Below are 230686 nucleotides of genomic sequence, written 5' to 3' on the forward strand. Positions count from 1 at the left end.
TCCCCTGTGGGGGGACACCCTGTCCCGGGGGTTTGCCCTTTTGGGAGCTCCCTCCCCCCCCCCCCCCCCCCCTCCGCCGTATCCGGTGCCGGCCCGGCGTCAGTGCGCCGAGGCCGCCGTCGTCCCCGTCCGCTGTTCGACGATGGCCCCGCCGGACTCCATCGGCGCGGTGACCTCGTCCGCGTCGCCGCGCTTGCCGATGTGGTTGAAGACGAGGTTGAGGAGCACGGCCGCGACACAGCCGGTGGAGATGCCCGAGTCCAGGATGATCTTCGCGGTGTCGGGGAACGCGTGGTAGAACTCCGGCGCCGCGATGGGGATGAGGCCAACGGCGAGCGAGACCGCGACGATGAGGACGTTGTTGTCCTTCTCCAGGTTCGCCTTGACCAGGGTCTGGATGCCGCTGGCGGCGACCGATCCGAACAGGACGACCCCCGCGCCGCCGAGCACCGGGCGCGGCACGACCGCGATCAGCGAGGCCGCCACCGGGCACAGCCCCATCAGGACCAGGAACGCGCCGCCGGTCGCCACCACGTACCGGCTGCGGATCTTCGTCATCGCGACGAGGCCGATGTTCTGGGCGAACGCGCTGCACATGAAGCCGTTGAACAGGGGGCTGATCGCTGTGCCGAGGGTGTCGGCGCGCAGGCCGGCCGCGATGGTCTTCTCGTCGGCCGGGCGGTCGACGATCTCGCCGAGCGCCAGCATGTCGGCGGTCGACTCGGTCATCGAGACGACCATGACGACGCAGAGGGAGACGATGGCCGCCCCGGCGAACTGCGGCGCGCCGAAGTGGAACGGGGTGGGGAAGCCGATGATGTCCGCGTCGCCGACCGGCGAGAAGTCCGTGACGCCGAACGGGATCGCGACGACCGTGCCGATGACCAGGCCGAGCAGGACCGCGATCTGCTTGACGAACCCGGTCGTGAAGCGGCGCAGCAGCAGCACGATCACCAGGGTGATTCCGGCGAGGGCAAGGTTCTTCATCGAGCCGTAGTCCGACGCCTTGGTGTCGGGGCCCTGCGCCCAGCCGAACGCGACCGGCAGCAGGGAGACGCCGATGAGCGTGATGACGGTGCCGGTGACGACCGGCGGGAAGAAGCGGATCGCCTTGGAGAAGAAGGGCGCCGCGACGAACCCGAGCACACCCGCGACGATCACCGCCCCGAAGATGATCGGCAGCGCGTCGGCCTTGTCCTTCGTCGAGTCGACGACGGCGAGCATCGGGGCGACGCCCGCGAACGTCACGCCGTTCACGAAGGGCAGCCGGGCGCCGATCTTCCAGATGCCGAGCGTCTGGAGGAACGTGGCCAGACCCGCCGTGAACAGGCAGGCGCCGGTGAGGAAGGTGAGTTCCTTCGCCGAGAGACCTATGTACGCGCCGACGATGAGCGGGGGTGCGACCACGCCCGCGTACATCGCCGCCACGTGTTGCAGCCCCGTCGTCGCCATCTTCAGCGGGGGCAGCGTCTCGTCGACCGGATGTTTGGTATGCCCCGCATCCTGCTCCGCGGGGGTGGTGCCTTGCTTGGTGAACCTGGGCTTCGTCGCCACTGCGGCTCCTCCGGTTGTTTTCCGGTCCCGGCAGGGCCGCCGGCACTTTTCGCTTCTGGGAGGTGGTGCAAGGTCGTGCTCGCTATTCGGTTGTCGTGCGCCCAGGTACTACTGAGAGCCTGTCTTCGAACCCCCGTCTGCGCCCCGACGCCCGGCACGCACCCTCGCCGCACGGCGCCCCAGGACAGGTGGCTCCGCCACATGACCTGGGACTCCGCACGCCGATCGCACGCACCGACCGCCGCTGCGCCCGCGCTGCGCGCGGACGACGGGGGTTCGAAGACAGGCTCTGACCGCCCCGGGAACGTGAAGCTTTGGGCCACGTGCCGGGGCGGCACCCGAGCAGCCCGCTCGGCTGCTCGGGTCCGGCCGGGGACCGTCCTCCCCGGCCGGAGTTCCAGGTGTGTTACGCCTGCGCGGCGATGCGCGCGAGGCGCTGTGCCTCGTCCCGCGTGGAGCGGGCGATGGCGTCCTCGTCTACGTGCAGCAGGCGGCTGTTCTCCACGACCGGCGCGCCGTTGACGAGGGAGAGGGTGACCGGGGCGGCCGCGCCGAAAACGAGCGCGGTCACCGGGTCGGCGATGGAGCTGTGGGCCAGGGTGTCCAGCTTCCACAGGACCAGGTCGGCGAGCTTGCCGGCCTCCAGCGATCCGATCTGGGTCGCGCGGCCGAGGACCTGCGCGCCGCCGTACGTGCCAAGGCGCAGCGCCTGACGGGCGTTCAGGGCTGCCTCGCGGTGGGCGCCGAGGCGGTTGATGAGCAGGGCGTTGCGCAGCTCGGTGTGGAGTTCGCCCGACTCATTGGAGGCGGTGCCGTCGACGCCGAGGCCGACCGGGACACCGGCGGCGAGCATGTCGGGGACGCGGGCGATCCCGGCCGCCAGGCGGGCGTTGGAGGACGGGCAGTGCGCGACGCCCGTCCTCGTACGGCCGAAGGCGGCGATGTCGGAGTCGTTCATGTGGACGCTGTGCGCCATCCACACGTCCTCGCCGAGCCAGCCCGTCGACTCGAAGTAGTCGGTCGGGCCCATGCCGAACAGCTCGTGGCAGAACTTCTCCTCCTCGACCGTCTCACTGCCGTGGGTGTGCAGGCGCACACCGAGACGGCGCGCCAACTCGGCGCCCTGCTTGAGGAGTTCGGTCGAGACGGAGAACGGCGAACAGGGGGCCACCGCCACCTGCGTCATCGCGTCGAAGGAGGCGTCGTGGTGCTTCTTCACCGTCTCCTCGGTCGCGGCGAGCGCGCCTTCGAGGGTCTCGACGGCGAAGTCCGGCGGCAGCCCGCCGTCCTTCTCGCTGCGGTCCATGGAGCCGCGGGCCAGGGTGAAGCGCACGCCCATCTCGGAGGCGGCGCGGATGATCGACCCGGAGAGGTCGCCCGAGCCCTGCGGGAACACGTAGTGGTGGTCCATGGCGGTGGTGACGCCGCCGCGGACCATCATCGCGAGGGAGCCCTGGGCCGCCGCGTACGTCATCTGCTCGTCGATGCGCGCCCACGTCGGGTACAGCGTCTTCAGCCAGTTGAACAGGTTGTGGTCCGTGGCGAGGCCGCGGGTGATCCACTGGTAGAAGTGGTGGTGGGTGTTGACCAGGCCGGGCGTGGCGAGGTGGCCGGTGCCGTCGATGCGACGGACCACGTTCTCCAGGCCCTCGGGCGCCTTGCCTGCCCCGACGGACTCGATCTTGTTCCCGGCCACGACGATGTGTCCCGAGGCGTACTCGGTGTCGGTGGCGTCGACCGTCGCGATGGCGACGTTCTCGATGACGATGCGGTCTGCCGAAGAAGCTGCCATGGTGCTTCCTTCATTTCCTGAGTGGCGGTTGGGGCACGGCAGGACCCTAGGTTGATTTGAGTGCCGCGGCGGCGCCGGCGCTGCCACGGGTGCCGAGATGGTGGAAGAAGAGGTTCAGCGATACGGCGACGAGCGCGCCGGCGCTGATGCCGGAGCCGAGCACGGTCTGTGCCCAGGCCGGGAAGTCGGCGTAGAAGGTGGGCGCGGCCAGCGGGATGATGCCCGCGCCGAGCGAGACGGCCACCAGGATGATGTTGGAGCTGTCGTCGAGGCCCGCCTCGGAGAGCGTGCGGATGCCGCTGACGGCGATCGAGCCGAAGAGGACGATGCCCGCGCCGCCCAGGACCGGCATGGGGACCAGGGAGACGACGGCGCCGAGCATCGGGAAGATGCCGAGGATCAGCAGGGCGCCGCCCGCCACCGCGACGACGTACCGGCTGCGTACTTTGGTCAGCGAGACGACACCGACGTTCTGGGCGAACGCGGAGGTCGGGAAGCCGCCGAAGACCGGGCCGACGAAGGTGGCGATGCCGTCGGTGCGCAGGCCGCGGGTGATGGTGCGGCCGGAGGTCTCGCGCTCGCAGATCTCGCCGATGGCGAGCATGCCGGCCGAGGACTCGGTCATCAGGACGAGCATGACCAGGCAGAGCGAGACGATCGCGGCGGGCTGGAACTCCGGGGCCCCGAAGGCGAACGGCGTCGGGAGCGCGGCGACCGGCGCGGAGCCGAGCGCGCTGAAGTCCGCCATGCCGAAGGGGATCGCGGCGAGGGTGCCGATCAACAGGCCGAAGAGCAGGGCGACTTGCTTGACGAAGCCCTTGCCGAACCGTTGGATCAGCAGGATGACGACGAGGGTGAAGCCGGCCAGCGCGAGGAAGCGCATGTCGCCGTAGTCGGCGGAGGTGGCGTCGCCGCCCTGGGCCCAGCCGACGGGCACGGGCATCAGGGTCACCCCGATGAGGGTGATGACGACGCCGGTGACGAGCGGCGGGAAGAACCGCAGGAGCCGTCCGAAGAACGGTCCGATGGCGAGGCAGAAGACGCCCGCGACCATCACCGCCCCGTAGATGGCGGGGAGTTGGTCCCCTTTGGCGTTGGTCTCGGCGATCGCGAGCATCGGTGCGATACCGGCCGACGAGGCGGCGTTGACGAAGGGCAGCCGGTTGCCGACGAAGCCCTTGACGCCGAGGGTCTGGAGCAGGGTGGCCACGCCCGCGATGAGCAGGGACGCGGCGATCAGCCGGGTCCGGCCCGCGGTGTCCAGGTGGACGGCCTGGCCGATGATGAGCGGAGGGGTGACGACGCCCGCGTACATGGCGGCGATGTGCTGGAGAGCGGCGGGGACGAGCCGCGAGACGTGGAGCTTCTCGTCCACCGGGTGCACCGTGTCGGCGCTCGTCGGTGGGCCGGAAAATTCAGAACACGGGCCCTCGGCTTCAGCCGGCCCCTTTGCTGGCACTGCCATTGCGATGTTCCCTCCGGTGCGGCGCACCCCCGCCGACCGGGGTGGACGGGGGTGCGCTGCGCGTCCGAGTACGCCTGAGGCGTCAGAGGTTGGTCATGTCGACCGGGATGCGCTGCTCGGCGCCGTCCCGCAGGATGGTGGCCTCGATCAGGCCGTAGGGGCGGTCGGCGGCGTAGTACACGGCGCCGTCCTTCGCCTCGTTCTCCAGGCCGAAGGGCGACAGGTCCTGGCGGAAGTGGTGCTTGTTCGGCGCCGAGAAGCGGATCTCGTCGATCTCGCTGCGGTTGTTGATGACGCGCGAGCCCATCTGGTACAGGGTCTGCTGGAGCGAGAGCGAGTACGTCTCGACGAAGGCCTGGAGGATGTGCTTCTTGGACTGCTCGTAGGACTTCTCCCAGTGCGGCATGCGCTGCTCGTCACTGGTCCAGTTGTGCCGCCACCAGGTGGACAGCGACGTCGCGAGGATGCGGTCGTAATCCTCCTTGAGCGTCGTGTACTTGTCCTTGATGTAGCCCCAGAACTCGGAGTTCGTGGAGTTCATCACGGTCAGGTCCTTGAGCCCGGACAGGACCTCGAAGTCGGTGCCGTCGTACGTGATCTGCGCGAGGCGGGTCTCCTGGCCCTTGCGGACGAAGGAGTGCTGGACCTCTTCGGCGCCGATGAAGTTGGAGCCCGCGTCGGAGCCGGCTATGCGCTCCCAGGTGTACTCCTCGATGCGGATGCGCGCCCGGTGGATGGAGGGCTGGCTGTCGACGAAGTGCCGGGCGAGGTGGATGCCGTACTGCTCCGCCGAGTCGATGCCGTATTCCTTGGCGAAGGCGAAGCAGGTGTTCTTCGTGGTGTCGGTCGGCAGGCAGTTGGCGTTCGACCCGTTGTAGTGGACGTCGTCGAGGTCGCCGCTGAGCGCGACCGAGACGTTCAGGTCCTTGATGTGGTGGGTGTCGCCGTCCCGCGTGATCTTGACTACGCGGTTCTCTGCTTTGCCGTACTGGTTCTGGCCGAGAATCGTGGGCATGTCTGCTAGCTCCCTCGGTAAACGGAGTAGCCGAACGGGTTGAGCAGCAGCGGCACGTGGTAGTGCTCGCCCGGGGTGACGGCGAACGTGATCGCCACCTCCGGGAAGAACGCTCCGGTCGCACCGCTGTCCCGATTCGCGGGGGCGTCCTGCTGCGCATCGGCTTGCTGGTTGGCGGACGTCGAGAAGGTCGAGAAATAGGCTTCCGTCTCGAAGTCGAGACGGACGTGGGTGGTTCCTTCCGGCAGGGCCGGCAGGTCCTTGCAGCGCCCGTCCGCGTCGGTGGCCGAGCCGCCGAGCGCCACCCAGGCGGCGCCCGAACCGGCGCGCGCCGCAAGGGAGATGGCGACGCCCCCGGCGGGGCGTCCGATGCTGGTGTCCAGGATGTGCGTGGACACCGAAGCGGTGGTCTCGGTGCTCATCAGGCGTTGCCCTCTTCTTCTGCTCGCTCCACGAGACGGGTCAGGCGGATGCGGTTGATCTTGCCCAGTTCGGTGCGGACGATCTCCCGCTCCTGTTCGGGCGTGTTGCCGATGCGTGCCTTGAGCGCGTCGAGCATCTGCTCCGCGCTCGCCCCGGTGGCGCAGATGAGGAAGACATGTCCGAACCGGTCCTGGTAGGCCAGGTTCTGTTCGAGCATCTCCGCCTTGAGCTCCTCGGAGGCTCCCGCCATGCCGCGCTGTTCGCGCGACGAGGTCGGGTCGCCGGGCTTCGGGCGGCCGATCGGCGGGTGCCCCGCCATCGCCTCGGCGAGGTCCTCGGCGGTCAGTTCGGCCGTCGCGGCGTCACTGGCCTTGAAGAGGGACTCGCTGGTGGCGAAGGGGCGCTGGGTGACGAGTCTGTTCCCCCACGCCGATGAAGCACACACCTCGTGGAGCTCGGCCAGGGCCGCGCTCTCGTCCGAGGTGTTGAACCGGGTGAGACCCGGTGTCGTCGTTCCTGAAGTCACGGGATGCCTCCGTGGCCTGGTGCTGGACGGGCTGCGGATAGCTAACGCCCTCGGAAACACTGCGTCAACACTTTGTTGAAAACTTGGAACGACAAAAACCGCCGTCCGGTATCCGGACGACGGTTCGGTGACGGGCGGATCACCGCAGGTCAGGTCGATTTCTCGCGGTTGAGGTAGTTGTAGACGGTGAATCTGGAGACACCGAGCGCTCCCGCCACGGTCTCCACGCCATGGCGCACGGAGAACGCGCCGCGCGCCTCGAGGAGGCGGACGGCCTCCTGCTTCTCCTTGCGGTCGAGCTCGGCGAGGGGCTTGCCCTCCTTGCGCTCCATGGCGGCCAGCAGGTGGTCCAGGGAGTCGGCCAGCTGCGGCAGCCGCACGGCGAGCACCTCCGCACCCTCCCAGCTCAGCACGATGTCGTCCTTGGCCGCCTCGCTCGGCGGCAGCATCTCGGCCCCCATGGCGTCGACGAGCGGCTTGACCGCCCGGACGAAGGGCTCGTCCCCCGGACCGGTCACTTATCGCCCTCCCCGACCACATTGACCTGGAGCGAGACGCGGGTGGCGCCCGCTTCGAGCGCCCGGCGCAGCAGCGTGTCGACCGCGGTGAGCACGCGGTCGGCCTCCCCCTCCGCGGTGTTGCCGAACGGTCCCACGTCGACCGCGTCCAGGTCGGCCCCCTGGACGACGTCACGGGCGACGACCGCGTGCGGCGGCGCCTCGTCGAGGTCGAAGGGTTCGGTCGTGAACTCCACTCTCAATCGCACGCCCTCAACCTAATGCCGATCGGCGTTTTTCCGGCAGCCCCTCTTGACAGCCCGACCGGACCCCGGGCAACCTTCCATCAAGCAGAAATGAACTTCCGCTATACGGAACTAGAAGGGAGCGCCGACCCCGATGCCAGGTTTTGAATTGGGTGCAGCCGCAGACCAGCGCTTCAACGTCAACCTGTCGATCCTCTTCACGGAACTCCCGCTCCTGGAGCGTCCCGCGGCCGCCGCCGCGGCCGGCTTCACCGCGGTCGAGCTCTGGTGGCCCTGGGTCGACGCCCCCACCCCCGCACAGTCCGAGCTCGACGCCCTGCGCGACGCGATCAAGGACGCGGGCGTCCAGCTGACCGGACTGAACTTCTACGCGGGCCAGCTGCCCGGCCCCGACCGGGGCGCCCTGTCGATCCCGGGCGAGGAGAGCGAGAAGTTCCGCGCCAACGTCGACGTCGCCGCCGACTTCGCGCACTCCCTCGGCTGCAAGGCGCTCAACGCGCTGTACGGCAACCGCGTCGACGGCGTCGACCCGGCCGTGCAGGACGAACTCGCCCTGGAGAACCTGGTCCTGGCGGCCCGCGCCGCCGACCGCGTCGGCGCCGTCCTGCTGATCGAGGCGCTGAACAAGCCGGAGTCGCCGGCCTGCCCGATCGTGAGCGCCCCCCAGGCCATCGAGATCGTCGACAAGGTGAACGCGGCGACCGGCCTCGGCAACGCCAAGTTCCTCATGGACCTGTACCACCTGTCCATGAACGGCGAGGACCTGCCGGCCGTCATCGACGCCTACGCCGACAAGACGGCCCACGTGCAGATCGCCGACAACCCGGGCCGCGGCGCCCCCGGCACCGGCTCGCTCCCCCTGGCGGAGCTGCTCGGCCGGCTCAAGAAGGCCGGCTACGAGGGCTATGTGGGCCTGGAGTACAAGCCGGGCGACGCCCCGAGCGCGGAGTCCTTCGGCTGGCTGCCGCACGAGGCCCGCGCCGCGCGCGCCTGACGCGCCGGGCGCCCTTCATCTACGTATCGCTGCTTTCCTCAGCTTTGGAGTCACCCTCATGAGCAACAACCTCCCCAAGGTCGCGTGGATCGGTCTCGGCATCATGGGCTCCCCCATGGCGGAGAATCTCATCAAGGCCGGCTACGACGTCACGGGCTTCACCCTGGAGCAGGAGAAGCTGGACCGCCTCGCCGCGGCCGGCGGCAAGGCCGTGAAGTCGATCGCGGAGGCCGTCGGGGACGCCGACGTGATCGTGACGATGGTCCCCGCCTCCCCGCAGGTCGAGGCGATCGCCTACGGCGCCGAGGGCATCCTGGAGAACGCGCGGTCGGGCGCCCTGCTCGTCGACATGTCGTCGATCACGCCGCAGACCTCGGTCGACCTGGCGAAGGCCGCCAAGGACAAGGGGATCCGCGTCCTGGACGCCCCCGTCTCCGGCGGCGAGGCCGGCGCGATCGAGGCCGTCCTGTCCATCATGGTCGGCGGTGAGCAGGCCGACTTCGACGAGGCCAAGCCGCTCCTCGAAGCGCTCGGCAAGACCATCGTGCTGTGCGGTCCGCACGGCTCGGGCCAGACCGTGAAGGCCGCCAACCAGCTGATCGTCGCCGTGAACATCCAGGCGTGCGCCGAGGCCGTGGTCTTCCTGGAGAAGTCCGGCGTGGACCTGAAGGCCGCGCTCGACGTCCTCAACGGCGGCCTGGCCGGCTCGACCGTCCTGACGCGGAAGAAGGAGAACTTCCTCAACCGCGACTTCAAGCCGGGCTTCCGCATCGACCTGCACCACAAGGACATGGGCATCGTCACCGACGCCGCCCGCAACGTCGGCGCGGCCCTGCCCGTCGGTGCCGTCGTCGCCCAGCTGGTCGCCTCGCTGCGCGCCCAGGGCGACGGCGGCCTTGACCACTCCGCGCTGCTGCGCTCGGTCGAGCGCCTCTCGGGCGACCAGGTCGCGTAACCACCCCAGACTTCCGGGCCGTGGCGGCGCTGACACCTGTCCTGTCGCGCCCAGGCGTCGCCGCGGCCCGGAACCCTTCCCTTTTGTTCAACAAAAAGTTGAACCAGGTACGCCCATAACTTCAACAAACTGTTGACGCAGCAGTTCAGGGGTGCTTACGCTCCCCCGCATCGTCAGCAGCCACTGCACGGAAGGTCGCCTCGAAATAATGCCGAAGCGTGTGCTCACGACCGAGTCCGGCGCCCCTGTCGCCGACAACCAGAACTCCGCCACCGCAGGCGTCGGCGGCCCGATCCTCCTCCAGGACCAGCACCTCCTGGAGAAGCTCGCCCGTTTCAACCGTGAGCGCATCCCGGAGCGCGTCGTGCACGCCCGCGGCTCCGGCGCGTACGGCTACTTCGAGGTGACCGACGACGTCACCGGCTTCACCCACGCCGACTTCCTGAACACCGTCGGCAAGCGCACCGAGCTGTTCGCGCGCTTCTCGACCGTGGCGGACAACCTCGGTGGCGCGGACGCCGTCCGCGACCCGCGCGGCTTCGCCGTGAAGTTCTACACCGAGGAGGGCAACTACGACCTCGTCGGCAACAACACCCCGGTGTTCTTCATCAAGGACCCGCTGAAGTTCCCCGACTTCATCCACTCCCAGAAGCGCGACCCGTTCACGGGCAAGCAGGAGCCGGAGAACGTCTGGGACTTCTGGGCGCACTCCCCCGAGGTCACGCACCAGGTGACCTGGCTGATGGGCGACCGCGGCATCCCGGCCTCGTACCGGCACATGAACGGCTTCGGCTCGCACACCTACCAGTGGACGAACGAGGCGGGCGAGGCCTTCTTCGTGAAGTACCACTTCAAGACGAACCAGGGCGTCCGCTGCCTCTCCACCGAGCAGGCCCAGGAGCTCGCGGGCAAGGACCCCAACTCCCACCAGACGGACCTGCTGCAGGCCATCGAGCGCGGCGTGAACCCGTCCTGGACGCTGTACGTGCAGATCATGCCGGCGGCCGAGGCGGCGGAGTACCGCTTCAACCCGTTCGACCTCACCAAGGTGTGGCCGCACGCGGACTACCCGCTGCAGCGCGTCGGCCGGATGGTCCTCGACCGCAACCCGGACAACGTCTTCGCCGAGGTCGAGCAGGCCGCGTTCTCCCCGAACAACTTCGTGCCCGGCATCGGCCCCTCCCCGGACAAGATGCTCCAGGGCCGCCTCTTCGCCTACGCGGACGCGCACCGCTACCGCCTGGGCGTCAACCACACCCAGCTCGCGGTGAACGCGCCGAAGGGCGTCGTCGGCGGGGCGGAAAACTACGGCCGCGACGGCCTCATGGCCACCAACGCCTACGGCCGCGCCCGCAAGAACTACGAGCCGAACTCCTACGACGGCCCGGTCGAGACGGGCCGCCCGCTCGCCGCGCCGCTCGCGGTCTCCGGCCACACGGGCACGCACGAGGCCCCGGCCCACACCAAGGACGACGACTTCTTCCAGGCGGGCGAGTTGTACCGGCTGATGTCCGAGGACGAGAAGCAGCGCCTCGTCGCGAACATCGCCGGCGGCCTCTCCCAGGTCTCCCGCGACGACATCGTGGAGAAGAACCTCGCCCACTTCCACGCCGCCGACCCCGAGTACGGCAAGCGCCTGGAGGAAGCGGTCCGCGCCCTGCGCGAGGACTGACCCAGGGCAACACCCCAGACCGCGTACGGGGCCTGACGGGAGGTCAGCTCCGTACGCGCAAGCCCGTACCGCCCGCGCGACCCGGATGAGGGGTAGCCGCGCGGGAGGTGCGGGAGGACGAGGATCGCGGCGGCCGGTGCGAGCCAGTGCGGTGGTGAAGGTTCACCGGTCCCCCTTTCGACCTGAGGGAGGGCGGGCCGGCGGACCGTCGTGCGGCCGCCGCGATCCCAGCCGATGACTCCGTCCGGCGGCACGTACGCATGTTCCGCCAGTCGCGCGCCGCCGGACGGCACCAACCTCCCTACCAACCCCGGGTACGACGGTCCGTACCCGGGGTTTCGGCGTGCCCTGGGCCGGGGGCTTCCGCGGGGGGCTTTCGCAGGGGTGGGGGCTTGCCGTTCGGTGGTGTGTGCGGCGCCGTCGTGGTTGCTCGCGCCGTTCCCCGCGCCCCTGAGATGCGCACTGCGTGCGCCATCTCAGAGAGGCGCACGCCGTGCGCCTGCGGGGCTGCGCGAGGCGCGGCCTCTGGGGCTGCGGCGGAGCCGCATGCCTCAGGGGCGCGGGGAACTGCGCGACCAGCCACGACGAACGGCCGGCCCGCGACGCGACCGCAACCCGGCAGACGCAACCGGCCCGGCCCCGCCACATACAGAGCCGCACCCAGCAAAAAGGGGCGGGCCCACCGGCGCTCAACCGGTGGGCCCGCCCCTCAGGGACGCGCGGGGTCAGACCTTCAAGGGCCGGATGGACGTGGGCGCGTGCCCGGGCTCCGTCGCAAGCTCCTCGAACTCCTTGACCGCGCTGATGTCGGCCGTCGGGCTCATGGAGATGTTCGTGATGCGCTCCAGGATCGCCTCGACGACGACCGGCACCCGGTGCTCCTGGGCGAGCTTCTTCGCCTGCTCCAGGGCCTGGCCCAGCTCGTCCGGGTCGGTCACCCGGATCGCCTTGCAGCCCAGGCCCTCGGCGACCTTGACGTGGTCGACGCCGTAGACGCCGAGCTCGGGGCTGTTCTGGTTCTCGAACTCCAGGTTGACCTGGAAGTTGATGTCGAGGCCGATCTGGGCCTGGCGGATCAGGCCCAGGTAGGCGTTGTTCACCAGGACGTGGACGTACGGGATGCGGTGCTGTGCGCCGACCGCCAGCTCCTCGATCATGAACTGGAAGTCGTAGTCGCCGGAGAGGGCCACGACCTGCGTGTCCGGGTCGGCCTTCGCGACGCCGAGCGCGGCCGGGATGGTCCAGCCGAGCGGGCCCGCCTGGCCGCAGTTGATCCAGTGCCGCGGCTTGTAGACGTGCAGCATCTGGGCGCCGGCGATCTGGGAGAGGCCGATCGTGGTGACGTACCGGGTGTCCTTGCCGAACGCCTTGTTCATCTCCTCGTAGACGCGCTGCGGCTTCATGGGGATGTCGTCGAAGTGCGTACGGCGCAGGAGGGTCTCCTTGCGCTTCAGGTGCGAGGCGACCCACGCGGAGCGGTCGGGGAGCTTGCCCGCGGCCTTGAGCTCGCGTGCGACCTCGACGAAGAGCTCCAGGGCCGCCTTGGCGTCGGAGGTGATCCCGTAGTCCGGGGCGAAGATCTTGCCGATCTGGGTCGGCTCGATGTCGACGTGCACGAACTTCCGGTCGCCGCGGTAGACGTCGAGCTTGTAGCCGGTGTGCCGGTTGGCCCAGCGGTTGCCGAGGCCGAGGACGAAGTCCGACTCCAGGAACGTGGCGTTGCCGTAGCGGTGGCCGGTCTGCTGGCCGACCATGCCCGCGTTCAGCTCGTGGTCGTCGGGGATGGTGCCCCAGCCCATCAGCGTGGGAACGACCGGGGTGTTGGTGAGTTCGGCGAACTCGACCAGCAGGTCGCTCGCGTCCGCGTTGATGATGCCGCCGCCCGCGACGATCAGCGGCCGCTCGGACTCCAGGAGGAGGCCGAGCGCCTTCTCGATCTGGGCGCGGGTCGCGGCCGGCTTGTAGACCGGCAGCGGCTCGTAGGTGTCCGGGTCGAACTCGATCTCGGTCTGCTGGACGTCGATCGGCAGGTCGACGAGGACGGGTCCCGGGCGGCCCGAGCGCATCAAGTGGAATGCCTGCTGGAAGACGCCGGGGACCTGTGCGGCCTCCAGGACGGTGACGGCCATCTTCGCCACCGGCTTGGCGATGGAGGCGATGTCGACGGCCTGGAAGTCCTCCTTGTGCAGCAGGTGGCTCGGCGCCTGGCCCGTGATGCACAGGATCGGGATGGAGTCGCCGATGGCGGAGTAGAGACCGGTGATCATGTCGGTACCGGCCGGGCCCGAAGTCCCGATGCAGACACCGATGTTGCCCGGGTTCGCCCGGGTGTAGCCCTCGGCCATGTGCGAGGCGCCCTCGACGTGGCGGGCGAGCGTGTGGTCGATGCCACCGCTCTCCTTGAGCTCCTTGTAGAAGGGGTTGATGGCGGCACCGGGCACGCCGAACGCGTTGCTGACGCCTTCGCGCTTGAGGATCTCAACGGCCGCGCGGGCGGCGGTCATTCGAGCCATGAGTGCTCCCGACTTCTGCTGTGACTGAGTACGTCTGTGTCCGGCTGTCGGATTCGCGCTCCCGTCGCGCCCCGCGGCGAGCTCTGAATTCCGTTGTTCCCGCACGGTGGCTCTCGTTATTTTTTCCACCATGCGGAAACAATATTCTGTTATATGGAAGCAATGTAGAGGGGGGTCTCGGAGGCCGTCAAGGTGGATGATGAGACTGACGACGAAGCGGAACCCGCGGGGCCCGAGGGGGTGTGCCATGGCCGAGCCGGCGCGCGTACGGTGTCCGGCCTGTCTGCGCGAGCATCTCTACGTGCCCGCGGTACTGCCCTGCGCCTGCGGCGCGCCCGTCGCTCCCCCACTGCTGCGCGGCGCGGAGGCCGAGCCGGTCGGCGACCGCACCTGGGCCGACGACTGGGTCACCCTGCGCTGTCCCATGTGCGGCCGCCGCGACCGCTGGCCCCGGCCGGAGCTGGGTTGCCACTGCGGCACCGTGCTGCGCGTCCCGGTCCAGAGCGACCAGGCCCCCTCGCCCTCCCACATTCCGCTGCCCAGGACGGCGCCCGCGCCGCGGCCCGCGTTCCAGCCCGTCGCCATCCGCACCGCGCGGGACGCGGTGACCGCCGCCGCCCTCTATCTGCGCTGGCTCGGATACCGGGACGTACGCCGCGCCGACCAGCGGCCCTCGTCCGGCATCGGTCTCGCGGCGCAGGGCGTCGTCGCGCAGATCGAGCCGTCGGTGCGGCCCGCGACCGTGCGCGACGTGGAGTGCCTGTGGCTCCAGTCGATGACGGAGTCGGCGTCCTCCGTCTTCTTCTCCCTGGCGGGGTACGCGGACGCGGCCCGCACCCGCGCGGACGAACTGGGCGTCCCCCTGTTCGTCCTCGACCTCGCGGGGGTCCCGCAGCCGGTGAACAGTCCAGCGGACGAACTGATCGCGACCGGCGCCTGACCGGCACCCTTGCGACGAACGCCCCCTGTCCGGGAAGCGGAGGCGGGGGGCGGACTCGACCGGTGGCCGCGGTGCTGCACACACCGGGACCTGTGACAGCAGGCCGCCCCCCGCCCGCAGAAGCGCGCGTTACGACTCCCCGTACCCCTCCCGCAGTTCCACCTTGCGGACCTTGCCGCTCACCGTCATGGGGAACGCGTCGAGGATCCGCAGCCGGGTCGGCACCTTGTAGTGGGCGAGGCGGTCGCGGCAGTGGGCGCGCAGTTCGTCGAGGGTGAGACCGGCGGCCGGGTCCCGCAGGATCACGCAGGCCAGGACCTCTTCGCCGTACTTCTCGTGCGGTACGCCCACCACCTGCACATCGGCGACGGCCGGATGCCCGTACAGGAACTCCTCGATCTCGCGCGGATAGACGTTCTCGCCGCCGCGGATGATCATGTCCTTGATGCGGCCGACGATCTGCGCGTAGCCGTCCTCGCGCAGCACCGCCAGGTCCCCGGTGTGCATCCAGCGTCCGGCGTCGACGACCTCGGCGGTCCGCTCGGGCTCGCCCCAGTAGCCGAGCATCACGCTGTAGCCGCGGGTGCACAGCTCGCCGGGTTCACCGCGCGGCAGGGTGACGCCGGTGACCGGGTCGACGACCTTGACCTCGATGTGCGGCAGGGCGCGGCCGACGGTGCCGGTGCGCCGCTCCAGGTCGTCGTCGCGGCGGGTCTGGAGGGAGACCGGCGACGTCTCCGTCATGCCGTAACAGATGGAGACCTCGGCCATGTGCATCTCGGCGACGACCCGTTTCATCACCTCGGCGGGGCACGGCGAGCCCGCCATGATGCCGGTGCGCAGCGACGACAGGTCGTACGAGGCGAAGTCCGGCAGGTTCAGCTCGGCGATGAACATCGTCGGCACCCCGTACAGGGAGGTGCACCGCTCGCCCTGCACTGCCTGGAGCGTCGCGGCGGGTTCGAAGGACGGGGCGGGGACGACGACGCAGGCACCGTGGGATGTGGCGGCCAGGTTTCCCATGACCATCCCGAAACAGTGGTAGAAGGGAACGGGCAGGCAGATCCGGTCGTGCTCGCTGTAGCCGACCGTCTCCCCCACCCAGTAACCGTTGTTGAGGATGTTGTGGTGGGAGAGCGTGGCCCCCTTGGGGAAGCCGGTGGTGCCGGAGGTGTACTGGATGTTGACCGGGTCGTCGCAGAACAACTCCGCTGCCCGGGCGGCGAGTTGCTCCGGTGTTGTGCGCGAGGCGGCGGCTACGAGCGCCTCCCAGCTCGGCTCCCCGATGAAGACGCGCTCCCGCAACTGCGGGCAGCCCGGCGCCACTTGGCGGACAAGCTCCCGATAGTCCGTGCCCTTGTGGCCGGTGGAGGCGACCAGCACCGAGATCCCCGACTGCTTGAGCACGTATGCCAACTCGTGGGCACGGTAAGCAGGGTTGATGTTGACCATGATCGCGCCGATGCGGGCGGTCGCGTACTGGACGAGGATCCACTCGGGGCAGTTCACCGCCCAAATGCCGACGCGATCCCCCTTGGCGACGCCCACGGCCAGCAGGGCGCGGGCCAACTCCTCGACATCGGCGCCCAATTGGCGGTACGTCCAGCGCCGTCCGCTCGGTACGTCGACGAGGGCGTCCCGCTCCGGCCATGCCTCGACGGCCCGCAGGAGGTTGCCGCCGATGGTGTCGCCGAGGAGGGGTTCGGGGCTGGTGCCGTGGGCGTAGGAGAGGGCGATGGTCACCGGAAGTCCTCCTCGCGGTACTCGGCGGTCGAGCCCTGCGCGGTGCGCTCACGCAGTTCGATGCGGCGGATCTTGCCGGAGACGGTCTTGGGCAGCTCGGCGAACTCGATACGGCGCAGCCGCTTGTACGGGGCAAGGACGGCGCGGGAGTGCTCGAAGAGCAGCTTGGCGGTGTCCGCGCCGGGTTCGAAGCCCTCGGCGAGCACGACGTACGCCTTCGGGACGGAGAGCCGGAGGGTGTCGGGCGCGGGCACGACCGCGGCCTCGGCGACTGCCTCGTGCTCCAGGAGGGCGCTCTCCAGCTCGAAGGGGCTGATCTTGTAGTCGCTGGCCTTGAAAATGTCGTCGGAGCGCCCCACGTAGGTCACGTAGCCGTCGGCGTCCCGGGCTCCGATGTCGCCGGTGCGGTAGTAGCCGCCCGCCATCGCCTCCGCCGTACGCTCCGGGTCGCCGTGGTAGCCGACCATAAGACCGACGGGGTGGGCGGCCAGGTCGAGGGCGATCTCCCCCTCGGCGGCGCCGGGTTCACCGGTGACGGGATCCAGGAGCTCGACCTTGAAACCGGGGCTGGGGCGCCCCATGGAGCCCGGCTTGAGCGGCTGGCCGGGGCTGTTGGAGACCTGCACGGACGTCTCGGTCTGCCCGAACCCGTCGCGGATGGTGATGCCCCAGGCTCGTTCGACCTGCTCGATGATCTCGGGGTTGAGCGGTTCCCCGGCGGCGACCACTTCCTTTGGCGGCGCGGCGAGTTGGGTGAGGTCCGCCTGGATGAGCATGCGCCACACGGTGGGCGGCGCGCAGAACGAGGTGACGCCCGCGCGGTCCATGGCGGCCATCAGCCGGCCCGCGTCGAAGCGCGTGTAGTTGTAGAGGAAGACGGTCGCCTCCGCGTTCCACGGCGCGAAGAAGTTCGACCAGGCATGCTTGGCCCAGCCGGGCGAGGAGATGTTCAGATGGACGTCGCCGGGGCGCAGCCCGATCCAGAACATCGTCGCCAAATGCCCTACGGGGTAGGAGACATGGGTGTGCTCGACGAGTTTGGGACGGGCCGTCGTGCCGGAGGTGAAGTACAGCAGCAGCGGGTCGTCGGCGAGGGTGACCCCGTCGGGCTCGAAGGCGTCCGGCGCGTCGGCGGCGTCCTCGTAGGCGAGCCAGCCCTCGACCGGCGCTCCGGCGCCGACGACGATCCGGCCGTACTCCCCCGGCACCTCGGTGAACTTGGCGACGTCCTCGGGCCGGACGACGACGTGCCGGGCCCGGCCGCGCTCGACGCGGTCGGTGAGGTCGGCGGGGCCGAGCAGCGGCGTGGCGGGGATGACGACGGCGCGCAGCTTCATCACGGCGAGCATCACCTCCCACAGCTCGACCTGGTTGCCGAGCATCAGCAGGACGCGGTCGCCCGGCCGCACTCCGTGGGCGCGCAGCCAGCCCGCGACCTGGTTCGAGCGGCGGCGCAGGGTGTCGAAGGAGAAGCGGGCCTCGTCGCCGTCCTCCTCGACGATGTGCAGGGCGGTCTTCTCGTTGCCTGCGGCGATGACGTCGAACCAGTCGAGGGCCCAGTTGAACCGGTCGGGCCGGGGCCAGGCGAAGCCCTCGTACGCCGTCTCGTACTCCTGGGCGTGCCGCAGCAGGAAGTCACGGGCCGTGCGGAACTGCTGCGTGGGGCCGTTCGCCGTCGTCATGTGCGCTCCTGGAGTCCTTCTCGTCCCGCGTCGTCGCGGGCCGTGTCATGCGGAACCGTGTCTGCCATCGTGTAGTCCGTGACGCAGGTCTCACCACCCCCGAACGGGGGTGACCCGAGCACGGCGAGGAGATCGAGGGTGAGCGCAGAAGCCGCGGAGGCGGTCGAGGTGCGCGCGGCGCTGGTGCGTCTGCGCCGGGGCACGGGGCTGCCCGTGGCCTTCGGCGGGCTCACCCCGAGCGCGGGCCAGGTACGTATCGCCGAGCTGAGCGGCACGGCGACCAACGCCCTGCGCGGCCTCGCCGTGTCGGCGGGCACCGGCCTGGGCGGCAAGGCCCTCAGCCTCGCGAGGGCCTGCGCGGTCACCGACTACCAGGGCTCGCGCCACATCAGCCACGAGTACGACGCCGCCGTCGGCGCCGAGGGCCTGCGCTCGGTCCTCGCGGTCCCCGTCGTCGTCCGCCGCCGGGTACGCGGTGTGCTGTACGGGGCGCTGCGCTCGGCCCAGCCGCTGGGCGACCGGACGCTGGACGCCGCTTTGGCGGCGGCCCGCGACGTGGAGCAGGCGCTGGTGGCGCGGGACGAGGCGAGGGCCCTGCTGGCGACGGCGAGCGCCCCGGTGGGTACGGGCGCCGGGGCGTGGGAGGAGGTCCGCGAGGCGCACGGCGCGCTGCGGGCCCTCGCCCCGAAGATCGTCGACCCGGCGCTGCGGGCCGAACTCCTCGCGGCCTGCGGCCGGCTGGCGTCGGCCTCTGCGCCGCGGACCGGGGAGGCGGGGGCGGTGCTCGCCCCGCGCGAGGTGGACGTCCTCGTCTGCGTGGCGGCGGGCGCGACGAACGCGGGGGCGGCCGCGCGGCTCGGACTGCGCCCGGAGACCGTCAAGGGTTATCTCCGGGCCGCCATGCGAAAACTGGGGGCGCACACCCGGGGCGAGGCGGTGGCGGCGGCACGGCGGGCGGGGCTGCTGCCGTAGGGGGGCGGTCGTCCTGGGCCCCTTGTGGTGGGCCTGGGTGGATGTCGTCATGGCCATCGGGTCGACTGCCGGCGCAGACGCTGCTGTTGGGGCTCGTGCCGATCTCCATCGGGCTGGTCACGGACACGCTGTGGGGGCTGACGGCGTCGGCGGCGCGGAACTGGTTCGCGCGCTCGGACCGGCGCCTCTCGCTGATCGGCGGGACGGGCGGCTTCGCCCTGATAGGTCTGGGGGTGACGGTCGCGGCGACGGGCCGCGCGGAGTGACCTTCGCGCAGGCCCCGGATCATCCCCGTACAGCGCCGAAGTCCACGGCGACCGGCCCTGGCGCCGCCAGGACGGCGGCGGTGCGCTCCGCCTCGGCGACGAGCTCGTCACGCTCGCCGCGGGTGAGCCGGCCGAAGGGCTCCAGGGTGAGAGAGCTTGGCTCGTCGCGCCCCTGCTTGCCCTCCTTGAGGGCCCACAGCCCGGCGAGGACGCCGTCGACGAGGAAGGTCGGGAAGGCTACGTTGCCCTGCCAGGTGCGGCCCCGGTCGGCGTCGCGCACCACGCGCGTGCGGTCGGCGTGCGAGAGCAGCAGGTTGTCGAACCCGGCGAGGAGCCGTGGCGGCGCCGGTACGTTCTCGTCGGGGCGGGGCGCGTCGGGCAGGTCGAAGAGTTCGACGCCGTGTTCGTCGCGGAAGGTGACGAGCCGCGGCCGCAACCGTTCGAAGGCGTCCTTGGTGCGGGTGAGCCCCGCCCACTGCTGGAAGTCCTTCACGGAGGCGGGCCCGAAGGCACCGAGGTAGCGCAGGACGGTCGCGTCGGGCGTCGGCGCCTCCTCGGGCGGCGTCCGTCCCAGCCAGTGCTCGGCGGTGGTGAGCCGCACCCCGCCGCTGCGCCGCCACAGGCCGCGCGGGGTGACCTGGACGAGCGGCAGCGAGCAGCGGGCGGCGGTCGACAGGGACTGCGGGTCGGCGTCGGGCCACTCCTTCAGGAGCAGTTCGCGCAGCTCCTTCGGGGTGCGCGGCTCCGTCTCGACGTACTCCCGCGTCAGGGCGCGCAGACGCGCCAGGTCGACGCCGTCGAGCCCCTTGCGGAACATGTTCAGCTCCCGGTCGCGCGCGGGCTGCACGAGCGGACGCAGCGTCAGGCAGTCCTCGGCGGTGTGCAGATGGATCGTGGAGCGCATGGTGACGAGGCGGGCCACGCGCCGTTCCTCCAGGGCCGTGGAGAGAGCGGCGGGGGTGAAGTCGGCGAGCCGGGCGGCGAGGGTGACGTACGGCGGCCGGACCTCCTGGGCCTGGAGTCCGACGAGGTGGGCGACGGCCTCGGCCGCCCCCAACGAGCTGCGTCGCAGGAGGAGTTGGCGTTCCAGAGTGGCCCGGCCCAGGGCCCGGGAGGTCATCGGCTTCGTCGTCATGAGGGGACGGTAACGGGCATCCGGGCCGGAGGGTGACCTTGGTGCCTTTCCGGCACCTGCGGACGGGCCCGGGGGTGACAGGCCCGGATGCCGCTGCCGGGCTGCGACACCTTCGCTGGTTACGCTGCCCGGGACCCGACGGCGGAAGGAGGCGGCGATGCCGCGACGGCAGGAGCGAGCCGGGCGGAACCGGCACGGCGGGACGCGCCGCTACACCTGGCGGCGGGGCGCGGCCCCGGCCCCGGCGTCCGAGCCGCCCACGGCGCCCGCCTCGGACGCGGCGCCGGCGCAGGAACCGGTGGACACTGTCGTGCACACGGCGCTGTACCGGGACGGGCTGCGCGTCGCGAACCCCGAGACCCTCACGGACACGTACCGGCAGTTGCACGAGCATCCGCGGACCGTGGCCTGGATCGGCCTGGCGCGCCCGACGGAGGCCGAACTGAAGTCACTGGCCGCCGAGTTCGACCTGCACCAGCTCGCGGTGGAGGACGCGCTGGAGGCGCACCAGCGCCCGAAGCTCGAGCGGTACGGCGAGACCCTCTTCGTCGTCCTGCGCGCGGCCCGCTATCTGGACGCGTCCGAGGAGGTCGACTTCGGGGAGCTGCACGTGTTCGTCGGCGCGGACTTCGTCATCACGGTCCGGCACGGCGCCGCGCCCGACCTCTCGGCCGTCCGCCGCCGCATGGAGGCGAGCCCCGAACTCCTCGGCCTCGGCCCCGAGGCCATCCTCTACGCGATCCTCGACGCGGTCGTGGACGGTTACGCCCCGGTCGTCGACGGCGTCCAGAACGACGTCGACGAGATCGAGACCGAGGTCTTCTCCGGCGCCCCCGAGGTCTCCCGCCGCATCTACGAACTCTCCCGTGAAATGGTCGAGTTCCAGCGCGCGACCCGCCCCCTGGTCGGCATGTTGCACGCCCTGATGGCGGGCTTCGCGAAGTACGGCACGGACGAGGAACTCCAGCGCTACCTGCGTGACGTCGCCGACCACGTCACCCACACCAGCGAACGCGTCGACAGCTTCCGCCAGGCCCTCGCCGACATCCTCACGGTGAACGCGACGCTGGTGACGCAGCAGCAGAACGCGGAGATGCGGGCGCTGGCGGAGGCGGGGTTCGAGCAGAACGAGGAGATCAAGAAGATCTCGTCCTGGGCGGCCATCTTGTTTGCACCCACGTTGGTGGGAACGATCTACGGGATGAACTTCGAGAACATGCCGGAACTGGGGTGGCGGTTCGGATATCCGTTCGCGATCGGGTTGATGGCAGTGGTGTGTGTGAGCCTGTACTTCGTCTTCAAGCGGCGGGACTGGCTGTAGCCGGGAGCTTGGGCGTACACCACACCCGGGCCGCGGGGTGGCAGTCATCGCCCGGGTGCCGGACGCCGGGTTTCCGACGCCGTAACCTCCCCACCGGGACAGTCGTCCGGTTCGCCCGAGGCTTTCGGGGTGCCGACCGGTTACGGCGCTCCGGTAGCCGACCGTGACGCGAGCAGAGCGCGTCGGTCGAGGACCATGCTGCGCCAGCGTCGGCGTACGGTCCGCTGCTCGTCGAGCCACCGTGCGCGGGAGGGGGTGTCGAGCGGGAGGCCGGCCATGAAGTGGGCGATGTCGACGTAGTAGGCGTAGTAACCCTCACGGGTCAGCTCACGGAGTCGGCTGATCCTGGAGGCGACGCCCGCCCGGTCGTCGCGGACGGCGTGGTGGAAGGTGCGTGCCAACTCAAGTTTGGCCTGGACGAAGGGCAGCCCCGACGTACTGATCTCGGCGGCCAGTACCCGTGCCCGGTCCTCGACTCCGGTGTCCGTGCCGGCGTCACGCAGGAGCACTGCGATCTGTACGTCCAAGGTCGCGACGCGCAGGTCGACCCGGGACAGGAGATGTTCACCGAGGTCGATCTCGTCGTCGGTGGCGGGGTCGGCGGTAAAAGCGAGAGTGAAGGCCCGCACGGCCTGTGACATGGCCGCCTCCCCGCTCTTGCCGTGCTCCTCGCCTTCCGCACGGGCTGCCCCGAAAGCCTCGGCAGCCGAGGCCATGTCGCCCTGTACCCATCGCACGTCCCCCACGACCCGGTGGTGCCGGCCTGCCCAGCCCAAGTGCTCGGCGGCCTCAAGAGCGGTCGGGAAGTCGCCGGCGAGCCGGGAGAGATGGGCGAGTCCGCGACGGGCATTCGCCGCGAGACGTCCATCGCCCGCGGCGACCAGCTGCATACCCTGGCGGGACTCCGCGGTGTGCCCGAGGTCGCGCTGCGCCTTGGCCCGGTAGTAGATGGCCACCTCGTGCAGTTCCGCGGGCAGCAACCCAGTGTCAGCGACTGCGACCAGGCGCTCCATCGTGCGGGCGCGGTTCTCGTGCTGCCTGCGGGCGAGCGCGCTGAGCAGCTCCACCAGCACGTCGGCAGCCGTGGCCGTGACGCCCTCCGCTTCGGGGGCGGCGGCCGGTTCGAGCGGCTCCCATACGGAGTCGCCGATGTACGTCCAGGCGGCCTCGGTGAGCCAGCCGAGGTCGAGACGGTGGTCGCGGGCGATGGCCAGTCCCTGGCGCAGACAGCCCACGAGGAGCGGGCGATCGCGGTCCGAGCCGCTGCGCCACTGCTCTCCGAGGGCGGCGAGGCCCCGGACGGCGGCCTGCCGCCAGTCGGCCGGAGACCACCGGTCGTCGGTGTGGTCGTCGGCTCCCCGGATCGTCGCGCGGATGAGGGCATGGAGGTGGAAGGGCCACAGGCCGAACGGTGTCTCCCGTACGAAGGGACGCTCCACGAGTCGCAGCGCCGGTGCTTGTCGGGGCAGACCCGCGGCCTGGGTCGCCAAAGCGACATCGAAGGAGGAGAAGAGACTGGCAGAGCGCAGCACATGGCGCTCGGGGGCGGTGAGGTCGGAGAGAGTGCGGGCGATCAGTGCGGGGAAGTCGTGGTCGAAATCGGTCGGCTGTGGGGTGTGCCCGCTGCGCCGGAGCTCCAGGAACCTCATGACGGAGAGGTCTAGGTACAGCGGCAGGCCGTGCGAGCGCTGCCCGATCACCGCGCGGACGGGTTCACTGATCAGAGGGCGGCCGTCGGAGGAGAGGCGTCGGGCGAGGTAGTCGTCGCAGTCCTCGAAGGAGAAGTCGCCGATCAGCATCTGCCGTTCACGGATGCGGGTAGGGGGCTCGGTGCCCCCATGGGGAGTGTCATGGGCGGCGAGACCGGGCCAGGCGGTGGGGCCGGTGAAGTCGAGCTGGCCCTGAAGGGCTCCGTCGGCCCACTGCAGGCGGGAGCGGCCGGTGATGACGAAGAAGGCGTTCGGCATCAGCCACACCAGACGCTGCAGGAGGCGTTCGAAGTCTCGGTGGGTGCGGTCCCCGATCTCCTCGAAGGCATCCAGCAGGATCACCGGGGTGACCCTCTTTGCGGCGGGTATCCGGGCAAGCTCCCAAGCGAGCAGGTGTGGGTAGTAGGACAGGGAATCCAGATCCGGTTCGCTCTCCAGGAGATCGGCCAGACGCGCACAGCCGGCGAGCGCACGCACGGTCTGCCGACGCTGGCGCAGCGCTGTGATGAGTGCCCCGGTCACCTGCCCGATGGCGGACCCCACTGTCCCCGGCAGCAGCAACGCCTGGGCGACGTCAGCCAGCGCGGACTGCATCTGCTGCGGCAGCGCCTTGCCGAACCGGGCTGCCAGGCCGCCACGGTCGAGGAAGTTCTCCAGCGGATCTCCCGGATGCTGGTGCTCCCAGTAGCGGCGCAATGCCAAGTCGAAGGCCGGCATTGGTCGGCCGATCGCGGCCAGCGCGAGGCGCACGCTGAGCACGACCTTTTCGAAGTCGGGGTCCGCGGAACGCGCGAGATCGATCCGTACGGGCAGGATCCGTGCTCCGGGCCGAACGGGGGCACCCCATTGGGCGGGACGTTGCGCCGGGTCGGCGAGGGACGCCTCGAACTTGCGCGACAGCGTGGTCTTCCCGATGCCACCGATTCCGTGGAGGACCACCACGTTGTTCCGCGCGACCTCCAGGTCCTCCGGAGCAAAGGCAGGGCTGTTGACATGCCGCAGGTGCTCGGTGAGCGCGGCCACCACGAACCCCCATTGCGCCTGCCGGTTCGTGAACACCTCCGCAGCATCGAGCGTGCGGTCGTTCGTACTGAACAGCGCCCGCAGATCGCGACCTGCCACGACAGCCCCCACGAAGATTCTTTGGTCGCAACTCATGCTCGGCCGAACCCCGTGGGGGAAGCATCCCCGAGGGCGGCGGCCCGCCACACATCGCTGCCTCTACCGCGCCACGCTGCCCAGCCACAGCAGGTCGCGCGCCCGTGTCATCGCCACGAAGAGCCGACTCCGTCGCAGCTCTTCGCGCTCCCGAGCCGTTTCGGTCACACCAGAGATGCCGGAGGCGTCGGCTGACACCCCGTTCGGCAGAGCTGCATCGTGCTGGGGCAGGTACACGTGCTTGAACTCCAGGCCCTTGGCTCTGCGGTAGCTGCCCAGCTTGACCGCGTCGACGGGGCGGCCGTCGTAATGCTCCAGCAGGCATACCGGTAAGTTCGCCCGGTTGAGCAGTCGCTGGTAGTGGCCGATGGTCCGTGTGGAGGGGCACAGCACCGCGGCGTCGGCTCGCGCGGTACCTGGCAGGGCACGCAGTGCTTCCAGGAGCACCTGATCGTGGGCGTCCACCGTCGGCCTCGCGACACGGATCACCTGCCCGTCGTGGTAGGTGAGGTCGACCTCGCGGCGCCCCGGCGTACGCAGGCCGTCGATGTCTTCGAAGGCGTCGTCGGCCACGATCGTGAGCGCCGCGTCCAAGATCTGTTTGCTGTTGCGGTAGTTGGTGCGTAGCACCTGTCCGCGGTCGCCACGAATGTCGATGCCCGCGTCAGCGAGGCGGAACCCGCCCGGATAGACGGCTTGCTGGCCGTCACCGACCAGGAGCAACCCATTGGCGGCATCACCGGTCAGGGCATGCAAGAGGCGTACCCCGACGAGGGTGAGGTCCTGGACCTCATCCACGATGACGGCCGCATATGACGGCTGATCCGTGTGACGCACCGCCTCTGCCAGAGCGAGGGACAATACGTCGTTGAAGTCGTGTACGCCGCGCTCGATGCGCAGCGACTCGTACGCCTCGTACAGCGCCCACACCGCTTGCCGATGCGGGCGGCGCAGGCTCGCCCTGCGTCGGCGCCGAGGCACGGTCGCGTACTCCTCGAAGGTGGTGATGCCGCGGCCCTTGATGACGTGGTCGATCTCCTCGTGCCAGTAGGCCGGCGTCGGGTCGATCTCGGCCAGACAGCTGTCACGCCCGACGTGCTTCCAAGCGAGGCTGAAGGCGGTCTCGGCCTTGTCTCCGTGCAGCCGCACCGGGACGTCTCGCGCCTGCAGGAATTCCTGCGCCCAGGAGTGCAGGCTGCGGAAATCCACGCGGTCCGCGACCGCCGGGGACATGGTCCTGAGGAAAGTTCCCTGTACTCGGGGCAGGTTGTTGGCATACGTGACGTACAGGATCCGGCCGCCGGTGCGCCGGGCGAGATGGGCAGCGCGGTGCAGCCCGACCACGGTCTTTCCCGTGCCCGCCGGGCCGCTGATGCGAGCCGGACCCGACCAGTTGCGGCGCACGAGCGCTACCTGATCGGGATGGAGGAAGGTCATCCACTGCTCGATCGGGGCCCGTAACGCCTCCTCCAGGGCCGCATCCCGCAGCCCTTCCAGATCGAACAGTCCGTCGGGCTCGGCCTGTTGCGGCTGCTCCGCCGGCGGCACCCTCTGCGCAACCGCCGATCCCTCGTAGCCGGGGAAGATGCGTTCCAAATGGTCGGCGATCGCACGGACCGCCTCCGGACGCAGCCGACGGCACTCCGACAGCAACGCGGGGCCGACTTCGTGCTCGCCCAGGAGCCGGACCCGGCCGAGGCCGGCGTCGACTCGTTGCCCTGCGAAGACCATGAGCGGCTGGACCGCCACCGGAGACAAGCCGAGCGATGCGACCGCTCCCTCGGCGGCTTTCGTGACCGCAAGCAGCTTCGCCGCGTGCTCGTCACGTGGCTCACCTCCAGCGCGGAGCTTGCCATCCGAGACCTCCGGGGCGGAGCGCCAGTTCTTGACGTCGATGACGAACACACCGCCAGGCCCCACCAGCAACATGTCCACATTGGCGGCGCGGGCCCCTGGCCAACGGCGATCCACGAGCAGTCGCCACCCGCGCTCCGTGAGCACCAACAGCTGGGCGGCAACCCGGCGTTCGCCCTCGCTTCCCGCTTCCCACTGACGCGCCTGCCGGCGGGCGGCCTGCCACTGCTCACGCAGCAACCGCTCCTGCCGTCGTGCCTCCTGCGCCCGTCGCGACGCCGACCCGCCTGCCGCCATACCCAGCCCCTTCGTACGCGGAGTAGCGATCATAGGACGGTCCGCGACCGTAGCGGCAGGGTGCACAACGGCTCAACCGTCGCGGCCGGGCAGCATCGACAGGGCGCGGGAGCGCTGGGCGACGAGGTCGGCGTAGGTGCCGTCGCGTTCGGCCCAGCGGTGCATGCGGACGCCCTCCACGAGGATCTCGTGCGGGGTGGGATCCGCCGAGAGCAGGTGCATGACCTCGGTGGCGAAGGCGTCGAGCGGCAGCGCGTGCGGGTTCACCTTCTCCTGGCCCGCCGTGGCGACGGCCAGGGGGACGAGTTCGACGACGCCGACACCGGTGCCGTCGAGCTGGGCGCGCAGCGCCTCGGAGTAGGCGTGCACCGCGGCCTTCGAGGCGGCGTAGCTGGGCATGGGCGGGAACGGCAGGAAGGCGATGCCGGAGGTGACGGTGACGAACGTGCCGGCGCCCCGCAGGACCAGGTGCGGGGTGAAGGCGTCGACGACCCGGATGGTGCCGGTCAGGTTGGTGTCGATCGTCGTCCTCGCCGCCTCGAAGTGCGCGGGGTCGCGCAGGTCCTCCAGGAGCATGACGCCGGACATCGTGATCACGGTGTCCAGCTCGGGGTAGCGGGCGAGCGCGGCGTCCCGGAGGGCGGTGACGGAGGCGCTGTCGGTGACGTCGACGGTGAACGTGCCGAAGCCTTCCCCGGCGAGTTCGGCGAGCGCCCGCGGGCTGCGGCCGCCGACGGCCACGGTGCTGCCCGCCGCGGCGAAGCGCCGGGCCAGCTCGCGGCCGATGCCCGAGGTTCCGCCGACGACGAGGACGGTGCGGTTGGAGAGATCCACGGGATCTTCCCTTCGATCAAGGGCGCCGAGGCCGTTCGGGCCTTCGACGCGGACAGTGAGGGGCTCTGTCTCCTTCGAAACAGTGCTCTCTCACTCTTGGCCGCCTTCGCCGGGTGTGGCAGAGCCCCCGTCTTCCCTGGTCCTGCCAGGGCCCCCGCTACGACCTCCGCACGGCATTACGGTGTCGGTATGAAGGATGACGAATCCGGCAACCGGCTCGGCAGCTATCTGCGGGCCCGGCGGGAGCTGGTCTCCCCGGCCCGGGCGGGGCTGCCGCCCGGCGGCCGGCGCCGCGTGCCCGGTCTGCGCCGTGAGGAGGTCGCCCTGCTCGCCGGCATCAGCCCCGACTACTACCTGCGTCTGGAGCGGGGACGTGACAAGAACCCCTCGCCGCAGGTTCTCGAAGCACTCGCACGCGTCCTGCACCTCGACGACCTGGAGCGCACGTATCTGCTCGGCCTCGCGGCGGCCCGCCCCCGGGCGCCGCGCCGCAAGCGGCCCGAGCACGTACCGGCGCGGGTGCACCAGCTCCTCGCCCACCTTCAGATCCCCGCGTTCGTCGAGGGGCGCGCGTTCGACGTCCTGGCCTCCAACGCCATGGCCGTCGCGCTCTCGCCCCGGCTGCGACCCGGCGAGAACCGGCTGCGTTCGCTGCTCCTCGACCCCGAGGAGCAGGCCTTCCACCAGGACTGGGCGCGAGCCACCGCCGATTTCGTCGCCGCCCTGCGCACCACCGTCGGCGACGACACCGACGACCCCCGGTTCGTCGAGCTCGTCGGTGAACTCGCCCTGTCCAGCCAGCGGTTCCGCACCCTGTGGGCGCGCCACGACGTCCGGGCCCTCGACGGGGGCACGACCACGGTCCACCACCCCGTCGTCGGTGACCTGCGCCTGCACCGGGACAAGCTCCCCGTCGACGACGTCATCCTCGTCGTCTACTACCCCGACAAGGACAGCGACAGCGACGAGAAGCTGGGCCTCCTCGCCGCGCTCGCCCGGACCGAGTCCGACGGCTCGGCGGCTCAAGAGAGCAGGCCCGTGGACGAGCGGCCCTGATCCGATTCCCGGATAGCGAAGATCCACCGGGCGGATACCGGCACCCTCGCAGCCGGCTCCCTCGCAGCCGCCTGCATCGCATCGGTTCCCCGATGCCGTCCACCGCCCCCATCGGTTCCACGACGCCGCCCCCGCCTGTATTGCCCCCTACGGCAGGGCCTCCGGCCCCCCGCCCGTCTCGGCCAGCCGTCTGCCGACCCGGGCGGCGGTCTCGCGGAGCCAGATGTGGGCGGCGTCGTGGGTGTGCACCGGGTGCCACCACATGGCCTCCCGCAGGGGCACCGCCTCGTACGGCGGCTCCAGTACGCGGACGGCCGCGAGCGGTGCGAGCAACCGGGCGAGGCGCGCCTGGATCAGGGCGATCCGCCGGGTGCCCGCGACCAGCAGCGGCAGCAGCTGGAAACTGTCGACGGAGACCTCCACGCGCGGCTCGACCCCGAGCATGCCGAGCTGGCGTACGGCCGGGGCGTCGTAGGTGCGCTGGTAGGTGACCCAGGGCAGTCGGGCGAGGTCCTGGCGGGTGAGCCGGTCCTCGACGCTCGGATGGTCGTCGGCGACGAGGAAGACCCAGCGGTCGTCGTACAGGTCGGTGGCGGGGAAGTCGCTGATGACGCCGTGCGGCATGAGCAGCCCATCGACGGCGCTGAGCAGGGTGGCGGTGTCGTCGACCACGGTGGGCGGGGTCTGCGCGAACCGCAGCCGGATGCCGGGGGCCTCCTCGTGGACGACGCGGGCGAGTTCGGTGCCGAAGACGGAGACGGCGTAGTCGGAGGCCACCAGCCTGAACTCGCGACTCTCCCGCGCCGGGTCGAAGTCGGCCTGGCTGGCGAAGAGGCGCTCGAGGACGTCGTAGGCGGTGGAGGTGCGGTCGAGCAGCACCTGGCCGAGGGCGGTGAGTTCGTAGTGGCCGCCGACGCGGGCGAGCAGGTCGTCGTCGAAGTGGCGGCGCAGGCGGGCCAGGGCCGCGCTCATGGCGGGCTGGCTCAGCCCGACGCGCCGCCCGGCCCGGGTCACGTTGCGCTCCTCCAGCAGGGCGCGCAGCGCGACGACGAGGTTGAGGTCCAGGCGGGCCAGGTTCACGGGGTTTCCCTTGGCTGTGCGGCGGTACGGGCGGCGCTGACCAGGAAGAATCTGGCGGCTGGATGACATCCATCCACACAATCTATTTCCCTGATCACCGTGGGCGGGTCCAGATTAGTCCCACCGCAATCAGGAGGACATGTCCGTGAAACCCGCCCCCGCACCCACCCTCTTCGCCGGCCCCTTCGCCCTGGCGACGCTCTCGGCCCCGGACGGCCCGGCGTTCCCCGCTCTCGTCACCCCGGACTCCCGCGTCGTCGACCTGCGCCTCGCCCTCGGTGACGAGCGGCTGACCGTGGTCCGGCTCCTGGAGGAGTGGCCGTCGGTACTGCCGCGGCTGCGCTCCCTGGCCGACGACACCGACGTGGAGCGCAAGCCGCTGGCGGATTTCCGGGTGCACGCGCCGGTCGAGCCGCGTCAGGTGTTCCAGTCCGGCGCCAACTACCGGCAGCACGTGATCGATCTGCACGTCGCGCACCGCGCCCCCGGCGACGACCGGCCGGAGGCGGAGCGGCGGGCGGAGGCGGCGGAGATCATGGACCGGCGTGCGACGGAGGACCTGCCGTACGTCTTCATCGGTCTGCCGAGCGCGATCACGGGCCCGTACGACGATGTGACGCTGCCTGTCTGGGCGCAGAAGCCGGACTGGGAACTGGAGTTGACGGCCGTGATCGGCCGACCCGCGCACCGGGTGTCGGTGGAGGAGGCGCTGGAGTACGTCGCCGGGTACACGATCGCCAACGACCTCACCGACCGCGCCACGGTCTTCCGCCGTGACATGCCGCAGATCGGCACCGACTGGCTGCGCAGCAAGAACGCGCCCGGGTTCACCCCGCTCGGCCCGTGGATCGTGCCCGCCGAGTCGGTCGCCGACCCCGACGACCTGCGCCTCGTACTGAAGCTGAACGGTGAGGCCATGCAGGACGAGTCCACCAAGGACATGATCTTCAATGTGGCCCGGATGGTCTCCTACGCCTCCCAGTCCGCCCAACTCCTCCCCGGTGACCTGGTGTTGACGGGTTCCCCGGCCGGGAACGGCATGCACTGGGGCCGGTTGCTGCGCGACGGTGACGTCATGGAGGGTTCCATCACCGGGCTGGGCGCGCAGCGCACCCGGTGTGTGGCGGAGGTGGCGTCGGCATGACGGCACTGGACCGCGAGGACCCCGCAGGCGCGATCGCCGAGGCCGCCGCGTCGTACTCGAACTGGGGCCGCTGGGGCGAGGACGATGTGCTCGGCACCCTCAACTTCCTCGACGAGGCCAAGCGCCGTGAGGGAGCCGCGCTCGTACGACGGGGCGTCAGTTTCTCGCTGTCGCAACGGTTCGACATGGACGGGCCGCAGAAGGGCTGGCGGCGCCGGACCAACCCGGTGCACACCATGCTGGACACCGGGACCGACGCGGCGCTCGGCAACCAGGGGTTCCCGCACGGGATCGGCGGCGCCGACGACGTGATCGCGATGCCGTTGCAGTGCTCCACGCAGTGGGACGGGCTCGGCCACATCTTCGATCACGGCAAAGCCTGGAACGGCCGGGCCGCCGAGCGGGTCGTCACCTCCGACGGCGACCTCGTCACCGGCATCGAGCACATGGCCCCGCACGTCGCAGGGCGCGGCGTCCTCCTCGACGTGGGCCGCGTCATCGGCGAGGACGGCGAGCTGCCCGACGCCTTCGCCGTCACCGAGGAGCATCTGGCCGCCACCGCGAAGGCGCACGGCGTGACGGTCGGCCGGGGTGACATCGTGCTGGTCCGCACCGGGCAGCTGACCCGGGTGCGGCGCGAGGGCTGGGGCGAGTACGCCGGGGGGCCCGCGCCGGGTCTCTCGTTCACCTCGGCGGGCTGGCTGCACCGCACCGAGATCGCCGCGATCGCCACCGACACCTGGGGCTTCGAGGTGCGGCCCAACGAGTTCGAGCACGCCTTCCAGCCCCTGCACCAGGTCGCCATCCCCAACATGGGCCTGCTCATCGGCGAGATGTGGGACCCGGACGCGCTCGCCGCCGACTGCGCGGCCGACGGCGTGTACGAGTTCTGGCTCACGGCCGCGCCCCTGCCGATCACCGGGGCCGTCGGCTCACCCGTCAACCCCATCGCCGTCAAGTAGCCCCGCACACCCCTGCGGAACAAGGGAGTTCCCCATGAGCACACCCCGCACGGTCCTCGTCGTCGGCGGCGGCGCGGCCGGCAACGCCGCCGCGGTCCTGCTGCGCCGCGCCGGGGTCGCGGTCGACCTGATCGAGGCCAAGGCCGACTGGAACGCCACCGCCGGCTCCGGCATCACCCTCCAGGGCAACGCCCTGCGCGTCCTGCGCGAACTCGGCGTGTGGGAGCGGGTGGCGGCGGCCGGGTTCGGCTTCGGTGCCGTCGGCATCACCGCCCCGGACGGCACCGTCCTGCACGTCGCGGAGGACCTGCGCACCGGCGGCGACGACCTGCCCGCCACCGTCGGCCTGGAGCGCCCCCAGTTGCAGCGCATCCTGATCGAGGCGGTGCGGGCGAGTGGTGCCGCCGTCCGCCTCGGTGTCCGCGCCACGGCCCTTGAGCAGGACGGCGACGGCGTCACCGTGACGTTCAGCGACGGCGGCACCGGCCGCTACGACCTGGTGATCGCCGCCGACGGGCTCGGCTCCGCCACCCGCGCGGCCGTCGGCATCACGGAGAAGCCCGAGCCGACCGGCATGGCCATCTGGCGCGTGGCGGCGCCCCGCCCGGCCGGTGTGACCCGCACCGACCTGGCCTACGGCGGCCCCGCCTACATCGCCGGGTACTGCCCCACCGGCGAGGACACCCTGTACGCCTACGTCGTCGAGGCCAACCGGGACCGCGCCGCCATCCCGCCGGAGTCGTACGCCGATGAGATGTGTTCGCTGGCCCGGCAGTACGGCGGCCACTGGCCGGAGATCACCGCGAACATCACCGACCCGGCGCAGGTCAACTACACCTGGTTCGACCGGATGCTGGTCGAGGGTTCCTGGCACCGCGGCCGGGTGGTCCTCGTCGGCGACGCCGCCCACTGCTGCCCGCCGACCCTCGCCCAGGGCGCCGCCCTCTCCCTGGAGGACGCCTGGGTGCTCACCCAGATGCTGACCGCCTCCGACCGCTGGGACGACGCGCTGTTCCAGGCGTACTACGAGCGGCGCGTCGCCCGCGTACGCCCCGTCGTCGAAGCGTCCGTCCAGATCGGGCAGTGGCAGCTCGACGGGGTCCGCGACGCCGATGTCCCGGCCCTGATGGGCCGCACGATGACCATGCTCAGGGAGCTGCCGTGACCGCCACCCCCACCGTCGACGTGCACGCGCACATCCTGCTGCCCGAGGTCGAGGCCCTGGTGGAGGGGGAGCCCGGCCTGGCCGGGGCGCGCGCCCTGGACGCCCGGCGCAACGGCCCCGCCGCCCTCGCCGTCAACGGTCCGATGGTGCGCGAGCGCGTACCGAGGATGACGGACGTGGCCGTGCGGCTCGCCGCGATGGACGGCCAGGGCGTCGACGTCCAGCTGGTCAGCCCCTCCCCCTCGCACTACCATTACTGGGCCGGTCCTGAGACGGCCGAGAAGGTGTACCGGCTCGCCAACGAGGCGACGGCGGCGCACTGCGCGGCCGCCCCCGACCGGCTGCGCGGCCTGGGGCTCGTCCCGCTCCAGCACCCCGACCAGTGCGTACCGGCCCTCGAACACGCCCTGGCCTGCGACCTGTTGGGGGTGGAGATCTCCAGTCACGCGCCGGGCCGTGAACTGTCGGACCCCGCGTACGAACCGTTCTGGGCCAGGGCCGAGGAGACGGGTGCGATCGTCTTCCTCCACCCCTTCGGCTGCACGCTCGACGAGCGCCTCGACCAGTGGTACCTGTCCAACACCGTCGGCCAGCCCACCGAGAACGCCGTGGCGCTGTCGCATCTCATCTTCTCCGGGGTGCTGGACCGCCATCCCGCCCTGAAGGTCGTCGCCGCGCACGGCGGCGGCTATCTGCCCACCCACATCGGCCGCGCCGACCACGCCTGGACGGCGCGCTCCGACGCCGGCGCGGGCTGCGCCCACCTGCCCAGCAGCTATCTGCGGCGCCTCTACTTCGACTCTCTGGTTCACGACCCGTACGTACTGCGGGAGTTGGTGCGGGTCGCCGGTGCGGACCGGGTGCTGCTCGGCTCCGACTTCCCGTTCGACATGGGCACCGAGGACCCCGTCGGCGCCCTGCGTGCCGCACGCCTGTCCGACGCCGATCTTCACGCGGTCCGCGGGGGCAACGCGGCCGCTCTACTCTCGGAAGGACCCACCTCATGAGCAACCGTCTGCTCACCCATCTGCGCCACGTCGACCTGGCCGTGCCCGACTACGACAAGCAGCTCGACTTCTACTCCGGCGTCTGGGGCCTGACCAAGGTCGCCGAGGACTCCGGGATCTCCTTCCTCGCCGCCGAGGGCTCGCCCGAGCAGTACGTCGTACGGCTGCGCAAGGCCGAGGAGAAGCGGCTCGACCTCGTCTCGTACGGGGCCGCGAACCCGGCCGACGTGGATACCCTCGCCGAGCGACTCCTGGCCGGGGGCGTGCAGTTGGTGACGCGGCCCGGACAGGTCGACACCCCCGGGGGCGGCTACGGCTTCCGCTTCTTCGACGTCGACGGACGCACCATCGAGGTCTCCGCGGACGTCGAGGTCCGCCGGCACCGCAAGATCGAGGAGAAGGAGGCGATCCCGGTCAAGCTGTCGCACGTCGTCCTCAACTCCCCCGATCTGAACCGCACGCGGGAGTGGTACGAGCGGCACCTCGGGTTCGCGCTGTCCGACACGCTCAGCTCGCCGCACATGGGCGAGGTCATGCACTTCATGCGGATCAGCAACCAGCATCACTCCATGGCGATCGCGCAGGGCCCGCACACCGCCCTGCACCACGTCTCCTTCGAGATGCGCGGCCTCGACGAGTACATGCGCGGCTCCGGCCGGGTGATGCGGGCCGGGTTCCAGAAGATCTGGGGCCCCGGGCGGCACATGGCGGGCGACAACACGTTCACGTACTTCCTCGACCCGCACGGCAACACCGTCGAGTACACGACGGAGTTGGAGCTGCTGGACGAGGACACCTGGCACCCGCACGTCTACGACTTCTCGCAGCCCGAGGTCACCGACCAGTGGGGCACGGCGAACGCGATGAACGAGCTGATCGCCAAGGAGTCCTTCAACGACCCCGACCGCGGCGTGTTCATCGCCCCGCCGGTCTGATCCCACCCCGAGTTCCGGGGGCGCGGCGGCCCTGTCATGCCCTGACTCCCCCTCCGCGCCCCCGGTGCCGTCGCGCCAGGAGCCCTCATGCGATTCGCCAGCTACGAACATCTCCACCGCACCCGCGTCGCCGTCGTCGAGGAGGACGGCACCCTCTACCCGGTGCCCGGCGCCGCCTCGCTCACCGAGCTGGTCGGGGCCGGCGGCGGCCTGCCCGCCCTCCTCGCCGCCGGCGCCGCCGCGCTCGACGTGCCGCCAGGACCGCACGTCTCCGAGGTACGGCTGCTGGCCCCGCTCCAGCCGTCCTCCGTACGGGACTTCGTCACCTTCGAGGAGCACGTCGAGGGTGTCCGCCGCTCCGTGGACGGGGTGAGCGGGGTACCCGAGCAGTGGTACGCGGCCCCCACCTTCTACTTCACCAACCCGCACGCGGTCTTCGGCCCGTACGAGGACGTACCCGTGCCGCCCGGCTCCACCGCCCTGGACTACGAGCTCGAAGTGGCCGCCGTCATCGGGCGCGAGGGCCGCGACCTCACGCCCGGGCAGGCCCGCGACCACATCATCGGCTACACCGTCTTCAACGACTGGTCGGCCCGCGACCTCCAGTCCGCCGAGATGAAGGTGGGCCTCGGCCCGTGCAAGGGCAAGGACACCGCGACGACGCTCGGCCCGTACCTGGTCACCGCCGACGAGCTGGAGCCGTACCGGGACGCCGACGGCTTCCTGCGCCTCGCCCTCACCGCCGAGGTCAACGGGCAGGTCATCGGCGAGGATCTGCTCTCCAACATGAGCTGGACCTTCGAGGAGATGGTGGCCTACGCCTCCCGCGGCACCCGCGTCGTCCCCGGTGACGTCCTCGGCTCGGGCACCTGCGGCAACGGCGGCTGCCTCGCCGAACTGTGGGGCCTGCGCGGCGAGCAGAGCCCCCCGCCGCTGAAGCCCGGCGACACCGTCACCCTCACCGTCGAGGGCATCGGCGCCGTTTCCAGCACCGTCGTCGAGGGCGCGGCCCCGCTCCCGCTGCCTGCGGGGCGCCGCCGCGGCCGGGAGCGGCCGTGAGCGACCCGCACCCGAAGAGGCTGCTCGGCAAGGTCGTGGTCGTCACCGGCGCGGCCCGCGGACAGGGCGCGGCCGAGGCGGCGGCGCTCACCCGGGAGGGCGCCCGCGTCATCGCCACCGACGTCACGGAGGCGGACGGCGTCCGGCACCTCGACGTCACCGACGAGAGCCAGTGGGCCCACCTCGCCGCCGAGCTGCGGGAGTCGTACGGGCGGGTCCAAGGCCTGGTCAACAACGCGGGCATCACCTGGCGGGCCCGCCTCGGTGACGTACGCGCCGACGACTTCGCCCGCGTCCACGCCGTGAACGTCACCGGCCCGCTCCTCGGCATCCAGCACCTGAGCCCGCTGATGCCGTCCGGCGCCTCGATCGTCAACGTCGGTTCCTCCGCCGCGCTCACCGCCCATTACGCGGTCGCGTACACGGCCGCCAAATGGGCGCTGCGCGGCCTGTCGAAGACCGCCGCGCTCGAACTCGGGCCGCGCGGCATCCGCGTCAACACCGTCCACCCGGGCTTCATCGAGACGGAGATGACCGCGTCGGCCGACCCGGCGTTCCGTGCGAGCAACCTCCGCGAGACGCCGCTCGGCCGCACCGGCACGGTCGACGAGATCACCCCGCTCGTCACCTTCCTGCTCTCCGACGACGCCTCGTTCATCACCGGGGCCGAGATCCCCGTGGACGGCGGCTACACCGCGCACGGCGGAGCGAAGTCGATCTCCGACGCCCTGCGGGACGCATGACGCGGGACGTGTGACGCGTCCGGAGCACCACCCCTCACCTCCCTGCCGAAAGGAACCCGTACCACCGTGGACAAAGTGATCGGCAGCGCCGCGGAAGCGGTCGCCGACATCCCCGACGGCGCCTCCCTCGCCGTCGGCGGCTTCGGCCTCTCCGGCATCCCCGACATCCTCATCAAGGCCCTGCACGCCCAGGGCGCCACCGGTCTGGAGGTCGTCTCCAACAACTGCGGCGTCGACGACCACGGCCTCGGCGTGCTCCTCTCCGCGGGGCGCATCGCCCGGGTCACGGGGTCCTACGTGGGCGAGAACAAGGAGTTCGCCCGCCAGTACCTCGCCGGGGAGCTGGAGGTCGAACTCACCCCGCAGGGCACCCTCGCCGAACGCCTGCGCGCGGGTGGCGCGGGCATCCCCGCGTTCTACACCCCGGCCGGCGTCGGCACCCAGGTCGCCGACGGTGGACTGCCCTGGCGCTACGCCCCGGACGGCACCGTCGCCGTGGCCTCCCCGGCCAAGGAGATCCGCGACTTCGACGGTCGCCCCCACGTCCTGGAGCACGGCATCCGCACCGACTTCGCCCTGGTGCGCGCCTGGCGCGGCGACCGCCACGGCAACCTCGTGCTGCGCCGCGCCGCCGCCAACTTCAACCCCCTGGCCGCGATGGCGGGCCGCGTGACGATCGCGGAGGTCGAGGAGCTCGTCGAGCCGGGCGAGCTCTCCCCCGACGCCGTCCATGTCCCCGGCGTCTTCGTCCAACGGCTGGTGCGCCTCACCCCAGGACAGGCCGCCGCCAAGCGGATCGAGCGCCTCACGCTCGCCACGCCCCCGACCGGAGAGACGGTACGTTCCTGATGCCCTGGACCCGCGACCAGATGGCCGCCCGCGCCGCCGCCGAACTCACCGACGGCTCCTACGTCAACCTCGGCATCGGCCTGCCCACCCTCGTCCCCGGCCACCTCCCGCCGGGCGTGCACGTCGTCCTCCACTCCGAGAACGGCATCCTCGGCACCGGCCCGTACCCGACCGAGCAGGAGGTCGACCCGGATCTGATCAACGCGGGCAAGGAGACGGTGACGGTGCGGCCGGGCGCCGCCTTCTTCGACTCCGCGCTCTCCTTCGGCATGATCCGCGGCGGCCACATCGACACCGCCGTCCTCGGTGCCATGCAGGTCTCCGCCCGCGGCGACCTCGCCAACTGGATGATCCCCGGCAAGATGGTCAAGGGCATGGGCGGCGCCATGGATCTCGTGCACGGGGCGCGCCGCGTCATCGTCCTGATGGAGCACACCGCCAAGGACGGCACCCCGAAGATCCTCAAGGAGTGCGCCCTGCCGCTCACGGGCGAGCGCTGCGTCGACCGGATCATCACCGACCTCGGCGTCCTGGACGTCACAGGCGACGGCCTCGCCCTGGTCGAGACGGCGCCCGGGGTCACCGTGGAGGACATCGCGGCCCGCACCGACGCGCCGCTGCGCCGGCTCGGCGCCCCGACCGGCCGCCCCTAGGTTCTGCCCGCCCCTTCCCGTCCGCCCTGCGGGGTTCAGAAGGCGTACCGGATGCGCAGCCATGGCGTGTGCTCCGCGAGGAGGTGGCGGAGCCGGGCCAGGGAGCGCTGTTTGACCTCGATGGCGTAGCGGACGTTGAGGGCGCCGTTCTGGGAGCGCTTCGTCTCCTGGAGGTCGGGCTGCCACAGCACCTCCTCGGCGCGGGGGTGCCAGCCCAGGTTGACCTCGTGGAGCGGTTCGTTGTGGGTGAGCATGATGATCTCGGCCGCCGCCTGTTCCTTGACCCGGGCGGGCAGGACGTCGTCGAGGTGGCGGAGGAGGTCGGTCCAGTCCTGCTCCCATCCCGGGTGCAGGACGACGGGCGAGAGGTTGAAGTGGACCTCGTAGCCGGCGTCGAGGAAGTCGGCGGCGGCGGCGATCCGTTCGAGGACGGGGCTGGTGCGGATGTCGAGGAGGCGGGCGTCGTCGGCGGGCATGACGGAGAACCGCACCCGGGTCCGGCCCCGCGGGTCGAGAGCGAGCAGGTCGGGGTTGACGAACTTGGTCGCGAAGGACGCCTTGGCCGTCGGCAGGGTGCGGAACGCGGCGACGAGATCCGCGGTGTTGTCGCTGACGAGGGCGTCGACGGAGCAGTCGCCGTTCTCGCCGATGTCGTAGACCCAGGCCCGTGGGTCGCACTGGTTGGGTTCCGTCTTGGGGCCCTGGGCGCGCACGTGGCGCCGGATGTGCGCGACGATCGCCTCGATGTTGGTGAACAGCGTGATGGGGTTGGCGAAGCCCTTGCGGCGCGGGACGTAGCAGTAGGCGCAGGACATCGCGCAGCCGTTGGAGGGGCCGGGGGCGATCCAGTCGGCCGACCTTCCGTTGACGCGGGTGGTGAGCTTGTGTTTGACGCCGAGGACCAGGGTCTCGGTCTTGATGCGGACCCATCGGTCGATGTTGCCCTCGTTGCCGTGGAGGGCGGGGATGCGCCAGTGGTTGTCGACCTCGACCACGCGGACGTCGTCCCGCAGCCGGGCCATGATCTGCCGGCCGCGCGGGGACGCGAGCGCGGCGGGCTCCGCGTACACCTCGCGTACGTCGAGCATCCGGCGGGCCTCCGGGCTGTCCCGGAACGCGCCGTGCGGGGCGGGCGCCGGGGCGAGTTCCTGCCACCCGAACAGGGCTTCCTGCTCGGGTCCTTGCGGGGGCGAGTCCGCCGGCTGTTCCACGTGCTGTGCCTTCCGCGCCGAAGGGGCCGACCTTTCCTCGCTGATCAAAGCGCACGGGCGGGTGCGCCGGACCCACCACACGCCGGGGGCCCCGCCTTCTTCGGGAACACCTGTGCGATCATGCTGCGGCGGCGGCCGGCCTAGAAGTTCGGCCGGTGGGCGGCGGTGTTCGGAGCGGCGGGGAGTACAGCGTGAATTCGGGTGGGGACCACGACGGCTCGTCCGTGCCGGACGAGGAGTGGGAGCGCTTCCTCAGGGAGTCCATGGAGGGGGTGCGCGACGCCCCGAAGGAGCCGTCGGCGCGCGCCCGCATGGTGACCCGGCGGCTCAGGGAGGAGACCGGCCCGCCGCAGGGATGGCGGACGCCCCCGCCGCCCCGGCCCCGCAAGCGGCTCCGGTACGTGATCGGGGTGCTGGCCGCTCTGGCCCTGCTGTTCGTGGCGATCGACCCGGGCCGGGTGACCGGCTGGTTCGGCGCCGACGGCGGGGACGCGGTGCCGTCGGCCGTGGGGGCACGGGAGGCCACTGCGGACGAGCCGTTCAGGGGCACGCCCGCCGCGCGCTGGGCGGACGGGGCGGCCGGGATCGCCGTGCCCGCGGCGCGGGCCACCGGCTGGATGGACAAGGCACAGGTCGCCCGGGCGCTGGCGAGGACGCGGGACTTCCTCGTGGCGTCGAGCCTCGATCCGCAGGTGCTGCGGGGCGCGCGGCCGCAGGAGGCCATCGCGTACATCAACCCGCACCAGCCGCAGGAGCGCGAGCGCCTGGACACCTCCCTGTCCGCGCCGAGCGAGAAGTACAACCCGCTGGTGCTCTTCAGCCGCTTCGACACGACGAAGGTGCGGCTGGTCGGAGACGTCGTCAAGACCAGGGGCCGGCTGTCGTACCGCGAGGGCGACGGCGGCGCGCTGGAGGTCACCGCCGATGTGACGTACGTGTACCCGGTGGCACGCGCGGCGTCCGGCGGCGACGACGTGGCGCGCACCATCGTGCGCCGCGAGACGGTGGTGAACTGGGACGACCCGGCGAAGGTGATCACCGCGGCGGGCACGTTCTCCGTCGTGCGCAACAGCCTGGACACCACCAACGCCGGCTGCGGCGACACCTACACCGGCTTCTTCATGCCCACGTTCGACGCCGGGCAGCGGACGGACGGCCCGGCGGTCGACCCGTACGACCGGGACACCCCGATGGAGGAACGGATGCGCGAGAGCGAGGGCCAGGAGTGCGGGACCGCCACCCGGTCGTGAGGCCGGGCCCCGCGCCTCACCCGGCGCGCAGCGCGTCGACCGCGAGCCGGGCGGCCGTGCCGATGACCGCGTCGGCGGCGGGCAGGGTGGCCGCTGTCTGCGCGGTGCGGGTGAATACGGCGACGGCGTAGCGGCCGCCGTCCGGGTACTCGACGACACCGGCCTCCGCGCGCAGCGTCGGCAGCGACCCGGTCTTGCCCGCGACGTGCACGTCGTCAAAGGGGAAGCCGGACGCCAGCCGGTGCGGCCAGACCTGAAGGCCCATCAGGCGTCGTACCGCGGCGCTGTGTTCGGGCGTGCATGCCTCGTCGCGCCAGATGGCGGCGAGCAGCCGGGTCAGGTCGCGCGCGGTGCTTCGGTTGGAGCGCGCCGGGTCGAGGGCGCGCAACCGCCCGATGACGTGCGGGTCGGCCAGCGCCCGGGCGCCGGCCGGGCCCGCGTCCTCCTTGATGGAGGCCATCGAGGCGCCGAAGGTGTGCACGGCGTACGTCGCGTCGAGGCCGAGCCGGGCCGTGGTGCGGTTGACCGCGTCGAGTCCGACCCGGGCCAGGAGCAGGTCGGCCGCCGCGTTGTCGCTGACCGTCATCATCAGGTACGCGAGGTCGCGCAGGGAGAGCCGGGCCGCGTCCAGCATCGCGGCGAGCCCGGTCGGCCCTGGCGTGCGGCCCGCCGGCGGGCAGTCGATCTGCTCGGTGAGGTCGAGGTGCCCGGCCGCCGCCCGCTCGTGCAGGGTGACCAGCAGGGGGAGCTTGTGCACGCTCGCCGTGCACACCGGTTCGTCGGCGTCGATGTCGAGCCGGGCGCCGGAGTCGATGTCGAGGGCGGCCATGCGGCCGGTGACCCCGGCGTCGGCGAAGGCCGCGCGGACGCGGTCGGGGGTGTCGGTACGGATCGTCACAGCCAGTACTCCGCTGCCGGGCGCAGGTGCATCGGGCGCGTGGGGGTGTCGGGTCGGGCGCCGGCGGTGGTGCGCAGCGCGTGCGTGGCCGCGTCGGCGAAGGCGCGGACGGCGGCGTCGCCGTGCCCGCGCGGCCAGGCGACGGAGTGCCGCCAGGCCAGCGGGGCGCCGGCCAGCGGCCGCCACACGAGGGCGGGGTCGTCCTCGGCGGGCCCCGCGTCGCGCGGGCCGAGGGCGACGGCGCCGGCCGAGAGCACGAGTCCGCGGACGAAGCTGGCGCCCTGGCCGTGCCGGACGGCGGTCGGGGTGTAGCCGCCGCGTGCGCAGCCGGTCAGCAGGTCGTCGTAGAGCGCGGGGGCGCCTGAGCGGGGGAAGAGGATCAGATCGGATCCGGTGAGCGCGGCGAGCGGGACCTCGGGGTGCGCGGCGGCCGGGGCGGCGCGCGGCAGCAGCACGCCGAGCTCACGGCGGAGCACGGAGCCGAGTTCGAGGCCGGTCACGTCGCAGGGGTGGTGGATGAGTCCGACGTCGAGTTCGTGGGCGGCGAACCGGCCGAGCTGCTCGGTGGTGGACAGCTCGTGAAGCTCCAATTCGACGCCTGCGTTGCGCTCCTGAAAGCCCGTCAGGATCGCGGCCACGGTGCCGCCCGTGATGTCGGGCGGCAGGGCGGCGCGCAGCAGCCCGCTCTCGCCGTCCCGGATGCGCCGGGCGGTGGCCCGCAGCGCCTCGGAGCGGGCGAGCAGCTCGCGCGCCTCCGGCAGCAGCAGCATTCCGGCCTTGGTGATCGCCACCTGCCTGCTGGTGCGGTCGAAGAGGCGCACCTGCAACTCGCGCTCGAGGCGCTGGACGCGCTGCGACAGCGGCGGCTGGGCCATTCCGAGGCGGGCGGCGGCCCGGCCGAAGTGTGACTCTTCTGCAACAGCCACGAAGCACTCCAAGTGCCGGATCAGGTCCACGATCAGCAACTATATCCAATCTTGATCGATCACCAATCGATATGAGACTTGGACAAAGGCGCGGCCGGATTGTTCTGCTCGCGGCATGACGCACCCCTCCTCCACTCCGCTCAAGGCCGCCGTCGCGGCGACCGTGGTCCTCGCCGTCGTCGCGGGCGGCGCGTACGCCGTCGGGCTCGGCCCCTTCGACCGGGGTGACGACGCGCCCGATCCGGCGGCGACCGCGCAGGCCCGGGCGTTCCTCGCGGACTGGGCGGCCGGCCGGCTCGACGGCGCCGCCGCCCGCACCACGAACCCCGCCACGGCGCAGGAGGTGCTGCGCAACTTCACCGCCGGACTCGACATCAGCGGACCGCGCCTCTCGGCGGCACGGGCGGCGCCGGCCGACGACGGTTCGGTCCGCGTGCCGTTCACCGCCAAGATGCCCGTCACGGGTCTCGGCACCTGGACGTACACCTCTCAACTCCCGGTGCGGAAACGGAAGAACGGCAGCTGGAAGGTCGACTGGAAGCTGTCCCTCGTCCATCCGCATCTGAGCGAGAGCGCCAAGTTCCGGCTCGAACGCGAGGACACGGCCGCCCCGGAGGTCACCGACCGCGGCGGCGCCTCGCTGACCGGCGACTCCTACCCGTCGCTCCAGGCGGTGCTCGGGCAGTTCGCCGGGGGCGGTGGCGGGCCGCGCGGGGCGATCCGGCTCGTCGACCGGGTCACCGGTGACGTGGAGGGGACGGAGACGACCTTCGGCAAGAAGGAGGCCGGGGCGGACGGGCCCGTCGCCACCACCCTCGACGCCTCCTGGCAGTCCGCGGCGGAGGAGGCGATGGCTCGGGCCGACGGCAAGAACGCCTCACTCGTCGCGCTGCGCGTCGACAACGGCGAGGTGCTCGCCATGGCCAACTCCCCCGCCACCGGCTTCAACCGCGCGGTCTCCGGGACCTACGCGCCCGGCTCCACCTGGAAGCTCGTCACGAGCAGCGCACTGCTCCTGAAGGGCGCCGTCGCGCCGGACGACGTCGTGGACTGTCCGAAGTACCTCACGGTGGGCAAGGAGTTCCACAACGTGGAGACGTCCGAGTTCCGCGGCGCGACCTTCCTCAAGGACTTCACCGAGTCCTGCAACACGGCCTTCATCAGCCTGCGCGGGAAGCTCGGCGGCTCCGAACTCGGGGACGTGGCGCGGAAGTACTTCGGTGTCGGCCAGGAGTGGCATGTCGGGATCCCGTCCTACGACGGGTCCGTGCCGGTGCCGAAGGACGAGACCGAGAAGGCGGCGTCGATGATCGGGCAGGGCCGCATCCAGGCCAACCCGCTGATCATGGCGTCGGTCACGGCGACAGCGGCGTCCGGCACCTTCCACCAGCCGGTCATCGTGCGCGGCGGCGAGGACACGACGAGGACCACCCCGCTGCCCGCCTCCGTCGTCACGCGACTGCGCACGATGATGCGGGCCACCGTCACCGAGGGGACCGCGCACGTCCTGGCCGACCTGCCCGGCGACATAGGCGCCAAGACCGGCACCGCGGAGGTTTCCGAAGGCGACCCGAACAACGGCTGGCTCGTCGCGCGGCGCGGCAACGTCGCCGTCGCCTGCGTCGTGGAGCAGGGCGTCACCGGCGGCGGTTCGGCGGGCCCGATCCTGCACAGCCTGCTGTCGGCCGTGCCCGGCGATCCCTCGTGAGGGCGGCCCGGGCGCTCAAGGACGGGCTCTCAGGCCCAGACCGCCCGGGCCAGGGCCGCTCCGGTGAACGCCGCGCCGAGGCCCGCGGCGACGCTGCCCGCCACGTTGGCCACCGCGTGGAAGCGGGACCCCGTCCCGGCCAGGCGCAGGGTCTCGTACGAGAACGTGGAGTACGTCGTCAGGGCGCCGCACAGGCCCGTGCCGATCAGGAGCTGGAGCCGGGAGGAGGCGGCGCCCGCGGCGACGGCGCCCGTGATCAGGCCGAGGACGAGGGAGCCCGCGACGTTCACCGCGAACGTGCCCCAGGGGAAGACCGTGTCGTGCCGGGACTGGACGAACCGGTCGGTGGCGTAGCGCAGGGGGGCGCCGACCATGGCGCCCGCGATGACCAGGAGCCAGTTCACCGGGTCCTCCGTTCGACGGCGTGACGTTCGGCGACGCGGCGTTCGGCCCCGTGACGTTCGGCCCCGTGGCGTTCGGCGATGCGCCGTTCGACGACGCGGCGGGTGAGACGGGTGCCGGCCCAGACCGCCGCGAGGGCGACGCACACGGTCAGCGCCAGGTATCCGAGCGCGGTGCGCGCCTCGCCGAGGTCGGTCAGCCGCCGGATGTCCACCGCGTACGTGGAGAAGGTGGTGAAGCCGCCGAGGACGCCGGTGCCGAAGAACGGCCGGACGAGGCGGGGTGCGTCCCACACGTCGCTGATCAGGACCATGAAGACGCCGATGACGGCGCAGCCGGCCGCGTTCACCCACAGGGTCGTCCAGGGGAAGGCGCCGGCCGCCGTCGGCCAGAGCAGCGACGCGCCGTAGCGGGCGCAGGCGCCGAGTGCGCCGCCGAGCGCGACGACCGCGAGCACGGGCCCCTGGCCGCGCCACAGCTCCGGGCGCGGCGCGGGCGGGGCGGCGACGGGAGCGGGCCGCCCGGTGTCGGGGTCGGCGGGTTCGTCTCGCATGGGCGCGCGGGCCCCTTTCACGGGTGCGTCTCGTTCTCGGCGGGGCCTGCCACCCGCGCGGGCAGCCTACCCGCGCCCCTCCCGCCCCACCTGCGGGGCGGCGGGGGCGCGGGCCCGCGCCGCCGGACGCCTACTGCCAGACTCTGATGTAGTCGACGTACATCGTGGAGTGCCAGTCGAACGTCTCGTCGTGGACCGAGCCGTCCGCCCAGTTGTCGAGCACCTCGTGCGAGAGGATGGGGAACTCCTTGACCTGGCTGATGAGTTGGGGGTCCGTGACGGTGCGGACCACGGTGCCGTCGTACAGGAACTGCAGCTGGGTGGGGGTCCAGCTGAGGCCGAACGTGTGGTACCAGGTGCTGTGCAGACCGGGGGCGGCCGCGACGGTGCCGGACGACTTGTGGTCGGCGCCATAGCCGTCGTAGTGCAGCGTCACGGAGTACTTGTCGTCCTGGTAGTTGGTCTCGGTGACGTCCATCTCGGCGCCGTCGCGCGCGGTGCCGTCGACGGCGCCGCCGGGGGTGAGGCCCGCGTCGGCCTGGAGCCACAGCGCGGCGAGATGGCCGTTGGTGGCGGCCGGGGTGTGGACCCTGGCCTCGATCGTGCCGTACGTGTAGTCGAACTTGCCCTGGCTGTCGACGCGGCCTCCAGAGTACTGCCCCTCGGCGAGCCGGCCGACATCGATGGCGAGGGCGCCGTCGCCATCGGTGCGCACATCGGCGGGCTTGTACCACCAGCGGTCGGTGCCCGCGGCGCCGGTCCGCTCCTGGTCACGTGCGGTCCAGCGGGCCGTGTCGAGGGTCGCGCCGTCGAACTCGTCGCTGAACACCAGGGTCCGGGCCGCGGCGGCGGACGCCGTGCCGGTGCTCAGCGGCCTGGCACCCGCGGGGGTCGCGGGGTCGACGAGCGCGCCGGCCCCCGCGGCATCCTGCCGCGTGGGCTCCGCGGCCTGTGCGGGCAGCGCGCCGAGCAGGGCGCCGGCGGCCAGCAGGGCGATCGCCGTCATGGTGGTTCGGTCTCGCATAACCTCACCCTTCGGTGCTGCGTCTCCTCGAATAGAAAACGCTTTCACGGCGGGTCATGGTGCAGCCGGGACGGCAGCGCGTCAAGGGGCCGCGTACGTGCGGATGTTGTGGGTGTGGTGCGGCGGTAACCGATTCCACCGCCCGGTAATCGGCGGGCAGGGAGGGGCATGGGGACAGGGACGCCCGTGCGCGGCACTCCGTCGCGGTACCGAGGGGTGCTCAGAGACCCGTGCCGAGGCCGCTGCTCACCACGTAACTGCACTGCGTATAGGAGTATCCGGGCTGGATGCTGCTGCCTGCCGCGCGGCTGCGGGCGGTGGCCCGGGTGCCGCCCGGCTTGTGCAGGAAGTGGTACGTCCCCGCGGGCAGCCGGAGCGTCCTCTTCGGGTACGGCGTGCCGGTCGCCTTGCACGCCCCGCTGCTGCCCGCGGCCTCGCTGCGGTACGCCGAGCACGAGCCGCACCCGCCGATGGTGACGCGGCCGGTGACGGGTCCGGTGTAGAGGATCTCGACGGGCTCGGGCCCGTCGTTGCTGATCACCATCTGCATACGGGCGCCGCCGGGCGCGTGGGCGGGCGGCAACCTGTCACCCGCGGAGGGGCGCTGCTCGGCTATCTCGGCGGCGATGGCGACCTGCCGGGCCCGGATGCCTCGCTTGTCGCCCTGGTACGTGCCCGCGAAGTCGGCCAGCGTCTTGCGGGCCGCCGCGAATGTGCCGTCCTTGAACTGGTCCATCCCGCAGGCGTACTCCCCGTTGCGCACGGCCCGGTCGACGTCGCCGCCCAGCTGGGCGGGGACCGGTGCGGGCAGGGCCTTCGCGGTGTCGCCGACGTGGCGCAACTCGTCGGTGGCGCGGCACGGTTCGGCGCCGGCCAGCTCGCCCGCGCGCTTGTCGACGGCGGCGCGCAGGGCCGGGGTCACCTCGGCCGCCTGCGCCGACTTCGGGAACGTCCGCAGGAGCCGGCCGAGTGCGCCTCCGCGCCCGTCGCTCTCCGCGGTGCCGAGCCTGCCGGTGCCGCACTTCAGGAGGGACACGGCGAGGGGTTTGTCGGGCCATGTCGCGAGGGTCCCCAAAACCTCGCGGTCGATGGAGTTCGGTACGGTCCGCAGGTGTTCGAGCGGGGCGAGGGCCGCGCAGTAATCAGCCTGCGCGTACGGTGCGGCGACCGTCCTGTAGTAGGTGTCGAGGCTGCCGCGTACGCGGTGCGCGGCGCGGGAGCCGGGGTGGTCATCGGTGAGGGCGCGGTAGCGGGCCAGGGCGGTGCGGTAGTCGGGGCGCGCCCGGGCGAAGTCCTTGGTCGCGGCCTCCTTGACGAGGGCGTCGGTGGCGGCGAGCCGGTCGAGCAGCATCTCCTCGACGGCGTCGTCCCGCAGTCCTGTGTACGCGACCGCTCCCCCGGTGGGCACCGCGAGCAGGGCGACGGCGAGAGCGGCGGCCACAAGAGGCTTGGCCGGCAGAGTGGTTGACCGGGAGCGCAGGCCGCGGCGCGCGCCGTCCGCCGCCGCGATCAGCAGCAGGGCGAGGTATCCGGCGAGGAGCCGCCCGGGTACGCCGTCCGGGTCGGCGGGGAGGGCGACGACGAGCAGCGCGGCCGTCGCCCCGAGGCAGAGCGCGGCGCGCAGCCATCGGCGCAGGACCGCGTAGCCGAGCCCGAGCCCGGAGAGGTTCAGCAGCCCGACGGTCAGGGCCCGCACCGGGTCGGCGGGTCCCGACTCCGGCTCGGGCGGCCAGGTGAGCGTCGTGGGCGGCGTCGGCGGCACCCCGGGCAGGGGCGGCAGTGGCGCCCCGGGTGCGGGCCCGGCCGGTGTTCCGGGCCCGGCCCCGACGGGCGTCCCGTACGGCGCAGTCACGTCGGGCGGCGGCGTGGGCGGTGCCCCGGGCGGCGGCGGCACCGGCGCCCCGGCCCCGGGCGGCGTAGGCGGTGTGCCCGGCAGCGGTGGCATCGCGGGCGGTGGTCCGAACTCGCCGCCCCCGGAGGACCCGGCGCTCTCGGCGTCGTGCGCCCGCGCCTTCCGGCCCGGATCTCCGTCCCGCCCGGCCCCGCCATCGGACGCGTCCCCCGGCCACCCCATCGCGGTCCCCCAACCGTCAGGCGTCACGTGCCGGTTTCCACGATCCGGGGTGGCGCCCGGCCTGTCAATCAGGCCTGGGGCGCCAACTCCCTTTACAGCCCGAACACTTGACGACCCCACGGCACCCCTTTTAACTCAACTCTTGAATTAAGCACGCCTCGACGCACCACCAACACCCGCACCCGGACCCTCCGGAGGGAACCTTGCGTCACCGCACCCATTCGTCCGCGCCGGGCCGCAGAAGACGGGCCGCCCTGCTCGCCGTCGCCGCCCTCGCCGCCGGACTGCTGCCCCTCACCACCGCCGCGACGGCCTCGGCCGACGACCCGGCGCCCGTACCCGTCGACCGCTTCGAGGGCGAGGTGCCGTTCGCCACGCAACCCGCCGAGGGCCTCTTCACCTGGGGCGGCGACGCGGACGACCATCCGAAGCTGGAGCTGAAGGAACGCGCGGACGCGCCCGAGGGCACCAAGGTGCTCGAAGGGTCGTACGACATCAGCGGCTACGGCGGCTTCTCGCACGACTACGCCGCCGATCAGCCGGGCCACGACTGGTCGGCGTCGAAGGGCATCCGCTTCTGGTGGTACGGCCGCAACACGGCGCCGCTGCCGCCCGGTTCGGGCCGGAGGATCAGCTTCGAGATCAAGGACGGCGGCGCGCACGGCGAGGCGTCCGAGCTGTGGACCACGTCGTTCACGGACGACTGGCAGGGCTGGCACCAGGTCGAGATCCCGTTCACGCAGTTCGAGTACCGCACGGACTACCAGCCCGTCGGCGGCATCGACCAGGTCCTCGGGCTCGACCGGATGTGGGGGTACGCCCTCACTCTGCCGACCGGCGGGCCGGGCCGGTTCGCCCTGGACGACGTGGAGTTGTACGGCAAGGCGGACCAGGCGCTGAAGGCGCGGGTGTCGACGGACGCCGGCGTGTACCCGGTGAAGGAGGGCGGCACGGCCAAGGTCAAACTCTCCGTCACGACCACCGGGAACGTCCCGATCGAGGACGATGTCACCGTCGCCTACGCGAGCGACGGCGGCACCGCCGAACCCGGCAAGGACTACACCCCGGTCAGCGGCGAGGTCACCTTCCCCGCGGGTACCGCGTCCGGCGCCACGAAGACCGTCACGGTCACCGCCGCCAAGGACCGCGTCAAGGCCGAGACCGCCGAGACGATCCCGCTGCGGCTGACCGTCACCGGTGCCAGGCCGCCCGCCGAGAACCCGCAGGTCGTCATCGACGCCCACGGCCTGCCCTACCTCGACGCGAAGCTCCCGGTGCGCAAGCGGGTCGCCGACCTCGTCTCCCGGCTGTCGCTGGACGAGAAGGTCGGCCAGATGACGCAGGCCGAGCGCAACGCCCTCAAGTCCCCCTCGGACATCGCCGGTCACGGCCTGGGCTCACTGCTCTCGGGCGGCGGCTCGGTACCGACACCGAACACGCCCGAAGCCTGGGCCAAGATGATCGACGGCTATCAACTGCGGGCGCAGGCCACGCGGTTCCAGATCCCGCTGATCTACGGCGTGGACGCGGTGCACGGCCACAACAACGTCGTGGGCGCCACGGTCATGCCGCACAACATCGGCCTCGGCGCCACCCGCGACCCGAAGCTGGCCGAGAGGACCGGGGCGGTGACCGCCTCCGAGGTGCGCGCGACCGGCATCCCGTGGGACTTCGCGCCCTGCCTGTGCGTGACGCGCGACGAGCGCTGGGGCCGCTCCTACGAGTCGTTCGGCGAGGACCCGGCGCTCGTGAAGTCCATGGAGACCGTGATCCAGGGCTTCCAGGGCCGCGCGGACGGCAAGGACCTCGACCGGAACGACAAGGTGCTGGCCACCGCCAAGCACTTCGTCGGCGACGGCGGCACCGAGTTCGGCTCGTCGACCACCGGCTCGTACACCATCGACCAGGGCGTCACGAAGGTGACGCGGCAGGAGCTGGAGGCGGTGCACCTCGCGCCGTTCGGTGAGGCCGTGAAGCGGGGCGTCGGCACGGTCATGCCGTCGTACTCGTCGCTCGACATCATCGGCGACGACCAGGGCCCGGTGAAGATGCACGCCGACGCGGCGATGATCAACGGGGAGCTGAAGGGCAAGCTCGGCTTCGACGGCTTCGTCATCAGCGACTACGCGGGCATCGACCAGATCCCGGGCGACTACGCCTCCGACGTCCGTACGTCGATCAACGCGGGCCTCGACATGATCATGGTGCCGACGGCCTACGCGGACTTCGAGGCTACACTGCTCGGCGAGGTGCGGGCCGGCCGGGTGAGCGAGGCGCGCGTGGACGACGCCGTGGCGCGCATCCTGACCCAGAAATTCAAGCTGGGCCTCTTCGAGAAGCCGTACGCCGACACCTCGCACCTCGACGAGATCGGCGGCGCCGCGCACCGTACCGTCGCCCGGCAGGCCGCCGCCGAGTCGCAGGTGCTGCTCAAGAACTCCGGGAACGTCCTGCCCCTGAAGACGTCCCAGAAGGTCTACGTGGCCGGGTCGAACGCCGATGACCTCGGCAACCAGACCGGCGGCTGGACCATCACCTGGCAGGGGCAGTCCGGCGCGCACACGGACGGCACCACGATCCTCCAGGCGATGAAGAAGGCCGCGCCGGGCACCGCGATCGACTACTCCGAGGACGCCTCGGCGCCGACGGCCGGGTACGACGTCGGGGTGGTCGTCGTGGGCGAGACGCCGTACGCGGAGGGCGTGGGCGATGTCGGCAACGGCCACGATCTGGAGCTGTCCCCCGCCGACCAGGCGGCCGTCGACAAGGTCTGCGGTGCCATGAGGTGCGTGGTGCTGACGGTCTCCGGCCGTCCGCAGCTGATCGGCGACCGGCTCGGGGACATCGACGGACTCGTCGCGTCCTGGCTGCCGGGCACCGAGGGCGACGGCGTCGCCGACGTGCTCTACGGCAAGCGGCCGTTCACCGGACAGCTGCCCGTCACCTGGCCGAAGTCGCAGGCCCAGCTGCCGATCAACGTGGGCGACTCCTCGTACGATCCGCAGTTCCCGTACGGATACGGGCTCACGACCGTGGCCAAGACGCCGGGCGGCGGCGAGCTCACCCTCAGGGCGCTGGCTCTGGCGGCCCGGCACACGCATGACGCGAACGCCGGGCGCGCGCTCGTCGGCAAGGCACGGCTGATCGTCCAGCAGAAGGCGGGCGACAAGGTCACGGCCGCCTGGGCCAAGCCGTTCGCCGAGGCCGATCACCTGTCCCTGACCGGCGACTACGCGGCAGCCCTCGGCAAGCTGCTCACCGCCTACCGGGAGGCCTGACAGGTAGCACACCACTGCAAAACAGCAGGTGAAAGCAGTATACATACGGTGTATACACCGCATGTATAGTGCGGGCATGTCTGCCGCACCTGAGAAGATGATGAAAAGACGAAGAGGGTTCCGCGCGGCCGCCGCACTGGCGGTCGCCGGAGCCCTCTCCCTCGGTCTGAGTGGCTGTACGAGCTACGACACGACCAGCCCGAGCGCCGCCCGCAAGACCCCGGCCCCGGCCGACGACGCGAAGGCGGGCGGCGCCCGCTCGGACGACCGGCTGGGCACGGCCGACTGCCGCAGGGTCAAGTGCGTCGCCCTGACCTTCGACGCGGGCCCGAGCGAGAACAGCCCCCGGCTCCTGGACATCCTCAGGGACAAGAAGGTCCCCGCGACGTTCTTCCTGCTCGGCAAGGACCACATCGCCGACCACCCGGACCTGGTCCGGCGCATGGCCAGGGAAGGGCACGAGCTCGCCAGCCACACCTGGGACCACAAGATCCTCACGGACATCGACGACGCACAGATCCGTGCGGAGCTCCGGCGCACCGACGACGCCGTGGAGAGACTGACCGGCAAGCGCCCCACGCTGATGCGGCCGCCGCAGGGCCGCACCGACGACCACGTCAGCGAGCTCGCCAAGGAGGAGGGCCTGGCCCAGATCCTGTGGGACGTGACCACCAAGGACTACACGACCACGGACTCCGCCCTGATCCGCGAGCGTGCCATCGAGCAGACCAGGCGCGACAGCATCATCCTGCTGCACGACATCTACCGGGGCACGGTCCCGGCCGTGCCCGGCATCATCGACGCGCTCAAGCAGAAGGGTTATGTCTTCGTGACGGTGCCGCAACTGCTGGCGCCGGGCACGGCGGAGCCGGGGAAGATCTACAAGCCGTAGTCCCTGACTCGGGAGACCGGCGACACACCCCGCCGGCCGGGGTGCGGCCCGCCCGGCGGCGGCCTACTCTCGCGGCGTGGCCCTCGTACGTATCGTCCGTGACACCCCGCTGCCCGCCCCCGAGGCGTGGCGGCGCCTGACCGACTGGGAGCGGCACGGCGAGGTCGTGCCCCTCACCCACGTCACCGTGGTCACGCCGCCGCCGACGGCCGCGGGCACCACGTTCGTGGCGCGCACCGCGATCGGCGGCCGGTTCGGCTTCGACGATCCGATGGAGGTCGTCGCGTGGCAGCCGCCGCGCCGCTGCCGTCTCGTCAAACGCGGCCGGCTCGTGACCGGCTGGGCCGAGTTCGACGTGCGGGCGCTCGGCGGCGGCGGGGCGCGCGTGGAGTGGCGTGAGGAGCTGCGGGTGCGCGCGGTGCCCGCCTTCGCCGATCCGGTGCTCGCGGTGGCAGGGCGATGGATGTTCGGTCGTGCGCTGAAAGGGCTGCTGCGGGACGGGAGTTGAGTGGTCGGGCAACTCGTCGGCGAGGCGGATGAGTTGTATCTTGTCCCACTTGGTCACACTCCTCCGTACGGAAGTGAGATCCTCATGGCCATTGCCGTCTACGGCGCCACGGGACACACCGGGCGCCTCGTCACCGCCGAACTCCTCGCCCGCGGCCAGGACGTCATCCTCGCCGGCCGCAGCGAGCGGGGCCTGCGCGCCCTGGCCGCCGAACTCGCCGCACCCGACCGCGTCAGCGTCCACGTGGCGCCCCTCGACGACAGCGCCGCCCTGCGCCGGCTGACCGAACGGGCCGACGGGGTGAACCACTGCGCGGGCCCCTTCACCACGACGGGCGCCCCGGTGGCCGACGCCGCGGCCGAGGCCGGGATCCCGTACGTGGACCACGCCATCGAACCCCATCCGGTCAAGCACCTCTTCGACGCGTACCAGGGCGTCGCCGAGCGCACCGGGGCCGTACTGATCCCGCAGATGAGCTTCTACGGCGGCCTCGGTGACCTGCTCGCCTCGGCCGCCGCCGCGGCGCTGCCGTCCGCGGACGGCATCGAGAAGGTCACCGTCGGGTACGCCGTCTCCGGCTGGCGGATGACACGGGGCGCGGTGGCCACCGCGAACCTCCTCATCGGCGAGATCGACCGTATCTCCTACGCGGACGGGGTCCAGCGCATCGGCCCGGTGGAGGTCCGCAACTCCGTCTTCCCGTTCCCGCCGCCGGTCGGGCCGCGCACCACGATCGTGCCGTTCCCCTCGGGCGAGGTCGTCACCGTGCCCCGGCACGTCCCGGCCCGGGCGGTCGAGGTGCAGCTCACCGCCTCGACGTTCGAGGAGGAGCAGATCTTCAGCAGCCTCGACGCGAGCCCCGAGGAGCGGGCCCGCACCGAGTTCACGGTGGCCGTGCAGGTCGTGCGGGCGGGTGGCGGCGGTGTCAACGCCCATCTGCGCGGCCGGGACATCTGGCGGGCCGGAGCGCTGGCCTCCGTGGAGGCGGTGCTCCGGCTCACCGGTGGTGAGGGGCCGCGCAAGGCCGGGGTGTTCAGCCCGGCCGAGGCGTTCGAGGCGGCCCCGTTCCTGCGGTCGCTGGCCGACCAGGACGCGTTCGAGACACTGACGCTCCCGGAAGGCTGAACTCCTTTAGAGCCTGGGCGGGTCGGCGAGCCGCGCCAGTTCGAGCGCCTGCTGCGGGAACCAGTCCCCCGCCTTCGGGTCGAGCCCGCCGCGCTCGGGGTCCTCGGGTCCCTCGGTGCCGCGCAGGCACAGCCCGTCCGACTCCCCCGGCGTCTTGATCCACAGGCGGGCGTCCTGGAGCGGGTCGCCGGTGCGCAGGGTCGGGCGGGCGCCCAGGCCGCGGTCGGGCGGGTTGCACCAGTCCTGCGGGTCGGTGTACTTGCCGGCGGGCGGGGTCCACGGGCCCCGCCCGTTGCGGCTGGAGTCGGTGACGAAGTGCGTCATCCGGGACGCGGGCACGTGGACGTGCGCGTCGATCCAGGTCTGCGTCTCGGCCCGCGGCGAGGACTGGTGGGGGCAGTCGGCCACGTCCCCGCCGCCGTCGACGTAGGCGATGCACGAGGAAATGAGCTTGCCGTACCAGGAGTTGGCGTCGTCGCTCTGGTAGTTCGAGGCGTTGGTGTAGAAACCGGAGGCCCGCTCGACGCCACCCTTGATGAGGCGCGGCACGATGGAGCTGACGGCGTGCCAGCCCGGGTGCCCGGTGTCGAGGTAGACCCGGGTGCCGCGCAGCGGCTCCAGGGTGTCGACCGCGTAGTTCACCTCGGTGTACCGGGCGGCGGTCTTGGTGCCCTCGGCGTCGTCCTGCCCGCAGTCGGCGGGGAGCAGGGCGAGCGCGTCGGGTTCCAGGATCACCAGGGCGTCCCGGGTGCCGATGCCGCGGGCCGCGGCGTCGATCCATGCCTGGTACTCGGCGGTGGTCGCGGCGCCGCCCGCCGAGTAGTTGGAGCAGTCGCGGCCGGGGATGTTGTAGAGCGCGAACACCGGGACGGCGCCGGCCCGGCTCGCGTCCTTGACGACGTCGCGGGTGAGCTGCTCGACCTGGGCGGGGCTCTGGTCGCCGAACCAGACGGCCTGCGGGGTGGCGACCATGGCGGCGACGCGGGCCGCGTCCCGGTACTGCCCGGACCGGGCCAGGCCGAGGATCTGCCGGAGGGCGTCGGGGTTGGGGTCGGGGGTGTAGAGGCGCGGGGCGTGGGCGGCGTCCTGGGCGGGCGCGTCCGCGGCGGCGCCGGGACCGCCGATGACCAGCGCGGACACGGCAAGGGAGAGGGCGGCTAGGACGGTCGGGCCACGCCGGGTCCGGCGTATGCGGGCATCACGTACTCGGGCACGTCTGCGGGGACCTCGCACGGGTTCACTCCTGGGTCACAAGGGACACGGGGACCTGCGGTGGTTGGGAGCGCTCCCAAACGAGGGTCGGGGACGGGACGGGTGGCGTCAAGTGCGGTGCACGAGGCGGTGGTTGTCCCATGCCTTCCCGGCATCGCACACAGGTCACGGAGACGACCTCCGGGCGACCCGGCGGGTGGGTGGCGGGCGGGGCACGGGGCGGCGGCCCACGGCGCCCCGCGACACCTTTCCCGGGCAGCGAGCGGTACGGCGCCCTCGTCCCACCTCCACGGAAGGGGCGTTCAGCGGCTCGGCTCAAGCGACCGAATCGATCCGCCGCGTGGCCCCCGCCTCATGATGGATCGGCGTACCCGCCCCCGTCAGCGACACCCCGCTGCCGCCCCGCCGGTGCGCCACGATCTCCGACGCGATGGAGAGCGCTACCTCCTCCGGAGTCCGGGCGCCCAGGTCGAGGCCGATGGGTGAGTGGAGGCGGGCCAGTTCCAGTTCGGTGACGCCGACTTCGCGCAGGCGCTCGTTGCGGTCGAGGTGCGTGCGGCGGGAGCCCATGGCGCCCACGTAGGCGACGGGGAGGCGCAGGGCGAGCTGGAGCAGGGGGACGTCGAACTTGGCGTCGTGGGTGAGTACGCACAGGACGGTGCGGCGGTCGACGCCGGTCCGCTCCAGGTACCGGTGCGGCCACTCGACGACGATCTCGTCGGCCTCCGGGAAGCGGGCGGCCGTCGCGAAGACGGGCCGGGCGTCGCAGACGGTGACGTGGTAGCCGAGGAACTTGCCCATCCGTACGAGCGCCGACGCGAAGTCGATCGCACCGAAGACGATCATCCGGGGGGCGGGGACGGAGGACTCGACCAGAAGCGTGAGCGGTGCTCCACAACGTGAGCCCTGTTCACCGATCTCCAGGGTGGCGGTGCGGCCCGCGTCGAGATGGGCCAGCGCCTCGGCGGCGACGGTGCGGTCGAGTTCGGGGTGGGCGCCGAAACCGCCCTCGGCCGAGCCGTCGGGCCGCACCAGCAGGGCGCGGCCCATGAGTGCCGCCGGCCCCGACACGATCCGCGCCAGCGCCGCCGCCTCCCCCGTGGCGGCGGCGGCCAGCGCGGTCGCGAGCACGCCGCGTACGGCCTCGTCCGAGGCGCGTACCGGCGTGACGAGGATGTCGATGACGCCACCGCAGGTGAGACCCACGGCGAAGGCGTCGTCGTCGCTGTACCCGAAGCGTTCGAGGACCGGCTCGCCGTCCTCCAGCGCCTCGCGGCACAGCTCGTAGACGGCGCCCTCCACGCAGCCGCCGGAGACCGAGCCGATCGCGGTGCCCTCGCTGTCCACGGCGAGCGCCGCGCCCGGCTGCCGGGGCGCGCTGCCGCCGACGGCCACCACGGTGGCCACGGCGAAGTCGCGTCCCTGCCCGACCCACCGGTCGAGCTCTTCGGCGATGTCCAGCATGGATCGGTCTCCTTCGAGGGGGACGGGGAGGGGAGCGCGGCGGCCGTCAGTGGACGCCGAGCCAGCTCTCGATCGGGTTGAGGGCGAAGTACACCAGGAAGATCACCGTCAGGCCCCACATGAAGGCCCCGATCTCCCGCGCCTTCCCCTGGGCGATCTTGATGGCGACCCAGGAGATGACGCCCGCCGCCACACCGGTGGTGATGGTGTACGTGAAGGGCATCAGGACCACGGTCAGGAAGACCGGGATCGCGGTGGCGCGGTCGGCCCAGTCGACGTGCCGGGCGTTCATCATCATCATGGCGCCGATGACGACGAGCGCGGCGGACGCGACCTCCTGGGGGACGATCGCGGTCACCGGCGTGAAGAACAGGCAGGCCGCGAAGAACAGGCCGGTGACGGCGGAGGCGAGACCCGTACGGGCGCCTTCGCCGACGCCGGTCGCCGACTCGACGAAGACGGTCTGGCCGGAGCCGCCCGCCACGCCGCCGATCGCGCCGCCGGCGCCGTCGATGAAGAGCGCCTTGGACAGGCCCGGCATGCGGCCCTTGTCGTCGGCGAGTCCGGCCTCGGTGCCGACGCCGATGATGGTGGCCATCGCGTCGAAGAACCCGGCGAGCACGAGCGTGAAGACGATCATGCCGACCGTCATCGCGCCGACCTCGCCCCAGCCGCCGAACTCGACGTCGCCGAAGAGGGAGAAGTCGGGCGTCGAGACCGCGCTGCCGTGCAGCTCGGGGGCGCCGTTGGCCCACTGCTCGGGGTCGATCACGTCGAGCGCGTTGAGGATCATCGCGACGACGGTGCCGGTGACGATGCCGATCAGGATCGCGCCGGGGGTGTTGCGCGCCTGGAGCATGAAGATCAGGAGCAGGGTGCCGGCGAAGAGCAGGACGGGCCAGCCGGCGAGTTCGCCGGTGGCGCCGAGCGTCAGCGGGGTCGCCTTGCCCATCTGCACGAATCCGGACTTGTAGAGGCCGATCAGAGCGATGAACAGGCCGATGCCCATGGTGATGCCGTGCTTGAGCGCCAGCGGGATCGCATTCATGATCATCTCGCGCAGCCCGGTGACGACGAGCAGCATGATCACGACGCCGTACATCACGCACATGCCCATGGCCTGCGGCCAGGTCATCTGGGGGGCGACCTGCGAGGAGATCACCCCGGAGACGGACAGGCCGGCAGCGAGGGCGAGCGGGACCTTGCCGACGAAGCCCATCAGGAGCGTGGTGAACGCGGCGGCGAAGGCGGTCGCGGTGATCAGGGCCTTCTGGCCCAGCGTGTCACCGGCGGCGTCCTTGCCGGAGAGGATCAGCGGGTTGAGCAGGAGGATGTACGCCATGGCCATGAAGGTCGTGACGCCCCCGCGCACTTCGCGTGCGACGGTGGAATTCCGGTCGGATATGTGGAAGTACCTGTCGAGCCAGGATCTGCCGGCCGGCTGACGCGAACCCGCGCCCGCGTCGTCGGCGGCTGTCCTGGGCTCCACGGACTGCTGGGTCATGGTGCCTCGTTTCCCAAGGTTCAAAGGGGCACCCGCGAACTGCCGTTGCGCGTGCGGGATTTGGGATGGCTGCACGACCCGGGGGACGGCCCGAGACGGACTGCAACTGGGGTGCGCGGGGGACGACGTCCCCCGTGTTCTTCGTGGCCGGTCCGGCCCCGCGGGGCCGGACCGTCGCACACGGCTAGGCCGGAGCCGCCGTGCCCGTCAGGTGCTCGGGCCGCACAGGCGTCCGGTCGAGCGCCAGGCCCGTCGCGTTCCGGATCGCCGCGAGGACGGCCGGGGTCGACGAGAGGGTGGGGGCCTCGCCGATGCCGCGCAGCCCGTACGGGGCGTGCTCGTCGGCGAGTTCGAGCACGTCGACCGGGATGGTCGGCGTGTCGAGGATGGTGGGGAGCAGGTAGTCCGTGAAGGAGGGGTTCCTGACCTTGGCGGTCTTGGGATCGACGACGATCTCCTCCATCACGGCGATGCCCATGCCCTGGATGGTGCCGCCCTGGATCTGGCCGATCACGGAGAGCGGGTTGAGCGCCTTGCCGACGTCCTGGGCGCAGGCCAGTTCGATGACCTTGACCAGGCCGAGCTCGGTGTCGACCTCGACGACGGCGCGGTGCGCGGCGAACGAGTACTGCACGTGCCCGTTGCCCTGGCCGGTGCGCAGGTCGAAGGGTTCCGTGGGCCGGTGGCGCCACTCCTCCTCGACCTCCACCGTCTCGCCCTCGAGCACGTCGACGAGGTCGCCGAGGACCTCGCCGCCGTCGGTGACGACCTTGCCGCCCTCCAGCAGCAGTTCGGCGGTGGCCCAGGCCGGGTGGTAGGAGCCCATCTTGCGGCGGCCGATCTCCAGGACCTTCTCGCGCAGCAGCTCGCAGGCGTTCTTGACGGCGCCGCCGGTGACGTACGTCTGACGTGACGCGGACGTCGAACCGGCCGAGCCCACCTGGGTGTCGGCGGGGTGGATGGTGACCTGGTTGATGCCGAGCTCGGTGCGGGCGATCTGCGCGTGGACGGTGATGCCGCCCTGGCCGACCTCCGCCATGGCGGTATGCACGGTGGCGACGGCCTCGCCGTTGATGACCTCCATGCGCACCCTGGCGGTGGAGTAGTCGTCGAAGCCCTCGGAGAAGCCGACGTTCTTGATGCCGACCGCGTAGCCGACGCCGCGTACGACGCCCTCGCCGTGCGTGGTGTTGGAGAGGCCGCCGGGCAGCTGGCGTACGTCGGAGCCCTCGCTGGACTCCCACTGGCGCTCGGGCGGCATCGGCATGGCCTTGATGCGGCGCAGCAGTTCGGCGACCGGGGCCGGCGAGTCGACCGGCTGTCCGGTCGGCATGATCGTGCCCTGCTCCATGGCGTTGAGCTGGCGGAACGCGACCCGGTCCATGCCCAGCCGGTCGGCGAGCTTGTCCATCTGGGCCTCGTAGGCGAAGCACGCCTGGACCGCGCCGAAGCCGCGCATGGCGCCGCAGGGCGGGTTGTTCGAGTAGAGCGCGATGGCCTCGATGTCGACGTCGTCGATGACGTACGGGCCCACCGAGAGCGACGAGGCGTTGCCGACGACGGCCGGGGAGGCGGAGGCGTAGGCGCCGCCGTCGAGCACGATCCGGCACTTCATGTGCGTGATCTTGCCGTCCTTGGTGGCCCCGTGCTCGTAGTGCAGCTTGGCGGGGTGGCGGTGGACGTGGCCGAAGAACGACTCGAACCGGTTATAGACGATCTTGACGGGCTTGCCGGTGCGCAGCGCGAGCAGGCAGGCGTGGATCTGCATCGACAGGTCCTCGCGCCCGCCGAACGCGCCGCCGACGCCGGAGAGCGTCATGCGCACCTTCTCCTCGGGCAGGCCGAGGACGGGGGCGATCTGCTTGAGGTCCGAGTGCAGCCACTGGGTGGCGACGTACAGGTCGACGCCGCCGTCCTCCGACGGCACGGCGAGACCCGACTCGGGGCCGAGGAACGCCTGGTCCTGCATGCCGAAGTAGTAGTCGCCCTCGACGATGACGTCGGCGCGCTCGCGGGCCGCGGCCACGTCGCCGCGGACGATCGGCTGGCGGTGCACGATGTTCGGGTGCGGGACGTGGCCGATGTGGTGGTCGTCGCGGTTCTCGTGGACGAGGATCGCGCCCGGCGCGGTCGCGGACGCCTCGTCGGTGATGACGGGCAGTTCGCGGTAGTCGACCTTGATCTTGGCGGCGGCGCGGCGCGCGGTCTCCGGGTGGTCGGCGGCGACGAGCGCGACGGGCTCGCCGTGGTGGCGGACCTTGCCGTGCGCGAGGACGGGGGTGTCCTGGATCTCCAGGCCGTAGTTCTTCACGGCGGTGGGCAGGTCGTCGTAGGTGAGGACCGCGTAGACGCCGGGCGTCGCGAGGGCCTCGCCGGTGTCGATGGAGAGGATCTCGGCGTGCGCGACCGGGGAGCGCAGGAGCTGGCCCCACAGCATGTCCTCGTGCCACATGTCGGAGGAGTACGCGAACTCGCCGGTGACCTTGAGGGTGCCGTCCGGGCGGAGCGTGGACTCGCCGATGCCCCCCGTGGACTGTGCGCCCTGCGTCACCTTCGCGGGGATGCCGGTGGTGCGGGTGTCAGCCATGTCCTTCAGACCTCCTCGGACTGGCGCGCGGCAGCGAGCCGCACCGCGTCCATGATCTTCTCGTAGCCCGTGCAGCGGCACAGGTTGCCGGAGAGGGCCTCGCGGATGTCCGCGTCGGACGGGTTCGGGGTGCGCTCCAGCATCTCGTCGGCGGCGACCAGCAGACCCGGCGTGCAGAAGCCGCACTGGACCGCGCCCGCGTCGATGAACGCCTGCTGAATTGGGGCAAGTTGGGTGCCCTCGCCGGTCTGCGAGTCGGTGCTCTGCGCGGCCTTCCAGCCCTGGGCGTCCTGGAGGGACGTGCCGTGGGAGCCGTCTTCGTGGGCGCCGCAGGAGCGGTTCCTGGCGAAGTCCGCGAGGCCCTCGACGGTGACGACCTCGCGGCCCTCGACCTGTCCGGCGGCGACCAGACACGAACAGACCGGCACACCGTCGAGCCGGACGGTGCAGGAACCGCACTCGCCCTGTTCGCAGGCGTTCTTGGAGCCGGGCAGGCCCATCCGCTCACGCAGGACGTACAGGAGGGACTCGCCCTCCCACACGTCGTCGGCTTCCTGCTGACGGCCGTTGACCGTGAAATTGACGCGCATTACGCGACACTCCCCTTTTCGATGGAGCGGCCGTCGGAGCCGCGGTAGGACTCCCAGGCCCAGGTGAGCGTGCGGCGGGCCATGATGCCGACCGCGTGCCGGCGGTACGAGGCGGTGCCCCGCACGTCGTCGATCGGGTTGCAGGCGGCGGAGCACAGGTCCGCGAACTGCTTGGCGACCGAGGGGGTGATGATCTTGCCGTTGTCCCAGAACCCGCCCTCGTCGAGCGCGGCGTTCAGGAACTGTTCGGCCTCCTTGGCGCGGATCGGGGTCGGCGCGGCGGAGCCGATGCCAGTGCGCACGGTGCGCGTCTCGGGGTGGACGGCGAGGCCGAAGGCGCACACGGCGATCACCATGGCGTTGCGGGTGCCGACCTTCGAGTACTGCTGCGGTCCGTCGGCCTTCTTGATGTGGACGGCGCGGATCAGCTCGTCCGGGGCGAGCGCGTTGCGCTTCACGCCGGTGTAGAACGCGTCGATCGGGATGCGCCGGGACCCGCGTACGGACTCGGCCTCGACCTCGCAGCCGGCGGCGAGGAGCGCCGGGTGGGCGTCCCCTGCGGGCGAGGCGGTGCCGAGGTTGCCGCCGACGCCGCCGCGGTTGCGGATCTGCGGCGAGGCGACCGTGTGCGAGGCGAGCGCCAGACCCGGCAGCTCGGCCCGCAGGTTCTCCATGATCGCGCTGTACGGGACGGAGGCGCCGAGCCGGACCGTGTCCGAGGGCCCCTCGCCCACCTCCCACTCGCTCAGCTCGCCGATGCGGTTGAGGTCCAGGAGGTACTCGGGCCGCCGGTGGTCGAAGTTGATCTCGACCATGACATCGGTGCCACCCGCAATCGGCACAGCTGTGGGGTGCTCGGCCTTGGCGGCGAGCGCCTCCTCCCAGCTGGCGGGGCGAAGGAAGTCCATGAGCGGCTCTCTTCATTCGTCGTTCGTGGTTCGTTGGATCACTTCGAGCCACGGATGTGCGGATCGCGGGGGCTCGTTCATGTGCTGTTAACGCGGAGTGGGCCCAGTACACCGTCCTGTGCTCCGCCAGGGTCAGTCACGGAAACCATGAAGGAGTTGGCTGACCAACACAGGTGTCTTGTAGATTCGTATGAACGGAGAACATCAGTAACCTCTCCGTTTTCCTGCTGACACCCAGGAAACAGTTCGAGACAGATCGGCGGCGACGACGACATGCGGCTGCGCGCATTGCTGGACACGGACGCGCTGGGCCTCAGGCTCCTCGGCGGCGACGACGAGCTGGACCGCACCGTCCGCGGCGTGATGACCACGGACCTGCGGGACCCCAGCCGCTATCTGTCCGGGGGTGAGCTGGTGCTCACGGGCCTCGCCTGGCGCCGGGACACCACCGACTCCGAGCCGTTCGTGCGGATCCTGGCCGCGGCGGGCGTCGCGGCGCTCGCGGCCGGCGAGGCCGAGCTGGGCGCGGTCCCCGAGGACCTGGTGGAGGCGTGCGTCCGGCACCGCCTGCCGCTCTTCGCGGTGAACGAGTCGGTGGCGTTCGCGACCATCACCGAGCACGTCGTGCGCCAGGTCTCGGGCGAGCGCGCCGGCGACCTGGCCGCGGTGGTGGACCGGCACCGGCGCCTGATGACGTCGGGCCCCGCGGGCGGCGGCCCCGACGTCGTGCTCGACCTGCTCGGCAGCGACCTGGACCTGCGGGCGTGGGTGCTCTCCCCCGCGGGCCGCGCCATCGCGGGCTCGAACGCGACCGGCCCCGACCTGCCCGCCGACGTCTGTGCCCGGCTGGCCGCCGAGCACCTGTCGGCGGTCCGCGCGGGCCGCCGCGCCCCGCACCGGGTCACGGTCGGGAACACGACGTACTCGGTCTTCGGGATCCGCTCCGGTGGCCGGAACGCGGTCCTCGCCTCCCGTGACGTCCGCGAGACGGTCCTCTCCGACTGGCTGCTCGCCGTGGAGGCGGACGCGGGCGACTGGCCCGAGGAGCGGCTCGACCTGCTCCAGGGCGTCACCCAGCTGATCTCCGTGGAACGCGACCGCCGCGACGCGGCCCGCACCGTGCGCCGCAGGCTCGCCCAGGAGGTCCTGGAGCTGGTCCAGACGGGCGCGGCCCCGGCCGAGATCGCCGCGCGGCTGCGTGTGACGGCCCCGGTCCTGCTGCCCGGCCTGGGCGCGGCCCCGCACTGGCAGGTCGTCGTGGCCCGCGTCGAGTGGGAGGGCGGGGAGATCGAGGGCGGCCCCGTCGCCCAGTCCCTCCTGGAGGAGATCCTGGTCGACCCGCTCTCCGCGGGGTCCGAGCCGTCCGACCGGATCGCGGTGGCGCACACCGGCGACGAGGCCGTCGCGCTCGTCCCGCTGCCCGCGGTCTCGGCCGAGCACGACGGTTCGGAGCAGGGCCTCATCGCGGACTCGCTGCTGGCGACCGTACGGGACCCGCTGGCGGCGGGGCTCTCGGACGACGGCCGCCTGACGATCGGCGTCAGCGCGGCCGTGCACTCCGCGGAGGGGCTGCGCGGCGCCCTGGAGGAGGCCCGGCACGCCCGCCGGGTGGCGGCCGCCCGTACGGGCCGGGTCTGCGCCGCGGGCCACCAGGAGCTGGCCTCGCACGTCCTGCTGCTGCCGTTCGTCCCGGACGACGTGCGCCGCGCGTTCACGGCCCGTCTCCTCGACCCGCTGCGCGAGTACGACCGCAAGCACCGCGCGGAGCTGATCCCGACCCTGGAGGCGTTCCTCGACTGCGACGGCTCGTGGACCCGCTGCGCGGGCCGCCTGCACCTGCACGTCAACACCCTGCGCTATCGCGTCGGCCGGATCGAGCAGCTGACGAACCGTGATCTCTCGCGCCTGGAAGACAAGTTGGACTTCTTCCTCGCCCTGCGCATGAGCTGACACGTCGGCGGTCGCGAGCCGCGCCCGCCGACACCCTCCCTTTGTGAAATCTTTCACCCACCCTCTTGGCCGGGTGCCGTGATCCGTGCTGAGATGCCCCACGACAACTCGGCTCGACGGCGTGCTCGGGGAGGGCAACGTGGCGCATACCGCCATGTCTGGTACGGGAACGAACGCAGGGGACGATCCACTCCAGACCGCGGTATGGCGGCTGCGCTCGCGCGCCTGCTGGGCCGACGCCGCCGCGCTGCTCGACGCGCACGCGCCGACGGACCCCGCCGCCGCGCTGCAACGCGCGGCGCTGCTCGGTGAGCGCTGCCTCTACACGGAGCAGGGCTGGGCCGAGGCGGAGGACGCGCTGCGCGCCGCAGAGGCGGTCGCCCACACGGACGACGAGCGCGGCGCCGCGGCCTGCGAGCGCGGCCAACTCGCTTATTCCTCTACGTTGTTGAAGGTACGGGACCGGGTCGACGAGGCCCGCTCGGCGTTCGGCCGGGCGGCGGCGCTCCTCACCCCCGGCGCGGCGGCCCGGCCGCTGCTCGACTTCCGCCGCGGCCTGCTGGCGGAGAACCTGGCCGGCTCACCACAGGCGGCGCGGGCCGCGTACCGCAGGGCACATGCGGGCGCGACGGCCCACGACGACCCGCTGCTGCTCTCCTTCACCTGGCGGCATCTGGCCGGACTGGCGCTGCGCGAGGGCGAGTTGGCGGAGGCGCGGCACGGTTTCGCGGAGTCGCTGCGGCTGCGCGAGGAGCTCGGCTTCCTGGTGGGCACGGCTCCGGCGCTGGTCTCCCTCGCGGAGGCGGAACCCGAACCGGAGACGTCGGCGCGGTTGCGCGCGGAGGCGGGGCGGCTGTTCCGGCTGCTCGGGGGCGTGCCGACGTGGCTGGCGGGGGCGTTGCCCGCGGCGGCCTGAGGGGCGACCGCTACGGGCGCGGGTCGCGGGGCCCGGCGCCGGGCGCGGGTCGCGAGGTCCGGCCCCAGGCGCGGGTCGCGAGGTCCGGCCCCGGATCCCGCCCCGCACGCGCGGCGGGATCCGGCTCAGCCGAAGTGCTCCCGCACCAGGGCGCCGACCGCGGTCAGGTCCTGGGCCTCCAGCGCGTCCAGCAGGGCGACGTGCTGCGCCGCGTCCGCCATCAGGTCGCACCCGGCCCACACCACGCGGCGCCGCAGATCGTCGGCGATCCGCACGAGCTGCTCGTTCCCGGCGAGCGCCAACAGGGCCCGGTGGAACGCCCGGTCGGCCTCCGCGTACCGCGCGAGGTCGCCGCAGGCCGCCGCGGCGACGGTCGCCTCGGCGCTCGGCCGGACGGCGGCCCAGCGCTCCGCCGGCAGCGTCCGGGCGAGCCGGAGCACGATCGGGGCCTCGACGAGGCCGCGCACCTCGGCCAGCTCTGCCCGCTCCCGGGCGGTCCGCTCGGCGACCCGGAACCCCCGGTTCGGCACGACCTCGACGGCGCCCTCCCGGGCCAGCTGCTGCATGGCCTCGCGCACGGGCGTGGCCGAGACCCCGAACCGCTCGCCCAGGACCGGCGCCGAGTACACCTCGCCCGGCGCGAGGTCGCCGGAGACGAGCGCGGCCCGCAGCGCGTCGAGCACCTGCCCGCGCACGGAGGTCCGCTCGACCGTCCCGCGCACCGCGAGCCGCGGCGCGGGCGGCTCGCTGTGAGTGTGCTCACCCCGGCTGGGCCCGGGCGCGGAAGTCTGTGGCGGCGCCCCGGCCCAGGCGGCGGCCGACCGCTGCCCGGGCACCCCGAATGCCGCCGCGGAGCCGTGTGCCGGACGCGTGCTGGCCTGCCCCACCCCGCTCATCCCCTTCGCCGCCGTTCCTGGCCGTTACCGGCTGTTTGTCCCATGCTCAACCAGAACGATAGGGCGCTCGGCCCACACTTCAAACCCCGGTCCCATCGGGTAAGGTAAGGCTTACCTGCAAACGATCGTGATTCGGTGGTCACTGCATGACCCTCCTCACCCCGGCGCACGCCGCGACGGACACCGCGGTCTCGGCCGCGTACGCCCGCCTCACCGAGGTGTTCCCGAGCCTGCGCATCGACGAGTTCGGCCCGCACGAACCGCTGCCGGGGGAGGCCGGCTGGGTCGGCGCCCGGCAGCTCGCCGAGGGCGGCGCCGCGCTCGACGCCTTCCTCTCCTGGGACGACGCGCAGGTCCTCAAGGACTACGGGCAGCAGGCCCGGCCCGACGTCATCGCCAGCTTCGGCCTGCACCGCTACGCGTGGCCCGCCTGCCTGCTCATCACGGTCCCCTGGTTCCTCCACCGCCGCGTGCCGCGCTTCCCCGTCGCGAACGTCTCGCTCCAGCGGGCGCTGGGCCGGATGGCCGTACGCGTCACCGATTTCGCCTGTCTGCCCGGGGACCCGGCGGCGAGCCTGCCCGGCGCGCACGTCGTCCCGGACGAGGAGGCCCTGCGCGCCGAGCTGCGGGCGGCCGTCGCCGAACACCTGGGGCCCGTCCTCACCGGCTTCGGCCCCCGGATGCGGCGCGGGCCGCGCGCCCTGTGGGGCATGGCCACGGACGAGATCGTCGAGGGCCTCTGGTACGTCGGCCATCTGCTCGGCGAGGAGGGCCGGGCCATGACCGAGCTGGAGGAGCTGCTGCCGGGGACGACGAAGCCGTACGTCGGGAAGGCCGCGTTCCGCGAACTGACCGGCCCGAACGGGGAAACGCTGCCGACCCGCGACCGCGCGAGCTGCTGCCTCTTCTACACGCTGCGCCCGGAGGACACCTGTGTGACCTGCCCGCGCACGTGCGACGCGGACCGCATCGCGCGCCTCACGGAATCCGCCGCGGTCTGAACGCAACCCGCACCCGGCCGAACCACTCGTCCGGGTGACGTAAATCGAACTCAACTTCCGTTCCTGCTCCGGGAGTTCGAGCGTACGGCCGTTTTATGCGCCCCCTTGCACTCCAATGGCGTTCTCTTGTCCCGAATCCCCCTGCGGGCCCGGGCGGCTGGGCCAATATGGCGCCCGAAACGCCCTATCGCTAGGCAGGGGACCCCTGATGAGACTGACCGACATATCGCTTGACTGGCTGCTTCCGGGCGCCGTGCTGCTCCTGGGCCTGCTGGCGGCGGTTGCGGTGCTCGCGCGCGGCAAGCGCTCCGGGGACGCCGGGAAGAAGGGGGCGTCGTCCGCCGACGCGTCGTGGGAGCGCAGCGAGGACCGCCGCAGACGCAAGGAGACGGTCTACGGCTCGGCCTCGTACGTGCTGCTGTTCTGCTGCGCCGCCGTCGCCGCCGCGCTCTCCTTCCACGGCCTCGTCGGCTTCGGCCGGCAGAACCTGAACCTGACCGGCGGCTGGGAGTACCTCGTCCCGTTCGGGCTCGACGGCGCCGCGATGTTCTGCTCGGTGCTCGCCGTGCGCGAGGCCAGCCACGGTGACGCCGCGCTCGGCTCGCGGATACTCGTGTGGACGTTCGCGGGCGCCGCCGCCTGGTTCAACTGGGTGCACGCGCCGCGCGGGCTTGACCACGCGGGCGCCCCGCACTTCTTCGCGGGGATGTCCCTGTCGGCGGCGGTGCTCTTCGACCGCGCCCTGAAGCAGACGCGCCGCGCGGCGCTGCGCGAACAGGGCCTGGTGCCGAGGCCGTTGCCGCAGATCCGGATGGTGCGATGGCTGCGCGCACCCCGGGAGACGTACAGCGCCTGGTCGCTGATGCTCCTGGAGGGCGTACGGACACTGGACGAGGCGGTCGACGAGGTGCGCGAGGACAAGCGGCAGAAGACGCAGGACCGGATGCGGCGGCGCGAGCACGGGAAGCTGGAGCGCGCGCAGCTACGGGCGCTCAGCCGTGGGCACCGTCCGTTCGGCGGGCGCGGCGGGCGCCAGGTGGAGGTGCCCGCCGTGACGGCCTCGGCGGGCTCCGGGCCGAACGGCGCGGAGCCTGCCATATCGCCCGGCAGCCCACCGCCGGAGCCCTCGCAGGACCAGCTTCCCCTGCGCGCCAGGCCCTCGCTCCAGGCCGTCAGGGGCACGACTGAACCGCAGTCCGCCACCGTCGATCTGACGGCGGAGGACGACACCCAGGCGCTGCCCCGGCTGGATTCGCTGGAGCGAAAGCTCAAAGACCTGGAGCAGCAGTTCGGCTGAGGCTCCGTCAGCTCCACCGAAAGGTGCGGCGGCACTGTCGTGACGCGAACGTCACGCGGTGCCGCCGTCCAGTTCGAACCACACCACCTTCCCGGTGCCGCCCGCGCCGAGCATCACCACGCCCCAGGCGTCCGCGAGGGACTGCACCAGGACCAGGCCCCTGCCGTTCGTACCGTCGTCGGCGATCGGTACGCGCAGCTTCGGCTTGCGCTCCGCGTCGTCCCGGACCTCGACCCGCAGGCCGCGCGGGCCCACTGTCGCCGTGAGCTCCGCGTCGCGGTCCGTGTGCACCAGCGCGTTGGTCACCAGCTCACTGGTGAGCAGCTCGGCGATCTCCGATCTTCCCGGCCTGCCCCACTGGCTCAGCAGTTCGCGCAGTGCCAGCCGGGTCTCCGGCACCGCCTTCAGATCCGCCTTGCCGAGCATCCGCTTCAGCTGCGTCGGCGGTCCCTCCCCTTGTGCGGTTCGTGCGGCTCTGTTCGCGTCGGCCTTCTCCGTACGTCTCATGGAGACCCCGCCCCTCGTCGGGCTGTCCCCCGGTACCTGCCCTTTCATGACCCCCGCCCACACGCCGATCCCGATGCCTTCCCTCGCTCTGGACTCGTGCTGCTCGGCCTGTCTGTCGAACGCGTACACGGGGATGCATGCCCATTGGGCATGTCGGCACTCTTGTTGATTCGTCCACCACCCACGGGTGTCCACAGGCCGCGCGGGGAAGGAAGCGTGGGATCGCCGCAGGACGAGTACCGACAAGGAGCCGCCGTGCACGACGACCGACACCTCGTGGAGGGCCGACTCGAACGGGCGATGCGCCAGTTCGTGCGACCGGCGCAGTACGCCGCGCGGGCGCCGCTGACGCTGAGCGTCTGGCACACGCCGGGCGAGCCCGTACCCGTGGCCGAGGCGCTGGAAGGGACGTACGAGCCCTTCGCGTCCGGCTCCGCATGGGGGAAACCCTGGTCGACCAGTTGGTTCCGGCTCGAAGGGCAGGTGCCCGCCGAGTGGGCCGACCGGCGCGTGGAGGCGGTGGTGGACCCCGGCTTCTCCGGGCAGGGTCCGGGTTTCCAGGCGGAGGGGTTGCTGTACGACGCCACGGGCGTGCCCCTGAAGGGCATCCATCCGCGCAACCGGCACCTCACGATCGCGGCGTCCGCCACCGGCGGCGAACCGGTCCACCTGCTGCTGGAGGCGGCGGCCAACCCCACGGTGCTGCGCGACTTCGAGCCCACGCCCCTCGGTGACGTGCTGACCGCCGGAGATCACCCCATCTACCGATTCCGCTCTGCCGACTTGGCCGTACTCGACGAGGACGTCTGGCATCTGGTGCTCGACGTCGAGGTGCTCTCCGAGTTGATGCACGAGCTGGACCCGGGCCGGGCCGGCCGGCACGACATTCTGCGGGCCCTGGAACGGATGCTGGACGTACTGGATCTGCACGACGTCTCCGGGACGGCGGCGGCGGCCCGCGCGGAGCTCGCCGACGTCCTGTCCCGGCCGGCCCACGCGAGCGCGCACCGGGTCTCGGCGACCGGGCACGCGCACATCGACTCGGCGTGGCTGTGGCCGCTGCGCGAGACGGTCCGCAAGGCGTCGCGCACGTTCGCGAACGTCACGGCGCTGGCCCGCGACTACCCGGAGCTGGTCTTCGCGTGCTCGCAGGCGCAGCAGTACGCGTGGGTGAAGGAGCACCAGCCGCACATCTGGGAGCGCATCAAGAAGGCGGTGGCGGACGGCAACTGGGCGCCGGTCGGCTCGATGTGGGTGGAGTCGGACGCGAACATGCCGGGCGGCGAGGCGCTGGCACGGCAGCTCGTGCACGGCAAGCGGTTCTTCCGGGACGAGCTGGGCGTGGAGACGGAGGAGATCTGGCTGCCGGACTCCTTCGGATACACCGCCGCCTTCCCGCAGTTGGCGAAGCTGGCGGGCGCCAGGTGGTTCCTGACGCAGAAGCTGAGCTGGAACCAGACGAACAAGATGCCGCACCACACGTTCTGGTGGGAGGGCATCGACGGCACCCGCGTGTTCACCCACTTCCCGCCCGTGGACACCTACAACGCGCAGTTCCACGCCCGTGAACTCGCGCACGCCGAGCGGAACTTCGCGGAGAAGGGCGGCGCCTCGCGCTCCCTCGTCCCGTTCGGCTGGGGCGACGGCGGCGGCGGCCCGACCCGCGAGATGCTGGAGAAGGCGCGCCGGCTGCGCTCCCTGGAAGGCTCGCCGCGCGTCGAGATCGAGAAGCCGTCGGCGTTCTTCGAGGCGGCGTACGCGGAGTACGGGGCGAAGGCGCCCGTCTGGTCGGGCGAGCTGTATCTGGAGATGCACCGGGCGACGTACACGACGCAGGCGAAGACGAAGCAGGGCAACCGGCGCTCCGAACACGCCCTGCGCGAGGCCGAGTTGTGGTGCACCGCCGCCGCCGTGCGCGATCCGTCGTACGTGTACCCCTACGACACCCTCGACCGGCTGTGGAAGACGGTGCTGCTGCATCAGTTCCATGACATCCTGCCCGGCTCGTCGATCGCCTGGGTCCACCGGGAAGCCCGGGACACCTACGCACGCGTCCTCGCCGAGCTGGACGAGATCACCCGCGAGGCGGTACGCCACCTCGGCGGGGGCGAGGCGTCCGGCGGGGTGGCGGCGCTGAACGCCTCCCCGTACCCGCGCAGCGAGGTGGTGGCGCACGACGGCCGGCTGGTGCACGTGAGCGTCGACGGGCTCGGCACCCGGAGTCTGGCCGACGCCGCCGGTGAGGTCCGCGGCCCCGGCGCCCACGCCGCGGCGACCCGCGAGGCCGACGCGATCGTGCTGGCCAACGAGCATCTGGCCGTCACCGTCGACAGTGACGGGCTCCTCTCCTCCGTACGGGACCTGGAGCACGGCGGCCGCGAGGTCCTGGCCCCGGGGAGCCGCGGCAACCTCCTCCAGCTGCACCCCGACCACCCCACCCAGTACGACGCCTGGGACCTGGACGCGCACTACCGGCACACCCGCACCGACCTCACGGACGCCGAGTCGGTGGAGCTGGTCGAGGACGGGCCACTGCGCGTCTCGGTCCGTGTCACCCGCGCCTTCGGGGCGTCCCGCGTCACGCAGGAGTACCGGCTCGCCGCGGGCAGCCGCCGCCTCGACGTCGTCACCGACATCGACTGGCAGGAGTCGGAGAAGGTGCTCAAGGCGGCGTTCCCGCTGGACGTGCACGCCGAACGGTCGGCGGCCGAGATCCAGTTCGGGCACGTGCACCGGCCCACGCACGCCAACACCGGCTGGGACGCGGCCCGTTATGAGATCTGCGCGCACCGCTGGCTGCGGGTGGCCGAGGAGTCGTACGGCGTCGCCCTGCTCAACGACTCGATGTACGGCCATGACGTGACGCGCGTCCCGCACGCGCAGGGCATCGGCACGACCGTCCGGCTGACGCTGCTGCGCGCCCCGCACAGCCCCGATCCGGAGACCGATCTCGGCACGCACCGCTTCACGTACGCGCTGCTGCCGGGCGCCACGACGGGCGACGCGGTGGCCGGGGGGCTCGCGCTGAACCTGCCGCTGCGGATCGCGGAGGCGGGCGCGGTCCCGCCGCTCGTCACGGTCGACGACCCCGCGGTGACGATCGAGTCGGTGAAGCTCGCCGAGGACCGCGGCGGTGACGTGGTGGTGCGGCTGTACGAGTCGCGGGGCGGACGCGCGACGGCGACGCTGACGGCGGCGTTCCCGGTGGCGGGCGCCGACGAGACCGACCTGCTGGAGCGCCCGCTGAAGCCGGCGGACACCTCGGACACCGGCCTGGCGCTGTCCCTGCGCCCGTTCCAGATCCTGACGCTGCGGCTGCGTCCCGTGTGAGCCGTACGCCGCCGCCCGGCCGGGTCCGGGCGGCGGCGTACGGGCGGGTCAGGGGCGCGGCACGTTGCGGAGGTTGGAGCGGGCCATCTGGACCATGCGGCCCACGCCGCCGTCGAGGACGATCTTCGACGCGGAGAGGGCGAAGCCGGTCACCATGTCGGCGCTGATCTTCGGCGGGATGGAGAGGGCGTTCGGGTCGGTGACGATGTCGACGAGCGCCGGGCCCTTGTGCTTGAAGGCGTCCTTGAGGGCGCCCGCGAGCTGCTTGGGCTTCTCCACCCGGACGCCGTACGCCCCGGCGGCCCGGGCGACGGCGGCGAAGTCGGGGTTCTTGTTGGTGGTCCCGTACGAGGGGAGGCCGCCGACCAGCATCTCCAGCTCCACCATGCCGAGCGAGGAGTTGTTGAACAGGACGATCTTCACCGGCAGGTCGTACTGGACGAGGGTGAGGAAGTCGCCCATCAGCATCGAGAAGCCGCCGTCGCCGGACATGGAGATCACCTGGCGGCGGCGGTCGACGAACTGGGCGCCGATGGCCATGGGCAGCGCGTTCGCCATCGAGCCGTGCGAGAAGGAGCCGATGACGCGGCGCCGCCCGTTGGGCGAGATGTAGCGCGCCGCCCATACGTTGCACATGCCGGTGTCGACGGTGAACACGGCGTCGTCGTCGGCGAGTTCGTCGAGGACGGAGGCGACGTACTCGGGGTGGATCGGGACGTGCTTGTCGACCTTGCGGGTGTACGCCTTCACGACGCCTTCGAGGGCGTCGGCGTGCTTCTTCAGCATCTTGTCGAGGAAGCGGCGGTTGGTCTTCGGCTGCACGCGCGGGGTCAGACAGCGCAGCGTCTCGCGTACGTCGCCCCAGACCGCGAGGTCCAGCTTCGAGCGCCTGCCGAGGTGTTCGGGGCGCACGTCGACCTGGACGATCTTGACGTCCTTCTGCGGCAGGAACGCGTTGTACGGGAAGTCGGTGCCGAGCAGGATCAGCAAGTCGCACTCGTGGGTGGCCTCGTAGGCGGCGCCGTACCCGAGCAGCCCGCTCATGCCGACGTCGAAGGGGTTGTCGTACTGGATCCACTCCTTGCCGCGCAGGGCGTGCCCGACCGGTGACTTGATCCTCTCGGCGAACTCCATGACCTCGGCGTGCGCCCCGGCGGTGCCGCTGCCGCAGAACAGCGTGACCTTGTCCGCGGCGTCGATCATCTTGACGAGCGTGTCGATCTCGGTGTCGCCGGGGCGGATGCTGGGCCGGGACGTGACGAGCGCCGTCTCGGTGCCCTGGTCGGGGGCCTCCTCGTCGGCGATGTCACCGGGCAGCGTGACGACGCTGACGCCGGACCGCCCGACCGCGTTCTGGATGGCCGTGTGCAGGACGCGCGGCATCTGTTTCGGACTGGAGATCATCTCGCTGTAGTGCGAGCACTCCTGGAAGAGCCGGTCGGGGTGGGTCTCCTGGAAGAAGCCGAGGCCGATCTCGCTGGACGGGATGTGGGAGGCCAGGGCGAGAACGGGGGCCATGGAGCGGTGGGCGTCGTAGAGGCCGTTGATGAGGTGCAGGTTGCCGGGGCCGCAGGAGCCGGCGCAGGCCGTCATCTTGCCCGTGATCTGCGCCTCGGCGCCCGCCGCGAAGGCCGCGGTCTCCTCGTGGCGGACGTGGACCCAGTCGATGGCACTGTTGCGGCGGATCGCGTCGACGACCGGGTTCAGGCTGTCGCCGACGACGCCGTACATGCGCTGGACGCCCGCGCGGACGAGGATGTCGACGAACTGCTCGGCGACGTTCTGCTTGGCCATGACTCACGTGCCCCTTCGGAACCGATCGCTGCGTGATCGCTGCTGGTGGGTTCCATGAGCTCACAAGGGGCGCCGTTACGCCTCCCAAACGGCGGCGGCGGTCCGGTCGTCGGCATAACCCTTGACCCGCACCTGGGCGTCCGCGAGGAACGCGGCGAGGCCCGGCGGCTCCTTCTCCGCCCACCTGCTCGCCAGGTGGCGGCAGAGGTCGGGCTCGCCGCGCAGCGGCTCGGCCAGGCCCGCCGTGCACAGCAGCAGCGTGTCACCCGGTCGGGCGACAGAGGCCCGGAAGCGGAACGGGTCGCGGGACGGCTCGGGCGCCGGCTCGTAGGGGCTGGGCGGTGTGGTGATCCCCAGGTCCATGGTGAGCGGGTCGTCCCCCGGGGTCTCGGCGGGCGGCGGCGATCCGTACCCGACGACGGGGGCGCCGCTCCGCTCGGCGACGCTCGGCACGTGCGGCTCCAGGTTCTGCCACTCACCGCCCCGCAACCGGAACAGGCCGCCGCCGCCGACGCCGAAGAAGACCCGGGTCCTGCACCCCGGGTCGGCGGGCACCAGCAGGCAGCGCAGGCCGGCCGCGTACTCCTCGGGGTCCAGGCCCTGCTCGGCGGCGCCCGCCCGCAGCCTGCCGAGGCTGCGGTCGGTGAGCCGCTGCAGCCCCGACTTGAGGTCGCCGCGGCGGCCCGCCCTGATGTCCTCGGCCAGCCGGGCGTGGCTGCGCCCCACGGCGCGTCCGATCCAGTCGCACGCCTCGGCCCCGGCCCGGTGCGCGCCCGGCGTCGCGCGGGCGCCGGTCGCCATGGCGACGAGGACGAGCGCGCCGGTACCGCTGCCGAACCGGGCGGTGAGCAGGCTGTCCCGCCGGGGCTCGCCGCGGTAGCGCGCGGAGTCGCCGCGCACGGAGGCGGCGCGCAGGGTCCAGCTGCCGTACTGCGCCCCGTCGAGCACGGTGTCGGCGACGAGGCCGCCGAGCTCGTCCGGATCGGCGGCGGGCAGGGTGGTGGGCTCGGCGTCGTAGGTGGGCGGCCCGTCCCCCACATAGGCGACGGAGAGCGGCGCGGGCACCGCGGGAGCGAGGAGCGGCGAACCGGCGCCGGCGGGCGCGCCCGGCCCGGACGGTCCGGGATCGGCGGGCCCGTCGGGGCGAGGTGGTTCGCGGCCGTCGGTCCCGTCCGGGTGGACGGCGTCGGGCCGTACGTCGCCGTCGTCCTCCCCCGCGGTCCGGGAGGGCCCGTCCGGGGCGCGGGGCGCGGGGACGGAGTCCGGCGGAGCCGTCACCGCGCCGACCGAGGCGAAACGGTCGTCCAGGGTGTCCGCGGCCGGGGCCGGTCCGGTGTCGTCGGCGATGCCGGCGGCAGCGTCTTCGTACAGCTGACCCCACCAGTCGTCCTCTCGGGCCGGGCGACGGGTGGGCCTCTCCCCCTGCTGGCTCATGTCCTCATTGTCCACGGCACGGGCCGTACGAAAATGGGGCATCGGGAAAATCAGCCGTGCAAAAGGTCCGCCGGGCGGCCCCACCCCCCACGGGAAGGACGCCCGGCGGACCGGATCAGGTGATCACTCGAACTACCGCACGTCGTACGCCCGCGTGATCGTCTGGGTGACCGAGCTGCCCTTGGCGTCGGTCAGCCGGACCTTGAGCGTGACCTGCTTGCCACCGGCCCCGGCGTGGTCCACGGTGGCGCTCCACGCGCCGCCGTGCCGTGCGGTCTTCGCCTCGGTCCAGGTCTCGCCGCCGTCGTACGAGTACGAGAGCGCGGCCTCGGTCAGGGCGCCGGGGGTGTAGCCGGCGTGGCCCGTCGCTGTCAGGGCGATCTTCTGCCCTGCGGCCGCGGCGAGCGTCTTGAGCCCGTCCTCCGGCAGCGTGAGGCGGGGGAAGAGGAGCGGGATGCCCTGCGAGTAGGCGGACTCGTCGAGATGTGACCGGAACGACCACGTCGTCAGGGTCTCCGGCGAGCGGTTCCAGACCTTGGAGCCGATCTTCGCGGTGTGCAGCGTGAGGGCGTACGCCGCGTCGTCCGCGGGGACCTCGAAGGCCCCGTACGGCCAGCCCGTCTCGCCGATGCTCTCGCCGTTCCGCTTGAGTTCGAGACCGCCGATGTCACCGAAGCCGCCCTGGATGCCCAGGTGTTGGCCGTCGCCCCAGAAGCCGGGGGCGACGCCGATGAGGTTGCCCTGGCGTTCGGCCGCGAGGGCCTGGGCGCCGGAGTCGTCGAGCGGGGCCGTCGGGGCGAGGGCGCCGCCGTACCACTCCTCGGTGCGGTGCTCGCCCTTCTTGTACGTGCGCACGGGGTCGATCATGAACTCGCCCCACGGGAAGCCGCTGGACACCTGGTGGCCCCAGCCGGTGCCGCCCGCCGAGTAGTACTCGGTGCGCCGCGACGGCGCCGCGACGGTCTCGAAGTCCCCGAAGGAGGCGGTGAGTCCGGAGGGCCGGGTGGCGGCGGGCAGGTCGACGTAGTCGGCGGCGGTGCCCATGGCGCGGTAGGTCGCCTTGTTCACGGCGAGGTCGTCGTCGTGGACCCGGTAGGTGCGGTCCGAGCCGATCGCGCCGGTCTCGGGGAAGGCCAGGTTGTACACGTACGGGCTGTTGGCGGTGGCCTTCCAGCGCAGTGTGGTGGGACCGGCCGCGATCCGCCCGGCGAGCGCCGTGCCCTCCGCCGTCTCCAGGCCGATCATCGGCAGCGGGCCGCCGACGAGCCCGGCGCTCGGGTACCAACGCCCGGGCTCGGGACGGTAGATGACGACGCCCTTGGCGCCGGCCTTGACCGCTGCGGTGCCGATGGCGCCGGCGCTGCCGTCCTCCGGGAGCTTGACGAGGGCGAGCTTGTCCTTGACGCCGGCGGCGGCGAGTTCCTCGGCGCTGCCTGACTTCGCGTCGACGATCCGCGCGCTGCCGGTGCCGTCGAGGTTGGCGGAGCCGGTGGAGCCGGTCAGCGGGTGCAGCGCGGGGCCGCCCGCGACGGCGAACTCGCTGAACTGCGGGGCGGCGGCCCGCCAGAAGCTGTCGAACTCGAAGGTGCCGTCGCTCGACCGGCCGTCCACGGCCGCGTAGTAGGAGCGGATCGAGCGGCCGCCCGCCGCGGTGCCCGCGTGCAGCCAGGTGCCGTCCCAGCTGCGGGCGAACCCGAGGGTGACACCGCGCACTTCGGTCGTCTTGTCGGTCCTGATACTCAGCTTGTGGGCCTTGCGGGCGTCGAGCACGACCGTGGTGTCCTTGCGCAGGTCGAGCTGCGGACGGGCCATGTAGGTCAGGGAGTTGACGAGGGTTCCGGCCGTCTCCGGGGTGCCGATGAAGCCGGAGAGGAAGTAGGCGCCGGGGCGCAGCCGGTACGTCTGGTCGGGGGCGCCCTCGTTGGGGCGGCGCTCGCCGGTCGCGGTGTCGGTGCCGATGACGTCGAGGGAGGAGGCCCCGTCGGCGGGGTGCCCCTGACGGTCGATCAGCTTCACGCGCAGGGTGACGGTCTCGGGTTCGACGTAGAGCGAGAACGGGGTGGAGACGTGCACCCCGCCCGGTCCGGTGGCGAGGACGCGGCCGGTGACGTCACCGTACTGGGCCGCCTTGAGGGAGGCCGCGGGGTCGAGCTTCAGCGGGACCTCGGCGGTGGAGCCCGCCGGGACGGTGACCGTCCGCGCTGCGAACTTGGCCACGGAGGAGCGGACCGCGGAGCCGTCGTTGCCGGTGACCCCGTCCACGGCCAGGGTCAGCCGGACCGCCTTGCCGGTGGTGTTGGTGTACGGGACGGCGACGGTGGTGCGGTCGCTGGTGTCCTGCGGCCAGTTGAAGGTGCCGCCCTGGACGGCTCCGGCGCCGAGCACCGGCTCGTCGATCGCGGCCTTCACGTCGAGCCGCCCGCCGCCGGTCTCGCGGACGTCGCCGGGGATGCCGGCGTCGGCGGAGGAGACGAGGGCGCTCTTGATCTGCTCGGCGTTCCAGTCGGGGTGGCGCTGCTTCACGATCGCGGCGGCGCCTGCGACGTGCGGTGTCGCCATCGACGTACCGCTCATGGACTGGTACGCGTAGACGCCCCGGCCGCCCGCGGCGGCGGCCGAGATGGCGACGCCGGGGGCGGCGATCTCGGGCTTGAGGGTGTGGGTGCGCTGTACGGGGCTGCGGCTGGAGAAGCTCGCGGTGGAGTCGTCGCGGTCGACGGCGCCGACGGTGAGCACCTCGGGGACGCAACCGGGCGAGGAGACCGTGTTGAGGGACGGCCCCGAGTTGCCCGCGGCGATCACGAAGAGGGTGTCCTTCGCCGAGCGGGCCAGCTCCTGCGTGGCCTGCGACATCGGGTCGGAGCAGTCGAGCTCGTCGGGGTTGCCGAGGCTCATGGAGATGACGTCGGCGCCTTCGTCGACGGCCCACTGCATACCGGCGATGATCCACGAAGTGGCGCCGGAGCCACCGTCGTTGAGGACCTTGCCGTTGAGCAGGGTGGTGCCGGGGGCGACGCCCTTCTTCTTGCCGCCGCTGGCCGCGCCGGTGCCGCCGACGGTCGACGTGGTGTGGGTGCCGTGGCCCTGGTGGTCGTCGGCGTCGGCGGAGTCGGTGAAGTTCTTCGACTCGGCGACCCGGCCCTCGAGGTCGGGGTGCTCGGTGTCGACGCCGGTGTCCAGGACGGCGACCTTGGTGCCCTTGCCGTCGTAGCCGGCCGCCCAGGCCTGGTCGGCGTGGACCTGCTTGGTCGACTTGTCGAGCAGCGACTGCGCCTTGGCGTCGAGCCAGACCTTCTTCAGGTCACCGGCCGCGCGGGAGCGGCGTGTGGTGATGTCGGCCCAGAAGTCGGCGGCCTTCTTCTTGTCGGCCTTCAGGGCGACGCCGTCGATCGGGTCGAGGACGAGGCCGCGGTCGGCGCCGCGCGGGGTGGCGGGCACGGCGCGCGCGACGTCGACGGAGGCGTCGTAGGTGGCGATGAGCGGCAGCGTCGCGCTGTGCGCGTCGTCGTAGCCCTGCCGGACGAGGCCGGTGACGTTGAACAGCTGCTCGTCGACGCGGCCCGCGGCGATCGCCTGGAGGGCGCCGTCCGGGTAGACGTAGAGGTCCTTGCCGTTCTGCCGGGTCTGCAGCACGGCACCAGCACGGCCGCCGCCCGCCGAGGGCAGGGCGGTGGCCGTGCTGGTGCCCTTGGCGTCGGTGGTGACGAGGACGCGGTCGCCGGTCACCAGGGTGACGGTGGCGGTGGCGCCTCCGGCCGCGGCGGCGGCGACGCTGCCTGCCAGTGGGCGGCCGTCGTCCGGGGCACTCCCCTGTCGTGCCCCGGCCGGAGCGGCCGCGGTGACGGCCAGGACGGCGGCTATCGCCGTGCCCAGGGCCGTGCGCGCTGTCGGGCGCATCGCTCTCCCCCAAGTGAAAGCGCAGGTGAATACGGCCCATACGCCATATTCCCGGCGGGTGTCGGTGCTGCGGTGGCGCCACATTGGCAGAGTGACGGCCGGTACAGGGAAGATGGGCGCGGCGGGTTTGTGCCGTGGCCGGTTCCCGCCACGGGGGGTGACGGAGCGGACCGGGTGGAACTGGGCGGGAGGGGCATCGCCGCATGCTGGGTGCGATAGGTCTGGACGAGGTGCACGAGTCGGCGTACCGCGCCCTGGTGGCGGTGGGCGCGGCGGATGTGTCCGATCTGGCCCGGTGGCTGACGCTCGCCGAGTACGAGGCCGAGGTCACCCTGCGCCTGCTGGAGCGGCACGGCCTCGCAGCCCAGTCGTCGGCGCGGCCCGGCCGCTGGGTGGCCGCCCCGCCGGGCGTCGCCCTCGGCGCGCTGCTTACCCAGCGCAGACACGAGCTGGAGAAGGCGGAGCTGGCGGCTGCGCTGCTCGCCGAGGAGTACCGGGCGCAGGCCGCCGAGCCCGCGGTGCACGATCTGGTCGAGGTGGTGACGGGGGCCGCCGCGGTCTCGCAGCGCTTTCTCCAGATCCAGCTGGGCGCGACCTCGCAGGTCTGCGCCCTGGTCACCGGCAACCCGGTCGCCGTGACCGGCATGGAGAACGAGGCGGAGCCGCAGGCCGTCAGCCGCGGCGTCGACTACCGCGTGGTCATCGAGCGGGAGGTCCTCTCGCTGCCGACCGGGCTGACCGAGCTGTCCGCGGCGATCGGCCGCGACGAGCAGGTCCGCGTCATGGACCGGGTGCCGACGAAGCTGGTGATCGCCGACGGCACGCTCGCCCTGGTGCCGCTGACCTCGCGCGCCTCGCAGCCGGCGGCCCTGGTCGTGCACGCCAGCGGCCTGCTGGAGTCGCTGTCCGGGCTCTTCGAGGCGGTGTGGCGCCAGGCGCTGCCGCTGCGGCTCGGGGAGAGCGGGCGGGTGGAGGAGGCGGGCGGCGCCGGGCCCGACGGCACCGATCTGGAGATCCTCTCCCTGCTGCTGGCGGGGCTGACCGACGTGAGCGTGGCCAAGCAGCTGGATCTGGGGCTGCGGACCGTGCAGCGGCGGGTGAAGCGGCTGATGGAGCTGGCCGGGGTGACGACCCGGCTCCAGCTGGGCTGGCACGCGTACGAGCGGGGCTGGGTGGCCCGCTGACGTCCGGTGCCGGCCCGCCGGATCTGCGCGCGCGCAGATCCGGCGGATGGGGGACCCTTGGCCCATGGGCGCGTGGGAACTCCTGCTGGTCGGGGCCGTGCTGGCGCTCGGCCTGTGCGGGGTACTGGTGCCGGGCGTGCCCGGGTCGTGGCTCGTGTGGGCGGCGGTCGCCGTCTGGGCGCTGCGCGCCCCCAGCGGCCTGGCCTGGGGCGTTCTCGTCGGTGCCACCGCCGTCCTGCTCGCCGCCCAGGTGCTGCGCTGGCAGTTGCCGCCGCGCCGGCTGCGGCGGGCCGGGGCGACGCGCGGGCTCGCGGTCTGGGCGGGCGTCGGCGCGCTCGTGGGGTTCTGCGTGGTCCCGGTGATCGGTGCGATCCCCGGCTTCGTGGCCGGCATCTACGGGGCGGAACGGCTGCGGCTCGGCAGCCACGGGGACGCCGCGGCGTCGACCCGGACGGCCATGCGGGCGGGCGGCTCCAGCGTCCTGGCCGAACTGTTCGCGTGCCTGCTGATCGTGGGGGCGTGGGCCGGGGCCGAGATCTGGGGCTGACCGCCCCCGTTTACGCACCTCCGTTCCCGCACCTCCGTTTGTGGGCCGCCCGCTGGTGCGGACCGCAGACCTGGAACGTACGGAAGCCCGGTTCCAGCGGCACGGCACGAAGGCGGTCCTGCTCGGCCGGATGGTCCCCTCTTCCGCAGCCTGATCTCGGGCCGCGACGGCGCCCAAGATCCGGCCGCCCGGCGGGACCGGTAGGCTCGGCCGGCGTGGGGGTGACCAGCGCCTGGGGCGTCTATCCGTCGGCGCTCGACGGGCTCAGCGCGGTCGAGACGCACCTCGACACGGTCTCCGACGAGCTGGATCTGCCGCGCACCGCCGCACACCACCGGAGGATCCTCGCGGTCCTGCGCCATCTGGAAGCGTGACTCATGGACGACATCAGGGAGTTGGAGGGTTTCGGGGCGGTCCGGCTGTGGCTGGTGCGGACCGACGCCGCGACCGGGGACGGGGAAGGTGTCCTCGACGCCGACGAGCTGCGGCGCGCCGCAGCCTTCGCCTTCGAGCGGCACCGGCGGCGGTACGTCACCGCGCACCTGGCACTGCGCTCCATCCTGGGCGAGAGGCTGGGCCGCCCGCCCGAGGCTCTGCGTTTTGTACGCCAACCCTGCCCGGGATGCGGCCGGCCTCATGGCCGCCCCGCGCTCGCGGACGCGCCGGACGCGCACTTCTCCCTCTCCCACAGCGGCGATCTGGCGCTGGTGGCCCTCGCCCCCGTACCGGTCGGCGCGGACGTGGAGGAGGTGACGGAGCCGACGGTCGCCGATGATCTGACACCGGTACTGCACCCCCGGGAACGCGACGAACTGGGCGCGATCCAGGACCCGTTGGAGCGCCTCCTCGCCGTGTCCCGCGCCTGGGTCCGCAAGGAGGCCTACCTGAAGGGGATCGGCACGGGCCTGTCCCGCGCCACCGACCTCGACTACGTGGGCACACTGCCCGGCTCTCCCGGCGCGCCCGGCGGCTGGTCGCTGCGGGACGTCCCGGTGCCCGAGGGGTATACGGCGGCCGTCGCGGTGAGCCCGGAACCACAGAAGGTGCCGTGACGGTCAGTGCGGGAGGGAACCCTCCAGGGTGAGCAGCCGCACCTTGCGTTCCAGGCCGCCGGCGTACCCCGTGAGGGATCCGCCGGCGCCGATCACCCGGTGGCAGGGCCGCACGACGAGCAGCGGATTGGCGCCGATCGCACCGCCGACGGCTCGGACGGCGGCGCGCGGGGCGCCGATACGGGCGGCCACGGCGCCGTAGGTGGTGGTGGCGCCGTAGGGCACGTCGTCGAGCGCGTCCCACACGCGCCGCCGGAACTCCGTCCCCGTCGCCCTCAATTCCAGTTCGAACTCCTTGAGTTCACCGGCGAAGTAAGCGGCGAGCTGCTCCGTGACATCGCCGAAACGGGCCGGGTCGCGCAGCCAGCCGTCCTGGACCGTGCGCCCGCCTTTCTGCCCGGGCACGGACAGGGAGGTGAGAGCGCCGGTGGAGTCGGCGGTCAGCAGCAGTTCGCCGAGCGGACTCGGGGCCGTGGCGTAGTACGTGGACTCGCCGGGTGTGCTCATGTCTGTCACAACTGTCCTTCTGCGATGAGGTGTTGGCGGGCGTACGAGCGCCAGGGCCGCCAGGCGTCCCCGGTGACGCCGTCACCGGGGACGGCCATGTCCGGGTCGCCCAGGGCACGCAGCCGGATCAGCGCCGCGGTGCGCGCGTCCATGCCGGGCAGCGACCGCAACGTCTCCTCTGCGTCGTCACGGTCGGCGCCCGGGTCGAGCGCGAGCGTGCCGTCGGTGAGGGCGCGGGCGAGGGCGCCGAGCGTGCCCGGCTCGTCGGCGAGGGCGTCGGGCGCGGGAAAGACCCGGTGGAGACCGCCGCAGGGGGCGTCGAGCCGCTTGCCGTACCGCTCGACGAGCCGCGCGGACTCCACGGGCCCGGCGAGGATCCGCACCGCCAGTTCCTCGGGGTCCGCGGCGCCGGGCGAGCGCAGGCCGGGCCGGGCGGCGACGAGCGGGGCGAGCCGCGGGTCGGCGCCGAGCCGCTCGTCGATCGCGTACGGGTCGCAATCCAGGTCGAACAGGCGCCGCAGCCTGCCCACGGCCGTGGTCAGGTCCCGCAGGTCGGTCAGGTGGATCCGGGCGTCCAGCCAGCCGCCGCGGTGTTCGGCCCGCGCGCCGGGCTGCTCGTGCCCGGCCTCGTCGACGGAGACGATGCCCGTCCCGTACGGCAACCGCAGGGTGCGCCGGAACATGCGCGAGCCGCGCTCGCCGGTCAACTCCTCGATCCCGGCGAGGAGTTCCCGTTCCAGCAGATCGAAGACGGGCCCCGACCGGTAGGCGCCGCGGTGGGCGAGGCGCAGCGGGATCCCCGCGGTGGAGGCGACGGCCCGCCGCTCCTCGGCGCGGCCGGGCGCGTCGGTGCGCAGCTGTGTGGGCGTACGGGCGTACACCTCGCGCATCGTGTCGTTGAACTGCCGCACGCTCGCGAAGCCGGCCGCGAACGCGATCTCCGTGACCGGCAGAGGCGTCGTCTGGAGCAGCACCCGTGCGGCGTGGGCGCGCTGGGCGCGGGCCAGCGCGACGGGTCCGGCGCCCACCTCGGCGGTGAGCTGGCGCTGCACCTGTCGCGCGCTGTACCCGAGCCGCACGGCCAGCCCGCCGACGCCCTCCCGGTCGACGACGCCGTCCCCGATGAGCCGCATCGCGCGGCCGACGACGTCGGCGCGCGCGTTCCACGCGGCGGACCCGGGCACGGCGTCCGGCCGGCACCGCCGGCAGGCCCGGAACCCGGAGCTCTGCGCGGCGGCGGCCGAGGCGTAGAACCGCACGTTCTGCCGCTTCGGCGTGACCGCGGGGCAGCTCGGGCGGCAGTAGATGCCGGTGGTCTCGACGGCGAAGAAGAACTCTCCGTCGAACCGGGCGTCCCGGCTGCGCACGGCTTGGTAGCGGGTGTCCTCGTCGATCAGCACGCTCCCAGTGTGACGCGGGGCGGCCCGCCCGGCTGGCGGGAATCGGACATGGCACTGCCCCGGGCGCCGCCCCCCTCGCCCTACATCGGGCGCCCCCGCTTGGCCTCCAGCGCCGCACGGCCTTGTGCCCCGCGCTGCTTCCAGACCTTGCGCATCTCGCCCCGCAGCCTCGCGTCCGTGCGGGCGGCGAGCCGCTGGTTCTCCCGCAACAGCTTGCGGTAGCTCTCCAGGCGGCGCTGGTGGAGCGTCCCGTCGGCGAGCGCGGCCAGCACCGCGCAGCCGGGCTCCGCAGTGTGCGCGCAGTCCTGGAAGCGGCAGTCCCGCGCCAGTTCCTGGATCTCCGCGAAGACCTGGCCGACACCGGACTCGGCGTCGTAGAGGCCGACTCCGCGCAGGCCCGGCGTGTCGATGAGGACCCCGCCGCCGGGCAGCACGAACAGGTTGCGGGTGGTCGTCGTGTGCCGGCCCTTGCCGTCGATGTCGCGGACGGCCTGGACCTCCATCAGGTCGGCGCCGAGCAGCGCGTTGGCCAGCGTGGACTTCCCGGCACCGGACTGGCCGAGCAGCACGGACGTGCCGCCGGCCACGACGGCCCGCAGGACATCGGTGCCGTCGCCGTCATGGGCGCTGACGGGCAGCACCTGGACGCCGGGCGCGCTGACCCCGACGTCGGAGACCAGATAGGACAGCGTGACGGGGTCGGGCACGAGGTCCGCCTTGGTGAGCACGACCAGTGGCTGGGCCCCGGACTCCCAGGCGAGCGCCAGGAACCGTTCGATCCGCCCGAGGTCGAGTTCGGCGGCCAGGGACACGGCGATGATCGCGTGGTCCACGTTGGCGGCGAGGATCTGCCCCTCGGACCGCTTGGACGAGGTGGAGCGCACGAAGGCGGTGCGGCGCGGCAGATACGCCTGGACGTACCGCGGATCGCGGCCGACGGGGTCGACGGCTCCCCAGTCACCGGTGCAGATGACCTTCAGGGGGTCGCGCGGTACGACGTACTCGGTGTCGGCGTGCACGACCCCGTCGGGCGTGACGAGATCACACCGCCCGCGGTCGACCCGCAGTACCCGGCCGGGCACGAGACCGCGTTCGGCGTACGGGGCGAACTCGGCGGCCCACCGGTCGTCCCACCCGTAGGCGGCGAGAACGGGATGACCGGAGCCGGAAGAGCCGGACGAGCTAGAGAAACCGAAAGATGTGGAACGAGACAAGGGGTGACCCTTCGAGGGGCGGCCCCGGCGACAGGAGGAGCGCGGAACGGCTCAGCCGGTGGCCACGGAGGTGGACGTGACGAACTTCCGGATGCGGGCAGCGCCCGTCGCAACGACAGTCATCGGGTCAACACCTCCTCACGCACAACGGTGGGCCGGTCGGCCCGGACGGCGGACCGCCCGGGAACGACACGACCGTAGCCGTGGCCGCGACCGCGCGCCACCCCTTTTTTCTCCGGTGCTCTCGGCCGCCGTTTCCGTGCCCGCTCGCGTTCTCGTTCTCGTCCGCCGCTCCCGCTCTACGCCCCCACGCCATATTCCTTGACAGGAATATTCCTCGTGGCGAATACTGAGGCCATGGACGACGCTCTTCTCCCCGCACTGGCCGACCCGGCCCGGTGGCGGCTCGTGCGCCTTTTGGCCGAGCGGCCCCGCCCGGTCGGCGTCCTCGCCGAGCTCGCCGGGGCGCGGCAGCCGCAGACGACCAAGCACCTGCAGACCCTGGAGCGGGCCGGCGTGGTCACCTCCCAGCGCACCGGCCAGCGCCGCATCTACGCCCTCCGGCCCGACCCCCTGCGGGACCTGGCCGCCGCGCTCAGCCGGCTGGCCGACACCGCGGACCGGGCCGACGGGCAGCGCGCGGCCTTCGACCGGTACGGGCTCGGACTGCGCGCGGAGCGGCTCGCCGCGCAGGAGGCGGGGTGGGCGGACGGCCGTTCGTTCAGGTTCCGGCGACCGCTGGCGGCCCGCCCCGAGCTGGCGTGGCGCCACCTCACCGAGGCCGCCCTGCTCGCCCGCTGGTGGACCCCCGACGACCTGCGCGTCTCCGAGCTGGTCTTCGAGGCACACCCGGGCGGCCGGATCGTCCAGGAGTACCGCGACGCCGAGGACAGCGGCGGCGCCGACGTGGTCGCCGGGCGCGCGGAGGGCGTCGTCGACGATGTCCGCCCCGGCGAACACCTCACCTACCGGCTCTCGCCGCAGCTCCCCGACGGCGGCCCCGCCTTCACCGCCCACGTCGACCTGGAGCTGCGGCCCAGCGAGGGCGGCACCGAGCTCGACGTCCGCTATCGGGTCACCGACAGCACGATCGACTCCGCCGACTTCATCGCGGGCATCGAGATCGGCTTCGGCCAGAGCCTCGACAAGCTCGCCGCCACTTTCACCCCCGGCCCCCACTCCCCGCACGACCCCCGCAAGGACACTGACTCAAGGAGTACGACATGACGCAGCAGAGCGGCGGCCGCCGGGTCGTCACCAACATCGCCGTCTCCCTCGACGGCCGCTACGCCAAGCCGGACCACCCGCAGGACATGAGCTGGGTGATGCCCTACGCCGTCACCGACGTCGCCCGCGACCACCTCACCAGCCTCTGGGAGCCGGCGACGACGGCCCTGCTCGGCCGGGTCAACGCCGAGGGTTTCCTCGGCTTCTGGCCCTCCGTCATCGGCGCGGACGGCGCCGACCCGCGCGACGAGGGGTTCGCGAAGTGGCTCGTCGACGCCGACAAGGTGGTTCTCTCCACCACCCTCAGGGAGGCGCCGTGGGAGCGGACGACGCTGGCCGACGGGCCGACCGCCGACGTGGTCAGGGAGCTCAAGGCGACCGAGGGCGGTGACATCCTCGTTCTCTCCAGCGCGAGCGTCATCAAGGCGCTGCTCGCGGCCGACCAGGTCGACCGGCTGGCGTTCACGGTCTTCCCCGTCTTCCTCGGCGGCGGACCGCGTCTCTTCGACGACGGCCTCCCCGCGGGGCAGTGGACACTCGTCAGCCAGAGCGCGGGCGAGCACGGCACGACGGCCCTCGTCTACGACCGCGTCCGCCGACCCGGCTCCGGCCCCGACTCGGGTCCGGCCCCGATCGAGGCCAGAAGCCCCTGGATCACCCGCCGGGCGCGGCCCCGCCCCCGGCCCTGATCCCGGTCGAGGCCCCGGCCCCGATCGAGACCAGGACCCCCTCGGTCACCCGCCGGACCCGGTCCACCACCGTGTCGTCGCCGCAGCGCAGCGCCGTGTTCGCGGCGAGGAGCACCGCGTCAAGCTGGAAGGCCGCCAGTTCGGCGGCAGGGGCGGCGGCCGGGGTGGTGTCCGCGTGGGCGACGTGCAGCAGTTCGCCGATGAGGAGGCCGCGCCAGCCGCGCTGGCCCGCGAACAGGGCGTCGTGGACCCGGCCGGGGCGGCCGTCGAAGGCAGCCTGGTTCGCCGCCCAGAAACAACCGCCCGGGAAGAGAGGCTCGGAGGCGTACACGATCCACGCCTCGGTCAGGGCCCGCAGGCGCGCCGCCCCGCGCGGAGCGCCAAGCGCGGGACGGACGACGGCCTCGTCGAAGACGCCGCGTGCGCATTCCGCCGTGGCGACCTGCAGGTTCTCCTTCGACCCGAAGAGCGTCTGCACGCCGCTCTTGCTGATGCCGAGATCGGTGGCGAGCACGCCGAAGCTGAGCCCGTCCAGGCCGTCCAGCGAGGCGACGTCGACGGCTCGGCGCAGAATCGTCCGCCGTGATCGCGCCCCGCGCAGCAGCCGCCGGTCCGCCGTCCCCTGCTCTCCCTGCTGCACCTGCCCCGCTTCGCTCATGGCCTCATCCTGCCAGACCTCTTGCCGAAAACGTACGTACGGCCGTACGTTTTGTTTATGAGCCTTCTGGATCCTGTGGAGCGCCCGGGCCCCCTGGACGCCGTCCGCATGCTGAAGCTGGCGCACGGGCTGGCGGTGGCGAAGAGCCGCCAGGACGTGCCCGCGGCCATGAAGTTCCTCCACCACGAAATGACCCTGGAAGCCCCAGCCTTCGGCACCACCGCGCGCGGCCGGGACGCGAACGAGGCAGCGCTGGCCTCGTTCTTCACCTCTTTCCCCGACTACGAGATCGCTCTGGAGGGCCATGCCGTCGGCGGTGGCGCGCTGGTGTGCTGGGGGACGGTGCGGATGACCATGACCGGCGACCGGTTCGGGGTGACGCCGAACGGGGCGCGGGCCCGGCTGCCGGCGTTCATCCGGTTCGGCTTCCGGGACGGCCTGATCCTCAGCGAGCGGTTCTGCTTCGACCTGGCGGAGCTGTGTGCCCAGTCCGGAGTCTCCACGGACGCGGTCAGGGCAACGCTGTTCGGCGCGTCCGGCCAGAAGGACGAGTCCGGCGACGAGAAGGGGAGGCGGTGAGCCATGGCGCTCGACCCGCGCGTGAAGGATGTACCCGAGCCGCGCACGGTCCGGCTCTTCGACATGGTGGACGACCTGGCTCCACGGCTCGACATGGGAGCGGGACCACAGGGGCGCCGCGTGTTCTTCGGCGCCACGGGCGGGACGTTCGAAGGGCCCCGGCTGCGCGGGGAGGTGCTGCCCTCGGGTGGTGACTGGGCCCTGTTCCGCGCCGACGGCTCGATGTCGGTGGACGTGCGGCTGACGCTGCGCACCCACGACGGCGACCTGCTGTACATGTCGTACCACGGCCGGCTGGTCACCCCGCCGGAGGCCCGGGCCGAGGTGGCCGACCCCGCCCGGCGCCACCTCGTCGACCCGGCGCGCTACTACTTCCGCACCAACCCGCTCTTCGAGACGGGCTCGTCCCGCTACGCGTGGCTGAACGACGTGGTGTGCGTCGCCACGGGGTATCTGGTGGAGGGCGGCGTCGCGTACCGGGTCTCCCAACTCCTGTGAGGGGACCGGCACTTCGGCACCTCACACCGGCAGACCGCGCGGCTCCTTCACGCGCTTCATGATGATCTGCGAGTTCACCTCGGTCACACCGTCGAGCGTGGTGAGGCGCTCGATCCACAGGCGTTCGTACGCGGCCAGGTCGGCGACCGCGATGCGCAGCAGACAGCCGGGGCTGCCGAAGAGGCGGTAGGCCTCGATGACGTCCGGGATGTCCTGGAGAGCGCGCTCGAACGCCTCGACGGCCGCACGGTCGCGGCGCACCTCGATGGAGACGAGGACCTCGAAGCCCCGGCCGACGGCCGCCGGGTCCACGACCGCGCGGTACCCCTGGATCACGCCGTCCTTCTCCAGCTGGCGGACGCGGCGCATGCAGGGCGACGGGCTCAGGCCGACCCGCTGGGCCAGCTCCTGGTTGCTGAGACGGCCGTCGCTCTGAAGCTCGCGCAAGATATTCAAGTCGATCTGGTCCATGACGCAATTGTGCGCTCCACGATCCGCGATCATCGGCCAGGATTCGCAATCCGATTGCGCCCTTTTCGAATTATCCTTGCTGAAGATCGAACGTGCACGCGCCCGGTTCAGGCGTCGCACGCGTACGCATCCACACGTCCGTACGCACCCGTACCTTCGCGAGGCAGCCCCCATGGAACACATCCGCACCCCCAAGCGCATCACCCTCATCAGCACCGGCGGCACCATCGCCAGCCGCTGGCAGGGCACCGGCTACGCGGCCGACGCCGGCGGGGACACCGTCCTGGCCAGCGCCGCCGTGCCGGACGGGGTGGCGGTCGAGGTCGTCGACCTGTTCAACGTGAACAGCTCGCGGATGACCAGCGAGCGGCAGCTGGCCCTGCTGCGCACCGTCCGCGAGGTCCTCGCGGACCCGGCGGTGGACGGCATCGTCGTCACGCACGGCACGGACACCCTGGAGGAGTCCGCGTTCCTGCTGGACCTGCACCACGACGACCCCCGCCCGGTGGTCTTCACCGGGGCGCAGAAGCCGCTCGGCGCAACCGACGGCGACGGCCCGGGCAATATGTACGACGCGCTGCAAGTCGCCGCCTCCGTACGGGACCTGGGTGTCCTGGTGGTGTTCGACGGGCGGGTGCACGCCGCGCGCGGCACCGTGAAGACGCAGACCCTCGCCGCGAACGCGTTCGCCGACCCCTCGGCCGGACCGCTCGGCCGGCTCGGTTTCGGCCGGGTCGACATCCGCACCGCCCCGCAGCGCCCGGCCCCGTTGCCGTCGCCGCGGGAGGGGGCCCACATACCGCGGGTCGACATCGTCATGCACCACAGCGACGCCGACCCCGCGCTCTTCGAGGCGGCGCTCGCCGCGGGCGCGCAGGGGATCGTGCTCGTCGCTACCGGCGCGGGCAACGCCACCCCCGAGTTCGTCGACGCGGTCGCCGCCGCCGTCCGGCGCGGCGTCCTGGTCGCGGTCAGCACCCGGGTCCCGGCCGGCCCGCTCGCCGAGATCTACACGGGCGGCGGCGCCGTCGACCTGGTCGCCGCGGGTGCGGTGCTCTCCGGCACCCTGCGCGCGGGCCAGACCCGGATCGCCGTACTGGCCGCGCTCCTGTCGGAGGCCGCGCCCGCCGCCCGCACCGACCTGTTGCGCCGGCTGATCGCCGCGCCGCTCCCCCAGGACGACGCCGCTGCCGAGAGGGCCGCCTGAGCCACAGCCACACCAGCAGTCACAGTCACAGTCACAGTCACACCAACGGCAACAGTCACAGCGCCCCCGGCGCCACAGCCAACCGTCACCATCAGCGTCACCGCCACCCCGTGGGCGCCCCCCGAACCAGTCGGTTCCGGCGGGCGCCCCCGCGCATATCCGTGCCCCACGAACGCTTTGTTCTTTCCGAGGAGAAAGTTCCGGCCGTGCGCGTCAAAGGGGTTCCTGTGAGACGCGACAGTCATTACGGTCATTGACCGGTACCGGACAACCTGGACCGCGCGCCCCTCCTTCCTTCTGCGGGGCGTCACGTCCCCCGGCGCGTCCGGCGCGCGCCTGTGCCCCACCCACTCCCCTCGTACGGAGGATGCGCGTGCACAGGAGACTTACCCGACCCCTCGCGGCGCTCGCTTGCACCCTGCTCGCCGCCGCGGGCGCCCTCACCGCCCAGCAGAGACCGGCCGAAGCCGCCCCGGCCGCGGTCGAAGCCGCGGCGGCCGAAGAGTTCCAGCAGGTCACGCTCGCCAAGGGAGTCGCCGAGACCGGCGAGCCGATGACGTTGGCCGTCCTCCCCAACCGTTCGGTCCTGCACACGTCACGGGACGGAACGCTCCGGCTCACCGACGCGGCCGGGGCCACCAAGGTCGCGGGCGCGCTGGAGGTCTACTCGCACGACGAGGAGGGCCTCCAGGGCGTCGGAGTCGACCCCGGTTTCGCCACCAACCGCTTCATCTACCTCTACTACGCCCCGAAACTCTCCACCCCCACGGGCGACGCCCCCTCGGACGGAACGGCGGCGGACTTCGCACCGTACAACGGAGTGAACCGGCTCTCGCGGTTCGTCCTGCGGACCGACGGCACGCTCGACACCGCCAGTGAGAAGAAGGTCCTCGACGTGCCCGCCTCCCGGGGCATCTGCTGCCACGTCGGCGGCGACATCGACTTCGACGCGCAGGGCAACCTGTACCTCTCCACGGGTGACGACTCCAACCCGTTCGCCTCCGACGGCTACACGCCCATCGACGAGCGGTCCTCGCGCAACCCGGTCTACGATGCCCAGCGCTCGGCCGGCAACACCAACGACCTGCGCGGCAAGGTCCTGCGGATCAAGGTGAACGCGGACGGCGGCTACAGCGTCCCGGCCGGCAACCTCTTCGCCGCCGGCACCGCGAAGACCCGGCCCGAGATCTACGCCATGGGTTTCCGCAACCCCTTCCGGATGACCGTGGACAAGCCCACCGGCACCGTCTACCTCGGTGACTACGGCCCCGACGCGGGCACCGCGAACGCGGCCCGGGGCCCCGCGGGACAGGTCGAGTTCAACCGGATCACCAAGGCGGGCAACTTCGGCTGGCCCTACTGCACCGGCAAGAACAACGCCTACACCGACTACGACTTCGCGACCGGTACCTCCGGCGCGGCCTTCTCCTGCGCCGCGCCGAAGAACACCTCGCCGAACAACACCGGCCTGACCGACCTGCCCCCGGTCCAGCCGGCCTGGATCCCGTACGACGGCGGCTCGGTCCCGGAGTTCGGCAGCGGCTCCGAGTCCCCGATGGGCGGACCCGTCTACCGGTACGACGCGGCGCTGAACTCCGACGTGAAGTTCCCGCAGAGCTACGACGGCGACTTCTTCGCGGGTGAGTTCGGTCGCAAGTGGATCAAGCGGATCGAGCAGGGCGCCGACGGTGCCGTGCAGTCGATCAACGCGTTCCCCTGGCAGGGCACGCAGGTGATGGACATGACCTTCGGCCCGGACGGCGCCCTGTACGTCCTGGACTACGGCACCGGCTACTTCAACGGTGACGCCAACAGCGCCCTCTACCGCATCGAGAGCGTCAGCGGCGGACGCTCTCCCCTCGCGCAGGCCGCGGCCGACCGTACGTCGGGCCAGGCGCCGCTGGCCGTCGCCTTCTCGTCCGGCGGCAGCTCCGACCCGGACGGCGATCCGCTGAGCTACGCGTGGAAGTTCGGCGACGGCGCCACCTCGACCGCCGCCAACCCCTCGCACATCTACACCGCCAACGGCCGGTACACCGCCGAGCTGACCGTCTCCGACGGCACCGGCAAGACCGGCACGGCATCCGTGACGGTCACGGTCGGCAACACCGCGCCGACCGTGCGGCTGGAACTGCCGGCCGACGGCAGCATCATCGACCCGGGCGCCGCCGTGCCGTTCAAGGTGACGGTCACCGACCCGGAGGACGGCACGGTCGACTGCTCCACGGTCAAGATCACGTTCATCCTCGGCCACGACAGCCACGGCCACCCGCAGACCTCGGCGACCGGCTGCACGGGCACCGTGCAGACCATCGCGGACGGCGAGCACGACGCCAACGCCAACATCTTCGGCGTGTGGGACGCCGAGTACACCGACAAGGGAGCGAACGGCCAGCCGGCCCTGACCACCCACGCCCAGAACATCAGCCAGCCCAGCCACCGGCAGGCGGAGCACTACGGCACCTCGAACGGCATCCAGGTCATCGACCACGCGGCGGCGCACGGCGGCAGGACCGTCGGCAACATCGAGAACGGTGACTGGATCTCCTTCAAGCCCTACGTCCTGTCGAACGCGACGAGGCTGACCGCCCGGATCGCCTCCGCCGGCACCGGCGGCACCCTGGAGGTACGGGCCGGATCGGCCACCGGCACCCTGCTCGGCTCGACGGCGGTCCCCGTCACCGGGGGTTGGGAGACCTTCCAGGACGTGAGCGCCGACCTGACGAACCGGCCGGCCGGCACCACCTCGCTCTTCCTCGTCTTCAAGGGCGGCAGCGGTGCGCTCTACGACCTCGACGAGTTCTCCTTCACGACGAACTCGACCGGTCCGCGGACGGGTGAGATCAAGGGCATCGGCGGCAAATGCGTGGACGTCGCCGCCGCAGGACAAGCCGACGGCACCCAGATCCAGCTCTACACCTGCAACAACACCACCGCCCAGAAATGGACACTCCCGGGCGACGGCACCCTACGCGCCCTCGGCAAATGCATGGACCTCAGCGGCGGCGCCACCACCGACGCCACCAAAGTCCAACTCTGGACCTGCAACAACACCGGCGCCCAACAATGGACACCCCAACCCGACACCACCCTGCGCAACCCACAGTCCGGCAAATGCCTCGACGCCGCCGACGCCTCCACCACCGACGGCACCAAACTCCACCTCTGGACCTGCACCGCCGCCGCCAACCAGAAGTGGGACCTGCCATGACGCGACGTCTCGGAAGAGTCACCCGCTGGACCCTCGGCGGCCTGTTGTGCGCCGCCACACTGCCCGCCGTCCCGGCCGCGGCCGCGGACCCCGCCTACGACGTGCTCGTCTTCTCCCGGACCGCCGGCTTCCGCCACTCCTCCATCGACGAAGGCATCACCGCCCTGCGTGAGCTGGGCGCGGCCGGCAACTTCACCGTCACCGCGACCGAGGACCCCGCGGCGTTCACCCCGTCCGGGCTCGCCCCGTACGAGGTCGTCGTCTTCCTCTCCACCACCGGCGACGTCCTCGACAGCGCCCAGCAGAGCGCCTTCGAGGGATACGTGCGCAACGGCGGCGGGTACCTGGGCGTGCACGCCGCCGCCGACACCGAGTACGACTGGGCCTGGTACGGCGGGCTCGCCGGGGCGCTGTTCGCCTCCCACCCGAGCGTCCAGCAGGCCACCGTGAAGGTGGAGGACCGGGCGCACGACGCCACCGCCCATCTGGCGCCGACCTGGCAGCGCACCGACGAGTGGTACGACTACCGCACCAACCCGCGCACCACCGCCCACGTGCTGGCCTCGCTCGACGAGTCCACGTACAGCGGCGGGAACATGGGAGGCGACCACCCCATCGCCTGGTGCAAGGAGTACGACGGCGGCCGGGCCTTCTACACCGGCGGCGGCCACACCGAGGAGTCGTACACCCAGGCCGCCTTCCGCCGGCACCTGCTCGGCGGCATCCGCTGGGCCGCGCGGACGACCGAGGCGGACTGCCGCCCGGAGACCGGCTACACCTCGCTGTACGGGACCTCCGGCACGACGGGCTGGAAGCAGGCCGGGCCCGGGGCGTTCACCCAGGCCGACGCCACGCTGACCTCGCAGGGCGGGCTCGGCATGCTCTGGTACGCGGCCAAGGAGTACCAGGCGTACTCCCTCAAGCTCGACTGGCGGCAGGCCGGCGACGACAACTCCGGTGTGCTCGTCGGCTTCCCGGCCTCCGACGACCCCTGGTCGGCGGTGAACAACGGCTACGAGATCCAGATCGACGCCACGGACACGGCGGACCGGACCACCGGCTCCGTCTACGGCTACAAGTCGGCGGACCTCGCCGCCCGCGACGCGGCGCTGAACCCGCCGGGCGAGTGGAACACGTACGAGATCCGGGTCGAGGGCGAACGCCTCCAGGTGTTCCTCAACGGCCGCCGGATCAACGATTTCACCAACACCGATCCGGTCCGCAGCCTGCGACAGGGCCACATCGGCCTGCAGAACCACGGCGACGGGGACGACGTCTCCTTCCGGAACGTCCGGATCAAGGAGCTCGGCGGTGGGCCCGAGCCCGGTCCGCGGACGGGTGAGATCAAGGGCATCGGCGGCAAATGCGTGGACGTCGCCGCCGCCGGACAAGCCGACGGCACCCAGATCCAGCTCTACACCTGCAACAACACCACCGCCCAGAAATGGACACTCCCGGGCGACGGCACCCTACGCGCCCTCGGCAAATGCATGGACCTCAGCGGCGGCGCCACCACCGACGCCACCAAAGTCCAACTCTGGACCTGCAACAACACCGGCGCCCAACAATGGACACCCCAACCCGACACCACCCTGCGCAACCCACAGTCCGGCAAATGCCTCGACGCCGCCGACGCCTCCACCACCGACGGCACCAAACTCCACCTCTGGACCTGCACCGCCACCGCCAACCAGAAGTGGAGCCTGCCCGCCGCCTGAGTCCGTCCCGCGCGGACCTCTCGGCCCCGCCCGGTCTGCTCAGACCTCCACGGCCTCCTCGTTGGGCGCGAGGCTGTCCATGAAGGAGCTGACCGAGAAGACGGCGCGGCCCGCACCCGACGGGCCGTAGCCGGGCGGGGACGAGAGGCCGAACTCGTCCATCGTCGAGCGGTACGCCTCGAGGAGCCGGATGTGGTACTCCAGCGGCGCGCCCTGCGGGTTGGCCTTGCCCAGCGGCGTCGTCGGCTCGGGGCACCACGTCGTGAAGCGGGGCGTGATGCCGTTCGCCATGAAGAAGCGCAGGCCCTCGGTGGTGGAGGCGATGGCCTCGTCGACGGTCTTGAAGCCGAAGGGCTCGGCCATCTCGACACCGGCGACGAAGTTCGGGATCACGTTGCGCGCGCCGAAGACGTCCCTGGAGTCGAGGATGCGCTTGTGCCACTCGTCACGGCCGACGTACCGCTCCTTGCCGGGGCAGTACATCTTGAACAGGTACTCGTCCCACACCTCGTAGTTGGGGTGGTAGATCTGCACGCCGTAGTCCTTGAAGCGCTGGACGTCGTCCTTGGGCAGCGCCTGGGCGACGACCTTGCCGATCCAGCGGCCGGGGAAGTACTCCTCGATGGCCTTGGCGTACCGCCCGTAGAAGTCGGCCTCGTCCAGGCCCTGGACCTTCGAGGTGATCGCGCCGCCGGTCAGGGTGTACGCGGTGGACGTCTTCGCGGTGTCGTACTTGTCGATGATCTCGAGCGCCTCGAGGACCTCGTCGACGTCCTTCACGCCCGTGTACGGGCGGCCCGCCGCCTTGTGCTGGCGCCAGTTGTGGTTGATGTCGCAGTACTGGCACTCCTCCTTGGCGCCGAAGTACTGGCAGACGCGGAACGCGGTCAGGTAGATCAGGTAGCCCCACTGGATGGTCGGGGCGACCTCCATGACCGACTTGCCGTTGGAGAGCTTGTGCTTGTAGTACTCCGGCATCGGGGGCACGCCCACGTCGGCGATGCGCTTGCCGTCGAGGTAGAGGCCGAGCATGCCGGACTCGTCGGCCGCGACCCGGTAGGGGGAGGCCGGGTTCACGCGGACCGAGACGACCGTGCGGCGCAGGTCGTAGGGGCCGCCGGTGAGGACGATCTCCTCGGGCGGGCGGCGCAGCGCGGCCTCGCCGAGCTCGGGCAGCGTGCCGTGGTCGAAGGAGAAGATGAAGTACGACTTCGGCTTGACCTCGCCGTCCTCGTTGTCGCTGAGCGCCGAGGCGTCGAAGGCGACGCCGCCGCGCAGCAGGTCCTCCTTGAAGACCGCTTCCCTCGGAACGTGCGGGAAGCGCTCCATCAGGTCCTCGACGAGTGCCGTACGGCTCTGCATCCCGATTCTCCTTGCTCCTATGACGGTGCTTCTACGACGTGGCTTCTACGACGTGGCCGCTATGACGTGGCCGCTATGACGCTGCTTCCGCGACGGTCACAGTTCGACACCTCACGGTATGCCCCCGCTTGTCGCTCACCCCTGGCGGGTCCCCGCTCGGGCCACGACGTGCGCGGGCGCGGTGATGCCGTGCGGCAGGAGCGGGTCGGCGGTCGGGGCGCCCCAGCGGGAGGTCAGCGGGAGCGTGCCGGCCCACAGGCCCAGCTCGGCGTCGGGTGAGCCGCCGTCGTCCGGCGGGCCCGCGCTGATCTTGACCGACGCCTCCTCCAGGGACAGGGCGAGCACGGTCGTGGCCGCCAGTTCCCTGCGGTTCGGGCGGCGCGCGTACCCCCACTGGCCCGGTGCCGAGTGGTGGGTGAGGACGCGCAGGGCCTCGGTCTTCTCGGCGTCGTCGGTGAGGACGTGCGGCACGCCGTAGATCATCGCGGAGCGGTAGTTCACGCCGTGTTCGAAGACGGAGCGGGCGAGGACGAGGCCGTCGACGTGGGTGACGGTGACGCATATCTCCGCGTCCGGTTCGGTGGCCAGGCTGCGGCCGGCCACCGACCCGTGCACGTAGAGCCGGTGCTCGTCGCGCCCGTAGACCGTGGGGACGACCATGGGAGACCCGTCGACGATCACGCCCAGATGACAGACGAAGCCCGCGTCGAGGACGGCTTCGAGGTCGGACCGCTCGAAACTCACGTTCTCCCGCATGCGGCGCGGCCGGGTCCGGTCGGTGGGGGCGAGGGCGGTGCGCGGCGGATCGGTGTGCGTCATGCGCCGGAACAGTACTCCGGCGGTCGCGGAGCCCTGGGGGCCGGCCAGCGTCCCCGGGGGCGACGCGCGTGATCCAATCGGCGGGACGCCCGCACCCCTGGAAAGGCAGCTCATCGTGACCGAAGCCGTGTTCAACTGGGCCCGTAACATCACCTTCTCCACCTCCGAGCTGCACCGCCCGGCCGGCCTCGACGAACTGCGCGGCCTCGTCACGAGGAGTCCGCACATACGGGTGCTCGGCAGCGGCCACTCCTTCAACCGGATCGCCGACGTCGACGCCGGCCGGGGCGGCGCCCTGGTGTCGCTCGCCGCGCTGCCCGGCGGCATCGAGGTCGACGCCGCCGCGCGGACCGTCCGGGTGGGCGGCGGTGTGCGCTACGCCGAGCTGGCCGCCGAACTGCACGCGCACGGTCTCGCCCTGCCCAACATGGCGTCCTTGCCGCACATCTCGGTCGCCGGGTCCGTGGCGACCGGCACGCACGGCTCGGGGGTCCACAACCGGTCGCTGGCCGAGGCCGTACGGGCCGTGGAGCTGCTCACCGCCGACGGTGAGACGGTCACGCTCGCGCGCGGCGACGCCGGATTCGAGGGCGCCGTCGTCTCGCTCGGCGCGCTCGGGGTGGTGCTGTCGCTCACCCTCGACGCGGTGCCCGCATTCGAGGTCGCGCAGCACGTGTTCCGTGAACTGCCGTTCCAGGGGCTGGACTTCGCGGCCGTCTCCTCGGCCGCGTACAGCGTGAGCCTGTTCACCACGTGGCGCGGGCCGCACTTCGACCAGGTGTGGGTGAAGCGGCGCCTGCCCGAGCCGGTCTCCTTCCCGTGGGCCGAGCCCGCCGTCGAGGCGCAGCATCCGGTGCCGGGGATGCCCGCCGAGCACTGCACGGAGCAGTTCGGTGTGCCCGGGCCCTGGCACGAGCGGCTGCCGCACTTCCGCGCCGGGTTCACCCCGAGCAACGGTGACGAGCTGCAGTCGGAGTACCTGCTGCCGCGCGAGCACGCCGTGGCCGCGCTGCACGCGCTCGACGCTGTGCGGGAGCGGATCGCGCCGGTGCTCCAGGTGTGCGAGGTGCGGACCGTCGCGGCCGACACCCAGTGGCTGAGCCCCGCGTACGGCAGGGACACGGTCGCCTTCCACTTCACGTGGGTGGCGGACACGGCCCGTGTGCTGCCCGTGGTGTCGCTGGTCGAGGACCGGCTGCGCGAGTTCGCGCCGCGCCCGCACTGGGGGAAGGTGTTCACGACCGCGCCGGACCGGGTCGCGGAGCGTTACCCGCACGCCGCCGAGTTCGCCGCGCTCGCCCGCCGCCTCGATCCGCGGGGCACGTTCAGCAACGCGTTCGTGCGAGCGCTGCTGCCGCGCTGAGCCGTCGCGGACGAGGACTTTCGTGGCTCGCCTTGGACGCGCCACCAGGACTTTCGCGTCCTTTGTTGGACTTTCACCGGTGCCTTCCGCACACCCGCGCCCCGCGGCATAAGGTCCGGTCCGGTGAGAGCCAGCACTTCGAAGTGAGGAGAGCCATGTCCTTCTCGTACGTCGACGATGTCCTGCCCGGGAACGGCGCGCTGCCGCCGCGCGCCTGGTACGCGGAGTCCTCCGCCGCCGCCCTCTCCCTGAACGGCAGCTGGCGTTTCAGGCTGTCGCCGACCGTCGACGCGCGGGACGAGTCCTTCGCCGCCGAGGGGTACGACGCCGGGGAGTGGGCCGAGGTGGCGGTGCCGGGCCACTGGGTGTTGCAGGGGCACGGCGCGCCCGTCTACACCAACCACCTCTACCCGTTCCCGGTCGACCCGCCGCACGTACCGACCGAGAACCCGACCGGTGACCATCTGCGCACCTTCGACCTGCCGCCCGGGTGGCCCGCGGACGGTGCGGCCACGCTGTGCCTCGACGGTGTGGAGTCCTGCGCGCGGGTGTGGCTGAACGGCACCGTCCTCGGCGAGTTCAAGGGCAGCAGGCTGCCGCACGAGTTCGCGGTCGGGCAGCTGCTGAAGCCGGTGGGGAACGTGCTCGCGGTCCGGGTCCACCAGTGGTCGGCGGGCTCGTACCTGGAGGACCAGGACCAGTGGTGGCTGCCAGGCATCTTCCGCGACGTGACGCTGTTGCACCGCCCCGCAGGCTGTGCCGTCGACTTCTTCGTGCACGCCTCGTACGACCACACGGCCGGTACGGGCACGCTGCGGGTGGACAGCGACGTGGCCGGGCGCGTCACGGTACCCGGGCTGGGGATCGACGTCCCGACGGGTGAACCGGTGACGGTTCCCGTCGAGCCGTGGACGGCCGAGACGCCGCGCCTGTACGCGGGCACGCTGGACACCGGCGGCGAGCGCGTACCGCTGCGCGTCGGGTTCCGTACGGTGGAGTTGTCGGACGGCCTGATCAAGGTGAACGGCACGCCGGTCCTCTTCAAGGGCGTCAACCGCCACGAGTGGCACCCCGAGCGCGGTCGCGCCCTCGACCTCGAAACGATGCGCCGCGACGTCGAGTTGATGAAGCGGCACAACATCAACGCGGTCCGCACCTCCCACTACCCGCCGCACCCTGCCTTCCTCGACCTGTGCGACGAGTACGGCCTGTGGGTGATCGACGAGTGCGACCTGGAGACCCACGGCTTCGTCGAGCAGGGCTGGCGTGACAACCCCGTCGACGACGACCGCTGGACGCCCGCGCTCCTCGACCGCGCGGCGCGCATGGTGGAGCGCGACAAGAACCATCCGTCGGTGGTGCTGTGGTCGCTCGGCAACGAGGCGGGGACCGGCCGCGGCCTCACCGCGATGGCCGAGTGGATCCGCGGCCGCGACCCGGAGCGGCTCATCCACTACGAGGGCGACATCGACTGCCGTGACGTGGACGTGTACGCGCGGATGTACGCGGACCACGCCGAGGTCGAGCGGATCGGACGGGGCCTGGACGGCGGCCCCGGGCGGCGGCGCGAACTGCCCTTCATCCTGTGCGAGTACGCGCACGCGATGGGGAACGGGCCCGGTGGACTCGCCGACTACCAGCGGCTGTTCGAGGCCCATGATCGGCTCCAGGGCGCCTTCGTGTGGGAGTGGATCGACCACGGGATCGCCGACGAGCGGTTCGGCTACGCGTACGGCGGTGACTTCGGCGAGGAGCTGCACGACGGCAACTTCGTCTGCGACGGGCTCCTCTTTCCCGACCGCACGCCGTCGCCCGGCCTGATCGAGTTCAAGAAAGTGATCGAGCCGGTACACCTCGGCGTCGACGCCGCGGCGGGCACGGTGCGGGTCACCAACCGCTACGACTTCCGCGATCTGTCCGGCCTCTCGTTCGTGTGGGCGTACGAGGTCGAGGGCGAGGCGGTCGAGGCGGGCTCGCTGGTCGTGCCCGCGCTGGCGCCGGGCGCGCACGCCGAGGTGAAGCTGCCGGCGGCGCCGCCCGACGGGCGCGGCAAGGAGGCGCTGTGGACGGTGCGGGTGCTCGACGCGGACGACCACGAGGTGGCGTGGGGCCAGGCGGTCGCCGAGCCGACACCCGTACCAGGGTTGCCGGTTGGTGAGCGGCCCGTCCGCGGGGAGCGGCTGGTCACGTTCGGTCCCGGCACGTTCGACGCGCGCACCGGGGCGCTGCGCACGATCGGCGACGTGGAGGTGGTGGCCCCGCGTCTGGACGTGTGGCGGGCGCCGACCGACAACGACAACGGGGCGAGCTGGCAGGACGACGAGCGGCTCGGTCCGCTGTGGCGCCGGTTCGGACTGCACCGGATGCGCCACCGCTGGGACGGTGTGGAGCTGGGCGACGACGCGCTGACGGTCCGCACCCGGGTCGCCCCGGCGGGCCGCGACATCGGACTCCGGGCCCTCTACCGCTGGACGGCGGACGCGGACCGGTTGCGGCTGACCGTGTCCGTGGCGCCCGAGGGCGACTGGCGGTTCCCGCTGCCGCGGCTCGGTGTACGGCTCGGGCTGCCCGGTGGCGCGGCGGCCGTGCGCTGGTTCGGCGGCGGCCCCGGGGAGGCGTACCCGGACACGCGGGCGGCGTCGAGGATCGGCCTGTGGCGCTCCGACGTGGACGCGCTCCAGACGCCGTACGTGCGGCCGCAGGAGAACGGGGCGCGGGCGGATGTCCGCTGGGCGGAGATCGGCGGCCTGCGCGTCGACGGTGACCCGAACTTCTGGTTCACGGCCCGGCGTTGGACCTCGGAGCAGCTCGACGCGGCCGAGCACCGGACGGACCTGACGCCCGGGGAGACGGTGTGGCTCAACCTGGACCACGCCCAGCAGGGCATCGGGTCGCAGTCGTGCGGACCGGGGGTGCTGCCGCGGTACCGGCTGACGGCGGCGCCGGCCGAGTTCTCGTTCACGTTCCGCGCGCTCACGTGACGGCCACAGCCGAACGGGCCACCTCCGAAAGGCTGTTCACGCCGGCGGCGACGGTCGCCTCCTGCGCCGCCTTCGTCCTGATCGGCATGGTGCAGGCGCTGTACGGCCCGGCCGTTCCGGGTCTGCGGGAGGAGTACGGGCTCTCCCCCGCGGGCGCCGGGCTCGGTCTGAGCCTGCATTTCACGGGTGGCGTGGCCGGGGTGCTCGTCTTCAACGCGATCCACGCGCGGATCAGCAACAGGGCGCTGCTGGGGGCGAGTTACGCGCTGATGGCGGCGGGCGCCGCGGGCTTCGCGCTGGCCCCGGACTGGCCGCTCGCGCTGGCCGCGGCGTTCCTCGGCGGGCTCGGCTTCGGCGGCATCGACTACGGGCTCAACCAGCTCTTCGCGGTCGGATTCGGTGCCCGCTCGACGGCGATGCTGAACATCCTCAACGCCCATTTCGGCATCGGCGCGGTCCTCGGCCCGGCGCTCGTCGCCTGGCTGGGGCCCGACGACCACGGGTACGCGTTCGGAGCGTGCGCGGTGCTCGCGGCGGCGCTCGTCCTGTGCACGCGCGGCGTCCGCGACCGCGCGCCGACGCCGGACGGAAGCTCCCGACGCGGTTCGGAGCGGGGCGGGTTGCTCTCCCGCCTCCTCCTCGGGTTCCTGGCGCTGTACATCCTCAACGTCGCCGTGGAGGCGGGCGTCGGCGGCTGGGAGCCCACGCATCTGGAGACGGTCGGCCACAGCGCGGCCATCGCCGCGTCCGCCACGTCGGTGTACTGGCTGATGATGACCGCGGGCCGCTTCCTGGTGGTCCCGCTGACGCTCCGCCACTCCCCCGAGACCATCCTCACGGTGTGCGCGGCCGGCATGACGGGCTGCCTGCTCCTCGCCCTGATCCCGGGCGCGGCTCCCTACGCGTACGCGGGCGTGGGCCTCTTCATCGCCCCGGTCTTCCCCACGGGCCTGCCCTGGCTGAACCGGGCGCTCCCGGGGGCGAGCCGGGCCGGGGCGTGGGTGATCGCCGCGTCGATGATCGGCGGGGTCGCCGCGCCCCCGCTGCTCGGCGTCGGCATCGAGAGCCACGGAATCCAGGCGGTGCCGTGGCTGCTGGCGGCAGTGTCGGCGGCGTCCCTGGCGGCGACGGTGTGGCTGAGACGGGCGACTCCGGGGGCGGGAGGATGACTGGCCATGCCTTGCGCGGCCGGGCCCCGCGCGCACCCCTCCTGCCCGGTTGTCATGATGGAGGGGTGAACTTCCGGTCGATTTATGCTCATGGTTTCGCTCGTGTGGCCGCATGCACCGGCCAGACCTTCATCGCGGATCCGCCCGCCAACGCCGAGGCGATCCTGCGTCAGGGGCGCAGATGCGCCGAGGAGGGGGTGGCGGTCGCGGTCTTTCCCGAGCTCGGTCTGACCGGGTACTCCATCGAGGATCTGTTCCTTCAGGACGCGGTGCTCGACGATGTCGAGCGGGCTCTGGCCACCGTGGTGGAGGGGTCGGCGGAGCTGCTCACCGTTCTCGTCGTCGGCGCGCCGCTGCGGCACCGGGGCCGTGTCTACAACTGCGCCGTCGTCGTGCACCGGGGGCGGATCCTCGGCGTCGCCCCCAAGTCGTACCTGCCGAACTACCGGGAGTTCTACGAGCGTCGCCAGCTCGCCCCCGGTGACGACGTGCGCGGGGCCACGATCCGGGTCGGCGGCGAGGACGTGCCGTTCGGCGTGGATCTGCTCTTCGCCGCCGAGGACGTGCCGGGGCTCGTGGTGCACGTGGAGATCTGCGAGGACATGTGGCTGCCGGTGCCGCCGAGCGCCGAGGCGGCTCTCGCCGGGGCGACCGTGCTGCTCAACCTGTCGGGCAGCCCGATCACCGTCGGCCGCGCCGACGACCGCAAGATGCTGTGCAGCGCCGCCTCCTCGCGTTACCTGGCCGCGTACGTCTACGCGGCGGCCGGGCTCGGCGAGTCGACGACCGATCTGTCCTGGGACGGACAGACGATGATCTTCGAGAACGGGGCGCTGCTCGCGGAGACGGAGCGGTTCCCGGACGGCGACCGCGCCTCGGTGGCCGACGTCGATCTGGACCTGCTGCGCCAGGAGCGCCAGCGGATGGGCACCTTCGACGAGAACCGCCGCACCCACGCCGCGCGCACCGGCGACTTCCGCACGGTCGCGTTCCGGCTCGACCCGCCGGCCGGCGCCGACCTGGGCCTGCGCCGTCGCGTCGAGCGGTACCCGTTCGTGCCGGCGGACGCGCAGCGGCTCGCCCAGGACTGCTACGAGGCGTACAACATCCAGGTCGCGGGGTTGCAGCAGCGGCTCGGGGCGATCGGCGGCCCGAAGATCGTCATCGGGGTGTCGGGCGGTCTCGACTCCACGCACGCGCTGATCGTCGCTGCCCGGGCGATGGACCGGGCGGGCCGTCCGCGCAGCGACATCCTGGCGTTCACGATGCCGGGCTTCGCGACCGGCGACCACACGAAGAACAACGCCCACGCGCTGATGAAGGCGCTCGGCGTCACCGCGGCCGAGCTGGACATCACGGACACGGCGCGGCTGATGCTGAAGGAGATGGACCACCCGTTCTCGTCCGGCGAGCCGGTCTACGACGTCACCTTCGAGAACGTGCAGGCCGGGCTGCGCACCGACTACCTCTTCCGGCTCGCCAACCAGCGCGGCGGCATCGTCCTCGGCACCGGCGACCTCTCCGAGCTGGCGCTCGGCTGGTGCACGTACGGGGTCGGCGACCAGATGAGTCACTACAACGTGAACTCGGGCGTGCCCAAGACGCTGATCCAGCACCTGATCAGGTGGGTCGTCAGCAGCGACCTGTTCGGCGACGAGGCCGGCCGGATCCTCACCGCGATCCTCGACACGGAGATCAGCCCGGAGCTGGTGCCGGGCGAGGAGCTGCAGTCGACCGAGTCGAAGATCGGCCCGTACGCGCTGCACGACTTCACCCTCTTCTACGTGCTGCGGTTCGGGTTCCGGCCCTCGAAGATCGCGTTCCTGGCCTGGCACGCCTGGCGGGACAAGGACGCCGGGGAGTGGCCGCCGGGCTTCCCCGAGTCCGACCGCGGCGCGTACGGCCTGGCGGAGATCCGGCACTGGCTGGAGTACTTCTGCAAGCGCTTCTTCGGGTTCGCGCAGTTCAAGCGGTCCGCGATGCCGAACGGGCCGAAGGTGTCCGCCGGTGGTTCGCTGTCGCCGCGCGGGGACTGGCGCGCCCCGTCCGACAGCAACGCTCGGGCGTGGCTGCGGGACCTGGAGCGCTGGGAGTGGCCAACCGACGAGTGACCCGAACCTCGGCGCGGCGGTCTCAGACGGTCGCGCCGAGGCTGCGGAACGTCCGCCGGTAGGCCCGCGGGGAGACCCCGATGGCCGCCTGCAAGTGCTGCCGCAGCGAGGTGCCGGTGGCGAATCCGACCTCCGCCGCGATCCGGTCCACGGGCAGGTCGGTGGATTCCAGGAGGTGCCGGGCCCGGTGCACCCGCTGGTGGATCAGCCAGCGGCCCGGGCTCGTACCGGTCTCCTCCTGGAAGCGCCGGGCGAAGGTGCGCGGGCTCATCCGGGCGTGGTCGGCCAGCTCGCGCAGGGCGAGCGGTCCGTCGAGGTGGTCGAGGGCCCAGGCGCGGGTGGCGGCCGTACCGGTGCCGCCCTCATCGGGCATCGGCTGCTCGATGTACTGGGCCTGTCCGCCGTCGCGCCACGGCGGCACGACGCAGTGCCGGGCGACCCGGTTGGCGACCGCGCTGCCGTGGTCGGAGCGCACCACGTGCAGGCAGACGTCGACGCCGGAGGCGGCGCCCGCCGAGGTCAGCACGTCGCCGTCGTCGATGAACAGCACGTCCGGGTCCAGGTCGACCCGCGGGAACATCCGGCTGAAGGCGTCGGCCAGGGCCCAGTGCGTCGTCGCGGGCCGCCCGTCCAGGAGACCGGCCCCGGCCAGCGTGAACGCGCCGGTGCAGATGGAGACCAGGCGGGTGCCGGGGCGGATCCGGGCGAGCGCGGCGCGCACGTCCTCGGGCAGGTCCGCCGTGACGCGCCGCAGGTCGTACGGCGGGATCACCACGGTGTCGGCGCTCTCCAGCGCCTCGGGCCCGTGGCCGACAGTGATCGTGAAGTCGGCGTCGGTCGCCACCGTGCGCTCGTCCGTCGCCGTGCAGGTGAGCACCTCGTACGCGCCCGGCACCAGCGGGAAGACCCGGTTCGGGATGCCGAGCTCGAAGGGGTAGACGCCGTCGAGAGCGAGGGTGACGACGCGGTGCGGCCGGCCGGCCGGGGAGTGCTTGAGGCCCATGGCACGATGCTATCGGTTCATGGCAATCTTGCCATTGCCCAGGTCAGCGGGGAGAGGCACGCTGGATTCATGACCAAGAACACGATGAAGGCCCTCACCCAGACCGCTCTCGGCGGCCCCGACGTGCTGCACGAGGCCGAGGTCGCCCGCCCGGAGCCGGGCATCGGCCAGATCCTCGTCGCCGTCCACGCGGCGGGGCTCAACCCCACGGACTGGAAGCACCGCGCGTCCGGCCTCTTCCTCGGCGAGCCGCCGTTCACGCTCGGCTGGGACGTCTCCGGGGTCGTCGAGGCGGTCGGTCTCGGCGTCTCGCTCTTCGCGCCCGGCGACGAGGTGATGGGCATGCTGCCGTACCCGTACGGCGCCGGTTCGCACGCCGAGTACGTGGCCGGTCCGGCGCGCGCCTTCGTGCCCAAGCCCGCCGCGCTGAGCCACGTCGAGGCGGGCGCGCTGCCGCTGGCGGCCCTGACCGCCTGGCAGGCCCTGGTGGACAACGCCCAAGTGACCGCCGGTCAGCGGGTGTTGGTGCACGCGGCCGCGGGCGGGGTCGGGCACCTCGCGGTGCAGATCGCGAAGGCGCGCGGCGCGTACGTCATCGGTACGGCCAGCGCCGCCAAGCACGACTTCGTGCGCGGCCTGGGCGCGGACGAGGTCATCGACTACCGCACCGCCGACTTCGCGGCCGAGACCAAGGACATCGACGTGGTGCTGGACTCGCTGGGCGGTGAGAACTGCCTGCGCTCCCTGGAGGTGCTGAAGCCCGGCGGCATCCTGATGTCGATCCTGCCCGACCAGTGGGGTCCCGTCCCGGTCAGGGCGGCGGAGCTGGGGGTGCGGGCCCGGTTCATGCTGGTCGAGCACGACCAGGCGGGGATGGCGGCCGTCGCCGATCTCGCCGGGTCGGGACAGCTGCGGGCGCACGTCTCGGGCACCTACCCCCTCGCCGGGGCGGCCGAGGCGCACGCCCAGGGCGAGACGGGCCGTGTCACCGGCAAGCTGGTGCTGACGGTCCGCGCGTGACGGCCACGCGGACCGGCGGCCGGCACGCGGGGGCTCAGCGCACCAACCGCTCGCGCACGAGCCCCTGTTCGCGCAGTGCGTCGCGGACGAGGGCGGCGTACTCCGTGGCACCCCGCGCCGAGGTGTGGGTGTTGTCCCGCTTCTCGTCGTAGAGGTACAGGGCCTTGGACGCCTCCGGGCCCAGCTCCTCCACGCGCGCCTTCGTCAGAGCGGTCAGGTCGATGAGCGGTACGGACTCGGTGGCGGCCAACTCCCTGATGACAGCGGGGTGATCGACGCCGAGTCCGTTCACGAGCAGCGCTGTGTCGTTGTTCAGGGTGCCGTCCGTGTTGAACCAGCGCCGCACGATCGGGGTGACCAGGACCGGCCGCGCGCCCCGCGCCCGTACTCCGTCGATCAGCACCCTGAGGTTCGCCCGGTAGGCCGGGCCGTCAGTCGTCTTGTCGTTGTGGGCGAGCTGGATGAGCGCCAGGTCGCCGCGGCGGACGAGCGTCCGGACCGTCGGGAAGAGCGCGGGGTTCTCCAGGTACGTCACCGAACTCTCCCCGGAGTCGGCGTGGTTGGCGACGGACACGCCGCGCTTGAGGAACTGCGGCAGCTCCTGCCCCCAGCCCGTGTAGGGCTCGCCGGGCTGGTCGCAGACCGTGGAGTCGCCGATGAGGAAGATCCGGGGCGTGCTGCGCCGGGCGGGCCGCACCTGGACCGACGCGAGCGCGGGGGCCGGTCCTGCGAAGGTGAGGTCGAGCCCGGCGCTGCCCGCGGGGCCGGTCGGCTCGCCCTCCGGGGTCCGCACGTCGACGGTGAAGGAGCGGCGGACGGTCTGCCCGGGCCGCGTGGCCGTCTCCGCGAGCAGCGCGCGCCGGGTCTCGCCGCTGACGGACGTGCGGCCGGCGGCCGCGCCGCCCAGTTCGACACGTACGTCGTAGGTCCCGGGTGCCACGTCGAAGTGGCAGAGCACGGGGGCGGCGCCGGTGCAGTGGCCGAGCCCGCCGGCGTGGGCGGGGGTGGCGGCGTGGGCGGGGGTGAGCGCTCCCGCGCCGCCGAGGCAGACAGCGGCGGCGAGGGCGGCGGCGACACGTCTCATGGCGGAGCTCCTCTGCTCGGGGTGTGCGCGGACATCACCGGCCGGCGGCCTCAACTGGCGCGCCGCCACTGCTGGTTGCTCGCCCCGTTGCAGGGGTGGGTGATGACGGCGGCGGAGTCGGCGGTGGACGCGCCGTTCACGTCGAGGCACTCGCCGGACGCGCGGGATCTGAGGGTCGTCCAGCCGCCGGAGGACGTGGCGGTCCACTGCTGGCCGCTCGCGCCGGTGCAGTACTCCTGGGTCACGTTCGCGGCGTTCTCCGTCAGGCACAGGGAGCTGCTCCGGCCGACGAGCGCGTAGAAGCCGCCGCCGGCGGACTTGAACCAGAACTTCTGGTTGGCGCCGCTGTTGCAGGTGTACTGGGTGACGGCGACGCCCGTGAGCAGGGACTGGTTCGGCACGTCGACGCACTTGGCGCTGTGCCGGGCGGCCAGCGTCTCGTAGGCGGCGGCGGTGGCGCCGATCGTCCCGGTGGCCGTGTCGACGGTGATCTCCGGCGCCCAGCTCATGCTCATCGTGGTGGCGTCGGGGAAGGTGAGCGGCAGCCACACGTACCGCGAGTCGTTGACGGTGGCGCCGAAGGAGTTGCCCCAGCGGTCCCCCATGTAGAGGTACGAGGTCCCCGAACTCCCCTGTACGGGAAGGACGTACGCGGTCTGGGAGTGGAAGGCCGTCGCGTCGCCGATGTTCTTCCATCCCGTCCAGGGCCCGGCCGGGGAGGTGGCGGTGGCGTACTGCTGCTGGTTGGGGTTCCAGCCGGTGGCGCCCGATGTCAGCATGAAGTAGACGCCGCCGCGCTTGAAGAGGGCGGGGGCCTCACGGTGGCCGCCGGGCCACGGGTTGGCGACCAGGCTCGCGATGCCGGTGTAGTCGGCGGTGAGCTTGTAGACGTGCAGGTCGTAGTTCTCCTTGGCGGCGGAGACCATGTAGCCGGTGCCGTCGGTGTCCGTGAACACCGTGATGTCGCGGGACATGTGGGCGTCGAGCGGCCGGAAGCTGCCCCGGTACGTGTAGGCGCCGTCCACGGTGTCGGAGACGGCGACGGCGGCCCGCGCCTCGCCGTAGTCGGCGGCGCCCTCCTTGTGCATCCACATGACGAACCTGCCGGTGGCCGCGTTGTACATGACCTTCGGGCGCTCGATGTTGGCCTCGGCCAGTTCGCCGGCGCTCGCCTGGGTCAGGACATGGTTCCTGAACTCCCAGTTCTTCAGGTCGCTGGAGCGGTACGCGTCGACATAGCGGAAGGTGTTGTCGTCGTTGCGGTGTTCGCCGAACCAGTAGTAGTACGCACCGACCTTGATGACGCCCCCGCCGTGCGCGTGCACGGGTCCGCCCGAACCGGCGGTGAACTGCGTGCCGTTGGCGATGGTCTGGGGCGCCGCCTGGGCCGGTGCGGCGGTCAGGAACGCCGCCGCCAGCGCACAGCACAGGGCCAGCAGCAACACGTACGTACGTCTCAGGCTGCGCATGCCAGTCGCTCTCCTTCGATGGGTGAAGAACCGCACGTCGATCGAGCACCGCCCGGCTGCACGGCCGCCCGCCTGCCGCCAGTTGGCCGATATGTCGAACGTCAATCGTGATGACGAACACGGAGAAGGTAGAGGGGTGGTACGAGGAGGTCAACGGGTCGGACGGAACTCCCGGGATCAGACGGAACTCCCCCGTCCGCGTATCGGTTAGCGTCCCTTCATGACCAGCGACTCCGCACGGCCCTCCCCCAGTGCCCTGACCGACGCCCTCTCCCACGGCACGCTCGTCCTCGACGGCGGCATGTCCAACCAGCTCGGGTCCGCCGGGCACGACCTGAGTGACGAGCTGTGGTCGGCGCGGCTGCTCGCCGAGGAGCCCGGCGCCGTCACCGAGGCGCACCTCGCCTACTTCGAGGCGGGCGCGGACGTCGCCATCACCGCCAGCTACCAGGCGACCTTCGAGGGGTTCGGCAAGAAGGGCTTCAGCCGCGAGCGCGCGGCCGAACTGTTGGGCCTGAGCGTGGAGTTGGCGCGCGAGGCGGCGCGGCGCGCGGATGCCGGGCGCCCGCTGTGGGTGGCGGCCTCGGTCGGACCGTACGGGGCGATGCTCGCGGACGGCTCCGAGTACCGGGGCCGGTACGGGCTGAGCGTCGCCGAGCTCGAACGCTTCCACCGGCCGCGGATCGAGGTGCTGGCCGCGGCCGGCCCCGACGCCCTCGCCCTGGAGACCGTGCCGGACGCCGACGAGGCGCGGGCGCTGGTGCGGGCGGTGCGCGGGCTCGGGGTGCCGGCGTGGCTGTCGTTCAGCGTCGCCGGCGGGCGGACGCGGGCCGGGCAGCCGCTGGAGGAGGCGTTCGCCCTGGCCGCCGACGCCGACGAGATCGTCGCGGTCGGCGTCAACTGCTGCGCCCCGCAGGACGTGCCCCACGCCGTCGCGACGGCGGCGCGGGTGACGGGCAAGCCCGTCGTGGTCTACCCGAACAGCGGCGAGGAGTGGGACGCACGGGCGCGCGCCTGGCGGGGGCGGCCCACGTTCACCGCCGACCAGGTGACCGGCTGGCAACGGGCAGGCGCCCGCCTCATCGGCGGCTGCTGCCGAGTGGGGCCGACGGCGGTGGCGCAGGTCGCGGCGACGGTCCGGGGGGCCTGACCGGCCGGGCGCGGGTCGCGGGTCGCGGGTCGCGGGTCGCGGCGACAGTACGGGGACCTGGCCGGTCCTACGCGCGGCGCGGCGACGGTCCGGGGGACCTGACCTAGGCGGCGCGGGTCGCCGTGACAGTCCGGGACTCCTGACCCGCCCGGCGCGGGTCGCCGCCACGTCCCGGGGCCAGACCCGCCCGGTGCGCGGCGGCGTCCGTTTCGTACAAGACCGCGCGGCCCGCGCCTGCCTACGGTGAGGCCATGACTGACAGCACCGTCCGGATGGACGCCATCGGAATCAGCTCCACCGACCTGAGCGCCGCGCTCGCCTTCTACCGCCTCCTGGGGCTGACCTTCCCCGAGGGCGCCGAGCAGCTGCCGCACGTGGAGACGGCGCTGCCGGGTGGTATCCGGCTCATGTTCGACCCGGACGACAGTGGCGCGGAGCACGGCCGGGGCCGTGTCGCGCTCGCCTTCCACTGCGGTGACGCGGCCGGGGTCGACGCGACGTACGCGGCGCTGACCGAGGCCGGACACCACGGCGAGAGCAAGCCGTGGGACGCGGTGTGGGGGCAGCGCTACGCCGTGGTGCACGACCCGGACGGCAACCAGATCGACCTGTTCGCCTGACACGCGCGGCGCCCCGGCGGCGGCCCGCTCAGGTCAGCGCGCCGAGCGTGGTCCCCGTCAAGTCCCGTACGTCGCGCGACAGATGCGCCTGGTCCGCGTATCCGGCCCGGGCGGCGGTCTCCGCGAACGGGATGCCCGCGCGGGCCAGCGCCAGGGCCCGCTGCAACCGCAGTACCCGGGCGAGCGTCTTGGGCCCGTAGCCGAACGCGGCCAGCGAACGCCGGTGCAGCAGACGGGGGTTGAGCCCTGTCGCCGCGGCCGTCCCGGTGACGGTGCGGCCCGCGTCCAGGGCCGCGACCACGCGGGCGAGGAGCGGGTCGGGCGGTGCGACGGCGGCCACCAGGCGGACGGCGGCCCGCTCCAGTTCCGCCGCGGGGTCGGCGGCCGCGTCGATGCGCTCGGTGAGGCGGCGGGCGTCGGCGCCGCGCCACAGCTCGGCCAACTCGGCGCGTGTGTCCCGTAGTTCGTGGGCCGGTACGCCGAGGTAGGCGGGGGCCGCGCCGGGCGCGAACCGGACACCCGCATACCGGCGGCCCGCCGCGTCCGCCGTCTCCGCTCCGGTGGGGTGGGCGCGGGTGTCGGGTCCGGCGACGAAGAGGCGGCCTTCGCTCCAGATCAGGTCCATGCAGCCGTCGGGCAGCACCGGACGGGCCGCCTGGGGACCGGGTGCCCGCGTCCACAGCACCGCCCCGGGCACCCGGCTCGCCCGTTCCTCGTACGCCCCGGTCATCCGCGGTACTCCTGGGGGCTGACTCCGTACTCCCGCTTGAACGCGCTGGACAGGGCGAACGCGCTGCCGTACCCGATCCGCCGGGCGATCGCCGCGACGGTGATCCCGCTGTCGCGGAGCAGGTCCGCGGCGAGCGCGAGGCGCCAGCCGGTCAGATACGTCATCGGGGGTTCGCCCACGAGGTCGGTGAAGCGGCGGGCGAGCGCCGCGCGGGAGACTCCGGCCTTCTCCGCGAGCCCGGCGACGGTCCAGGGGTGGGCCGGGTCGTTCTGGATCAGGCGCAGCGCCGGTCCGACGACGGGGTCGCCCAGCGCCCGGTACCAGGCGGGCGCGTCCGCCTCGGGGCGGGAGAACCAGGCGCGCAGCGAGGCGATGAGCAGCAGGTCGAGGAGCCGGTCGAGAACGACTTCCTGGCCCGGCTCGTCCCGCACGATCTCCTCGGCGACAAGCGGGGTCAGCGGGCAGTCCCACACCTCGGTGGGGAGCACGAGGATCGGCGGGAGCGCGTCGAGGAGCCGGCCGGTGAGCTCGCCGCGCATCTGGTAGGTGCCGATGAGCATCTGCGCCGGACCGTCCGGGGTCTCGCCCCAAGAGCGCACCCCGAGCTCCCGGTAGCGGCCGACGTGCGCGGGCCCGAGCGGCCTGCACACCTGGCCGGGGCCGATCTCGGCGCGCGGCGCGGTGGCCGGGTCGTCGCAGCAGACGTACGCGCCGGGGCCGCGGGCGACGGCGATGTCACCGGGGCGGATCCGCTGGGCCCGGCCGTCCCCTTCGGGCAGGAGCCACGCGTCACCCTCGACCATGATCATGACGGTGAGGGGTGCCTCGTCGGCGATCCGCAGCGACCACGGGGGCGCGAAACAGGCCCGGATCATGAAGGCCCCCCGGGCCCGCGGCCCCTCCAGGAGCCCTGCGAGTACGTCCATGACGGCAGCGTAGACGGACGCGTATGGCGGCGAGCGGCTCACGGATGTTTCCAGGCGGCGGCCCGCAGTTGAGTGGACGCATGACGCAGACGACGCGGAATACGAAGCAGGACACGAAGCGGGACACGACGACGGTACTGGTGACGGGGGCGACCGGCCGGACGGGGCGCAGGGTCGCCGAGGCGGCGCGCGCCGCGGGGCTGACGGTCCGGGCGGCCTCGCGGTCGGGCGCGGTGCGGTTCGACTGGACGGACCCGGCGACCTGGGACGCGGCGCTGCGCGGTGCCGACGGGGCGTATCTGGCGTACCCGTCGGACATCGGGGCGCCGGACGCGGCGGCGGCCGTGGGCGCGCTGGCGCGGCGGGCGGTCGAGCTCGGCGCCCACCGGCTCGCCCTGCTCTCGGCGCGCGGCGAGGACCAGGCCGGGCCGGCGGAGGCGGCGCTGCGGGACTCGGGGGCGCGGTGGACGGTCCTGCGGTGCGCGTGGTTCCACCAGAACTTCAGCGAGGGCCCGTTGCTCGACCAGGTGCGCGGCCCGGAGCTGGCGTTCGCGGCGCCGGACGGGCTGCGCGAGCCGTTCCTCGACGTACGGGACATCGCGGATGTCGCGGTGGCGGTGCTCGGGGATCCGTCGGAGCGGTATGCGGGCGGGACCCTGGAGCTGACCGGTCCCGAACTGCTGACGTGGGGCGAGGCGTTGGCCTCGGTGGCACGGGCCACGGGTGCGGCGAAGCGGTACGTGGCGGTGCCGGTGCGCGACTACGGGGCGGCGCTGGCCGGGGCGGGGGTGCCGGCGGGCGAAGTGGCGTTCCTGGTGGAGCTGTTCGGCACACTGCTCGACGGCCGCAACGCGTCGGTGACGGGTGGCGTGGCGCGGGTGCTCGGGCGCGGGCCGCGCCCGTTCGACGGGTTCGCCGCGCAGGCGGCCACGGCCGGCGCCTGGAAGTAGCGCGCGGGGGGACCGGCCCCGGCCCGGCCCGTGCTACTCGTCCTCGTCCTCGTGCGGGGCCTCCCCCGGCCTGCGTACATGCGTGCGCAGGCGGGACGTCACGTCCTCGGGGGGCAGGAACCTCGACCAGCGCTCGGGGAACTCGGACGGCATGTCGGGATCATCGGGGTCGTCGGGATCATCGGGGTCGTAGGAGTGCGCAGCCGCGCGGGCGGCGCTGCGGGCCAGGTAGTGCGCGGCCGGCCCCGTCGTCCGGACCCGTTCGTTCGAGGCGCGCGCGGCGGCGGTGGCGACCGAGGGCCAGACCCGGTCGATCGCGGCGTTCATCGCGGCGCCGACGAGGACCGCGAACGCCGAGACACCGATCCACAGGAGCACCGCGACGGGCGCCGCGAGGGAGCCGTAGATCGTGGGCCCCTCGATGGTGCTGGTGAGGTAGAGGCGGAGCAGGAAGCTGCCGGGGATCCACATGGCGAGGGCCACGAGGGCGCCGGGCACGTCCTCGATCCACGGGGAGCGCACGGGTACGGAGACGTGGTAGAGCGTCGTCAGAAAGGCGACCGACAGGACGAGCACGACCGGCCAGTACAGGATCTGGACGAGCGTCTCCGACCAGGGCACGAGGCCGATCACCGCGTCGGGTCCCGCGATCATCAGCGGCAGCGCGACCGAGCCGACGACGAGACCGATGAGGAAGAGCAGGAACGCGAGCAGCCGTGTCTTGACGATGCCGCGGACGCCGTCGAGGCCGTACATGACGGTCACGGTGTCCACGAACGTCGACACCGCCCGCGAGCCGGACCAGAGCGAGATGAGGAACCCGATGGAGATGACGTCGGGGCGCCCGCCCTTGATGACGTCGTCCAGGATCGGCTGGGCGATCTCCTTCACGCCCTGGTCGGTGAGGACCGTGCGGCTGGCCTCCAGGATGTTGTCGCGGACGCCCGCGATGGTGTCCGCGCCGGTCCACGAGTCGACGTAGGCGAGCAGGCCCACCAGGGAGAGCAGCAGCGGCGGGACGGAGAGCAGCGTGAAGAACGCCGCCTCGGCCGCGAGGCCCAGGATGCGGTACTCCATGCACGAGTTGACGGTGTCCTTGAGCAACAGCCAGGCGGTCCTGCGCTTGGAGACGTTCTCGTAGAGAACGCGGGCCCGGTGGAGACGGCCGGACGGCGGTGAGGGGGATTCACTTGCTGGCTGCACGCCCTAAAGGTATCCGCCACCGGCAGGTGTACCCATCCCCTGGTGCCCCCTGCCCGCGCCCGCGCGCACACCGGCCCCCGCGGTCGCGCCGCACACCGCCGACGACCGGCCGGCGGAGCGCCCCGCTTTCCGCTCCGGGGCCCCGCGGGCGCGGTCGCGGGAGGGGCCGCGCCGCCGGTAGATTCGCTGTCATGTCGGGCAGCACGCACACGGTCACCAATCAGCCTCCGCCCCTGACGGGGTACGACGTCTTCGCCGCCGACCGGGTCCTCACCGAGGGTCTCGAGCGGCATCTGGCACCGGAGCTCCTGGACGAGGTCGGCTCGGAGCTGACGGTGCTCGGCCGCGCCGCCGGTTCCGCGCAGGCGCGGGAGTGGGGGCGTCTGGCGAACGCGTACCCGCCGGTGCTGCGCACCCACGACGGTTACGGCCACCGGATCGACGAGGTCGACTTCCATCCGTCCTGGCACCGCCTGATGGGCAAGGGCGTCTCGGCGGGGCTGACGGCGGCGTGGTCGCGTCCCGCGGGCCATCTGCGGCGCGCGGCGGCGTTCCTGGTGTGGTCGCAGGTGGAGGCGGGGCACCTGTGCCCGCTGTCGATGACGCACGCGGCCGTGCCCGCGCTGCGCGCACAGCCCGATCTCGCCGCGGAGTGGGAGCCGCGGCTGACGTCCACGGTCTACGACTTCGGGCTGCGGCCCGCCGCCGGGAAGGCCGGGGCGCTCCTCGGCATGGGGATGACGGAGAAGCAGGGCGGCAGCGACGTACGGGCGAACACGACGCGGGCCGTGGCGCTCGCGGAGGACGGGACGTACGCGCTCACCGGGCACAAGTGGTTCTGCTCCGCGCCGATGTCGGACGGGTTCCTGGTGCTCGCGCGGGCCGACGAGGGTCCGACGTGCTTCCTCGTGCCCCGGGTACTGGCGGACGGGGCGCGCAACCCGTTCGCGATCCAGCGGCTCAAGGACAAGCTGGGGAACCGGTCGAACGCGTCGGGCGAGGTCGAGTTCGACTCCACGTGGGCGCGGCGGGTCGGGGACGAGGGGCGCGGGGTGCGCACCATCATCGACATGGTCGCGGCGACCCGGCTCGACTGTGTGCTCGGCTCCGCGGCGATCATGCGGCAGGCGGTGGCGCAGGCGGTCCACCACTGTACGTACCGGGAGGCGTTCGGCGGGAAGCTCGTCGACAAGCCGCTGATGCGCAACGTACTGGCCGATCTGGCCCTGGAGTCGGAGGCCGCGACGACGCTGGCGCTGCGGCTCGCGGCGGCGTACGACCACGCGGCCGGCGGCGACGAGCAGGAGCGGGCGTTCCTGCGGCTCGCCGTGCCCGCGGCCAAGTACTGGGTGACGAAGCGGTGCACGCCCCACGCGGCCGAGGCCCTGGAGTGTCTCGGCGGCAACGGGTACGTGGAGGAGTCGGGGATGCCGCGGCTGCTGCGCGAGTCGCCGCTCAACTCGATCTGGGAGGGCGCCGGCAACGTCCAGGCCCTGGACGTGCTGCGGGCGTTGCAGCGCGAACCGGCGGCGTTCAACGCCTTCCTGCTGGAGGTCGGCAGGGCGCGCGGCGCCGATCACCGGCTGGACACGGCCGTGAAGGACCTGCTGACCGAACTCGGCGATCTGGACGGCATCGAGGCGCGGGCGCGGCGGCTGGTGGAGCGGATCGCGCTGGTGCTCCAGGGGTCGCTGCTCGTGCGGTACGCGCCGCCGGAGGTGGCGGACGCCTTCTGCGCTTCGCGGCTCGGCGGGGACGGCGGGGCGGCGTTCGGGACGCTGCCGCACACGCTGGGGCTCGCGGAGATCGTGGAGCGGGCCCGCCCGGTGGGCTGAGACGCGCCGGCTCGAACGGTGCTGACGCGGGGATGGTGCTGCGCCGACACGGCACCATCCCCGCCTTTCAAACCCCTTGAGGAGCTTGAACGCCACCGGGGTGGCGTTGGTTGCCAGTCTCGTTCGCCGTAGGGGCGTTCGCCAGGGTTGCAGGGGGTTGCAACGTATGCAGCCGACGCCCACCCTTGTCGCGGCGCGAAGGTGCACCATAGGGGTAACTCTTCGCAAACCGAGGATTCAGGCATGAACAAGGACTCGACGATCGACCTGGCGCGGCTGACCGCGATGGACGCGGCGTTCGCCTCCCGCCTGCTCAAGGGCGTGCGGGACGCGATGCTCTCCGGGCAGCGGCCACCACTCCTGCCGCGGCCGGAGATCGGGGAGTCCTGGCGGCGGATGCAGCGCGTCGGCGTCGACCCGGACCGCGACCACCGCTCGGGGCTGCTCGGCGCCGACGAGGTGGAGGAGCGGCGCCGGTCCTCCCCGCTGCTGTCCGTGCTGCCGGTGCTGCGTGAGGCGCTGGTGACGGTGGCCGAGGCGGCTCAGCACATCATGGTGGTCAGCGACGCCGAGGGCCGGCTGTTGTGGCGTGAAGGGCACCCGGGCGTGCTCCGCAAGGGCGACCGGCTCGGTTTCGAGGTGGGTGCGCACTGGGCCGAGGACGTCGTCGGGACGAACGGGGTGGGGACGCCGCTGGTGACGCGGCGGCCCGTCCAGGTCTTCTCCGCCGAGCACTTCGTGCGGTCCCACGACCCGTGGACGTGCGCGGGCGCGCCGGTGACGGATCCGCGCGACGGCCGGCTCCTCGGGGTGGTGGACGTCAGCGGCCCGCTGAAGACGATGCATCCGGCGACGCTGTCGTGGGTGCGGTCGGTGACGCAGCTCGCGGAGGCGCGCCTGCGCGAGCAGCATGTGGGCGCGCTGGAGCGGCTGCGCGCCGTGGCGGCGCCCGTCCTCGCCCGGATCGGCGGCCGGGCGCTGGCCGTCGACCGCGACGGATGGACGGCGGCGGTCACCGGGATGCCGTTGACCGAGCGGGTGGCCCTGCCCAGGTCGCTGGCGGAGGGCGCCTGCTGGGTGCCGTCGCTCGGCACCTGCGAGGCGGCGCCCCTGCCGGGCGGCTGGCTGCTCCGAGTGGACGCCGCGCCGGAACCGCTCGAAGGGACCCGTGTACGCCTGGACGTGAGCCGGCCGCGCCGCTGGTCGGTCGAGGTGTCGGGCGCGGCGGGCTCCTGGGCGCACGAACTGAGCCCGCGCCACGCCGAGTTGCTGTATCTGCTGGCCTGCCGGCGCGGCGGGCGCAGTGCGGCGGGGCTGGCCGAGGACCTGTTCGGGGACCCGGCGCGGACGGTGACGGTGCGGGCGGAGATGTCGCGGGTGCGCCGCTACCTCGGCGGCCTGCTGTCGCACCGCCCGTACCGTTTCCTGGAGGACGCGGACGTGGAGGTGGTGGTGCCGGACGACCCGCTGGACCTGCTCCCGCACTCCACGGCGCCGGCGATACGCAGGGCGCGGACGCCCGCGCTGTGAGGCCCCGCCCCGGCCGGACACCCGCGCCGCGAGGCCCCGCCTTGGCCGGACGGCCGTGCCCGTGCTGACATGGGCCGCATGAGCAACAGCACCGTCACCGTGACCACTTGGTCGCTGGAGCAGACCTCCCCGTCCGACCTGCGCCCGGCCGCCCCGCCCGGGGGCGACGACGTACGCATCGTGCGCGCCGAGGTGCCCTCGCCCGAGTTCAGCCGTTTTCTGTATGCGTCCGTGGGCGCCGACATCAGGTGGGTCGACCGGCTCGGCTGGTCGTACGCGCAGTGGCAGGAGCGGCTGACGCGGCCGGGCACCGAGACGTGGGTCGCCTACGACAAGGGGACACCGGCCGGGTACGTCGAGCTGGCCGCGCAGGACGACGGGGCCGTGGAGGTCGCCTATTTCGGGCTCGTCCCGGCGTTCCGGGGCCGGCGGATCGGCGGCCACCTGCTGTCGTACGGGGTCGCGCGCGCCTGGGACCTGGCGGAGCGGTGGCCGGGGCGGAAGCCGACCGAGCGGGTGTGGCTCCACACGTGCAGCCTCGACGGGGAGCACGCGATGACCAATTACGAGCGGCGCGGCTTCCGGCTGTTCAGGACGGAGACGGGCGAGCAGCCGGAAACGGCCGCTCCGGGTCCGTGGCCAGGCGCCTTCCCGTCCGCCTGACGCCATTGCGGGCGTATCCGACTATTCACCGGCCCTCCATGTGATCGGGACCACCATCGTCCACGATGCGGGACAACCGCGTCCAAATGACGGACGATGGTGGACCGGGCCCAAAGTCCCGTGACACGCTTCCGTCATGTCTACAGCTGGAATCGCCTTGGTGAGTCGACGGCACGTCGACTACGGCCGCATGTCCAGCGCCATCTGTCCGGCGCGCTGAGAGAACCAGCCCCGCCGACATTTTCCGCCTCACCTGATCACCCAGCGCACCGCCGCGCCCTCGCGCGAAGTGTGCTGGTCAGAGCCGCCCAAGCCTGCTTGTGAAGGACGTACATCCATGGCTGCCACCCCCGAAAAGCCCGCTGCCGCCGCGCCCCGCCGCAAGGTGAGCCGTCACCGCGGCGAGGGCCAGTGGGCCGTCGGCCACCACACGCCGCTCAACGGCAACGAGCAGTTCAAGAAGGACGACGACGGTCTCAATGTGCGGACGCGCATCGAGACGATCTACTCCAAGCGCGGTTTCGACTCCATCGACCCCAATGACCTGCGCGGACGTATGCGCTGGTGGGGTCTGTACACCCAGCGCCGGCCCGGGATCGACGGCGGCAAGACCGCCGTCCTGGAACCGGAGGAGCTGGACGACAAGTACTTCATGCTGCGCGTGCGCGTGGACGGCGGCCGGCTGACCACGGCGCAGCTGCGCGTCATCGGCGAGATCTCGCAGGAGTTCGCGCGCGGCACCGCCGACATCACCGACCGGCAGAACGTCCAGTACCACTGGATCCGGATCGAGGACGTGCCCGAGATCTGGAACCGTCTTGAGGCCGTCGGCCTGTCGACCGTCACCGCCTGCGGCGACACGCCGCGCGTGATGATCGGCTCGCCGGTCGCGGGGATCGCCGAGGACGAGATCATCGACGCCACCCCGGCCCTCGAGGAGATCAAGCGCCGCGTCCTGAACAACCCGGCGTACTCGAACCTGCCCCGCAAGTTCAAGACGGCCATCTCCGGCTCCCCGCTGCTCGACGTGGTGCACGAGATCAACGACGTCTCGTTCGTCGGTGTCGTCCACCCCGAGCACGGTCCCGGCTTCGACCTGTGGGTCGGCGGCGGCCTCTCCACCAACCCCAAGCTGGGCGTCCGTCTCAACGCCTGGGTGCCGATCGACGAGGTCCCCGACGTCTACGAGGGCGTCATCTCGATCTTCCGTGACTACGGCTACCGCCGGCTGCGCACCCGCGCCCGCCTGAAGTTCCTGGTCGCCGACTGGGGTCCGGAGAAGTTCCGCCAGGTCCTGGAGGACGAGTACCTGGGGGGCCGTAAGCTCATCGACGGACCCGCCCCGGCCCAGCCCTCCCAGCAGTGGCGCGACCACATCGGCGTGCACCGGCAGCAGGACGGCCGGTTCTACGTGGGCTTCGCCCCGCGCGTCGGCCGCGTCGACGGCGCCACGCTCACCAAGATCGCCGATCTGGCCGAGGCGCACGGTTCGGGCCGGGTGCACACCACCGTCGAGCAGAAGATGATCGTGCTCGACGTCGAGCAGGACCAGGTCGACTCGCTCGTCGAGGGCCTGGAGGCGCTCGACCTCACCGCCCGGCCCTCCACGTTCCGGCGCGGCACCATGGCCTGCACCGGCATCGAGTTCTGCAAGCTCGCCATCGTCGAGACCAAGCAGCGCGGCTCCCAGCTGATCGACGAACTGGAGCGCCGCCTCCCGGAGTTCGAGGAGCCGCTCACCATCAACCTGAACGGCTGCCCGAACGCCTGCGCCCGCATCCAGGTCGCGGACATCGGTCTCAAGGGCCAGCTCATGCTCGACGCGAACGGCGAACAGGTCGAGGGCTATCAGGTGCACCTCGGCGGAGCGCTCGGCCTGGAGGCCGGGTTCGGCCGCAAGGTGCGCGGCCTGAAGGTCACGTCGGCCGAGCTGCCCGACTACATCGAGCGGGTCCTCAAGCGCTTCCAGGCGGAGCGTGAGGACGGCGAGCGGTTCGCCACCTGGACCACCCGCGCCTCCGAGGAGGCCCTCTCATGAGCGAGCGCGCGGCCCCCTTCTACTGCCCCTACTGCGGCGACGAGGACCTCCGGCCCAGCGAAGCCGCCGGAGCCGGCCACGGCGCCTGGGAATGCGCGGCGTGCAACCGAGCCTTCCAACTGAAGTTCCTCGGGCTCCTGGCCCGCGGGCTTCAGCGCAACAACGGTGGAAGGGAACAGATATGACGACAGCTCAGATTTCGTCAGACATCGAAGAGTCGGACACCGAAAAGTCGGGCACCGAAAAGTCGGGCACCGAAAAGTCGGGCACCGAGGAGTCGAAGGCACTCGCCGAGCGGGCCGGACGTGACCTGGAGGACGCGTCCGCCCTGGAGATCCTCCAGTGGGCCGCCCGCACCTTCGGCAGCGAGTTCTGCGTGACCTCGTCCATGGAGGACGCGGTCGTCGCCCACCTCGCCTCCCGCGCCCTGCCCGGTGTCGACGTCGTCTTCCTCGACACCGGCTACCACTTCGAGGAGACCATCGGCACCCGCGACGCCGTCGAGGCCGTGATGGACGTGAACGTCATCACGCTCACCCCCCGGCAGACCGTCGCCGAGCAGGACGCCGAGTTCGGCCCGAAGCTGCACGACCGCGACCCCGACCTGTGCTGCGCGATGAGGAAGATCAAGCCGCTCGAGGACGGGCTGGCCAAGTACGCCGCGTGGGCGACGGGTCTGCGCCGCGACGAGTCACCGACCCGCGCGAACACGCCGGTCGTCAGCTGGGACGAGAAGCGGCAGAAGGTCAAGATCTCCCCGATCGCCCGCTGGACGCAGGACGACGTCGACGCGTACGTCACCGAGCACGGCGTCCTCACCAACCCGCTGCTGATGGACGGGTACGGCTCCGTGGGCTGCGCCCCGTGCACCCGCCGCCTCCTGGAGGGCGAGGACGCCCGCGCCGGACGCTGGGCGGGCCGCACCAAGACCGAGTGCGGAATCCATGGCTGAGGCGACCGAGACCGCCGGGCACCTGGACCAGACACACCCTTTGGAGAAGCAAGTGACCGGAGCCACGATCTGGCTCACGGGTCTGCCGAGCGCCGGCAAGACCACCATCGCATGCGAGCTGGCGAACACGCTGCGCGCCGAGGGCCACCGCGTCGAGGTGCTCGACGGGGACGAGATCCGCGAGTACCTCTCGGCGGGCCTCGGCTTCAGCCGCGAGGACCGGCACACGAACGTGCAGCGCATCGGATTCCTGGCCGAACTCCTCGCCCGCAACGGCGTGTTGACCCTCGTCCCGGTCATCGCCCCGTACGCGGACAGCCGCGAGGCGGTGCGCAAGCGCCACCAAGTGGGCGGCACCGCCTACCTGGAGGTGCACGTCGCCACACCGGTGGACGTGTGCTCCGAGCGGGATGTGAAGGGCCTCTACGCCAAGCAGGCGGCGGGCGAACTCACCGGCCTCACCGGCGTCGACGACCCGTACGAGGCGCCCGACTCGCCCGACCTGCGCATCGAGTCGCACCACCAGACCGTGCAGGAGTCCGCGGCCGCGCTCCGTGCGCTGCTCACCGAAAGGGGTCTCGCCGCATGACGACCGTAGTGACTGTCTCCGAGGAGACCGACAGCCCTTACGCGCTCAGCCACCTGGACGCTCTGGAGTCCGAGGCGGTGCACATCTTCCGCGAGGTGGCGGGCGAGTTCGAGCGGCCGGTGATCCTCTTCTCCGGCGGCAAGGACTCGATCCTCATGCTGCACCTGGCGCTGAAGGCGTTCGCCCCGGCGGCGATCCCCTTCTCGCTGCTGCACGTCGACACCGGGCACAACTTCCCCGAGGTCCTGGAGTACCGCGACCGCGTCGTGGCCGAGCACGGCCTGCGGCTGCACGTCGCCTCCGTGCAGGAGTACATCGACCGCGGGGTGCTCAAGGAGCGGCCCGACGGAACCCGTAACCCGCTCCAGACGCTGCCGCTGACCGAGAAGATCCAGGCGGAGAAGTTCGACGCGGTGTTCGGCGGCGGGCGCCGCGACGAGGAGAAGGCCCGCGCCAAGGAGCGGGTGTTCTCCCTGCGCGACGAGTTCAGCCAGTGGGACCCCCGCCGTCAGCGCCCCGAGCTGTGGCAGCTCTACAACGGCCGCCACGCACCCGGCGAACACGTCCGCGTCTTCCCGCTCTCCAACTGGACCGAGCTGGACGTGTGGCAGTACATCGCCCGCGAGAACATCGACCTGCCGCAGATCTACTACGCCCACGAGCGGCCGGTGTTCAGCCGCAACGGCATGTGGCTGACGGCCGGCGAGTGGGGCGGCCCCAAGGAGGGCGAGAGCGTCGAGACCCGTCTCGTGCGCTACCGCACCGTCGGTGACATGTCCTGCACCGGCGCCGTCGACTCGGACGCGACGACCATCGAGAAGGTCATCACCGAGATCGCCGCGTCCCGGCTCACCGAGCGGGGCGCCACCCGCGCCGACGACAAGATGTCCGAGGCCGCGATGGAAGACCGCAAGCGCGAGGGGTACTTCTAACCATGAGCACGACCACTGCTGCCGAAGAGCTGGCCGGCCTGTCGGCCACCACCCTGCTGCGGTTCGCCACCGCCGGCTCCGTCGACGACGGCAAGTCCACGCTCGTGGGCCGGCTGCTGCACGACTCCAAGTCGGTCCTCACCGACCAGCTGGAGGCCGTCGCGTCCGCCTCGCGCTCGCGCGGCGCCGCCGAGCCGGACCTCGCGCTGCTCACCGACGGCCTGCGCGCCGAGCGTGAGCAGGGCATCACCATCGACGTCGCCTACCGCTACTTCGCCACGCCCCGGCGCCGCTTCATCCTGGCCGACACCCCCGGCCACGTGCAGTACACCCGCAACATGGTCACCGGCGCCTCCACCGCCGACCTCGCCGTGGTCCTCGTCGACGCCCGCAACGGCGTCATCGAGCAGACCCGCAGGCACGCCGCCGTCGCCGCCCTGCTGCGCGTCCCGCACGTCGTCCTCGCGGTCAACAAGATGGACCTCGTCGACTACAAGGAGAGCGTCTTCGCGAAGATCGCGGAGGAGTTCACGGCGTACGCGGCGGGCCTCGGCGTCCCGGAGATCACCGCCATCCCGATCTCCGCGCTCGCCGGCGACAACGTCGTGGAGCCCTCCGCCAACATGGACTGGTACGGCGGCCCGACCGTCCTGGAGCACCTGGAGACGGTGCCGGTCAGCCACGACCTCACCAGCTGCCACGCCCGGCTGCCCGTGCAGTACGTGATCCGGCCGCAGACCGCCGAGCACCCCGACTACCGGGGGTACGCGGGGCAGATCGCCGCGGGCACGTTCCGCGTCGGCGAGTCCGTCACCGTACTGCCCTCCGGCCGTACGTCGAAGGTCGCCGGGATCGACCTGCTGGGCACGGCGGTCGACGTCGCCTGGACGCCGCAGTCCGTCACCCTCCTCCTGGAGGACGACATCGACGTCTCGCGCGGCGACCTGATCGTGCCGAGCGACGACGCGCCCGCCACCTCGCAGGAGATCGAGGCGACGGTCTGCCACGTCGCCGACACCCCGCTCGGTGTCGGCCAGCGGGTGCTGCTGAAGCACACCACCCGCACCGTCAAGGCGATCGTCAAGGAGATCCCGTCGCGGCTCACGCTCGACGACCTCTCCCAGCACCCCGAGCCGGGCCGGCTCGTCGCCAACGACATCGGCCGCGTCAGGATCCGTACCGCCGAGCCGCTCGCGCTCGACAACTACGCGGACTCGCGGCGCACCGGCTCCTTCCTGCTGATCGACCCGGCGGACGGGACGACGCTGGCGGCGGGCATGGCCGGCGAGGCGTTCGCCGCCGCCGAGACACCGGCCGCCGTCGTCGACGAGGACGGCTGGGACTTCTGACATGACCTCCATCGACTACTACGGCACGTTCGCGAAAGAGGGCGGCCGCGTCGGCAGCGGCGCCCTCGGCAGCGGACAGGGCGGGGTCGCGCGATGTGCGCGATGACGTACGCGCACTGCCTGCGCGCCCACCCCCCCCACACCGTCCGTCGAAAACGAAGACCTGCCGACCACCCGGCCACGCCCTGACCGCGTGACCGCCGGGCCAACGAGGGGAAAACCTCCCGTGCCTGCCAACCGTTCCACCCTTACGCGCCGCGGCCTCGTCGCCGTCGCCGCGCTGCCGCTCCTCGCGCTCACCGCGACGGCCTGCGGCTACGGCTCGGACAGCGACGACAGCTCCAAGGAGAACGTCTCCGCCAAGGGCAAGGCCCTCTCCGCGGACTCCGTCAAGATCGGTTACTTCGGGAACCTGACCCACGGCACCGCCCTCGTCGGCAACCAGAAGGGCTTCTTCCAGAAGGAGCTCAAGGGCACGCAGGCGAAGTACCAGGTCTTCAACGCCGGGCCGTCCGAGATCGAGGCGCTCAACAGCGGCTCCATCGACATCGGCTGGATCGGCCCCTCCCCCGCCATCAACGGCTACACGAAGTCGCAGAGCAAGTCGCTGCGCATCATCGGCGGTTCGGCCTCCGGCGGCGTGAAGCTGGTCGTCAACCCGAAGAAGATCAAGTCCCTGGACGACGTCAAGGGCAAGAAGATCGCCACCCCGCAGCTCGGCAACACCCAGGACGTCGCGTTCCTGAACTGGATCGCCGAGAAGGGCTGGAAGGTCGACGCGAACTCCGGCAAGGGGGACGTGTCCGTGGTCCGCACGGACAACAAGATCACGCCCGACGCCTACAAGTCCGGTTCCGTCGACGGCGCGTGGGTGCCGGAGCCGACCGCGTCCAAGCTGGTCGCCGAGGGCGCCAAGGTGCTGCTCGACGAGGCGGACCTGTGGCCCGACAAGAAGTTCGTGATCACGAACATCATCGTGAAGCAGTCGTTCCTCAAGGAGCACCCGGACGTCGTCGAGGCCGTGCTGCGCGGTTCGGTCAAGACGAACAAGTGGATGAACGCCAACCCGGACGACGCCAAGGCCGCCGCCAACAAGCAGTTGGAGAAGGACTCGGGCAAGGCGCTCCCCGCGAAGGTGCTCGACCCGGCGTGGAAGTCCATCGAGTTCACCGACGACCCGCTGGCCTCGACCCTCGACTCCGAGGCGGACCACGCGGTGAAGGCGGGTCTCCTGGAGAAGCCCGACCTGACCGGTATCTACGACCTGAAGCCGCTCAACAAGGTCCTCGCGGCCACCGGTGGCACCAAGGTCGACGACGCCGGCCTCGGCGTCAAGTGACCGGCATCACGTAACCAGCACACCAGCCGAGTTCACCGGATTCACGGATTCCCAGGAGGTGACGACCATGGCGACAACTCTTGCCAAGGCGGGCGACTCCGCCACCGCGACAGGCGGCAGGGCGGCCCGGATCGAGCACGTCTCGAAGTCCTTCGCCACACCGGCGGGCCCCCAGCTCGTCCTGGACGACATCACGCTCGATGTCGCGCCGGGCGAGTTCGTCACCCTCCTGGGGGCCTCCGGATGCGGCAAGTCGACGCTGCTCAACCTGGTGGCCGGGCTCGACCGGCCGTCCGCGGGCGCCATCGCGACGGACGGCCGGCCGGCCCTGATGTTCCAGGAGCACGCCCTCTTCCCGTGGCTGACCGCGGGCAAGAACATCGAACTCGCCCTGAAACTCAGGGGAGTCGCGAAGAACGACCGGCGTGACCGCGCCGAGGAACTGCTCGAACTCGTACGGCTGCAAGGCGCGTACGGCAAGCGCGTGCACGAGCTGTCCGGCGGCATGCGCCAGCGTGTCGCCCTGGCGCGGGCGCTGGCCCAGGACGCCGGGCTGCTGCTGATGGACGAGCCGTTCGCGGCGCTCGACGCGATCACGCGGGATGTGCTGCACGACGAGCTGACCCGCATCTGGCGGGAGACGAAGGTCTCCGTCCTCTTCGTCACGCACAACGTGCGCGAGGCGGTGCGGCTCGCCGAACGGGTGGTGCTCCTGTCGTCGCGGCCCGGGCGCATCGCCCATGAGTGGACGGTGGACATCCCGCAGCCGCGCCGTATCGAGGACGCGGACGTGGCCGAGCTCTCCGTCGAGATCACCGAACAACTGCGTGGGGAGATCCGCCGTCATGGCAAGGACTGAACCGACGGCCGCCGTCGACGAGGTCGAGGAGGCCGGCCCGGCCAGAACCGGCAAGGACGACCTGGCGGGCCTGGAGGCCGGCCTGGACGCGCTGGAGAGCGTGGACACCGGGCGCGTCCCGTTCAGCCGGACGTTCCGCGAGAAGATCCTGCCGCCGCTGACGGCGGTCCTCGTCGTGCTCGTGGTCTGGCAGGCGCTGATCTCCTTCAAGATCGTCGATGATGCGACGAAGCTGCCCGCGCCGTCGGCGGTCTGGGACGAGGTGCAGGACGCCTGGCTCAAGGGCGAACTGCTCGGCTACATCTGGACGAGCGTCTCGCGCGGTCTGCTCGGCTTCCTGTTCGCGCTGGTCATCGGCACGCCGCTGGGGCTGCTGGTGTCGCGGGTGAAGTTCGTGCGCTCGGCGATCGGCCCGGTCCTCTCCGGCCTCCAGTCGCTGCCGTCGGTGGCGTGGGTCCCCCCGGCCGTGCTGTGGCTCGGCCTGAACAACTCGATGATGTACGCGGTCATCCTGCTCGGCGCCGTCCCCTCGATCGCCAACGGCCTGGTGTCCGGCGTCGACCAGGTGCCGCCGCTGTTCCTGCGCGCGGGCCGCACGCTCGGCGCGACGGGTGCGCGCGGGCTGTGGCACATCGTCCTGCCTGCGTCGCTGCCCGGCTATCTGGCGGGGCTCAAGCAGGGCTGGGCGTTCTCCTGGCGTTCACTGATGGCGGCGGAGATCATCGCGTCCTCGCCCGACCTGGGCGTCGGCCTCGGCCAGCTCCTGGAGAACGGCCGCAACGCCTCCTCCATGCCCATGGTGTTCCTGGCGATCCTGCTCATCCTGATCGTCGGTATCGTCATCGACCTGCTGATCTTCAGCCCGTTGGAGCGCCGCGTGCTGCGCAGCCGCGGCCTCCTCGTCAAGAGCTGAGCCGCCCCATGCACCATCCGCCCGTCCTGCTGGTGATAGCCCACGGCAGCCGCGACCCGCGGCACGCCGCGACGGTGCACGCCCTCGTGCGCGAGGTGCGGGCGCAGCGTCCCGGCGTGCGGGTGGAGACGGCGTTCCTGGACTTCGACATCCCGTCGGTGAACGGGGTGCTGGAGTCCCTGGCGGCGGAGGGCGTACGCGATGTGGTCGCCCTTCCGCTCCTCCTCACCCGTGCCTTCCACGCGAAGTCCGACATCCCGGCGGCGCTGTGCGAGGCCCCGCGTTCGCTGCGGATCCGCCAGGCGGACGTCCTCGGCCCCTCACCGCTCCTCCTCTCGGCGCTCGAACGACGCCTGTACGAGGCCGGGCTCACCCCCGCCGACAAGCCCACGACCGGCGTCGTGCTGGCCTCGGCGGGCTCCTCCGACCCGGAGGCGATCGCAGTGATCGCTGATATCGCGCGGGAGTGGCGGCACACCGGTTGGTGCGCCGTGCGACCTGCGTTCGCCTCCGCTTCCCTGCCCCGTACGGAGGACGCCGTACGAGAACTGCGCGCCCTGGGCTGCGACCGGGTCGCGGTCGCCCCCTACGTCCTGGCCCCGGGCCGCCTCCCGGACCGCATCGCGCGGGGCGCGGCCGGGGCGGACGTCCTGGCCGAGGTACTGGGGGCGGCGCCGGAGGTGGCGCGGGTGCTGGTGCGGCGTTATCAGGGGGCGCTGGTACGGGAGTTGGTGGCGGTGGGGGCCTGAGGGGCGCCGCCGGTCAGCCGCACAGCCGCTCCCCCAGTTCGCTGCGCCGGTACCGCACGCTCCGCCCGCTGCGGGTGCGCAGGAGCAGGCCCGCGTCGTAGAGGATCGACAGGTGCTGGCTCACCGCGCCCGGGGTGATCGCCAGACGGTGGGCGAGTTCCGTCGTGGAGGCGGGTTCTTCCAGGAGGCGCAGGATGCGGGCGCGGGCCGTGCCGAGGAGGCGGGACAGGGCCTCGCCGGTGACCGGGGGCGGCGTCTCGGAGATCGTGGCGCGGCCGCGCGCGGGGTAGGAGAGCAGCGGGGGCAGCTCGGGGTCGATCATGGTGTGGGCGCCCTGGGCGAAGAGCGTGGGGACGAGGACGAGGCCCCGGCCGCCGATGCGGATGTCGGCCTCGGGCCAGGGGTGCCGGTCGAACTTCTTGACCAGGGTGAGGACTTCCCCGCTCCAGTTCAGCCGCGGGTCGAGGCTCGCGAAGAGGCCGCCCGCGCCCTGCTCGGCGAGGACCTTGCCGCGGTGGGCGAGGTCGGCCTCCAGGACGGCGTGGACGCGCGGCCACCAGTCCGGGGCGAGGCAGTCGTGCCAGTAGGCGTCCAGGGCGGTGACGATCCTGGCGAGGAAGGCGGCGGGGTCGGCGAGGCCCTGGCGGACCGCGGGAGGTAGCGGGGCGGGCCCGTAGGCCGCGGTGAACTCCGGTCCGAGGACATGCGGCGGGGTGCGGCCGAGCGCGGCGAGCTGCTGACCGAAGGCGGGCCTCGGCCGGTCCGGACGCGGGGTGAGGAAGTCCGGGATCCACAAGCTCGGCGCGATCAGCGCGGTCAGCAGCTCGGTGTCCTGGCGGCGGAAGGCGGGGGTCAGCCGGCGCAACCAGGGGCGCTGATGCGGGTAGCGGGCGGGGTCGCGCCAGCAGCGCAGGGAGTACACGGCCTCCTGGAGCGGCGAGTACGCGAACGACGTACGGGCGAGGTCGCCGACGACGAACCGGAATTCGATCATCCCTGTCCCTTCTCCCCCTGGTTCTCCCCTCGGCCGCCGGGACCCTTTAGGCGCACGCTAAAGGAATATTCCTCCGGGGCGGCATCCGGTTCGCTGTGGGCATGACCACTTCGCCGACCGAGGCGCGCCCCGCCGGGACCGTGCCCACCACCCGGTTCGCCGGCATGCTGCCCACCGATCCGCTGTTGCTGCGCCTCTCCCTGCTCACGCTCCTCAACGCGTTCGGGCGCGGCCTGTTCTTCCCGGTGAGCGTGCTGTACTTCACCCGGGTCGTCGGTCTGGGCGCCACATCGGTCGGAATCGGCCTGACCGTGGCGGGGCTGTTCGGGATCGCGGCGGGGGTGCCCGCCGGGTGGGCGTCGGACCGGTGGGGGCGCCGGCCGGTGCTGACGGCGCTGTGGATCGGGTGCGGGGTGATGCTCGCGGCGTACACGGTGATCGGCTCGTACGCCTCCTTCCTGGCGACCGCGATCGGGTACGCCGCGCTGTGCCAGGCGAGCATGGGAGTGCGTAACGCGCTCTACGCCGATGTGCTGCCCGCCCGGACGCGCGTGGAGGGCCGGGCGCATCTGCGGATGGTGACCAACGTGGGGATGGGCGCGGGCGGCGCGTTCGGTGCGCTGGCGCTCCAGGCGGACAGCCGGGCCGGGTACACGGCGCTGATCCTCCTCGACGCGGTGGCGTTCGTCGTGTCCGCCGTGCTGGTGCACAGGCTGCCGCACAGCGCGGCGCCGCGACCGGTGGACGACGTGCCCGCGCGGGACCGGCTGCGGGCGGTGCGCGATCTGCCGTACCTGGGCGTGACGTTCCTCAATGCCGTACTGGCCCTGCAGTACAGCCTGTTGGAGGTGGGGCTGCCGCTGTGGATCGTGCAGCACACACAGGCGCCGCGCTGGTCGGCCGCCCTGATCATGGTCCTCAACTGTGTGCTGGTGGCGCTGCTCCAGGTACGGGCGACGCGCGGCGTGGAGGACCTGCCGGGCGCGGTACGGGTGATGCGCCGCTCGGGGCTGCTGCTCGCGCTGGCCTGCGCGGTGTTCGCGTGCACGGCGGGCCTGTCACCGCTGTGGGCGCTGGTGATCCTGGTGGTGGGCGCGGTGGTGCAGGTCCTCGCCGAGGTGCTCTCCGCGGCGGGCGGCTGGACCGTCGGATACGGGCTCGCGGACGCCCGGGCGCAGGGCGTCTACCAGGGTGTGTTCAACTCCGGGCAGGCCGCGGCGACGATGGCCGCGCCGGCCCTGGTGACCGTGACGGCCATCGACCACGGGGCGGCGGGCTGGGCCGTGCTCGGGGTGCTGTTCGTCGCGGCGGGACTGGGGGTGGGGCCCGCCGTGCGCAGGGCGCGTCACGACGCGTGGCGCGGAGAGCAGGGTGAGCCCGTCAGCTCCTGACGGGAACGGGGTCGCGGCCGCTCAGCGCGAGCGCCCGCTCGTACCCGGACGCCCCGGCGGCCACCTCGACGGGCTCGGCGAAGCCCTCGTACTGCCGGTAGAGCGCGGCGTTCTCGCCGACGACGCGCAGCAGCAGCGCGGCGGCGCCGTCCGAGACGTGGAACTCCTGGCCGGTGGCGCGGGCCACGTCCCAACCGTGCAGGACGAGTTCGGCCCAGATGAGGACGGCGACGCCGGGGGCGGGCTGCCGGTCGGAGCCGAGGTCGATGGCGCCGTCCCATGTCTCGGGCGCGGACCAGGCGGCGACCGCCCGGTCGAGCTGGGCGGCGTAGCGCGCGGCCCAGTCCTGATCGGTGGTGAAGTCGCGGCCGGTCAGTTCATCGGGCAGCTGAAGGCGGCGGGCGCGGTGCTCCAGGCCGTGCGAGCTGTACAGGACCCAGTGGTTGACGAGGGTCCGCACGTCCCAGTCGCCGCAGCGGGACGGGGCGTCGAGCCGGCCGGCCTCGACCCCGGCGGCGACGCGGGCGGCCTCGGCGGCGGCTTCGACGAGGTACGGGTACACGGTGTCCATGCGTTCTTTCATGGCCCCGACGCTATGGCGCGGCGTCCCGCTGCCTCTTGAACAAACGCGACAGGGACGGGAACTCCACGGGGAGAGCGTGGCGGGCCGGCTAGCGGCGGGCGTCGACCGCCGCGGTCAGGTCGGCCACGGAGGTCGCGCCCGCCGGGCGCCGTTGCCGCGCCGCCTCGTCGGCGTACTCCTGGAGGACGTCGTTGACCGGGGTCGGCACCCCGTGCAGCCGGCCGAGGAGGGCGATCTCGCCGTTGAGGTAGTCCGCCTCGATGGTGCCGGTGCCCCGCTGGAGGGACTGCCAGGAGGAGCCGCCGCCGCGCGGGGACTTGTCGACCGGCTCGAACCGGATCCTGTCGGCCCGCGCCTCGCGCTCCTCGTCCTGCGGCGTGTACGCGATCCCGGCCGCCGCGAGCACGGCCTCGCCCTCGGCGCGGGCCCGCCGGACGAGGGCGGCGCCCTCGTCGCCGGTGAGCACGCCGGAGACCGCCTCGACCGCGTTGGCCAGGTTCGCCAGGAGCTTGGCGTACTTCCAGCGCATGACGTCGGTGGCGACGGGCGCCCCGAAGTGCGACCGCTCCAGATCGGCGGCGATCGCCCGTGCCGTGTCGTCGCTGCCTTCGGGGTAGCGGCCCAGGTGCAGGATGCCGGTGAGCGGGGCGCCGTCGGCGCGCACGACGCCCGGCTCCACGAAGGTGGCGGGCAGCCAGACGCACATCGCGTACACGCGCTGGAAGGTGCGCAGGGCGAGCCGCTCGCTCTCCACGCCGTTCTGCGCGCACACCAGCGGCAGCCGCCGGGCCGCGGTGGAGCCGCCCGCGACGGGCCGGGCGCCCCAGGCGGCGAGCGCGGCGGCGCTGTCCTGGGTCTTCACGGCGAGGACCAGGACGTCGTCGGCGCCGAGGGTGCCGAGCGCCTCGGGTCCGTCGACGACGGGGAGGCGGTGGGTGTGCGCTCCGTCCGGGGTCCGCAGCGTCAGCCCCCGGTCGCGCAGCGCCTCGTACTGGCTGCCGCGCGCCACGAGGACGACGTCGTGGCCCGACTGCGCGAGCCGGCCGCCGATGGCGCCGCCGACCGCTCCTGCTCCGATGATGAGATAGCGCATGCCCGCGAGCCTTTCACGCTTGTTTGCAGGGACCACCGACACGGCCGTTGCGATCGGGCAAACTCTCGCCCGGCCACCGCCGTGCGGGGGCCCTGAGGGCATTGGATACCGTCGCGTCATGACGCACCACGACCCGCACGAGGTCTTCCGCATCGGTTCCGACCTGCCCGTACGCCGTCTCGGTTACGGCACCGTGCATCTGACGGGGCCCGGCTGCTGGGGCCCGCGCGGCACCGACGCGGAGGCGGCCGCCCTGCTGCGGCGCGCCGTCGAGCTGGGCGTGACGCTCGTCGACACCGCCGACAACTACGGCCCGGACGTGGCCGAGGAGCGGGTCGCCGCGGCTCTGCACCCGTACACCGACGGCCCTGTGATCGCCACGAAGGGCGGTGTCGTCCGCGATTCCGCCGAGGCGTGGCACATCGAGGGGCGCCCCGAGCGGCTGCGCGCGATGTGCGAGGCGAGTCTGCGCCGGCTGCGGCTGGACCGTATCGACCTGTATCAGCTGCACCGGTTCGATCCCGAGGTCCCGATGGCCGAACAGCTGGGCGCGCTGCGGGAGTTGCGGGACGAGGGCAAGATCCGCCACGTGGGCCTCGACTCGGTCACGGCCGAGCAGTTGCGGGCGGCGCTTGAGCTGGACATCGTCCCGGTCGTCTCCGTGCAGAACCGGTACAACCTCCTGGACCGCGCCTCGGAGCCGCTGCTGAAGCTGTGCGAGGCGCACGGCATCGCGTTCCTGCCGTGGTTCCCGCTGGGCAACGGGGGCCTCACCGACGACCCGGTCTGCGCCGGCATCGCGGCGGCGCACGGCGCGACCCCGGCGCAGATCGCCCTGGCGTGGCTGCTGCACCACTCCCCCATGCTCTGCCCGACGCCGGGCACCGGGACGCTCGCGCACCTGGAGGAGAACCTGGGCGCGGCGCGGGTGCGGCTCACCGCGGAGGACATGTCCCGGCTGGACGCGCTCACGCCCCGCTCGTGAGCTCCACCAGCTTGACCACGGTGTTCCAGTTGCGGCTCGTCGCGATCAGCCCCTTGTTCAGCGCGGGCCGGCCCAGCTGGACGCCCAGTTTCGAGGTGCCGAGGCCGCCGGGGGCGTAGAGGTACAGGGCGCGGTCGCCGAGCCGGAACTCCTCGGGGGCGTAGGCGGCCGGGTCGAGGCCGGCGAACCGCTCCGCAGACACCGGCCCGGAGAAGTACGTGACGTGCAGCTGCTTGCCCTGGAGTTCGGCCGCGGGGAAGGGGCACGCCTCCATGACGGCCCGGAGGTAGGCGTGGTCCCGTACGAGGACGTCCACCGCGAAGCCGAACTCGCCGCTGATGGCCGCCTCGATGTCGCGCGCGAGCGACGTCTCGTCGCCGCTCTCCGCGGCGAAGGTGACATTGCCGCTCTGCAGGTAGGTGCGGACGTCCGTGCATCCCGACGCCGCGATCAAGGGGCGCAGTTGGGCCATCGGTACTTTTCTGTTGCCGCCTACGTTGATGCCGCGCAGCAGTGCCGCGTATCTCCTGGTCGTCATCCGGCCACGATAGGCGGACACGGCAGGGCGGCCGCCGTGCCCCGTGGGGGTGGGCGCGGCGGCCGCCGGTTCTGGTGCCCCGTCCTACTCGACGATCTTCAGGAGCTTGTTCGGGGTGCCGTCGGAGGCGTTCTTGACGGCGTCGGGGGTGGCGCCGCCGGTGAGCGCCGCGGCGACGTCGGCCGGGGCCGCGTCCGGGTGCCCGGCGAGGTAGACGGCGGCGGCACCGACGACGTGCGGGGTCGCCATCGACGTACCGGAGATGGTGTTCGTGGCGTCGTCGCCGGTGTTCCAGTCGGAGGTGATGTCCGAGCCGGGGGCGTAGATGTCCACCACGGAGCCGTAGTTGGAGAAGTCCGACTGCTCGTCGTCCTTCGTGGAGGAGGCGACCGTGATGGCCTCGGGGACGCGGGCCGGGCTGGACGTGGCGGCGTCCGCCGACTCGTTGCCGGCCGCGACCGCGTACGTGACGCCCGACGCGATCGACTTCTGCACGGCCGCGTCCAGCGCCTCGTCGACGCCGCCGCCGAGCGACATGTTGGCGACCGAGGGGCCCTGGTGGTTCTGGGTCACCCAGTCGATGCCGGCGACGACCTGTTCGGTGGTGCCGGAGCCCTCGTTGTCCAGGACGCGGACGGCGACGATCTTCGCCTTCTTGGCGACGCCGTGCGCGCTGCCCGCGATGGTCCCGGCGACGTGCGTGCCGTGCCCGTTGCCGTCGTCGGCGCTGTCGTCGTTGTCGACGGCGTCGAAGCCGTAGGAGGCGCGGCCGCCGAAGTCCTTGTGACTGATGCGCACGCCGGTGTCGATGACGTACGCGGTGGCGCCCCCGCCCGCGCTGTCGGGGTAGGTGTACTTCCCGTCGCCTGCGGTGTCCGCCTGGTCGATGCGGTCCAGGCCCCAGGAGGGCGGGTTGTCCTGGACGCCGTCGATGTGGAACTTCTTGTTCTGGACGACCTTGCCGACCGACTTGTCGGCGGCGAGCTGCTTGGCCTCGGTCTCCGAGAGTCCGTTCACCGAGAAGCCATTGACGGCGGAGGCGTAGTTCCGCTTCAGGGTGCCGCCGTACTCCTTGGCGAGGTCCTTCTTGGCGGCGGTGTTCGCCTTCTGGTCGAGCAGCACGATGTAGCTGCCGGACACGGCGCCCTTGGCGTCGAGGCCGTAGACCTTGCCCTGGGCGGGGGCCGCGGCTCCCGCGAAGCCGCCGGTGAAGACCGTCACGCCGACCGCCGTCGCTGCCGTGGCTATCGCCGCGGTCAGCTTCATCGTGCGGGCACGCTTGTGAACTGCCATGAAGAGGGATCTCCTCGTGGTGATGTGGGGGGATGAGGTTCTACGCGCGTGGGGGCGCGTAATTTGGTGCGGTCCCCGGCAATCTCCGGAAGATCTCCGGGGGTTGAGACGAAACCCTGACCGATTGACGCGACCAGATCAAGACCTACATACACCTGTGACTTGTTCAACAAGGTTCTGTAATAACAAAGTGGACGCATCCCCTCATTGGCGGCGTGGTCCGTGACGTCCCGATAGATGTAGGGGGCCCGCCTCATCCTCCGTGGCGACCCGGGGCCCGGCGCCTCACCGGGCAGCACGACGAACGCGGCCGGGCCTGGCCCTACCTTCGATTGCGGAGGTGGGCTCATGGGGAGGAACGGGGACCAGGGGGAGCGACGGGTGCGGGGCTTCGCGGCCCGGGCCGGCGGCTGGAGCGTCCGGCACCGCTGGGCGGCGGTGGGGATCTGGGTGCTGTTCGTCGTCCTGGCGATGGGGCTCGGCTCGGCGGCGGGGCGCGTCGACGTCGAGGACGGCGACCAGCTCAGCGGCGAGACCGGCCGGGCCACGCGCATCGTGGACGACGCGGACATCGACGAGCCGGTGGGCGAGACCGTGCTCGTCCAGGGCAAGGACCGGCAACTGGTATCCACGGCACCGGAGTTCAAGCGAGCCGTCTCCGACGTCGTGCGGGCCCTCGAAGGTTCGGGCGCGGTGACGGACGTGCGCTCGCCGTACGCCGCCGGTGCCCGGACCGTCTCGGTGGACGGCCGCACCGCGCTCGTCCGGTTCGCCATGCGCGGCGACCCGGAGACGGCGCCCGACCGGGTCGAACCGGTCCTGGCCGCGGTCGAGGGTATCGCCGACGACCACGACGCGCTGCGGATCGAGGAGATCGGCGGCGCCAGCATGGGCAAGACGTTCGACGACGCGTTCGGCGACGACTTCCAGCGGGCCGAGCTCTCGGCGGTCCCGGTGGCGCTCGGCATCCTGCTGATCGCGTTCGGCGCGGTCGTCGCGGCGCTCCTCCCGGTGGCGCTCGCCGTCACGGCGATCATGGCGACGATGGGGCTCATGGGCGTCGTCAGCCACCTCCAGCCGATGAGCGAGACCGCCAACTCGGTCATGCTGCTCGTCGGCCTGGCGGTCGGCGTCGACTACTGCCTGTTCTATCTGCGCCGCGAGCGCGAGGAACGTATGAAGGGCCACGATCCGCAGACCGCGCTGCGGATCGCGGCGGCCACCAGCGGCCGGGCGATCATCGTCTCCGGTGTCACCGTCTGCGTGGCCATGGCGGGCATGCTCTTCACCGGCCTCGCCGAGTTCCAGGCCATGGGCGTCGCCTCGCTGATGGTGGTGGCGGTCGCCATGGTCGGCTCGGTGACCGTGCTGCCCGCCCTGCTCTCGCTGCTCGGCGAGCGCGTGGAGAAGGGCCGGATCCCGTTCCTGCGCCGCGCGAGGCGCCGGGACGGCGACAGCGGCCGCACCGCCGACGGCGCCGAGGCCGGCAGCCGCTTCTGGAGGCGGGTCCTCGCGGTCGTGCTCACACGGCCCGCCGTCTCCGTGGCCGTCGCGGTCGGCGCGCTCCTCGCGATCGCCGCGCCCGCGCTCGGCATGAAGACGCAGAATCTCACCCTGGACCAGGAGTTCGGGGACTCGCTGCCGATCGTGAAGACGTACGACCGGCTCAACGAGGCGTTCCCGGGCGGCTCGGACCCGGCCGAGGTGATCGTGCGGGCCGACGACATCGAGGCGCCCGCGGTACGCGCCGCGCTCGCCGACTTCCGTGCGCGGGCGGTGAGTTCGGGCGCGTCACGCGGCCCGGTCGAGATCACCGTGCACGCGAAGGAGAACGTGGCGTTCATCGACGTACCGCTCGTCGGCGGCTCCGACCAGGGGAAGGCCGAGAAGAGCCTGGCCCTGCTGCGTGATCACGTACGCCCTGACACGCTCGGCACGGTCGACGGCGTGGAGGCGCCCGTCACCGGGCAGGTCGCGGGGTCGAAGGACTTCAACGACCAGATCGTCGGCTCGGTCGTCCCCGTCTTCGTCTTCGTGGTCGTCTTCGCCTTCCTGCTGATGCTGCTCTCGTTCCGTTCGCTGACCGTCGCGGTCACGTCGATCGTCCTCAACCTGCTCTCCGTGGGCGCGGCGTACGGGATCCTGGTCGCCGTCTTCCAGAACGGGTGGGGCGCGGGGCTCGTGGGTGCGGAGGGGGTCGGCGCGATCATCTCGTGGCTGCCGCTGTTCCTGTTCGTGATCCTCTTCGGGCTTTCGATGGACTACCACGTGTTCGTGGTGTCGCGGATCAAGGAGGCGCGCCTTCAGGGGCGTACGAACGAGGACGCCATCCGGCACGGTGTCGTCACGACGGCGGGGGTGGTCACCAGCGCCGCCGTCATCATGGTCGCCGTCTTCGGCATCTTCGGGACGCTGTCCATGCAGTCCTTCAAGCAGATGGGCGTGGGCCTGGCCGCCGCGGTCCTGATCGACGCGACCGTCATCCGGGGCGTGCTGCTCCCGGCGGTGATGGCGCTGCTCGGCGAGCACAACTGGTACCTGCCGAAGTGGCTGCGCCGCATGCCGGACCTGACCCACGACGAGCCGGCCGGGCCGGAGCCGCGGCCGGACGAGCAGGAGGACGGCCCCGTGCCGGTCGCCCCGTGAGGCGTGGCGGGTGACGAGCGACGCGCTGGGCGAGGCGTCTCATGCGGCGGGCAGTTCGGCCTCGACGAGGTCGGCCGCCCGCCGCGTGCCGCCCTCGCCCTTCATCTCCTGCCGGATCGCGGCGAGGCGGCGCGCCACCTCGGGGTCGTCGACGAGGGCGAGGACCGCCGCGCGCAGGGTGTCGGCGGTCGCCTCCTCCATGGGGACGTGGCGGGCGACGCCGAGGGCCTGGAGCATGTCGGCGTTGCCGAACTGGTCGACGGCCTGGGGGACGGCCACCATCGGCGTGGCCGTGGCGAGGCCCTCCTGGCTGCCGCCCGCGCCGGCGTGCGTGATGAACGCGTCGGCCTTCTCCAGGACCGCCTGCTGCGGGACCCACTGGCGCACGTCCACGTTCCCGGGGATCTCGCCGAGGTCGTCCGCCATGACGTGCCTGCCGACCTGGAGCACGACGTGCCAGCCGGGCAGGGAACCGAACGCCTCGACGCACTCGCGGTAGAAGGCGGGCTGCTTGGTGAAGGCCGAGCCGAGCGAGACGAGCAGCACCCGCTCGGCGCCGGCCGGGCGCTCCCAGTCGCCCTGCGCGTCCCGCTCGCCGCGGCAGGCCCCGACGAAGGTGTACGTCTTCTCGTCGACCCGGTCGGCGTTCGGCTGGAGCGCCTTGGGGATGAGCACCAGAGAGCGGTCGGGGCGGCCCCAGAACTCGTCGGCGGTCCTGGGCACCCCGTTCTCCCTGAGCCAGTCGGTGAACCTGTCGAAGTACGCCTTGCCGCGCGGGGTCCGCCGGGGCTCCGCCCACATCGGCTCGGCGATCTCCTCCGCGTACCCCTCCCATGCCACGAGGTTGGGCGAGAGGGAGATCGCGGGCACGCCCCAGCGGTGGGCGAGGACGGCCGCCGGGTACGAGGTGATGTCGTGCAGTACGAGGTCGGGCACGCCCGCTCCGCCGTCTCCCTCGTACGCCTCGACGAGCTGGGGCAGCGCCTGGACGGCGTCGGTCAGGAACGGTTCCACGTTGTCGAGGAGCGTGCTCCCCCAGGCCGCCGGGTCGTCGTCGGGGCCGGGCAGGGTGGTGCGGTAGAGCACCGGCTCGGCGCCGGTCGCGGCGACCTTCTCCTCGAAGAGGTGCGGGATCGCGTACGTGACGCGGTGGCCCCGGGCGACCAGCTCCCGGATCACCTCCAGGCTCGGGTTCACGTGCCCGTGGGCGGCGATGGAGAACATGGCGATATGGGCGGGCTTGCGGTGGGCCTGGGGTGTCATGGCTCCAGGCTAGGCGAGACGAGACGTCTCGTGCAAGTACGTGGTCGCCTGGCCCCCTATCTCTGGTACCGGGCGAGCACCAGATTCCCGTCGTCGACCAGGCGGTGCCGCAGCTCGCGCAGATCGATCGCGCCGCTGTAGTACTCCTGGAGCGCGGGGGTGGCCACCTTGTCCTTCCACTCGGGGTAGCCGCGCACGGACTGGGCGGGCGCCGAGCGCAGGTGGGCGGCGAGCGCCGTACCGGTCGCCCAGTCGTTCTTCGGGGTGCGCAGCGCGGGGTCCGCGAGGGCGCGCGTACCGGTGGGCAGCATCCAGTCCCCGAGGGCGAGCCGCACCATGTTGCGCGGCTGGAGGAAGAAGTCGATGAACCGTGCCGCCTCCTTCTTGTGCGGGCTGTCCTCGGCGACGGACAGGGTCTGCGGGCTGACGCCCTGGGCGAGTCCGTCGGCGCCGGCCGGCGCGGGCAGCACCTGCCAGTCGAACCCCTCGGGCGCCTGCTGCACGATCTGCTGCCGGTAGGAGAACCCGAGCGGCACCATCGCGTACTTGCCCGCGAAGAACCCGGGGAGCGTGTCGGAACCGCCCATGCCGAGCGTCGTGCCGGACGCGCTGGCGTCGACGTTCACCTGGTCATGCACGGTGCGCGGCACCACCGCGTCCGCCGCGCCGAACCGCACCCTCACCTTGCCGTCCGCGCCCCGGTGGAACAGCTGCCCGCCCGTGGACAGCGACAGGTTCAGCGTCGCCGACACGGGTTCCTTCAGCGGCCAGGCCACTCCGTACCTGCCGTCGCCGCTGAGCCGCTCGGTGACCCGCCGGAACTCGGCCCAGCTCCACGGCCGTCGCGGGGTCGGGATGCGGACGCCCGACGCCTTCAGCCGCTTCGCGTCGGCGACGAGCACGCGCGGCTCCTGGAGAAACGGCACCCCGTAGACCCCGTCGCCGAACGTGGCCGTCTCCCAACTGCGCCGCGGGATGTCCGAGTTGAGGCGCGCGGGCAGGTAGTCACGCAGATCGGCCAGGTAGCCGCCGTAGGCGAAATCGGCCAGGTCGTCGGAGGCGTCATGGATGATGTCGGGCGCCTCGCCGCCCTCGAAGGAGGTGAGCAACTGGTCGTGAACGCTGTCCCAGCTGCCCTGTACGTATCTGACCTGGATGCCGGGGTGCGCCGCGTTCCACTCCCTCACCAGCTGCTTATTGACGTCGACGGACTCCTTCTGCCAGGCCAGCGACTGGAATTCGAGGGTGACGGGGCCGCCGTCGGAGTCCGTACCCGAGGAGCAGCCGGCCAGCAGCAGCGTCAGGGACGCGGCGAGAGCGAGGGTCAACTGCCTTACGTTGCGCATCACTTCACCGCTCCTGCCAGCATGCCGCCCGCGATGCGTTTCTGGATGACGGCGAAGATCACCAGCGACGGCAGCGTCGCCAGGAACGCCCCTGCGGCGAGCGGGCCGAGGTCGGCGACGCCCTCGGCGCCGAGGAAGTGGGTGAGGATCACCGGCAGCGTCTGCCGCTCCGGGGTCTTCATCAGGACGAGGGCGAAGAAGAACTCGTTCCACGCGCTGATGAACGCGAACAGCCCCGTCGCGACGATGCCGGGCGCGAGGAGCGGTGCCGTCACGGAGACCAGGACGCGCAGCCGGCCCGCCCCGTCGACGGCCGCGGCCTCCTCCAGCTCACGTGGCACGGCGCGGACGTAGCCGACCAGCATCCACAGCGCGAAGGGCAGCGCCCACACCACGTACACCAGGATCAGACCCGGCAGGGTGTTGATCAGGCGGAGGTTCTTGAGGATCAGGAACAGCGGGATGATCACCAGGACGAACGGGAACGCCTGGCTGACGACCACCCAGCCGGTCGTCGCCCGGGAGACGAGCGAGCGGTGGCGCGCCATGACGTACGCCATCGGGGTCGCGATGACGATCGCGATCACGGCCGTACTGACCGCCACCAGCAAGGAGTTGCCGGCCGCGCGGAGCAGGGGCTGCTCGTCGAAGGCCTGCCGGAAGTTGGCGAGGGTGGGGTCCTTGGGGAACCAGGTGGGGTGCAGGCTCGCGAGTTCCCGCGGCGGTTTGAACGCGGTGGAGATCAGCCACAGGAACGGGAAGACGAGGAAGACGAGATAGGCCAGGAGCGCGAGGTACTGGCCCGCGCGGGCGGGCCTCGACGGCTTCATCACTGCTCGTCGCCTCCCTTCAGGCGGCCCACGAGGTAGAGGGCGAGAAGGATCGAGATGACGGCGACCATGACGCAGCCCATCGCCGCCGCGTAGCCGAACTGCCCGTAGCGGAACGCCTCTTCGTACGCGAACAGCATGGGCAGCCGGGTCCGGCCGCCGGGGCCGCCGTTGGTCAGGACGTAGACCAGGGCGAAGGAGTTGAAGTTCCAGATGAAGTTGAGCGCGCTGACGGCCAGCGCCACCGGCCGGATCGCGGGCCAGGTCACCGTGCGGAACCGGCGCCAGGCGCCCGCCCCGTCCATGGCCGCCGCCTCGTGCAGCTCGCGCGGGGTGTGCTGGAGCCCGGCGAGCAGCGCGACCGTGGTCTGCGGCATGCCCGCCCAGATGCCGACGACGATGACGGCGGGCAGTGCGGTGGCGAGCCCGGTGAGCCAGTCGCGTCCGTCGCCGAGGCCGAGATCGCGGAGCGTCTCGTTGAGGATGCCCGCGTCCGGGTGGTAGACGAGGCGCCACATGATGCCGACGACGACCTCCGGCATCGCCCACGGCACGATCGCGAGGGCCCGCGCCAGCCAGCGCAGGCGCAGGTCCTGAGCGAGCAGCAGCGCCAGGCCGAGAGCGAGGAGGAACTGCGGGACCGTCACCCCGACTGCCCAGAGCAGGCCGATGCGGAACGACTCCCAAAAGAGGGTGTCGTGGAGGAGGTCACGGAAGTTGAGGGCGCCGACCCACCGGGTCGCCGTGGTGCGGCCGGACTGGGAGTCGGTGAAGGCGAGCCCGATCCCGTACAGCAGCGGTCCGACGCTCAGGACCAGGATCGGCAGCAGCGCGGGCAGCACCAGGAACCAGGCGCCGTGCTCCCCGCGCCGTCCGGCGGCCGCGGGCCGCTGCGCCGGTGCTTGTGCGGTCGCCGAGGTCACGGAGCGGCTCCTTCGGGCGGTGCGGACGGCTCTCGCGGTGCGGACGGCTCTCGAAGACAGGCTCTGACGCTTCCGGCCGCCCCGGCGGCCTCCGTCATCGTGCTGACGCGCTCCTGCGGCGTCAAGACATCGGGACGGGGTGGGAGACTGGCGCGGTACAGGCCGGAACGCGGGAGGCTAGTGGTGGACGAGGTACGGGCACGGGACGTGCTGGCCCGGGCGGGCGTCGTGGACGGTCCGGCGGGCGGCGCCGAACTGCTCGCGCTCGGCGAGAACGCGGTGTTCGCCGCCGGTGATCTCGTCGTCAAGGTGGGGCGCGGCACCGATCTGGCGCCCGAGCTCCTGGACCGGGCCCGCCGGGAGCTGGCCATCGCCGCGTACCTCGCTGAGCACGGCGTGCCGGCCGTGCGGGCGGCGAAGGCCGAGCCGCTGGTCGTCGACGGGCACCCGGTGACGGTGTGGCACCGCATCCCGGCGTCGGCGCGGCCCGCGGAGCCGCGCGATCTGGCGGAGCTGCTGAAGCTGGTGCACGCGCTGCCGGCGCCCACCGGGTTCACGCTGCCCCGGCGGGAGTTGCTGGGCGGCGTCGAGCGGTGGCTGCGGCTCGCGGGCGACGCGATCGACCCGGCGGACGCGGCGTACCTTCGCGAGCGGCGCGACGGGTTCGCGGCGGCCGCCGCCGCGCTGACCCCGCACCTCGCCCCCGGCCCGATCCACGGTGACGCCCTGCCCCGCAATGTGCACATCGGGCCCGAGGGCCCTGTCCTTGTCGACCTGGAGACGTTCTCGTCGGACCTGCGCGAGCACGATCTGGTGGTGATGGCGCTGTCGCGGGACCGGTACGGTCTGCCCGCGGCGGCCTATGACGGGTTCGTCTCCGCGTACGGGTGGGATGTGCGGGAGTGGGGCGGGTGCGGGGTGCTGCGCGGGGCGCGGGAGACCGCGTCCTGTGCGTGGGTCGCGCAGCACGCGCCCGGTAACCCTGCCGCGCTGGCGGAGTTCGGGCGGCGGGTGGCGTCGCTGCGGGACGGGGACACGGCCGTGCGCTGGTACCCGTTCTGACCCTTTTCGGCCTGGCCCTTTTCGCCCGGGCCCGAGGCCCTCAGACGCCGGAGGCGCTGTAGGCGCGTATCGGCCAGGCCGGGTCCACCACCGCTGTCGCGTCGCCCTTCTTCCGCAGGAAGTTCTGGAAGTCCGCCGCCCACTCCGCGTACCACTCCACCTGTCGGCGGTGCAGCTCCGCCGGGCCGAGGGAGGCGACCTTCGGGTGGCGGTCGCCTATCGCGCGGGCGAGCAGCGCCGCGGCCAGGGCGTCCGCCGAGGCGTCGTGCGCGGCGTCGAGCGGGACCCCGTACTCGGTGCAGACCGCCTCCAGGTTCCGCTTGCCGCGGCGGTAGCGGTCGGCGGTGCGGTCGATCGTGTACGGGTCGATCACCGGGGCCGGCTCCGTCCCGCCGAGACGCTCGCGCAGTGGCGGCAGGCCGTACCTGGCCAGCTCGGCGCAGAGCAGGGTCAGGTCGAACGCCGCGTTGTACGCGACCACCGGGACGCCTGTGCTCCAGTACCCGACCAGCACGTCGGCGATGGCGTCCGCGACCCGGTCGGCCGGCGCGCCCTCCGCCCTCGCTCGTTCGTTGCTGATCCCGTGGACGGCGACGGCGTCGTCCGGGATGGGTACGCCGGGGTCGGCGAGCCACTGCCGGTGGCCGAGGACGGCGCCGTCCCTGACCTCTATGACGGCGCCGGTGACGATGCGCGCCTCGCGCGGATCCGTCCCCGTCGTCTCCAGATCGAAGCCGACCAACAGCTCGTGGTGCCAGCCCATGGCAGCCCCCTTCTCGTGGTGCGTTCCCCCAGTGACCACCACCTTCGCACGCGCCACTGACAATCCGTCCGGCACCGCTTCCGGGCGGCTACGAGACCGGGCGGCCGTCCGCCCACGCCTGCTCGAACTCGTCCCGGTATGTCACGAACAGGCCGTTCTCTCCCGTGTCGGCCGAAGCGCCCGCCTTGACGAGGCGTCCGCCGCCGCGCAGGACCAGCACCGGCGCCTCCATCCCGCGGGCCCGGCGCAGATAGGACTGGACGACCCCGACGCCGTCGGAACCGTCGCCGTCGACGAGGTACGCGGTGAAGCGCGGCGTCTCGTCGAAGACCTGGATCTCGAACGCGCCGGGATCGCGCAGCCGGGCCCTCACCCGCCGCATGTGCAGAATGTTCATCTCGACCGCGCGGCTCAACTCGCCCCGCTTGATCCCGAGTTCCCGTTCGCGCCGCTTGACCGAGCTGGACGCCGGGTTGAGGAAGAGGAGCCTGGTGCGGCAGCCCGACTCGGCGAGACGCATCAGGCGGCGCCCCGAGAAGTTCTGGACGAGGAGGTTCAGCCCGATCCCGATCGCGTCGAGCCGCCGGGCGCCGCCGAAGAGGTCCTCGGCCGGGAACTGGCGCAGGAGGCGCACCCGGTCCGAGTGGACGCCCACGACGTCGGCGAACCGGTCACCGACCAGGCTCTCCACGGCGTCGATCGGCAGCCGGCGGGCCGAGGGGACGTCGGAGCCCGCGCCGAGCATCTCCAGGAGGCGGGCGGAGGCCCGCTCGGCCTGGGCGAGGACCGTCTCGGACAGGGCGCGGTTGCGGGAGACCACGTTGCGGGTGACCTCCAGCTCGTCCAGGGCGAGCTCGACATCGCGCCGGTCGTCGAAGTACGGCTCGAAACACGGCCAGTGCTGCACCATCAGCTCGCGCAGTTGCGGGAGCGTCAGGAAGGACAGCACATTGTCGTCGGCCGGGTCGAGGAGATAGCCCTTGCGGCGGCTGACCTCGCGCACGGCGACGGCCCGCTGCACCCACTCCTGCCCGGCGGGCCCGGCCGCGGCCACGACCCAGTCGTCGCCGTGCACGGGCTCGTAGACGGGGCGCAGCACGGCCGCGACGACGGCGCGCAGCCGCTGCTCCACCAGATTCAGCCAGATGTACGCGCGCCCCGCTCGTTGGGCGCGCGTACGGACCTCACGCCAGGCGTCGGTCCCCCAGTCCAGCTCGGGGCCGATCTGCGATCCCACATCCATGGGCCGAGCCAGCGACACCGCTCCGGGCGGGATGTCCGGGGCAGCCACCCCGGCACCCTCCTCGCCCTCGTGACCCTCGTCACCAGGGGGAAGCTCAAGACCTCCCGAGCTCACCCGCTCCGCACCGCCTTCCGCTCCCCCGAGCTTGTCGAGCACTCCCCCAGCAACGATCAAGGAAGGGTACTCCGGGAGCGGTGGGCGGTGCAGCCCGATGGGAAGGACAGTTTCTCAACTCCCGTTGACGGGCACGCCGTTCTGGTCCGCGAGATCGGCGGGAGTGAGCGGGCTCATAGCGGTCACGTCCCTGGGGGCAAGGGAGAAGCCCTGCCAGTGGACCGGCATGGGCTGCTGGTCCTCGTCCCGGGCTATGTGGTGGAACCCGATGTTGACCCAGGTGATCGGGTGGTTCAGTGTTTGGCCGTTGACCCACTTGTCGACGCTTGTGCCACCGCAGTTCGCCGCGGGGTTGTCGCTGGCGTACTGCTCGCACTTCTTGTACTCGGTGAAGTACACGTCGTGCTTGGTGAACGAGCGCCCGGGGTACTTGGCGGAGCGGCCGGGCACGAACTCGTAGGACCTGGCGTGCCCGTCCTTGTTCTTGCCGGCCGTGGAGACCACGCGCCACCAGCGCATGTCCTTGGCGTCACCGGTGAGTTCCTTGGTGACGGGGGTCCTGGTGGTCTTCGTGGTGGGCGTGCCGCCGCCGCGCGGCGGGGTCACCGTGGAGTCGTACTGCTCGACCTTGTGCTTGTCGGAGCCGTCCAGGCCGAAGTTGAGCCGCCAGAAGACGTTGTGGTTGTGGCTCTCGGCGTAGGCGCTCGCCCCCTTGCCTATGGGCCAGCCCTTGCCGTCGGTGCCCTTGTAGTCGTACGGGGAGAGGCTGCCGGTCGCGCCGACGTTGGAGGTGATGGTGCCGTCGGAGGAGAAGCGCCACTCGGTGATGTACTCGTACCAGGACGCCTTGTTGACGGTATAGACCAGCAGGTCCTTGCCCTGGGCGCTGTACAGCTTGCCGCTGCCGCCGGTCGACTCGTCGTCGTTGAGCCGGTACGCGTGCCCACGCGCACGCGTGGTGGTGCACAGGCCCGTCACGTCGCCCCGGTTCGGGACCTTGACGGTCTTGATGGTGCCGCCGGGACACTCGGCCGGCCTGAGGTTCTGCAGGGCCTGGCCGAAGTCGGTGCCGGTGATGTCGTCGTACTCGGCTTCCCCGTCGTCGTAGGGGACATGGACCTGCGCCAGGCGGGCACTGGTGAGGACACGGATCGGCTTCGGCTCGCTCTTGGGCTGGTAGCTCACACTGTCCAGGACGAGGCCGGAGAGGGTGTTGTAGTGCCAGCACATGCGCCAGGTGGTACCGCCGTCGAGGGTCTGCTCGATCTGGTACGCGGCCGAGCAGGCGGGCGCGGCGGCAGCAGGCCGGGGTGGGGCCGCGGGAGCGGCCGTGGCGGAAGGAGCGGTGACGAGGGCGGTGCCGAGCAGCGCGGTGACCGCGAGGCCGGAGAAGACGACAGCGGGCCGTTTGCGGGCGCGCCGGGCTCTGTTGACGTGCATACGGAAGGGCTCCCTTGTGCAGGAGAAACGTGTGGAGGGGTCGGTGACGGAACGGCGCTCAGGAGAGGCGGCCGACCGTGCGGTCGCTCAGGTCGACGACGAGGGCACGGGTGTCGATCCACGGCCCGCTCTCGACCTTGGCGATGACGCGCAGGCAGCGGTGCTTCCCGCAGCCGGTGAGGTCGGAGGGCACCTTCGCGACGGTCTCCTTGCGGAACACCATGCCGCTGAGCCGCAGCTGACCCGCGGAGGTGAGCTGCTTTCCGGTGGCGTCCCGGTAGTCGTTCTTGAGGTCGGCGCCGAGCCGGTCGGCTATCAACAGCTGTGCCGCTTCGGCCAGTTCGTCCTGGCTGGGCGGTGGCTGCACACCCTGGTCGGTGCGGGTGTCCTCGACCTTGCCCGTGTCGAGATTGACGGTCTTGGTGACGACGGAGTCGCTCTTGTAGTCGTAGGAGACGACCTCCGCGCGGCGCTGCCCCGCAGCCGCGCCCGTGAGGTTCGGGTCGATCTCCGTCAGGTTGGTGGAGAGGTGCTGGGGACCGCGGGCGCCGTCGACGTCCCGGGCGTTCCTGCGCAGATTGTTGTTCGCCACCGCCAGCTTCTCCGCGCGGTCGATCTCGGCGTCGGTGAGCGGGTCCCTGCCGATGCCCTTGGCACCCTCGGCCGGTGCCGCCTCGACCCGGCCTTCCGGGGCCACCGCGTCCCGCTGGGCCGCCCCCGCCCTGGTCGCGTCCCCGGCGTCCGCGCCGCTCCCCGACAGGCTCGCGCCCATCACGACGGCTCCTCCGGCGGCCGCCAGGGCCACTGTGGCCACCAGCTTCCCGAGATGGCGTCTTGCTAGCTCGCGCACATCTTCCCCCTGCTTCCCCGGCAGCCACGCGTGTGGGCATGCCGGTATACGTGGTCGTCCTGTAAGAGGGGTCCAACTCGTAGGTGGTTCCGCCACTTTCGGGGGAGAGACTCAACTGTGTCGCCCGGACCACCGGGCCGGAAGTGGAAGAGTCGTCAGCATGCAGGTGTGGCCTGGACAGGCGTATCCACTCGGTGCCACGTACGACGGTGCCGGTACGAACTTCGCGGTCTTCTCCGAAACCGCGGACCGGATCGAGTTGTGCCTTCTGCACGACGACGGTTCGGAGACCGCGGTGGAGCTGAGGGAGTCCGACGCGTTCGTCCGGCATGCCTACCTCCCCGGCGTCATGCCGGGGCAGCGGTACGGCTACCGTGCGCACGGCCCCTACGATCCCTCGCGCGGGTTGCGCTGCAACTCCGCGAAGCTGCTCCTCGATCCGTACGCGCGCGCCATCAGCGGGCGCGTCGACTGGACGGAGGCGGTGTACGGCTACCCGTTCGGCTCACCGCAGGAGCGCAACGACCTCGACTCGGCGCCGCACATGATGGCGTCGGTCGTGGTGAACCCCTACTTCGACTGGGGCGACGACCGGCTGCCGCGCACCGAGTACCACGAGACGGTGCTCTACGAGGCGCACGTCAAGGGGCTGACGATGCGGCATCCGGCGCTGCCGGAGGAGCTGCGCGGCACGTACGCGGCGCTCGCGCACCCCGCGATCATCGAGCACCTCACCGAACTGGGGGTCACGGCGCTGGAGTTGATGCCGGTCCATCAGTTCGTCAACGATCACCGGCTGGTCGAGATGGGCCTGAACAACTACTGGGGCTACAACACGATCGGCTTCTTCGCCCCGCACAACACCTACGCGTCCTGGGGCGACCGGGGCGAGCAGGTCCTGGAGTTCAAGTCGGCGGTGCGGGCGCTGCACCAGGCGGGCATCGAGGTCATCCTCGACGTCGTCTACAACCACACGGCCGAGGGCAACGACCTGGGCCCGACGCTTTCCTTCAAGGGCCTCGACAATCCGTCGTACTACCGGCTGGCCGAGGATCCGCGGTACTACATGGACACCACGGGGACCGGGAACTCGCTGCTCATGCGGTCCCCGCACGTCCTCCAGATGATCATGGACTCGCTGCGCTACTGGGTGGAGGAGATGCACGTCGACGGGTTCCGGTTCGACCTGGCGGCCACGCTGGCGCGCCAGTTCCACGAGGTGGACCGGCTGTCGTCCTTCTTCGACCTGGTGCAGCAGGACCCGGTGGTCTCGCGCGTGAAGCTGATCGCGGAGCCGTGGGACGTCGGCGAGGGCGGCTACCAGGTGGGGAACTTCCCGCCGCTGTGGACCGAGTGGAACGGCAAGTACCGCGACACCGTACGGGACCTTTGGCGGGGCGAGCCGCGCACCCTCGCCGAGTTCGCGGGCCGGCTCACCGGCTCGTCGGACCTCTACCAGGACGACGGCCGCCGCCCGCTCGCCTCCATAAACTTCGTGACCTGCCACGACGGTTTCACCCTGCACGACCTGGTCTCGTACAACGACAAGCACAACGACGCCAACGGGGAGGAGAACCGGGACGGCGAGAGCCACAACCGGTCGTGGAACTGCGGCACCGAGGGCGACACCGACGATCCGGAGGTGCTCGAACTCCGGGCCCGCCAGATGCGTAACTTCGTGGCCACGCTGATGCTGTCGCAGGGCGTGCCGATGCTCAGCCACGGCGACGAGTTCGGGCGCACCCAGGGCGGCAACAACAACGCGTACTGCCAGGACAACGAGGTGGCGTGGCTGCGCTGGGCGGATCCGGACGCCCCGCCGGAGCCCTTCCTGGAGTTCACGCGCGCGATGGTGCGGCTGCGCCGCGAGCACCCGGTGTTCCGCAGGCGCCGCTTCTTCCACGGCCGCCCGGTGGAGGGCACGCACGACGAGCTGTCGGACATCGCCTGGTTCACCCCCGAGGGCGAGGAGATGACGCAGCGGGACTGGGGCGCCGCGCAGGCCCGCGCGCTCTCGGTGTTCCTGAACGGCAACGCGATCTCGGAGCCGGGCGCGCGGGGCGAGCGCATCATGGACGACTCGTTCCTGCTGCTGGTCAACGCCTCGCCGGACAAGTTGGAGTTCGTGGTGCCGGTCGATCACGGCCGGCAGTGGCAGGCGGTCGTCGACACGGCGCTGGCGACCGGGCTGCCGCCCGACGACGGTCCGAAGGTGCAGGCGGGTGACCGGCTGACGCTGATCGGGCGGAGCCTCATGGTGCTGCGGCGCCCCGCGTAGCGGCCGGGGCGGTGGGTGCGCCGGGTGTCGCACCGCATGCGCGCGGCGCGCCGCGCGCATGCGGTGAACGCACGAAAGGCGGCGGTGGGGGTAAGTAGATGCGCATGACGCCACAGCTCCCGACGGCCACCTACCGGCTCCAGCTGCAACCTGATCTCGGTTTCGCCGCGGCCGCGGCCGCCGTCCCGTATCTGGCCTCTCTGGGGGTCTCCCACCTGCACCTGTCGCCGGTCCTCGAGGCCGTGCCCGGGTCGACGCACGGCTATGACGTGGTGGACTGCGCGCGCGTGCGCGGCGAACTCGGCGGCGAGGACGGACTGCGCGTCCTCGCCGGCGCGGCGCACGAGCACGGCCTGGGCCTCGTCGTGGACATCGTGCCCAACCACATGGCCGCCTCCGTCCGGTACAACCGTCCGCTCCACGAGGTGCTGCGCGACGGACCCTCGTCCCCGTACGCGCGCTGGTTCGACATCGACTGGGAGGCGCAGGGCGGCCGGGTGCTGCTGCCCGTCCTCGGTGGCCGCCTCGGGGACGAACTGCCCCACATGAAGGTGGAGGGGGACGTGCTGCGCTACTACGAGCACGAGTTCCCCCTGCGCGAAGGCACCCGTACGCTGCCGCTGCCCCAGCTGCTGGACGCCCAGTGGTACCGCCTGGCCTGGTGGCGCCTGGCCCGGACGGAGCTGAACTACCGGCGCTTCTTCACGATCTCCGACCTGATCGGGGTGCGCATGGAGGACCCCGAGGTCTTCGAGGCGACCCACGCGACGATCCTGCGGCTCCTGCGCGAGGGCGTCGTCGAGGGCCTGCGCATCGACCATCCCGACGGGCTCGCCGACCCGGGCGCCTATTTGCAGCGGCTGAGTGACGCGACGGGCGGCCGGTGGACCGTCGTCGAGAAGATCCTGGAGGACGACGAACACCTCCCCGCCGCGTGGCCGGTGGCCGGCACCACCGGGTACGACGCGCTGCGCCACATCGACGGGCTGTTCACCGACCCGGCGGGGGCGGACGAGCTCCTCGGCCTGTTCCGCCGCTTCACGGGCGTCACGGCCGACCGGGGCGGCCAGTGGGCGGCGACCGCCCGGCGCGCCGCCCACCGCGTCGTCACCCATGAGCTGGCCACCGAGGTGGACCGGCTGACGCGCGAGGCGGCCGCCCTGTGCGTCCTGACGCCCGGGCTGCGCGACCACGCGCCCTGGGCGCTGCGTACGGCCCTGCGCGAGCTGCTGGTGCGCGTCCCCGTGTACCGGCCGTACGTGACGGGGGGCGCCGATCCGGAGACGGTGCTGACCGCCTCCGACGCCGCCGACGCGAAAACGGCGTTCACCGTGGAGGAGGAGGCCGGCGCGGTCGACGCCGTACGGGACCTGGCGCTCGGCCGGCACGGCGACGGACCCCTGCACACGGCGTTCCGGGCGCGGTTCGCGCAGACCGCGTCGGCGCTGCGGGCCAAGTCGGTCGAGGACACGGCGTTCTACCGGCACACGCCGCTGCTGTCGGCCCTCGAGGTGGGCGGCAGCCCCCGCAATCCGGCGGTCCCGGCCGGGGCGTTCCATGCGTACTGCGCGCGCGTGCAGCGGGACTGGCCGTACACGTCGACGGTCCTGTCGACGCACGACACGAAGCGGAGCGCGGATGTGCGGGCGGGCGTCGCAGCCCTCACCCAGTGCCCAGGACCGTGGGAGACGCTGCTGGCCCGGGTGACGGAGCAGACCGCGCAGGGCGGCGGCACGAGCTCCCCCGATCCGCAGCTGGCGTGGGCGGCGTGGCAGACGGTGGCCGGGCTGGGCCCCGCGGATCCGGAGCGGCTCCAGGGGGCGTTGCTCAAGCACGCGCGCGAGGCGGGCCTGTTCACGACGTGGACGGAACAGGACCCCGCCTATGAGAGCGCGGTCCGGGACTTCGTGGCGTCGGGCCCGTGCGGCCCGCCCGGGGACGAGGTGCTGCGCTTCATGGCGGACCTCGCGCCCCACGTGCGGGCGAACATCCTGGGGGCGGCCCTGGTCCACCTCACCATGCCGGGCGTCCCGGACCTGTACCAGGGCACCGAGCACGAGTACCGCGCCCTGGTGGACCCCGACAACCGGGAGCCCGCCCGGTTCGACGCGAAGGAGCGGGGCGAGCTCTCCGAGGAGAAGGCGGCGCTCACGCGGGTGGCCCTGCGCCTGCGCAGGGAGCACCCGGAGTGGTTCGGCGGGGCGGCGACCTACGAGCCGCTGTCCGCCGAGGGGCCGGCCGAGGGCCACTGTGTCGCCTTCGGGCGCTCGGGCCAGGTGGTGGTGGCGGTGACCCGGTTGTCGCTGCGGCTGGCCGACGCGGGCGGGTGGCGGGAGACGGAGCTGCCGCTCCCGGCGGGCGAGTGGACGGAACTGCTCACCCCGGGGCGGCGGTTCAGCGGTCACGCGCGCGTGGCGGACCTGTTCCGGCAGCTGCCGGTGGCCCTGCTGGTCCGCGCCTGAGAGCGCCGGGGCGAGGCTCAGCGCAGGCGTACGTGGAGGGCGGCGGGTGACCGGGTGAGCAGCCCCTCGGGGGCGGGCCTGAAGCCCGGCGCCCAGGCGAGGCCGGGCAGTGCGTCGAGGAGGGCGCGCAGGCCGTGCACGGCGGTGAGGCGGGCGAGCCGGGCGCCGAGGCGGTCGTGCCGGTCCGCACCGGACGCGGGCCGTTCGGGCGCCGCGCGGAACAGGTCGTAGCGGTCGGGGTCCGCGAACCGGGCGGCGTCCCGGCCCGCCGAGCCGACCAGGCAGGCCACGGTGGCGCCCGCCGGTATCGTGCCGCCGCCCACCGCAACCGGCGCCAGGGTGCGGCGCAGCACGATGTGCGCGGCCGGGTCGCGGCGCAGCGACTCGGCGCGGGCCGCGTCGGCCAGTTCGGGCCCGGCCCGCACGAGGGCGAGCTGGGCGGGGTGGTCCAAGAGGTTGGCGAGGAGGGCGGCGAGGGCCCGGTCGGTGGCTTCGCGGCCGGCGCCGAGCAGGTGCGCCACGAGCCCGGTGATCGCGTCGCCGGAGAGCGGGCGCCCGTCGGCCCGCGCGGTGCACAGCACCGACAGGAGATCGTCGCGCGGACGCGTGCGGCGGCGTACGACGTGCGGGCGGAGCACGGCGTGCAGGACGTCGGGGGCGGCGTCGGGGCGGGTGAGGCCGGTGCGGCACCAGTGGGTGACGCGGGCGGTCTCCTCGTGGGGCAGGGCGAGCGCCGCGACCACCGCGGCGGCGGGCAGCCACCGGCAGAACTCCTCGACCAGCTCCGCCTCCCGGCGCCCGGCGAGCCGACGGGCCAGTACGTAGGCCGTGCGCTCCACCGCCGCCCGCAACGCCATGGACGCGCGCTGTTGCGGCGCCGGGGCGGCGAGCGCGCGGTGTGCGGCGCGTGCGGCCTCTTCCAGGTGGGTGAAGCCGGGGTGGGGCGGCGGCGGGGCGAGGCGGGGGTCGGTCAGGGCCGCGCGCACGTCCTCGTAGCGGCTCAGCAGCCAGGCGCCGAACGGCTCGTCCCGGTGCAGGGGGTGGGCGTCGCGCAGGGTGCGGTACAGCGGGTACGGGTCACGGGCGACGGCCGGGTCCGCGAGGCTCTGCCGGGGCGGCGCGGGGGCGCGGGGCGCGTGCGTGCCCGGTGTGCTGGGGCTTGAGGCCGGTCCTGATGGGCACAGCACCGCGGGCTCCGCTCTGGGCCGGTGCGGCGCCCCGGTGGCTGCGCGCGGCTGTTCCCAGGGCACCACCGGGGGCTCCGGCGCGCAGTTCCGCCGCGGCCGTACGGGTGACCGCGGCGCCGGCCGCGACCCGGCCCGGCCCGGCGGGCCGGTCGCCGGGGGTGCCGGGGGCGCACGGCACCCCCGTGCACGCCCCACTCTGTCGGGGCCGCCGGCGAGACGTTCCTGGTCCTCCCGGGGCGTGGCCCGCACCGGCGAGCAGCGGTGGCACAGGCATCCTTGACAGGTGCGGCCCGGCGTGGGGTACTGCGGGTGCTGGCGTCGGGAGCACCAACGGGGGTGAGTCGTCTGACGGAGCAGCGGTACCCACGAACGGCCGAACTGGCCCAGTCGGCGCGGGAGCTGACGAGCCGACGGCCCGACCTGTGCCGCCTACGCCAGGTGGGTACTTCCCGCGCGGGGCGGCCCTTGCAGCTGTTGTCCGTCGGGCACGACCGGCGCTCCGTCCTCGTCGTGGCGGGCGCGCACGCGAACGAGCCGACGGGCGGCTCCACCGTATTGCACCTGGCCGAACGGGCACTGCTGGAACCGTCGTTGCGCTCCGACCGGTCGTGGCACTTCTTGCTCTGCGCCGACCCGGACGGTGCGGCGCTGCACCGCACGCCCGCGCCGCGCACCCTGCTCGACTACCACCGGCACTTCTTCCGTCCCGCGGGCCCCGAGCAGCCGGAGTGGTCGCCTTCGGTGCTGCCCCCTGACCGCCTTCCGCCCGAGACGACGACACTCACCGGCGTCATCGACGAGCTGCGCCCCTACCTCCAGGTGTCGCTGCACGGCACCGAACTGGGCGGCAGCTGGGTGCAGCTGACCCGTGACATACCGGGTCTCGCGGAGGCCTTCGCCAAGTCGGCGGCCGAGCTGCACATACCGGTGGAGACCGGGGCGTCGGACGCGGCGGGCTGGCCGATGTCCGGGCCCGGGGTCCATGTGATGCCCGACCCCGACGCGCAGGCGGCGTTCCCGAGTCTGCCCGACGACGCCCGGCACTCCACCTGGTACCACGTGCACCGCTACGGCGGCTCCACGGCGATCATCGAGGTGCCGATGTGGGCCAGCGACCTGGTCGACGACCCGGCGCCGCACCCGGCCCCGGAGCGGGCGCTGCGGCGGATCTCGGCGCGGCTGAGCCGGGACACCCGGCTCGTCGAGGTGATCCTCTCGGAGGCTCTGCCCCGGCTGCCCGACACCACGGGGCCGCTGCTGCGGGCGGCCCGCTGGGCGCTGAGCCTCGTGCCCGGCCTGGCCGACGACTGGCTCCGGCCGCCGCCCCCGGACGCGACGATGGCGTACGTCGGCAGCATCGACGCCTTCGCCCGGCGGCTGCCGCTGCGGGCCGCCGCGATGCTGCTGCGGGTCCTGGAGGAGGCCGGGGACCCGGCCGCGCCCCGTCTCGACGCCCTCGTCACCCGCTGGTGCGAGGTCTACGCGGACCGGTTCGGGGCGCGCTGGGTACCGGTGGCCCACCAGATAGAGCACCAGGCGCGGACGACGATCGCGGCGGTCCTGCACGCCCATGGGTGACCTTCGCCGACTCGGTGGAGCGCGGGGAGGCCCGTGGCGCGCGCGTCAGTCGGCGGAGAGCCGGAACATCATGCGGCCGAAGCCGATCTGGTCGCCGTCCTGGACGATGGCGGCGCCGATCACCCTGCGGCCGTTCACCGACGTCCCGTTGGTGGAGCCGAGGTCGCGCAGCACCCACAGGCCGCCCTGCCGGCTCAGCTCGGCGTGCACCCGGGAGACCGAGTCGTGGCTGAGCCGCAGTCCGTTGGCCGGGTCGCGGCCGATGCGCAGCGGGTAGTCGCTCCGCGAGGGCAGCAACAGCTTCGGCAGCCGCTCGACGGTCCAGGCCCTGCGCAGCCGCACGGTGAACCCGGAGACCGCCCCCACGGCGCCGAGCACCGCGCGCGACCAGCGGTTCTCATGGCGCAGATCGGCGGTGAGCGCGTCGAGTTCTTCGGACCTGCGGGCGGTGAGCGCCAGTTCCATCCGGCGGACGAACGTGTCGTGCGAGAGCCGCCCGAGGGCGGCGCCGTCCCTGAGCACCTTCAGCGCACGGTCCCGCTCGGCGTCCGACAGCCGGGCAGGGTACGTGTGGTGTTCAAAAGAGGACGTCACGCCTGCGATTGTCGGACAGCGCGCGCGGGGTGTCCAGAAAACGGGGAACGGGACGCCCCGTCCCGACCGCGCCGTCCGGCCGCCGGGAGCGCCAACATGGACCCAGTAGTGGCGATTTCCCGGCGGAACGATCACTCCTGACGCACCATGGACGCGTTGTCACTGTGGGCAGACATCCCGCTACGAGGGGGAACCATCCGTGCAATTCGAGGTGTGGGCACCGAAGGCAGAGCAGGTCACGCTCCACTGCGACGGCGCCACGCGCGCGTTGGAGCGGGACCCGGACCGGGCGGGCTGGTGGTCGGGGCAGGCCGACGCCCAGGACGGGTCGCGGTACGGGTATTCGCTCGACGGCGGCCCGGTGCTGCCCGATCCGCGCTCGCCGCGCCAGCCCGACGGGCCGGACGGCCTCAGCGCGGTCGTCGACCACGAGCGGCACGTGTGGAGCGCGGGCTGGGCGGGGCTGGAGCTGTCCGGTGCGGTCCTGTACGAGCTGCACGTGGGCACGTACACGAAGGAGGGGACGCTCGACGCGGCCGCCGAACGCCTCGGCCATCTGGCCGACCTCGGGGTCACCCATGTCGAGCTGATGCCGCTCTGCCCCGTCCCCGGCCGGCACGGCTGGGGCTACGACGGGGTCAGCCTGTGGGCCGTGCACGAGCCGTACGGCGGCCCCGCGGCGCTGAAGCGATTCGTCGACGCGGCGCACGAACTCGGTCTCGGCGTCGTCCTCGACGTGGTGCACAACCATCTGGGCCCGGCGGGGAACTACCTGGCCGCGTTCGGGCCGTACTTCACCGACACGCATCACACGCCGTGGGGCAGCGCCGTCAACCTCGACGCGCCCGGCTCGGACGAGACGCGCGCCTACCTCCTGGGCAGCGCGCTGGCCTGGCTGCGCGACTACCGCCTCGACGGCCTGCGCCTCGACGCGATCCACGAGCTGCACGACGGGCGCGCCCTGCCCTTCCTGGAGGAGCTGTCGGCGGCCGTGGACGAGCTCGCGGAGCGGCTCCACCGCCCGCTGTTCCTGATCGGTGAGTCCGATCTGGGCGACCCGCGCGTCATCACGCCCCGCGCCGAGGGCGGACTCGGTCTGCACGCCCAGTGGAACGACGACGTCCACCACGCCGTGCACGCCGCCGTCACCGGCGAACGGCACGGCTACTACGCGGACTTCGCGCGCGAGCCGCTGGCCGCCGTCGCCAAGACGCTGACGCACGGCTTCTTCCACGACGGCACGTACTCCTCGTTCCGCGGCCGCCACCACGGCCGCCCCGTGGACCGCGCCCGCACCCCGGCGCACCGGCTGCTCGCCTACACGCAGACCCACGACCAGGTCGGCAACCGCGCGCAGGGCGACCGGCTCGCCGCCGGCGTCTCGCCCGGTCTGCTGGCGTGCGCGGCGACGCTGGTCCTGACGAGTCCGTTCACGCCGATGCTGTTCATGGGCGAGGAGTGGGCGGCGAGCACTCCGTGGCAGTACTTCACCGACCACACCGACCCCGAACTCGCCGAGGCCGTACGCAAGGGCAGACGGCGGGAGTTCGCGGCCCACGGCTGGGCGGAGAAGGACATTCCGGATCCGCAGGACCCCGCCACCCGCGAACGGTCCTGCCTCGACTGGTCGGAGCACGCCACGGGCCACCACACGCGCGTACTGGCCTGGTACCGCGATCTGATCGCCCTGCGGCACGCCCGCGCGGACCTCCGGGATCCGGACCTGGCGGCGGTGCGGGTCGCCTACGACGAGGAGGCCCGCTGGCTCGCCTACCGGCGGGGCGACCTGCGGGTGGCGGTGAACCTCTCGGGGCGCCCGGCGTCGATCCCGCTGGGGCGGCCGGTGGCCCAGGTGCTCGCGGCCTGGGAGCCGGTGGAACTGCCCGGGGAGAACGGGACGCTGACGGTGCCGGCGGAGTCGTGCGTGGTCGCCGTGGCGCCCTGAGCGGGGCTCTCCTGCGGCGCACGCCTGACTCGCCCCGTGGTGGCTCAGCCCACGATCGCCAGTTCCCGCCCGGTGGTGTTGAGGCGCCGGCCGCCGTCCTGCGTGACGGTGACGATGTCCTCGATGCGCACGCCGAAGCGGCCGGGCAGGTAGATGCCGGGCTCCACCGAGAAGCACATGCCGGGGACGAGGGGCTGCTCCTCGCCCTCGACCATGTACGGCGGTTCGTGGGTGGTGACGCCGATGCCGTGGCCGGTGCGGTGGATGAAGTACTCGCCGTACCCGGCGTCGGTGATGACCTCGCGGGCGACCCGGTCGACGTCCTGGCAGGCGATACCGGGCCGGACGGCGTCGCAGGCCGCGGTCTGCGCCTCGCGCACGACGTCGTGGACGCGCCGCTCCTCGTCGGTGGGTTCGCCGACGTGCACGGTGCGCGAGGTGTCGGAGCCGTAGCCGTGCTTGAGGCCGCCGAAGTCGAGGACGATCATGTCGCCGTCCTGGACGACACGGTCGCCCGGCGCGTGGTGCGGGTTCGCGCCGTTGGGGCCGGAGCAGACGAGCGTGAAGTCGACCTGCTCGTGCCCGAACCGCCGCAGCAGGTCGGCGAGTTCACGGGAGATGTCGATCTCCTTGCGCCCGCCGAAGGCGACCTTCTTGATCTCCTCGTACGTGGCGTCGGCGGCGGCGCCCGCGGCCGCGAGGCGCTCCAGTTCGGCGGCGTCCTTGACGCCGCGCAGCATCGGCAGCGCCTCGGTCAGGGAGACGTACGAGGTGTCGGGCAGCGCCCGCTGGAGGCCGAGCAGGTGCATGGCCCAGGCGTTGTCGCTGACGCCGAACCGGCCCGAGCCGTCGAGGAGCGGGGCGGCGATCTCGTAGGGGTCCTTGCCGTCGGTCCAGTCGCGCAGGGTCATCGCCTCGGCGCCCGCGGCCTTGGCGGCGTCGGGCGCTTCCAGGGTGGGCACGACGAGGGTCGGCTCCCGGTCCGCGGCGAGCACGAGCATGGTGAGCCGCTCGGTGTCGGCCGGCACGTGGTACCCGGTGAGCCACACCAGGTCGGGTCCCGGCGCGACGAGCACCCCCGCGAGCCCGGCGTCGGCCGCGGAGCGCGCGGCGCGGTCCATGCGGGCCTTGTAGTCGGCGGCGGTGAAGGGCGCGGGTGTGCCGGTGGTCATGGGCGGGCCTCCGTGGTGCGGGGCGAGGGGACAGGACGTACGGCAGCATCCTGCCCGGCCGCGGAAGGCGGCGCGAGTCCGCCCCCGGGCCAGTGCCGCACCCCCCGGCCGATTAACGGTAGGGCATTGCTCAAGCATTAGCGCTAATGGTTAGATCGCATCAATCCATTAACTCCGCGATCTGTCGAGACCTGCCGTGATCCGTCGAGATCTGCCGTGGTTCGTCGAGACCTGAAGGACGTACGCCCATGCTTGTGCTGGCCCAGATCAGCGACCTCCACCTGGACGGGACCCCGCGCGCCACCGAGCGGGCCCGCCGCGCGGTGGACCATCTGCGGGCGCTGCCCGGGCCGTTGGACGCCCTTCTGGTCACCGGGGACATCGCGGACCACGGCGCGGAGGCGGAGTACGAGGAGGCGGCCGCACTGCTCGGGCTGCACGACCCGGCGGCACCGTTCCCCGTCCTCACCTGCCCCGGCAACCACGACAGCCGCGTCCCGTACCGCAAGGCCCTGTTGCGCGAGCCGGCGGCCGACGGGCCGGTGAACCGGGCGCACCGGGTGGGCGGCGCGGCCGTCCTGATGTGCGACTCCAGCATCCCGGGCGCGGACGAGGGGGCGCTCGACGAGGAGACGTACACCTGGATCGAGGACGAGCTCGATGCGCTCGACGGTGAGACGCCCGTCCTGATCGCCTTCCACCACCCGCCCGTAGCCCTGCACCACCCGTTGCCGGACCGCTACCAGCTGGCCCAACCGCGGGCCCTGTCAGGGCTGTTGGCGCGTCGTCCCGAGATCGTCGCGGTGCTCACCGGCCATGCACACACCCCGGCCGCGACGATGTTCGCCGGGCGGCCGCTGGTCGTGGGGCCCGGGGTGACGTGGACGCTGCGGCTGCCGTGGGAGGGCGAGCAGGTCGCGGACCGGGAGGCGCCGGTGGGTCTCGCCTTCCATGTGCTGGACGACGAGCGGCGGTTGACGACGCATTTCCGCACGGTCTGAACGGGGCTCACGTCACCACGCCGGGGTTGGCCGCCAACTTCTGTCGCGCCCCGTTGGCATGACGAACCGTCACGTGCTGCGGGCGTCCCGAGCGGGCGTCCGACACCACGGCAGCCAGCTCGCTCGCCGAGTCGATACGCACGGCGCCGAAGCTCAACACGACGTCTCCGCGCACCAGTCCGGCCGCGTACCCCGGGCCGGGCACGTGCACGGCGACGACGAGCGCGCCCGGCCCCCCGGGCGCGTCGACCACCTCCACGCCGAGGCTGCCCCGCACGGCGGCCGGTGCGGGGGCCGGGGCGGGAAGCCGCGCCGGTGCCACCGGGGCGCCGATCGCCGCATTCTGTCGCGCCTCGGCCGGCTTGCCCACGCCGAGGACCGTGGCGCCGACAACGCCGAGGCCCACCCCGGCCAGCACCAGGACGAGTGCGCAGAGCAGGACGGACAGCGGTCCGGCCAGGCGGTTGCCGCGGCGCCGCGCGGCGTGCGGGCGACGGGCGGGCCGCGGGTTGGCGCCGGGCCTGCCGAGGCCGGGCTCGCGCGCGGAAGCGCTCGGTCTGCCCGGCATCGACCGGGGACGCAACGCCGTCTGTTCCATCGCTGACCGCCTTCGATCCTGGGTGCCGACTCCGGTCACAGCCCTACCCGTCCCGCCCCCTTCCGACGGACCACGAACGGGTGAGAGTGCCGGGCCCGCTCGAACACTTCGGCGTTCGCGCAGGTCACCGCGGCGGACGGCCGGGGTCAGCCGGTCAGTGCGGCGGCAAGGTCGGCTGCCGGACCACGCAGGGTGCCCGCGTGGACGAGTTCGGTGCGGTGCACGACGCGCGGCGCGGTGAGCGGTACGGAGACCGTGCCGCCGGCCGTGGCGCCCGCCTCGCTCACGCTCGTGCCGCCTGTTTCCACGGCCGCGAGCGAGGCCGGCAGCAGCGTCAGGCCGTGGCCCGCCGCGGCGAGGGTCAACAGGGTGCGGACGTCCGCCCCTTCGTAGCGCAGCCCGGCGCGCAGGCCACCGCCTCCGAGGACCGCGCGCACCTGGTCGAGCGGGAGCCCCGCGTCGGGCGCGTCGAGCCAGCGCGCGTCGACGAGGTCGGCGAGGCGCAGGCCGGTGCGGCGGGCCAGCGGGTGGGTGGCCGGGAGGACGACGTGGACGGGCTCCTCGGCGACGCCGCGCGTGGTGAGCGGGGCGACGTCCGGCAGCCGCAGCGGGTCGCTGGGCGCGGCGACCCCGTCCACCACGCCCAGATCGGCCCGGCCGGTCGCGACCGCCGCGGGTATCCCGTCCCGGGGCAGCACGCGCACGGTCACCCCCGCGTGCGGCAGCAGGGCCGCGGTGCGCGCCCGCAGCGCGGTCGGCGTGACGGCGACGGTCAGCCCGTACACGGGCGCCGTCGCGGTGCGCCGCACGTCCGCGCGGGCCGCTTCGAGGCGCAGCAGCAACGGCGCCGCGTGTTCGAGGAGCCGCTCCCCCGCCGTGGTCGGGGCGACGGGTCGCCGGGTCAGCAGCGGCGCGCCCAGGTCCTGCTCCAGGGTGGCGATGTGCTGGGAGACGGCGGACTGGGTGTAGCCGAGCTCGTGCGCCGCCGCGGAGAAGGAGGCGAGGCGGGCGACAGTGACGTACGTACGCAGGAGGTGCGGGTCCATGGCGTCCAGGATCCCCGACGGGCATCAGGAATGCTTATGAAGGGTGCGGTTTTCATCGTTGGACGTGAACGGCGGGCGCGGCCGAGGATGGCCGCATGACCACCGCCCCGCATGCTCCCGCCCGGATCGCCCTCGTCGGCGACCGCTCCCCGAACGTCGTCTCGCACACCCGCGTTCCGCTGCTCCTCGACGCTCTCGCCACCCGCGAGCGCCTCGTCCTCGACGCGTACTGGATCCCGACCGAGGACGCCGAACTCCCGGACGCCGTGCGGGGATTCGACGCCGTCTGGGTGCTGCCGGGCAGTCCGTACCGCAGTGAGGCCGGGGTGCTCCGCGCGATCCGTGCGGCGCGCGAGGGCGGTGTCCCCTTCCTCGGCACCTGCGGCGGCTTCCAGCACACGCTGCTCGAGTACGCACGGAACGTGTGCGGCCTGACCGGCGCCGCCCACGCCGAGAACGACCCCGACGCCGACGCCGACGCCGACGATCTCCTGATCGCCCCGCTGGCCTGCTCGCTCGTGGGGCACGAGGGCGCCGTGACGCTGACCGCCGGCTCACTCGCCGAGTCGGTGCTCGGCGCGGACCGCACGGTCGAGCGCTACCACTGCGGATACGGGCCGGCCGCGCACCTGGACACGCTGCGCGCCCACGGCCTGCGGTTCACCGGCGTGGACGAGGAGGGGCAGGTCCGGATCGCCGAACTGCCCGCGGACCGGCATCCGTTCTTCCTCGCGACGCTGTTCCAGCCGGAGCTGCACGGTGACGGCAGCCGCCCGCACCCGATCGTGCGGGCCCTGGCCCGCGCGGCGGTCGCCCACGCGAGGGCCGCCGCCACGGTGTGAGCCTCGGCAGCGGTACGGCGGAGCGCCGTACCGCTGCCGGGGGCCCGTGTGGGCTCAGGGACGCGCCTGAGCGGCGTGGCCTCCGTGTCCGCCGTGCCCGGCGCCGTGGTCGAACTTCAGGGCCTCCTTCGGCATGACCACGAACGGCCGCATCATGCCCATGTCCTCGTGTTCGAGGAGGTGGCAGTGGTACATGAACCGGCCGTACGCCCCGTCGAACCGGCCCATGACGCGCAGCATCTGGCCGGGCAGGGCGCGGAACACGTCCTTGTAGCCCTGCTCGTTGGGCGGCAGCGGGATCACGGTGTCCGGATCGAACGCGACCGGCGCGACCGTGCCGCCCACCGTCACGTCGAAGCCGGAGGCGTCGTACGCGTCGCGGCCGAGGATCTGGAAGTCGGCCAGGTGGATGTGCATGGGGTGCACGACCGGCGGGTTCACCGCGAGGTTGAGGAAGCTCCACTGCTCGTGGCTGCCCTCGGCGATGGTGAAGCCGAGCCCGTCGTTGAAGGTCCGCGCGGTACGCCGGTACGTCTTCAGCTCGCCCTTGTCGTTGCGGAGCTGGATGACGCCGTCGGCGGGGACCTGGACGTCGGCGGGGTCCTCGACCTCCGCCATCTCCCAGATCTCCGGATGTCCGCCGCCGCCCTTGGTCGCGGGCGGCGTCAGCACGATCAGCCGGTGGCCGTGCTCGATGTCGTGCGTCAGCTTCCGGAAGGAGCCGGAGACCACGTCGGGCAGGGTGAACGGGTCGGACACGCAGTCGTCGCCGACCCGGAACTCCAGCACGTGCGGGTAGGGCACGTTGCCCGGCACGTCCGGCACCCCCGGCGCCTGGTTCGGCCCCTTGTTGACCAGCCGGACCCGGCGGCCCGCGAGCGCCGCGAAGTCGATGAGCAGATCCATCCGCTCGGCCGGGGCGACGGTGAGCGCCGGCAGCGCCGCGTCGAAGTCGATCGGCACGGGACGCGGCAGGAGGCCGCCGTCGCTGCCTATCTGATGGAGCACGCCCGGCACCGGCCGGTCGTCCTCGTCGACCAGGACCAGGTCGAAGATGCGGGCGTTCGACGCGTTGACCAGGCGGAAGCGGTGCCAGGCGGCGTCGACCTCGGCGTACGGCCAGATGCGTCCGTTGACCGTGGTGTACGGGCCGGTGAACGGCAGGGAGACGGGCTTGCCGGTCTCCGCGTTCTTCGGGTCGACGACGACCGTCTTGTGCAGCAGTCGCCCGTTCAGCGAGCCGTCGGCGTCGGTGTCCAGGTTCCGGTCGGCGAGCAGCAGTGGTATCTCCCGGTCGCCGCACGGGAGTTGCAGGGCGTCCTCCTCGTCGTCGCGGATCAGGTACGTGCCGTACAGCCCGGTCTGCACGTTCCACCGCGTGATGTTCATGGCGTGGTCGTGGTACCACCACTGCACGGCTTGGTGGTCGTTCGGGTACTCGGAGAGCTGGGCGTCGCCGGTCCCCACGGCGTTGTCCGCCCAGCCGTCGTTGCCGCCGCCGGTCTGCGCTCCGTGCAGGTGGGTCACCGACCAGGCGGGCAGGGCGGCGACGTCCGCGTCGGCCGGCACGGTGTCGCGGCCCGGCCGGGTGCTCGGGTTCGGTGCCCCGATGGGCACCTCCACCGCTGTCACCGGGTACTCGCTGCCCTGCGGGATGCGGTTGGTCCAGGCGATCCGGATCCGCTGTCCGCGCCGCACCTCGATGGTGGGGCCCGGCACGCAGCCGTCGTAGCCCCACATGAGGGTCGGCGGGAGCTGCGGGTGCAGCCGCTGCCAGGTGGGCCGCAGCGCGATCTCCGTCTCGGTGCGGACGTCGTCGGCCGCGGGCCTCAGCACCGGCGGAACCGTCAACGGCGCGACGTACGGCACCAGTTCCCCCGCCGCGACGGCCCGGACCCGGCGCTCCGCGGCCGGTGCGGTCATGATGTGTTCGATGATTTCGGTCAAGGAAAGAACACCCCCGTGTGTTCTGTCATGTCCCCCGTGGATGCGGCCGGTCAGTGGCCGTCTGCATCAAGAGATGCCGTACACACCGGACAGGTTGCCTGAAGGCCGCATTCCGGACGCGAAGGTTGTGAAACCGGGGCGGGTGGGGATCCGGTCCGGCACGAAGCCGTGGGTGCGGCTCGCCAGGTAGTCGGAGCGGTAGCGGTCCACGTTGCGGTGCCAGTTGACGATGCCCGCCATCCAGTTGCGCAGCTCCTCGACGTAGCCCTCCAGTACGGCGCGCGCCTTGGCGGAGAGCTTGAAGTCCGCGTACAGGACGGGGAATTCGTTCGCGGCGATGTGCTCGAACTGCCGCATGCGCTGCGTCGTGAGGTCGTGCACGATGCCGAGGGCCTTCGGGTAGTCGATGCCGAAGAAGTTCTGCACGACGAGGATCGCGTTGTGCACCTCGCCCTCGTACTCGATCTCCTTCTGGTACGAGAAGATGTCGTTGACCAGCATGCCGTAGTCGATGGCCGAGTTCTCCAGCGCCCGGACGGGGCCCGTGCGGTACACCTCGGGCGGTACGGCCGGGCCATGGCCCATGCGGCACAGGCTCATGGTGAGGTCGGAGCCGAAGGTGGCGCGGCGCATCTCCAGGTAGTCGACCGGGTCGGGGACGCGGTTCTGGACCTGGTTGAGCACCTCCCACACCCAGCTCTCCGTCATGACGTCGACCGCGGCGCGGAAACCGGCCCGCTGCTCGGTCGTCATCTCCGCGGTCGTGCGCGCCCACAGGTCGACGAGGCCGCGCTCCATGGCGTTGGCCGGCGGGGGGACGGGCTCGTCCGTCAGCGGCATGCAGGCCGACAGGCGCTCGGTGCTGAGCTTGGCGGCGGCGAGGTCGCGCCGGTGCCCGAAGACCAGCGGGTAGTAGTCGTCCCCGTACGTGCCCCAGGCCAGCCACTGCGCGCTGAGGTCGAGGGCCTCGGGCGGGCCGTCCGGGTCGAGCCCGGCCGAACAGAGCGCCAGGTCGGCGGCGGCGAGCCGGTCCTCGTCCCAGACGCCTTCGTTGAGCATGCCCATGTGCCGCGTCCAGGGGACGAGGCGTTCGCGCGCGCCGTCGAGCGCCGGGTTCAGCCGCACCTCGAACGGCAGGTAGAGGTCGGGCAGGAGCGAGGGCCCCGTCTTCTGGAACGGGACATGGGTGTACGCCCGCAGCCGCTCGGCCCCCACCGAGGCGAGCAGCGCGCCCACGTCGGCGGAGGCGGACCCGGGTCCGGTCGGGCCGCGCAGCGGCGAGCGCTCCTGCACGGCGCCCTCGTTCATGTAGCGGCTGGACCGCAGGTGCCACTCGTGGCCGCCGGACTGCCAGTCCTGGAGCCCGCGCGCGTACGCGGCGACGGCCGCCACCTCGTCCGGTGTGAGCCCCTTGTCCAGGCAGAGCGCGGGCACTTCGGTGAGCGCGGTGTGCTCGAACTGGTGCAGGCGTGAGGTGAGCACGTCGTTGACGGTCTCCGCGGCCTCCTGGGTCGTACAGCCGAAGAAGGTCTCCAGGACCAGGACGCCGTTGCTGAGCTCACCTTCGTCGAGGACCTCGCGTTCGTAGGAGAAGAGGTCGTTGCGCAGGTGCACGCCGTCGGAGAACGTCTCCATCAGGACCCGCAGCGGCCTCGTCCCGGCGACGGAGGCGGGGACCTCGGCGGTCGCGTACTCCACGAGCCCGGCGGACCACGGTGCGCCGCCGACCTTCCGGCGCATCTCGATGTACTCGACGGGGTTGGAGACGCGGCCCTCGTTGATGTTGGAGAGCTCCCACATCGACTCGTTGAGCAGGTGCTCGGTCGATTCGGCGAACCGGCGGCGCCAGTCGAGGGTCATCGCGGGCACGGTGCGCCGCCACAGGTCGGCGAGTCCCGCCTCGACGGGGTTGGCCGGCTCGGGCACCGGGGTGGCGAGGTCCATGGGCATGAAGAGGGGCAGCCGGTCGAGGTGGGCCTTGCCGCTCTCCCGGTCGTTCGTGCGCTTGTACATGTCCAGGAAGTGGTCGTCGAAGAAGAAGACCCACACGTACCAGTCGGTGATCAGCGAGAGGGCGGGGCCGTCGCAGTCGGGGTGCGTGTACGCGCACAGCAGGCCGTAATCGTGTGCGTCGAGGTCGCTCCGCTCCCAGACGCCGCTCCCCTCCAGCATGCCCATGTCGCGGGCCCACTCGGCGGAGTGCGCGCGCGCTCGGTCGAGGTGGGGGTTGAGCCGCGCCTGGTACGGCATGTAGAAGCGCGGCAGCTGGAACGGCTGTGAGGACTGCTCTGTCATGGGCGCGGGCCTACCCGCGCCGGTCGACAGGCATCCGCGGCGCGGCGGATGATCGTCCCATCGCGTGAACGATGAGTGAGGGGCCCCGTTCCGGGGAAGCGGCCGCTCGTCCGAGCAGGTTCGCGAGCTACGCGGCCCAGTGCGCGGGCCGCGTCAGGCCGGGGGGCAGCTTGGTGGCCCGGTCGCCGCGAGCCGCGTTCAGCTGGGCCTGGGTGAGGAAGATGCTGCCGGTGAGGTCGGCGCCGCCGAGCCGCGTATCGCGTAGATCCGCACCGATCAGGTCGGCCGAGCGGAGATCGGCGCCGGTCAGATCCGCGGCGATGAGGAGCGCGCCGCGCAGATTGGCGCCGCGCAGGTCGGCGTCGCGCAGGCGGGCGCCCGCGAGGTCGGCGCCGCGGTGGTTCTTCTTGCGGCCCGGTACCTCGGCGCGGACCAGGTCGCTCGCTTCGAGGAGCAGGGTGTTCACGTCGGCACGGAGTGCGGGCACGTCGGCCGCGAGCAGTTCGTCGGCGCCCGCGCGCGTGAGCCGCTCGATGCCGTCGAGGGCGCGCCGGGCCTCGCGGTGCACGGGCCGGGCCCGGCGCAGCTCCAGCACCTCGCTGAGGTACCGGAGCAGCTCCTGCAGCTGGCGCATCACGGGGAAGACGTCGTACATCGCCCGCGCGCTCTCGGGGCGCTCGCGCCAGCTGATGCCCTCGAACGTGACCTGCGAGATCTTCTGGCCGGCGCCGAAGCAGTCGAAGACGGTGCACCCCGGGTAGCCCTCGTCGCGCAGTCGCGTGTGGATGCCGCAGCGGAAGTCGTCCCGGAGGTTCTGGCAGGGGGTGCCCGCGCTCTTGTTCCGCGCGAAGTCCTGGGACTTGGCGAACGGCAGTGCGACACAGCACAGGCCGAAGCAGTTGTCGCAGTCGGCGCGCAGATCAGGGCGGTCGGTAACGGTGCGGGGTGAGTCGGGGGTGGTCACGCCCCCATTGTCGCCGATCGCCCGGGCACGCCCCCTTGTGGCCCGCGCGGGGCCGCGCCACCGTGGACGCGACCCGCACCGCCCCATCCTCCGGGAGTCGACGTGGCCTCCACCTTCCTTCTTCCTCATGAACTGCACGGAGACGGCCCGCACAAGGTGATCGCGGTGCACGGCTGGTTCGCCGACCGCTCCGCGTACGCACCGGTCGTCGCCGATCTCGACCGGATCTCCTTCCAGTACGCGCTCGTGGACCTGCGCGGTTACGGGGAGGCGAGGGACACCCCTGGCGCGTACACGACGGCCGAGGGCGCGGCCGACGTCCTGGCGCTCGCGGACCGGCTCGGCTGGGAGCGCTTCTCCCTGCTCGGGCACTCGATGGGGGCCAGTGTGGCGCAGCGCGTCGTGGCGTCGGCCCGGCACCGCGTGCGGCGTGTCGCGGGCGTCTCACCGGTCCCGGCGTCGGGGCTGAAGCTGCCGCCGCAGCAGTGGGAGATCTTCTCGACGGCCGACACCGAACCGGCGCACCGCCGCACCATCCTCGACCTCACCACGGGCGGTGTCCGCCCGGCGGCCTGGCTGGACCGGATGACGGCGCGGTCGCTGGCGTGCAGCGACGTCAAGGCGTTCCGCGCCTGGCTCGACTCGTGGACCGGCGACGACTTCCACCGCGACCTGGAGGGCTGCACGACACCGGCGCTCGCGGTGACCGGTCAGCTCGACCCGGCCCTGCCCGCGGAGCTGATCCGGACGACGTGGCTGCGCTGGTTCAGCCGCGGCGAGCTGGTCGACCTGCCGGTCTGCGGCCACTACGCGATGGACGAGGCGCCGCTCGCGCTGATCCGGGTGGTGGAGGACTTCCTGCGCGCGGACCGCCCCTGACACGGAGCGCGCGCGGGATCAGGTCGCGCGCAGGAGAGCCCCGGGCTCACTCCCCGCCGGGGACCAGCCTGAGCGAGATCGAGTTGATGCAGTACCGCTGGTCCGTCGGCGTCGCGTACCCCTCGCCCTCGAAGACGTGGCCGAGGTGCGAGCCGCAGCGGCGGCAGCGGACCTCGGTGCGGAGCATGCCGTGGGAGCGGTCCTCGATGAGTTCGACGGCGGCGGAGTCCTTCGGGTCGTAGAAGGACGGCCAGCCGCAGTGCGACTCGAACTTCTCGGTCGAGGTGAAGAGGTCGGCGCCGCACGCCCGGCAGGCGTAGACACCCTTGGTCTCGGTGTCGGTGTACTCACCGGTGAAGGCGGGCTCGGTGCCGGCCTGGCGCAGTACCGCGTACTCCGCCGGGTTCAGCTCCGCGCGCCACTGCTCGTCCGGCTTCTCGACGTCGTACGCCATGGGGCACTCCCTTTTGCTTCAGCTTCGGCTTGCGCGTCAGCGCTGTGCGAGATGGTCCAGGATCCGCGGGCCGAGGTCCGTGACGTCGCCCGCGCCCATGGTGAGAACGAGATCACCGGGCTTCGCCATTCCCGCGACCGCCTCGACGGCCGCCGTCGTGTCGTGGGCCGCCTGGACGTCGGCGCCTGCGGCGCGCGCCGCGTCGACGATCAGGGCGCTGGTGATGCCGGGGATCGGGTCCTCGCGGGCCGGGTAGATGTCGAGGACGACGGAGGCGTCCGCGAGGCCCAGGGCCTCGCCCATCTCCTTGCCCAGTTCCTGGGTGCGGGAGAAGAGGTGCGGCTGGAACAGGACCAGCAGGCGGGAGCCGTCGGCCGCGGCACGCATCGCCTCCAGGTCGGCCGCCATCTCCGTGGGGTGGTGCGCGTAGGAGTCGATGACCTGTACGCCGCTCTCCTCGCCCTTGAGCTGGAGACGGCGCTTGACGCCGGTGTACGACCTGATGGCGCCGGCCAGGTTCCGGGAGGGGATGCCGAGGGCGACACCCGCGGCGAGGGCGGCGACCGCGTTGTGCGCGTAGTGGCGGCCGGGGACCGAGACGGTGAAGGTGAGCAGCTTGCCGTCGAGGAGGACGGTGACCTCGCTGGTCAGGCCGCGGGGCGTGACCTTGTGGATGCGGATGTCCGCGGACGGCGACTCGCCGTAGGTGACGACCTTGAGGGAGGTCGTGTCGCGGATGCGGCGGGTCAGTTCGACGGCGCCGGGCTGGTCGGCGGCGATGACGAGGGTGCCGCCGGGGACGATCTTCGACGTGAAGATCTCGAAGGAGTCGTAGATCTCGTCCATCGACGCGTAGTTGGCGTGGTGGTCGAGTTCGACGTTGAGGATGATCGCGACTTCGGGCCGGTACGTGTGGAAGCTGCGGTCCGATTCGTCGGCCTCGGCGACGAAGATGTCGCCCTCGCCGTGCAGGGCGTTCGAGCCGGGGGCGTCGAGGTCGCCGCCGATCGCGTACGAGGGGGCGAGGCCGAGCGAGGACAGGGCCACGGCCAGCATCGACGTCGTGGTCGTCTTGCCGTGGGTGCCGGCCACCGCGATGGGGCGCAGGCCGTCCATGAGCGCGGCGAGCGCGTCGGAGCGGTGCACCACGGGGATGCCGAGCTCGGCCGCGCGCAGCAGCTCGGGGTTGTCCTCGCGGATCGCGGAGGAGACGACGACGCAGCTGGCCCCGGGCGACAGGTGCGCGGCGTCGTGGCCGATGTGGACCGTCGCGCCGAGCGCGCGCAGCGCTCCGGCCGTGGCGGACTCGCGCGCGTCGCTGCCCGTGACCTGGGCGCCGCGCTGGGCGAGGATCTTGGCGATGCCCGACATTCCGGCGCCGCCGATGCCGATGAAGTGCGGTCGGTCCATGGCGGCGGTAGAAGTGGGCAGGCCGGATGCCATACGTGTCTCTCCCCTGGGGTTCTTGCGGGTGTTCCGGTCCGGTGCCACTGCGGCCTCGGACCGGGTCAGCCTATTGCCTCGGGCCCGCCCGCCCCGCATCCGAGCCCGCGTCCTGCCGCGCCGCGGGGGTACAGCAACGCGTCACGCCTTGCTGTACGAGAACAGCTTCAGCACCGGCACGCCCACCTTGTGCCGGGCCCGGGAGGCCCAGTCCCGGTGGAAGAACTCCTCGACGTAGTGCGGGTCGGTCAGCACGATCACCTCGTCCGCCCGCACCTCGTCGACGAGCGCCTTCAGCGCGTCCAGCGGATGGTCGTCGATGAACCGTCCCTCGGCGGCGCAGCCGGCCTGGCGCAGTGCGGTGAGGGAGACCTCAAGTGCCTGTTCCCCGGGCACCCTGGCCTCGTCGCCCTCGGGCACCTCGTCCTCCCGGGCCGCCTCGTCCAGCTCGCCCATCGCGACGTCGTCGATGGCCCGCAGCAGGCGGTCCGCCTGGTCGCCGCGGGGCTGGAGCAGCACGTGGAAGGAGACTTCCTCGTCGCCGTGCAAGGTGGTGACGAACTCCACGTCGGCCGACGTCAGTGCCTTCTCGATCATCAATACGCTCGTGAACACGAGGGGCGCCCTTCTTCTCCTACCGTGGGCCGTCCTGCGACCGGCCCTGGGGACCTGCGGAAACCATCCTGCCCCGTGGCCGCACGGGGGCTGCGAGATTTAGTGTGCCCAGCGGAGGCAATACGGAACGAATCATTCCGCCGAGTGTCGGGGCCGACGGTACCGGGTGAAGAGAAAACCGTCCTCTTCCAGGAGAGATGCCAGCTCGAAACGTTCCGGCACGGCCAGCTCAGGACCTCCGGCGATGCGCTGGGCGGCGCCCGTGGCAAGGAGCGGGGAGAGCGTCAGGCACAGCTCGTCGAGCACCTGTGCGGCCACGAACTGGCCGAGGAGCCGCGGCCCGCCCTCCGTGAGCAGCCGCGTCAGACCCCGCTCGGCCAGCGCCCGTACCGCCCGCCGCGGCTCGACCCCGGCGCCGTCCCCGGCGACCAGCACCTCGGCCCCGGCCGCGCGGGCCGCCGCCGTCCGGTCCGCCGGCGCGGCCGCGCCGGTGAGGATGAACGTCGGCGTCAGCGGTTCGGTGAACAGCGGGAGGCCGAAGTCGAGGTCGAGGCTCGCGCTGATCACCGCGATGGCGGGGGCGGGGCCCTGACCGGCCGCTTTGCGGCGCGCGGCGAACGCGTCACGCGCGCGGGCGGGCCGGTAGCCCTCCTGGCGGACCGTCTCGGCGCCGACGACCACGGCGTCCGCGAGACCGCGCAGGGTGCCGAAGATCCGCATGTCGGTCGGGCAGGAGATGGGCTGGGAGCGGCCGTCGTGCTGGGCGGCGCCGTCGAGCGTGGAGACCATGTTGGCGCGCAGCCACACCTCCCCCGGCGCCCCGTCCGGATAGGCGTAGGCATCGGCGAGCCGGTCGAGGCTCCACTCACGGCCCAGCGGCCCCTCGGGCCCGTCGAGTCCCTCCCGGCCCTCGTGATCTGCTGTTTCGTACGTCACAGGGAACAGGCGTCGCATGACGTGCAGTGTGGCACGGCCACTAAGCTGCGGAGCTGTGTCGTCCTCCACCGAAGCCTCCGGCTCCCGCCCGACGGGCATCAGCCCCCTAGCCGACGCGGCGCCCCAGTCCCTGTGCGCCCGCGAGCCGCGCGTCCCCGCGGAGCGTCTGGTGGCGGAGATGGTGCCGCCGCCCCGGTTCAGCTCGGCCCGCTTCGAGACGTACATCCCCGATCCGAACCAGCCGAGCCAGACGCAGGCCGTGCAGGTGCTGAGCTCGTTCGCCGCCGGGCTCGGCGGGGCGCACGCCGCCGGCGCGGGCAGGAAGCGCGGCCTGTTCGGCTTCGGCAAGAAGCCCGCCGCCCCGGCCGGCCCCCGGGGCGTCTACCTCGACGGCGGTTACGGCGTCGGCAAGACCCACCTCCTGGCCTCCCTGTGGCACGCCACCCCCGCGGCGCCCGAGCACAAGGCGTTCGGCACGTTCGTCGAGCTGACGAACCTGGTCGGCGCCCTCGGCTTCCAGCAGACCGTGCGCACGCTGAGCGAGCACCGGCTGCTCTGCATCGACGAGTTCGAGCTCGACGACCCGGGCGACACCGTCCTGGTCTCCACGCTGCTCGGCAAGCTGGTCGAGGCGGGCGTCGCACTCGCCGCCACCTCGAACACGCTGCCCGGCAAGCTCGGCGAGGGCCGGTTCGCCGCCGCGGACTTCCTGCGTGAGATCCAGGGCCTGTCCGCGCACTTCAGGCCGGTGCGCATCGACGGTGAGGACTACCGGCACCGTGGTCTGCCCGAGGCCCCGCCGCCCTTCTCCGAGGAGCAGGTCACCAAGGCGGCGTACGCCACCGAGGGCGCCTCGCTCGACGACTTCCCGCACCTGCTCGAGCATCTGGCGCGGGTACATCCCAGCCGGTACGGCGCGCTGACGGACGACCTGTCGGCGGTCTGCCTGACGGAGGTCTCGGCCGTGCCCGACCAGTCCACCGCCCTGCGGCTGGTGGTGCTCGCCGACCGGCTCTACGACCGGGAGATACCCGTCCTCGCGTCGGGGCAGCCGTTCGACCACCTGTTCAGCGAGGAGATGCTGAACGGCGGATACCGGAAGAAGTACTTCCGGGCGATCTCGCGGCTCACCGCCCTGGCGCGGGACGCCAAGGGGCTCGTCCACCCGTAGCCGCCGGGCCGGGGGACGCCCTGGGCGACACGAGTAACCAGCCCCGAAATGCCGTTGCTACGCGCGTGGTTCACGCGGCGCGGAGCGCGTGATAGACACACCGGGTCACAGTTCCTGTCCGCCAGCAGGAGGTTGCCCCATGTCTGAAACACGGCTGTCCGCAACACGACGTCAGGTGCTCGCCCGTACCGGCGCCTTGGGGGTGGGCATCGCCTTCGCCGGGTCCCTGTCCGAGCTGTTCGCCGGCTCCGCCGCGGCCCAGGGGCGCGCCGGTTACGGCTCCCTGGTGCCCGACCCGGCGGGTCTGCTCGACCTGCCGAAAGGTTTCCGCTACCAGGTTCTCTCCCGCGAGGGCGATCCGCTGCGCTCCGGGGAGGGACCGGTGCCCAGCAACCACGACGGCATGGCCGCGTTCGCCGGCAGACAGGGCCGCGTCCATCTCGTGCGCAACCACGAGAACCGCGTCACCGGCAAGATCCCCGTACCGACCGTCGCAGGGCTCACGTACGACCCGATGGGCAAGGGCGGCTGTACGGCGCTCACCCTGGACCGGCGCAACAACGTACTGTCCGAGCGGGTCGCCATCGCCGGTACGGCCGTCAACTGCGCCGGCGGGCACACTCCGTGGGGCACCTGGCTGACCTGCGAGGAGACCGAGGACAGGGCCGGCACGAACGGCTACACGAAGGACCACGGCTTCATCTTCGAGGTCGACCCCGTCGACCCGCACCGCTCGGGCGCCGTGCCGCTCACCGCCATGGGCCGCTTCCAGCACGAGGCCATCGCCGTCGATCCGCGGCGCGGTGTCGTGTACGAGACCGAGGACGCCTTCGACAAGCCGTTCGGGCTGTTCTACCGGTTCCTGCCCGAGAAGCCGCGCGGCGGCCTCGGTTCGCTGCGGGCGGGCGGCACGCTGCAGGCGATGCGGGTGCCCGGGGTGCCCGATCTGTCTGCGGTGCAGGAGACCGGCGCGACCTTCAAGGGCATCGAGTGGGTCGACGTGCCGGACCCGCTCGCCACGCAGACCGCCATCCGCAACCAGGACTTCGGGCCCAAGGGCATCACCCACGCCCAGAAGCTGGAGGGGTGCTACTGGGGCGGCTCGTGCGTGTACTTCGTGTCGTCGTACGCGCGGAGCAGGGAAGGTTCCGCCGCCGACCACTTCGGGCAGATCTGGCGCTACGACCCCGCCGAGCGCCGGCTCACCCTGGTCATCGTCTTCGGCCCCGGCACCGACGTCCAGCTGCCCGGCGAGGAGCCCGACAACATCTGCCTCGCGCCCAGCGGCGGCCTGATGGTCTGCGAGGACGGCGAGGGCGCCCAGCACGTCTTCGGCGTGACGAGGAAGGGCGAGGTGTACGCGATGGCGCGCGGGCGCCAGAACATCGGGACGGCCGAGGAACCCGCGTGGGGCGAGTTCGCGGGCGTCACGTTCGCGCCGGACGGCTCCACCATGTACGTGAACTGCTACACGCCCGGTACGACGTTCGCCGTGACCGGCCCCTGGCACAAGTGAGGCACGCGTAACCGCGCCGCCCACACCGGTGCAGGACGGCGGCTTCCTGCCATCCTGACCGGTTTCGGGCGGCGTGGTGCGCGCACGGCCTGGGCAGGGTCCGGGCATGGAAGAACGTCCGATCACCCCATGGGAGTTCACCGACGACCGGGGGCATGTCGCCGCCGCGCCCGAGGCGCCGGAGCGGGTCGTCGCGTACATACAGGCCGGGGCGAGCCTGTGGGACCTGGGCATACGCCCCGTCGGCATCTTCGGCTCGTACCACGACGGGGAGAGACCCGATCGCGCGAAATCCGGGAGGCTGCCGCTCGACGACATCGCGTATCTGGGGGCCGGGGCGGGCCTCGGGCTCGATGACGTGCTCGCGGTGCGGCCGGATCTCGTGGTGGCGCTGACGTACGGCGGCGGCCAGGTGTACGGGGTCGAACCGGACGTGGCGAAACACCTGGAGGAGCATGTCCCGCTCGCCGTGCTCGATGTGGGGCAGGGCCGGGGGCTGACCGCCGTGCGGGAGCGGCTGGCGGAGCTCGGGCGTTCGCTCGGGGCCGCGGAAGGGCCCGTGGCGCTGGTGGAACTGACGCGGGCCGAGCGGGAGTTGGCGTCCGTCGCCGAGGCGGCCGGGGCGGTCCGGGTCCTGGCGCTGTCCCCCGGCGGGCCGGACAGTGTGCATCTCGCGCGGCCCGGGAAGTGGCCCGACCTGAGCGCGCTGACCGGGATCGGGGTGCGCACGGTGGAGCCGCCCGAGGGGCCCGGCGCCAACTGGCAGACCGGGTCCTGGGCCGACGCCGCCGAACTGGCGCCGGACGTGGTGCTGGTCGACGCCCGGGCCAACGCCGCCCCGCGGGAGCAGTACGCGGGGGACGCACGGTGGGCGGCGGTGGTTGAGCGGGCCGTGGTGCTGCCGTGGAACCCGGAGATCGCGGCCAGCGCGGCGGCGCACACGGTGTTCTTCGATCAGGTGGCGGGAGCGCTGCGGCAACGCGGAGCCTAGCTCCAGCCACGCGATGCGACCGACTCCGATCTACCCGATTAATCCCATTTTCGGAGTTATCGTCGCCGCGTGATCAGCACTCTCCGCCGTACCGCACTGACCTGCGCCCTCGGCGCTCTCGCCCTCGGCGGCGCCGCCTGTTCCGGCGGTGCCGAGCCCCCGCACCCGGGGCGGGCGTCCCGGCCCGCCGCGAGCCCCGCGGCCGTGGCGCCGACCGGGCCGCCGACGCTCGCCCCGGGCCCCGCGGGCCTCACCCCCGTCTTCAGGCGCGCCGCGCGGCCGCGGGAGCGCACGGTCGCGCTCACCTTCGACGCCGACATGACCGCGGACCAGGGCGCGCGCGCCGCCTCCGGCGAGCACTTCGACAACCCGCGGCTCATCGCCGCCCTGCGCGCGCTGCGCGTGCCGGCCACCGTCTTCATGACGGGGCGCTGGGCCGAGCAGTACCCGGCGCAGGCCAGGGCCATCGGCGGCGACCCGCTCTTCGAGGTCGCCAACCACTCGTACAGCCACTACGCCTTCACCGACGACTGCTACGGCCTGCCCACCGTGCCGGCCGGGCGGATGCGTGCGGACGTCGACCGGGCCTTCACCGCGTTCCGGGAGGCGGGCGTCAGGCATGTCGTCCCGTACTTCCGTTTCCCGGGCGGCTGTTACGACCGGCGGGCGCTGCGGGCCCTCTCCCCCGCCGGCGTCACGGCCGTGCAGTGGGACGTGGTGAGCGGCGACGCGTTCGCGACGGACCCGGACGCGGTGGCGCGGCAGGTGCTCGACGGGGTACGCCCGGGTTCGGTCGTCGTCATGCACTGCACCCGCAGCGCGGCGCCGGCGACGGAGCGCGCGGTGCGGGCCGTGGTGCCGGCGCTGCGCGCGAGGGGCTACCGGTTCGTACGGGTCTCCGAGCTGGTCGGGGCGGTGCGGAAGGCGTGACCGTACGCTTGGAGCCATGGAGAACAACCAGGACGGCGAGGCCGGGGCGGTCGCCGAGTGCGTGCTGTGCCGGGCGCCCACCGAGTACCCGGAGTCGACCAGGGGCGTGACGCTGTGCCCGGTGTGCGAGTGGCAGGAGGCCCAGCGCACGGCTTGTTCCGGCTGAAGTCCGTCGGGCCTCGACCCGGTGCCGGACAGGGCCGGGCCCGTCGTCAGCGGCGGGACGAGAGGGCGCAGGCCGCCGTCGCGCAGGCCGCCGCCAGGACCGCCGCCCCGGCGAGCGGGAGCAGCGGGACCGGGATCCGGCCCTCCTGGGAGCCCGTGATCAGGGCCGTCACCGCCGCGCGCGCCGGGGAGCCCGGTGCGATCAGGGCGAGCAGCGCGCAGAGCAGCATGCCGGTCCCGTACGCGCGCGGCGCACGGGGCAGGGGGTGTGCCGGGCTGCTGGCAGACTGGAGGGCGTGACCAGCGACGACTCCGCCCTGCCCCGGCCCGCTGCGCCCGGGTCCTCCGACAGTCCGTTCCGCGACGAGCGCACGGCCCGCGACGAGGCACCGCAGTTCGTGCTGCCGCTCGTGGTGCGCATCGAGCGCGCCGCACCGCCGGCCCGCACGGACGCCCTGGAGACGGCGGCGCGCGCGGTGCTGGTGATCCTCTCCGACGAGCGTGCGCTCGGCGACGGGGAGTGGGCGGCCGCCGTGCGGGACTGGCAGGACGCCCGGATCCGCAAGGTGGTGCGGCGGGCGCGGGGCGCGGAGTGGCGCCGCGCGGAGGGCCTCGACGGCATCACGGTCACCGGTCGCGGCGGCGCCGAGGTACGGGTCTTCCCGCCGGTCCCGCTCGACGGCTGGCCCAAGGACCTGGCGAAGCTCCAGGTCTCCGGCACGGACCTCGACGACCCCGAGCCGCCGTCCGCCCCCGACCCGGCCGCCCCGGTGCTGTGGCTCAACCCGGACCTCGGCATGACGGCGGGCAAGGCCATGGCGCAGGCCGGCCACGGGGCTCAGCTGGCCTGGTGGGAGCTGTCCGACACGCAGCGCAAGGAGTGGCGCGAGGCGGGCTTCCCGCTCTCGGTACGGGTGGCGGACCGGCCCCGCTGGGAGCCGCTGACCCGGGCCGGGCTGCCGGTCGTCCGGGACGCCGGGTTCACGGAGATCGCGCCGGGATCGTGCACGGTGGTGGCGGAGGGGGCGCGCGACGGCGGCCTCCTGTCGGAGCTCGGCCGGGCGTGAGCCACTGCGCCGCGGGCGCCGGTCCGGCGGTCTGGCGGTCCTGTGGTCCGGCGATCCGGCGACGGGCGTTCGGGGAGCGTGCCGGGCGGCCGGGCACAGTTCGAGGTGTTCGGAGAGTGCCGGGCGGCCGGGGCGACCCGCCACAGCCCCTGACGCCCCCGCGGCCACGTCTCCACCTGGCGTTCGCGGGAGCGGCGTGCGGTGGGAAAGAGACCGGGTCCGGGCTCTGGCGACCGGGCGCCCGGCGGCCTAGCATCGGACAGTCCGAGGGCTTTCGTCCCCGGGCGCAACCGCTCCGGCAGCTCGCGGAGCCCACCACGCTCCATCCCCCGAGACCCCGGGATCGCACCGCGCACAGCGCGCCGAATGCGGCCGGGTCGTTCTCGCCGACGCTCGTCCCGGCCTCTTGCCCTCCCCGCCTCCAGGGCGAACTCCCGCACGTCTCGGAGGGGTGAGGGCGGTGAGCACGTGAACCGCGCCGGGGAGACGCGTACGCCCGTGCTCACTGGCCGCCGCCGATGCCGGCTCAGCCGCCGGCGGCGGCCGCTCTTCCCGTAGCTGTCCGTGGACCCCTGACGGGGGCCGGGCCTCGGCCGCACGCTGCCATCGGCCGGGCGGCGAACCTCAAATGTAGCTCTGAAGGTCCCCTCTCCTGGGTTCGCCGGTGCTCGGCGGGGCGAAGACAACAGCACGCCGCAGCGCACTGGCGCGGCGCAGGAGGGGGACGGCCATGCAGCGACTTGCACAGCTGGGCACCGGGATCGGCTGGCGGCCCGAGATCGCCGGCATCGTCGAGGCCATGCCCGGCATCGACTGGGTGGAGGCCGTCGCCGAGAACCTCTGCCCCGGGCATCTGCCCGACTCCCTGCTGCGGCTGCGCGAGCGCGGCGTCACCGTCGTGCCGCACGGTGTCTCGCTCGGCCTCGGCGGGGCGGAACGGCCGGACGAGCACCGGCTCGCGGAGCTGGCCGCGCGCGCCGAGGCGCTGGGCTCACCGCTGGTCACCGAGCACATCGCGTTCGTCAGGGCGGGCGGCGAGCGCACGGCGTCGCCGCTCCTTGAGGCCGGGCACCTGCTGCCGGTGCCGCGCACCCGGGACGCGCTCGACGTGCTCTGCGAGAACGTGCGGATCGCGCAGGACGCGCTGCCCGTACCGCTGGCCGTGGAGAACATCGCGGCGCTGTTCGGCTGGCCCGGCGAGGAGCTGTCCGAGGGGCAGTTCCTGTACGAGCTCGTGGAGCGCACCGGCGTCCGGCTGCTGATCGACGTGGCGAACCTGCACACCAATCACGTGAACCGCGGCGAGGACCCGGCCGCGGCGCTGGACGAGCTGCCGGTCGAGGCCATCGCGTACGTGCATGTCGCGGGCGGCTTCGAGCGGGACGGTGTCTGGCACGACAGCCACGCCCACCCGGTGCCGCGGCCCGTCCTCGACATCCTCGCCGACCTGGCCTCGCGGGTGGCGCCGCCGGGCGTCCTGCTGGAGCGGGACGAGAACTTCCCCGACGACGAGCGGGAGCTGGAGCGGGAGGTGGCGACGATCCGCGAGACCGTCGCCGCCGCCGCACCTGCGCGCTCCCCCGAGCCGGCCGGTCCCGGTGCGACGTCCGCCACGCCTGTGATCAGTGCGCTGGTCGAGGAGCCGGTACGGGAACGGCTCGCGCTCGCCCAGGCCGCCCTGCTCTCCTCGCTCGTCGCGGGCACCCCCGCGCCGGAGGGGTTCGACCGTGCGCGGCTCGCCGTGCAGAGCCGGGCCCTGGCGGGCAAGCGGGCCGATGTCGTGGCGAAGGTGGCGCCCGAACTGCCGGTGATCCTGGGCGCCTCCGGGTATCGCACCGCGTTCCTCGCGTACGCCCAGCGGCGGCCCATGACCGCGGGTTACCGGCGTGACGCGCTCGACTTCGCCGAGGACCAGCTGATCGAGCAGCGCGTCCAGGACCCGTCCGCGCGACGGCGGTTGACGGACTGGTGGCTGGAGCGGTCGGGGCCCGCGCCGCTGACCGGCCGGCCGGTGACCCGGGCCCTGCGGGCGGCCCGCCTCGCGCTGCGCCGGGCGTGACGGAGTGCGGGCGCCCCTCCTCGCGAATACCCCGCTCCGCCACCGTGCGGGGCGCGCGGCCCGCACAACCCCCGCGCTCCGTACGGTGGTTGTCGTAGTCCCCGCTGATGCCCGGCACCCCGTACCCGGGGCGCACTAGCGTGCGGTGCCGCACCAGGAGGCACCATGCGACTGCGCTCGTCCACCGAATCGTTCACCGACTCCATCACCGCGTCGTCCGGCGGCATCCGCGTCAACGGCACCGCGCTCGTCGTCACGGGGCTCGTGGCGACGCTCGCCGCCCTCGTCTTTCCGATCTGGTCGTACGCCGACCGCTCGGGGACCGGCCTGGACACGCTCAACACGCAGAGCGTGCCGTCCAGATTCGGTCCGCTCTCGGCCACCGACCGCGTCTTCATCACGAAGGTCCGGCTGGCCGGTCTGTGGGAGCTGCCCGCGGGGCAGCAGGCCGAGGAGCGGGCGCCGAGCAAGGCCGTGGAGACGGCGGGCGAGCACCTCGTCGCGGGGCACACGTTCCTGGACGCCCGGGTGCGCGAGGTCGCGGCCCGGCTGAACCTGGAGCTGCCGAACCAGCCCAACCCCCAACAGCAGGGCTGGCTGCGGACGTTGACGGCGGCGAAGGGCGAGGAGTACGAGCGGAAGTTCGCCAACGTCCTGCGCCGCGCACACGGCCAGGTGTTCGCGCTGGTGGCCCAGGTGCGCGCCTCGACCCGCAACTCGCTCGTGCGGGAGCTCGCGGACGACGCCAACACCACCGTCCTCGACCACATCAAGGTCCTGGAGGCGACCGGTCTCGTCGACTTCGACGCGCTCGCGCAGAACGCGGCGACGGCGAGCCCGCCGCCCGTGACCCGCTCCCCCGCCCCGCCGGGGCCGACCAGGTCCCCGGGGTCGGCGACACCGGTCACGCCGACGCCCACCCTGACCCTGCCGCCCGCGGCCTCCCGCCCCAGAACGTAGAGAACGGAACGTCACGGACGGATAACGCTGTGTCCGCATACTGAACGAGCCGTAGCGCGTTCCCGAACATCTGCCGTAGAAACACGACATGTTCTGGGTCCTGTTCCTCGTTCTCGCCTGCACCTTCGCGGGCGTCTCCTGCGGGCGGCTCTGCCTCGCGGCCGTGCGCGCCGCCGACGCCGAGCGCGCCGCGGACTCCGCGCGCCCGCCGCACGCGCTGTCGCTGTACGAGACGGCGTTCCTGGCCGGCGGCCCGGCCCGGGTCGCCGACGTGACGCTCGTGTCGATGGCCCGGAGCAGCCGCCTGCTGCTCGCGCACACCGGCTGGGCGACGGTCGTCGACCCCGTGGGCGGGGACGACCTGGAACGTGCCGTGATCGGCGCGATCGGGCCCGAGGGCCAGTCGCCGATCGCCCCGCTGCGGACGGCCACGGCCTCGGGCGACGCCGTACGCGCCCTGGCCGAGCGGCTGGTCGCGGACGGGCTCGCGGTGCCGGACTCGGCCAGGTCGACCATGGCGGGCGCGGTGCGGCAGGTGCGGGCGGCGGCGGTCGCCGTGGTGGCGCTGGGCACGGTCGCCGTGCTGACGCCGGGTCAGCCGGCCGAGCAGGAGCTGCCGGTGGCCCTCTGGTTCGCGCTGCCGCTGCTGCTCACGCTGGGCTGCCTCGCCCTGGCCCGTATCGAGATCCACCCGTACACGCGCTGGGCCGCGCCCGCGGGGCAGCGCCTGCTCGCCGCGCTGCCGCCGGGCACGGGCAGCCTGCTCGCGGTGGCCGTGCGCGGGGTGCGCGCGGTGGAGGACCCGAGGCTGCGGGCCGCTTTCGCCGGCGGCCGGAGCGCCGCCGGCGGGTGAGCGGGGAACAGCGCCCGGGCATCGTGCCCTGATCGTTGGTCCGCCACGGCGGGCGGGTGCTTTACATCGGCGATCACCGCCCCAAGTATCCCTTTTGACCGCGAGCCGCAACGGTTCACGGACTCGACGAAAGGGATGCGTCCGCGCAATGAGAGCTGCATCCGCCCGCTACGCCGCCGTGTGCTCGCTGATCCTGTCCGTGCTCGGGGCCGCCCCCGCGGGCGGCGCGAGCGCCGAGCCCGCCGGGCCCGCCTCGCCGGAGACCGTGGGCACCGCCGTCGCCGCGCGGCGCGCCGCCGCCACCGGCATCCGCTTCACCGCCTGCCCCGCGGCCGAGGACCTGCCGGCCCCTGTCACCTGCGGCACCGTCTCCGTGCCGCTGGACTACGCCCGTCCGCGCGGCAAGCAGATCGAACTGACCGTCAGCCGGGTCAAGGCGTCCGGCAAGCACGGCGGGCAGAAGGCCGCCCGGCAGGGCGCGTTCGTCTTCAACCCCGGCGGGCCCGGCGGCAACGGCATGTACTTCCCGCTGGTCGGCATGGTGCCCGAGTGGAAGCGCATCGCCGCCGCGTACGACCTCGTGGGGTACGCCCCGCGCGGCGTCGGCCGGTCGGCGCCGCTGTCCTGCAAGGACCCCGCACGGCTCGCGAAGGGTCCCACCCAGGCGCCGACGCACCCCTCGGACGCGTACAAGGAGGAGCGGATCGCGCAGGCGAAGGCGTACGCGCGCGGCTGCGCGGAGCGGAACCCGGGCCTGCGGCACTACACGACCCTGAACAACGCCCGCGATCTCGACGTGCTGCGGGCCGCGCTCGGCGAGAAGAAGCTGACCTTCATGGGCGCGTCGTACGGGACGTACATCGGGGCGGTGTACGCGCACCTGTTCCCCTCGCACGTGCGGCGCATGGTCTTCGACTCGGCCGTCGACCCGGACCCGAGCCGCGTCTGGTACGCCGACAACCTGGAGCAGTCGGCCGCGTTCGAGCGCCGCTGGGCCGACTTCCGGGCGTGGGTCGCCAAGCACGACGCCACGTACCGCCTGGGCGGGACGCCCGAGGAGGTGCAGACGTCCTACGAGCGGGTGCGGGCGGAGCTGGCGCGGAAACCGGCCGGTGGCAAGGTCGGCCCCGGGCAGCTCCAGTCCGCGTTCCTCCAGGCCGGGTACTTCGACGACTACTGGCCGCTGCGGGCCATGGCCCTCTCGGCGTATCTGAAGGGCGATCCGAAGCCGCTGATCAACCAGGCGGCACCGAACCGGCGGGCCGCCGCCGAGGGGGAGAACAGCAGCGCGGTCTACACGGCCGTCGAGTGCAACGACGCACCCTGGCCGACGGACTTCCGCACCTGGGACCGCGACGCCACCCGGCTCGCGCGCATCGCCCCGTTCGAGACGTGGGGCAACACCTGGATGAACCTGCCCTGCGCGTACTGGCCCGCGCCGCGGCAGCGGCCGGTCGACGTGCGGACCGCGCCGGGCGCGCTGCCGCCCACGCTGATCCTGGCCGCCGAACGGGACGCGGCGACGCCGTACCGGGGCGCGCAGGAGCTGAACAGGCGGCTCGCCGGGTCGGTGCTCGTGACGGAGTACGGGGCCGGCACGCACGGCGTCGCCGGGGGCGCCAACGCGTGCGTGAACGGCCACCTCGACGCCTATGTGCTGACCGGTGAGGTGCCGGAGCCGAACGCCGCGGCGTGCGCACCGCACCCGGAACCGACGCCGCTCGGCACATAGCCCCTCCGGCGGGAGAGGAGCGGGCCTCGGGACGCCCCCGTGGAGACGGCGCCCGCTCCTCGGGCCTCGGAACTAGGCGAGGCCCGCCACGAGTTCGGCCACGCTCTTGCGGCGGCCCGTGTAGAACGGGACCTCCTCGCGCACGTGCCGGCGGGCCTCGGAGGCGCGTAGGAGGCGCATCAGGTCGACGATGCGGTACAGCTCGTCGGCCTCGAAGGCGAGGATCCACTCGTAGTCGCCGAGGGAGAACGAGGCGACCGTGTTGGCGCGTACGTCCGGGTAGCCGCGGGCCATCTTGCCGTGGTCGGCGAGCATCTTGCGGCGCTCGTCGTCGGGCAGCAGGTACCAGTCGTAGGAGCGCACGAACGGGTAGACCGAGACGTAGTCGCGCGGCGTCTCGTCGGCGAGGAACGCCGGGATGTGCGAGCGGTTGAACTCGGCGGGGCGGTGCAGCGCCATGTTCGACCACACCGGTTCGAGGGCGCGGCCCAGCTTCGTGCGTCGGAAGAGGTTGTACGCCTCCTGCAGCTCGTCGGCGGTCTCGGCGTGCCACCAGATCATGAGGTCGGCGTCGGCGCGCAGACCGGACACGTCGTAGGTGCCGCGAACGGTCACGTCCTTGGCGGCCAGCTGGTCGAACAGCTCCTGGACCTCTTCCGCGAGGCCGGTGCGCTCGGTGCCCTCGGGGAGCACGTCCTTCAGCCTGAAGACCGACCAGAGGGTGTAGCGGATGACCTCGTTGAGGTCCTTGGCCAGCTTGCCCTTGTTCGGGATCCGTGCCGGGTCGGTGGTAGGGGTGTCGTCGCTCATGTCCTCATTCTCCTGCGCCGCCGTGCAGGCTCTGCACCGGGTTCGCCTTCAGGTCCTCGCGGGCGTGCGCGTCGCCGCGCAGTTCGTCGGCGGCGGCGTACGCGCCGGCGATGCACGCGGGGATGCCCACGCCGTCGTACGCGGCTCCGCACACGGTCAGGCCGGGGAGGTGCGTGAGGTGCTCGCGGATCCGGGCCACGCGCGCGGTGTGGCCGACGGGGTACTGGGGCAGGCCGTCCTGCCAGCGCGTGACGTGGGCCGCGACCGGGGCGGCCGTCAGGCCGGTGGCCGCGCGCAGGTCGTGGCGGGAGGCTTCGAGGAGGTCGGCGTCGTCGCGGTCGAGGTCCTTCTCGTCGCCGTAGCGGCCGACCGAGGTGCGGACGACGAGGAGGTCCGGGTTCTCCTCGCCGATCCAGCCCCACTTGTGGGAGGCGAACGTGGCGGCCTTGATGGTGTGGCCGTCGACGGGCGGGACCAGGAAGCCGCTGCCCTCGGGGAGGCGGGTCTCGCTCCTGCGGAACGCCATCGTCGTCAGGGCCATCGAGGCGTAGTCGATGCCGCGCAGTTCCTGGGAGGCCATGGGGGACGCGGTGCGCAGCAGGCTCGCCGCCGCGGGCGCGGGCAGGGCGATGACGACCTGGTCGGCGGTGTAGCTGCGGCCCTGTTCGGTGACCACGCGCCAGACGGGTTCGGGCGCGGGCGTGGTGTGGGAGTGAGGGGAGGCCGGGCGCGCCGGGCGGCGAAGCCGCGGTTCGGCGTTGCCGCGCGCGCGCAGGGTGCTGGCCCGCTCGCCGGTCAGGATCGTGCCGCCCTTGGCGCGCACCGCGTCGGCCACGGCGCCGGGCAGGGTGCCGACGCCGCCCTCGATGCCCATGAACACCGGGCCCACCTGCTGGGCCTGGGCGGTGCGGGCCTGGATCGCGCGGACCGCCGCCGTCAGCGACGGGTGGCGGCGGGCCTCCTCGAACAGGTGGGGTACGGCGCTGCGCATCGAGATCCGGTAGGCGTCGCCCGCGTAGACGCCGCCGAGGAGCGGTTCGACGAGCCGGTCGACGACCTCGCGGCCGAGGCGCGCCGCGACGTACTCGCCGACGGCGATGTCGTCGCCGATCTCGGTGGGCGGCAGGTCGGCGTCCTGCGCGATGCGCCGCAGCCCCTCGTCGGAGAGGACCCCGGCGAGCGCGTCGGCGGTGGCGGGAACGCCCATCACGTGGCCCTTGGGCATGGGGTGCAGGGTGGAGCGGGTCCAGAGCGAGGCGGTCGCGGTGGTCGGCGGCTGGAGACGGTCCGCCAGGCCGACCTCGCGGGCCAGGCCCACCGCCTCGGGGCGGCGCGCCAGCATCGACTCGGCGCCGAGGTCGACGCGGGCCCCGGCGATCTCGCCCGTGCGCAGTTTGCCGCCGAGCCGGTCGGACGCCTCCAGGACGGTCACCTCGATCCGGCCGTCCCCGAAGGGGTCGTCGAGCAGCCGGTGCGCTGCCGCGAGGCCCGCGATACCGCCGCCGATGACGAGGACTTTCCGGTCCCGTGCCGTTCCCGTACCTGTGTCCGTTTCGCGCATGCCCCCACTCTCTCAGAACAGGGGCGCCGTCCCCGACGAGTCCCGACCGTGACCGCTTCGGGACCGCCCGGCAACCACCGGACGGCCCAGTCCCGCGTCGAAGGAGGAGTCAGACGACCGTCACGTCCCCTGGGAGCACGACGATGCAGATGATCTCCACGCCCCGTACGCGTCCGCGTTCACGGCCCGCGCGCATGCTGGCCGCGCTGTCGCTCACCGCGGTGCTCGCGCTCGCGGGCTGCTCCGGCGCGAACAGCGGCGACGGCTCGCAGGACAAGAGCGCCGCGGACGGCAAGGCCCCGCAGGGAGCGGGCGGGGCCGCCGACAGCGGCAAGGCGCCCAGCGCCGGGAAACCGCCGGAGCTCAGCGGTGTCCACATCATCCGCACGGCCACCCTCTCCGTCCGCGTCAAGGACGTGCCGGACGCGCTCTCCGCGGCGCGCACGGTCGCCGAGGACGCGGGCGGCATCGTCGGCGACGAGACGACGGACCGGGACGGGCACGGCCGCGAACGCTCGCGCGTCACGCTGCGGGTGCCGCAGGACGCGTACGAGGACGTGCTCGGCCGGCTGTCGGGCGCCGGGCGCCTGGTGGAGCGCAAGGTGAGGGCCGAGGACGTCACCGACCAGGTCGTCGACGTGGACAGCCGGATCGCGTCGCAGCGGGCGAGCGTGGCCCGGGTGCGTGAACTGATGGACCGGGCCACGAAGCTGAGCGATGTGGTCACCCTGGAAGGGGAGTTGAGCGGCCGTCAGTCGGAGCTGGAGTCGTTGCTCGCGCGGCAGGCGTCGCTGAAGGACCGGACGACGCTCGCGACGATCACCCTGAAACTGTCCGAGGGCCCCGTGAGGACGGCGGGCGGCGGCGACGACGACGATCCGGGCTTCCTCGACGCGCTGTCGGGCGGCTGGGCCGCGTTCGTGACCGTGCTGAGGTGGGTGGTGTTGGTGCTCGCGGCCGTGCTGCCGTTCGCGGCGTTGGCGGGGCTGCTGGCGTTCGTGTGGCTGCGGTTCGTACGTCCCCGGCTGCCGCGGCGCGGCGGGAGCGCGCCGGCGGCGACGGCGCCGGGGCCGCTGCCCGCGCACCCGGAGCCCGGGCCGGACGAGCGGGACCGCGCGGTGCGGCCGACGTAGCGTGGGCGCATGAGCACTGACAACTCTGCGCGTGAACGGCTCGTGGTCATCGGCGGCGACGCGGCGGGCATGTCCGCCGCGTCGGGGGCCAGGCGGCTCCGCGGCCCCGACGAGTTGGAGATCGTCGCCTTCGAGCGCGGGGACTTCACCTCGTACTCGGCGTGCGGCATCCCGTACTGGGTGGGCGGGCAGGTCGGCGGGCGCGACGAGCTGATCGCACGGACGCCCGAGGAGCACCGGGCGCACTCCATCGACCTGCGGACGCGCACCGAGGTCGTGACGCTCGATGTCGAGGGGCAGCGGGTGCGGGCCCGCGCGCTCGACAGCGGGGACGAGTCCTGGGTCGCGTACGACAAGCTCGTGATCGCGACCGGGGCCCGGCCGACGCGGCCCGATCTGCCCGGGATGGACGCGGCCGGGGTGCACGGCGTGCAGACGCTCGGCGACGGCCAGGCGCTGCTCGACACCCTGCGGGCGACGAAGGGGCGCCGGGCCGTCGTGGTGGGCGCCGGGTACATCGGGGTGGAGATGGCCGAGGCGCTGCTGCACCGCGGGTACGAGGTGACCGTCGTCAACCGTGGCCCCGAGCCGATGTCGACGCTCGACCCGGACATGGGGCGCCTGGTGCACGAGGCGATGTCGGGCATGGGCATCACGCTGGTCGACGACGCCGAGGTGACGAAGATCCTCACCACGGACGACGGGCGGGTGCGGGCCGTCGCGACCCAGGACGACACCTACCCGGCGGACGTCGTGGTGCTGGGGCTCGGCGTGCGGCCGGAGACGACGCTCGCCCGGGACGCCGGGCTGCCGCTGGGTGAACACGGCGGCCTGCTCACGGACCTGGCGATGCGGGTGCGCGGCCACGAGAACATCTGGGCCGGCGGCGACTGCGTCGAGGTCCTCGACCTGGTGTCGGGGAGCGAGCGGCACATCGCGCTCGGCACGCACGCGAACAAGCACGGGCAGGTCATCGGGGCGAACGTGGGCGGTGGGTACGCGACCTTCCCCGGCGTCGTCGGGACGGCCGTGAGCAAGGTGTGCGATCTGGAGATCGCGCGCACGGGGCTGCGCGAGAAGGACGCGCTCCGGGCCGGGCTGCGCTTCGTGGCGGTGACCATCGAGTCGACGAGCCGGGCGGGTTACTACCCGGGGGCCGCCTCCATGACGGTGAAGATGCTCGCCGAGCGGCGCACAGGGAAGCTGCTCGGGGTGCAGATCGTGGGGCGCGAGGGGGCCGCGAAGCGGGTCGACGTGGCGGCGGTCGCGCTGACCGCGGGGATGACGGTGGAGCAGATGACCGCCCTGGACCTGGGGTACGCGCCGCCGTTCTCACCGGTGTGGGACCCGGTGCTGGTGGCGGCGCGGAAGGCGACGGCGGCGGTCCGCTCGGCCGGCTGACCGCGCGCGCCCCTTCTCCCCGGGTCCCTGTCGGGCCGTGTACGCGCTAACGCGCGGTCTGCGTGTGGACGTACTCGACGAGGCGGCTCAGCGCGTCCGGGTCCATGCTCGGCAGCACGCCGTGCCCGAGGTTGAAGATGTGGCCCTCCAGGCCCGCCGCCGCGTCGAGCACCTCGCGGGCCTTGGCCTCGACGACCTCGGGGGTGGAGAAGAGGACCGCCGGGTCGAGGTTGCCCTGGAGCGCCTTGCCGGGGCCGACGCGGCGCGCGGCCTCGTCGAGCGACACCCGCCAGTCGACACCGACGACGTCCGCGCCGGCCTCGCCCATGAGCCCGAGCAGTTCACCGGTGCCGACACCGAAGTGGATGCGGGGCACGCCGTAGGACTCCACGGCCTGGAAGACCTTCGCGGACGCGGGCATGACGGAGCGCCGGTAGTCGGCCGGGGAGAGCGCGCCCACCCAGGAGTCGAAGAGCTGTACGGCGGCGGCGCCCGCCTCGATCTGCACCTTCAGGAAGGCGGAGGTGATCTCGGCGAGCCGGTCCAGCAGGTCGGCCCACAACTGCGGGTCGCCGTACATGAGGGCCTTGGTGTTCTCGTGGTTGCGCGACGGGCCGCCCTCGACGAGGTAGCTGGCGAGGGTGAACGGCGCGCCGGCGAACCCGATGAGCGGCGTCGGGCCGAGCTCGGCGGTGAGCAGGCCGATGGCCTCGGTGACGTACGAGACGTCGTCCGGCGTCAGGTCCCGCAGCTGGGCGAGGTCGGCGCGCGAGCGGATCGGGTTCGCGACGACCGGGCCGACACCGGGCTTGATGTCGAGGTCGACGCCGATGGCCTTGAGGGGCACGACGATGTCGCTGTAGTAGATCGCGGCGTCGACCTTGTGGCGGCGCACCGGCTGCATGGTGATCTCGGCGACCAGCTCGGGACGCGTGCACGACTCCAGCATCGGGATGCCCTCGCGCACCTTGAGGTACTCGGGCAGCGAGCGCCCGGCCTGCCGCATGAACCAGACCGGCGTGTGGGGTACGGGCTCACGCCTGCACGCCTTGAGGAAGGCGGAATCCTTGACGGCGTCGTGCGTCGCTGACGGCTGCTGGCCCGTGGCCTCGGTGTTGGCACTCACACCGGAAAGTCTCGCACGGCCCCGAAGTGCCGGGAGAACGGCGTCGCCGCCGGGTGTCCTTGCCTGCGCGCGGCGCTCGTTCCCCTTAACCTTCCCGGCATGGCTGCGGCTCAGGGACGACGGTCGGACAGCCCGGAAGACTCTGGCGACTCGGACGGGATGAGTGAATCGGTGCGGGAGGGGCAGAACGCTCGGGACATGAACGCTGCACAAGAGGACGACACGGCTCCGTCCACCCCCCTGCCCTTTCGCACGGCGGTCGACGCCCTGCGGTCCGCGCGGCTGCGCCCGGAGATCGAGATCGACCCCACGCGCCCGCCGCAGCGCCTGGCTCCCTTCTCCTACGCGCTGGAGGCCACGGTCGTCGACGCCGCGGACGCCGCCGACGCCGATGACGCCGAGGCGCTGGCCGACGGGCGCCTCGTACTGCTGCACGATCCGGCCGGGCACGAGGCGTGGCACGGCACGTTCCGTCTGGTGACGCTGGTGCGCGCGGAGCTGGAGGCCGAGATGGCCGCCGATCCGCTGCTCCCCGATGTCTGCTGGTCGTGGCTGACGGGCGCGCTGGCGGCGCGCGGCCTCGGGTACGGGGAGCCGTCCGGCACGGTCACCCGCGCCAGTTCGCACTACTTCGGCGGGATCGGTGACCGGCCACCGGCCTCACAGATCGAGATTCGCGCGTCCTGGACGCCGCGCGAGGGGCGGGGCGGGGTGCCGGACATGGCCGCGCATCTCGCCGCGTGGTGCGAGCTGCTGTGCCAGATCGCGGGCCTGCCGCCGGTGGTGGGTGCGCACGGCCCGAGCGGCCCGCACGGCTCGGACGGTGCGGTGGTGACGCTGCCGCAGCGCCGGGGGCCCCGCCCTTCCTGATCTGACTCCTTCATCAGTCCTCATCAGTCCTCTATAGAGGGGCTGTTTTCGGCCGCGTCGGCGATTGTCCGACGCGGCCGTTACTCGTTTCGATTCGGTTTGATCTTCGGATGATCGATACTGTGTCTGAATTGCGCGGATTGTTACTCACCAAATCGTGATCTTTCTCTAAAGGCGGGCGGGTTTACTGCCGAAGACCTCAGTGACCTTGAAAGCACGGTTCGTCCCGGCTTCACCCCCCGAGCCGGCTCCGTCCCGCACCCCAGGAGGCCTGGTGTCCGTTCTCCTCGAGCAGCCCTCAAGCCTGGTCGCCTACCGCCCGAACAAGCCGACCGCCATGGTGGTCGTGGCCGACCCCCGCGTCCGCTCCACCGTCACCCGCCATCTGTGGGCGCTCGGTGTGCGCGACGTGATCGAGGCCTCGTCCGTCGCGGAGGCTCGTCCCCGCATCGGCAACCCCCGTGACATCTGCGTCGCCGACGTCCACCTCCCCGACGGATCCGGCCTGACGCTCCTCTCCGAAACCCGAGCCGCGGGCTGGCCCAACGGGCTCGCCCTCTCCGCCGCCGACGACATCGGTGCCGTGCGCAACGCCCTCGCGGGCGGCGTCAAGGGCTATGTCGTCACCGGCACCCGTACGAACGTAGGACTCCCCACCCGCCCCGGCGCCGCCCCGATCGGTTCCGCGGCCGCCCGTATGCACCGCCGCCCCCCGGGTGCCCCGAGCCACCCGGGTGGCTACCGCGAACTGTCCGGACGCGAGGTCGAGGTGCTCCGCCTCGTCGCCGAGGGACAGTCGAACAAGGCCATCGGCGTCTCGATGGGCCTCTCCGCACTGACCGTCAAGAGCCACCTCGCCCGGATCGCACGCAAGCTCGGCACGGGTGACCGGGCCGGGATGGTGGCGGTCGCCCTGCGCACCGGAATCATCCACTGAACCGACCTGTCGCAACCTGGCCGGATCTTTCCGGTTTACGCATCTTCGGCGCCCGTCGACGGAACGTTCCGTCGACGGGCGCCGTCCGTTCACAGATACCCTTGACAGGTGACCGACGCCCAAGAGACCGCAGCAGACAGTTCACTGCGCACCACCGGAGGCGCCCCTCCGGACGACGTCGAGACGGCGCCGATCCCCCTGCTCGAACCGCGCGAGGGCATTCCGCCGGTGATCGCCGACGAGGCCGCGCTCGCCCAGGTGGTCGCGGCCTTCGCCGCGGGCACCGGACCTGTCGCCGTCGACGCCGAGCGAGCCTCCGGTTACCGCTACGGACAGCGCGCCTATCTCGTGCAGTTGCGCCGCGAAGGCGCGGGCAGTGCGCTCATCGACCCCGTCGCCTGCCCGGACCTGTCCGGCTTCGGCGCGGCCATCGAGGACGCCGAGTGGGTGCTGCACGCCGCCACTCAGGACCTGCCCTGCCTGCGCGAAATAGGCATGGTGCCGTCGGAGCTCTTCGACACCGAACTGGCCGGGCGGCTCGCCGGCTTCCCGCGCGTGGGCCTCGGCGCGATGGTCGAGAGCGTGCTGGGCTTCGTCCTGGAGAAGGGCCACTCGGCGGTCGACTGGTCGACACGGCCGCTGCCCGAGCCCTGGCTGCGCTACGCGGCCCTCGACGTGGAGCTGCTCGTCGATCTGCGGGACGCCCTGGAGAAGGAGCTCGACCGGCAGGGCAAGCTCGACTGGGCCCGCCAGGAGTTCGAGGCGATCGCGGCGGCGCCGCCCGCGCCGCCGCGCAAGGACCCCTGGCGCCGGACGTCCGGTATGCACAAGGTGCGGCGGCGCCGGCAGATGGCCGTCGTCCGTGAACTGTGGACGGCCCGGGACCGGATCGCCCAGCGGCGTGACGTGTCGCCGGGCAAGGTGCTGGGTGACGCGGCGATCGTCGAGGCGGCGCTCGCCCTGCCGGCCAACGTGCACGCGCTGGCCGCACTGCCCGGTTTCGGCCACCGCATGGGCCGGCGTCAGCTGGAGCAGTGGCAGGCCGCCGTGGACCGGGTCAAGGCGCTGCCCGAGGCCGAGCTGCCGCAGCCGGGGCAGCAGGTGGCCGGGCCGCCGCCGCCCCGGGCCTGGGCGGACAAGGACCCGGCCGCGGCGGCGCGGCTCTCCGCGGCGCGGGCCGCTGTGTCGACGCTGGCCGAGTCGTTGAACATGCCGCAGGAGAACCTGATCACGCCCGACACCGTGCGGCGGGTCTGCTGGGAGCCTCCGGCTTCGGTCGACCCGGAGTCCGTCGCGGCGGCGCTCGCCTCCTACGGGGCCCGGCGGTGGCAGGTCGAGCAGGTCACTCCGGTCCTGGTAGCGGCGCTAGCGGCCGGCTGAGCCCACCCAGCGCGGCCCGGGCCTTCTCGCGCCCCTGAGAGGTCGCACGTCGGGTGCGCCACCGTCGTGGCTGGTCGCGCAGTTCCCCGCGCCCCCAAGGGGCGCATGTCAGTCGCGAGCCGGTGGGGGACCGCGGCCCTGAAAGGCGTGTTCGTCCGCGGGTTCAGTGGGGGTCCTCGCGCAGTTCCCCACGCCCCTGTGGCTTGCGGCTCCGCCGCTGCCCCATGGCGCCCCTGAGATGGCGCACGTAGTGCGCATCTCAGGGGCGCGGGGAACTGCGCGCTCAGCCACGGCGGTGGTGCACCCGACATACGACCCAGGGGCGCGGGGAACTGCGCGCTCAGCCACGACGGTGGTGCACCCGGTGGCCGGCACCCAGGACGCGGCGGCCGGGCACGGGGGGAGCGCGCGGCACGCGAGACGCGGCCCGCATCACAGGACCCGCCCCCAGCGGCAGCGCAAGTGTGACGTTCACCGCTCCGGCCCAGGGGGCTGGGCAGCATGGTTACTCGCAAGTAGCATGAGGGCATGAGCGCGCGCTCAGCCGCGCGCCGTGGCAGTGCCGTCCCGCATCTTGGAGGAGAGCCATCGTGCCTCGTACCGTCAGGGACGTCGTCTTCGTCGACGGCGTCCGCACCCCGTTCGGCAAGGCGGGCCCGAAGGGCATCTACCACGAGACCCGGGCCGATGACCTGGTCGTGAAGGCCATCCGGGAGCTGCTGCGCCGCAACCCGAACCTGGACCCGAAGAAGATCGACGAGGTCGCCATCGCCGCGACCACGCAGATCGGCGACCAGGGGCTGACGCTGGGCCGCACGGCGGGCATCCTCGCCGGGCTGCCGCAGTCGGTCCCCGGCTACTCCATCGACCGGATGTGCGCCGGTGCGCTCACGGCCGTCACGACCGCCGCGGGCTCCGTCGCGTTCGGCGCGTACGACGCCGTCATCGCCGGTGGCGTGGAGCACATGGGCCGCCACCCGATGGGCGAGGGCGTCGACCCGAACCCGCGCTTCGTCAGCGAGAAGCTGGTCGACGAGTCCGCCCTGTTCATGGGCATGACCGCCGAGAACCTGCACGACCGCTACCCGCAGATCACCAAGCGGCGCTCCGACGAGTACGCGGTGCGTTCGCAGGAGAAGGCGGCGAAGGCGTACGCCAACGGCAAGATCCAGCAGGACCTCGTCCCGGTCTCGGTGCGCAACACCAACGCCGAGGTGGGCGAGACGGGCTGGGGCCTGGTCACCGCCGACGAGCCGATGCGCCCGGGCACGACCCTGGAGAACCTCGCCGGGCTCAAGACGCCGTTCCGTACGCACGGACGCGTCACGGCCGGCAACGCCGCGGGGCTGAATGACGGCGCCACCGCCTCGATCATCGCCTCCGAGGAGTTCGCCCGGGAGAACAACCTCCCGGTCAAGATGCGTCTCGTGTCGTACGCCTTCGCGGGCGTCGAGCCGGAGGTCATGGGCTACGGCCCGATCCCGGCCACCGAGAAGGCGCTCGCCAAGGCGGGCCTGTCCATCGAGGACATCAACCTCTTCGAGATCAACGAGGCGTTCGCCGTCCAGGTCCTCGCGTTCCTGGACCACTACGGCATCGCCGACGACGACGCCCGCGTCAACCAGTACGGCGGCGCCATCGCGTACGGCCACCCGCTGGCCTCCTCGGGTGTGCGTCTGATGACGCAGCTTGCCCGTCAGTTCGAGGAGCAGCCGGAGGTCCGTTACGGCCTCACCACCATGTGCGTCGGCTTCGGCATGGGCGCCACGGTGATCTGGGAGAACCCGCACCACAAGGACGCCGGAGGCGACAAGTGAGCACCACCACCGCTGAGCTTCTGAAGGGTGCGGCCGAGCTGTTCCCCGGCGAGGTCGTCACCTCCGCGCACGTACGCCACCTCGACCTGCCGTACGGGGCCGGCCGGTTCGCGCTGATCACGCTGGACAACGGCTTCGACCACACTAAGCCGACCACCTTCGGTCCGGGCTCGCTCGCGAACCTGAACGTCGCCATCGACCAGGTCGAGAAGGAGGCGGCCGACGGCGACATCGTCGGTGTCGGTGTCACCGGCAAGCCGTTCATCTTCGCGGTCGGCGCCGACCTCAAGGGCGTCGAGCTGCTGAAGAACCACGACGACGCGCTCGCCATCGGCAAGGGCGGCCACGAGGTCTTCAAGCGCCTCGCGGGCCTGGCCGTGCCGACGTTCGCGTACTACAACGGTGCCGCGATGGGCGGTGGCGTCGAGGTCGGTCTGCACTGCTCGTACCGCACCGTCTCCAAGGCGCTCCCGGCGTTCTCGCTGCCCGAGGTCTTCCTCGGTCTGGTCCCCGGCTGGGGCGGCTGCGCGCTGCTGCCGAACCTGATCGGTGCCGACAAGGCCGTCTCGGTCATCATCGAGAACTCGCTCAACCAGAACAAGCAGCTCAAGGGCGAGCAGGTCTATGAGCTGGGCATCGCCGACGCCCTCTTCGAGGGTGCCGACTTCCTTGAGCAGTCGCTGATCTGGACCGCTCAGGTCCTGAAGGGCGACATCAAGGTCGAGCGCCCGGACGTCGACCGCGGTGAGGCCTGGGACCAGGCCGTCGCGCGCGGCACGTTCATCGCCGACTCCAAGGTGCACGGGGCGGCCCCGGCCGCGTACCGCGCGCTTGAGATCATCGCCAACGCCAAGAGCGGCGACCTCCAGGCCGGGTTCGACGCCGAGGACAAGGCGCTCGCCGACCTCATCATGGGTGGCGAACTGCGCGCCGGGATCTACTCGTTCAACCTGGTGCAGAAGCGCGCCAAGCGCCCGGCGGGTGCGCCGGACAAGTCGCTCGCCCGTCCGGTCACCAAGGTCGGCGTCGTGGGTGCGGGCCTGATGGCCTCGCAGCTCGCGCTGCTGTTCCTGCGCCGCCTCGAGGTGCCGGTCGTGCTGACCGACATCGACCAGGAGCGCGTCGACAAGGGTGTGGGCTACGTCCACGCCGAGATCGACAAGCTGCTCGGCAAGGGCCGCGTCAACCAGGACAAGGCCAACCGCCTGAAGGGGCTCGTCTCCGGCGTGCTCGACAAGGCCGAGGGCTTCTCCGACGCGGACTTCATCATCGAGGCCGTCTTCGAGGAGATCGGCGTCAAGCAGCAGGTGTTCGCGGAGGTCGAGGCGGTCGCCCCGGCGCACGCGATCCTCGCCACCAACACCTCCTCGCTCTCGGTCTCCGAGATGGCGTCGAAGCTGAAGCACCCCGAGCGGGTCGTCGGCTTCCACTTCTTCAACCCGGTCGCGATCCTCCCGCTCCTGGAGATCGTGCGCGGCGAGAAGACCGACGACGCGGCGCTGGCCACGGCGTTCGGTGTCGCCAAGAAGCTGAAGAAGACCGCGGTCCTGGTGAAGGACGCCCCGGCGTTCGTCGTCAACCGCATCCTGACCCGCTTCATGGGCGAGATCCAGAACGTCATCGACGAGGGCACCCCCGTCGAGGTCGCCGAGAAGGCCGTCGAGCCCCTCGGTCTGCCGATGTCGCCGCTGGTCCTGCTGGAGCTGGTCGGCCCGGCCATCGGTCTGCACGTCTCGGAGACCCTGAACCGCGCCTTCCCGGAGCGCTTCACCGTCTCGCCGAACCTCGCGGCCGTCGTCAAGGCGGGCAAGCGCGGCTTCTACGTCTACGACTCCGGCAAGCCGGAGCTGGACCCCGAGGTCGCCGCGCTGCTCAAGCAGGGCGATGTCGTCCTGACCGAGGAGCAGGTCCGCGACCGGGTGCTCGACGCCGTCGCCCAGGAGATCGGGCTCATGCTCGACGAGGGCGTCGTCGCCGAGGCGCAGGACATCGACCTGTGCCTGATCACGGGCGCCGGCTGGCCCTTCCACCTGGGCGGCATCACGCCGTACCTGGACCGTGAGGGTGTCTCGGAGCGAGTGACCGGCAAGCGGTTCCTGGAGACGGGCGTCGCCAGCGTTCCTGCCTAGCCTTCCCGCCCCCTCGGGGGTGGCTCAAAGACAGGCTCTCAGGGGCGTGGGGCAACTGCGGACCGGCTGTGGCCGGTCACGCGGTTCCCCGCGCCCCTTTCGGGGTTACAGCACCCCGCGCCACGCCTCCAGGGCCAGGCCCGGTTCTTCCTTGCGGCGGGTCAGGTGCATGCGGTCCGGGTTGCCGGGGACGTAACTGGCCGCCACTATGCGGCCCGCCGCGTCCTCCGTCAGGGCGATGCGCGCGTCCGGGGGCAGAGCCGGGCCCGACTCCGTCCACCAGGCGCCGGCCGACTCCAGCTCCGTGGGGTACGCGGCGAAGGCGACGCGGCCGCTGTGGGCGCGCTGGGCGAGCAGGGTGCAGTCCACGCCGTCCAGCGAGCAGCGGATCGCCGTCACGGGCCCGGGGCCCGCCGCGTCCATCAGGCGCACCGGGGCCTCGTCGCCGCGCCAGGCCCACAGGGCGCCGTCGTCGTCGACGTAGAAGAGCGTGGTGTGCCCGGGCGAGGTGGCCAGGGCGCGCAGGGTGTCCGGGCGGACCGCCACCTGCTGCGGTTTCTCGTCCTCGACCGGGATCCCGCCGGGCTCCTGCTGGCGCCAGCGGAAGAGCCGCTCCTCGCCCGCCGCGTACAGCGTGATCAGGCCCGACTCCCCTGCCACCGCGGCGAGTTCACCCCGTACGCGCCTGCCCTTGAGGTCGCGCCAGGGGCCCCAGCCGCCCTTCTCCAGCTGGGCGCGCATGTTGACGCCGCCGCCCCTGTTGCGGACGAAGACGTGGGCGCGGCCCTGCGCGTCGACGGCCACCGCGGGCGGGCCCGTACGGTCGCCCGCCTTGTTCGGATGGCCGATGGGGGTCCAGTCGAGCGCCGCGAGGTGCGGCTGGAAGTGCGTCGAGTGGACCAGCCCCGACTCGCCGGGGACCGTGGGCCGCCAGGAGACCAGATGAACGTACCGGCCCGGGGCCTGGGCCAGGGCGAGGACGGTGTGCAGGCGCTGGTCGCCGCCGACCGTGCGCGCCTCGGACCAGGGGCCGCCGGGCGTTCGCTCGGTGCGGCAGACGACCGCGTCGCCGTCGGGGGTGTACGCGTAGGCGCCAAGTGCGCCGTCGCGTCCGCGTATCAGCCAGTCGCCGTTCACCGTTCCATTTTAGGTGGCGGCGGGCCCTGCCCGTGTTCCGCCCCCAGTACCGTTTCCCCATGACGACATTGCTGGTGGTGGACGGCGCGAACGTCGTCGGATCCGTCCCCGACGGCTGGTGGCGCGACCGGCGCGCCGCCGCCGGGCGCCTGCGGGACCGGCTCGCCGTCTACGCCGGGCAGCACCCGGACGAAGAGGTGGTGCTGGTGGTCGAGGGGCGCGCCCGCGGTGTCGAGCCGGTGCCCGGCGTCAGGATCGAGGAGGCCCCGGGTGAGGGCGACGACCACATCGTGGCGGTGGCGGCGGGCGCGGCGGGGCCCTGCGTCGTCGTGACGGCGGACCGCGAACTGCGCCGCAGGGTCGAGGGATCGGGGGCGCGCTGCGTGGGCCCGCGGACGGTGTACCCGTAGCGGTCCCCGCCTCAGGGGCGGCGTACGTAGATCACGGCGCCGTCCACGTTCCCCGACACCTCGTACGCCGCCAGCATCCGCCGCAGCGGCCTGATCCGCGGCGCCCCGTACGGCGCTCCCCTGGAGTCGTCCACCACGAGCCGGGGCGGCCGCGCCGCGGCCTCCGCCCGGAAGACGTCCCAGGCCCCGGCCATCGCGTACTTCTCCCCCACCTGCGGCCCGTCCCGCCCTCCGCTGTAGTTCGTGAGCAGCCCCGCCGTCAGATAGCGGCTGGCGGGCTTCCGGTCGGCCAGCCAGTACGTCTCCGGGTGTATGCCCCAGACCAGCACCGGCTCCCGCGGTGTGGTCAGCGCCCGTACCTCGTGGGCGACGCGCTGGGTGTGGGCGAGTTCGGGGCGCGGTGCGAGCAGCCCCCAGGTGACGAACAGGGCGCAGCAGCACGCGGAGGTCAGCAGCGCCGTGCGCAGCCGCTCCCGCGGCAGGACGTGCAGCGCGGCGGTGCCCAACAGGGCGATCGGCGGGACGAGTTGCAGGTAGTAGTGGCCGAAGAAGTGGAAGCCGAGCAGTACCGCGCCGGCGGACGCGCCGAGCCACAGCCACAGTTCGGCGCATCCGGTGCGGGCGACGCGCAGGGCCCGCAGGACCGGGGGCAGGATGCCGGCGCAGGCGAAGCCGAGGATCGCGGTGTTCGTCGACGCCCGTGCCAGTACGTGGAGTTCGGAGCCGGTGAAGGTGGCGTACGAGCCCGATCCGGTGACCGTCCAGAACAGGAAGCCGCCCGGGTCGGTGGCGAGGGCGACGGCGAGCACGGGCAGGGCCGCTCCGGCCGCGCACCGCGCCACGCCCGTCCGGGACGCGCCGCTCCGCCACAGCAGCCAGGCGACGGGCACGAGGACCGCTCCCCCGGTCTGCTTGGTCAGGAACGCGCCGGCGACGGCGGCCCCGCACCAGGCCCACCGGCGCCGATCCGCGCACCACAGGGCCGCCGCGGTCCACGGCAGCATGAACACCTCGAAGGTGGCGGCCTGCGCGTCCTCCGGGTTGAGGCCGATCGAGGCCAACAGGTGGAGCACGCCCGCGGTGCGTCCCGCCGTGGCGCCCCAGCGACGGCGGGCGAAGGAGGCGAGCAGCACCGCCGTGGTCAGTTGCGCGGCGACCGCGCAGATCCGCAGCGGGGTGAGCGAGCCGGAGCCGAGGACGGCGAACACGGCCTCGTACAGCCACGGCACGAGCGGTGGTTTGCGGTCGACGACGGTCTCGTAGAGCCGGCCGCCGTACGCCAGCATGCGTGCCTGGACGGCGAGATAGCCCTCGTCGGGGTTCCAGACGGGTTGGACGAAGGAGGGGACGCGGGTGGCGCAGGCGAGGAGTGCGAGGAGCGGGACGAGGCGCCGCCAGTAGCCGGGCGCCGCGGGTCCGACATCCGATGCGGCGCGGCGGTCGCCGGATACGTACGGTGGTGATGTGGGCGCCTCGGTGAGCATGGGCGCCAAGCTATCCGGCCCCGCACTCCGCATCGAAGCGGGACATACGGGGCCGGGGCGTGCGGTTGACGGTTACGCGGAGTTGCGCCGGCCGAGCTTGCTGTGGGTGCGGCCGTAGACGAAGTAGATGACGAGACCCAGCACCATCCAGGCGAGGAAGCGCAGCCAGGTCTCCACCGAGAGGTTGAGCATCAGCCACACCGACGCGGCGACCGAGGCGATCGGCAGCACGGGCACCCAGGGGGCGCGGAACGCGCGGGGCAGGTCGGGGCGGGTACGGCGCAGGATGATCACGCCGAGGGCGACCACGACGAAGGCGAAGAGCGTGCCGATGTTGACCAGCTTCGACAGCTCTTCGAGGGAGACGAACCCGGCGAGGATCGCGGAGGCGACGCCGAGGATGATCGTCGAGCGGTACGGCGTACGGAACTTGGGGTGGACCTCGCTGAAGACCTTCGGCAGGAGCCCGTCGCGGCTCATCGCGAAGAAGACGCGGCCCTGGCCGAGCAGGAGGATCATCACGACCGTGACAAGGCCGATGATGGCGCCGAAGTTGATGAGGCCCGCCCAGAACGGCTGGTCGATCGCCTTGAACGCGTCGGCGAGCGGGGCGTCCGCGCTGAGCTCGCTGTACTTCTGCATGCCGGTGACGACGATCGACACAGCCACGTACAGGGCCGTGCAGATGGCGAGGGAGCCGATGATGCCGCGCGGTACGTCCTTGGCCGGGTCGACGGTCTCCTCGGCGGCGGTGGCGACGACGTCGAAGCCGATGTACGCGAAGAAGACGACGGCGGCGGCGGTGAAGACGCCCATGAGCCCGAAGGCCGAGGGGGTGTAGCCGAAGGCCGTCTCGAGGAGGGTGGCGCTGAGTCCCGAACCCCCGGCCACGTCCTTCTTCGGCGGGATGAACGGCGAGTAGTTGGCGCCGACGATGTGGAAGCTGCCGACGGCGATGATGATCAGGACGACGAGGACCTTGACGGCGACGACGATCGAGGTGACGTGCGCGGACAGCTTGACGCCCGCGACCAGGACCCCGGTCATCACCAGGATCAGCAGCGCGGCGGCGATGTTGAAGCCGAACTTGCCGTCGGACGGGCCGAGCAGCGCGGTGGGCAGGGGGATGCCCCAGCTGTCGAGGAGGGACTGGACGTAGCCCGCCCAGCCGACGGAGACGGTGGCGGCGCCGAGCGCCAGCTCCAGGACCAGGTCCCAGCCGATGATCCAGGCGACGAACTCACCGAGGGAGGCGTACGCGAAGGTGTACGCGGAGCCTGCCACCGGGACGGTGGAGGCGAACTCGGCGTAACACAGCGCCGCGAGCGCGCACACGATGCCGGCGACGACGAACGCGAGGGCGACGGCGGGGCCCGCGTAGTCCTTGGCCACAGTGCCCGTGGTGACGAAGATGCCGGCGCCGATGACAACGCCGACACCGAAGACCGTGAGGTCCAGGGCGGACAGCGACTTGTTGAGCTTGTGCTCGGGTTCCTCGGTGTCCTGGATGGACTGCTCGATGGACTTCGTCCTGAACAGGCCGTTGCGTACGCGTCCCGCGTCTGGCTGGGTGCTCACCGGCTGCCTCCGTCGCCTTGTCGTCCCCGACATGATCGGGACGAGTAGCCTCCGGCGGGCCGTTCAGTCCTGGGATTCACGCGAAAGAGGGCCTGGCCGGACCACCCGATGGGTGAGTCGGGCCAGGCCCCCGGCGGACCTCAGTCCCGGGCCGGCTCCATCGCGTCGGCCGCGGCGCGCTCGTGGCGGCCGTCCAGCTTCGCGACCAGGCCGGTGACCTGGCGGGCGATGTCGGGGGCGGTGAGGCCGATCTCCGCCATGACCTCCTTGCGGGAGGCGTGGTCGAGGAAGCGGGGCGGGATGCCGAAGTCGCGGAGCGGGACGTCGACGCCCGCGTCGCGCAGGGCCTGGGCGACGGCCGAGCCGACGCCGCCGACCCGGGAGTTGTCCTCCACCGTCACGACGACGCGGTGGCGCTCGGCGAGCGGGGCCATCGCCTCGTCGACGGGCTTGACCCAGCGCGGGTCGACGACGGTCGTCGTGATGCCCTGCTTGTCGAGGAGGCCGGCGATCTCCAGGCACATGGGGGCCAGCGCGCCGACCGAGACGAGCAGGACGTCCGGGCGGTCCGCCTGGCCGGGGGCGGGCTCGCGCAGGACGTCCATGGAGCCGACCTTGCCGACGGCCTCCACCGCCGGGCCGACCGCGCCCTTGGAGTAGCGCACGACCGTGGGGGCGTCCTCCACCGCGACGGCCTCGCGCAGCTGGGCGCGGACCTGGTCGGCGTCGCGCGGGGCGGCGATCCGCAGGCCCGGGACGACCTGGAGGATCGACATGTCCCACATGCCGTTGTGCGAGGCGCCGTCGGTGCCGGTGACACCGGCCCGGTCCAGGACGAAGGTGACGCCGCACTTGTGCAGGGCCACGTCCATCAGGAGCTGGTCGAAGGCGCGGTTGAGGAAGGTCGCGTAGACGGCGAAGACGGGGTGCAGGCCGCCCGCCGCGAGGCCCGCGGCGCTGGTCGCACCGTGCTGCTCGGCGATGCCCACGTCGTAGACCCGGTCAGGGAACTTGTCGGCGAACTTCTTCAGGCCGACCGGCTGGAGCATCGCGGCGGTGATGGCGACGATGTCCTCGCGCTCCTCGCCGAGCTTGACCATCTCGTCGCCGAAGACGGAGGTCCAGTCGGCGCCCGACGCCTTGACCGGCAGGCCCGTGTCGGGGTGGATGGGGCCGATGCCGTGGAAGCGGTCGGCCTCGTCCTGGAGGGCGGGCGTGTAGCCGCGGCCCTTCTCGGTGAGGCAGTGCACGATGACGGGGCCGCCGAAGCGCTTGGCGCGGGTCAGCGCCGACTCCAGGGCCTCGATGTCGTGGCCGTCGATGGGGCCGACGTACTTCAGGCCCAGGTCCTCGAACATGCCCTGCGGCGCGATGAAGTCCTTGAGGCCCTTCTTGGCGCCGTGCAGCGTCTCGTACAGCGGCCTGCCGACGACCGGGGTGCGCTCCAGGAGGTCCTTGCCGCGGGCCAGGAAGCGCTCGTAGCCGTCCGTGGTGCGCAGGGTCGCCAGGTGGTTGGCGAGGCCGCCGATGGTCGGCGCGTACGAGCGCTCGTTGTCGTTGACGACGATCACCAGGGGGCGGTCCTTGGCGGCGGCGATGTTGTTCAGCGCCTCCCAGGCCATGCCGCCGGTGAGGGCGCCGTCACCGATCACGGCGACGACGTGGTCGTCCTTCTCGAGCACCTCGTTGGCCTTGGCGAGGCCGTCGGCCCAGCCGAGGACGGTGGAGGCGTGCGAGTTCTCGATGACGTCGTGCTCGGACTCGGCCTGCGAGGGGTAGCCCGAGAGGCCGCCCTTCATCTTCAGCCGGGAGAAGTCCTGGCGGCCGGTGAGCAGCTTGTGCACGTAGGACTGGTGACCGGTGTCCCACAACACCTTGTCCTGGGGGGACTCGAAGACGCGGTGCAGGGCGATGGTCAGCTCGACGACGCCGAGGTTGGGGCCGAGATGGCCGCCGGTCTTGGAAACCGCGTCGACGAGGAAGGTCCGGATCTCTCCTGCCAGCTGGTCCAGCTGCTCCAGGCTGAGCCGGTCCAGATCGCGCGGTCCCGTGATGCGGGTCAGCAGCGGCACCCGTGCCTCCTTGCAGTAGAGCTGTAGTAGCTGGTTGAGCTGTTCGAGCTTGCCGGGTCTGTCGAGTCTAATGTTCCGCCGCCGGGTGCGGCGGCCGGGCCGGGCGTTGGCTGCCACACGTTCGGCCCAGCACGGGGGCGGCGCACTCCCGCTCCGGGCATGACTGTGCCCGGCGTCGTCCTTGACGCCGGGCACGGTCAGCCAGGTCAGAAGCGGTCAGGCGCGGCCGGCCGACTTCTGGGTCTTGCGGGTGACCGAGTCGATGACGACCGTGGCGAGGAGCACACCGCCGGTGATCATGTACTGGATCGGGGTCTCGATGCCCTGGAGGGCGAGGCCGTACTGGATCGAGGTGATGACCAGCACACCGAGCAGCGCGTTCCACGTGCGGCCCCGGCCGCCGAAGAGGCTGGTGCCGCCGATGACGGCCGCGGCGATGACGTTCATCAGGAGGTCACCGGAGCCGGCGCTCTGGTTGGCCGCCGCGATCTTGGAGGCCCAGAAGAGGCCGCCGACCGCCGCGAACAGACCCGCGACGGCGAAGACCGAGACGCGGACCGCCGTGACGTTGATGCCGGCCCGGCGGGACGCCTCGACGCTGCCGCCGAGCGCGAAGACCTTGCGCCCGTACGAGGTGCGGCGCAGCACGAAGTCGGAGCCGACCAGGACGATCGCGAAGAGCAGCACCGCGAGCGGCAGGCCCTTGTACTGGTTGAAGATGATCGCGACACCGAACGCGGCGATCGCGAGGAGCACCGTGCGCAGGATGATGTCGCTGAGCGGCCGGGACGGGATGCCCGCGGCCTCGCGGCGCCGGTTGGCGAGGAAGGTCGGCACGAAGTAGCCGAGGACGGCGACGACGGCCAGGCCGTAGGCGGCGGCGACATCGGAGAAGTAGTAGTTGGTGAGGTTGCCGACCACTCCTTCGCTGTCGATGTTGATCGTGCCGTTGGAGCCGAGGATCTGGAGCATGAAGCCGTTCCAGAACAGCAGGCCGGCCAGGGTCACGGCGAACGCGGGCGCGCCGATGCGGGCGAAGAAGAAGCCGTGCAGGGCGCCGATGACGGCACCGGCCGCGAGGGCGGTGAGGACGGCGAGCCACTCGTTGACCCCGTGGGTGATGCTCATCACGGCCATGATCGCCGAGGAGACACCGGAGACGGAGCCGACCGACAGGTCGATCTCGCCGAGCAGCAGCACGAAGATGATGCCGACCGACATCATGCCGGTGGCCACCATGGCGACGAAGATGTTGTTGAGGTTCTGCGCGCCCAGGAAGGCCGAGTTGAGGCTCTGGAAGATCGCGCAGATGACGATGAGGCCGATGACGACCGGTATCGCGCCGAGGTCACCGCCGCGCATCTTGCGCTTGAACTCGCCGACGTAGCCCGCGAAACCCTGCTCGCGCACGAGGAGCCGGGGGTCGACGGCGGTCACGGTGGCACCGGCCGCCGCGGGGGCGGCGTCCACGGGTGCTTTGGTCTTGTCGATGCTCACTTCTGAGCCTCCGCGTTGCTGCGCGCCGCACGACGGGTCACGGCGTTGTCCGTGGCGCCGGTGATGGCGGAGATGATCTCTTCCTGCGAGGTCGTACTGACCTCGAACACACCGTTGTTGCGGCCGAGCCGCAGGACGGCGACCTTGTCGGCGACGGCCTTCACATCGGCCATGTTGTGGCTGATGAGGATGACCGCGTGGCCGCGCTCGCGCAGCCGCTCGACGAGGTCGAGCACCTGGGCCGTCTGCTCGACACCGAGGGCGGCCGTCGGCTCGTCCAGGATGACCAGCTTGGGCTCGCCGAGCATGGAGCGAGCGATGGCCACGACCTGGCGCTGACCGCCGGAGAGCGAGGCGATCGGGATGCGCACGCTCGGGATGCGGATGGAGAGGGTCTCCAGGAGCTGCCGGGAGCGGCGCTCCATCTCGACCTCGTCGAGGACGCCGAAACGTTTGATCTCGCGTCCCAGGAAGAGGTTGCCGACGACGTCGAGGTTGTCGCAGAGCGCGAGGTCCTGGTAGACGGTCGCGATACCGAGAGCCTGGGCGTCGTGGGGGCGGTTGACCGCGACGGCCTTGCCGTTCCACTCGATGACGCCCTCGTCGATGGGGTGCACCCCGGCGATCGTCTTGACCAGGGTGGACTTTCCGGCACCGTTGTCGCCCACCAGGGCGACCACCTCACCGGCGTGGACCTCAAGCTCTACGTCGGTGAGCGCCTGGACGGCACCGAATCGCTTGGAGACCCCGCGCAACGCCAGCACGGGCGTAGCGGACACGTGAACCATCTCCTTCGCCGCCAAAGGCCTGACCCGGCGGGAGGTTGAACAGAAGAAAAGACTGGGGGGTGTTCCGTCCGGCGCCCCGCCGTTGAGCTTTGCGGGGCTGTCGGCGGCGGGGCGCCGGACGTGCTCACACGGGAGCGCTACCAGGAGAGGTGCGCAAAACCCGTGCGGGACAAGGGAGTTACTGCAGGGGTTACTTCTTCAGACCGATCTTGTCGCAGGCGGCCTTGTACTTGGCCGTGCAGATCTCGCCGAGGGTGTAGTAACCCTCCTTGATGACCGTGTCCTTGATGTTGTCCTGGGTCAGGGAGACGACCGGGACGATCACCGCGGGGACACCCTTCTCGGTGCCGCTGTCGACAGTGCCGGTGGCGATGGAGCTGTCGAGCTTGCCTTCCTTGGCGATGGAGACGGCCATCTTGGCGACGGTCTCGGCCTCGGTCGGGTAGGACTTGAAGACGCTCATGTACTGGTCGCCGGTGATGATCCGCTGCACACCCGCGAGCTCGGCGTCCTGGCCGGTGACCGGGGGAAGCTTGCTCAGGCCCGCGGCCTTCAGCGCGGTGATGCTGCCGCCCGCCATGCCGTCGTTGGCGGAGTAGACGCCGGCGATCTTGTCCTTGCCGACCGCGGAGATGGCGCCTTCCATGTTGGCGTTGGCGTTCTCCGGCTTCCACTCCTTGGTGTCGTACTCCTTGGCGATCGTCACCTTGCCGTCGAGGACGGAGTGGGCGCCCTTCTTGAACTGGGCGGCGTTCGGGTCGGTGACCGCGCCGTTCATCATGACGATCTTGTTGCTCTTGGTGGCCTTGGAGCCCAGGGCCTTCAGCAGCGCCTCACCCTGGGTCTTGCCGACCTCCTCGTTGTCGAAGGAGGTGTAGGCGGAGATCGGGCCCTCGGCCAGGCGGTCGTAGGCGACGACCGGTATGCCCGCGTCCTTGGCCTTCTTCACGCCGTTGGCGACGGCCTTGAAGTCGACCGCGTCCAGGATCAGCACGTCGACCTTCTTGGTGATCATCGTGTCGATCTGCTGCGACTGGAGGGTCGCGTCCTGCTTGGCGTTCAGGTACTCGAGCTTGCCCTTGCCATTGGTCAGCGTGGAGACCTGCTTCTCAATGATCGGCTTGTCGAACTTCTCGTACCGCGCGGTCTGGTTCTCCGGCAGGAGCAGACCGACGGTGATGTCGTCGCCCTTCTTGCCGCTGGACGCCTTGTCACCGTCGTCATCACCCTTGGACTCCTTGGCGGAGCCGCAGGCGGCGAGCGAGACAGCCATGGCAGTGGCACAGAACGCAACAGCGGCACGACGCATACGCGTGTTCACTTTGAAACCTCCCTGACGAGGCCGCGACGTTGCGGCCGAGGTGGCTGGAAGTCAACTCGGCCGCAACCCCAGCGTCAAGGAGTAAATCCTTAACGAGATGGCAACGGTGTCATGCGTTCTCTAAGTGAAGGCAGGTGTTACTGCGGGCATCGTGCCGTCCAAAAGGGTCGAATCGCCCATCTCGCTGAGGGCCAGCGCGAGCGCGCCGAGCACCTCCGCGCGGCCCCCCAAGGCCCCTGGGAGGACCGAGAGTTGGCGGGCCGCACTCGGGATCGCGTAACGGCCCACGGACTCCCTGATGGGCCCCAGGACCAGCTCCCCGGCCTCCGCCAGATCGCCGCCGAGGACGACCCGGCTGGGATTGAGCAGATTGCAGAGGTTCGCGACGCCCGAGCCGATGTGCCGGCCCACGTCGGCGATCACGCGGCGGCAGCCCGGGTCGCCGTCCCGGGCGAGCCGGACCACGCCCTCCAGGGTCAGATCGGTGCCGTGGCTGGACTGCAGCAGCGGCAGCACGTACCGGGCGGCGGTGAACGTCTCCAGGCAGCCGCGGTTGCCGCAGCGGCAGACCGGGCCCGACTCGTCCAGCGTGATGTGCCCGATCTCGCCCGCTGTGCCGCCGGGCCCCCGGTAGATCTTCCCGTCGATCACCAGGCCGGCGCCGACGCCGCTCGCGACCTTGATGTAGGCGAGGTCCTTGACGCCCCGCCCGCTCCCCCACACCAGCTCGCCCAGGGCGCCCAGGTTGGCGTCGTTGTCGACGTGCACGGGCACGCCGAGGCGCCGGCCCAGCTCCTCGGCTGGCTTGGTGCCGGTCCAGCCCGGCAGGATCGAGGTGGAGCCGAGCGTGCCGCTCTCCACGTCGATGGGGCCGGGCACGCCGAGACCGACACCGGCCACCTTCGAGCGGTCCACACCGGTCGCCGCGACGAGCCGCTCCACCAGCTCCTCGGCCCGGTCGAAGCCCTGCGCGGCGCTGGCGTCCACGTCCAGCGGTTCGGACTCCTCGGCGAGCACCTGGTGGGCCAGGTTGCCGATGGCCACCCGCAGGTGCGTGTGGCCGAAGTCGACGCCGATGACGATGCCCGCGTCGCCGCTGAGCGAGACGCTGCGGGCCCTGCGCCCGCCGGCCGAGGTGGGCGTGACCTCGACCGTCCCGCCCTCCTTCAGCTCCCGGACGATGTTGGAGACCGTGGCCGCCGACAGCCCCGTAGTCCTCGCGATCTCCGCCTGCGTGAGCGAACCGGCGAGCCGCACGGCGCGTACGACCCGCTCCAGATTGGCCCGGTGCAGCGACGACTGCGACCCCGGAGTCTCCATTGACTCTCCACCCTTTGCCCCTGGCCCGTGTCACACCGGGTGACCGGCCCTTGTACAAGTTATGAACTCCAAACTCCGCTGAAGGTGTCTCCGCCGTCAAGCCCTTGACAGAAATCGGTTCCAGCGGGCGCGCACAAGGGTCCGGCCCGGAGAGCATCTCTCCGGGCCGGACCCCAGCGCCACGGGCGGAGCGCTACTTGAGCGCCCCCGCCGTCAGACCTGCCTGCACCTGGCGCTGGAAGATGAAGTACACGATCAGCACGGGCAGCATGGCGATCATCATTCCCGCCATCAGCGCGCCCCAGTCGTTCTCGTAGCCCTGTTGCAGCGCGATCATCGCGAGGCCCTGGGTGAGCACGTACTTCTTCTCGTCCTGGTTGAGCACCATCGGCAGCAGATACTGGTTCCACTGCCCGAGGAAATTGAAGATGCCGATGCTGATCAAGCCGGGCTTGGCCATCGGGAGCATCACCTGGAAGAAGGTGCGGGTGTGCGAGGCGCCGTCGATGAGGGCCGCCTCGGCGACCGATGTCGGCAGCGTGCGGAAGAACGCGGTCATGAAGAAGACCGTGAACGGGAGCGAATACGCGATATAGACGAGGATGAGGCCCTGATAAGTGGCCAGGAGCGACGTTCCGGGGAAGTCCCGCAGCACGAAGAAGAGCGGGATCACCAGCATGAAGACCGGGAAGGACATACCGGCGACGAACAAGTAGTAGATGAACCGGTTGCCCGGGAAGGTGAAGCGGGCGAGCACGTACGCGGCCATGGAACCGAGCACCATCGTGCCGATCACCGAGCCGCCCACGATGATGATGGTGTTCAGGAAGTACTGGCCCATGTTCGCCTTGTTCCAGGCGTTGGCCCAGTTCTCGAAGTGCAGCGAAGTGGGCAGGCCCCACGGATTGGTCAGAATCGCGTTGGAGTCCTTGAAGGAACTCCACAGCACCCACAGCAGCGGTACGCCCACCATGAGCGCCCACACGACGAGCATGCCGTGTGAGAAGACGTTGAGGATGCCGCCCTCGGAGCTCTTCGCCTTGGTCTCGCCGAGCTTCTTGGTGACGCCGCCGCGCTGGCCCGGGACCGTGGGGGGCGCCTGGTCCGACTTGCTGACCTGACCGGATTCGCCGGTTTCGATCGTCATCTGGTGCCCGCCCTTCAGAACTCGATGCGCTCACGCCGCGCGAAGCGCATCGTGAGGATGGCGAAGGCCATGGTGACGATGAGCATCGCGATGCCCATCGCGGAGGCATAGCCGAACTGACTGTTGGTGAACGCGGTGACGTACAGGCGCAGCGGCATGACGTCCGTCGCACCGTTCGGGCCGCCCATGTTGACCGACATGATCTGGACGAGCGCGAAGGCGTCCATCGCGATGATGCCCATATAGACCCAGCCCGTCTGCACGGTGTCCCACAGCAGCGGCAGGGTGATGCGGAAGAACGTCTGGAAGCGGTCGGCGCCATCGAGCAGCGCCGCCTCGTAGATGTCCCGCGGGATCGAGGCCATCGCGGCGGAGAACAGGACGACGTAGAAGCCGACGTTCGCCCAGACCATGACGACCATGATGCAGAGCAGGGCGATCGACTTCTCGCCGAGCCAGGCATTGGTCAGGCTGTCCAACCCCACCGTGGAGAGCAGCGAGTTGAGCATGCCGTCCTGCGGGTCGGGGTTGTACACGTTCCACCAGATCACCGCGATGATGGTGATGGAGATGACCTGCGGGAAGAAGAAGACGAAGCGGTAGAACTTCGTTCCGGCGACGCCGGTGACGACCTCGTTCTTGCGGCGCTTTCCGCCGACGTTCAGCATGAACGCGAAGAACAGGCCGAGGGCGAGCGTGACGATCGGGACGGCGACCAGCATGTAGATGTTGTGCCGCAGCGCGTTCCAGAAGTCGCTGTCGTTCCACAGGCGTTCGAAGTTGTCGAGCCCGACGAACTTCGCGCCGCCCACCAGTCCGGACCAGTCCGTCATCGAGATCTGGAAGGCCTGGACGAACGGCGAGATCACGAAGATCGCGTAGACGATGATGGGTAGGGCCAGGAAGCCCACGATGAATCCGTACTTGCCGTGTTGCATGGTGCTCCCCGGCCCTTCCCTTTCGAGTGCAGTGCCGCCGGACGGCCCGGCGGCGAGGCGCCGCCGGGCTATTGGCCCGGCAGTTCGGTGAACTGCCGGGCCGCGCGGATCACTTGTCGCGTTTGAACTTCTTGATCGCGTCGTCCTTGGCGACCTTGTCGGCGTACGCCTGGGTCTTCTTGATCCAGTCGGCCGCGGAGAGGTCACCGGTGAGCAGGTCGCCGGTGAGACCGCCGATCTTGGAGTCGGTGAGGTCCGGGTACCACTCCTGGAGCTGGAGGCTGATCAGGTTCGTGCCGGCCGCCTTGAACACGGAGCTGGCCGACGCCAGACCCGGCGAGAGGGTCATGCCCTCTGTGGCATCCACGACACAGGTCAGGGACTTCACCTTTGTCGCGAAGTTCTGCGCGTGCTTCTTGGAGAGCATGATGCGCAGCATCTCCATGCCGCCGGCCGGGTTCTTGCCCTTGCTGGCGACGACGTACGGCTCGGAGGGCTCGGCGCGCAGGGTGCCCTGCGGCATCTTGTCGGCGGAGCCGCCGTCGAAGAGGGCGCCGACGGCCATCTTGAAGTCCTTGGGCGTGGTCGGCGCCGACTCGTTCTCCACCCAGGAGCCGTTCGGGATGAAGACGGCCTTGCCCTTGTTCCAGGCGGTCTGCGACTGGATGTGGGTCAGGCCCTGGCTGCCTTGGAGGAAGTAGCCCTTCTTGGCCAGCTCCTCGTAGTGCTCGACAACCTGCTTGACCGCGTCGTTGCTGGTCCAGGCGTTGGGCTCCAGGTTGTCGATCTTGATCCAGTTCTCCATGCCGCCGATCTTGGCGATCTGGGCGAACAGGTTGAAGTGGACGTAGTACGGGTACTTGCCGGCGTACGTCCAGGGCGCGATGCCCTTCTTCTTGATCTGACCGCAGAGCTTGACCATGTCGTCGAGCGACTTCGGGTACTCCCACCCGTTGTCGCTGAGGGCCTTCTCCGAGTACCAGGTGCCGTAGATCGTGAAGGCGTAGTACAGGACGTCGAAGACGTCGCCGTGCAGGCCCTTCTCGTACGTCGAGGGGTGGATGGTGTCCTTGACCGTCTTGGACTTGTCGTCCAGGGACGCGGCCTCCATCAGCGCCTTGAGGTCCTGGAGCTGGCCCTGGCTGGACAGGCGGTTCATGTCCAGGTGGTCGGCGCCGGAGTTGTCGATGAGGTCCGGCGGGTTGCCGCCGGAGAAGCGCGGGGTCAGCTTGGGGCCGACCTGCTGGGTGCCGGTGTGCTTGACGGCGCCGCCCCAGGCCTTGGTGTAGTCGGCCTCGGCGTCCTTGGCGTACTGGTCGCCCAGGCCGCCCTTGAAGATGAACGCCTCGAGCGCGGCGCCCTTCTCGACGCCCAGCGGGTTCGTGGCCGACGTCTTGCCCTTGGGCTTGTCGGTCTTGTCGTCGTCGTCACCGCCGCCGGTGGCACACGCCGACAGGAAACCCATCGACGGAACGGCGATCAGGCCGAGCGCCGCGGACCGCTTGATCAGGTCGCGGCGGTTGGTGCCCGCACCGGTGTTGTTCAGGTCGGAAGTGGATCCCATGCTCAAGTCCTCGCCTTCTCCAGGACTCAGGCGGTGAACCGGATCCTCCCCGGCACCGCGGTGATGTGCTGTGTCGTGCCGGGATCGATCCCGGGCCCCGGTCCGGAATGCCATCTCCGAAGGGTGTCCGGAAATGCCCCGTCCCGAGGGAACGCAGTTGGAGCTGGGTGGTTCTGGAAGTTCCGGGATCGGCAGAGCTGCACCGGCGGTCGGTGCTCCCGCACGTCCCGCCGATTCCCCCTGGTCCCCCCGAGTCCGACCACGGCCTGAACACGGCTGGGGCGGACGCCGACAGGTATAGTCCACTTACTGTGAGCTGGGCAAGATCGAATGCAGGGTTGGGCGCCGGTCTTTTCCGAGTTGAGACCTCCCGGAAATAAGCCGCAGCCCGGTAGATGTCGATCTTCCCAACTCTGTTGCCTACAAAGGATGTAGTGGTATGGCAGGGCCGGAAGCCACCGACGCGTCCAGCCGGGGATGAGCGGTGCGAAATCCTTTTTCTCGGGCATTTTGCAGCGTCATGCGTTCGGAGAGTGAACGAATGGCGCTTCCTTTCCTGGGCGTTCCGGCCACGTTCGGCCGGGGGTGCGACGTGCGGGTCCGATGACCAGCACGGGCGTTCCAGGTCCGTCCGGGGCTATCGGTGCGGGCCGTGGCGGCAGTACCCTTCGTAGCGGTACGTGGACTGTGTGTCGCCGTAAGCGCGGTGATGCTCGTCCGGCGATCGCTTCGGGCCCAGGGAGGCCCCTCCGCCAAGCGACTGCCTCCGCGGGATATGTGATCCCGTTTCATGAGCGCCGCCCAGAGCACGCGTGGCTGAGCCCCTTGTCCGTCACAGGACGGCGCCTGGCCTCCGGGACCCCACATGCGCGGCTACTTCGTCGACGATCTTCTCCTCATGGCACCCCTTCGACAGTGCTCAGGCGTCCGCCTGTCCGGCGAGGTCGTCGGCGTCCACAAGGCGTCCCTTGCGGTCGCCGTGGCCGAATGCAGCCGCTCGGCCGAAGAGGTCACCGTGGACCTGACCCAGGTCCACTACCTGGCCAACAGCGCCCTGGAGACCCTCGTGGCCCTCGCGCGCGGCCTCGCCCCGCAGCATCGCCTGCGGGTCCTGGTCCCTCCCGGGCTCCGCGTCCAGGAGCGGCTCGCCGCCCGCGGGTGGGACCGGATCGAAACGCTCCGGCTGGTCGCCGGGTGACGGCCCGCGCCCGCTGCCGCAGCGGCCGGGGCACTCCGCCGGCCGCACCCTGCGCCCATACGGTCCTGCCTGCTCCCGACCCACGTCAACACCCTTGACACCGCTGACCACTTACCTCCCTACTGGACGTTGCGCAACGAACTGACAACGTTGTCTACTTCGTCGGGAGGGTGCTCAGCCATGCAAGGCAGACCGATCCAGTTCGGCCGCTCCAGCCGATCCAGACACAGACTCGCCACCACGGCGGCCCTGGGAGCGGCCGCGCTGGTGCTGACCGCGGTCGGGCAGGGGGCCGCGGCCGGCGCGCCGGGGCAGAAACCGCGCCCGGCCAAGGAGTTCAGCTCCTCCTTCGAGGAGGGTCAGCCCGCCCCGGACTGGCTGAACACGGTCGACACCGCCCCGGACGGCGCCAAGCGGTCCAGCGGTGTCGACGGCGGCTACAGCGGCGGCATGCCGGGCAGTGTCAACGGGCACGTCACGGAGGTCCGCGCCAGCGACGAGAACGCGGGCGGCGGTGAGACCAAGGAGAACCTGCTCGACGGCGAGTCGAGCAGCAAGTGGCTGGCTTTCACGCCGACCGCCTGGGTCGAGTACGACCTGGACGCCCCGGCCAAGGTCACCAAGTACGCGCTGACCTCCGCCAACGACCACGACGAGCGTGACCCGAAGGACTGGACCCTGAAGGGTTCGGCCGACGGCAAGGAGTGGACGACGCTCGACTCGCGCTCCGGCGAGACCTTCGACGAGCGGCTCAAGACACAGACGTACGCGATAGAGAACCCCGCCGCATACGCCCATTTCCGCATCGAGTTCACGAAGAACAACGGTGCGGGCGACGCCACCCAGCTCGCCGACCTCCAGCTGTCCACAGGGGACGAGCAGTCCCCCACGCCCGAGGACATGCTCTCGCTCGTGGACCGGGGGCCGAGCGGCTCCCCGACGGCCAAGGCGGGCGCCGGCTTCACTGGCAAGCGCGCGCTGCGCTACGCGGGCACGCACAAGGGCGAAGGGCGCGCGTACTCGTACAACAAGGTCTTCGACGTCGATGTGGCGGTGCAGCGGGACACCGAGCTGTCCTACAAGATCTTCCCTTCGATGGCGGACACGGACCTCGACTACGACGCCACGAACGTCTCCGTCGACCTCGCGTTCACCGACGGCACGTACCTGAGCGACCTCAAGGCCGTCGACGCGCACGGCGGGCTGCTGACGCCGCAGGGGCAGGGCGCCGCCAAGCGGCTGTACGTGAACCAGTGGAACGCTGTGAAGTCGGGCATCGGGTCGGTCGCCGCGGGCCGGACGATCGACCGGATCCTGGTCGCGTACGACTCCCCCAAGGGGCCGGCGAAGTTCCGTGGCTGGGTCGACGACATCGACATCGCGCGGGCCGAACCGACGCGTCCCAAGGCGCACTTGAGCGACTACGCGTCCACGACGCGCGGCACCAACTCCAGCGGCGGGTTCTCGCGCGGCAACACCTTCCCGGCGACGGCCGTCCCCCACGGCTTCAACTTCTGGACGCCGGTGACCAACGCCGGTTCGCTGAGCTGGCTGTACGACTACGCGCGTGACAACAACGCGGACAACCTGCCCACGATGGAGGCGCTGGCGGCGAGCCACGAGCCGAGCCCGTGGATGGGTGACCGGCAGACGTTCCAGATGATGCCGTCGGCCGCGGCCACGGTGGACACGTCCCGGACCGGCCGCGCGCTGCCGTTCAAGCACGAGAACGAGACGGCCAGGCCGTACTACTACGGCGTGAAGTTCGAGAACGGCGTGAAGGCGGAGATGGCGCCGACCGATCACGCCGCCGCGCTGCGCTTCAGCTATCCGGGGGACGACGCGAGCGTCGTCTTCGACAACGTCTCCGAGCAGGGCGGCCTCACCCTCGACAAGGAGAACGGGGTCGTCACCGGCTACTCGGACGTGAAGTCCGGCCTCTCGACGGGCGCGACGCGCCTGTTCGTCTACGGGGTCTTCGACAAGCCGGTCAAGGACGCCGAATCCGCGGGCGTGAAGGGGCACTTCACCTTCGACGCGGGCAAGGACCGCACGGTCACCCTGCGCCTGGCGACCTCGCTCATCAGCCTCGACCAGGCGAAGGACAACCTGGCGCAGGAGCTGCCGCGGAAGCGGTCGTTCACGTCCGTGCGGGACGCGGCGCGCGCCCAGTGGGACACGCTGATGAAGAAGGTGGAGGTGGAGGGCGCGACGGACGACCAGCGCACCTCGCTCTACTCCTCGCTCTACCGGTTGTACCTGTACCCCAACTCCGGCTTCGAGAAGGTCGGTTCGAAGTTCCAGTACGCGTCGCCGTTCTCGCCGATGACGGGTCCCGACACCCCGACCCACACCGGCGCGAAGATCGTCGACGGCAAGCCGTACGTCAACAACGGCTTCTGGGACACCTACCGCACCACCTGGCCGGCGTACTCGCTGCTGACTCCGAAGAAGGCGGGCGAGCTGGTCGACGGGTTCTTGCAGCAGTACAAGGACGGCGGCTGGATCTCGCGGTGGTCGTCGCCCGGTTACGCGGACCTGATGACCGGCACGTCGTCGGATGTCGCGTTCGCCGACGCGTACGTGAAGGGCATCGACTTCGACGCCGAGGACGCGTACAAGGCGGCCGTGAAGAACGCGACCGTGGTGCCGCCGCAGTCGGGTGTGGGCCGCAAGGGCATGGAGACCTCGCCCTTCCTCGGCTACACGAGCAGCGACACGCACGAGGGCCTGTCGTGGGCGCTGGAGGGTTACCTCAACGACTACGGCATCGCGCAGATGGGCCAGGCGCTCTACAAGAAGACGGGCAAGAAGCAGTACAAGGAGGAGTCGGCGTACTTCCTCAACCGGGCCCGTGAGTACGTGAACATGTTCGACGACAAGGCGGCCGGTACCGGCTTCTTCCAGGGCAAGGACGCGGCGGGCAACTGGCGCGTGAAGTCCGGCGAGTTCGACCCGAGCATCTGGGGTTACGACTACACCGAGACCAACGCCTGGGGCTACGCCTTCACCGCCGTCCAGGACAGCCGCGGCCTCGCCAACCTGTACGGCGGCAAGGACGGCCTCGCGAAGAAGCTCGACACGTACTTCGCGACGCCCGAGACCGGCTCGTCGAAGGTCGCCGGATCGTACGGCGGTGTCATCCACGAGATGACCGAGGCGCGTGACGTCCGGATGGGCATGTACGGCCACTCCAACCAGGTCGCGCACCACGTCACGTACATGTACGACGCGGCAGGCCAGCCGTACAAGACGCAGGAGAAGGTCCGTGAGGTCCTCTCCCGCCTCTACACGGGCAGCGAGATCGGGCAGGGCTACCACGGCGACGAGGACAACGGCGAGCAGTCGGCCTGGTACCTCTTCTCGTCGATGGGCTTCTACCCGCTGGTGATGGGCAGTGGCGAATACGCCATCGGCTCCCCGCAGTTCACGAAGATGACGCTGCACCTGGAGAACGGCCGCGACCTCGTCATCAAGGCGCCGAAGAACAGCGCGAAGAACATCTACGTGCAGGGCGTGAAGGTCAACGGCCGTACGTGGACCAAGACGTCGCTGCCGAACTCGGTCGTCGCCAAGGGCGGGGTCATCGAGTTCGCGATGGGGTCGAAGCCGTCGAAGTGGGGCACCGGCAAGGACGCGGCGCCCACGTCGATCACGCAGGACGACAAGGTGCCGTCGCCGCGCAAGGACGCGATCACCGGGTCGGGCCCGCTCTTCGACAACTCCTCGGCCACGAGCGCGAGTTCCGCGTCCGTGGAACTGCCGGTCGGCGCGGCCGGTACGAAGGCCGTGCAGTACACGCTGACGTCGGCCGACAAGGCGAAGGCCCCCACGGGCTGGACCCTGGAGGCGTCGCACGACGGCACGGCCTGGAAGACGGTCGACGCACGCTCCGGCGAGTCCTTCACCTGGGACAAGCAGACCCGGGCGTTCAGCGTGGCGTCGCCGGGGGCGTACCAGCACTACCGGCTGGTGTTCACCGGCGGGGCGGCGACGGTGGCTGAGGTCGAGCTGCTGAGCTAGCACCGCCGGATCGGGCACCGGCACCGCGGAGGGCGGGCGTGGAAGGTTCACGCCCGCCCTTCGCGCGTCAGCGCACGTACACCGATACGTGGCTGCCGCTCTCCGAGGTGAACGGGGTGCGGTCCCACCCCTCGTACCGCTGCTCCAGGCGCATCCCGGCCAGCCGGGCCATCAGGTCGAGCTCGGCGGGCCAGACGTAGCGGAAGGGGATGGTCCAGTAGCGGCCGCGGCCGTCGGCGCCGACCGAGACGTAGTTGGAGCTGAAGCGCTGGCGGGCGAGGTCCTCGTACCGGTCGAAGGCGACCCGCTCGCCGGAGAGGCCGAAGATCACCGCTTCCTGGCCGGGCGGGAGCCGCCGCAGTCCGGGCACGCCGACCTCGACGACGAAGCGGCCGCCGGGCGCGAGGTGGGCCGCGGCGTTGCGGAACGCCTCGACCTGGGCGTCCTGCGTGGTCAGGTTGTTGATGGTGTTGTAGACGAGGTAGGCGAGGGCGAAGGTGCCGGCGCCCTCGACCTTGGTCGTGGTCATGTCGCCGACGGTGACGGGGAGTTCGGCGCCGCCGGGTTTGTCGCGGAGCCTCTCCACCATGGCGCGGGAGAGGTCGATCCCCGTGACGGGTACGCCGCGCCCGACGAGGGGGAGGGCGATCCGGCCGGTTCCGACGGCGAGTTCGAGAGCGGGTCCGCCGTCGGCGAGCGCGGCCAGGAAGTCGACGGCGGAGGCGACGGCGCCGGGGTCCTCGCCGTCGTCGTAGCCGACGGCGACACTCTCCGGGAAGTAGCCGTCCTCGGGGGCATCGGTTGCGTGTACGGACGTGAGGTCATCGGTCACCGGGCGACGGTAGCCGCGCCGGTCCTGCCGGGTCATCCGAGTTTCGGGGTACCGTGCGCGAGTTCCGCCGCGGCGGAAGATCGCGGCAGTGCTCGCTCCAGGGAAAGGAGCCGGTGACGATGCAGGTGCCGGACGCCATGCGGGCGACGGCCGCGGCCCTGGCGGTCGCCGCCTCGCTCGGCCTGCCGGCGGACGACGCGACCGTCCTCCATGACTCGAACAAGCTCACGCTGCGGCTGCTGCCGTGTGACGTGCTGGCCCGGGTGGCGCCGGTGGCGGACCAGGTCGCCCGGTTCGAGATCGGGCTCGCACAGCGGCTCGCCGCGGCCGGGAGCCCGGTGGCCGCGCTCGAACCCCGCGTGGAGCCACGCGTCCACGAGCGCGACGGCTTCGTGATCACGCTCTGGACCTACTACGAACCCCGCGGACCGGTCGCCCCGCACGAGGTGCCGCCGTCCGACTACGCCCGTGCGCTGGAGCGGCTGCACGCCGGCATGCGCACCCTCGACGTCCCCGCGCCGCACTTCACCGACCGGGTCAGGCGGGCGCAGCACCTCGTGGCGGACCGCGACCGCACCCCCGAACTCCCCGACGCGGACCGGGAACTGCTCGGCGACACGTTGCGGCGTCTGCGGGGCGTGATCGGCGAGCGCGGCGGCGCCGAGCAACTGCTCCACGGCGAGCCCCACCCCGGCAACCTGCTCACCACGAGGAGCGGGCTGCTCTTCGTCGACCTGGAGACGTGTTGCCGGGGGCCCGTCGAATTCGACTTCGCCCACGCGCCCGAGGAAGTCGGCACGCACTGTCCGGGCGTCGACCAGGACGTGCTGCGTGCCTGCCGCACCCTCGTCCTCGCGATGGTCACGACCTGGCGCTGGTACCGGGACGACCGCTTCCCGGACGGGCGCCGACTGGGCAGGGAGTGGCTGGACGAGCTCCGCCGCACCGGCGGGTAGGCGAACACGGTGGGAGACCACGGAGCAGTGGTGAGGTCCCTGCTGCGCGTGGGCCGGGCAAGGGCGCTCTCCTCGTGCGCACGCCCTCCTGCGCCGCCCCGTTCATAGCTAGAATGCGGCCTCCCTGAGCTGTGCGTCACGCCGGATCGAGGAGTGGCTGATGCCGGAGAATTCTGCGCCGCCACCTCCGCCCCGGCCCTCGCGGCCGCCGGCTGTTCCTCCCGCTGCTCCCGCGGTCCCGCCCCGGCCGCCGTACCCTCCCGCGCCGCCGCCCGCCGCCGGTCCTTCCCCGGTGATCAGCGTGCTCGACAGCCGGATCCCCGGGTTCGCCGGGGCCGGCCGGCGGGGCCGCCGGCGGATCCTGGCCGTCACGGTCGTGCTGGCGCTCGTCACCTCCGTGCTGACCAGCTACTTCCAGTTCGGCTTCAACCTGCTGACGATGAGCGCCACCGCGCGGGCGGAGGATTCGGCCGGGGACGCGATCGAGGCCGGGAAGGAACCGTTCACGACAGCGGTGGCCTCGTCCGACGACGCGGATTCCGTCATACGCGACAACAGGCTCGACGCGCAATGGATCGTCTTCGACGAACCGCTCACCCCGGCGGAGCAGACCGCCGTCGTCACACACCCGCTGGGCACCGAGACGACCATTCCGGAATTCCTCTCCATGCTGAACGGGTTCGCCCACAAGCCCCACCTGGTCTATCCCGGCGACAGCGGTCGGCAGGACAACGGGGCCTCGCCCCGCGCCGCCTTCCCCTACAAGCTGACGCTCCAGAGCGACCGCTCACACGCCGTGTCGGTCAGGGCCATGGACGCGACCGACGTGCACTGCTCCGACTCCTCCGCGCCCACGGTCATCCACCTGCCACCGGAGGGCGGCGAAGAAGTCGACAACGTGGCGGTGGACCTGGCCGACGGTGTCGCACCCCTGCTCCGTCAGTCGCGGGACGGGACCTATCCGTACTTCTCCCGCGGCTACATCGAGCTGGGGAACGGCCAGACCTCCTGGGCCGCCAACCTGGACGTCCTGACGGGTGCACGCGCGTGCACCTGGTCCTTCCAGGTCTCCTACGTCAATGAGGGCGCCCAGTACACGAAAAGTATCCGCTCACCCCGGTTCCGGACCACCGGCCTTCCCGCGCGACCGGCCCAGTTGATCGAGTTCCGGCCCGACGGTGTCGGGAACGGATGGCGGTGCTGGGGCGAGCGGATCGCCCCGGAGACCCTGTGCACGGAGCGCGCCGCCGCCGACGACCCGAGCGTGGGCGAAACCACCCTGCGCTACTGGGGCAGCCGGCGCGGAATGCCCTGAGCAGCCACCTCGCACCACACCACCTTCCCCGGGTCCCGCGCCCCCACGCCCCACTTGTCCGCCAGCGTCTCCACCAGGAACAGGCCCCGGCCGCCCTCCGCGTCCCGGGCGCCGTGGGGCACGGCCGGTTCGCCGTCGCCGCTGTCGTGGACCTCCACGCGGATGCCGCCCCCGTACGGGATGACGCACAGCAGGAAACCGCGGCCGAGCGGGACTCCGTGGACCAGGGCGTTCGTGGCGAGTTCGCTGACGCAGAGCAGGATGTCGTCCACCCGTTCGCCGTCCACGCCCCAGTCGGTGAGCGCCGCCCGTACGAACGCCCGTGCCGCCGGGACCGACTGGCGTTCCCGCCGGTAGAACCGCTCGCGGGCGCCGGGGAGTTGGAGTGTCTGCTTCGCCTCGTTCACGCGAAGAGCGTCGCGGACGGTGACGGCGCGTATACAGTACGCCAACCCCGACAGATTCTTTGTCGGGGTTCGCATGGGGTCGAGTCAGATCGGAGGCGGGGAGATTGTCCGTCATGAGCCCCGGCAAGCGCCCGCAGCGGTATCCCCAGAAGAACACGCCGAAGAACCCGTCGGCGATAAGGATGGTGGCCGATCTCGTCGCCCTGTTCCGCAAGGCCGCCGGGTTCACGCAGGCGGGGCTCGCGGAGCGCCTTGTCGTCGCCGAGGCGACCATCGCCGCCATTGAGCAGGGGCGGCGGCCTTTGTTGCCGGACCTGGCCGTCACCATGGATGAACTGCTGCAGACCAAAGGGGCGTTGGCCGTCGCGGTGGCCAACCTGCCGGAGATCGACCAGTTTCCGTTGTACGCCGAGCAGTACATGGCGCATGAGCGGCAGGCCATCGCACTGTCCTGGTACGACGTCCTGACCGTGCCCGGCATCCTCCAGACCGAGGAGTGCGCGCGCACCGTACTGCGCAACCGTGTCCCCGCCTACGACGAGGACGAGATCGAGGCGAAGACGGCGGGCCGTGTCCAGCGGCAGGAAGTCCTGCACCGCAAGTGTCCGCCCACGCTGAGCTTCGTCGTCTGGGAAGCCGCGCTCAAGCTGGCCTACCTCGAACCACAGGCTCGGTCCGAACAGTTGCGCCACCTGCGCGCCTGCGCCGAATTGCCGGGCCTGACCTTGCAGTTCCTGCCACTCGACGCTCCAACACATGCAGGTCTCAACGGCCCATTCACCCTCCTGGAGACACCGGACCATCAGCACCTCGCGTACACCGAGTCGCAACGCGGGAGCCAGTGGGTTTCCGACGCCGACGAGGTGTCCATCCTGGCGCGCAAATATGCGATGCTGCGATCACAGGCCCTCACGCCCGAGCACTCGAAGGGCCTGCTGGACCGGCTGCTAGGAGAGCAATGAGCACCGCACTGAACTGGTTCAAGTCGAGCTACAGCGGCAGTGAAGGCGGCCAGTGCCTCGAAGTCGCGTACAACTGGCGGAAGTCGAGCTATAGCGGCGACGAGGGCGGCCAGTGCGTCGAGGTAGCCGCCCACCCCACCGCCATCCACGTCCGCGACTCCAAGAACCCCGACGGACCCCACTTCACCGTCAGCCCCGCCGCCTGGGCCACCTTCCTGGATCGCTGAGAGAGAACCGAGAGAGAGAAAGGGCCGCACCCCCGGCGTTCCGGGGATGCGGCCCTGAACTGCTCTACCTGGCCGCTTAGTTGCGGATCAGGTTACGCAGCACGTACTGCATGATGCCGCCGTTGCGGTAGTAGTCCGCCTCGCCGGGGGTGTCGATGCGGACGACCGCGTCGAACTCCACGCCGGTGTCGGTGGTGACCTTGACCGTGCTCGGGGTGGTGCCGTTGTTCAGCTCCTCGACGCCGGTGAAGGAGAAGGTCTCCTCGCCGGTGAGGCCGAGGGAGGACGCGTTCTGGCCCTCCGGGAACTGGAGCGGCAGGACGCCCATGCCGATGAGGTTCGAGCGGTGGATGCGCTCGTACGACTCGGTGATGACGGCCTTGACGCCGAGGAGCGCGGTGCCCTTGGCGGCCCAGTCGCGGGACGAGCCGGAGCCGTACTCCTTGCCGCCCAGGATGACGAGCGGGGTGCCCTGCTCGATGTAGTTGCGCGAGGCGTCGTAGATGAAGGAGACGGGGGCGTCCTCCTTCGTGAAGTCACGGGTGTAGCCGCCCTCGGTGCCCGGCGCGAGCTGGTTGCGCAGGCGGATGTTGGCGAACGTGCCGCGGATCATGACCTCGTGGTTGCCACGGCGCGAGCCGTAGGAGTTGAAGTCGCGACGCTCCACACCGTGCTCGGTGAGGTACTTGCCGGCCGGGGTGTCGGCCTTGATCGCGCCGGCCGGGGAGATGTGGTCGGTGGTGACCGAGTCGCCCAGCTTGGCGAGGACGCGGGCGCCCGTGATGTCGGAGACCGGGGTGGTCTCCATCGTCATGCCCTCGAAGTACGGGGGCTTGCGGACGTAGGTGGACTCGCTGTCCCACTCGAACGTGTTGCCGGTCGGGATCGACAGCGCCTGCCACTGGGCGTCGCCCGCGAAGACGTCGGCGTAGGACTTGTTGAACATGTCCTCGCCGATGGCGTTCGCCACGACGTCGTTGACCTCGGCCTCGGTCGGCCAGATGTCGTCCAGGTGGACGGGCTTGCCGTCCTGGTCGACGCCGAGCGCGTCCTTGGTGATGTCGACCTTCATCGAACCGGCGAGGGCGTACGCGACGACCAGCGGCGGGGACGCCAGGTAGTTCATCTTGACGTCGGGGTTGATGCGGCCCTCGAAGTTCCGGTTGCCGGAGAGGACCGAGGTGACGGCGAGGTCGTGGTCGTTGACGGCCTGGGAGACCTCCTCGGGCAGCGGGCCCGAGTTGCCGATGCAGGTGGTGCAGCCGTAGCCGACGAGGTTGAAGCCGACCTTGTCGAGGTAGGGGGTGAGCCCCGCCTTGTCGAAGTAGTCGGTGACGACCTTGGAGCCCGGGGCGAGGGTGGTCTTGACCCACGGCTTGCGGGTCAGGCCCTTCTCGACGGCCTTCTTCGCGACGAGCGCGGCGGCGACCATCACGTACGGGTTCGAGGTGTTGGTGCAGGAGGTGATGGCCGCGACCGTCACCGCGCCGTGGTCGAGCTCGTACGTCGAGCCGTCGGGGGCGGTCACCGTGACCGGGTTCGACGGGACGCCGTCCGTGGTGGCGGGGGCGTCGGAGGCCGGGAAGGACTCCTTGCCCGCCTCGTCGACCGAGTCGACGTAGTTGCGGACGTCGACCTTGAACTGCTCGGCGGCGTTGGCGAGGACGATGCGGTCCTGCGGACGCTTCGGGCCTGCGATCGAGGGGACGACCGTGGCGAGGTCGAGCTCCAGCTTCTCGGAGAAGTCGGGCTCGGCGGCCGGGTCGAGCCAGAGGCCCTGCTCCTTGGCGTACGCCTCGACGAGCGCGACCTGCTGCTCGTCGCGGCCGGTCAGGCGCAGGTACTTCAGCGTCTCGTCGTCGATCGGGAAGATCGCGGCGGTGGAGCCGAACTCCGGCGACATGTTGCCGATGGTGGCGCGGTTGGCGAGCGAGGTGGCGGCGACGCCCTCGCCGTAGAACTCGACGAACTTGCCGACGACGCCGTGCTTGCGGAGCATCTCGGTGATCGTGAGCACGAGGTCCGTGGCGGTGGTGCCCGGCTTGAGCTCACCGGTCAGCTTGAAGCCGACGACGCGCGGGATGAGCATGGAGACCGGCTGGCCGAGCATCGCGGCCTCGGCCTCGATGCCGCCGACGCCCCAGCCGAGCACGCCCAGGCCGTTGACCATCGTGGTGTGCGAGTCGGTGCCGACCAGCGTGTCGGGGTACGCCTGGCCACCCCGGACCATGACCGTACGGGCCAGGTGCTCGATGTTGACCTGGTGGACGATGCCGGTGCCCGGGGGGACGACCTTGAAGTCGTCGAAGGCGGTCTGGCCCCAGCGCAGGAACTGGTAGCGCTCCTTGTTGCGGCCGTACTCCAGCTCGACGTTCTGGCCGAAGGCTTCCTTCGTGCCGAACTTGTCGGCGATGACGGAGTGGTCGATGACCAGCTCGGCCGGGGAGAGCGGGTTGACCTTCGCCGGGTCGCCGCCGAGCTCCTTGACGGCCTCACGCATGGTGGCGAGGTCCACGACACAGGGCACGCCGGTGAAGTCCTGCATGATCACGCGGGCCGGCGTGAACTGGATCTCCTGCGAGGGCTGCGCCTGGGAGTCCCAGCCGCCGAGCGCGCGGATGTGGTCGGCGGTGATGTTCGCGCCGTCCTCGGTGCGGAGCAGGTTCTCCAGCAGCACCTTGAGGCTGTAGGGAAGGCGAGCAGAGCCCTCGACCTTGTCCAGCCTGAAGATCTCATACGACTCGTCGCCCACGCGCAGCGTGCTGCGGGCGTCGAAGCTGTTCGCCGACACGACAGTCTCCTTCATATATGTGCGCGTTCCACCGCGATCCTGCCGCCACGCCACGTTGCCTATCCGCTGAGGTAAGGCTAAGTTAGGCAAGCCTTACCGTCAGAACCATCCGGTTCGGCGGTGCCGTGGGGCCGCGGTGCGCCTCGGCAGATATCTCGATGTCGAGATAACTCTAATACATCACCCGGTGGTGCCATCAAGCGGTGCCCTCCGACGCTTCGTCGCGCACCCCCGGCCGACCCCTTCATCGTCGTACGAGGCCGGGTCGAGCACCAGCGCTACCCTGGTCCCGCCGACTGGCGAGGGGGTGGCGGTGGACGCGCTTTTCGGGATCGCGGTGGTGGCCGCGGGGGGTGCGGTCGTGGCGTTCGGCCTGGTGGCCAAGGGGCGCGCGATCCGTCCGCTGAACCTCCGGCGCGCGCATGCCGTGGCCGTGCGGCGCTACCCGGTCGCCCTGGCGCGGGCCTCGGACATGGCGATCGCCTCGGCGCGGCGGGCGGCGCGGCCCGGGGAGCCCGCGATCGTCACCACCGACGCGGTGCTGGACCTCGCGCGGGAACACTTCGGCTTCCCCCACGCCCGGCGCTCCGACGCCCAGGCGGCACTGCGGCGGCGGTTCGCGGAGCGCGGGTGCACGGCGGACTGCGTCACCGACGCGTAGCCGGCGCCGTCCGGCGCGCCGGGCGCCGAGGCCCGTGGCGCCGGGCGCCGACTGATCGCGGCCCGCCGGGGTACGCGTAGGGCTCCGCACGGAAGGAGCCCTCCCTCATGCCGCTCACGTTCCGCAAGAGCTTCCGGATCCTGCCGGGAGTACGCCTCAACATCAACCGCAAGTCGTGGTCGATCACGACCGGCGGTGGCTCGCACGGGCCGCGGCAGACCCACAGCAGCACCGGCCGCCGCACCACCTCCATGGACCTGCCCGGCCCCTTCGGCTGGCGCAGGACCCGGAAGGGCAAGCGACACTGACGTCCCGTCAGAAGCCGTCCCTCATGCGGACCCCTCGGGATGCGTCATCTCATATCTGAGATAACCTGCCGCCATGGCAGACGACTACCTCGTACGCATCGGCAAGCTCATCCGCGACGCCCGCCAGCACCGGGGCTGGACGCAGACGCAGCTCGCCGAGGCGCTCGGCACGAGCCAGAGCGCCGTGAACCGCATCGAGCGCGGCAATCAAAACATCAGCCTTGAGATGATCGCCCGAATTGGCGAAGCACTCGACAGCGAGATCGTCTCGCTGGGCTACGCGGGGCCGATGCACCTGCGGGTGGTCGGCGGCCGCCGGCTGTCCGGCTCGATCGCCGTGAAGACGAGCAAGAACGCGTGTGTGGCGCTGCTCTGCGCGTCGCTGCTGAACCGGGGGCGCACGGTACTGCGGCGGGTCGCCCGGATCGAGGAGGTGTACCGGCTCCTGGAGGTGCTCAACTCCATCGGCGTGCGGACCCGCTGGATCAACGACGGGGTGGACCTGGAGGTCGTGCCGCCGGCCCGGCTCGACATGGACGCCATCGACGCGCAGGCGGCCCGCCGCACCCGCTCGATCATCATGTTCCTCGGCCCGCTGCTGCACCGTATGGACCGCTTCAAGCTGCCGTATGCGGGCGGCTGCGACCTCGGTACCCGCACGATCGAGCCGCACATGATCGCGCTGCGCCGGTTCGGTCTGGACATCACGGCCACCGAGGGGCTCTACCACGCCGAGGTGCGGTCCGACGTCGTACCGGACCGCCCCATCGTCCTGACCGAGCGCGGCGACACCGTGACGGAGAACGCGCTGCTCGCCGCCGCCCGGCACGACGGCACCACGGTGATCCGCAACGCCTCGTCCAACTACATGGTCCAGGACCTGTGCTTCTTCCTGGAGGCCCTGGGCGTGCGAGTCGACGGCATCGGCACGACGACCCTGACCGTGCACGGCGTGCCGCACATCGACGTGGACGTCGACTACTCGCCCTCCGAGGACCCGGTCGAGGCGATGAGCCTGCTGGCCGCGGCCGTGGTCACCGAGTCCGAGCTGACCGTGCGCCGCGTGCCGATCGAGTTCCTGGAGATCGAGCTGGCCGTCCTGGAGGAGATGGGGCTCGACCACGACCGTACGGCCGAGTACGTCGCCGACAACGGGCGGACCCGCCTCGTGGACCTGACGGTCCGCCCCTCCAAGCTGGAGGCGCCGATCGACAAGATCCACCCGATGCCGTTCCCGGGCCTGAACATCGACAACGTCCCGTTCTTCGCGGCGATCGCCGCGGCGGCCCAGGGCAAGACCCTGATCCACGACTGGGTCTACGACAATCGCGCGATCTACCTCACCGACCTGAACCGGCTCGGCGGGCGCCTCCAGCTCCTCGACCCGCACCGGGTGCTGGTCGAGGGTCCGACGCGCTGGCGGGCCGCCGAGATGATGTGCCCGCCCGCGCTGCGCCCGGCCGTCGTCGTGCTCCTCGCGATGATGGCGGCCGAGGGCACCTCGGTGCTGCGCAACGTCTACGTCATCAACCGCGGTTACGAGGACCTGGCGGAGCGGCTCAACTCCGTGGGCGCCCAGATCGAGACGTTCCGGGACATCTGACCGGCCCGGGCCCGGCCCGGCCGCACGGCACGAGTGCGGGGCCGGGCCCGGCTACGGGGTTCTAGTGCGGGACCGGGCACACCCCCGGGGCGGCGACCGTGTTGTAGGTCGGGGCGGAGAGCGTCGTCACCGTGGTGCTGCCGAGCTGCTTGAGGATCTCGTCGGAGAGCAGGTCCTGCTGGCCCTTGAGGGCGTCGGCGACCGTCGTGTCCTTCGGGAAGACCATTTCGGCGGCGATGTTGTCCTGCACGATGCGGGCGAGGTTGTCCAGCGCCGTGAAGACCGGGTCCGCCGGCGGCTCCAGGCCGGGCAGGTCGATGAGGTGCGTGGACACCTTCGCCGCGTTCATGCAGTCCTTGAGGATGATGGTGTTCTGGTTGAGGACGCTGGTCGTCCACTGGGAGAGCACCACGCAGTAGAGATCGGCCCACGCCGTCTCGCCGACCTTGCCGCGCCAGGTCTTCATGATGTCCTGCACGCCCTTGATCTGGGCCTGGGAGGCGTGCTCCATGTTGGTGCGGATGGCGGGGTAGACGCTGCCGGAGAAGTCCTCGAAGGACTTCATGTCGAAGTGCTTCGCGGCGATCGACGTCTCGATGAACTTCAGGCCGCCGTCGAGGATCGTCCCGCAGGACGCGGTCAGCGTGGCGGGCAGGGCCGCCGCGGCCAGATTGGCGCGCGCGGTGGTGAGTTTGGCGGCGTAGGCCTTGAGGGGTTCGATCCAGGCGGTGGACGTGTCGTCGTTGAACGCGACCATCACCAGGTCGTGCGGGTCGATGCGGTTCGCGTTGGGCAGGTTCGGGATCTTGTCCGCCAGGTAGGAGGCGATCACCGAGAAGATACCCAGCGGGACGTGCGCGATGGACTTCGCCAGCTCGAACGTCTGCGATACCGGGTTGGCGGACTCCTGTCCGTCCTTGGTCACGAGGGTGAACCGGCCGCCCTTGGCGTCGTTCTGGACCACGACCACCGGGGCGAGGTGTTTGATCAGCTCGGCTTTGAGCGTGGCGTAGTTGGCCCGCATGCCGGCGTTGACCGCGAAAAGCGATTCGCGCGCCTGCGCCTGGGTGACCGTGGTCGCCGCCGCGGTCGCGGCACCGCCGTCCGCGGCACTCGGGGTCGCCGAGTAGCCGAGCAGGGCGGCGGTGCTGATGCCGGTAGCGCCGCCTATGAATCCTCTGCGCGTAGCCATCTTCGTTCTCTCCATGGGGATTTCGAGTGGGGTTGCTCGTGCATGGGGGGGATGACGTTCATGGGGGGAAGCCTTTGTCTGGGGGGATCGGGGATCAGAGATCGGGGATCGCGGATCGGGGAGCGGAGACGTGCGGGTGGGGGGTTGGGGGGAGGGGCGGTGGTGCTACGTCACTTGATGTCGCGCTGCTTCGGCACGACGACGCCGAAGCGGTCCTGGATCGTGGCGAGCGCCGACTCGTGCACCTGCTTCGCCGGGATGCCACGGGGGTTGCCGTTCACCGGCAGCGGCCGGGTGGCGGAGGCGTCACCGACGACGGTCGGGGCGTAGCCGTGGTAGACGGCGCCCTCGGTGGTGAACAGGGTGCACATGTGCGTCATGAACCCGGAGATGATGACGTTCTTGCGGCCGGTCTTCTTGAGCACCGCGTCGAGGTTCGTGTCGTGGAAGCCGTTGGGGACGGCCTTCTCCACGACGGTCTCGCCCTTGGCCGGCTTGAGCGCCGGAATGATCTGCCCGGCCTTCGACGTGAGGTCGTAGCCCTTCTCCACGATGTGGACGACCGGCGTGTGGGCCTTGCGGGCCCGGTCGAGGAGCGTCTTGGTGTTGTCGACCGCCGCGCGCCAGCCGGTCAGCTCCATCGCGCCGCCGGTGTAGACGTTCTGGTAGTCGACGAGGACCAGCGTGGAGTTCGACAGCTTCGCCGGCGTCTCGTCCAGCTTCATCAGCTGACGCAGCGTCGTCGTGTCCTTCGCGTAGTTCTTCTCGTCGTTCTTCTCGTGCCGCTGGTCGCGGGCGTCGGTGCGCGTGGCGGCCTCGGAGCTGCCGCCGCACGCGGTCATGGTGGCCGCGAGAACGGCGGCGGCGCCGAGGGCCGCGGCGGAACGGAGCAGCTTCATCGGACGATCTCCTTCTGGGACAGGACGACGACCCCGTACAGGTCGGCGATGGTGGCGAGGGCCGACTGATGCACCTGCTCGGCGGGTACGTCGGTGCCCGCGACCGGGAGCGAGCGGGTGGCGGTGGCCTCGGCGACGACGGTGGGCCGGTGGCCGCCGAGGAACGCGCCCTGCGCCGTGAACGCCACGCACATGTGGGTCATCCAGCCCGCGATGACGACGTCCTGGCCCTCGGTGAGGTGCGTGGCGAGGTCCGTGCCGACGAACGCGTTCGGGGCCTGCTTGACGACGACCGGCTCCCCGTCGAGGGGCGCGACCTTCGGGTGGATCGCGCCGATCTCCGCGCGGATGTCGTAGGGGGTGCCCTCGCCGCCGTCGTTGATGACGTGGACGACCTTGGTGCCCGCCTCCCGCGCCCGGGCGAGGAGCTGGGCGGCGGCGTCGAGGGACGCCTCCCAGCCGTCGAGCTCCATCACGCCCTGGGTGTAGGTGTTCTGGAAGTCGATGAGGATCAGCGTCGAGCCGGCCAGCTTCGCGGGCGTCTCGTCGAAGCCGTTGAGCTCGCGCAGCGTGGTTCGGGACATGGGCGTACCGCCTTCGGATCACGGGAGGG

190 protein-coding genes and 2 pseudogenes are annotated in these 230686 nt (G+C 71.9%); 99 read left to right on the top strand and 93 right to left on the bottom strand.

Annotated features, from left to right (window positions below; translation table 11 throughout):
* Nucleotides 1-99: 99 nt before the first annotated feature.
* The 8 genes from ACZ45E_RS04160 to ACZ45E_RS04195 form a co-directional block, all read right to left on the bottom strand.
* Complete coding sequence (locus tag ACZ45E_RS04160) at nt 100-1452, bottom strand: nucleobase:cation symporter-2 family protein (protein WP_468217114.1); 1353 nt, start codon at nt 1450-1452, stop codon at nt 100-102.
* Nucleotides 1453-1960: 508 nt separating this feature from the next.
* A complete protein-coding gene (locus tag ACZ45E_RS04165; RefSeq protein WP_468216289.1) occupies nt 1961-3346 on the bottom strand; it encodes an 8-oxoguanine deaminase in 1386 nt (461 codons plus the stop codon).
* Nucleotides 3347-3392: 46 nt separating this feature from the next.
* On the bottom strand, nt 3393-4811 hold the full coding sequence (locus ACZ45E_RS04170) for a nucleobase:cation symporter-2 family protein (protein WP_468216292.1): 1419 nt from the start codon (nt 4809-4811) through the stop codon (nt 3393-3395).
* 82 nt (nt 4812-4893) lie between these two features.
* Nucleotides 4894-5826, bottom strand: a complete 933-nt coding sequence (pucL, locus tag ACZ45E_RS04175; RefSeq protein ID WP_468216293.1) for a factor-independent urate hydroxylase — start codon at nt 5824-5826, stop codon at nt 4894-4896.
* A 5-nt stretch (nt 5827-5831) separates the two neighbouring features.
* Entirely contained in the window at nt 5832-6248 is a 417-nt protein-coding gene (gene uraH, locus ACZ45E_RS04180; RefSeq protein WP_468216294.1) for a hydroxyisourate hydrolase, read from the bottom strand.
* Nucleotides 6248-6775 carry a 2-oxo-4-hydroxy-4-carboxy-5-ureidoimidazoline decarboxylase gene (gene uraD, locus ACZ45E_RS04185; RefSeq protein ID WP_468216296.1) on the bottom strand — a complete coding sequence of 176 codons (528 nt, stop codon included), beginning with the start codon at nt 6773-6775 and terminating at the stop codon, nt 6248-6250. The genes uraH and uraD overlap by 1 nt, the downstream gene beginning before the upstream one ends.
* A 149-nt stretch (nt 6776-6924) precedes the next feature.
* Nucleotides 6925-7293, bottom strand: coding sequence for a helix-turn-helix domain-containing protein (locus ACZ45E_RS04190; protein WP_468216299.1), 369 nt, complete (start codon nt 7291-7293; stop codon nt 6925-6927).
* Nucleotides 7290-7541 (bottom strand): YkoF family thiamine-binding protein, encoded by a 252-nt coding sequence (locus ACZ45E_RS04195; protein ID WP_468216301.1) that lies wholly within the window; start codon nt 7539-7541, stop codon nt 7290-7292. Before ACZ45E_RS04195 ends, ACZ45E_RS04190 begins: the two co-directional genes overlap by 4 nt.
* 130 nt (nt 7542-7671) lie before the next feature.
* Here ACZ45E_RS04195 and ACZ45E_RS04200 point away from each other — a divergent pair, with 130 nt between their 5' ends.
* The 3 genes from ACZ45E_RS04200 (at nt 7672) to ACZ45E_RS04210 (ending at nt 11159) form a co-directional block, all read left to right on the top strand.
* A complete protein-coding gene (locus ACZ45E_RS04200) occupies nt 7672-8532 on the top strand; it encodes a TIM barrel protein (protein ID WP_468216303.1) in 861 nt (286 codons plus the stop codon).
* A 58-nt stretch (nt 8533-8590) separates the two neighbouring features.
* Complete coding sequence (locus tag ACZ45E_RS04205) at nt 8591-9487, top strand: 2-hydroxy-3-oxopropionate reductase (RefSeq protein ID WP_468216305.1); 897 nt, start codon at nt 8591-8593, stop codon at nt 9485-9487.
* A 208-nt stretch (nt 9488-9695) separates the two neighbouring features.
* The gene (locus ACZ45E_RS04210; protein WP_468216308.1) at nt 9696-11159 is read left to right on the top strand and encodes a catalase; all 1464 of its coding nucleotides are present in this window, start codon (nt 9696-9698) and stop codon (nt 11157-11159) included.
* Between the two features lie 725 nt (nt 11160-11884).
* Here ACZ45E_RS04210 and gcl read toward each other — a convergent pair.
* Nucleotides 11885-13672 (bottom strand): glyoxylate carboligase, encoded by a 1788-nt coding sequence (gcl, locus tag ACZ45E_RS04215; protein ID WP_468216310.1) that lies wholly within the window; start codon nt 13670-13672, stop codon nt 11885-11887.
* 247 nt (nt 13673-13919) lie between these two features.
* Between gcl and ACZ45E_RS04220 the strand changes: the two genes are divergently transcribed.
* On the top strand, nt 13920-14612 hold the full coding sequence (locus tag ACZ45E_RS04220) for a hypothetical protein (protein WP_468216312.1): 693 nt from the start codon (nt 13920-13922) through the stop codon (nt 14610-14612).
* A gap of 129 nt (nt 14613-14741) precedes the next feature.
* On the opposite strand, the gene ACZ45E_RS04225 is transcribed toward ACZ45E_RS04220, so the two are convergent.
* Both ACZ45E_RS04225 and ACZ45E_RS04230 read right to left on the bottom strand, forming a co-directional pair.
* Entirely contained in the window at nt 14742-16355 is a 1614-nt protein-coding gene (locus ACZ45E_RS04225) for an AMP-binding protein (RefSeq protein WP_468216314.1), read from the bottom strand.
* Complete coding sequence (locus ACZ45E_RS04230) at nt 16352-18037, bottom strand: AMP-binding protein (RefSeq protein ID WP_468216315.1); 1686 nt, start codon at nt 18035-18037, stop codon at nt 16352-16354. The genes ACZ45E_RS04225 and ACZ45E_RS04230 overlap by 4 nt, the downstream gene beginning before the upstream one ends.
* Nucleotides 18038-18175: 138 nt before the next feature.
* On the opposite strand from ACZ45E_RS04230, the gene ACZ45E_RS04235 reads away from it, so the two are divergent.
* Both ACZ45E_RS04235 and ACZ45E_RS04240 read left to right on the top strand, forming a co-directional pair.
* A complete protein-coding gene (locus ACZ45E_RS04235) occupies nt 18176-19009 on the top strand; it encodes a helix-turn-helix transcriptional regulator (RefSeq protein WP_468216317.1) in 834 nt (277 codons plus the stop codon).
* A 56-nt stretch (nt 19010-19065) separates the two neighbouring features.
* A pseudogene (locus ACZ45E_RS04240) lies at nt 19066-19275 on the top strand (LysE family translocator); the annotation flags it as partial.
* Between the two features lie 19 nt (nt 19276-19294).
* Here ACZ45E_RS04240 and ACZ45E_RS04245 read toward each other — a convergent pair.
* Entirely contained in the window at nt 19295-20410 is a 1116-nt protein-coding gene (locus ACZ45E_RS04245) for a winged helix DNA-binding domain-containing protein (RefSeq protein WP_468216319.1), read from the bottom strand.
* A 157-nt stretch (nt 20411-20567) separates the two neighbouring features.
* Between ACZ45E_RS04245 and ACZ45E_RS04250 the strand changes: the two genes are divergently transcribed.
* Nucleotides 20568-21731: a magnesium and cobalt transport protein CorA gene (locus tag ACZ45E_RS04250; protein WP_468216321.1), complete on the top strand. Its 1164-nt coding sequence runs from the start codon at nt 20568-20570 to the stop codon at nt 21729-21731.
* Nucleotides 21732-21871: 140 nt separating this feature from the next.
* On the opposite strand, the gene ACZ45E_RS04255 is transcribed toward ACZ45E_RS04250, so the two are convergent.
* The 3 genes from ACZ45E_RS04255 to ACZ45E_RS04265 form a co-directional block, all read right to left on the bottom strand.
* Nucleotides 21872-24562 carry an ATP/GTP-binding protein gene (locus ACZ45E_RS04255; RefSeq protein WP_468216324.1) on the bottom strand — a complete coding sequence of 897 codons (2691 nt, stop codon included), beginning with the start codon at nt 24560-24562 and terminating at the stop codon, nt 21872-21874.
* A 99-nt stretch (nt 24563-24661) separates the two neighbouring features.
* Nucleotides 24662-26749, bottom strand: coding sequence for a nuclease-related domain-containing DEAD/DEAH box helicase (locus ACZ45E_RS04260; RefSeq protein ID WP_468216325.1), 2088 nt, complete (start codon nt 26747-26749; stop codon nt 24662-24664).
* Between the two features lie 72 nt (nt 26750-26821).
* On the bottom strand, nt 26822-27583 hold the full coding sequence (locus ACZ45E_RS04265; RefSeq protein WP_468216327.1) for an SDR family oxidoreductase: 762 nt from the start codon (nt 27581-27583) through the stop codon (nt 26822-26824).
* Between the two features lie 189 nt (nt 27584-27772).
* Here ACZ45E_RS04265 and ACZ45E_RS04270 point away from each other — a divergent pair, with 189 nt between their 5' ends.
* Entirely contained in the window at nt 27773-28639 is an 867-nt protein-coding gene (locus ACZ45E_RS04270) for a helix-turn-helix domain-containing protein (protein ID WP_468216330.1), read from the top strand.
* A 147-nt stretch (nt 28640-28786) separates the two neighbouring features.
* Here the strand turns inward: ACZ45E_RS04270 and ACZ45E_RS04275 are convergent, their stop codons facing one another.
* Entirely contained in the window at nt 28787-29719 is a 933-nt protein-coding gene (locus tag ACZ45E_RS04275) for a LysR family transcriptional regulator (protein ID WP_468216331.1), read from the bottom strand.
* A gap of 139 nt (nt 29720-29858) precedes the next feature.
* Between ACZ45E_RS04275 and ACZ45E_RS04280 the strand changes: the two genes are divergently transcribed.
* From ACZ45E_RS04280 to ACZ45E_RS04320, 9 genes are all read left to right on the top strand, one after another.
* Nucleotides 29859-30863 carry a fumarylacetoacetate hydrolase family protein gene (locus ACZ45E_RS04280; protein WP_468216332.1) on the top strand — a complete coding sequence of 335 codons (1005 nt, stop codon included), beginning with the start codon at nt 29859-29861 and terminating at the stop codon, nt 30861-30863.
* Nucleotides 30860-31825, top strand: coding sequence for a cyclase family protein (locus ACZ45E_RS04285; RefSeq protein ID WP_468216335.1), 966 nt, complete (start codon nt 30860-30862; stop codon nt 31823-31825). Before ACZ45E_RS04280 ends, ACZ45E_RS04285 begins: the two co-directional genes overlap by 4 nt.
* 34 nt (nt 31826-31859) lie before the next feature.
* Nucleotides 31860-32990: an FAD-dependent oxidoreductase gene (locus ACZ45E_RS04290; protein WP_468216337.1), complete on the top strand. Its 1131-nt coding sequence runs from the start codon at nt 31860-31862 to the stop codon at nt 32988-32990.
* Complete coding sequence (locus ACZ45E_RS04295) at nt 32987-33997, top strand: amidohydrolase family protein (protein WP_468216339.1); 1011 nt, start codon at nt 32987-32989, stop codon at nt 33995-33997. Before ACZ45E_RS04290 ends, ACZ45E_RS04295 begins: the two co-directional genes overlap by 4 nt.
* A complete protein-coding gene (locus tag ACZ45E_RS04300) occupies nt 33994-34932 on the top strand; it encodes a VOC family protein (protein ID WP_468216340.1) in 939 nt (312 codons plus the stop codon). The genes ACZ45E_RS04295 and ACZ45E_RS04300 overlap by 4 nt, the downstream gene beginning before the upstream one ends.
* Before the next feature lie 87 nt (nt 34933-35019).
* Complete coding sequence (locus tag ACZ45E_RS04305; RefSeq protein WP_468216342.1) at nt 35020-35991, top strand: fumarylacetoacetate hydrolase family protein; 972 nt, start codon at nt 35020-35022, stop codon at nt 35989-35991.
* A complete protein-coding gene (locus tag ACZ45E_RS04310) occupies nt 35988-36734 on the top strand; it encodes an SDR family NAD(P)-dependent oxidoreductase (RefSeq protein WP_468216344.1) in 747 nt (248 codons plus the stop codon). Before ACZ45E_RS04305 ends, ACZ45E_RS04310 begins: the two co-directional genes overlap by 4 nt.
* Before the next feature lie 66 nt (nt 36735-36800).
* Nucleotides 36801-37583 carry a CoA transferase subunit A gene (locus ACZ45E_RS04315; RefSeq protein WP_468216345.1) on the top strand — a complete coding sequence of 261 codons (783 nt, stop codon included), beginning with the start codon at nt 36801-36803 and terminating at the stop codon, nt 37581-37583.
* Complete coding sequence (locus ACZ45E_RS04320) at nt 37583-38236, top strand: CoA transferase subunit B (RefSeq protein WP_468216347.1); 654 nt, start codon at nt 37583-37585, stop codon at nt 38234-38236. The genes ACZ45E_RS04315 and ACZ45E_RS04320 overlap by 1 nt, the downstream gene beginning before the upstream one ends.
* 35 nt (nt 38237-38271) lie before the next feature.
* Here ACZ45E_RS04320 and ACZ45E_RS04325 read toward each other — a convergent pair whose 3' ends face one another.
* Complete coding sequence (locus tag ACZ45E_RS04325; protein WP_468216349.1) at nt 38272-39447, bottom strand: spore photoproduct lyase family protein; 1176 nt, start codon at nt 39445-39447, stop codon at nt 38272-38274.
* Nucleotides 39448-39710: 263 nt separating this feature from the next.
* Here ACZ45E_RS04325 and ACZ45E_RS04330 point away from each other — a divergent pair, with 263 nt between their 5' ends.
* Complete coding sequence (locus tag ACZ45E_RS04330; RefSeq protein ID WP_468217117.1) at nt 39711-40697, top strand: hypothetical protein; 987 nt, start codon at nt 39711-39713, stop codon at nt 40695-40697.
* 16 nt (nt 40698-40713) lie between these two features.
* On the opposite strand, the gene ACZ45E_RS04335 is transcribed toward ACZ45E_RS04330, so the two are convergent.
* Both ACZ45E_RS04335 and ACZ45E_RS04340 read right to left on the bottom strand, forming a co-directional pair.
* Entirely contained in the window at nt 40714-41526 is an 813-nt protein-coding gene (locus tag ACZ45E_RS04335) for a serine hydrolase (protein ID WP_468217119.1), read from the bottom strand.
* A gap of 65 nt (nt 41527-41591) precedes the next feature.
* On the bottom strand, nt 41592-42521 hold the full coding sequence (locus ACZ45E_RS04340; protein ID WP_468216352.1) for a LysR family transcriptional regulator: 930 nt from the start codon (nt 42519-42521) through the stop codon (nt 41592-41594).
* Nucleotides 42522-42636: 115 nt separating this feature from the next.
* Between ACZ45E_RS04340 and ACZ45E_RS04345 the strand changes: the two genes are divergently transcribed.
* Nucleotides 42637-44229: a penicillin-binding transpeptidase domain-containing protein gene (locus ACZ45E_RS04345; protein ID WP_468216354.1), complete on the top strand. Its 1593-nt coding sequence runs from the start codon at nt 42637-42639 to the stop codon at nt 44227-44229.
* Nucleotides 44230-44258: 29 nt separating this feature from the next.
* Here the strand turns inward: ACZ45E_RS04345 and crcB (ACZ45E_RS04350) are convergent, their stop codons facing one another.
* The 4 genes from crcB (ACZ45E_RS04350) to ACZ45E_RS04365 form a co-directional block, all read right to left on the bottom strand.
* The gene (crcB, locus tag ACZ45E_RS04350; RefSeq protein WP_468216357.1) at nt 44259-44633 is read right to left on the bottom strand and encodes a fluoride efflux transporter CrcB; all 375 of its coding nucleotides are present in this window, start codon (nt 44631-44633) and stop codon (nt 44259-44261) included.
* Nucleotides 44630-45184: a fluoride efflux transporter CrcB gene (gene crcB, locus ACZ45E_RS04355; protein WP_468216359.1), complete on the bottom strand. Its 555-nt coding sequence runs from the start codon at nt 45182-45184 to the stop codon at nt 44630-44632. Before crcB (ACZ45E_RS04355) ends, crcB (ACZ45E_RS04350) begins: the two co-directional genes overlap by 4 nt.
* Nucleotides 45185-45314: 130 nt before the next feature.
* Nucleotides 45315-46208 (bottom strand): glycoside hydrolase family 16 protein, encoded by an 894-nt coding sequence (locus ACZ45E_RS04360; RefSeq protein ID WP_468216361.1) that lies wholly within the window; start codon nt 46206-46208, stop codon nt 45315-45317.
* A 220-nt stretch (nt 46209-46428) separates the two neighbouring features.
* Nucleotides 46429-48309, bottom strand: coding sequence for a hypothetical protein (locus ACZ45E_RS04365; protein ID WP_468216363.1), 1881 nt, complete (start codon nt 48307-48309; stop codon nt 46429-46431).
* A 176-nt stretch (nt 48310-48485) separates the two neighbouring features.
* Between ACZ45E_RS04365 and ACZ45E_RS04370 the strand changes: the two genes are divergently transcribed.
* From ACZ45E_RS04370 to ACZ45E_RS04385, 4 genes are all read left to right on the top strand, one after another.
* A complete protein-coding gene (locus ACZ45E_RS04370; protein WP_468216365.1) occupies nt 48486-51560 on the top strand; it encodes a glycoside hydrolase family 3 protein in 3075 nt (1024 codons plus the stop codon).
* 97 nt (nt 51561-51657) lie between these two features.
* Nucleotides 51658-52452: a polysaccharide deacetylase family protein gene (locus tag ACZ45E_RS04375; protein WP_468217121.1), complete on the top strand. Its 795-nt coding sequence runs from the start codon at nt 51658-51660 to the stop codon at nt 52450-52452.
* 76 nt (nt 52453-52528) lie between these two features.
* Nucleotides 52529-52960, top strand: a complete 432-nt coding sequence (locus ACZ45E_RS04380) for an SRPBCC family protein (protein ID WP_468216368.1) — start codon at nt 52529-52531, stop codon at nt 52958-52960.
* Between the two features lie 84 nt (nt 52961-53044).
* A complete protein-coding gene (locus ACZ45E_RS04385) occupies nt 53045-54085 on the top strand; it encodes a saccharopine dehydrogenase NADP-binding domain-containing protein (RefSeq protein WP_468216369.1) in 1041 nt (346 codons plus the stop codon).
* Nucleotides 54086-54091: 6 nt separating this feature from the next.
* Here the strand turns inward: ACZ45E_RS04385 and ACZ45E_RS04390 are convergent, their stop codons facing one another.
* From ACZ45E_RS04390 to ACZ45E_RS04415, 6 genes are all read right to left on the bottom strand, one after another.
* Nucleotides 54092-55225, bottom strand: coding sequence for a glycoside hydrolase family 6 protein (locus ACZ45E_RS04390; RefSeq protein ID WP_468216372.1), 1134 nt, complete (start codon nt 55223-55225; stop codon nt 54092-54094).
* 387 nt (nt 55226-55612) lie between these two features.
* Nucleotides 55613-56761, bottom strand: coding sequence for an XdhC family protein (locus tag ACZ45E_RS04395; protein ID WP_468216375.1), 1149 nt, complete (start codon nt 56759-56761; stop codon nt 55613-55615).
* A gap of 46 nt (nt 56762-56807) precedes the next feature.
* The gene (locus ACZ45E_RS04400) at nt 56808-58265 is read right to left on the bottom strand and encodes an NCS2 family permease (protein WP_468216378.1); all 1458 of its coding nucleotides are present in this window, start codon (nt 58263-58265) and stop codon (nt 56808-56810) included.
* A gap of 184 nt (nt 58266-58449) precedes the next feature.
* Nucleotides 58450-60852, bottom strand: a complete 2403-nt coding sequence (locus ACZ45E_RS04405; protein ID WP_468216379.1) for a xanthine dehydrogenase family protein molybdopterin-binding subunit — start codon at nt 60850-60852, stop codon at nt 58450-58452.
* A 5-nt stretch (nt 60853-60857) separates the two neighbouring features.
* Nucleotides 60858-61442 carry a (2Fe-2S)-binding protein gene (locus ACZ45E_RS04410; protein WP_468216382.1) on the bottom strand — a complete coding sequence of 195 codons (585 nt, stop codon included), beginning with the start codon at nt 61440-61442 and terminating at the stop codon, nt 60858-60860.
* Complete coding sequence (locus ACZ45E_RS04415) at nt 61442-62350, bottom strand: FAD binding domain-containing protein (RefSeq protein WP_468216385.1); 909 nt, start codon at nt 62348-62350, stop codon at nt 61442-61444. Before ACZ45E_RS04415 ends, ACZ45E_RS04410 begins: the two co-directional genes overlap by 1 nt.
* A 273-nt stretch (nt 62351-62623) precedes the next feature.
* Between ACZ45E_RS04415 and ACZ45E_RS04420 the strand changes: the two genes are divergently transcribed.
* Together ACZ45E_RS04420 and ACZ45E_RS04425 are read left to right on the top strand one after the other, a co-directional pair.
* Nucleotides 62624-64300 carry a PucR family transcriptional regulator gene (locus tag ACZ45E_RS04420; protein WP_468216388.1) on the top strand — a complete coding sequence of 559 codons (1677 nt, stop codon included), beginning with the start codon at nt 62624-62626 and terminating at the stop codon, nt 64298-64300.
* A 139-nt stretch (nt 64301-64439) separates the two neighbouring features.
* The gene (locus ACZ45E_RS04425) at nt 64440-65216 is read left to right on the top strand and encodes a hypothetical protein (protein WP_468216391.1); all 777 of its coding nucleotides are present in this window, start codon (nt 64440-64442) and stop codon (nt 65214-65216) included.
* 125 nt (nt 65217-65341) lie between these two features.
* Here the strand turns inward: ACZ45E_RS04425 and ACZ45E_RS04430 are convergent, their stop codons facing one another.
* Complete coding sequence (locus ACZ45E_RS04430) at nt 65342-66112, bottom strand: GntR family transcriptional regulator (RefSeq protein WP_468216394.1); 771 nt, start codon at nt 66110-66112, stop codon at nt 65342-65344.
* A 146-nt stretch (nt 66113-66258) separates the two neighbouring features.
* Between ACZ45E_RS04430 and ACZ45E_RS04435 the strand changes: the two genes are divergently transcribed.
* Nucleotides 66259-67113, top strand: coding sequence for a (2Fe-2S)-binding protein (locus ACZ45E_RS04435; RefSeq protein WP_468216396.1), 855 nt, complete (start codon nt 66259-66261; stop codon nt 67111-67113).
* 208 nt (nt 67114-67321) lie between these two features.
* The gene (locus ACZ45E_RS04440) at nt 67322-68410 is read left to right on the top strand and encodes a DUF2637 domain-containing protein (RefSeq protein WP_468216399.1); all 1089 of its coding nucleotides are present in this window, start codon (nt 67322-67324) and stop codon (nt 68408-68410) included.
* 51 nt (nt 68411-68461) lie between these two features.
* Here ACZ45E_RS04440 and ACZ45E_RS04445 read toward each other — a convergent pair whose 3' ends face one another.
* Nucleotides 68462-68917, bottom strand: coding sequence for an ATP-binding protein (locus ACZ45E_RS04445; protein ID WP_468216401.1), 456 nt, complete (start codon nt 68915-68917; stop codon nt 68462-68464).
* A 255-nt stretch (nt 68918-69172) separates the two neighbouring features.
* Between ACZ45E_RS04445 and ACZ45E_RS04450 the strand changes: the two genes are divergently transcribed.
* Nucleotides 69173-72247: an alpha-mannosidase gene (locus ACZ45E_RS04450; RefSeq protein ID WP_468216404.1), complete on the top strand. Its 3075-nt coding sequence runs from the start codon at nt 69173-69175 to the stop codon at nt 72245-72247.
* 48 nt (nt 72248-72295) lie between these two features.
* Here the strand turns inward: ACZ45E_RS04450 and ACZ45E_RS04455 are convergent, their stop codons facing one another.
* The 3 genes from ACZ45E_RS04455 to ACZ45E_RS04465 form a co-directional block, all read right to left on the bottom strand.
* The gene (locus tag ACZ45E_RS04455; protein ID WP_468216405.1) at nt 72296-74041 is read right to left on the bottom strand and encodes a pyruvate dehydrogenase; all 1746 of its coding nucleotides are present in this window, start codon (nt 74039-74041) and stop codon (nt 72296-72298) included.
* Nucleotides 74042-74116: 75 nt separating this feature from the next.
* The gene (locus ACZ45E_RS04460; RefSeq protein ID WP_468216408.1) at nt 74117-75475 is read right to left on the bottom strand and encodes a protein phosphatase 2C domain-containing protein; all 1359 of its coding nucleotides are present in this window, start codon (nt 75473-75475) and stop codon (nt 74117-74119) included.
* 132 nt (nt 75476-75607) lie between these two features.
* Nucleotides 75608-79372: a S8 family peptidase gene (locus ACZ45E_RS04465; protein WP_468216411.1), complete on the bottom strand. Its 3765-nt coding sequence runs from the start codon at nt 79370-79372 to the stop codon at nt 75608-75610.
* A gap of 203 nt (nt 79373-79575) precedes the next feature.
* Here ACZ45E_RS04465 and ACZ45E_RS04470 point away from each other — a divergent pair, with 203 nt between their 5' ends.
* The 5 genes and pseudogenes from ACZ45E_RS04470 to ACZ45E_RS04490 all read left to right on the top strand — a co-directional run bounded on the left by ACZ45E_RS04470 (nt 79576) and on the right by ACZ45E_RS04490 (nt 82155).
* Entirely contained in the window at nt 79576-80556 is a 981-nt protein-coding gene (locus ACZ45E_RS04470; protein WP_468216413.1) for a helix-turn-helix transcriptional regulator, read from the top strand.
* Between the two features lie 64 nt (nt 80557-80620).
* The gene (locus ACZ45E_RS04475) at nt 80621-81103 is read left to right on the top strand and encodes a DUF456 domain-containing protein (RefSeq protein WP_468216415.1); all 483 of its coding nucleotides are present in this window, start codon (nt 80621-80623) and stop codon (nt 81101-81103) included.
* Nucleotides 81104-81152: 49 nt separating this feature from the next.
* Nucleotides 81153-81262: pseudogene (locus ACZ45E_RS04480) on the top strand (DedA family protein); the annotation flags it as partial.
* Between the two features lie 56 nt (nt 81263-81318).
* Nucleotides 81319-81477 (top strand): hypothetical protein, encoded by a 159-nt coding sequence (locus ACZ45E_RS04485; RefSeq protein WP_468216418.1) that lies wholly within the window; start codon nt 81319-81321, stop codon nt 81475-81477.
* Between the two features lie 3 nt (nt 81478-81480).
* A complete protein-coding gene (locus ACZ45E_RS04490; RefSeq protein ID WP_468216420.1) occupies nt 81481-82155 on the top strand; it encodes a 4'-phosphopantetheinyl transferase family protein in 675 nt (224 codons plus the stop codon).
* A 3-nt stretch (nt 82156-82158) separates the two neighbouring features.
* Here ACZ45E_RS04490 and ACZ45E_RS04495 read toward each other — a convergent pair whose 3' ends face one another.
* From ACZ45E_RS04495 to rsgA, 3 genes are all read right to left on the bottom strand, one after another.
* Nucleotides 82159-82662, bottom strand: a complete 504-nt coding sequence (locus tag ACZ45E_RS04495; protein WP_468216423.1) for a methylated-DNA--[protein]-cysteine S-methyltransferase — start codon at nt 82660-82662, stop codon at nt 82159-82161.
* A 5-nt stretch (nt 82663-82667) separates the two neighbouring features.
* Nucleotides 82668-84056 (bottom strand): bifunctional transcriptional activator/DNA repair enzyme AdaA, encoded by a 1389-nt coding sequence (locus ACZ45E_RS04500; RefSeq protein ID WP_468217123.1) that lies wholly within the window; start codon nt 84054-84056, stop codon nt 82668-82670.
* An 86-nt stretch (nt 84057-84142) separates the two neighbouring features.
* The gene (rsgA, locus tag ACZ45E_RS04505; protein WP_468216425.1) at nt 84143-85276 is read right to left on the bottom strand and encodes a ribosome small subunit-dependent GTPase A; all 1134 of its coding nucleotides are present in this window, start codon (nt 85274-85276) and stop codon (nt 84143-84145) included.
* A 357-nt stretch (nt 85277-85633) separates the two neighbouring features.
* Here rsgA and ACZ45E_RS04510 point away from each other — a divergent pair, with 357 nt between their 5' ends.
* Together ACZ45E_RS04510 and ACZ45E_RS04515 are read left to right on the top strand one after the other, a co-directional pair.
* Nucleotides 85634-86503, top strand: coding sequence for a metalloregulator ArsR/SmtB family transcription factor (locus ACZ45E_RS04510; protein WP_468216428.1), 870 nt, complete (start codon nt 85634-85636; stop codon nt 86501-86503).
* Complete coding sequence (locus ACZ45E_RS04515) at nt 86500-87192, top strand: dihydrofolate reductase family protein (protein ID WP_468216430.1); 693 nt, start codon at nt 86500-86502, stop codon at nt 87190-87192. The genes ACZ45E_RS04510 and ACZ45E_RS04515 overlap by 4 nt, the downstream gene beginning before the upstream one ends.
* Here ACZ45E_RS04515 and ACZ45E_RS04520 read toward each other — a convergent pair.
* Nucleotides 87158-87850 (bottom strand): TetR/AcrR family transcriptional regulator, encoded by a 693-nt coding sequence (locus ACZ45E_RS04520; protein WP_468216432.1) that lies wholly within the window; start codon nt 87848-87850, stop codon nt 87158-87160. The genes ACZ45E_RS04515 and ACZ45E_RS04520 overlap by 35 nt on opposite strands.
* 57 nt (nt 87851-87907) lie before the next feature.
* On the opposite strand from ACZ45E_RS04520, the gene ACZ45E_RS04525 reads away from it, so the two are divergent.
* Together ACZ45E_RS04525 and ACZ45E_RS04530 are read left to right on the top strand one after the other, a co-directional pair.
* Nucleotides 87908-88429 carry an ester cyclase gene (locus ACZ45E_RS04525; RefSeq protein WP_468216434.1) on the top strand — a complete coding sequence of 174 codons (522 nt, stop codon included), beginning with the start codon at nt 87908-87910 and terminating at the stop codon, nt 88427-88429.
* 3 nt (nt 88430-88432) lie between these two features.
* Complete coding sequence (locus tag ACZ45E_RS04530) at nt 88433-88927, top strand: DUF3237 domain-containing protein (RefSeq protein ID WP_468216436.1); 495 nt, start codon at nt 88433-88435, stop codon at nt 88925-88927.
* Nucleotides 88928-88948: 21 nt separating this feature from the next.
* On the opposite strand, the gene ACZ45E_RS04535 is transcribed toward ACZ45E_RS04530, so the two are convergent.
* Complete coding sequence (locus ACZ45E_RS04535; protein WP_468216439.1) at nt 88949-89398, bottom strand: Lrp/AsnC family transcriptional regulator; 450 nt, start codon at nt 89396-89398, stop codon at nt 88949-88951.
* Nucleotides 89399-89570: 172 nt separating this feature from the next.
* On the opposite strand from ACZ45E_RS04535, the gene ACZ45E_RS04540 reads away from it, so the two are divergent.
* The 3 genes from ACZ45E_RS04540 to ACZ45E_RS04550 all read left to right on the top strand — a co-directional run bounded on the left by ACZ45E_RS04540 (nt 89571) and on the right by ACZ45E_RS04550 (nt 95534).
* The gene (locus ACZ45E_RS04540; protein WP_468216442.1) at nt 89571-90605 is read left to right on the top strand and encodes an asparaginase; all 1035 of its coding nucleotides are present in this window, start codon (nt 89571-89573) and stop codon (nt 90603-90605) included.
* 373 nt (nt 90606-90978) lie between these two features.
* Nucleotides 90979-93816, top strand: coding sequence for a PQQ-dependent sugar dehydrogenase (locus tag ACZ45E_RS04545; RefSeq protein ID WP_468216445.1), 2838 nt, complete (start codon nt 90979-90981; stop codon nt 93814-93816).
* A complete protein-coding gene (locus ACZ45E_RS04550) occupies nt 93813-95534 on the top strand; it encodes a ThuA domain-containing protein (RefSeq protein ID WP_468216447.1) in 1722 nt (573 codons plus the stop codon). The genes ACZ45E_RS04545 and ACZ45E_RS04550 overlap by 4 nt, the downstream gene beginning before the upstream one ends.
* 39 nt (nt 95535-95573) lie before the next feature.
* On the opposite strand, the gene ACZ45E_RS04555 is transcribed toward ACZ45E_RS04550, so the two are convergent.
* Nucleotides 95574-96896 carry a radical SAM protein gene (locus ACZ45E_RS04555; RefSeq protein WP_468216448.1) on the bottom strand — a complete coding sequence of 441 codons (1323 nt, stop codon included), beginning with the start codon at nt 96894-96896 and terminating at the stop codon, nt 95574-95576.
* 135 nt (nt 96897-97031) lie between these two features.
* The gene (locus tag ACZ45E_RS04560; protein WP_468216450.1) at nt 97032-97715 is read right to left on the bottom strand and encodes a pyridoxamine 5'-phosphate oxidase family protein; all 684 of its coding nucleotides are present in this window, start codon (nt 97713-97715) and stop codon (nt 97032-97034) included.
* Nucleotides 97716-97830: 115 nt separating this feature from the next.
* Between ACZ45E_RS04560 and ACZ45E_RS04565 the strand changes: the two genes are divergently transcribed.
* The 4 genes from ACZ45E_RS04565 (at nt 97831) to ACZ45E_RS04580 (ending at nt 105339) form a co-directional block, all read left to right on the top strand.
* A complete protein-coding gene (locus tag ACZ45E_RS04565; protein WP_468216453.1) occupies nt 97831-99078 on the top strand; it encodes an FAD-binding protein in 1248 nt (415 codons plus the stop codon).
* A 155-nt stretch (nt 99079-99233) separates the two neighbouring features.
* Nucleotides 99234-102059 carry a glycoside hydrolase family 2 TIM barrel-domain containing protein gene (locus ACZ45E_RS04570; protein WP_468216455.1) on the top strand — a complete coding sequence of 942 codons (2826 nt, stop codon included), beginning with the start codon at nt 99234-99236 and terminating at the stop codon, nt 102057-102059.
* The gene (locus ACZ45E_RS04575) at nt 102056-103228 is read left to right on the top strand and encodes an MFS transporter (protein ID WP_468216457.1); all 1173 of its coding nucleotides are present in this window, start codon (nt 102056-102058) and stop codon (nt 103226-103228) included. Before ACZ45E_RS04570 ends, ACZ45E_RS04575 begins: the two co-directional genes overlap by 4 nt.
* A gap of 65 nt (nt 103229-103293) precedes the next feature.
* Entirely contained in the window at nt 103294-105339 is a 2046-nt protein-coding gene (locus ACZ45E_RS04580; protein WP_468216460.1) for an NAD(+) synthase, read from the top strand.
* 22 nt (nt 105340-105361) lie between these two features.
* Here the strand turns inward: ACZ45E_RS04580 and ACZ45E_RS04585 are convergent, their stop codons facing one another.
* Nucleotides 105362-106342 carry a GlxA family transcriptional regulator gene (locus ACZ45E_RS04585; protein WP_468216462.1) on the bottom strand — a complete coding sequence of 327 codons (981 nt, stop codon included), beginning with the start codon at nt 106340-106342 and terminating at the stop codon, nt 105362-105364.
* 69 nt (nt 106343-106411) lie between these two features.
* On the opposite strand from ACZ45E_RS04585, the gene ACZ45E_RS04590 reads away from it, so the two are divergent.
* A complete protein-coding gene (locus ACZ45E_RS04590) occupies nt 106412-107362 on the top strand; it encodes an NADP-dependent oxidoreductase (protein ID WP_468216464.1) in 951 nt (316 codons plus the stop codon).
* 34 nt (nt 107363-107396) lie between these two features.
* On the opposite strand, the gene ACZ45E_RS04595 is transcribed toward ACZ45E_RS04590, so the two are convergent.
* Complete coding sequence (locus ACZ45E_RS04595; RefSeq protein ID WP_468216467.1) at nt 107397-108446, bottom strand: rhamnogalacturonan acetylesterase; 1050 nt, start codon at nt 108444-108446, stop codon at nt 107397-107399.
* Nucleotides 108447-108496: 50 nt separating this feature from the next.
* Nucleotides 108497-109906, bottom strand: a complete 1410-nt coding sequence (locus ACZ45E_RS04600; protein WP_468217125.1) for an RICIN domain-containing protein — start codon at nt 109904-109906, stop codon at nt 108497-108499.
* Nucleotides 109907-110135: 229 nt separating this feature from the next.
* Here ACZ45E_RS04600 and mmuM point away from each other — a divergent pair, with 229 nt between their 5' ends.
* Entirely contained in the window at nt 110136-111065 is a 930-nt protein-coding gene (mmuM, locus tag ACZ45E_RS04605) for a homocysteine S-methyltransferase (protein WP_468216469.1), read from the top strand.
* Between the two features lie 251 nt (nt 111066-111316).
* Nucleotides 111317-111685, top strand: coding sequence for a VOC family protein (locus ACZ45E_RS04610; RefSeq protein ID WP_468216472.1), 369 nt, complete (start codon nt 111317-111319; stop codon nt 111683-111685).
* Nucleotides 111686-111713: 28 nt separating this feature from the next.
* Here ACZ45E_RS04610 and ACZ45E_RS04615 read toward each other — a convergent pair whose 3' ends face one another.
* The gene (locus tag ACZ45E_RS04615; protein ID WP_468216475.1) at nt 111714-112415 is read right to left on the bottom strand and encodes a helix-turn-helix domain-containing protein; all 702 of its coding nucleotides are present in this window, start codon (nt 112413-112415) and stop codon (nt 111714-111716) included.
* Nucleotides 112412-113341 carry an AraC family transcriptional regulator gene (locus ACZ45E_RS04620; RefSeq protein WP_468216478.1) on the bottom strand — a complete coding sequence of 310 codons (930 nt, stop codon included), beginning with the start codon at nt 113339-113341 and terminating at the stop codon, nt 112412-112414. The genes ACZ45E_RS04615 and ACZ45E_RS04620 overlap by 4 nt, the downstream gene beginning before the upstream one ends.
* A gap of 80 nt (nt 113342-113421) precedes the next feature.
* Between ACZ45E_RS04620 and ACZ45E_RS04625 the strand changes: the two genes are divergently transcribed.
* Nucleotides 113422-114291 (top strand): Rossmann-fold NAD(P)-binding domain-containing protein, encoded by an 870-nt coding sequence (locus ACZ45E_RS04625; RefSeq protein WP_468216480.1) that lies wholly within the window; start codon nt 113422-113424, stop codon nt 114289-114291.
* Between the two features lie 33 nt (nt 114292-114324).
* Here the strand turns inward: ACZ45E_RS04625 and ACZ45E_RS04630 are convergent, their stop codons facing one another.
* Entirely contained in the window at nt 114325-115494 is a 1170-nt protein-coding gene (locus ACZ45E_RS04630; protein ID WP_468216483.1) for a YihY/virulence factor BrkB family protein, read from the bottom strand.
* 191 nt (nt 115495-115685) lie between these two features.
* Between ACZ45E_RS04630 and ACZ45E_RS04635 the strand changes: the two genes are divergently transcribed.
* The 13 genes from ACZ45E_RS04635 (at nt 115686) to ACZ45E_RS04695 (ending at nt 129242) form a co-directional block, all read left to right on the top strand.
* Nucleotides 115686-117329: an acyl-CoA dehydrogenase family protein gene (locus tag ACZ45E_RS04635; RefSeq protein ID WP_468216485.1), complete on the top strand. Its 1644-nt coding sequence runs from the start codon at nt 115686-115688 to the stop codon at nt 117327-117329.
* Between the two features lie 243 nt (nt 117330-117572).
* Nucleotides 117573-118859 carry a GAF domain-containing protein gene (locus ACZ45E_RS04640; RefSeq protein WP_468216488.1) on the top strand — a complete coding sequence of 429 codons (1287 nt, stop codon included), beginning with the start codon at nt 117573-117575 and terminating at the stop codon, nt 118857-118859.
* A 78-nt stretch (nt 118860-118937) separates the two neighbouring features.
* Complete coding sequence (locus ACZ45E_RS04645) at nt 118938-119522, top strand: GNAT family N-acetyltransferase (RefSeq protein ID WP_468216491.1); 585 nt, start codon at nt 118938-118940, stop codon at nt 119520-119522.
* 337 nt (nt 119523-119859) lie between these two features.
* Nucleotides 119860-121560 carry a nitrite/sulfite reductase gene (locus ACZ45E_RS04650; protein WP_468216493.1) on the top strand — a complete coding sequence of 567 codons (1701 nt, stop codon included), beginning with the start codon at nt 119860-119862 and terminating at the stop codon, nt 121558-121560.
* Nucleotides 121557-121745 (top strand): hypothetical protein, encoded by a 189-nt coding sequence (locus tag ACZ45E_RS04655; RefSeq protein WP_468216494.1) that lies wholly within the window; start codon nt 121557-121559, stop codon nt 121743-121745. Before ACZ45E_RS04650 ends, ACZ45E_RS04655 begins: the two co-directional genes overlap by 4 nt.
* Nucleotides 121742-122512 carry a phosphoadenylyl-sulfate reductase gene (locus ACZ45E_RS04660; RefSeq protein ID WP_468216497.1) on the top strand — a complete coding sequence of 257 codons (771 nt, stop codon included), beginning with the start codon at nt 121742-121744 and terminating at the stop codon, nt 122510-122512. The genes ACZ45E_RS04655 and ACZ45E_RS04660 overlap by 4 nt, the downstream gene beginning before the upstream one ends.
* On the top strand, nt 122505-123101 hold the full coding sequence (gene cysC / locus ACZ45E_RS04665) for an adenylyl-sulfate kinase (protein WP_468216499.1): 597 nt from the start codon (nt 122505-122507) through the stop codon (nt 123099-123101). Before ACZ45E_RS04660 ends, cysC begins: the two co-directional genes overlap by 8 nt.
* On the top strand, nt 123098-124033 hold the full coding sequence (gene cysD, locus ACZ45E_RS04670) for a sulfate adenylyltransferase subunit CysD (protein WP_468216500.1): 936 nt from the start codon (nt 123098-123100) through the stop codon (nt 124031-124033). The genes cysC and cysD overlap by 4 nt, the downstream gene beginning before the upstream one ends.
* A 2-nt stretch (nt 124034-124035) precedes the next feature.
* On the top strand, nt 124036-125382 hold the full coding sequence (locus tag ACZ45E_RS04675; protein WP_468216502.1) for a sulfate adenylyltransferase subunit 1: 1347 nt from the start codon (nt 124036-124038) through the stop codon (nt 125380-125382).
* Nucleotides 125383-125608: 226 nt separating this feature from the next.
* Nucleotides 125609-126721 carry an aliphatic sulfonate ABC transporter substrate-binding protein gene (locus ACZ45E_RS04680; protein ID WP_468216504.1) on the top strand — a complete coding sequence of 371 codons (1113 nt, stop codon included), beginning with the start codon at nt 125609-125611 and terminating at the stop codon, nt 126719-126721.
* A gap of 67 nt (nt 126722-126788) precedes the next feature.
* Nucleotides 126789-127580 carry an ABC transporter ATP-binding protein gene (locus tag ACZ45E_RS04685; protein ID WP_468216507.1) on the top strand — a complete coding sequence of 264 codons (792 nt, stop codon included), beginning with the start codon at nt 126789-126791 and terminating at the stop codon, nt 127578-127580.
* Nucleotides 127567-128493, top strand: coding sequence for an ABC transporter permease (locus ACZ45E_RS04690; RefSeq protein WP_468216510.1), 927 nt, complete (start codon nt 127567-127569; stop codon nt 128491-128493). The genes ACZ45E_RS04685 and ACZ45E_RS04690 overlap by 14 nt, the downstream gene beginning before the upstream one ends.
* An 8-nt stretch (nt 128494-128501) precedes the next feature.
* Nucleotides 128502-129242, top strand: coding sequence for a sirohydrochlorin chelatase (locus tag ACZ45E_RS04695; RefSeq protein WP_468216513.1), 741 nt, complete (start codon nt 128502-128504; stop codon nt 129240-129242).
* 13 nt (nt 129243-129255) lie between these two features.
* Here the strand turns inward: ACZ45E_RS04695 and ACZ45E_RS04700 are convergent, their stop codons facing one another.
* A complete protein-coding gene (locus tag ACZ45E_RS04700; protein ID WP_468216516.1) occupies nt 129256-130236 on the bottom strand; it encodes an ArsR/SmtB family transcription factor in 981 nt (326 codons plus the stop codon).
* Between the two features lie 101 nt (nt 130237-130337).
* Here ACZ45E_RS04700 and ACZ45E_RS04705 point away from each other — a divergent pair, with 101 nt between their 5' ends.
* Nucleotides 130338-131627 (top strand): MFS transporter, encoded by a 1290-nt coding sequence (locus ACZ45E_RS04705; RefSeq protein ID WP_468216519.1) that lies wholly within the window; start codon nt 130338-130340, stop codon nt 131625-131627.
* On the opposite strand, the gene ACZ45E_RS04710 is transcribed toward ACZ45E_RS04705, so the two are convergent.
* Entirely contained in the window at nt 131617-132198 is a 582-nt protein-coding gene (locus ACZ45E_RS04710; RefSeq protein ID WP_468217128.1) for a TIGR03086 family metal-binding protein, read from the bottom strand. The two genes, ACZ45E_RS04705 and ACZ45E_RS04710, sit on opposite strands and share 11 nt — an antisense overlap.
* Nucleotides 132199-132298: 100 nt before the next feature.
* Nucleotides 132299-133303: a ketopantoate reductase family protein gene (locus ACZ45E_RS04715; protein WP_468216521.1), complete on the bottom strand. Its 1005-nt coding sequence runs from the start codon at nt 133301-133303 to the stop codon at nt 132299-132301.
* A gap of 118 nt (nt 133304-133421) precedes the next feature.
* Between ACZ45E_RS04715 and ACZ45E_RS04720 the strand changes: the two genes are divergently transcribed.
* Entirely contained in the window at nt 133422-134288 is an 867-nt protein-coding gene (locus ACZ45E_RS04720) for an aldo/keto reductase (protein ID WP_468216522.1), read from the top strand.
* Here the strand turns inward: ACZ45E_RS04720 and ACZ45E_RS04725 are convergent.
* The gene (locus tag ACZ45E_RS04725; protein ID WP_468216524.1) at nt 134272-134826 is read right to left on the bottom strand and encodes a DUF1697 domain-containing protein; all 555 of its coding nucleotides are present in this window, start codon (nt 134824-134826) and stop codon (nt 134272-134274) included. The genes ACZ45E_RS04720 and ACZ45E_RS04725 overlap by 17 nt on opposite strands.
* Before the next feature lie 84 nt (nt 134827-134910).
* Nucleotides 134911-136119, bottom strand: coding sequence for a S8 family peptidase (locus tag ACZ45E_RS04730; protein ID WP_468216527.1), 1209 nt, complete (start codon nt 136117-136119; stop codon nt 134911-134913).
* A gap of 348 nt (nt 136120-136467) precedes the next feature.
* Between ACZ45E_RS04730 and ACZ45E_RS04735 the strand changes: the two genes are divergently transcribed.
* Nucleotides 136468-138765: an MMPL family transporter gene (locus ACZ45E_RS04735; RefSeq protein ID WP_468216530.1), complete on the top strand. Its 2298-nt coding sequence runs from the start codon at nt 136468-136470 to the stop codon at nt 138763-138765.
* Between the two features lie 39 nt (nt 138766-138804).
* Here ACZ45E_RS04735 and mgt read toward each other — a convergent pair whose 3' ends face one another.
* From mgt to ACZ45E_RS04755, 4 genes are read right to left on the bottom strand one after another with little or no spacing between them, the layout of a single operon-like run.
* Complete coding sequence (mgt, locus tag ACZ45E_RS04740) at nt 138805-140028, bottom strand: macrolide-inactivating glycosyltransferase (RefSeq protein WP_468216531.1); 1224 nt, start codon at nt 140026-140028, stop codon at nt 138805-138807.
* A gap of 56 nt (nt 140029-140084) precedes the next feature.
* Nucleotides 140085-141374 carry an ABC transporter substrate-binding protein gene (locus tag ACZ45E_RS04745; RefSeq protein WP_468216534.1) on the bottom strand — a complete coding sequence of 430 codons (1290 nt, stop codon included), beginning with the start codon at nt 141372-141374 and terminating at the stop codon, nt 140085-140087.
* Nucleotides 141374-142204, bottom strand: a complete 831-nt coding sequence (locus ACZ45E_RS04750; RefSeq protein WP_468217131.1) for a carbohydrate ABC transporter permease — start codon at nt 142202-142204, stop codon at nt 141374-141376. The genes ACZ45E_RS04745 and ACZ45E_RS04750 overlap by 1 nt, the downstream gene beginning before the upstream one ends.
* The gene (locus ACZ45E_RS04755) at nt 142204-143127 is read right to left on the bottom strand and encodes a carbohydrate ABC transporter permease (RefSeq protein ID WP_468216537.1); all 924 of its coding nucleotides are present in this window, start codon (nt 143125-143127) and stop codon (nt 142204-142206) included. The genes ACZ45E_RS04750 and ACZ45E_RS04755 overlap by 1 nt, the downstream gene beginning before the upstream one ends.
* Before the next feature lie 183 nt (nt 143128-143310).
* Here ACZ45E_RS04755 and ACZ45E_RS04760 point away from each other — a divergent pair, with 183 nt between their 5' ends.
* Nucleotides 143311-144189 (top strand): phosphotransferase enzyme family protein, encoded by an 879-nt coding sequence (locus ACZ45E_RS04760; protein WP_468216539.1) that lies wholly within the window; start codon nt 143311-143313, stop codon nt 144187-144189.
* Nucleotides 144190-144229: 40 nt separating this feature from the next.
* Here the strand turns inward: ACZ45E_RS04760 and ACZ45E_RS04765 are convergent, their stop codons facing one another.
* The 4 genes from ACZ45E_RS04765 to ACZ45E_RS04780 all read right to left on the bottom strand — a co-directional run bounded on the left by ACZ45E_RS04765 (nt 144230) and on the right by ACZ45E_RS04780 (nt 148563).
* Nucleotides 144230-144952 (bottom strand): exonuclease domain-containing protein, encoded by a 723-nt coding sequence (locus ACZ45E_RS04765; RefSeq protein ID WP_468216541.1) that lies wholly within the window; start codon nt 144950-144952, stop codon nt 144230-144232.
* An 88-nt stretch (nt 144953-145040) separates the two neighbouring features.
* A complete protein-coding gene (locus ACZ45E_RS04770; protein ID WP_468216544.1) occupies nt 145041-146309 on the bottom strand; it encodes an SAV2148 family HEPN domain-containing protein in 1269 nt (422 codons plus the stop codon).
* A gap of 114 nt (nt 146310-146423) precedes the next feature.
* Complete coding sequence (locus ACZ45E_RS04775; RefSeq protein WP_468216546.1) at nt 146424-147749, bottom strand: copper amine oxidase; 1326 nt, start codon at nt 147747-147749, stop codon at nt 146424-146426.
* 58 nt (nt 147750-147807) lie between these two features.
* The gene (locus ACZ45E_RS04780; protein WP_468216549.1) at nt 147808-148563 is read right to left on the bottom strand and encodes a Tat pathway signal sequence domain protein; all 756 of its coding nucleotides are present in this window, start codon (nt 148561-148563) and stop codon (nt 147808-147810) included.
* 196 nt (nt 148564-148759) lie between these two features.
* Here ACZ45E_RS04780 and glgX point away from each other — a divergent pair, with 196 nt between their 5' ends.
* Both glgX and treY read left to right on the top strand, forming a co-directional pair.
* Nucleotides 148760-150877: a glycogen debranching protein GlgX gene (gene glgX / locus ACZ45E_RS04785; RefSeq protein ID WP_468216551.1), complete on the top strand. Its 2118-nt coding sequence runs from the start codon at nt 148760-148762 to the stop codon at nt 150875-150877.
* A gap of 104 nt (nt 150878-150981) precedes the next feature.
* Nucleotides 150982-153339 carry a malto-oligosyltrehalose synthase gene (gene treY / locus ACZ45E_RS04790; RefSeq protein ID WP_468216553.1) on the top strand — a complete coding sequence of 786 codons (2358 nt, stop codon included), beginning with the start codon at nt 150982-150984 and terminating at the stop codon, nt 153337-153339.
* A 17-nt stretch (nt 153340-153356) separates the two neighbouring features.
* Here the strand turns inward: treY and ACZ45E_RS04795 are convergent, their stop codons facing one another.
* Nucleotides 153357-154526 carry a cytochrome P450 gene (locus tag ACZ45E_RS04795; RefSeq protein ID WP_468216554.1) on the bottom strand — a complete coding sequence of 390 codons (1170 nt, stop codon included), beginning with the start codon at nt 154524-154526 and terminating at the stop codon, nt 153357-153359.
* 336 nt (nt 154527-154862) lie between these two features.
* Between ACZ45E_RS04795 and ACZ45E_RS04800 the strand changes: the two genes are divergently transcribed.
* Complete coding sequence (locus ACZ45E_RS04800; protein WP_468216557.1) at nt 154863-156104, top strand: M14 family zinc carboxypeptidase; 1242 nt, start codon at nt 154863-154865, stop codon at nt 156102-156104.
* A gap of 45 nt (nt 156105-156149) precedes the next feature.
* Here ACZ45E_RS04800 and ACZ45E_RS04805 read toward each other — a convergent pair whose 3' ends face one another.
* Nucleotides 156150-156698, bottom strand: a complete 549-nt coding sequence (locus tag ACZ45E_RS04805) for an FHA domain-containing protein (protein ID WP_468216558.1) — start codon at nt 156696-156698, stop codon at nt 156150-156152.
* A 199-nt stretch (nt 156699-156897) separates the two neighbouring features.
* Between ACZ45E_RS04805 and treZ the strand changes: the two genes are divergently transcribed.
* A complete protein-coding gene (gene treZ, locus ACZ45E_RS04810; RefSeq protein ID WP_468216560.1) occupies nt 156898-158643 on the top strand; it encodes a malto-oligosyltrehalose trehalohydrolase in 1746 nt (581 codons plus the stop codon).
* A 44-nt stretch (nt 158644-158687) separates the two neighbouring features.
* Here the strand turns inward: treZ and ACZ45E_RS04815 are convergent, their stop codons facing one another.
* The gene (locus ACZ45E_RS04815) at nt 158688-159815 is read right to left on the bottom strand and encodes a M24 family metallopeptidase (protein ID WP_468216562.1); all 1128 of its coding nucleotides are present in this window, start codon (nt 159813-159815) and stop codon (nt 158688-158690) included.
* Between the two features lie 248 nt (nt 159816-160063).
* Here ACZ45E_RS04815 and ACZ45E_RS04820 point away from each other — a divergent pair, with 248 nt between their 5' ends.
* On the top strand, nt 160064-160816 hold the full coding sequence (locus ACZ45E_RS04820; RefSeq protein ID WP_468216564.1) for a metallophosphoesterase: 753 nt from the start codon (nt 160064-160066) through the stop codon (nt 160814-160816).
* 7 nt (nt 160817-160823) lie between these two features.
* On the opposite strand, the gene ACZ45E_RS04825 is transcribed toward ACZ45E_RS04820, so the two are convergent.
* On the bottom strand, nt 160824-161414 hold the full coding sequence (locus ACZ45E_RS04825) for a PDZ domain-containing protein (RefSeq protein WP_468216566.1): 591 nt from the start codon (nt 161412-161414) through the stop codon (nt 160824-160826).
* A gap of 146 nt (nt 161415-161560) precedes the next feature.
* Nucleotides 161561-162460, bottom strand: a complete 900-nt coding sequence (locus ACZ45E_RS04830) for a LysR family transcriptional regulator (protein WP_468216569.1) — start codon at nt 162458-162460, stop codon at nt 161561-161563.
* Nucleotides 162461-162555: 95 nt separating this feature from the next.
* Between ACZ45E_RS04830 and ACZ45E_RS04835 the strand changes: the two genes are divergently transcribed.
* Nucleotides 162556-163302, top strand: a complete 747-nt coding sequence (locus ACZ45E_RS04835) for a CTP synthase C-terminal region-related (seleno)protein (protein ID WP_468216572.1) — start codon at nt 162556-162558, stop codon at nt 163300-163302.
* A gap of 54 nt (nt 163303-163356) precedes the next feature.
* Here the strand turns inward: ACZ45E_RS04835 and phsA are convergent, their stop codons facing one another.
* The 3 genes from phsA to ACZ45E_RS04850 form a co-directional block, all read right to left on the bottom strand.
* The gene (phsA, locus tag ACZ45E_RS04840; RefSeq protein WP_468217133.1) at nt 163357-165225 is read right to left on the bottom strand and encodes an O-aminophenol oxidase PhsA; all 1869 of its coding nucleotides are present in this window, start codon (nt 165223-165225) and stop codon (nt 163357-163359) included.
* A gap of 90 nt (nt 165226-165315) precedes the next feature.
* The gene (gene cyc2, locus ACZ45E_RS04845; protein ID WP_468216575.1) at nt 165316-167544 is read right to left on the bottom strand and encodes a germacradienol/geosmin synthase Cyc2; all 2229 of its coding nucleotides are present in this window, start codon (nt 167542-167544) and stop codon (nt 165316-165318) included.
* A gap of 127 nt (nt 167545-167671) precedes the next feature.
* Nucleotides 167672-168595 carry a pentapeptide repeat-containing protein gene (locus ACZ45E_RS04850; RefSeq protein ID WP_468217134.1) on the bottom strand — a complete coding sequence of 308 codons (924 nt, stop codon included), beginning with the start codon at nt 168593-168595 and terminating at the stop codon, nt 167672-167674.
* Between the two features lie 15 nt (nt 168596-168610).
* On the opposite strand from ACZ45E_RS04850, the gene ACZ45E_RS04855 reads away from it, so the two are divergent.
* Complete coding sequence (locus ACZ45E_RS04855) at nt 168611-169387, top strand: alpha/beta fold hydrolase (RefSeq protein ID WP_468216578.1); 777 nt, start codon at nt 168611-168613, stop codon at nt 169385-169387.
* 46 nt (nt 169388-169433) lie between these two features.
* On the opposite strand, the gene msrB is transcribed toward ACZ45E_RS04855, so the two are convergent.
* The 4 genes from msrB to ACZ45E_RS04875 all read right to left on the bottom strand — a co-directional run bounded on the left by msrB (nt 169434) and on the right by ACZ45E_RS04875 (nt 172853).
* Nucleotides 169434-169841 (bottom strand): peptide-methionine (R)-S-oxide reductase MsrB, encoded by a 408-nt coding sequence (msrB, locus tag ACZ45E_RS04860; protein WP_468216581.1) that lies wholly within the window; start codon nt 169839-169841, stop codon nt 169434-169436.
* A 36-nt stretch (nt 169842-169877) separates the two neighbouring features.
* A complete protein-coding gene (murC, locus tag ACZ45E_RS04865; RefSeq protein WP_468216584.1) occupies nt 169878-171284 on the bottom strand; it encodes a UDP-N-acetylmuramate--L-alanine ligase in 1407 nt (468 codons plus the stop codon).
* Nucleotides 171285-171425: 141 nt separating this feature from the next.
* Nucleotides 171426-171899 carry an indole-3-glycerol phosphate synthase gene (locus ACZ45E_RS04870; protein ID WP_468216585.1) on the bottom strand — a complete coding sequence of 158 codons (474 nt, stop codon included), beginning with the start codon at nt 171897-171899 and terminating at the stop codon, nt 171426-171428.
* A 132-nt stretch (nt 171900-172031) separates the two neighbouring features.
* Nucleotides 172032-172853 carry a pyrimidine reductase family protein gene (locus ACZ45E_RS04875; RefSeq protein ID WP_468216588.1) on the bottom strand — a complete coding sequence of 274 codons (822 nt, stop codon included), beginning with the start codon at nt 172851-172853 and terminating at the stop codon, nt 172032-172034.
* 37 nt (nt 172854-172890) lie between these two features.
* Here ACZ45E_RS04875 and zapE point away from each other — a divergent pair, with 37 nt between their 5' ends.
* The 5 genes from zapE (at nt 172891) to ACZ45E_RS04900 (ending at nt 177609) form a co-directional block, all read left to right on the top strand.
* On the top strand, nt 172891-174006 hold the full coding sequence (zapE, locus tag ACZ45E_RS04880) for a cell division protein ZapE (RefSeq protein ID WP_468216591.1): 1116 nt from the start codon (nt 172891-172893) through the stop codon (nt 174004-174006).
* Between the two features lie 139 nt (nt 174007-174145).
* A complete protein-coding gene (locus ACZ45E_RS04885) occupies nt 174146-175522 on the top strand; it encodes an alkaline phosphatase PhoX (protein WP_468216593.1) in 1377 nt (458 codons plus the stop codon).
* 106 nt (nt 175523-175628) lie between these two features.
* Nucleotides 175629-176513 carry a TroA family protein gene (locus tag ACZ45E_RS04890; protein WP_468216594.1) on the top strand — a complete coding sequence of 295 codons (885 nt, stop codon included), beginning with the start codon at nt 175629-175631 and terminating at the stop codon, nt 176511-176513.
* Nucleotides 176514-176582: 69 nt separating this feature from the next.
* Complete coding sequence (locus tag ACZ45E_RS04895) at nt 176583-177443, top strand: polysaccharide deacetylase family protein (RefSeq protein ID WP_468216596.1); 861 nt, start codon at nt 176583-176585, stop codon at nt 177441-177443.
* Between the two features lie 16 nt (nt 177444-177459).
* Complete coding sequence (locus ACZ45E_RS04900) at nt 177460-177609, top strand: hypothetical protein (protein ID WP_468216597.1); 150 nt, start codon at nt 177460-177462, stop codon at nt 177607-177609.
* A gap of 46 nt (nt 177610-177655) precedes the next feature.
* Here the strand turns inward: ACZ45E_RS04900 and ACZ45E_RS04905 are convergent, their stop codons facing one another.
* Nucleotides 177656-177838, bottom strand: coding sequence for a hypothetical protein (locus ACZ45E_RS04905; protein ID WP_468216600.1), 183 nt, complete (start codon nt 177836-177838; stop codon nt 177656-177658).
* A 66-nt stretch (nt 177839-177904) separates the two neighbouring features.
* Here ACZ45E_RS04905 and ACZ45E_RS04910 point away from each other — a divergent pair, with 66 nt between their 5' ends.
* The 5 genes from ACZ45E_RS04910 to ACZ45E_RS04930 all read left to right on the top strand — a co-directional run bounded on the left by ACZ45E_RS04910 (nt 177905) and on the right by ACZ45E_RS04930 (nt 184279).
* Nucleotides 177905-178675 carry a peptidyl-tRNA hydrolase gene (locus tag ACZ45E_RS04910; RefSeq protein WP_468216602.1) on the top strand — a complete coding sequence of 257 codons (771 nt, stop codon included), beginning with the start codon at nt 177905-177907 and terminating at the stop codon, nt 178673-178675.
* A gap of 730 nt (nt 178676-179405) precedes the next feature.
* Nucleotides 179406-180734 (top strand): MbnB/TglH/ChrH family RiPP precursor modification enzyme, encoded by a 1329-nt coding sequence (locus ACZ45E_RS04915; protein ID WP_468216605.1) that lies wholly within the window; start codon nt 179406-179408, stop codon nt 180732-180734.
* A gap of 165 nt (nt 180735-180899) precedes the next feature.
* A complete protein-coding gene (locus ACZ45E_RS04920; protein ID WP_468216608.1) occupies nt 180900-181694 on the top strand; it encodes a DUF4142 domain-containing protein in 795 nt (264 codons plus the stop codon).
* Nucleotides 181695-181782: 88 nt separating this feature from the next.
* Nucleotides 181783-182547 (top strand): TIGR04222 domain-containing membrane protein, encoded by a 765-nt coding sequence (locus tag ACZ45E_RS04925; RefSeq protein WP_468216611.1) that lies wholly within the window; start codon nt 181783-181785, stop codon nt 182545-182547.
* A gap of 148 nt (nt 182548-182695) precedes the next feature.
* Nucleotides 182696-184279 (top strand): alpha/beta hydrolase, encoded by a 1584-nt coding sequence (locus tag ACZ45E_RS04930; RefSeq protein ID WP_468216614.1) that lies wholly within the window; start codon nt 182696-182698, stop codon nt 184277-184279.
* Between the two features lie 72 nt (nt 184280-184351).
* Here ACZ45E_RS04930 and hemQ read toward each other — a convergent pair whose 3' ends face one another.
* A complete protein-coding gene (gene hemQ / locus ACZ45E_RS04935) occupies nt 184352-185089 on the bottom strand; it encodes a hydrogen peroxide-dependent heme synthase (RefSeq protein WP_468216616.1) in 738 nt (245 codons plus the stop codon).
* Between the two features lie 4 nt (nt 185090-185093).
* Nucleotides 185094-186650 (bottom strand): protoporphyrinogen oxidase, encoded by a 1557-nt coding sequence (hemG, locus tag ACZ45E_RS04940; RefSeq protein WP_468216619.1) that lies wholly within the window; start codon nt 186648-186650, stop codon nt 185094-185096.
* Between the two features lie 143 nt (nt 186651-186793).
* On the opposite strand from hemG, the gene ACZ45E_RS04945 reads away from it, so the two are divergent.
* Entirely contained in the window at nt 186794-187783 is a 990-nt protein-coding gene (locus ACZ45E_RS04945) for a DUF4349 domain-containing protein (RefSeq protein WP_468216621.1), read from the top strand.
* A gap of 9 nt (nt 187784-187792) precedes the next feature.
* Nucleotides 187793-189184, top strand: a complete 1392-nt coding sequence (locus ACZ45E_RS04950) for an FAD-dependent oxidoreductase (protein ID WP_468216622.1) — start codon at nt 187793-187795, stop codon at nt 189182-189184.
* Between the two features lie 46 nt (nt 189185-189230).
* Here ACZ45E_RS04950 and hemE read toward each other — a convergent pair whose 3' ends face one another.
* A complete protein-coding gene (gene hemE, locus ACZ45E_RS04955) occupies nt 189231-190310 on the bottom strand; it encodes a uroporphyrinogen decarboxylase (RefSeq protein ID WP_468216624.1) in 1080 nt (359 codons plus the stop codon).
* 99 nt (nt 190311-190409) lie between these two features.
* On the opposite strand from hemE, the gene ACZ45E_RS04960 reads away from it, so the two are divergent.
* The 5 genes from ACZ45E_RS04960 to ACZ45E_RS04980 all read left to right on the top strand — a co-directional run bounded on the left by ACZ45E_RS04960 (nt 190410) and on the right by ACZ45E_RS04980 (nt 197443).
* Entirely contained in the window at nt 190410-191180 is a 771-nt protein-coding gene (locus ACZ45E_RS04960; RefSeq protein ID WP_468216626.1) for a DUF3000 domain-containing protein, read from the top strand.
* A 274-nt stretch (nt 191181-191454) separates the two neighbouring features.
* Nucleotides 191455-192117: a response regulator transcription factor gene (locus ACZ45E_RS04965; RefSeq protein WP_353945341.1), complete on the top strand. Its 663-nt coding sequence runs from the start codon at nt 191455-191457 to the stop codon at nt 192115-192117.
* 108 nt (nt 192118-192225) lie between these two features.
* Nucleotides 192226-193497, top strand: coding sequence for a ribonuclease D (locus ACZ45E_RS04970; protein ID WP_468216630.1), 1272 nt, complete (start codon nt 192226-192228; stop codon nt 193495-193497).
* A 590-nt stretch (nt 193498-194087) separates the two neighbouring features.
* The gene (locus ACZ45E_RS04975; protein WP_468216632.1) at nt 194088-195314 is read left to right on the top strand and encodes a thiolase family protein; all 1227 of its coding nucleotides are present in this window, start codon (nt 194088-194090) and stop codon (nt 195312-195314) included.
* The gene (locus tag ACZ45E_RS04980) at nt 195311-197443 is read left to right on the top strand and encodes a 3-hydroxyacyl-CoA dehydrogenase NAD-binding domain-containing protein (protein ID WP_468216634.1); all 2133 of its coding nucleotides are present in this window, start codon (nt 195311-195313) and stop codon (nt 197441-197443) included. Before ACZ45E_RS04975 ends, ACZ45E_RS04980 begins: the two co-directional genes overlap by 4 nt.
* Before the next feature lie 105 nt (nt 197444-197548).
* On the opposite strand, the gene ACZ45E_RS04985 is transcribed toward ACZ45E_RS04980, so the two are convergent.
* Nucleotides 197549-198580 carry a PLL family lectin gene (locus tag ACZ45E_RS04985; protein WP_468216635.1) on the bottom strand — a complete coding sequence of 344 codons (1032 nt, stop codon included), beginning with the start codon at nt 198578-198580 and terminating at the stop codon, nt 197549-197551.
* 59 nt (nt 198581-198639) lie between these two features.
* Here ACZ45E_RS04985 and ACZ45E_RS04990 point away from each other — a divergent pair, with 59 nt between their 5' ends.
* Nucleotides 198640-198990, top strand: coding sequence for a PIN domain-containing protein (locus ACZ45E_RS04990; protein ID WP_468216639.1), 351 nt, complete (start codon nt 198640-198642; stop codon nt 198988-198990).
* Between the two features lie 11 nt (nt 198991-199001).
* Here the strand turns inward: ACZ45E_RS04990 and ACZ45E_RS04995 are convergent, their stop codons facing one another.
* The 10 genes from ACZ45E_RS04995 to ngcE all read right to left on the bottom strand — a co-directional run bounded on the left by ACZ45E_RS04995 (nt 199002) and on the right by ngcE (nt 212699).
* Entirely contained in the window at nt 199002-200474 is a 1473-nt protein-coding gene (locus tag ACZ45E_RS04995) for an ArnT family glycosyltransferase (protein ID WP_468216641.1), read from the bottom strand.
* 72 nt (nt 200475-200546) lie between these two features.
* Entirely contained in the window at nt 200547-202085 is a 1539-nt protein-coding gene (locus ACZ45E_RS05000) for an amino acid permease (protein WP_468216643.1), read from the bottom strand.
* A 107-nt stretch (nt 202086-202192) separates the two neighbouring features.
* Nucleotides 202193-204124 (bottom strand): 1-deoxy-D-xylulose-5-phosphate synthase, encoded by a 1932-nt coding sequence (gene dxs / locus ACZ45E_RS05005; protein WP_468217136.1) that lies wholly within the window; start codon nt 204122-204124, stop codon nt 202193-202195.
* Between the two features lie 216 nt (nt 204125-204340).
* A complete protein-coding gene (locus tag ACZ45E_RS05010; protein WP_468216646.1) occupies nt 204341-205621 on the bottom strand; it encodes a sugar ABC transporter permease in 1281 nt (426 codons plus the stop codon).
* Nucleotides 205618-206409: an ATP-binding cassette domain-containing protein gene (locus ACZ45E_RS05015; RefSeq protein WP_468216649.1), complete on the bottom strand. Its 792-nt coding sequence runs from the start codon at nt 206407-206409 to the stop codon at nt 205618-205620. Before ACZ45E_RS05015 ends, ACZ45E_RS05010 begins: the two co-directional genes overlap by 4 nt.
* A gap of 190 nt (nt 206410-206599) precedes the next feature.
* Nucleotides 206600-207730: an ABC transporter substrate-binding protein gene (locus ACZ45E_RS05020; RefSeq protein WP_468216650.1), complete on the bottom strand. Its 1131-nt coding sequence runs from the start codon at nt 207728-207730 to the stop codon at nt 206600-206602.
* A gap of 120 nt (nt 207731-207850) precedes the next feature.
* Nucleotides 207851-209050, bottom strand: a complete 1200-nt coding sequence (locus ACZ45E_RS05025; protein ID WP_468216652.1) for an ROK family transcriptional regulator — start codon at nt 209048-209050, stop codon at nt 207851-207853.
* 193 nt (nt 209051-209243) lie between these two features.
* Entirely contained in the window at nt 209244-210197 is a 954-nt protein-coding gene (locus ACZ45E_RS05030; protein ID WP_468216655.1) for a carbohydrate ABC transporter permease, read from the bottom strand.
* A gap of 14 nt (nt 210198-210211) precedes the next feature.
* Nucleotides 210212-211135: a carbohydrate ABC transporter permease gene (locus tag ACZ45E_RS05035; protein ID WP_468216657.1), complete on the bottom strand. Its 924-nt coding sequence runs from the start codon at nt 211133-211135 to the stop codon at nt 210212-210214.
* A gap of 109 nt (nt 211136-211244) precedes the next feature.
* Nucleotides 211245-212699: an N-acetylglucosamine/diacetylchitobiose ABC transporter substrate-binding protein gene (gene ngcE / locus ACZ45E_RS05040; RefSeq protein WP_468216658.1), complete on the bottom strand. Its 1455-nt coding sequence runs from the start codon at nt 212697-212699 to the stop codon at nt 211245-211247.
* 898 nt (nt 212700-213597) lie between these two features.
* Between ngcE and ACZ45E_RS05045 the strand changes: the two genes are divergently transcribed.
* The gene (locus ACZ45E_RS05045; RefSeq protein WP_468216661.1) at nt 213598-213897 is read left to right on the top strand and encodes an STAS domain-containing protein; all 300 of its coding nucleotides are present in this window, start codon (nt 213598-213600) and stop codon (nt 213895-213897) included.
* Nucleotides 213898-214077: 180 nt separating this feature from the next.
* Nucleotides 214078-217920, top strand: a complete 3843-nt coding sequence (locus ACZ45E_RS05050; RefSeq protein ID WP_468216663.1) for a GH92 family glycosyl hydrolase — start codon at nt 214078-214080, stop codon at nt 217918-217920.
* A 67-nt stretch (nt 217921-217987) separates the two neighbouring features.
* Here the strand turns inward: ACZ45E_RS05050 and ACZ45E_RS05055 are convergent, their stop codons facing one another.
* Complete coding sequence (locus tag ACZ45E_RS05055) at nt 217988-218752, bottom strand: class I SAM-dependent DNA methyltransferase (RefSeq protein ID WP_468216666.1); 765 nt, start codon at nt 218750-218752, stop codon at nt 217988-217990.
* A gap of 119 nt (nt 218753-218871) precedes the next feature.
* Here ACZ45E_RS05055 and ACZ45E_RS05060 point away from each other — a divergent pair, with 119 nt between their 5' ends.
* Nucleotides 218872-219708 carry a phosphotransferase gene (locus tag ACZ45E_RS05060; RefSeq protein WP_468217139.1) on the top strand — a complete coding sequence of 279 codons (837 nt, stop codon included), beginning with the start codon at nt 218872-218874 and terminating at the stop codon, nt 219706-219708.
* 292 nt (nt 219709-220000) lie between these two features.
* Complete coding sequence (locus ACZ45E_RS05065; protein WP_468216668.1) at nt 220001-221023, top strand: hypothetical protein; 1023 nt, start codon at nt 220001-220003, stop codon at nt 221021-221023.
* Here ACZ45E_RS05065 and ACZ45E_RS05070 read toward each other — a convergent pair.
* On the bottom strand, nt 220993-221430 hold the full coding sequence (locus tag ACZ45E_RS05070) for an ATP-binding protein (protein ID WP_468216670.1): 438 nt from the start codon (nt 221428-221430) through the stop codon (nt 220993-220995). The genes ACZ45E_RS05065 and ACZ45E_RS05070 overlap by 31 nt on opposite strands.
* Nucleotides 221431-221543: 113 nt before the next feature.
* Between ACZ45E_RS05070 and ACZ45E_RS05075 the strand changes: the two genes are divergently transcribed.
* A complete protein-coding gene (locus ACZ45E_RS05075; protein WP_468216671.1) occupies nt 221544-222392 on the top strand; it encodes a helix-turn-helix domain-containing protein in 849 nt (282 codons plus the stop codon).
* The gene (locus ACZ45E_RS05080) at nt 222389-222619 is read left to right on the top strand and encodes a DUF397 domain-containing protein (protein ID WP_468216673.1); all 231 of its coding nucleotides are present in this window, start codon (nt 222389-222391) and stop codon (nt 222617-222619) included. Before ACZ45E_RS05075 ends, ACZ45E_RS05080 begins: the two co-directional genes overlap by 4 nt.
* Before the next feature lie 76 nt (nt 222620-222695).
* On the opposite strand, the gene acnA is transcribed toward ACZ45E_RS05080, so the two are convergent.
* Nucleotides 222696-225410 (bottom strand): aconitate hydratase AcnA, encoded by a 2715-nt coding sequence (gene acnA, locus ACZ45E_RS05085; RefSeq protein WP_468216675.1) that lies wholly within the window; start codon nt 225408-225410, stop codon nt 222696-222698.
* A 313-nt stretch (nt 225411-225723) separates the two neighbouring features.
* On the opposite strand from acnA, the gene ACZ45E_RS05090 reads away from it, so the two are divergent.
* The 3 genes from ACZ45E_RS05090 (at nt 225724) to ACZ45E_RS05100 (ending at nt 227982) form a co-directional block, all read left to right on the top strand.
* Nucleotides 225724-226071: a hypothetical protein gene (locus ACZ45E_RS05090; protein ID WP_468216677.1), complete on the top strand. Its 348-nt coding sequence runs from the start codon at nt 225724-225726 to the stop codon at nt 226069-226071.
* 107 nt (nt 226072-226178) lie between these two features.
* The gene (locus tag ACZ45E_RS05095) at nt 226179-226379 is read left to right on the top strand and encodes a DUF4236 domain-containing protein (protein ID WP_468216678.1); all 201 of its coding nucleotides are present in this window, start codon (nt 226179-226181) and stop codon (nt 226377-226379) included.
* A 73-nt stretch (nt 226380-226452) separates the two neighbouring features.
* Nucleotides 226453-227982: a helix-turn-helix domain-containing protein gene (locus ACZ45E_RS05100; protein ID WP_468216681.1), complete on the top strand. Its 1530-nt coding sequence runs from the start codon at nt 226453-226455 to the stop codon at nt 227980-227982.
* A 61-nt stretch (nt 227983-228043) separates the two neighbouring features.
* Here the strand turns inward: ACZ45E_RS05100 and ACZ45E_RS05105 are convergent, their stop codons facing one another.
* From ACZ45E_RS05105 to ACZ45E_RS05115, 3 genes are all read right to left on the bottom strand, one after another.
* A complete protein-coding gene (locus ACZ45E_RS05105) occupies nt 228044-229174 on the bottom strand; it encodes a hypothetical protein (protein WP_468216683.1) in 1131 nt (376 codons plus the stop codon).
* Between the two features lie 170 nt (nt 229175-229344).
* Nucleotides 229345-230073, bottom strand: a complete 729-nt coding sequence (locus ACZ45E_RS05110; protein ID WP_468216685.1) for an isochorismatase family protein — start codon at nt 230071-230073, stop codon at nt 229345-229347.
* Nucleotides 230070-230657, bottom strand: coding sequence for an isochorismatase family protein (locus ACZ45E_RS05115; RefSeq protein WP_468216686.1), 588 nt, complete (start codon nt 230655-230657; stop codon nt 230070-230072). The genes ACZ45E_RS05110 and ACZ45E_RS05115 overlap by 4 nt, the downstream gene beginning before the upstream one ends.
* Between the last annotated feature and the right edge of the window lie 29 nt (nt 230658-230686).

It is taken from the genome of Streptomyces sp. NPDC030991 (genome assembly GCF_055571235.1).

Coding starts and splice junctions, on each gene's coding strand:
- ACZ45E_RS04160 (WP_468217114.1), bottom strand. CDS start 1,452: ATGGCGACGACGGGGCTGCAACACGTGGCGGCGATGTACGCGGGCGTG.
- ACZ45E_RS04165 (WP_468216289.1), bottom strand. CDS start 3,346: ATGGCAGCTTCTTCGGCAGACCGCATCGTCATCGAGAACGTCGCCATC.
- ACZ45E_RS04170 (WP_468216292.1), bottom strand. CDS start 4,811: ATGGCAGTGCCAGCAAAGGGGCCGGCTGAAGCCGAGGGCCCGTGTTCT.
- pucL (WP_468216293.1), bottom strand. CDS start 5,826: ATGCCCACGATTCTCGGCCAGAACCAGTACGGCAAAGCAGAGAACCGC.
- uraH (WP_468216294.1), bottom strand. CDS start 6,248: ATGAGCACCGAGACCACCGCTTCGGTGTCCACGCACATCCTGGACACC.
- ACZ45E_RS04200 (WP_468216303.1), top strand. CDS start 7,672: ATGCCAGGTTTTGAATTGGGTGCAGCCGCAGACCAGCGCTTCAACGTC.
- ACZ45E_RS04205 (WP_468216305.1), top strand. CDS start 8,591: ATGAGCAACAACCTCCCCAAGGTCGCGTGGATCGGTCTCGGCATCATG.
- ACZ45E_RS04210 (WP_468216308.1), top strand. CDS start 9,696: ATGCCGAAGCGTGTGCTCACGACCGAGTCCGGCGCCCCTGTCGCCGAC.
- gcl (WP_468216310.1), bottom strand. CDS start 13,672: ATGGCTCGAATGACCGCCGCCCGCGCGGCCGTTGAGATCCTCAAGCGC.
- ACZ45E_RS04220 (WP_468216312.1), top strand. CDS start 13,920: ATGGCCGAGCCGGCGCGCGTACGGTGTCCGGCCTGTCTGCGCGAGCAT.
- ACZ45E_RS04230 (WP_468216315.1), bottom strand. CDS start 18,037: ATGACGACGGCGAACGGCCCCACGCAGCAGTTCCGCACGGCCCGTGAC.
- ACZ45E_RS04245 (WP_468216319.1), bottom strand. CDS start 20,410: ATGACGACGAAGCCGATGACCTCCCGGGCCCTGGGCCGGGCCACTCTG.
- ACZ45E_RS04250 (WP_468216321.1), top strand. CDS start 20,568: ATGCCGCGACGGCAGGAGCGAGCCGGGCGGAACCGGCACGGCGGGACG.
- ACZ45E_RS04260 (WP_468216325.1), bottom strand. CDS start 26,749: ATGGCGGCAGGCGGGTCGGCGTCGCGACGGGCGCAGGAGGCACGACGG.
- ACZ45E_RS04270 (WP_468216330.1), top strand. CDS start 27,773: ATGAAGGATGACGAATCCGGCAACCGGCTCGGCAGCTATCTGCGGGCC.
- ACZ45E_RS04280 (WP_468216332.1), top strand. CDS start 29,859: ATGTCCGTGAAACCCGCCCCCGCACCCACCCTCTTCGCCGGCCCCTTC.
- ACZ45E_RS04285 (WP_468216335.1), top strand. CDS start 30,860: ATGACGGCACTGGACCGCGAGGACCCCGCAGGCGCGATCGCCGAGGCC.
- ACZ45E_RS04290 (WP_468216337.1), top strand. CDS start 31,860: ATGAGCACACCCCGCACGGTCCTCGTCGTCGGCGGCGGCGCGGCCGGC.
- ACZ45E_RS04300 (WP_468216340.1), top strand. CDS start 33,994: ATGAGCAACCGTCTGCTCACCCATCTGCGCCACGTCGACCTGGCCGTG.
- ACZ45E_RS04305 (WP_468216342.1), top strand. CDS start 35,020: ATGCGATTCGCCAGCTACGAACATCTCCACCGCACCCGCGTCGCCGTC.
- ACZ45E_RS04320 (WP_468216347.1), top strand. CDS start 37,583: ATGCCCTGGACCCGCGACCAGATGGCCGCCCGCGCCGCCGCCGAACTC.
- ACZ45E_RS04330 (WP_468217117.1), top strand. CDS start 39,711: ATGGAGGGGGTGCGCGACGCCCCGAAGGAGCCGTCGGCGCGCGCCCGC.
- ACZ45E_RS04335 (WP_468217119.1), bottom strand. CDS start 41,526: ATGGCCGCCCTCGACATCGACTCCGGCGCCCGGCTCGACATCGACGCC.
- ACZ45E_RS04345 (WP_468216354.1), top strand. CDS start 42,637: ATGACGCACCCCTCCTCCACTCCGCTCAAGGCCGCCGTCGCGGCGACC.
- crcB (WP_468216359.1), bottom strand. CDS start 45,184: ATGCGAGACGAACCCGCCGACCCCGACACCGGGCGGCCCGCTCCCGTC.
- ACZ45E_RS04360 (WP_468216361.1), bottom strand. CDS start 46,208: ATGCGAGACCGAACCACCATGACGGCGATCGCCCTGCTGGCCGCCGGC.
- ACZ45E_RS04375 (WP_468217121.1), top strand. CDS start 51,658: ATGATGAAAAGACGAAGAGGGTTCCGCGCGGCCGCCGCACTGGCGGTC.
- ACZ45E_RS04385 (WP_468216369.1), top strand. CDS start 53,045: ATGGCCATTGCCGTCTACGGCGCCACGGGACACACCGGGCGCCTCGTC.
- ACZ45E_RS04395 (WP_468216375.1), bottom strand. CDS start 56,761: ATGCTGGACATCGCCGAAGAGCTCGACCGGTGGGTCGGGCAGGGACGC.
- ACZ45E_RS04400 (WP_468216378.1), bottom strand. CDS start 58,265: ATGACCCAGCAGTCCGTGGAGCCCAGGACAGCCGCCGACGACGCGGGC.
- ACZ45E_RS04405 (WP_468216379.1), bottom strand. CDS start 60,852: ATGGCTGACACCCGCACCACCGGCATCCCCGCGAAGGTGACGCAGGGC.
- ACZ45E_RS04410 (WP_468216382.1), bottom strand. CDS start 61,442: ATGCGCGTCAATTTCACGGTCAACGGCCGTCAGCAGGAAGCCGACGAC.
- ACZ45E_RS04415 (WP_468216385.1), bottom strand. CDS start 62,350: ATGGACTTCCTTCGCCCCGCCAGCTGGGAGGAGGCGCTCGCCGCCAAG.
- ACZ45E_RS04420 (WP_468216388.1), top strand. CDS start 62,624: ATGCGGCTGCGCGCATTGCTGGACACGGACGCGCTGGGCCTCAGGCTC.
- ACZ45E_RS04430 (WP_468216394.1), bottom strand. CDS start 66,112: ATGAGCGGGGTGGGGCAGGCCAGCACGCGTCCGGCACACGGCTCCGCG.
- ACZ45E_RS04435 (WP_468216396.1), top strand. CDS start 66,259: ATGACCCTCCTCACCCCGGCGCACGCCGCGACGGACACCGCGGTCTCG.
- ACZ45E_RS04440 (WP_468216399.1), top strand. CDS start 67,322: ATGAGACTGACCGACATATCGCTTGACTGGCTGCTTCCGGGCGCCGTG.
- ACZ45E_RS04445 (WP_468216401.1), bottom strand. CDS start 68,917: ATGAGACGTACGGAGAAGGCCGACGCGAACAGAGCCGCACGAACCGCA.
- ACZ45E_RS04455 (WP_468216405.1), bottom strand. CDS start 74,041: ATGGCCAAGCAGAACGTCGCCGAGCAGTTCGTCGACATCCTCGTCCGC.
- ACZ45E_RS04460 (WP_468216408.1), bottom strand. CDS start 75,475: ATGAGCCAGCAGGGGGAGAGGCCCACCCGTCGCCCGGCCCGAGAGGAC.
- ACZ45E_RS04465 (WP_468216411.1), bottom strand. CDS start 79,372: ATGCGCCCGACAGCGCGCACGGCCCTGGGCACGGCGATAGCCGCCGTC.
- ACZ45E_RS04470 (WP_468216413.1), top strand. CDS start 79,576: ATGCTGGGTGCGATAGGTCTGGACGAGGTGCACGAGTCGGCGTACCGC.
- ACZ45E_RS04475 (WP_468216415.1), top strand. CDS start 80,621: ATGGGCGCGTGGGAACTCCTGCTGGTCGGGGCCGTGCTGGCGCTCGGC.
- ACZ45E_RS04490 (WP_468216420.1), top strand. CDS start 81,481: ATGGACGACATCAGGGAGTTGGAGGGTTTCGGGGCGGTCCGGCTGTGG.
- ACZ45E_RS04495 (WP_468216423.1), bottom strand. CDS start 82,662: ATGAGCACACCCGGCGAGTCCACGTACTACGCCACGGCCCCGAGTCCG.
- ACZ45E_RS04510 (WP_468216428.1), top strand. CDS start 85,634: ATGGACGACGCTCTTCTCCCCGCACTGGCCGACCCGGCCCGGTGGCGG.
- ACZ45E_RS04515 (WP_468216430.1), top strand. CDS start 86,500: ATGACGCAGCAGAGCGGCGGCCGCCGGGTCGTCACCAACATCGCCGTC.
- ACZ45E_RS04520 (WP_468216432.1), bottom strand. CDS start 87,850: ATGAGCGAAGCGGGGCAGGTGCAGCAGGGAGAGCAGGGGACGGCGGAC.
- ACZ45E_RS04525 (WP_468216434.1), top strand. CDS start 87,908: ATGAGCCTTCTGGATCCTGTGGAGCGCCCGGGCCCCCTGGACGCCGTC.
- ACZ45E_RS04530 (WP_468216436.1), top strand. CDS start 88,433: ATGGCGCTCGACCCGCGCGTGAAGGATGTACCCGAGCCGCGCACGGTC.
- ACZ45E_RS04535 (WP_468216439.1), bottom strand. CDS start 89,398: ATGGACCAGATCGACTTGAATATCTTGCGCGAGCTTCAGAGCGACGGC.
- ACZ45E_RS04540 (WP_468216442.1), top strand. CDS start 89,571: ATGGAACACATCCGCACCCCCAAGCGCATCACCCTCATCAGCACCGGC.
- ACZ45E_RS04550 (WP_468216447.1), top strand. CDS start 93,813: ATGACGCGACGTCTCGGAAGAGTCACCCGCTGGACCCTCGGCGGCCTG.
- ACZ45E_RS04555 (WP_468216448.1), bottom strand. CDS start 96,896: ATGCAGAGCCGTACGGCACTCGTCGAGGACCTGATGGAGCGCTTCCCG.
- ACZ45E_RS04560 (WP_468216450.1), bottom strand. CDS start 97,715: ATGACGCACACCGATCCGCCGCGCACCGCCCTCGCCCCCACCGACCGG.
- ACZ45E_RS04570 (WP_468216455.1), top strand. CDS start 99,234: ATGTCCTTCTCGTACGTCGACGATGTCCTGCCCGGGAACGGCGCGCTG.
- ACZ45E_RS04585 (WP_468216462.1), bottom strand. CDS start 106,342: ATGGGCCTCAAGCACTCCCCGGCCGGCCGGCCGCACCGCGTCGTCACC.
- ACZ45E_RS04590 (WP_468216464.1), top strand. CDS start 106,412: ATGACCAAGAACACGATGAAGGCCCTCACCCAGACCGCTCTCGGCGGC.
- ACZ45E_RS04595 (WP_468216467.1), bottom strand. CDS start 108,446: ATGAGACGTGTCGCCGCCGCCCTCGCCGCCGCTGTCTGCCTCGGCGGC.
- mmuM (WP_468216469.1), top strand. CDS start 110,136: ATGACCAGCGACTCCGCACGGCCCTCCCCCAGTGCCCTGACCGACGCC.
- ACZ45E_RS04610 (WP_468216472.1), top strand. CDS start 111,317: ATGACTGACAGCACCGTCCGGATGGACGCCATCGGAATCAGCTCCACC.
- ACZ45E_RS04615 (WP_468216475.1), bottom strand. CDS start 112,415: ATGACCGGGGCGTACGAGGAACGGGCGAGCCGGGTGCCCGGGGCGGTG.
- ACZ45E_RS04620 (WP_468216478.1), bottom strand. CDS start 113,341: ATGGACGTACTCGCAGGGCTCCTGGAGGGGCCGCGGGCCCGGGGGGCC.
- ACZ45E_RS04625 (WP_468216480.1), top strand. CDS start 113,422: ATGACGCAGACGACGCGGAATACGAAGCAGGACACGAAGCGGGACACG.
- ACZ45E_RS04635 (WP_468216485.1), top strand. CDS start 115,686: ATGTCGGGCAGCACGCACACGGTCACCAATCAGCCTCCGCCCCTGACG.
- ACZ45E_RS04640 (WP_468216488.1), top strand. CDS start 117,573: ATGAACAAGGACTCGACGATCGACCTGGCGCGGCTGACCGCGATGGAC.
- ACZ45E_RS04645 (WP_468216491.1), top strand. CDS start 118,938: ATGAGCAACAGCACCGTCACCGTGACCACTTGGTCGCTGGAGCAGACC.
- ACZ45E_RS04650 (WP_468216493.1), top strand. CDS start 119,860: ATGGCTGCCACCCCCGAAAAGCCCGCTGCCGCCGCGCCCCGCCGCAAG.
- ACZ45E_RS04655 (WP_468216494.1), top strand. CDS start 121,557: ATGAGCGAGCGCGCGGCCCCCTTCTACTGCCCCTACTGCGGCGACGAG.
- ACZ45E_RS04660 (WP_468216497.1), top strand. CDS start 121,742: ATGACGACAGCTCAGATTTCGTCAGACATCGAAGAGTCGGACACCGAA.
- cysC (WP_468216499.1), top strand. CDS start 122,505: ATGGCTGAGGCGACCGAGACCGCCGGGCACCTGGACCAGACACACCCT.
- cysD (WP_468216500.1), top strand. CDS start 123,098: ATGACGACCGTAGTGACTGTCTCCGAGGAGACCGACAGCCCTTACGCG.
- ACZ45E_RS04675 (WP_468216502.1), top strand. CDS start 124,036: ATGAGCACGACCACTGCTGCCGAAGAGCTGGCCGGCCTGTCGGCCACC.
- ACZ45E_RS04685 (WP_468216507.1), top strand. CDS start 126,789: ATGGCGACAACTCTTGCCAAGGCGGGCGACTCCGCCACCGCGACAGGC.
- ACZ45E_RS04690 (WP_468216510.1), top strand. CDS start 127,567: ATGGCAAGGACTGAACCGACGGCCGCCGTCGACGAGGTCGAGGAGGCC.
- ACZ45E_RS04695 (WP_468216513.1), top strand. CDS start 128,502: ATGCACCATCCGCCCGTCCTGCTGGTGATAGCCCACGGCAGCCGCGAC.
- ACZ45E_RS04700 (WP_468216516.1), bottom strand. CDS start 130,236: ATGATCGAATTCCGGTTCGTCGTCGGCGACCTCGCCCGTACGTCGTTC.
- ACZ45E_RS04705 (WP_468216519.1), top strand. CDS start 130,338: ATGACCACTTCGCCGACCGAGGCGCGCCCCGCCGGGACCGTGCCCACC.
- ACZ45E_RS04710 (WP_468217128.1), bottom strand. CDS start 132,198: ATGGACACCGTGTACCCGTACCTCGTCGAAGCCGCCGCCGAGGCCGCC.
- ACZ45E_RS04715 (WP_468216521.1), bottom strand. CDS start 133,303: ATGCGCTATCTCATCATCGGAGCAGGAGCGGTCGGCGGCGCCATCGGC.
- ACZ45E_RS04720 (WP_468216522.1), top strand. CDS start 133,422: ATGACGCACCACGACCCGCACGAGGTCTTCCGCATCGGTTCCGACCTG.
- ACZ45E_RS04725 (WP_468216524.1), bottom strand. CDS start 134,826: ATGACGACCAGGAGATACGCGGCACTGCTGCGCGGCATCAACGTAGGC.
- ACZ45E_RS04730 (WP_468216527.1), bottom strand. CDS start 136,119: ATGGCAGTTCACAAGCGTGCCCGCACGATGAAGCTGACCGCGGCGATA.
- ACZ45E_RS04735 (WP_468216530.1), top strand. CDS start 136,468: ATGGGGAGGAACGGGGACCAGGGGGAGCGACGGGTGCGGGGCTTCGCG.
- mgt (WP_468216531.1), bottom strand. CDS start 140,028: ATGACACCCCAGGCCCACCGCAAGCCCGCCCATATCGCCATGTTCTCC.
- ACZ45E_RS04745 (WP_468216534.1), bottom strand. CDS start 141,374: ATGCGCAACGTAAGGCAGTTGACCCTCGCTCTCGCCGCGTCCCTGACG.
- ACZ45E_RS04750 (WP_468217131.1), bottom strand. CDS start 142,204: ATGAAGCCGTCGAGGCCCGCCCGCGCGGGCCAGTACCTCGCGCTCCTG.
- ACZ45E_RS04765 (WP_468216541.1), bottom strand. CDS start 144,952: ATGGGCTGGCACCACGAGCTGTTGGTCGGCTTCGATCTGGAGACGACG.
- ACZ45E_RS04775 (WP_468216546.1), bottom strand. CDS start 147,749: ATGCACGTCAACAGAGCCCGGCGCGCCCGCAAACGGCCCGCTGTCGTC.
- glgX (WP_468216551.1), top strand. CDS start 148,760: ATGCAGGTGTGGCCTGGACAGGCGTATCCACTCGGTGCCACGTACGAC.
- treY (WP_468216553.1), top strand. CDS start 150,982: ATGACGCCACAGCTCCCGACGGCCACCTACCGGCTCCAGCTGCAACCT.
- ACZ45E_RS04815 (WP_468216562.1), bottom strand. CDS start 159,815: ATGACCACCGGCACACCCGCGCCCTTCACCGCCGCCGACTACAAGGCC.
- ACZ45E_RS04820 (WP_468216564.1), top strand. CDS start 160,064: ATGCTTGTGCTGGCCCAGATCAGCGACCTCCACCTGGACGGGACCCCG.
- ACZ45E_RS04825 (WP_468216566.1), bottom strand. CDS start 161,414: ATGGAACAGACGGCGTTGCGTCCCCGGTCGATGCCGGGCAGACCGAGC.
- ACZ45E_RS04830 (WP_468216569.1), bottom strand. CDS start 162,460: ATGGACCCGCACCTCCTGCGTACGTACGTCACTGTCGCCCGCCTCGCC.
- ACZ45E_RS04835 (WP_468216572.1), top strand. CDS start 162,556: ATGACCACCGCCCCGCATGCTCCCGCCCGGATCGCCCTCGTCGGCGAC.
- phsA (WP_468217133.1), bottom strand. CDS start 165,225: ATGACCGCACCGGCCGCGGAGCGCCGGGTCCGGGCCGTCGCGGCGGGG.
- cyc2 (WP_468216575.1), bottom strand. CDS start 167,544: ATGACAGAGCAGTCCTCACAGCCGTTCCAGCTGCCGCGCTTCTACATG.
- ACZ45E_RS04850 (WP_468217134.1), bottom strand. CDS start 168,595: ATGGGGCGGTGCGGGTCGCGTCCACGGTGGCGCGGCCCCGCGCGGGCC.
- msrB (WP_468216581.1), bottom strand. CDS start 169,841: ATGGCGTACGACGTCGAGAAGCCGGACGAGCAGTGGCGCGCGGAGCTG.
- murC (WP_468216584.1), bottom strand. CDS start 171,284: ATGGCATCCGGCCTGCCCACTTCTACCGCCGCCATGGACCGACCGCAC.
- ACZ45E_RS04875 (WP_468216588.1), bottom strand. CDS start 172,853: ATGCGACGCCTGTTCCCTGTGACGTACGAAACAGCAGATCACGAGGGC.
- ACZ45E_RS04885 (WP_468216593.1), top strand. CDS start 174,146: ATGTCTGAAACACGGCTGTCCGCAACACGACGTCAGGTGCTCGCCCGT.
- ACZ45E_RS04890 (WP_468216594.1), top strand. CDS start 175,629: ATGGAAGAACGTCCGATCACCCCATGGGAGTTCACCGACGACCGGGGG.
- ACZ45E_RS04900 (WP_468216597.1), top strand. CDS start 177,460: ATGGAGAACAACCAGGACGGCGAGGCCGGGGCGGTCGCCGAGTGCGTG.
- ACZ45E_RS04905 (WP_468216600.1), bottom strand. CDS start 177,838: ATGCTGCTCTGCGCGCTGCTCGCCCTGATCGCACCGGGCTCCCCGGCG.
- ACZ45E_RS04915 (WP_468216605.1), top strand. CDS start 179,406: ATGCAGCGACTTGCACAGCTGGGCACCGGGATCGGCTGGCGGCCCGAG.
- ACZ45E_RS04920 (WP_468216608.1), top strand. CDS start 180,900: ATGCGACTGCGCTCGTCCACCGAATCGTTCACCGACTCCATCACCGCG.
- ACZ45E_RS04925 (WP_468216611.1), top strand. CDS start 181,783: ATGTTCTGGGTCCTGTTCCTCGTTCTCGCCTGCACCTTCGCGGGCGTC.
- ACZ45E_RS04930 (WP_468216614.1), top strand. CDS start 182,696: ATGAGAGCTGCATCCGCCCGCTACGCCGCCGTGTGCTCGCTGATCCTG.
- hemQ (WP_468216616.1), bottom strand. CDS start 185,089: ATGAGCGACGACACCCCTACCACCGACCCGGCACGGATCCCGAACAAG.
- hemG (WP_468216619.1), bottom strand. CDS start 186,650: ATGCGCGAAACGGACACAGGTACGGGAACGGCACGGGACCGGAAAGTC.
- ACZ45E_RS04945 (WP_468216621.1), top strand. CDS start 186,794: ATGCAGATGATCTCCACGCCCCGTACGCGTCCGCGTTCACGGCCCGCG.
- ACZ45E_RS04950 (WP_468216622.1), top strand. CDS start 187,793: ATGAGCACTGACAACTCTGCGCGTGAACGGCTCGTGGTCATCGGCGGC.
- ACZ45E_RS04960 (WP_468216626.1), top strand. CDS start 190,410: ATGGCTGCGGCTCAGGGACGACGGTCGGACAGCCCGGAAGACTCTGGC.
- ACZ45E_RS04990 (WP_468216639.1), top strand. CDS start 198,640: ATGACGACATTGCTGGTGGTGGACGGCGCGAACGTCGTCGGATCCGTC.
- ACZ45E_RS04995 (WP_468216641.1), bottom strand. CDS start 200,474: ATGCTCACCGAGGCGCCCACATCACCACCGTACGTATCCGGCGACCGC.
- ACZ45E_RS05000 (WP_468216643.1), bottom strand. CDS start 202,085: ATGTCGGGGACGACAAGGCGACGGAGGCAGCCGGTGAGCACCCAGCCA.
- ACZ45E_RS05015 (WP_468216649.1), bottom strand. CDS start 206,409: ATGGTTCACGTGTCCGCTACGCCCGTGCTGGCGTTGCGCGGGGTCTCC.
- ACZ45E_RS05025 (WP_468216652.1), bottom strand. CDS start 209,050: ATGGAGACTCCGGGGTCGCAGTCGTCGCTGCACCGGGCCAATCTGGAG.
- ACZ45E_RS05030 (WP_468216655.1), bottom strand. CDS start 210,197: ATGACGATCGAAACCGGCGAATCCGGTCAGGTCAGCAAGTCGGACCAG.
- ACZ45E_RS05035 (WP_468216657.1), bottom strand. CDS start 211,135: ATGCAACACGGCAAGTACGGATTCATCGTGGGCTTCCTGGCCCTACCC.
- ngcE (WP_468216658.1), bottom strand. CDS start 212,699: ATGGGATCCACTTCCGACCTGAACAACACCGGTGCGGGCACCAACCGC.
- ACZ45E_RS05045 (WP_468216661.1), top strand. CDS start 213,598: ATGGCACCCCTTCGACAGTGCTCAGGCGTCCGCCTGTCCGGCGAGGTC.
- ACZ45E_RS05050 (WP_468216663.1), top strand. CDS start 214,078: ATGCAAGGCAGACCGATCCAGTTCGGCCGCTCCAGCCGATCCAGACAC.
- ACZ45E_RS05060 (WP_468217139.1), top strand. CDS start 218,872: ATGCAGGTGCCGGACGCCATGCGGGCGACGGCCGCGGCCCTGGCGGTC.
- ACZ45E_RS05075 (WP_468216671.1), top strand. CDS start 221,544: ATGAGCCCCGGCAAGCGCCCGCAGCGGTATCCCCAGAAGAACACGCCG.
- ACZ45E_RS05080 (WP_468216673.1), top strand. CDS start 222,389: ATGAGCACCGCACTGAACTGGTTCAAGTCGAGCTACAGCGGCAGTGAA.
- ACZ45E_RS05095 (WP_468216678.1), top strand. CDS start 226,179: ATGCCGCTCACGTTCCGCAAGAGCTTCCGGATCCTGCCGGGAGTACGC.
- ACZ45E_RS05100 (WP_468216681.1), top strand. CDS start 226,453: ATGGCAGACGACTACCTCGTACGCATCGGCAAGCTCATCCGCGACGCC.
- ACZ45E_RS05105 (WP_468216683.1), bottom strand. CDS start 229,174: ATGGCTACGCGCAGAGGATTCATAGGCGGCGCTACCGGCATCAGCACC.
- ACZ45E_RS05110 (WP_468216685.1), bottom strand. CDS start 230,073: ATGAAGCTGCTCCGTTCCGCCGCGGCCCTCGGCGCCGCCGCCGTTCTC.
- ACZ45E_RS05115 (WP_468216686.1), bottom strand. CDS start 230,657: ATGTCCCGAACCACGCTGCGCGAGCTCAACGGCTTCGACGAGACGCCC.